General features: G+C 71.7%; 162 protein-coding genes and 3 pseudogenes (1 of these 165 running past the window's edge). 73 read left to right on the top strand and 92 right to left on the bottom strand.

From position 1 onward, the window contains the following. Nucleotides 1-369 carry the 5' portion of a hypothetical protein gene (locus ACGFJ7_RS13480; protein ID WP_360258051.1) on the bottom strand. 63 nt of this gene lie to the left of the window's left edge, so the window shows 369 of its 432 coding nt (coding positions 1-369); the start codon lies at nucleotides 367-369; the stop codon falls past the left edge of the window. A gap of 57 nt (nucleotides 370-426) precedes the next feature. Here ACGFJ7_RS13480 and ACGFJ7_RS13485 point away from each other — a divergent pair. The 6 genes and pseudogenes from ACGFJ7_RS13485 to ACGFJ7_RS13510 all read left to right on the top strand — a co-directional run. Continuing rightward, nucleotides 427-765: pseudogene (locus ACGFJ7_RS13485) on the top strand (class I SAM-dependent methyltransferase); the annotation flags it as partial. A 35-nt stretch (nucleotides 766-800) separates the two neighbouring features. Then, complete coding sequence (locus ACGFJ7_RS13490; protein WP_360258053.1) at nucleotides 801-1,301, top strand: hypothetical protein; 501 nt, start codon at nucleotides 801-803, stop codon at nucleotides 1,299-1,301. A 31-nt stretch (nucleotides 1,302-1,332) separates the two neighbouring features. After that, the gene (locus tag ACGFJ7_RS13495; RefSeq protein ID WP_360258055.1) at nucleotides 1,333-1,866 is read left to right on the top strand and encodes a hypothetical protein; all 534 of its coding nucleotides are present in this window, start codon (nucleotides 1,333-1,335) and stop codon (nucleotides 1,864-1,866) included. Continuing rightward, the gene (locus tag ACGFJ7_RS13500) at nucleotides 1,866-2,630 is read left to right on the top strand and encodes an aminoglycoside phosphotransferase family protein (protein WP_360258057.1); all 765 of its coding nucleotides are present in this window, start codon (nucleotides 1,866-1,868) and stop codon (nucleotides 2,628-2,630) included. Before ACGFJ7_RS13495 ends, ACGFJ7_RS13500 begins: the two co-directional genes overlap by 1 nt. Before the next feature lie 68 nt (nucleotides 2,631-2,698). Continuing rightward, entirely contained in the window at nucleotides 2,699-3,649 is a 951-nt protein-coding gene (locus ACGFJ7_RS13505; protein WP_360258059.1) for a DUF5995 family protein, read from the top strand. 6 nt (nucleotides 3,650-3,655) lie between these two features. After that, complete coding sequence (locus tag ACGFJ7_RS13510) at nucleotides 3,656-6,757, top strand: PAS domain S-box protein (RefSeq protein ID WP_392642319.1); 3,102 nt, start codon at nucleotides 3,656-3,658, stop codon at nucleotides 6,755-6,757. On the opposite strand, the gene ACGFJ7_RS13515 is transcribed toward ACGFJ7_RS13510, so the two are convergent. Continuing rightward, a complete protein-coding gene (locus tag ACGFJ7_RS13515) occupies nucleotides 6,754-7,218 on the bottom strand; it encodes a hypothetical protein (protein ID WP_360258064.1) in 465 nt (154 codons plus the stop codon). The genes ACGFJ7_RS13510 and ACGFJ7_RS13515 overlap by 4 nt on opposite strands. Before the next feature lie 119 nt (nucleotides 7,219-7,337). Between ACGFJ7_RS13515 and ACGFJ7_RS13520 the strand changes: the two genes are divergently transcribed. Both ACGFJ7_RS13520 and ACGFJ7_RS13525 read left to right on the top strand, forming a co-directional pair. Beyond that, complete coding sequence (locus tag ACGFJ7_RS13520; protein ID WP_392642320.1) at nucleotides 7,338-7,958, top strand: hypothetical protein; 621 nt, start codon at nucleotides 7,338-7,340, stop codon at nucleotides 7,956-7,958. A 12-nt stretch (nucleotides 7,959-7,970) separates the two neighbouring features. Beyond that, complete coding sequence (locus ACGFJ7_RS13525) at nucleotides 7,971-8,618, top strand: arylamine N-acetyltransferase (RefSeq protein ID WP_392642321.1); 648 nt, start codon at nucleotides 7,971-7,973, stop codon at nucleotides 8,616-8,618. On the opposite strand, the gene menC is transcribed toward ACGFJ7_RS13525, so the two are convergent. The 3 genes from menC to ACGFJ7_RS13540 are packed head-to-tail and all read right to left on the bottom strand — an operon-like array spanning nucleotide 8,598 to nucleotide 10,956. Next, entirely contained in the window at nucleotides 8,598-9,713 is a 1,116-nt protein-coding gene (menC, locus tag ACGFJ7_RS13530; protein ID WP_392642322.1) for an o-succinylbenzoate synthase, read from the bottom strand. The two genes, ACGFJ7_RS13525 and menC, sit on opposite strands and share 21 nt — an antisense overlap. After that, nucleotides 9,710-10,321, bottom strand: coding sequence for an SIS domain-containing protein (locus ACGFJ7_RS13535; RefSeq protein ID WP_360258072.1), 612 nt, complete (start codon nucleotides 10,319-10,321; stop codon nucleotides 9,710-9,712). The genes menC and ACGFJ7_RS13535 overlap by 4 nt, the downstream gene beginning before the upstream one ends. Next, nucleotides 10,318-10,956, bottom strand: coding sequence for a GNAT family N-acetyltransferase (locus ACGFJ7_RS13540; RefSeq protein ID WP_392642323.1), 639 nt, complete (start codon nucleotides 10,954-10,956; stop codon nucleotides 10,318-10,320). The genes ACGFJ7_RS13535 and ACGFJ7_RS13540 overlap by 4 nt, the downstream gene beginning before the upstream one ends. Before the next feature lie 108 nt (nucleotides 10,957-11,064). Between ACGFJ7_RS13540 and ACGFJ7_RS13545 the strand changes: the two genes are divergently transcribed. Both ACGFJ7_RS13545 and ACGFJ7_RS13550 read left to right on the top strand, forming a co-directional pair. After that, nucleotides 11,065-12,129, top strand: coding sequence for a M20/M25/M40 family metallo-hydrolase (locus tag ACGFJ7_RS13545; protein ID WP_392642324.1), 1,065 nt, complete (start codon nucleotides 11,065-11,067; stop codon nucleotides 12,127-12,129). After that, nucleotides 12,130-12,681: an ATP-binding protein gene (locus ACGFJ7_RS13550; protein WP_360258078.1), complete on the top strand. Its 552-nt coding sequence runs from the start codon at nucleotides 12,130-12,132 to the stop codon at nucleotides 12,679-12,681. On the opposite strand, the gene ACGFJ7_RS13555 is transcribed toward ACGFJ7_RS13550, so the two are convergent. Both ACGFJ7_RS13555 and ACGFJ7_RS13560 read right to left on the bottom strand, forming a co-directional pair. Beyond that, nucleotides 12,678-12,881: a hypothetical protein gene (locus ACGFJ7_RS13555; RefSeq protein ID WP_392642325.1), complete on the bottom strand. Its 204-nt coding sequence runs from the start codon at nucleotides 12,879-12,881 to the stop codon at nucleotides 12,678-12,680. The two genes, ACGFJ7_RS13550 and ACGFJ7_RS13555, sit on opposite strands and share 4 nt — an antisense overlap. Further along, complete coding sequence (locus tag ACGFJ7_RS13560) at nucleotides 12,842-13,603, bottom strand: hypothetical protein (protein WP_392642326.1); 762 nt, start codon at nucleotides 13,601-13,603, stop codon at nucleotides 12,842-12,844. Before ACGFJ7_RS13560 ends, ACGFJ7_RS13555 begins: the two co-directional genes overlap by 40 nt. Before the next feature lie 357 nt (nucleotides 13,604-13,960). On the opposite strand from ACGFJ7_RS13560, the gene ACGFJ7_RS13565 reads away from it, so the two are divergent. Beyond that, nucleotides 13,961-15,100 (top strand): lipase family protein, encoded by a 1,140-nt coding sequence (locus ACGFJ7_RS13565; protein ID WP_360258082.1) that lies wholly within the window; start codon nucleotides 13,961-13,963, stop codon nucleotides 15,098-15,100. Nucleotides 15,101-15,115: 15 nt separating this feature from the next. Here ACGFJ7_RS13565 and ACGFJ7_RS13570 read toward each other — a convergent pair whose 3' ends face one another. Continuing rightward, complete coding sequence (locus ACGFJ7_RS13570; RefSeq protein WP_392642327.1) at nucleotides 15,116-16,126, bottom strand: aldo/keto reductase; 1,011 nt, start codon at nucleotides 16,124-16,126, stop codon at nucleotides 15,116-15,118. 315 nt (nucleotides 16,127-16,441) lie between these two features. On the opposite strand from ACGFJ7_RS13570, the gene ACGFJ7_RS13575 reads away from it, so the two are divergent. Together ACGFJ7_RS13575 and ACGFJ7_RS13580 are read left to right on the top strand one after the other, a co-directional pair. Then, nucleotides 16,442-17,077: a class I SAM-dependent methyltransferase gene (locus tag ACGFJ7_RS13575; protein WP_360258087.1), complete on the top strand. Its 636-nt coding sequence runs from the start codon at nucleotides 16,442-16,444 to the stop codon at nucleotides 17,075-17,077. Next, entirely contained in the window at nucleotides 17,077-18,636 is a 1,560-nt protein-coding gene (locus tag ACGFJ7_RS13580; protein ID WP_392642328.1) for an alpha/beta fold hydrolase, read from the top strand. The genes ACGFJ7_RS13575 and ACGFJ7_RS13580 overlap by 1 nt, the downstream gene beginning before the upstream one ends. Here ACGFJ7_RS13580 and ACGFJ7_RS13585 read toward each other — a convergent pair. Beyond that, nucleotides 18,633-19,640 carry a hypothetical protein gene (locus tag ACGFJ7_RS13585; RefSeq protein WP_392642329.1) on the bottom strand — a complete coding sequence of 336 codons (1,008 nt, stop codon included), beginning with the start codon at nucleotides 19,638-19,640 and terminating at the stop codon, nucleotides 18,633-18,635. The two genes, ACGFJ7_RS13580 and ACGFJ7_RS13585, sit on opposite strands and share 4 nt — an antisense overlap. 171 nt (nucleotides 19,641-19,811) lie before the next feature. On the opposite strand from ACGFJ7_RS13585, the gene ACGFJ7_RS13590 reads away from it, so the two are divergent. Further along, nucleotides 19,812-20,744, top strand: coding sequence for an AbfB domain-containing protein (locus tag ACGFJ7_RS13590; RefSeq protein ID WP_360258094.1), 933 nt, complete (start codon nucleotides 19,812-19,814; stop codon nucleotides 20,742-20,744). Here ACGFJ7_RS13590 and ACGFJ7_RS13595 read toward each other — a convergent pair. The 5 genes from ACGFJ7_RS13595 to ACGFJ7_RS13615 form a co-directional block, all read right to left on the bottom strand. Further along, a complete protein-coding gene (locus ACGFJ7_RS13595) occupies nucleotides 20,741-21,871 on the bottom strand; it encodes an NAD(P)/FAD-dependent oxidoreductase (RefSeq protein ID WP_360258096.1) in 1,131 nt (376 codons plus the stop codon). The genes ACGFJ7_RS13590 and ACGFJ7_RS13595 overlap by 4 nt on opposite strands. A 97-nt stretch (nucleotides 21,872-21,968) precedes the next feature. Then, entirely contained in the window at nucleotides 21,969-22,643 is a 675-nt protein-coding gene (locus tag ACGFJ7_RS13600) for a TetR/AcrR family transcriptional regulator C-terminal domain-containing protein (RefSeq protein ID WP_392642330.1), read from the bottom strand. Between the two features lie 58 nt (nucleotides 22,644-22,701). Further along, on the bottom strand, nucleotides 22,702-22,941 hold the full coding sequence (locus ACGFJ7_RS13605; protein ID WP_392642331.1) for a hypothetical protein: 240 nt from the start codon (nucleotides 22,939-22,941) through the stop codon (nucleotides 22,702-22,704). A gap of 254 nt (nucleotides 22,942-23,195) precedes the next feature. After that, nucleotides 23,196-23,651 carry a GNAT family N-acetyltransferase gene (locus ACGFJ7_RS13610; RefSeq protein WP_360258105.1) on the bottom strand — a complete coding sequence of 152 codons (456 nt, stop codon included), beginning with the start codon at nucleotides 23,649-23,651 and terminating at the stop codon, nucleotides 23,196-23,198. Nucleotides 23,652-23,724: 73 nt separating this feature from the next. Further along, complete coding sequence (locus ACGFJ7_RS13615; protein ID WP_392642332.1) at nucleotides 23,725-24,885, bottom strand: hypothetical protein; 1,161 nt, start codon at nucleotides 24,883-24,885, stop codon at nucleotides 23,725-23,727. Nucleotides 24,886-24,978: 93 nt separating this feature from the next. Between ACGFJ7_RS13615 and ACGFJ7_RS13620 the strand changes: the two genes are divergently transcribed. Then, nucleotides 24,979-25,896: an S-4TM family putative pore-forming effector gene (locus ACGFJ7_RS13620; protein WP_392642333.1), complete on the top strand. Its 918-nt coding sequence runs from the start codon at nucleotides 24,979-24,981 to the stop codon at nucleotides 25,894-25,896. Between the two features lie 86 nt (nucleotides 25,897-25,982). Further along, a complete protein-coding gene (locus ACGFJ7_RS13625) occupies nucleotides 25,983-26,462 on the top strand; it encodes a hypothetical protein (protein WP_392642334.1) in 480 nt (159 codons plus the stop codon). A 13-nt stretch (nucleotides 26,463-26,475) separates the two neighbouring features. Here ACGFJ7_RS13625 and ACGFJ7_RS13630 read toward each other — a convergent pair whose 3' ends face one another. The 18 genes from ACGFJ7_RS13630 to ACGFJ7_RS13715 form a co-directional block, all read right to left on the bottom strand. Then, nucleotides 26,476-28,368, bottom strand: a complete 1,893-nt coding sequence (locus ACGFJ7_RS13630; RefSeq protein ID WP_360258114.1) for an ATP-binding protein — start codon at nucleotides 28,366-28,368, stop codon at nucleotides 26,476-26,478. Nucleotides 28,369-28,375: 7 nt separating this feature from the next. Next, on the bottom strand, nucleotides 28,376-29,635 hold the full coding sequence (locus ACGFJ7_RS13635) for a SidA/IucD/PvdA family monooxygenase (RefSeq protein ID WP_360258117.1): 1,260 nt from the start codon (nucleotides 29,633-29,635) through the stop codon (nucleotides 28,376-28,378). 11 nt (nucleotides 29,636-29,646) lie between these two features. Beyond that, nucleotides 29,647-30,273, bottom strand: coding sequence for an isochorismatase family protein (locus ACGFJ7_RS13640; protein WP_392642335.1), 627 nt, complete (start codon nucleotides 30,271-30,273; stop codon nucleotides 29,647-29,649). A gap of 1 nt (nucleotide 30,274) precedes the next feature. Next, nucleotides 30,275-31,834: a (2,3-dihydroxybenzoyl)adenylate synthase gene (locus tag ACGFJ7_RS13645; protein WP_392642336.1), complete on the bottom strand. Its 1,560-nt coding sequence runs from the start codon at nucleotides 31,832-31,834 to the stop codon at nucleotides 30,275-30,277. Continuing rightward, nucleotides 31,824-32,996 carry an isochorismate synthase gene (locus tag ACGFJ7_RS13650; RefSeq protein WP_392642337.1) on the bottom strand — a complete coding sequence of 391 codons (1,173 nt, stop codon included), beginning with the start codon at nucleotides 32,994-32,996 and terminating at the stop codon, nucleotides 31,824-31,826. The genes ACGFJ7_RS13645 and ACGFJ7_RS13650 overlap by 11 nt, the downstream gene beginning before the upstream one ends. A 29-nt stretch (nucleotides 32,997-33,025) precedes the next feature. Further along, the gene (locus ACGFJ7_RS13655) at nucleotides 33,026-33,778 is read right to left on the bottom strand and encodes a 2,3-dihydro-2,3-dihydroxybenzoate dehydrogenase (RefSeq protein ID WP_392642338.1); all 753 of its coding nucleotides are present in this window, start codon (nucleotides 33,776-33,778) and stop codon (nucleotides 33,026-33,028) included. Continuing rightward, nucleotides 33,775-35,115 (bottom strand): cation:proton antiporter, encoded by a 1,341-nt coding sequence (locus tag ACGFJ7_RS13660; RefSeq protein WP_392642339.1) that lies wholly within the window; start codon nucleotides 35,113-35,115, stop codon nucleotides 33,775-33,777. Before ACGFJ7_RS13660 ends, ACGFJ7_RS13655 begins: the two co-directional genes overlap by 4 nt. Further along, nucleotides 35,108-35,899 carry a siderophore-interacting protein gene (locus ACGFJ7_RS13665; protein WP_392642340.1) on the bottom strand — a complete coding sequence of 264 codons (792 nt, stop codon included), beginning with the start codon at nucleotides 35,897-35,899 and terminating at the stop codon, nucleotides 35,108-35,110. The genes ACGFJ7_RS13660 and ACGFJ7_RS13665 overlap by 8 nt, the downstream gene beginning before the upstream one ends. After that, complete coding sequence (locus tag ACGFJ7_RS13670; RefSeq protein ID WP_392642341.1) at nucleotides 35,896-36,690, bottom strand: alpha/beta fold hydrolase; 795 nt, start codon at nucleotides 36,688-36,690, stop codon at nucleotides 35,896-35,898. The genes ACGFJ7_RS13665 and ACGFJ7_RS13670 overlap by 4 nt, the downstream gene beginning before the upstream one ends. A gap of 3 nt (nucleotides 36,691-36,693) precedes the next feature. Further along, complete coding sequence (locus ACGFJ7_RS13675) at nucleotides 36,694-38,385, bottom strand: ABC transporter ATP-binding protein (RefSeq protein ID WP_392642342.1); 1,692 nt, start codon at nucleotides 38,383-38,385, stop codon at nucleotides 36,694-36,696. Continuing rightward, nucleotides 38,378-40,018, bottom strand: a complete 1,641-nt coding sequence (locus ACGFJ7_RS13680) for an ABC transporter ATP-binding protein (protein WP_392642343.1) — start codon at nucleotides 40,016-40,018, stop codon at nucleotides 38,378-38,380. Before ACGFJ7_RS13680 ends, ACGFJ7_RS13675 begins: the two co-directional genes overlap by 8 nt. Next, nucleotides 40,015-51,345, bottom strand: coding sequence for an amino acid adenylation domain-containing protein (locus tag ACGFJ7_RS13685; protein ID WP_392642344.1), 11,331 nt, complete (start codon nucleotides 51,343-51,345; stop codon nucleotides 40,015-40,017). The genes ACGFJ7_RS13680 and ACGFJ7_RS13685 overlap by 4 nt, the downstream gene beginning before the upstream one ends. Next, nucleotides 51,342-65,927, bottom strand: coding sequence for an amino acid adenylation domain-containing protein (locus tag ACGFJ7_RS13690; protein ID WP_392642345.1), 14,586 nt, complete (start codon nucleotides 65,925-65,927; stop codon nucleotides 51,342-51,344). The genes ACGFJ7_RS13685 and ACGFJ7_RS13690 overlap by 4 nt, the downstream gene beginning before the upstream one ends. Before the next feature lie 85 nt (nucleotides 65,928-66,012). Further along, complete coding sequence (locus ACGFJ7_RS13695) at nucleotides 66,013-66,228, bottom strand: MbtH family protein (protein ID WP_360258146.1); 216 nt, start codon at nucleotides 66,226-66,228, stop codon at nucleotides 66,013-66,015. Then, nucleotides 66,225-67,721 carry a tryptophan 7-halogenase gene (locus ACGFJ7_RS13700; protein ID WP_392642346.1) on the bottom strand — a complete coding sequence of 499 codons (1,497 nt, stop codon included), beginning with the start codon at nucleotides 67,719-67,721 and terminating at the stop codon, nucleotides 66,225-66,227. The genes ACGFJ7_RS13695 and ACGFJ7_RS13700 overlap by 4 nt, the downstream gene beginning before the upstream one ends. After that, a complete protein-coding gene (locus ACGFJ7_RS13705) occupies nucleotides 67,718-67,966 on the bottom strand; it encodes a phosphopantetheine-binding protein (RefSeq protein ID WP_360258151.1) in 249 nt (82 codons plus the stop codon). Before ACGFJ7_RS13705 ends, ACGFJ7_RS13700 begins: the two co-directional genes overlap by 4 nt. 65 nt (nucleotides 67,967-68,031) lie before the next feature. Next, a complete protein-coding gene (locus tag ACGFJ7_RS13710) occupies nucleotides 68,032-68,631 on the bottom strand; it encodes a GNAT family N-acetyltransferase (RefSeq protein ID WP_360258154.1) in 600 nt (199 codons plus the stop codon). Beyond that, nucleotides 68,632-69,642: an ABC transporter substrate-binding protein gene (locus ACGFJ7_RS13715; RefSeq protein WP_392642347.1), complete on the bottom strand. Its 1,011-nt coding sequence runs from the start codon at nucleotides 69,640-69,642 to the stop codon at nucleotides 68,632-68,634. Nucleotides 69,643-69,815: 173 nt separating this feature from the next. Between ACGFJ7_RS13715 and ACGFJ7_RS13720 the strand changes: the two genes are divergently transcribed. The 4 genes and pseudogenes from ACGFJ7_RS13720 to ACGFJ7_RS13735 form a co-directional block, all read left to right on the top strand. After that, complete coding sequence (locus tag ACGFJ7_RS13720; RefSeq protein WP_392642348.1) at nucleotides 69,816-70,841, top strand: FecCD family ABC transporter permease; 1,026 nt, start codon at nucleotides 69,816-69,818, stop codon at nucleotides 70,839-70,841. Nucleotides 70,842-70,878: 37 nt separating this feature from the next. Next, nucleotides 70,879-71,931 carry a FecCD family ABC transporter permease gene (locus ACGFJ7_RS13725; protein ID WP_392642349.1) on the top strand — a complete coding sequence of 351 codons (1,053 nt, stop codon included), beginning with the start codon at nucleotides 70,879-70,881 and terminating at the stop codon, nucleotides 71,929-71,931. A 28-nt stretch (nucleotides 71,932-71,959) separates the two neighbouring features. Then, a complete protein-coding gene (locus ACGFJ7_RS13730) occupies nucleotides 71,960-72,892 on the top strand; it encodes an ABC transporter ATP-binding protein (protein ID WP_392642350.1) in 933 nt (310 codons plus the stop codon). Between the two features lie 157 nt (nucleotides 72,893-73,049). Next, a pseudogene (locus ACGFJ7_RS13735) lies at nucleotides 73,050-74,045 on the top strand (acyltransferase); the annotation flags it as partial. 54 nt (nucleotides 74,046-74,099) lie between these two features. Here the strand turns inward: ACGFJ7_RS13735 and ACGFJ7_RS13740 are convergent. From ACGFJ7_RS13740 to ACGFJ7_RS13760, 5 genes are all read right to left on the bottom strand, one after another. Further along, nucleotides 74,100-75,359 (bottom strand): FAD-binding oxidoreductase, encoded by a 1,260-nt coding sequence (locus ACGFJ7_RS13740; RefSeq protein WP_392642351.1) that lies wholly within the window; start codon nucleotides 75,357-75,359, stop codon nucleotides 74,100-74,102. Between the two features lie 36 nt (nucleotides 75,360-75,395). Continuing rightward, on the bottom strand, nucleotides 75,396-76,169 hold the full coding sequence (locus ACGFJ7_RS13745) for an SDR family oxidoreductase (protein ID WP_392642352.1): 774 nt from the start codon (nucleotides 76,167-76,169) through the stop codon (nucleotides 75,396-75,398). Continuing rightward, a complete protein-coding gene (locus ACGFJ7_RS13750; RefSeq protein ID WP_392642353.1) occupies nucleotides 76,166-76,636 on the bottom strand; it encodes a MarR family winged helix-turn-helix transcriptional regulator in 471 nt (156 codons plus the stop codon). Before ACGFJ7_RS13750 ends, ACGFJ7_RS13745 begins: the two co-directional genes overlap by 4 nt. Nucleotides 76,637-76,750: 114 nt before the next feature. After that, entirely contained in the window at nucleotides 76,751-77,668 is a 918-nt protein-coding gene (locus ACGFJ7_RS13755; protein WP_392642354.1) for an LD-carboxypeptidase, read from the bottom strand. Between the two features lie 113 nt (nucleotides 77,669-77,781). After that, nucleotides 77,782-78,003, bottom strand: coding sequence for a hypothetical protein (locus tag ACGFJ7_RS13760; protein WP_392642355.1), 222 nt, complete (start codon nucleotides 78,001-78,003; stop codon nucleotides 77,782-77,784). A 94-nt stretch (nucleotides 78,004-78,097) separates the two neighbouring features. Between ACGFJ7_RS13760 and ACGFJ7_RS13765 the strand changes: the two genes are divergently transcribed. The 5 genes from ACGFJ7_RS13765 to ACGFJ7_RS13785 are packed head-to-tail and all read left to right on the top strand — an operon-like array spanning nucleotide 78,098 to nucleotide 82,633. After that, nucleotides 78,098-78,559 carry a MarR family transcriptional regulator gene (locus ACGFJ7_RS13765; protein ID WP_360258176.1) on the top strand — a complete coding sequence of 154 codons (462 nt, stop codon included), beginning with the start codon at nucleotides 78,098-78,100 and terminating at the stop codon, nucleotides 78,557-78,559. A 55-nt stretch (nucleotides 78,560-78,614) separates the two neighbouring features. After that, nucleotides 78,615-80,036 carry a ferric reductase-like transmembrane domain-containing protein gene (locus ACGFJ7_RS13770; protein WP_392642356.1) on the top strand — a complete coding sequence of 474 codons (1,422 nt, stop codon included), beginning with the start codon at nucleotides 78,615-78,617 and terminating at the stop codon, nucleotides 80,034-80,036. Further along, nucleotides 80,036-80,506, top strand: a complete 471-nt coding sequence (locus tag ACGFJ7_RS13775; RefSeq protein ID WP_360258181.1) for an FMN-binding protein — start codon at nucleotides 80,036-80,038, stop codon at nucleotides 80,504-80,506. The genes ACGFJ7_RS13770 and ACGFJ7_RS13775 overlap by 1 nt, the downstream gene beginning before the upstream one ends. A 46-nt stretch (nucleotides 80,507-80,552) precedes the next feature. Then, on the top strand, nucleotides 80,553-81,245 hold the full coding sequence (locus tag ACGFJ7_RS13780) for a response regulator transcription factor (RefSeq protein WP_360258183.1): 693 nt from the start codon (nucleotides 80,553-80,555) through the stop codon (nucleotides 81,243-81,245). Next, the gene (locus ACGFJ7_RS13785) at nucleotides 81,242-82,633 is read left to right on the top strand and encodes an ATP-binding protein (RefSeq protein WP_392642357.1); all 1,392 of its coding nucleotides are present in this window, start codon (nucleotides 81,242-81,244) and stop codon (nucleotides 82,631-82,633) included. The genes ACGFJ7_RS13780 and ACGFJ7_RS13785 overlap by 4 nt, the downstream gene beginning before the upstream one ends. Before the next feature lie 56 nt (nucleotides 82,634-82,689). Here the strand turns inward: ACGFJ7_RS13785 and ACGFJ7_RS13790 are convergent, their stop codons facing one another. After that, complete coding sequence (locus ACGFJ7_RS13790) at nucleotides 82,690-82,971, bottom strand: GntR family transcriptional regulator (RefSeq protein WP_392642358.1); 282 nt, start codon at nucleotides 82,969-82,971, stop codon at nucleotides 82,690-82,692. Between the two features lie 107 nt (nucleotides 82,972-83,078). Here ACGFJ7_RS13790 and ACGFJ7_RS13795 point away from each other — a divergent pair, with 107 nt between their 5' ends. Continuing rightward, nucleotides 83,079-84,314: a vanadium-dependent haloperoxidase gene (locus ACGFJ7_RS13795; RefSeq protein WP_360258189.1), complete on the top strand. Its 1,236-nt coding sequence runs from the start codon at nucleotides 83,079-83,081 to the stop codon at nucleotides 84,312-84,314. Here the strand turns inward: ACGFJ7_RS13795 and ACGFJ7_RS13800 are convergent. Beyond that, nucleotides 84,259-85,485 (bottom strand): lycopene cyclase family protein, encoded by a 1,227-nt coding sequence (locus ACGFJ7_RS13800; protein ID WP_392642425.1) that lies wholly within the window; start codon nucleotides 85,483-85,485, stop codon nucleotides 84,259-84,261. The genes ACGFJ7_RS13795 and ACGFJ7_RS13800 overlap by 56 nt on opposite strands. A 10-nt stretch (nucleotides 85,486-85,495) precedes the next feature. Between ACGFJ7_RS13800 and ACGFJ7_RS13805 the strand changes: the two genes are divergently transcribed. After that, a complete protein-coding gene (locus tag ACGFJ7_RS13805; protein ID WP_392642359.1) occupies nucleotides 85,496-86,227 on the top strand; it encodes a class I SAM-dependent methyltransferase in 732 nt (243 codons plus the stop codon). 140 nt (nucleotides 86,228-86,367) lie between these two features. Further along, on the top strand, nucleotides 86,368-87,657 hold the full coding sequence (locus tag ACGFJ7_RS13810; protein WP_392642360.1) for an SLC13 family permease: 1,290 nt from the start codon (nucleotides 86,368-86,370) through the stop codon (nucleotides 87,655-87,657). Here the strand turns inward: ACGFJ7_RS13810 and ACGFJ7_RS13815 are convergent. Further along, nucleotides 87,654-88,100 (bottom strand): CBS domain-containing protein, encoded by a 447-nt coding sequence (locus ACGFJ7_RS13815; RefSeq protein WP_392642361.1) that lies wholly within the window; start codon nucleotides 88,098-88,100, stop codon nucleotides 87,654-87,656. The genes ACGFJ7_RS13810 and ACGFJ7_RS13815 overlap by 4 nt on opposite strands. 41 nt (nucleotides 88,101-88,141) lie before the next feature. Next, nucleotides 88,142-88,767 (bottom strand): annotated as a pseudogene (locus tag ACGFJ7_RS13820) (cation:proton antiporter). 196 nt (nucleotides 88,768-88,963) lie between these two features. Between ACGFJ7_RS13820 and ACGFJ7_RS13825 the strand changes: the two are divergent. Continuing rightward, complete coding sequence (locus ACGFJ7_RS13825) at nucleotides 88,964-89,305, top strand: STAS domain-containing protein (RefSeq protein ID WP_392642362.1); 342 nt, start codon at nucleotides 88,964-88,966, stop codon at nucleotides 89,303-89,305. 47 nt (nucleotides 89,306-89,352) lie between these two features. Beyond that, nucleotides 89,353-89,790, top strand: coding sequence for an ATP-binding protein (locus tag ACGFJ7_RS13830; RefSeq protein WP_360258202.1), 438 nt, complete (start codon nucleotides 89,353-89,355; stop codon nucleotides 89,788-89,790). Here the strand turns inward: ACGFJ7_RS13830 and ACGFJ7_RS13835 are convergent. The 4 genes from ACGFJ7_RS13835 to ACGFJ7_RS13850 all read right to left on the bottom strand — a co-directional run bounded on the left by ACGFJ7_RS13835 (nucleotide 89,759) and on the right by ACGFJ7_RS13850 (nucleotide 91,831). Then, a complete protein-coding gene (locus tag ACGFJ7_RS13835; protein ID WP_360258205.1) occupies nucleotides 89,759-90,145 on the bottom strand; it encodes an ATP-binding protein in 387 nt (128 codons plus the stop codon). The two genes, ACGFJ7_RS13830 and ACGFJ7_RS13835, sit on opposite strands and share 32 nt — an antisense overlap. Continuing rightward, nucleotides 90,099-90,551, bottom strand: a complete 453-nt coding sequence (locus tag ACGFJ7_RS13840; RefSeq protein WP_360258207.1) for a response regulator — start codon at nucleotides 90,549-90,551, stop codon at nucleotides 90,099-90,101. The genes ACGFJ7_RS13835 and ACGFJ7_RS13840 overlap by 47 nt, the downstream gene beginning before the upstream one ends. A gap of 132 nt (nucleotides 90,552-90,683) precedes the next feature. After that, a complete protein-coding gene (locus tag ACGFJ7_RS13845) occupies nucleotides 90,684-91,685 on the bottom strand; it encodes a hypothetical protein (RefSeq protein WP_392642363.1) in 1,002 nt (333 codons plus the stop codon). A 14-nt stretch (nucleotides 91,686-91,699) separates the two neighbouring features. After that, nucleotides 91,700-91,831: a hypothetical protein gene (locus tag ACGFJ7_RS13850; protein WP_360258212.1), complete on the bottom strand. Its 132-nt coding sequence runs from the start codon at nucleotides 91,829-91,831 to the stop codon at nucleotides 91,700-91,702. Between the two features lie 199 nt (nucleotides 91,832-92,030). Between ACGFJ7_RS13850 and ACGFJ7_RS13855 the strand changes: the two genes are divergently transcribed. From ACGFJ7_RS13855 to ACGFJ7_RS13865, 3 genes are all read left to right on the top strand, one after another. Continuing rightward, entirely contained in the window at nucleotides 92,031-92,357 is a 327-nt protein-coding gene (locus ACGFJ7_RS13855; protein ID WP_360258214.1) for a hypothetical protein, read from the top strand. An 86-nt stretch (nucleotides 92,358-92,443) separates the two neighbouring features. Next, on the top strand, nucleotides 92,444-93,208 hold the full coding sequence (locus ACGFJ7_RS13860; RefSeq protein ID WP_392642364.1) for a hypothetical protein: 765 nt from the start codon (nucleotides 92,444-92,446) through the stop codon (nucleotides 93,206-93,208). Then, nucleotides 93,205-94,203, top strand: a complete 999-nt coding sequence (locus tag ACGFJ7_RS13865; protein ID WP_392642365.1) for an Acg family FMN-binding oxidoreductase — start codon at nucleotides 93,205-93,207, stop codon at nucleotides 94,201-94,203. The genes ACGFJ7_RS13860 and ACGFJ7_RS13865 overlap by 4 nt, the downstream gene beginning before the upstream one ends. A 259-nt stretch (nucleotides 94,204-94,462) precedes the next feature. Here the strand turns inward: ACGFJ7_RS13865 and ACGFJ7_RS13870 are convergent, their stop codons facing one another. The 6 genes from ACGFJ7_RS13870 to ACGFJ7_RS13895 all read right to left on the bottom strand — a co-directional run bounded on the left by ACGFJ7_RS13870 (nucleotide 94,463) and on the right by ACGFJ7_RS13895 (nucleotide 99,934). After that, complete coding sequence (locus tag ACGFJ7_RS13870) at nucleotides 94,463-96,862, bottom strand: phosphoketolase (RefSeq protein ID WP_392642366.1); 2,400 nt, start codon at nucleotides 96,860-96,862, stop codon at nucleotides 94,463-94,465. Between the two features lie 100 nt (nucleotides 96,863-96,962). Next, nucleotides 96,963-97,448, bottom strand: a complete 486-nt coding sequence (locus tag ACGFJ7_RS13875) for a nitroreductase/quinone reductase family protein (protein ID WP_392642367.1) — start codon at nucleotides 97,446-97,448, stop codon at nucleotides 96,963-96,965. Further along, nucleotides 97,442-97,915, bottom strand: a complete 474-nt coding sequence (locus tag ACGFJ7_RS13880; protein ID WP_392642368.1) for a Crp/Fnr family transcriptional regulator — start codon at nucleotides 97,913-97,915, stop codon at nucleotides 97,442-97,444. The genes ACGFJ7_RS13875 and ACGFJ7_RS13880 overlap by 7 nt, the downstream gene beginning before the upstream one ends. 55 nt (nucleotides 97,916-97,970) lie before the next feature. After that, nucleotides 97,971-98,657, bottom strand: a complete 687-nt coding sequence (locus ACGFJ7_RS13885; RefSeq protein ID WP_392642369.1) for a CBS domain-containing protein — start codon at nucleotides 98,655-98,657, stop codon at nucleotides 97,971-97,973. A gap of 30 nt (nucleotides 98,658-98,687) precedes the next feature. Next, nucleotides 98,688-99,320 carry an SRPBCC family protein gene (locus ACGFJ7_RS13890; RefSeq protein ID WP_392642370.1) on the bottom strand — a complete coding sequence of 211 codons (633 nt, stop codon included), beginning with the start codon at nucleotides 99,318-99,320 and terminating at the stop codon, nucleotides 98,688-98,690. Next, nucleotides 99,317-99,934, bottom strand: a complete 618-nt coding sequence (locus ACGFJ7_RS13895) for a zinc-binding dehydrogenase (RefSeq protein WP_392642371.1) — start codon at nucleotides 99,932-99,934, stop codon at nucleotides 99,317-99,319. Before ACGFJ7_RS13895 ends, ACGFJ7_RS13890 begins: the two co-directional genes overlap by 4 nt. Before the next feature lie 200 nt (nucleotides 99,935-100,134). Between ACGFJ7_RS13895 and ppdK the strand changes: the two genes are divergently transcribed. From ppdK to ACGFJ7_RS13925, 6 genes are all read left to right on the top strand, one after another. Next, complete coding sequence (gene ppdK, locus ACGFJ7_RS13900; protein ID WP_392642372.1) at nucleotides 100,135-102,762, top strand: pyruvate, phosphate dikinase; 2,628 nt, start codon at nucleotides 100,135-100,137, stop codon at nucleotides 102,760-102,762. 10 nt (nucleotides 102,763-102,772) lie between these two features. After that, nucleotides 102,773-103,084, top strand: coding sequence for a hypothetical protein (locus ACGFJ7_RS13905; protein WP_360258236.1), 312 nt, complete (start codon nucleotides 102,773-102,775; stop codon nucleotides 103,082-103,084). An 86-nt stretch (nucleotides 103,085-103,170) separates the two neighbouring features. Continuing rightward, a complete protein-coding gene (gene adhP / locus ACGFJ7_RS13910; protein ID WP_360258238.1) occupies nucleotides 103,171-104,181 on the top strand; it encodes an alcohol dehydrogenase AdhP in 1,011 nt (336 codons plus the stop codon). Nucleotides 104,182-104,279: 98 nt separating this feature from the next. Then, nucleotides 104,280-106,517 carry a formate C-acetyltransferase gene (gene pflB, locus ACGFJ7_RS13915; protein ID WP_392642373.1) on the top strand — a complete coding sequence of 746 codons (2,238 nt, stop codon included), beginning with the start codon at nucleotides 104,280-104,282 and terminating at the stop codon, nucleotides 106,515-106,517. After that, entirely contained in the window at nucleotides 106,517-107,269 is a 753-nt protein-coding gene (gene pflA / locus ACGFJ7_RS13920) for a pyruvate formate-lyase-activating protein (RefSeq protein ID WP_360258243.1), read from the top strand. Before pflB ends, pflA begins: the two co-directional genes overlap by 1 nt. Before the next feature lie 219 nt (nucleotides 107,270-107,488). Beyond that, the gene (locus ACGFJ7_RS13925) at nucleotides 107,489-108,361 is read left to right on the top strand and encodes a universal stress protein (protein ID WP_360258245.1); all 873 of its coding nucleotides are present in this window, start codon (nucleotides 107,489-107,491) and stop codon (nucleotides 108,359-108,361) included. A gap of 203 nt (nucleotides 108,362-108,564) precedes the next feature. On the opposite strand, the gene ACGFJ7_RS13930 is transcribed toward ACGFJ7_RS13925, so the two are convergent. Continuing rightward, on the bottom strand, nucleotides 108,565-109,503 hold the full coding sequence (locus ACGFJ7_RS13930; protein ID WP_392642374.1) for a TerC family protein: 939 nt from the start codon (nucleotides 109,501-109,503) through the stop codon (nucleotides 108,565-108,567). A 156-nt stretch (nucleotides 109,504-109,659) separates the two neighbouring features. Between ACGFJ7_RS13930 and ACGFJ7_RS13935 the strand changes: the two genes are divergently transcribed. Next, the gene (locus ACGFJ7_RS13935; RefSeq protein WP_392642375.1) at nucleotides 109,660-109,995 is read left to right on the top strand and encodes a helix-turn-helix transcriptional regulator; all 336 of its coding nucleotides are present in this window, start codon (nucleotides 109,660-109,662) and stop codon (nucleotides 109,993-109,995) included. A 36-nt stretch (nucleotides 109,996-110,031) separates the two neighbouring features. Here the strand turns inward: ACGFJ7_RS13935 and ACGFJ7_RS13940 are convergent, their stop codons facing one another. From ACGFJ7_RS13940 to ACGFJ7_RS13955, 4 genes are all read right to left on the bottom strand, one after another. Further along, nucleotides 110,032-110,958, bottom strand: coding sequence for a hypothetical protein (locus tag ACGFJ7_RS13940; RefSeq protein ID WP_392642376.1), 927 nt, complete (start codon nucleotides 110,956-110,958; stop codon nucleotides 110,032-110,034). Continuing rightward, the gene (locus tag ACGFJ7_RS13945) at nucleotides 110,955-112,283 is read right to left on the bottom strand and encodes a hypothetical protein (RefSeq protein ID WP_392642377.1); all 1,329 of its coding nucleotides are present in this window, start codon (nucleotides 112,281-112,283) and stop codon (nucleotides 110,955-110,957) included. The genes ACGFJ7_RS13940 and ACGFJ7_RS13945 overlap by 4 nt, the downstream gene beginning before the upstream one ends. After that, a complete protein-coding gene (locus ACGFJ7_RS13950) occupies nucleotides 112,276-112,581 on the bottom strand; it encodes a DUF6403 family protein (RefSeq protein ID WP_360258256.1) in 306 nt (101 codons plus the stop codon). Before ACGFJ7_RS13950 ends, ACGFJ7_RS13945 begins: the two co-directional genes overlap by 8 nt. A gap of 118 nt (nucleotides 112,582-112,699) precedes the next feature. Next, complete coding sequence (locus tag ACGFJ7_RS13955; RefSeq protein ID WP_392642378.1) at nucleotides 112,700-113,530, bottom strand: helix-turn-helix transcriptional regulator; 831 nt, start codon at nucleotides 113,528-113,530, stop codon at nucleotides 112,700-112,702. An 87-nt stretch (nucleotides 113,531-113,617) separates the two neighbouring features. Here ACGFJ7_RS13955 and ACGFJ7_RS13960 point away from each other — a divergent pair, with 87 nt between their 5' ends. After that, nucleotides 113,618-114,448 (top strand): oxidoreductase, encoded by an 831-nt coding sequence (locus tag ACGFJ7_RS13960; protein WP_392642379.1) that lies wholly within the window; start codon nucleotides 113,618-113,620, stop codon nucleotides 114,446-114,448. Here ACGFJ7_RS13960 and ACGFJ7_RS13965 read toward each other — a convergent pair. Together ACGFJ7_RS13965 and ACGFJ7_RS13970 are read right to left on the bottom strand one after the other, a co-directional pair. Next, complete coding sequence (locus tag ACGFJ7_RS13965; protein ID WP_360258262.1) at nucleotides 114,435-115,037, bottom strand: hypothetical protein; 603 nt, start codon at nucleotides 115,035-115,037, stop codon at nucleotides 114,435-114,437. The genes ACGFJ7_RS13960 and ACGFJ7_RS13965 overlap by 14 nt on opposite strands. Nucleotides 115,038-115,153: 116 nt before the next feature. Beyond that, nucleotides 115,154-116,638, bottom strand: coding sequence for an MFS transporter (locus tag ACGFJ7_RS13970; RefSeq protein WP_392642380.1), 1,485 nt, complete (start codon nucleotides 116,636-116,638; stop codon nucleotides 115,154-115,156). A gap of 120 nt (nucleotides 116,639-116,758) precedes the next feature. Between ACGFJ7_RS13970 and ACGFJ7_RS13975 the strand changes: the two genes are divergently transcribed. Genes ACGFJ7_RS13975 through ACGFJ7_RS13985 form a run of 3 tightly spaced genes read left to right on the top strand, consistent with a single transcriptional unit; the run spans nucleotide 116,759 to nucleotide 120,898 of the window. Further along, complete coding sequence (locus tag ACGFJ7_RS13975) at nucleotides 116,759-117,385, top strand: hemerythrin domain-containing protein (protein WP_360258267.1); 627 nt, start codon at nucleotides 116,759-116,761, stop codon at nucleotides 117,383-117,385. Further along, complete coding sequence (locus ACGFJ7_RS13980; protein WP_392642381.1) at nucleotides 117,382-118,134, top strand: BTAD domain-containing putative transcriptional regulator; 753 nt, start codon at nucleotides 117,382-117,384, stop codon at nucleotides 118,132-118,134. Before ACGFJ7_RS13975 ends, ACGFJ7_RS13980 begins: the two co-directional genes overlap by 4 nt. Nucleotides 118,135-118,153: 19 nt before the next feature. After that, nucleotides 118,154-120,898, top strand: a complete 2,745-nt coding sequence (locus ACGFJ7_RS13985) for a BTAD domain-containing putative transcriptional regulator (RefSeq protein ID WP_392642426.1) — start codon at nucleotides 118,154-118,156, stop codon at nucleotides 120,896-120,898. On the opposite strand, the gene ACGFJ7_RS13990 is transcribed toward ACGFJ7_RS13985, so the two are convergent. Next, nucleotides 120,899-124,042: an ROK family protein gene (locus tag ACGFJ7_RS13990; RefSeq protein WP_392642382.1), complete on the bottom strand. Its 3,144-nt coding sequence runs from the start codon at nucleotides 124,040-124,042 to the stop codon at nucleotides 120,899-120,901. 248 nt (nucleotides 124,043-124,290) lie between these two features. Here ACGFJ7_RS13990 and ACGFJ7_RS13995 point away from each other — a divergent pair, with 248 nt between their 5' ends. From ACGFJ7_RS13995 to ACGFJ7_RS14010, 4 genes are all read left to right on the top strand, one after another. Further along, nucleotides 124,291-125,613, top strand: coding sequence for an MFS transporter (locus tag ACGFJ7_RS13995; protein WP_392642383.1), 1,323 nt, complete (start codon nucleotides 124,291-124,293; stop codon nucleotides 125,611-125,613). 46 nt (nucleotides 125,614-125,659) lie between these two features. Next, nucleotides 125,660-127,396: a glycoside hydrolase family 3 protein gene (locus tag ACGFJ7_RS14000; protein ID WP_392642384.1), complete on the top strand. Its 1,737-nt coding sequence runs from the start codon at nucleotides 125,660-125,662 to the stop codon at nucleotides 127,394-127,396. A 238-nt stretch (nucleotides 127,397-127,634) separates the two neighbouring features. After that, entirely contained in the window at nucleotides 127,635-128,954 is a 1,320-nt protein-coding gene (locus ACGFJ7_RS14005) for a PHB depolymerase family esterase (RefSeq protein WP_392642385.1), read from the top strand. A gap of 123 nt (nucleotides 128,955-129,077) precedes the next feature. Next, nucleotides 129,078-130,124 (top strand): PaaX family transcriptional regulator C-terminal domain-containing protein, encoded by a 1,047-nt coding sequence (locus ACGFJ7_RS14010; RefSeq protein ID WP_392642386.1) that lies wholly within the window; start codon nucleotides 129,078-129,080, stop codon nucleotides 130,122-130,124. Between the two features lie 739 nt (nucleotides 130,125-130,863). Here the strand turns inward: ACGFJ7_RS14010 and ACGFJ7_RS14015 are convergent. Beyond that, the gene (locus ACGFJ7_RS14015; protein WP_360261662.1) at nucleotides 130,864-131,346 is read right to left on the bottom strand and encodes an RICIN domain-containing protein; all 483 of its coding nucleotides are present in this window, start codon (nucleotides 131,344-131,346) and stop codon (nucleotides 130,864-130,866) included. 430 nt (nucleotides 131,347-131,776) lie between these two features. Here ACGFJ7_RS14015 and ACGFJ7_RS14020 point away from each other — a divergent pair, with 430 nt between their 5' ends. Continuing rightward, complete coding sequence (locus ACGFJ7_RS14020) at nucleotides 131,777-132,016, top strand: hypothetical protein (protein WP_392642387.1); 240 nt, start codon at nucleotides 131,777-131,779, stop codon at nucleotides 132,014-132,016. Between the two features lie 698 nt (nucleotides 132,017-132,714). Further along, nucleotides 132,715-134,367, top strand: coding sequence for a hypothetical protein (locus ACGFJ7_RS14025; protein ID WP_392642388.1), 1,653 nt, complete (start codon nucleotides 132,715-132,717; stop codon nucleotides 134,365-134,367). Between the two features lie 191 nt (nucleotides 134,368-134,558). Here ACGFJ7_RS14025 and ACGFJ7_RS14030 read toward each other — a convergent pair whose 3' ends face one another. Genes ACGFJ7_RS14030 through ACGFJ7_RS14065 form a run of 8 tightly spaced genes read right to left on the bottom strand, consistent with a single transcriptional unit; the run spans nucleotide 134,559 to nucleotide 142,329 of the window. After that, the gene (locus tag ACGFJ7_RS14030; RefSeq protein ID WP_392642389.1) at nucleotides 134,559-135,986 is read right to left on the bottom strand and encodes a long-chain fatty acid--CoA ligase; all 1,428 of its coding nucleotides are present in this window, start codon (nucleotides 135,984-135,986) and stop codon (nucleotides 134,559-134,561) included. A gap of 4 nt (nucleotides 135,987-135,990) precedes the next feature. After that, nucleotides 135,991-136,446, bottom strand: a complete 456-nt coding sequence (locus ACGFJ7_RS14035) for a MaoC family dehydratase (RefSeq protein WP_360261671.1) — start codon at nucleotides 136,444-136,446, stop codon at nucleotides 135,991-135,993. Nucleotides 136,447-136,503: 57 nt separating this feature from the next. Beyond that, a complete protein-coding gene (locus ACGFJ7_RS14040; protein WP_392642390.1) occupies nucleotides 136,504-137,841 on the bottom strand; it encodes an alpha/beta hydrolase family protein in 1,338 nt (445 codons plus the stop codon). Then, nucleotides 137,838-138,878, bottom strand: coding sequence for a branched-chain amino acid ABC transporter permease (locus ACGFJ7_RS14045; protein ID WP_392642391.1), 1,041 nt, complete (start codon nucleotides 138,876-138,878; stop codon nucleotides 137,838-137,840). The genes ACGFJ7_RS14040 and ACGFJ7_RS14045 overlap by 4 nt, the downstream gene beginning before the upstream one ends. Then, nucleotides 138,875-139,735 (bottom strand): branched-chain amino acid ABC transporter permease, encoded by an 861-nt coding sequence (locus ACGFJ7_RS14050; protein WP_392642392.1) that lies wholly within the window; start codon nucleotides 139,733-139,735, stop codon nucleotides 138,875-138,877. The genes ACGFJ7_RS14045 and ACGFJ7_RS14050 overlap by 4 nt, the downstream gene beginning before the upstream one ends. Continuing rightward, entirely contained in the window at nucleotides 139,728-140,399 is a 672-nt protein-coding gene (locus ACGFJ7_RS14055; RefSeq protein ID WP_392642393.1) for an ABC transporter ATP-binding protein, read from the bottom strand. The genes ACGFJ7_RS14050 and ACGFJ7_RS14055 overlap by 8 nt, the downstream gene beginning before the upstream one ends. Beyond that, on the bottom strand, nucleotides 140,396-141,163 hold the full coding sequence (locus ACGFJ7_RS14060; protein ID WP_392642394.1) for an ABC transporter ATP-binding protein: 768 nt from the start codon (nucleotides 141,161-141,163) through the stop codon (nucleotides 140,396-140,398). The genes ACGFJ7_RS14055 and ACGFJ7_RS14060 overlap by 4 nt, the downstream gene beginning before the upstream one ends. Then, complete coding sequence (locus tag ACGFJ7_RS14065; RefSeq protein ID WP_360261689.1) at nucleotides 141,163-142,329, bottom strand: ABC transporter substrate-binding protein; 1,167 nt, start codon at nucleotides 142,327-142,329, stop codon at nucleotides 141,163-141,165. Before ACGFJ7_RS14065 ends, ACGFJ7_RS14060 begins: the two co-directional genes overlap by 1 nt. A gap of 97 nt (nucleotides 142,330-142,426) precedes the next feature. Here ACGFJ7_RS14065 and ACGFJ7_RS14070 point away from each other — a divergent pair, with 97 nt between their 5' ends. After that, a complete protein-coding gene (locus tag ACGFJ7_RS14070; RefSeq protein ID WP_360261691.1) occupies nucleotides 142,427-143,224 on the top strand; it encodes a PaaX family transcriptional regulator C-terminal domain-containing protein in 798 nt (265 codons plus the stop codon). A gap of 6 nt (nucleotides 143,225-143,230) precedes the next feature. Here the strand turns inward: ACGFJ7_RS14070 and ACGFJ7_RS14075 are convergent, their stop codons facing one another. From ACGFJ7_RS14075 to ACGFJ7_RS14105, 7 genes are read right to left on the bottom strand one after another with little or no spacing between them, the layout of a single operon-like run. Then, nucleotides 143,231-145,168, bottom strand: coding sequence for a SpoIIE family protein phosphatase (locus ACGFJ7_RS14075; RefSeq protein WP_392642395.1), 1,938 nt, complete (start codon nucleotides 145,166-145,168; stop codon nucleotides 143,231-143,233). Between the two features lie 55 nt (nucleotides 145,169-145,223). Beyond that, the gene (locus ACGFJ7_RS14080) at nucleotides 145,224-146,384 is read right to left on the bottom strand and encodes a HAMP domain-containing sensor histidine kinase (protein ID WP_360261696.1); all 1,161 of its coding nucleotides are present in this window, start codon (nucleotides 146,382-146,384) and stop codon (nucleotides 145,224-145,226) included. Then, nucleotides 146,381-147,064 (bottom strand): response regulator transcription factor, encoded by a 684-nt coding sequence (locus ACGFJ7_RS14085; RefSeq protein WP_360261699.1) that lies wholly within the window; start codon nucleotides 147,062-147,064, stop codon nucleotides 146,381-146,383. Before ACGFJ7_RS14085 ends, ACGFJ7_RS14080 begins: the two co-directional genes overlap by 4 nt. 20 nt (nucleotides 147,065-147,084) lie before the next feature. Then, entirely contained in the window at nucleotides 147,085-148,035 is a 951-nt protein-coding gene (locus ACGFJ7_RS14090; RefSeq protein WP_360261702.1) for a VWA domain-containing protein, read from the bottom strand. Further along, the gene (locus tag ACGFJ7_RS14095; RefSeq protein ID WP_360261705.1) at nucleotides 148,032-148,955 is read right to left on the bottom strand and encodes a DUF58 domain-containing protein; all 924 of its coding nucleotides are present in this window, start codon (nucleotides 148,953-148,955) and stop codon (nucleotides 148,032-148,034) included. The genes ACGFJ7_RS14090 and ACGFJ7_RS14095 overlap by 4 nt, the downstream gene beginning before the upstream one ends. Further along, complete coding sequence (locus ACGFJ7_RS14100; protein WP_392642396.1) at nucleotides 148,955-149,950, bottom strand: AAA family ATPase; 996 nt, start codon at nucleotides 149,948-149,950, stop codon at nucleotides 148,955-148,957. Before ACGFJ7_RS14100 ends, ACGFJ7_RS14095 begins: the two co-directional genes overlap by 1 nt. 13 nt (nucleotides 149,951-149,963) lie before the next feature. Next, nucleotides 149,964-150,833: an aminoglycoside phosphotransferase family protein gene (locus ACGFJ7_RS14105; RefSeq protein ID WP_392642397.1), complete on the bottom strand. Its 870-nt coding sequence runs from the start codon at nucleotides 150,831-150,833 to the stop codon at nucleotides 149,964-149,966. 62 nt (nucleotides 150,834-150,895) lie between these two features. Here ACGFJ7_RS14105 and ACGFJ7_RS14110 point away from each other — a divergent pair, with 62 nt between their 5' ends. From ACGFJ7_RS14110 to ACGFJ7_RS14120, 3 genes are read left to right on the top strand one after another with little or no spacing between them, the layout of a single operon-like run. Continuing rightward, complete coding sequence (locus tag ACGFJ7_RS14110; protein WP_360261709.1) at nucleotides 150,896-151,177, top strand: hypothetical protein; 282 nt, start codon at nucleotides 150,896-150,898, stop codon at nucleotides 151,175-151,177. A gap of 11 nt (nucleotides 151,178-151,188) precedes the next feature. Next, nucleotides 151,189-151,836, top strand: coding sequence for a 2-phosphosulfolactate phosphatase (locus ACGFJ7_RS14115; RefSeq protein WP_392642398.1), 648 nt, complete (start codon nucleotides 151,189-151,191; stop codon nucleotides 151,834-151,836). A gap of 51 nt (nucleotides 151,837-151,887) precedes the next feature. Then, nucleotides 151,888-152,589 (top strand): hypothetical protein, encoded by a 702-nt coding sequence (locus tag ACGFJ7_RS14120; protein WP_392642399.1) that lies wholly within the window; start codon nucleotides 151,888-151,890, stop codon nucleotides 152,587-152,589. 290 nt (nucleotides 152,590-152,879) lie between these two features. Here the strand turns inward: ACGFJ7_RS14120 and ACGFJ7_RS14125 are convergent, their stop codons facing one another. The 3 genes from ACGFJ7_RS14125 to ACGFJ7_RS14135 form a co-directional block, all read right to left on the bottom strand. Next, nucleotides 152,880-153,215, bottom strand: a complete 336-nt coding sequence (locus ACGFJ7_RS14125) for a DUF2795 domain-containing protein (RefSeq protein WP_360261716.1) — start codon at nucleotides 153,213-153,215, stop codon at nucleotides 152,880-152,882. A gap of 93 nt (nucleotides 153,216-153,308) precedes the next feature. Then, the gene (locus tag ACGFJ7_RS14130) at nucleotides 153,309-153,755 is read right to left on the bottom strand and encodes a DUF4383 domain-containing protein (protein WP_392642400.1); all 447 of its coding nucleotides are present in this window, start codon (nucleotides 153,753-153,755) and stop codon (nucleotides 153,309-153,311) included. Nucleotides 153,756-153,819: 64 nt separating this feature from the next. Then, on the bottom strand, nucleotides 153,820-154,077 hold the full coding sequence (locus tag ACGFJ7_RS14135) for a hypothetical protein (protein WP_360261721.1): 258 nt from the start codon (nucleotides 154,075-154,077) through the stop codon (nucleotides 153,820-153,822). 636 nt (nucleotides 154,078-154,713) lie between these two features. Here ACGFJ7_RS14135 and ACGFJ7_RS14140 point away from each other — a divergent pair. Continuing rightward, the gene (locus ACGFJ7_RS14140) at nucleotides 154,714-155,358 is read left to right on the top strand and encodes an NAD(P)H-binding protein (protein WP_360261723.1); all 645 of its coding nucleotides are present in this window, start codon (nucleotides 154,714-154,716) and stop codon (nucleotides 155,356-155,358) included. Nucleotides 155,359-156,090: 732 nt separating this feature from the next. On the opposite strand, the gene ACGFJ7_RS14145 is transcribed toward ACGFJ7_RS14140, so the two are convergent. Continuing rightward, nucleotides 156,091-156,546 carry a helix-turn-helix domain-containing protein gene (locus tag ACGFJ7_RS14145; protein WP_360257155.1) on the bottom strand — a complete coding sequence of 152 codons (456 nt, stop codon included), beginning with the start codon at nucleotides 156,544-156,546 and terminating at the stop codon, nucleotides 156,091-156,093. A gap of 54 nt (nucleotides 156,547-156,600) precedes the next feature. On the opposite strand from ACGFJ7_RS14145, the gene ACGFJ7_RS14150 reads away from it, so the two are divergent. From ACGFJ7_RS14150 to ACGFJ7_RS14185, 8 genes are all read left to right on the top strand, one after another. Then, the gene (locus ACGFJ7_RS14150) at nucleotides 156,601-157,986 is read left to right on the top strand and encodes an MFS transporter (protein WP_360257157.1); all 1,386 of its coding nucleotides are present in this window, start codon (nucleotides 156,601-156,603) and stop codon (nucleotides 157,984-157,986) included. A gap of 159 nt (nucleotides 157,987-158,145) precedes the next feature. Further along, nucleotides 158,146-158,814, top strand: coding sequence for a hypothetical protein (locus ACGFJ7_RS14155; protein ID WP_360257159.1), 669 nt, complete (start codon nucleotides 158,146-158,148; stop codon nucleotides 158,812-158,814). 4 nt (nucleotides 158,815-158,818) lie between these two features. Further along, a complete protein-coding gene (locus ACGFJ7_RS14160; RefSeq protein WP_360257161.1) occupies nucleotides 158,819-159,103 on the top strand; it encodes a hypothetical protein in 285 nt (94 codons plus the stop codon). 38 nt (nucleotides 159,104-159,141) lie between these two features. Beyond that, on the top strand, nucleotides 159,142-162,927 hold the full coding sequence (locus tag ACGFJ7_RS14165; protein ID WP_392642401.1) for a P-loop NTPase fold protein: 3,786 nt from the start codon (nucleotides 159,142-159,144) through the stop codon (nucleotides 162,925-162,927). A gap of 51 nt (nucleotides 162,928-162,978) precedes the next feature. Continuing rightward, entirely contained in the window at nucleotides 162,979-164,112 is a 1,134-nt protein-coding gene (locus tag ACGFJ7_RS14170; RefSeq protein ID WP_360257166.1) for a nuclear transport factor 2 family protein, read from the top strand. Further along, nucleotides 164,078-166,084: an AAA family ATPase gene (locus tag ACGFJ7_RS14175; protein ID WP_360257168.1), complete on the top strand. Its 2,007-nt coding sequence runs from the start codon at nucleotides 164,078-164,080 to the stop codon at nucleotides 166,082-166,084. The genes ACGFJ7_RS14170 and ACGFJ7_RS14175 overlap by 35 nt, the downstream gene beginning before the upstream one ends. A gap of 284 nt (nucleotides 166,085-166,368) precedes the next feature. Then, a complete protein-coding gene (locus ACGFJ7_RS14180) occupies nucleotides 166,369-167,697 on the top strand; it encodes a cellulase family glycosylhydrolase (RefSeq protein ID WP_392642403.1) in 1,329 nt (442 codons plus the stop codon). 97 nt (nucleotides 167,698-167,794) lie between these two features. Then, on the top strand, nucleotides 167,795-168,139 hold the full coding sequence (locus tag ACGFJ7_RS14185) for a hypothetical protein (RefSeq protein ID WP_392642404.1): 345 nt from the start codon (nucleotides 167,795-167,797) through the stop codon (nucleotides 168,137-168,139). 18 nt (nucleotides 168,140-168,157) lie between these two features. Here ACGFJ7_RS14185 and ACGFJ7_RS14190 read toward each other — a convergent pair whose 3' ends face one another. Further along, nucleotides 168,158-169,309 carry an AI-2E family transporter gene (locus tag ACGFJ7_RS14190; RefSeq protein ID WP_360257173.1) on the bottom strand — a complete coding sequence of 384 codons (1,152 nt, stop codon included), beginning with the start codon at nucleotides 169,307-169,309 and terminating at the stop codon, nucleotides 168,158-168,160. Nucleotides 169,310-169,388: 79 nt separating this feature from the next. Further along, on the bottom strand, nucleotides 169,389-170,069 hold the full coding sequence (locus ACGFJ7_RS14195) for a DivIVA domain-containing protein (RefSeq protein WP_392642405.1): 681 nt from the start codon (nucleotides 170,067-170,069) through the stop codon (nucleotides 169,389-169,391). A gap of 149 nt (nucleotides 170,070-170,218) precedes the next feature. Between ACGFJ7_RS14195 and ACGFJ7_RS14200 the strand changes: the two genes are divergently transcribed. Continuing rightward, nucleotides 170,219-170,581, top strand: coding sequence for an MmcQ/YjbR family DNA-binding protein (locus ACGFJ7_RS14200; RefSeq protein ID WP_179855631.1), 363 nt, complete (start codon nucleotides 170,219-170,221; stop codon nucleotides 170,579-170,581). On the opposite strand, the gene ACGFJ7_RS14205 is transcribed toward ACGFJ7_RS14200, so the two are convergent. Genes ACGFJ7_RS14205 through ACGFJ7_RS14215 form a run of 3 tightly spaced genes read right to left on the bottom strand, consistent with a single transcriptional unit; the run spans nucleotide 170,578 to nucleotide 176,309 of the window. Beyond that, nucleotides 170,578-172,080, bottom strand: a complete 1,503-nt coding sequence (locus ACGFJ7_RS14205; protein WP_392642406.1) for a flavin monoamine oxidase family protein — start codon at nucleotides 172,078-172,080, stop codon at nucleotides 170,578-170,580. The two genes, ACGFJ7_RS14200 and ACGFJ7_RS14205, sit on opposite strands and share 4 nt — an antisense overlap. A 31-nt stretch (nucleotides 172,081-172,111) precedes the next feature. Then, nucleotides 172,112-172,798 (bottom strand): hypothetical protein, encoded by a 687-nt coding sequence (locus tag ACGFJ7_RS14210; RefSeq protein ID WP_392642407.1) that lies wholly within the window; start codon nucleotides 172,796-172,798, stop codon nucleotides 172,112-172,114. A 25-nt stretch (nucleotides 172,799-172,823) separates the two neighbouring features. After that, nucleotides 172,824-176,309 (bottom strand): hypothetical protein, encoded by a 3,486-nt coding sequence (locus tag ACGFJ7_RS14215; RefSeq protein ID WP_392642408.1) that lies wholly within the window; start codon nucleotides 176,307-176,309, stop codon nucleotides 172,824-172,826. Nucleotides 176,310-176,429: 120 nt separating this feature from the next. Here ACGFJ7_RS14215 and ACGFJ7_RS14220 point away from each other — a divergent pair, with 120 nt between their 5' ends. Together ACGFJ7_RS14220 and ACGFJ7_RS14225 are read left to right on the top strand one after the other, a co-directional pair. Continuing rightward, on the top strand, nucleotides 176,430-177,113 hold the full coding sequence (locus ACGFJ7_RS14220; RefSeq protein WP_392642409.1) for a S1 family peptidase: 684 nt from the start codon (nucleotides 176,430-176,432) through the stop codon (nucleotides 177,111-177,113). A gap of 224 nt (nucleotides 177,114-177,337) precedes the next feature. Next, nucleotides 177,338-178,504, top strand: coding sequence for an LCP family protein (locus tag ACGFJ7_RS14225; protein ID WP_360257188.1), 1,167 nt, complete (start codon nucleotides 177,338-177,340; stop codon nucleotides 178,502-178,504). Nucleotides 178,505-178,542: 38 nt separating this feature from the next. Here the strand turns inward: ACGFJ7_RS14225 and ACGFJ7_RS14230 are convergent, their stop codons facing one another. From ACGFJ7_RS14230 to ACGFJ7_RS14250, 5 genes are all read right to left on the bottom strand, one after another. Next, a complete protein-coding gene (locus tag ACGFJ7_RS14230) occupies nucleotides 178,543-180,402 on the bottom strand; it encodes a hydantoinase B/oxoprolinase family protein (protein ID WP_392642410.1) in 1,860 nt (619 codons plus the stop codon). After that, entirely contained in the window at nucleotides 180,403-182,421 is a 2,019-nt protein-coding gene (locus ACGFJ7_RS14235) for a hydantoinase/oxoprolinase family protein (RefSeq protein ID WP_360257193.1), read from the bottom strand. Between the two features lie 8 nt (nucleotides 182,422-182,429). Next, entirely contained in the window at nucleotides 182,430-183,623 is a 1,194-nt protein-coding gene (locus tag ACGFJ7_RS14240) for a CoA transferase (RefSeq protein WP_360257195.1), read from the bottom strand. Beyond that, nucleotides 183,620-184,240 (bottom strand): GntR family transcriptional regulator, encoded by a 621-nt coding sequence (locus tag ACGFJ7_RS14245; RefSeq protein ID WP_360257197.1) that lies wholly within the window; start codon nucleotides 184,238-184,240, stop codon nucleotides 183,620-183,622. The genes ACGFJ7_RS14240 and ACGFJ7_RS14245 overlap by 4 nt, the downstream gene beginning before the upstream one ends. An 83-nt stretch (nucleotides 184,241-184,323) precedes the next feature. Beyond that, entirely contained in the window at nucleotides 184,324-185,280 is a 957-nt protein-coding gene (locus tag ACGFJ7_RS14250; protein WP_360257200.1) for a TIGR03885 family FMN-dependent LLM class oxidoreductase, read from the bottom strand. A 93-nt stretch (nucleotides 185,281-185,373) separates the two neighbouring features. On the opposite strand from ACGFJ7_RS14250, the gene ACGFJ7_RS14255 reads away from it, so the two are divergent. Beyond that, nucleotides 185,374-186,123 carry an MBL fold metallo-hydrolase gene (locus ACGFJ7_RS14255; protein WP_392642411.1) on the top strand — a complete coding sequence of 250 codons (750 nt, stop codon included), beginning with the start codon at nucleotides 185,374-185,376 and terminating at the stop codon, nucleotides 186,121-186,123. Between the two features lie 101 nt (nucleotides 186,124-186,224). Then, entirely contained in the window at nucleotides 186,225-187,172 is a 948-nt protein-coding gene (locus tag ACGFJ7_RS14260) for an ABC transporter substrate-binding protein (RefSeq protein WP_360257206.1), read from the top strand. Here ACGFJ7_RS14260 and ACGFJ7_RS14265 read toward each other — a convergent pair. Next, nucleotides 187,157-188,188 carry an S-adenosylmethionine:tRNA ribosyltransferase-isomerase gene (locus ACGFJ7_RS14265; protein ID WP_360257209.1) on the bottom strand — a complete coding sequence of 344 codons (1,032 nt, stop codon included), beginning with the start codon at nucleotides 188,186-188,188 and terminating at the stop codon, nucleotides 187,157-187,159. The two genes, ACGFJ7_RS14260 and ACGFJ7_RS14265, sit on opposite strands and share 16 nt — an antisense overlap. Next, a complete protein-coding gene (locus ACGFJ7_RS14270; RefSeq protein WP_392642412.1) occupies nucleotides 188,185-188,910 on the bottom strand; it encodes an SDR family NAD(P)-dependent oxidoreductase in 726 nt (241 codons plus the stop codon). Before ACGFJ7_RS14270 ends, ACGFJ7_RS14265 begins: the two co-directional genes overlap by 4 nt. 123 nt (nucleotides 188,911-189,033) lie before the next feature. On the opposite strand from ACGFJ7_RS14270, the gene ACGFJ7_RS14275 reads away from it, so the two are divergent. The 3 genes from ACGFJ7_RS14275 to ACGFJ7_RS14285 are packed head-to-tail and all read left to right on the top strand — an operon-like array spanning nucleotide 189,034 to nucleotide 191,768. Next, nucleotides 189,034-190,164 (top strand): GAF domain-containing sensor histidine kinase, encoded by a 1,131-nt coding sequence (locus tag ACGFJ7_RS14275; protein ID WP_360257214.1) that lies wholly within the window; start codon nucleotides 189,034-189,036, stop codon nucleotides 190,162-190,164. Then, a complete protein-coding gene (locus tag ACGFJ7_RS14280) occupies nucleotides 190,157-190,786 on the top strand; it encodes a response regulator transcription factor (protein WP_360257216.1) in 630 nt (209 codons plus the stop codon). Before ACGFJ7_RS14275 ends, ACGFJ7_RS14280 begins: the two co-directional genes overlap by 8 nt. 25 nt (nucleotides 190,787-190,811) lie before the next feature. Next, a complete protein-coding gene (locus tag ACGFJ7_RS14285) occupies nucleotides 190,812-191,768 on the top strand; it encodes a hypothetical protein (protein WP_360257218.1) in 957 nt (318 codons plus the stop codon). Here the strand turns inward: ACGFJ7_RS14285 and ACGFJ7_RS14290 are convergent. Beyond that, the gene (locus ACGFJ7_RS14290; RefSeq protein WP_360257221.1) at nucleotides 191,765-193,717 is read right to left on the bottom strand and encodes an acyl-CoA dehydrogenase; all 1,953 of its coding nucleotides are present in this window, start codon (nucleotides 193,715-193,717) and stop codon (nucleotides 191,765-191,767) included. The two genes, ACGFJ7_RS14285 and ACGFJ7_RS14290, sit on opposite strands and share 4 nt — an antisense overlap. Nucleotides 193,718-193,783: 66 nt before the next feature. Here ACGFJ7_RS14290 and ACGFJ7_RS14295 point away from each other — a divergent pair, with 66 nt between their 5' ends. Together ACGFJ7_RS14295 and ACGFJ7_RS14300 are read left to right on the top strand one after the other, a co-directional pair. Next, nucleotides 193,784-194,398, top strand: coding sequence for a TetR/AcrR family transcriptional regulator (locus ACGFJ7_RS14295; RefSeq protein WP_360257223.1), 615 nt, complete (start codon nucleotides 193,784-193,786; stop codon nucleotides 194,396-194,398). Nucleotide 194,399: 1 nt separating this feature from the next. Then, nucleotides 194,400-195,044 (top strand): TetR/AcrR family transcriptional regulator, encoded by a 645-nt coding sequence (locus ACGFJ7_RS14300; RefSeq protein WP_392642413.1) that lies wholly within the window; start codon nucleotides 194,400-194,402, stop codon nucleotides 195,042-195,044. Nucleotides 195,045-195,140 lie beyond the last annotated feature (96 nt).

Below are 195,140 nucleotides of genomic sequence, written 5' to 3' on the forward strand. Positions count from 1 at the left end.
CGGACGGTACGATCCCTCGATCGTCTTCCCGCGCCCCCCGCAGTTCGGGCACGCGGCATTTGCCCGGCGGGCCTGCTCGCGCCGTCGATCGGCTTCGGCCCAGTCGGACACCAACCGATTCAACCTGCCCCACACGGTCAGATACTCCGACGGCATCCGGACGCCCCGCAATGAGTTCAGGACGTTGGTGATGTCGTACCGGGCACTAGCGAAGTTGTTCATGGCCTCGTCGTAGTCCGGGGAGTACGGGTTCTGGATCATGATTTGTTCCAGTTCCGCGATCCGGGCGAGCTGGGACTCGCACCACTGGACCCGTTCCGACGGGTTCATCCGTTTCCACTGGTTGACGATCGGCCGACGTCCGAACATCATGCCTCCCCTGACTCAAGGGATCCATGAGCACACATCATTCGAGATCAATTCAAGGTGACGGCGCGTTTATCGTCCGGGCGGGTCGGGGGAAGTGGCCGTCCTGCCACAACCAGTGCGCTCTCCGATCTTCAGTACCTCCGCTCCGCACCGACGCTGTTCGCCGACGGCGTGATCGCTTCGGGAGGCGGGCCAGTGGCGGACATCGGATGCGGGCCTGGACACGTCACCGCACATCTGCACGAACTCGTTCTCGATGCCTTCGGCGTCGACCTGTCGCCGGGGATGATCGCGGTCGCCCGGCGCGACCACCCTCACCTGCGGTTCGAGGTGGGCTCGATGACACACCTGAGCCTGCCGGCCTCCTCGCTGGCCGGTCTGCTCGCATGGCAGTCGCAGGCTGGTAACTCAGGCGGGGGTAGGGTCGCCATGTGTTACCCGAGGCGTGGTCGAGCGACGAAGAGGCGCTCTGGCGCCGCCAGGATCGGCTCAGCGATCTGAGGGTCTGGATCAAAGCCCAGCCCGGGATCGAGGCCAGCGGCTACGTCACCTCCATCAACGATCCGGACGCCGGATCGACCATCCTGGTGTGGCACGGACCGGCCGATCGCATGCAGCAGCGGATCATGGACGAGGCCCGGCGGCGGGACATTCCCGTCTCCGTCCAACACCGCGCGCACAGCATGGGCGAGCTCGAACGCGCCGTCGACCAGCTCATCGCCATCGGCTCGGGCACCGGCGTGTTCCGGAACTTCGCGGTCAGCTCGGTGGCCGCCTTCGACATCGACTTCGATGGCGTCACCGTCCAGGGCGACTACATTCACGCTCCCGCGGAGGGTGTTCCCGACGCGGACGCCGCGCTGGCGCGGGCGCTGACCGCCGAAACCGGCGTAGCGGTCGCGATCGAACACGGCCGGTTCGAGCTTCTGTGACAGACCCGACGGGGAACTCTAGTATCGCCACGTGAGACGCGCTCTTCTCCTGGTCACCGCCGGTGTTCTGGCCGCCGTGGGCGTGACGGCGCTCGCCGGGCGCGCCGAGGCTCCCGTGGCCCAGGTCAGTGACCTGACGGTCGACGAGTCGGTGCCCGAGCGGTCTCTGGTCGAGGACGTTCTGCGCGTCGACTTCGAGCGGCGCCACGGCGACGAGGCGCACTTCGCCCTCGTACCCCGGGAGCGCCCGCCCGGCCTGCTGCGCATGGGTATCGGGTCCGACGGCCCCGGCTCGGTGGTCGACTCCTACCAGTTCGGCGGGCAGAAGCTCAGCGCCCTCGTCGAGCTGGCCACCCAGCCCACCGACACGTGCGCGAACGCCGAGATGTGCGTCCGTGACGACGCCCGGCATGTGACGGTGTACCTCACCGGCAACGTCGCCACCACGCCCCGCGTGGGCGATCCGGAGACCGACACCGCCCGCGCCTTCTGGTCACGGGCCGAGATGGTTCCGCTCGCCGACGCGGCCTGGTTCAGCGAACTGCTCGCGCGCGGACGGCGGTAGTGACCGGCCACGAGATGCTGCAGGACACGCCGCACCGGCGGATCGTCCGGGTCGGGGACACCGTACGGCGTCCTCTGCTGCCCTGGTCGGCCGCCGTGCATGAGCTGCTGCGGCATCTGGAGGCGGTGGGGTTTCCGTACGCGCCCCGGGTCCTCGGTGTCGATGACGAAGGCCGGGAAGTGCTGACGTACGTCGAGGGCGACTCCGGGCCCGACGGCTGGGCCAAGGTCGTCGACGAGGACGGGCTGATCGCCATGGCGCGGCTGTTGCGGGAGTACCACGAGGCGGTGAACGGGTTTCGGCCGCGGGCCGTGTGGGCCGGGCGGACGGCGCCGATGGCCGAGGACGAGATCGTCTGTCACGGGGATTTCGGGCCGTGGAACCTCGTGTGGCACGGGAATCGGCCCGTCGGGGTCATCGACTGGGACTACGCCTGGCCGGCGAAACCGGTTCACGACGTGGCGTACGCACTGGAGTATGTGGCGCCGTTCCGCGACGACGAGACCTGTCGGCGGTGGCTGCGCTACCCCGGCCCGCCGGACCGGCGGCGCCGGATGGAGATTTTCGCCGGGGCGTACGGGACGGCAGTCGACGTGGAGGAGGTCATCGCGCAGCAGGAGCTGGTCTGGGAGCGGGCGACATCGCTGGCCCGGCAGGGGCTGGAGCCGCAGGCCGGGTGGCTGGCGAGCGGCTTGCTCGACGAGACGGCGGAGCGGATCCGGTGGAGCCGGGAGAATCGGGCACTGTTCGCATCAGGGCTGTGATGGATCTCGCGGGACAGGTTACCGACAAGTCGGTGGCGGAACGATGTTTCGCTGTGAAGGCTGTTGCCATGACTACGACGTTCGATCGTGCTGCCGCGCGGGGCAGCGCGGAGCTTCTGCGGGAGAAGCGGCTCGAGCTGTCCGCCCTGACGATCCCCTCGGGGCGGGGCTGGGCGCCGCTCGGCTCGCAGGTGACCGAGTGCCTGGTGAAGCAGCCGGCGACCATCGGTGAAGTGATCGGCATGCTGGTCACGATGCAGCGGATCCTCGACGAGCTGCCGCCGAGCCCGGCCAACAACCGGGTGTCCGCCTTCAACGAGCTCTACCTGAAGATCACCCGCCGGGTGGACGCGGCGCTGGTCGACGGGGTCAACTCGCCGGAGTTCCTGGAACGGCTCGACGTCGAGTTCGCCCGGCGCTACTTCGCGGCCATCGACCTGTGGAACAACGACAACGAGGACACCCCGGATGTGTGGGAGGTGCTCTTCAAGCGGGCCGGCGATGTGGAGATGACCCGGCTGACGGCGGCCATGCTCGGCGTCAACGCGCACATCAACCATGACCTGGCGCTGGCCCTGATCGCCACGTGGGCCGATTTGGGCGCTCCCACCGACGACATCATCCACCCCGACTACCTGCTGGTGAACGAGATCTTCTACCAGGAGATCCCACCGTTGCGCCGGGGCTTCTCCGACCCCTGGCAGCTGGAGCTGGACGAGTTCGTCGGGCCGCTGGACGACTGGAGCCAGCGCATGCTGGTCACCATGACCCGGGCCCGGGCCTGGGACCAGGCACGCCGGTTGTGGCTGCTGCGCCACGACGAGGACGACTTCGAGCAGGCCCGCCGCACCATGGACCGGGCCGCGTCGCTGCTGGCCGAGTGGGCCATCGCCGGCGACCGGATCCTGTCCGAGGCGGGCGAGGTCGTCGACGGCGGCCGCGATCTGCTGCGCCGGCTGTTCGGGCGCGACCGGGATCGGGATCCGGGGGCTCACATCGGCCGGGGCGCGGCCGATTAGAGGTACATGCTTCGTACGGCGGCGCCCCCCTCGTTCGGCGCCCTGTTCGAGTCGTCGCCCATCGGCATGGCCACGGTCGGTCTCGACGGCGAGTGGGTACGGGTCAACGCGGCTATCGCCGCCATGCTCGGCTACACGCCGGACGAGCTGCTCGCCCGTACCCGCAAGTCGGTCATCCACCCGGAGGACGTCGACAACGACGCGGCGCAGGCGGCCGATCTGCTCGCCGGGCGGGTCGACAGCTACCGCGTGCGCAAGCGTTACCGGCGCCGCGACGGCGGGCTGACCCACTGCCTGCTGACCGTCACCCTGCTGCGCGACGACGCCGGCGAGCCGGCGCACTTCCTGGGCCAGCTCGTCGACGTCACCGCCACCATCGCCGCCCAGCAGGCGCACGAGCGCAGCGAGGAGCAGTTCCGCACCGCGTTCGACGCCAGCCCGATCGGCCTGCTCATCGCCGACGAGCACGGCCGGTTCCGGCGGGCCAACCCGGCCGCGGCCGAGCTGACCGGGCGCCCGGTGGACGCGCTGATCGGCCTGACCCATCGCGAGATCACCGATCCGGCCGACATCGAGGCGAGCGCCCGGGCCCGTCTGGCGCTGCTGCGCGGCGCGGCCGACGTGCAGTACGACAACCGGCTGCGGCACGCCGACGGCCGGATCAGCTGGACCCGGGTCAGCCTGTCGCTGATCCCGGGCCCGGACGGGCGCCGTTGGCGGCTCGTTCAGTTGCAGGACATCACGGCCGAACGGGCCGCCGCGCTCGCCGCCGAGCGGGAGGTGCAGCGGCTGCGGGCCACCCTGGCCGTGCAGCGCGACGTCACCGCGGCCGCGGCCGACCGGGACGCGGCGCTGCGCGTGGTCGCGGCCCGGGCCGTCGAGCTCTTCGAGGACGCCGACGGCGCGACGGTCGAGCTGGTCGAGGGCGACGATCTGGTGTACGCGGCCACGGCCGGCACCCTGGCCGGCGCCAAGAACGCCCGCGTGCCGGTCGCCGGCTCGCTCAGCGGCCAGGTGCTGACCACCGGCGCCCCCGCGCACTGCACGGACACCGCCACCGACTCCCGGGTCGACCGGGCCGCCTGCGAGCGGCACGGCATCGGCTCGATGATGATCGCCCCGCTGCACGCCGAGAACCGGGTGATCGGCTGTCTGAAGGTCTCCTCGGCCCGGACCGGCGCCTTCGACGCCCCCGAGGTGCAGCAGCTCGCCCTGCTGGCCGACAGCCTCGGCTCGGCCCTGCAACACGCCGACGACGCCGCCCGCAACGCCGCGCTGCTCGTCGAGCGCACCCACGCGCTGGCCCTGCTGGAGGCGAGCGAGACCCGCTTCCGGATGACCTTCGACAACTCGCCGCTCGGGCTCGGCCTGATCAGCCTGGCCGACGGGGTGCCCGGCCGCTACCTGCAGGCCAACCCGGCCCTGTCGGCCATCACCGGCTACGACGCCGGCGAACTGCAGCTGATGACGTACGGCGAGATCCTGCACCCGGACGACCGTCCCACCGGCACCGCGCCGGGCCGCTCGGTCGTGCGCTACCGGCACAAGGACGGCCACGAGGTGTGGGTGTCGTCGCGCACGGCCGAGGTGCGTGACGACACCGGGCGGCCGCTCTACCTGGTCAGCCAGGTCGAGGACGTGACCGCGCAGCGGGCGGCCGAGGCGCAGCTGCGCCGGCAGGCCCGGCTGCTGGAGCTGATCCCGGCCGCGGTCATCGTGCGCGACCGCGACGGCACGATCCGCTGGTGGAACGCCGGCGCCGAGCAGTTGTACGGCTGGCCGCTGTCGGCGGTCGCCGGCAAGAACATCCACCGGCTGCTCTCCACGGTCTTCCCGGACGAGTGCACCGAGCAGGACGCGCTCGACGGCCTGGTCCGCAGCGGGCACTGGGACGGCCAGCTCGACCACCTGACGGCGTCCGGCCGGGTCGTCACCGTGCTCAGCCGCCAGGTGCTGCATCTGCCGGCCGACCAGGTCCTCGAGATCAACACCGACGTGACGGCGGCCCGCGCCGCCGAGCAGGCCCTGGCCGAGAGCGAGCAGCGGTTCCGGGCCCAGTTCACCCATTCCGCCGCCGGGCAGGTCATCTACGGGCTGGACGGGTCGCTGGTCTCGGTCAACCCGGCCTACGCGGCGATGCTCGGGCACACCGTCGAGCAGCTCGTGGGCCGCCACGACCGCGAGTTCGCGCACCCCGACGACCTGATGGAGAGCCGCCGGCACCGGGCCGACCTGTTCACCGGCGACCGCGACGCCTACACCCAGGAGGGCCGTCTGCGGCACGCCGACGGGCACTGGGTCGACGTGTCGGCCACCTTCTCGGTCGTCCGCGAGGTGGGCGGGCGGCCCAAGCACCTGATCGGCGTGATCACCGACGTGTCCGCGCGCCGGGCGGCCGAGGCCGACCGGGACCGGTCGGCGGCGGCGCTGGCCGAGCGCAACGCCGAGCTGGAGGCGGCCGACCGGCTCAAGCTCGACATCATCGGGATGCTCGGGCACGAGATCGGCAACCCGCTGTCGTCGATCCGCGGCTACGCCGAGGTGCTGGCCGAGGGCACGAGCGCGGCCATGCGGGAACGGGCCGTCGAGGCGATCGCCCGGCAGGCCGGGCGGCTCGACGACATCGTGCGCGAGGTCCTGGCGATGGTGTCCATCGACGCCGGTTCACTCACCGCCGTACGGCAGGAAATCGGCATGCGTGACCAGATCACCCAGGCCCTCGTGGCGATGGACCTGGACGGCCTGCCGGTGCTCGGCGACGACACCCGGGCCTGGTGCAATCCCGGGCATCTGCAACAGATCCTGGCCAACCTGCTGTCGAACGCGGCCAAGTACGGCGGCGGGGCCACCTCGATCACGGTGGGCCGCGACGGCTCACGGGTGACGGTCAGCGTGGCCGACGGCGGACCGGGCGTGCCGGCCGAGTTCCGGCACCGGCTCTTCGAGCGGCTGGCCCGCGCCGAACGCGACGCGACCAGCGTGCGCGGCACCGGCCTGGGCCTGTACATCGTGCGCGGGCTGGCCCGGGCGAACGAGGGCGACATCCGCTACACGCCCGACCCGGACGGCGGCTCGATCTTCGTACTGGACCTGGAGGCCTGTTCTTAGATGCTGGCGCCCGGGGTCCAGCCGGAGATGTCGGACAGGCGGCCGCGCCACAGGCGGCCCTTGGTCGGCTGCGTGCCTGGGAAGTGGATGCGCGAGTTCCGCAGGTGGATGTAGCGGGTCGGAGCCATCAGGGCGGCGTACTGGCGCTGGGTGACCTCGTCGCCGATGTCCCGTGACTTGATCGCCGCGTGGGCCAGGTCGGACTGCTCCTTGACGTGCTCGGCGGTGCCGACGTAGAAGGCGTCCTCGTGGTCGTTGAGCTCGCTGACCTCGGCGAACCACTGCCACTGCGGGATCAGCTCGCCGCTGATGAGCAGGCCGCCGACGCTGAGACCGATCGGCACGCCGGGGTCGACGGGGTCGCTGAGGCGGTCCATCTGCGAGACGTAGGTGGCCAGCACCCCGTCCGGTTCGGCCCAGTCGAAGTGGGCCGCGCCTCCGATGAGCATCGGCTCGAACACCACGCACCCCTTTCGGTCGGCTTTCCCCCGAAAACCGACTCTAGGTGAGCCGGGGCGCGCTCAGCGGGCTTTCGGCCGATTCGCGGGCGCCGGCGCCGCATGGCTACCCTGAACCGACCATGGATCTCGTCGTTCCCGCCGCGCTGGTCGCCGACGTGCGGATGCCCGCCCTGGCCGTCACCGACGGCTCCCCCGGCCCCGAGTGGGCCGACGTGCCGATGAGCGCCTGGACCTTCCGCCGCCGGCCGGCCCAGCGCCTGCCCGTCGACGCCGCCACGGCCCGCGCCCTGCGCCGCCACGCCCGCCTGGCCCCGCTGTCCCTGCCGGTCTCGCTGCTGTCGATCGCCTTCCTGGCCGTCGGCGTCAGCGCAGGCTCGACCCTGGCCCTGGCGGGTTCGCTGATCGGCCCGCTGTGGAGCCTGGTCGAGGGCCGGGGCCGCCCCGACCTCCACCCGTACCGCACCCCGGCGGGAGATCTGCGCATCCCGGGCGTGCCGCTCGAGGTGGCCAAGGAGTGGATCAGGCTCAACCCGGGCGTGACGGTCACCGACGTGCCCGCTCCGCGCCGCCACTCCCGCCGCTTCTACGCCACCTGGGCGATCGGCCTCGTGGGGGCGGCGTTCGCCCTGGCCCTCGTGCTCGCCAACGACGGCCGCGAGGACAACTTCGTGTTCTTCATGCTCGTGCCGGCCCTGTTCATCGCCGGCGTCTGGACCGCCACGAAAACGGCGCCCCAGTAGATGGATGCCTATTTGCGCCGGCTGGGTCTCGGCCGGATGGCGGGACGGCGGCCCGGCGTCGAGGAACTGGGTGAGCTGCACCGGGCGCACGCGGAGCGTGTCCCGTACGAGAACCTCGAGATCTGGCTCGGACGGCCGACCACTGTGGACCCGGCAGAGTCGGTGAAACGGATCACGCGGGGGCGCGGCGGGTACTGCTATCACCTCAACGGCGCCTTCTCCGCACTGCTTCACGCACTGGGATACCAGGTGAGCCGGCACGTCGGCGGGGTGCAGTCCCTGTCCGGGCGGGCGGCCGGGGCGGACGGCAACCACCTGGTGCTCACCGTGTCGGGACTGCCGTCGGCGGAGGCGCCGAACGGGCGCTGGCTGGTCGATCTGGGTATGGGCGATGGGCTGCACGGGCCCCTGCCACTGGTCGACGGCGCCCATCGGCAGGGTCCTTTCACGTACGGCCTTCGCCCCTCCGAGGCCGAAGCCGGGGGCTGGCGCTTCGACCATGACCCACGTGGGGGTTTTCTGGAGACGCCGGGCGACTACTTCGGCGCGCTGGGCGACCTCTTCGGGCTCGTTCTCGACGATGTCACCGCCGCCGAGCGGGACGTTCTGTGGGGGCGGCTCGCGGCGGCGCACGAGCGGTCAGGTGCGGCGCAGCTCTAGGAAGTCGTTGGTGTGGGCTGTGATGAACTCCAAGTCCGGGTCGTAGCCGAGGCCGGGGCCCGTGGGGACCTCGACCAGGCCGTCGACGCTGAGGATGGGCTCGGTGGTGACGTCGCGGGCGTAGTACTTGTCGGAGCCGGACACGTCCGAGGGCAGGGTGAAACCGGGCAGGGCGCTCAGGGCCACGTTCGCGGCGCGGCCGAGACCGAACTCGTGCATGCCGCCGCACCAGACCGGGATGCCGTGTTCCCGGGCCAGGTCGTGGGCCCGTACGGCCGCGGTCAGGCCGCCCATCCGGGAGACCTTGATGTTCAGCACGCGGCCGGAACCCAGGCGCAGCGCGGTGTGCAGGTCGTCCAGCTCCTCGACCGACTCGTCCAGGCACACCGGGGTGGACAAGCGATCCTGCAGGTCGGCCAGCGCGGCGAGCGCGCGCGGCGCGTACGGCTGCTCGATCATCAACAGCCCGAGGCCGTCCAGCTCCGTCAGGACGCCGAGGTCGCCGGGGGTGTAGACGCCGTTCGCGTCGACGTGCAGCGGCACCGCCGGGAAGGCGGCGCGGACGGCGCGGACCGGTTCGACGTCCCAGCCGGGGGCGATCTTCAGTTTGACCCGGCGGTAGCCCTCGGCGACCCGCTGGGCGACCTGTTCCAGCAGGGCGTCGATGGTCGGTTCGATGCCGAGGGAGACCCCCGCCTCGACCCTCGCCCGCGTTCCGCCCAGGGCCGCGGCGAGCGGCCGGCCCGCGGCTCTCGACGTCAGATCCCAGGCGGCCATGTCGAAACCGGCGCGGGCGAACTGGTTGCCGCGAACTTTGGCCAGCGCGTCGGAGAGGTCGTACGGCTCAAGCACATCGGTTTTGAACGTCAGCGGCGCCAGGTGATCACGCGCCACGGCCCAGCACGACTCCACGGTCTCGGCCGAGTAGAACGGGCCGCTCGGTGAGGCGATCTCACCCCATCCGACGGCGCCGTCGGAGGCGGTCAGCGTGACCAGGATGTGCTCGAGGAAACGCTTGGCGTGCGAGCTGGTCTGGAACTCGTGCACCAACGGCAGGCGGACGCGGCGCAGCTGAACGGAGGCGATACGGGTCATGTCTCGTCCATGTAGAGGTCGAGCTCCGCGGCCAGGGCGTCGCGGTCGTGCAGGCGGCGGCCCGCGCCCTTGGAGCTGGCGATGGTCAGGGTGGCCAGCAGGTGCAGGGCCAGGACGATCGAGGTCGGCGAGTTGGCGTACGAGGCGCTGTCCCGCTCGACGACGATGGCGGTGCCGGCCGCGCTCGTCAGCGGCGCGTCCGGGGCGTCGGTGATCAGGATCAATTCACCCCCATGGCGTGTGTACGCCGCGGCGACGTCCACAGTGTCCCGCCGGTAGCGCTCCATGGAGACGGCGACGAGCAGATCGCCCTGCCGGATGTCGCCGAGCAGGTCGAGTGGCCGCACGACCTGCTGCACGGCGGACAGGCCGGCGCTGAGGTCGGCGGTGAGCAGGGCCGCGTACGCCTGGGACTTGCCGTTGCCCAGCACGAAGCGCCGCCGGGCCGAGACGATGCGGGCGGCCGCGCGCTCGATCGCGTCGTGTTCGGCCGCCCAGGCGAGCGCCTTGCCGAACTCGGCGCGCTGCTGCTCGAGGACGCGCTGCTTGAGCACCCGCGCCGAGCGGCGCTGAACGTTGCGGTCGAAACGCTCGGCGGGCGTGGTCACGGCACGTCCCGTACGAAGGTGTAGGCCACCTGGTCGTCGTCCTGTCTTTCCACGGCGACGAGCCGCCGCCCACCGCCGAACGCGGCCCGCAGCCGCTCCCGCAGGGCCGGCCGATCGGCCACCGGCGCCACCACGACTGACGACTCCGTCTTCCCGCCGCTAGCCGGGTAGAGGTCCCAGGACACCAGCAGCCGATCCGAGTCGCCGTCGTCGTAGTAGTCGGGCAGGAACCGGATCGCCGTGGCGCCCAGGACCGCGAAGTTGAAATGAGCGTTGCGCAGCGCGTACGGGTCGAAGGTCCACCGCATCGTCCGCGCTCCCGTCGCCCGCGCGGCCTCGGCCTGCGCCTGCTTGAGCTTGCGCCCCACGCCGGTGCCCTGCAGCCCGGGAGCGACCGCCGCCGCCTGCGAGTAGTGGTAGAGCTCGCCCTCCTCGACGGCGCTGAACCCGTAACAGAAACCGACGAGCTCGGCGTCCCGGAACGCGCCGATCACGGTGCCGGCGTTCTCCCGCAGAGCGGCCAGCAGGCGCGGGCTGACGCCGAACTCGGGCTGCTCGTACCCGAAGACGGACCGGTAGAGCGCCGAGGCCGCCGTCCACTCACCGAGCCCGGCGAGATCACGAACCACTATCACCCGGCCACTCCCCTCGCGCCCTCATGCAAAGATACGAATCGTATAACCGGCATGATGCACCCTGTTCCCCGCGTTGACAACGCATCAGCCCCAACTTAGCGTTCATATATGGACGTGATCGAGACTCTGCGCCGGTACACGCTGATCGAGACGCCGACCGGCGACCGCGCGTCACTCGACGCGCTGGCCGAGGTGCTCGAGGCCGACGCCGCCCGCGCCGGCTTCCACACCGGCCGTGAGGACGGCCATCTGCTCTGGTCCCGGCCCGGCCGCGCGGGCCGCCCGCTGCTGTTCCTGAGCCACTACGACACCGTCTGGCCGGTGGGCACGCTGCGCGACATGCCCTGGCTGGTCGAGGACGACACCATCAAGGGCCCCGGGGTGTACGACACCAAGTCCGGCCTCGCGGCGCTGCTGGCCGCCGCCTCGCGAGCCGGTCACGACGGGCCCGAGATCCGGGTGCTCGTGGTCGCGGACGAGGAGATCGGCTCCCCCACCGCTACCGGCCTGGTCCGCTCGGAGGCCGCGAAGGCGGCGGCCGTGTTCGGGATGGAGCCGCCACACCCCGACGGCGCCCTCAAGACCGGCCGTCGCGGCAGCACGCGGGCCCGGATCGAGGTGACCGGGATCGAGTCCCACGCCGCCCTCGACCCCGACGCCGGCGTCAACGCCATCGACGAACTCCTCGACCAGCTCCTGCGCGTCCGCGAGTTCGTCCGCCCCCGCCCGGTCCTGCTCAACGTCGGCACGATCGAGGGCGGCGGCCGCACCAACGTGGTCGCCGGCCACGCCCACGCCGACCTGGGCCTGCGCTTCCTCGACCCGGACAACGAGGAGGCCGTCCTGCAAGCCTTGACAGACCTGGTTCCCGTACGCGAGAGGGCCCGTGTCCGAAGCACCCTGCTGGCCCACCGCGCCACCTGGCGCCCGAACGAGGCCGGTGCGGCCCTGCTCGCCCGCGTAGCCGAGGTCGCCGCCACCATCGGCCAGTCCTTGGACGGCCGCCCCGCCGACGGCGCCGCCGACACCAACACGACGGGCGCCCAGGGCATACCCACGGTCGACGGCCTGGCCCCGCGCGGCGGAGGCGCCCACGCCCGCCACGAATGGGTGTCGGCGGCCGGCATCGCCGAGCGCGTCGCCCTGCTCGAAGCCCTGATCGGAGGCTGGTAGATGGCCAGGCTGATCCACCTGAACGGCCCACCGGGCATCGGCAAGTCCACCCTGGCCGCCCGCTACGCGGACAGCAGCCCCGGCACGCTGAACCTCGACGTCGACGCCGTGCACCGCCTGGTCGGCGGCTGGCAGAACGAACAGATCGACACCTGGCCGGCCGTGTGGTCCCTGGTCTGGGCGATGGCGGCGACCCACCTGACGGGCGGCCACGATGTCATCCTGCCCCAGTACGCAGCCGACCTCGACCGGATCGCCGAGTTCGAGCAGCTGGCCCACCGGCACGGGGCCGGCTTCCGCGAGGTGGTCCTGCTCACCGACCGGGAGGCGGCCATCGAGCGGTTCGAGCGCCGCGCTCAGGAAACCGGCGACCCGTGGATCCGCCACCACCACCGCCTCATCGAGCGGGCCGGCGGCGCGGCCGCGCTGAAAGCCATGTACGACAACCTGATCGAGGTCGTACGCCTGCGCCCAGGCACGGTTGTGGTGCCGAGCACCACCGGGGCGGTGCGGGAAACCTACGACCTGTTGGCGGCCACTCTGGAGATCTAGGGAAAACGGCTGTATGGAAGTTTTCCGATCTGGGCGGCGCCGCTCTGGTAGTAGGCGCGGGTGGCGATGAGCCGCTCTACGCCCTCGAGCTCCTGCGCCGCGATCAGTTCCGGCGAGTCGGACTCGGGAGCGCGGCGCCCTCGCGGGGCGGCCGCGAAGGTCAGGCCCGCGAAGGCGCCCAGGACCGCCGAGAGACACACCAGCTCCCTGCGAGAATGGCGAACAGTCCGAGCGTGAGGACCAGTCCCGCCTTCGACATCTGCCCGAGCAATTTCCACGCGTCCTCCGTCACGAAAATGATCAGCGTGGCCGCGAAGAGCGTGGGAAATACTTGGAGCATTCTCTCCAGGCTTCCGATGAGGCCAAATCGGATGGAACCCGCGACATGCAGCAGAAGCGGAACGGCAGTAGCGACGAGGGCCATGGCGGGCCACGCGACCGCAGTTGTCACGGCTATGACAATCCCCGTACGAAAGCCTCCGAAGACCCAGCCCGCGATGACGAACGCGACAAAGTAAATCCCGGCCCATCCCAGAGTGGATGCCCTCTTCGTACGCCACGGGCGCGTAATAATTCCCGGATAGGCTTCTTGTGCTGCGGCTGCTATGCCTACCGACAGACTGTAGACCAAGAGCGGCTCTAGTTGATGGCCTCGCATGATCTGGATCGTTTGATAGGTGAGGAGGGCAGCAGCCAGGGTAGCCGCTACCCGTCTGGCTTTTTGGCGATATCGGGTGTCATATCCGTAGCACAGCGTTCCCAGGCCGCCTGTGCGGAATTGGCCCTCGAAGGTGACCAGACATCTTGTCACCAGATCACGATCGGCCCGAGGCGCGGGATCTTCCGACGGTGAGGGGCCGGCGGGGGCGGGTGTGGACATCTTCGCCGCCCCTTCACCGATCGACGCACCGGGCTCCCTCATGGTCCGCCCCTCCGGCCGGCGATTAAGGGATGTGTCAGCGGGCCGACAACGCGCGTGTCAGTCCAGGGTCTGGATGTGGAGACCACCGAGGCGTCCAGCACCGCTTCGTGCTGGGTGAGTGAGCCGGCCCTCGACCGCCACGTCGCCGTCGCCGTCCAGACGGGTCCATCGCCGGGTTTGCCGCGCGCGGCGCGTCCCAGTCGAGCAGCGGCAACAGGTCGATCGCCGTCGCGCCGGGGCCTTCGCCGTCACCTGATCGGGTTTTCGGCGTGCGGCGATCGAGGTACATTGCCGACATTTCCGGTTCGTCGCCTCTAACGTCCTCAGCGTCACGTCGCCACGGCCCGGGGAGTACGCATGAGGAGAGTCCACCGTCTGCTGGCAGCGTCGCTGCTGATCGGTAGCGGCGCCATCGTCCCCGCCAGCACCGCCGCCGAAGCGGCGCCTGCGGTCACTCCGGCGCCGAGCGCTGCTCAGCTGAGCGGGGACGATCAGCCCGGAAGCGTGATCAGTTCCTCGCCCGCCGCCCTGCCCAAGGAGCTGGCCGCCGCCACCGGACGGTTCGTGAAGTATGTGACCACCGACGTCCGGGGCCGGCGCGTCCCCGCCACCGGCCTGGTGCTGACCCCGCGTACCAACCGCAAGGATCACGTCGTCGTCTGGGCGCACGGCACGACCGGGCTCGCCGACCGCTGCGCGCCCTCGGCCCACCAGGACGTCTTCTGGCCCGAGGCCCGCGCCGCCGTCGCCGAACTTCTCAGCCGCGGCTGGACCGTGGCCGCCCCCGACTATCCCGGCCTCGGCACCGCACAGCCGCACCCATACCTGATCGGCGCCGGCGAGGGCCGTTCCCTCATCGACAGCGTCCGCGCCGCCCGCCGGCTCAACCCTTCCCTGGGTACGCGCTACGCGATCGACGGCCATTCCCAAGGCGGCCAGGGCGCCCTGTTCGCCAACCAGCTCGCCCCTTCGTACGACGGCGACCTTCAACTGCGCGGCACCGCCGCCATCGCCCCCGTCTCCAACGTCGACGTCCTCGCCCCGCAGATCCCCGGCACGCCCGGGCAGGGATATCTGGTCATGGGTCTGTACGGCCTCAACGCCGTCGAGCCTTCGTTCCGCCCGGCCGACGTGCTCGCCGCGCCCGCCCGCCAGCGGGCCGGCGTGCTGGAGACCGGCTGCCTCAACGAGATCCTGGCCGCTTTCGCGCCGCTGACCGCCACCCAATTGCTCGACGGCGGCCAGCTTCCGGCCGCCTGGGTGACCAAGCTGGCCCAGTACGACAACCCGGCCCGGACCGCGCCCAGCGCCCCCGTCCTGATCGTGCAGGGCACCGCCGACGAGGCCGTGCCGGCCCCCGTGACCGACATCCTCGTGGACCAGCTCGACGACTACCGCCCGGTCCGCTACGACAAGCTGCCCGGCCAGACCCACGACGGCGCCGTGTTCGCCTCCACGGAGACGGTCGCCGACTGGATCGCCGACCGTCTCCGCTGACGGACCGGCGAGCGGTCAGACCCCGGCGGTGTCGAGGCGGGTCAGCTGATCGTCGCTGAGCTTCACGTCCAGCGCGGGCAGCATGTCCTCGAACTGTTCCGGCGTGCGCGGCCCGATCAGCGGCAGCACTCGCGGCGAGCTCTGGTGCATCAGCCAGGCCAGCACCAGCTGGTTCGGGGTGACGCCGGCCTCGTCGGCCACCTCGAGCAGCGCGGCCAGCCGGGCCTCGGTGTCCGGCCCGCCGTACGAGCTGAACACCCAGTGCTCGGCCCGCTTCTCCGCCGAGTCGTAGATGCCTTTCAGGATCGGCGAGTACGCCACCAGCGTCTGATCGTCGTGTTCGCGCAGGTAGTCGAGCTGCTCCCCGTCGACGATGGAGGCGCTGTCGGCGCCGGGGTTCGGCCGCAGATACGAGTGCTGCTGCTGGACGGCCACCGGCAGCGGCCACCCGTTGGCCCGGCACAACCCGCGGATCCGTTCGAGCCGCCACGTGCGTACGTTGGACCAGCCCAGGTGACGCACCTTGCCCGACCGCACCAGGCCGGCCAGGGCCTCCAGGGTTTCCTCGAGCGGCGTGTTCCGGTCGTCGACGTGCACGTAGAACAGGTCGACGTGGTCGGTGCCCAGCCGCTTCAGGCTCCCGTCGAGCGCGTGGCGCAGCGTCTGCGCCCCCGCGCCCTCGAAGGTACGGCGGGCCAGCTCCCAGTTGGCCGTGCCGTCCGCCGCCCACAGATCCGGCGAGTAGCGCGGCAGCGCCGTGGCCTTGGTCGCCAGGAACACCTCGTCCCGCCGGTTGCCCTGCCGCATCCAGCGCCCGAGCAGCTCTTCGCTCTCCCCGCCCCGGCTGTCCCGGCGAGCCCACCACTCGTAGCAGTTCGCGGTGTCCATGAAGGACCCGCCGACCTCGAAGTACCGATCGAGAATGCGGAACGAGTCCTTCTCGTCGGTGGCGTTGCCCATCTGCATGGCCCCCAGCGCCAGCCGGCTCACCTGCTGCCCGGTACGGCCCAATTCGATCGTCTGCATGCCGAGAACGCTAGGACCTCGAGCACACTCGAGGTCAACCCCGTTCGGCGGTACGGTTCGTGCCGGCACTACTTCCACACGCCGGCCTCGGGCGCGGCTGGGCAGTCGAGGGCGGGGTCACCGACGATGGGGAACTGGTCACGGCAGGCGGGCGACAGTGGGATGACCGCCGGGTGACAGGGGCGCGGGGCAGGGTCGGCGGCATCGGCGAGGACAAGGAGTTCCGATGTACGTCTTCCGATTCGAGTCCGGGTCGCGTCACTACGACCGCCGCGGCCGGATGCGTCACTACCGTGGATGCGCGGAGGTGACGCGATGACCGAGTTCACCGCGCACCCGGTGCGCGGGCGGCTCAACGCCGCTGTTTTCCGGAGCGTCGACGGGTACGCGGATTTGCTGTTCGGCCAGCGCAAGCGGGAGCTTTTCGCCGCGCTGCCCGACACCGTGGTCGAGATCGGGCCCGGTACCGGGGCCAACTTGCGGCATTACCGGCCCGGTACGCGGCTGATCGCGATCGAGCCGAACCCGTACATGCACGAGCCCCTGCTGGCCAACGCCCGCCGCCGCGGCGTCACCGTCGATCTGCGGGCGGCCGGGGCCGAGCACACCGGGCTCGGCGACGGCGAGGCCGAGGCCGCCGTCAGCACCCTCGTGCTGTGCACTGTGCCCGATCCGGCCGCGGCGCTCCGTGAGATCGCGCGGATTCTGCGGCCCGGCGGGCGGCTGATCTTCGTCGAGCATGTGGGCGCCGACTCCGGCAGCGGCTACGACCGGCTGCAACGGGCCGTCGCCAAGCCGTGGCGGTGGTTCTTCGAAGGATGTGAGGTCAGCCGCGACACCGAAGGGCTGCTGGGCGCCGCCGGGTTCGCCCGCCTGTCCGTGTCGCGTTATCGGCTGCGGTCGGTGTTCCTGCCGATCAACACGCAGATCGCCGGCGTGGCGGTGCGCTGATGCGGTTCGGGGTGCTCGGCGCGGTGCGGGCGTACGCCGCGGACGGCACCCCGATCCCGCTCGGCGACCGGCAGCGGGCGCTGCTCGCCGCGCTGCTGGCCCGGGCCGGGCGTACCGTCGCGGCCGACCGGCTGGCCGAGCTGATCTGGGGCGGGCAGCTGCCGGCCGATCCGGCGGCGGCGCTGCACAGTCAGGTGTCCCGGCTGCGCCGCGCGCTGCCCGCCGACACCCGGCTGGTCACCGAGTCACCCGGCTACGTGCTGCGGCTGGGCCCGGGTGACGTGGACGCCGCCCGCTTCGACGACCTGGTGGCCCGGGCCGCCCGGGAGCCGCCGGCCGCCGCCGCCCCGCTGCTGGAGGAGGCCCTGCGGTTGTGGGGCGGCGAGCCGTACGCCGAGGTCGCCGACTCGGAGATCGCCCGGCTGGAGGCCATCCGGCTCGGTGAGGCGCGCCTGCACGCGACCGAGCAGTGGCATCGCGCGCTGCTCGGGGCCGGGCGGGCCGCCCAGTCGCTGCCGGGCCTGGAGGCGTTCGTGGCCGCCCATCCGCTGCGCGAGCAGGCCCGCGATCTGTTGCTGCGCACCCTGTACGCGCTCGGCCGGCACGCCGAGGCCCTGGACAGCTACCGCGACTACACCGCGCGGCTGGCCGGTGAGCTCGGCTTGGAGCCGGCCGCCGCGATCCGCGACACGCACCTGCGGGTGCTGCGCCACGACCTGCCCCGCGAGGTGGGTTCGGCGCCGCCGTTGTCGCGGCTGCGCGCCGTGTATCTCTCCGTGCCGGGCGGGTACTCGATCGCCACCGCCACCCTCGGGGAGGGCCCACCGCTGGTGGCGTTGCCGGGCTGGGTGTCGGCCCTCGACGTGATCGCGGCCGGGCGCGATCCCCGGTCGAGTCTGCTGGAGCGGCTGGCCGGCCGGTGCGCGCTGACGCTGTTCGACCGGTACGGCACGGGATTGTCCCGGGGCCCGGTCGGCGACTTCGGGCTCGAGGCGTCGGCCGCGGAGCTTCTCGCGGTGGTCAGGCGGATCGGCGTACCCGCAAACGTCTTGGCCATGTCGGAGGCCGGCCCGCTGGCCGTGGCTCTGGCCGCCGCCCACCCCGAGCTCGTCGACCGTCTGGTCTTCGTCGGCACGTACGCGGACGGGCCCGCGACTTTCCGGCGCCCGGAGCTGAACGCCGCGCTGGTCGCCATGATCCGTACCCACTGGGGTCTGGGTTCGAAGGTCTTCGCCGACCTTTACCGGCCCGGCGCGAGTGACCACGCCGCCCAGCACCTGGCCGAGGTGCTGCGCGACTCGGCCGACCGGGAGGTGGCGGCCGCCTACCTGGAGGCCGCGTACGAGGCGGACGTCGGCGATCTGCTGCCCGGGATCACGGTGCCGGCGCTCGTGCTGCACTACCGTGGCGACCGGGTGATCCCGTTCGACGGGGGCCGGCAGCTCGCCGCGGGTCTGCCCGGCGCGCGGCTGATCGCGCTGGAGGGCCGCTACCACCTGCCTGACGCGGCCGACCTGGACCGCGTCGTCGACGAGATCGCCGGTTTCGTCGGCGCTTAGAACGGCGCCACGTCCAGCGTGCCGATCCCTCCCACCGCGTCGATTTTCAGGCCGCCCGAGGAGTCGTCCCCGCCGGCGCGGCGGGTGTCGCCGGGTGCCAGATCCTGGTCGCGGTCACCGTTGAGCTTCGACTCCCCCACGCCCTTGGCGACGATCAGCTTGACCGGAAACGATCCCTCGGTACGGATCTTCCAGCTGTTCACGCCGCCCGACATGCGCAGCGGGATCTCCGCGTCCTGCCGCGGCAGCGTCATCTCGAAGCTGTTGGCGCCACCCTGGAGGTCGAACGCGCCCACGCGCCCCTCGGCCATGGCGAACGTGGCCCGGCGTACCCCATGGGTGGTCTTGATGGTCCAGGCGATCCGCTCGTCGAGCACGACGTCGACGACGGCCTCGCCCTTCTTGTCGTTGGCCTTGGTGGTCAGGGTCAGCGTGGTGCCCTTGAGCGTCGCGTCCGGGGTCACGCTGCTGTCGTCGGGCGTGTGCACGCGGGCGATGCCGTTGGTGGGCGGCCGGCCGACCGACACGTTGAGCTCCCGCATGCCGCCGGCCAGCACGAACGTCCCCGCCGGGAAGGCCGGCCCCGGATCGGTGACCGCCGGCGACGACGGCGCCTTCGAGGTGGCCGCCGGTGAGGACGGGGCGGCGGTGGTGGTCGCGCCGGGGGTGGGTGAGGCGGGCGCCGGCTCGATCGACACCGGCGGGTTGGGCGACGGCACCACGATCTCCGGGCCGGTGGCGGGGGCGGGCGGCGCGGCGGCGGGCGGCCGGTCGGACGTCGTGGCCATGCGCAACAGCACCACGCCGGTGACCACGACCAGCACGACGGCCACGACCGCGCCGGCCACGAGGGCCAGGCGCGGCGGTTTCCGCTTCGGGGGGTACGGCTTCTCGCCGTCACCCTCGTCGTCCTCATCCTTCCTGGTGTCCGGCCAGTAGTCCGAGATCTTCGGCCATCCGGCGGTGTCGTCCAGTGTGGGCTGCTGCGGGCCAGGACCGTCCATGGCGTCGTCTCCTCGTGCGGGCGCCGTCAGCCCGGAGTACGGACACCGGCCCCGGATAGTTCGATCACGATCGAACGCGTGAAGAATCTTGCCATTGGCGTCCTTCGCCGTAAGAATGCCTTTTCGACAGCTTAAGAAAGTCTTAGCGCGCGCCCTCGGAGCGGAATTCTGATGACCGAAGATGATAGGGACGAGGGTCTGCGTGTCGGCGGTTGGGGCCCCTATCGCGACGCCTCCGGCCCCGGCTCCGCACCCTCCCCGCGGCCGGTTCCGCCGTTGACCACGCCGTCCCCGGGCGCGGCGGGCGACCTTCAGCGCCGGCTGCTGACCCTGCTCGGCGCCAACCCGCCGCGGCACTCTCTCGTCAGCACGCTGAGCGGCGGATCACCGCGGCGCGTACTGCTGGCCGGCGTCACCGCCGTCGTGATCGTGGCCGCCGGCCTCGTCGCCCTCACGGTCGGCGGCGGCGACGAGCCCACGCCGCCACCAGCGGCTCTGCTCGTCGTGCCCTCGTTCTCGCCGGCCGCGCCGGTGTCGATCCGGCCCGAGCCGACGCTGTCGCCGCCTCCGCCGCCGACGTTCGTGCCGCCGCCGACCACCCCGGTCCGGACGACGACCAAGCCGGTCGAGCGGGCCACGACGACGCCCCCGCCGCCGAAGCCGTCGTCGCCCCCGCCGCCTCCGGCTCCGGCCCTGGTACCCGGGGCGCGGGTCGCGCTCGAGGCCGCCGACCGGTCGGGACGCCGGCTGCGCCACCGCGACTTCCTCGCCCGGCTCGAGGTTCTCCGCTCCGAAGCCGACCGCGACAGTTCCCGTTTCACCGTCCGCAATGGTTTGAACGGGCAGGGCTGCGTCTCTTTGGAATCAGTTAACTATCCGGGCTATTTCTTGCGCCATCGTGACTTCATCCTGCGCCTGGACCGGCAGGACGGTTCACCATTGTTCCAGCAGGACGCCACATTCTGCCCGAAGCCCACCGGCCCGGCATTCATCTTCGCCGCGACCAATTACCCCACTCACGTCCTGGTCGCCGACGGCCGCGGCGTTCGCCTGGCCCAGGTCTCCCCCGGCCAGGCCACGGCCTTCGTCGTACGGAATCCCTAGTCGCTTCCCGCCTCGCCGAAGCTGGTGAACATGTCGACCAGCGACCGCGGCGCGTTGTCGTCGAAGATCAGCTCGAGGCTGTCGGCCGACTCCTGGGCGACGGCCTCGCTGCGCTCGAAGAGTTCCTTCTCGTACGCCGCAAGCGCTCCCTCGATGTCATCCGGACGGGCCGCGAGGGCCTTGCCGAGCTCGGCCCCGTCGACCATGGCCAGGTTCGCGCCCTCACCGGCGAACGGCGACATCACGTGCGCGGCGTCGCCGAGCAGGGTCACCCCCGGAATCCGATCCCAGCGGTGCCCGACCGGCAGCGCGTTGATGGTCCGCGGGACGAGAGCCCCGTCCGCGTCGCTGATCAGCGACCGCAGCTCCGGCGCCCAGTCGGCGAACTCGTCCAGCAGCACGGCCTTGCCGCGGCCGGCGTCGGCCCAGTCGGTCCGCTCGACCCAGTCCTTCGGCGTCGTGAGCGCGACGTAGACGTGCAGGCTGCCGTCGGCCTCCTTGTGGGCCAGAAAGCCCTTGCCCGGCGCCAGCGCGAACAGCATCCCGCCGCCGACCACCGAGGCCGGCACGGGGTCCACCTCACGATGGTCGACTTCGACGAACGAGATTCCCGTGTACGCCGGTTGCGCCCCCGACAGCAACGGCCGGATCCGCGACCACGCGCCGTCGGCACCGACCAGCAGATCGGTGGTGACCACCTCGCCCCCGGCGAAGCGCAGCTCGTGCCGCCCATCACCCAACGGCGTAGCGGCGGTGACCTTCCGGCCCCACTGGACGGTGCCGTCCGGCAGCGAGTCGAGCAGAAGCTGCCGCAGCTGTCCCCGGTCGACCTCGGGGCGGTTGCCGGCGCTCTGCTCGTCCGACTCCTCCATGAGCACGGTGTTGCGCTTGTCGAGCACGCGCATCGCCTGCCCGCCCTCATGAATGATCGCCTGAAACTGCTCGAAGAGCCCCGCGTCGCGCAACGCGACCTGCCCGTTGTAGTCGTGGATGTCGAGCATGCCGCCCTGGGTCCGGGCTGCCGCCGAGGCGTCCAGCTCGTAGACGGTGGCGGCGATCCCGTGCAGGTGCAGAACCCGAGCCAGGGTCAATCCACCCAGTCCAGCTCCGACGATGGCGATGTTCATAGTGCCCTCCGATGATTGGTAGAACGCGTTCGCAACGAACACGTTCGCGCCGGGTATACGGAACTGCGTCGTTCTGCCGAATTCAGCGTCCGTGGATTCAGCCCTCTCGAGTGGGGCCGAGGCCGTCGATGAGCGTTTCGAACGCCCAGCGCCGGCGCTGCTCGCCGGTGCCGGACAGGATCTCGTCGCGGACGCGCGCCAGATGGGGGTACTCGTCCGGCCGGGCCTCGGCGACCGCGACCGCCAGATCCTGCTCCTCGGCGTCCGCGTCGGCCGACTCGTCGCGCCCGGTCTGCTCGGCGGCCGTGGCCGTCGCCTGCTGCAACAGGATGTCGACCCCCCACGCGGCCTGCCGTTCGGGCAGCCCACCCGCGAGCAGCAAGCCGAGCAACGTGTCGATCAGCCGCAGATAGTGCGGCCCGGACGGCCGCAGCGTCAGCACCGAACGGGCCAGCCCCGGATGGGCGAACAGCAGATCGCTGTAGGCGGTGAGCAGCCCGACGAGCCGCTCCTGCCACGGCCCTCCGGCGGGTTGCTCGAGCCCGGCGACGAGCTCGTCCAGGATCGCCCCGTGCAGCTCGGCGGTATTCCGCACGTACACGTAAAGAGAGGCAGGCCCGGTATCAAGCTCCGCGGCCAGCCGACGCATGGTCAGCCGCTCCAGGCCTTCCTCCCGCATGACCCGCAGAGCAACCGCCACCATGCCTTCCCGGCTGAGCGCCGGCTTGGCGGGCCGATCACGCCGGCTGACCGGAACACGACGAGGACTCATAACACGATCGTAGCGAACGCGTTCGTCAAAAGCACCGCCTCAGGAGGAGACGCCGGTCTCACGTGAGATCCAGATCAGGGACCTCATCCCGCCTAGGAACGCCTGAGCCCAGCGCCGCGCACGACTCAGGAACGCCCGAAGTCGGCGGCGCGCCCATCCTTGGAGAATCGAAGCCCGCGCCAGCGCCCAGGGATGGGAGGGCGTGCCCGCCCAGGTCCAGCGTCTTGGCGGCCGGAATGGCGCCGCCGATGGCGTCGATCAGCGCGAACGCCACCAGCAGCATCTGCGGGCGACCCATGCCGGCGTCCCGCCGGTGGCTTAACGAATCGCCCGGGCGACCCCCTGAGCCGGCCGGTCATCCAGCTCTCGGGTGGTCTCCCGGACGATTCGCCCGCTCCGCGCGCGGCAGCTGCCGTTACCGCGAACGGAAGATCATCAGGACTGCGACGGTAGCGGTACGTGCAACTCTTTCGCTGCGATTTCCCGTACGGACCACACCTTCGCGGCACCCGTAGCTCACGCGGCCGGGCCCAGCGGCACCCCATCGGCCCGTCACAGGTTCTTGGCCATGTTGCGCCCGGTCTCGCTGAACCCCAGCTGTTCGTAGAGAGCCCGCGCACCGGCGTTGTGCGCGAAGACGTGCAGCCCGATCCGGCTCAGCCCGTTGTCGTGACACCACCGCTCGGCCGCCACCATGATCGCCCGCCCGTATCCCCGCCGACGCAGGTCCGCCTCGACAGCGACGTTGTGGACGAAGGCGGTGTCCCGCTCGACCTTCACCCAGAGGAACCCGACCCGACGGTCACCGTCGTAGGCGAACCACAAATGATTTCCGGCGGTGGCAAGCCCTTCCGGAAGCAGCCGCGCATACGTCTCGGCCGCGTCCCGCACCGACTCTTCCGCCGACCGGCCCGAGGAGGCCGCGCTGCGCGCATAGTGCGCCTCCGCCTCGACCCGCCACGGCCCGTACTGCTCCTGAGTCATCGGCACCAGCCGGACAGTCCCCATGCCCGACAACCTACCGACCCCACAACGCTCGTTCGATCCGCGCTCGTGATGCACGACGGCGGCGCCCGAGGGGTCAGGCGTGGTGACCGGACGGTCCCGCACCGAACGATCGGTAGGCATGGGCGGCCGCCGCCCCCAACCGCAGATACCACAGGCGCCCGTCCTCCCCCGCGTTGTCGTACGACGTGTAGGTGACCGATTGAGCAACCAGCGACAGCAGGTATTGGCGGTGAAACATCGCTTGGTCCCGGCTTTCGACCTGCTTGACAGCTTCGAGGCGAACGGAGTTCACCACGCGCTCCAGGGCGGTGCGAGGGGTGGCCGTCGCCGGAGCTGCCGAGGTGAGCGCATCGACAAGGGACGGGACAGCGCCGGACCGCACGGCCGGAAATATGAGGGACAGCAGCAACGCGGCGACGTCTCGTGACAACGGCGCCCGCGGATCGAAGGCGGAAAGATCAATGAGCCGGATGCCCTCGAAGTCGAGTTCGCCGTCAGGTGTCCGGGAAACGATGATGTTGTCGACGTGCAGGTCACCGTGGGACCGGCCGGCCAGGAATTCCACCGCCCCCGCCAGTTCGGACGTCAACTGGAAACGGCGGGCCAGGTCAGGCAATCCCGCCCGCACGTCGCCGGCCCGGGCATCGGGGATCAGTCCCGCGTCTCGCGCCCAGGTGTAAGCCGATCGGCCGCGATCCAGGACGCCCCTCAGCTCCGCCGCCAGGAACTGCTCCACGCTCGACGTGCGACGCTCCCGGGAAGTGGGTGAATTCCAGTCGCCGAGCACCAGACGGATGGTGGCGACGCCGCCGTCCAGACGGGCGGCGCCCGGCAGCTGCCCCAGTGTCACCGCGGCGGTGAGGGAGCTCGACGAATCGAGAAACATGAGAACGCGACCGTCGGCCAGGGCGACCGGCGGGTAGATCTGACGGAAAAGGTGCCGGGTGGCGAAGACCGGAGAATCCCGCCAGGCGCGCTGGTGGTTCGCCGGCTCCCGGGCCGGACTGCCCGCCGAGCACACCTTCACCAGCAGGTCCGCCGACAGCCGCTCATGGGCCGGTACGACGATGTGGAGCCTGACGAGCAACGCACCACTTCCGCCTCGCCGGCGCCAAGGCGCCGCCGGCACCGTCGCGACAAAACCTTGATCGCGTGCCCATGCTCGAACCGCCCGGGTCACGTGCGGGTCGTTCAGATACCGATCAAGGCCGCCGACCTGTTCGAAGGTGCTCATCAAAGTCAAACTCTAGCAATGGGGTTCCGCGATTCACGACATTGACACTTACGGGTATGGAACGCCATGGCCGGCATGGCCTAGACTGCTGCCATGTCTTCGCCCGACCCGCCCACCAAAAAGCTTCAGGTGAGCCGCGAAGGCCAAAGCGCCCTGCGCGCCATGTCAATTTCGCATCGACGGGTTCGCCTACTTTTCGGGGCTCGGCTATTGATTTCAGCGGGCATTGCGGTCACGGGCGCCGTATTGACGATCAGATCGGTTCCGGCGACGTGGGTAACCCTTGCCGGTGCGGCCTGGGCCGCCATCAACTCGGTCGGATTGACATGGTGGGCGGACGCCGAACTTCAACGGGCCGCGAAGCTGCAGGAGAAGTTCGAAGTCGAGGCCTTCAGGCTGCCTTGGAACCACGTCGCCGCCGGGCCGGAGGTCAGGTCGGCCGACCGGAGCGCCCTGAGCCGGAAATTCAAGAAAGGACGCATAGACAGCGACTGGGACGACGTACCCGCCTTCGATCCGCCCTTCGACGTCCTCGCCCGCCAATTGACGAACCTTGTGTGGGGAGCCCGCGTTCGGCGGAGGTACGCCAACGTCGTCGCTGTCGTCATAGGCGCGTGGACCCTCGCCGGGGCCGTTGTCGGCGTTGCGGGCGGCTTCACGGTCGCTCAGATCTTCGTCGGCTGGTACGTTCCCTCACTCGGCGGTCTGCTGTTCGGTCTCGAATCGATCCGGCAACAATTGGCAGTCGCCAAGGAGAGGGAACGCGTCGCCGACTACGCCGAGAAGCAGATATTGGAAGCTGCTCGACGGCCCCTGGATCCGGCACTGCGCGCGTCGCTGGTGACACTTTCCCGGCAACTTCAGGACGTCTTGTTCAGAACGAGGAACAGGGCTCCCCGGGTGCCGAAGTTCCCGTTCTACCGGTTGTCGTACGAACGCGACAAACTCAATTGCCGCGAGTGTACGCGCGGCGTGGCCGACGCTCTGGCCACGCTGTCGCCGGCGCCATGACGGAGAGGTCGGTCCCGGTCGGGCCCGGTGACGTGTCGGCGGCGGTGTCGCGCGTCTGAGCCGAGCCGGGTTCGTATGGTGTGGTCATGAAGAGTGTCGATGCCGGTGTGCTGTCCGTCGCCTATCTCGAGGACGGGCCGGCCGGCGGCTGGCCGGTCGTCCTGTCGCACGGGTTTCCCTACGACGCGCACGCCTACGACGAGGTCGTCCCGGTGCTCGAGTGGGCCTTCGACGAGGCGACGTTCGCCCGGACCGCCCCCTCGTTCGGCAATCCCGACTTCGTCGACGTCGTCGTCCACGCCTACCGGCACGCGCTCGGCCGGGCCGCCGGCGATCCGGCCTACGAGGACCTCGAGGCCCGCCTCGCCGCGCGCCCGAAGATCACGGTGCCGGCGGTGACCCTGGACGGCGCCACCGACATCCTGAAGCCCGGCGGCACCGCCGGGCACGCCTCCATGTTCAGCGCCCGGCACGAGCACCGTCTGGTCGCCGCCGGCCACAACCTGCCGCAGGAGGCGCCCGCCGCCTTCGCGGAGGCCGTGGCGACCGTACGCCAATGGTCGTAGGCCTCGAAGAACGCTACGGCGACACGCGGGCGGCCGGCAGCGCGTCGTGGACTTTGTGCAGGAGGTCCTGACGGGTGAAGGGCTTTTCGACGAAGGGGATGCCGGGGTCGAGGACCCTCGTCTCGCCGAGCAGGCCGTTGCTGTATCCGGACATGTAGACGACCGGGAGGGCGGGGTCGCGTTCGTGCAGGAGCTCGGCCAGGCGGGGGCCGGACATCTCCGGCATGATGACGTCGGTCAGCAGGGCGTCGCAGCCCTTGTCGGCGAACAGTTCCAGGGCGTGCGGGGCACTGTCGGCCAGCAGCACATGGTATCCGGCGGCGGTCAGGATGCGGGTCACCACCCGGGCCAGGTCGATCTCGTCCTCGACGACCAGGATGGTGCGGCCGTCGCCCGATGGCGGGGCCGCCGGCCGTACGGTCACCGCCGCGCCGGCGGAGTCGGCGGCCAGCGGGAGATAGATGCGGAAGGTGGTGCCCACGCCGGGCTCGGAGTAGACGTTCAGGGCGCCACCGGCCTCGGTGACGATGCCGTAGACCGTCGACAGGCCCAGCCCCGTACCCCGGCCCCGGGGTTTCGTGGTGAAGAACGGCTCGAAGATGCGCTGGACCACCTCGGGCGGCATGCCCTCGCCGGTGTCGCTGACCTGAAGGCGGGCGTAGCGGCCGGCGGGCAGGGCCGGCTGCATCTTCACCTCGTCGCCGTCGAGCTCGGCGGTGCCGGCCTCCAGCACGAGCGCGCCGCCGTCGGGCATCGCGTCGCGGGCGTTGAGGGCCAGGTTGAGCAGGATCTGCTGGAGCTGGCCGGGGTCGGCGCGCACGATGACCGGCTGCTCCCCGGGGCGGGCGGCCAGGGTGATGTGCTCGCCGATGGTGCGTTCCAGCATGTCGCGCACCTCGGCCAAGGCCCGGTTGAGGTCGACGTCCTGCGGCTGCACCGTGTCGCCGCGAGTGAAGGTGAGCAGCTGCCGGGTCAGCCCCATGGCCCGGTCGGCCGCCGTGCGCACATGGTTCAGGTCGGCCTGGACGCCGGGATGGCCGGCGCTCTCCTCGATGGCGAACTCGGTGTAGTTCACGATGATGGCCAGGATGTTGTTGAAGTCGTGGGCGATGCCGCCGGCCAGCTTGCCCAGGCTCTCCATCCGCTGGGCCTGATGGGTGCGCTCCTCGAGGGCGCGCTGCCGCTCGGCCGCCTCCCGGGCCTGGCGGATGTCGCGGGCCACCACCGAGACACCGGTGACCCGGCCGAGGTTGTCGCGGATCGGGGCCACGTTCAGCGAGACCTCGACCGGCGTGCCGTCCTTGTGCAGGCGCCGGGCCTCGTAGTAGACGCCACGTTCGCCGGCGGCGATGCGTTCCCGCACCTCCGTCTGCCGAGCGAGGCCGGCGTCGTCGGTCAGCAGGGAAGCCGGCCGGCCGACGATCTCGTCGGCGCGGTAGCCGAACAGCCGCTCGGCGCCGCCGTTCCAGGCGGTCACCCGCCCGTCCAGGCCGAGGCCGATGATGGCGTCGTCGGTGTACTCGACCACGGCCGCCAGCGTCGAGCGAGCCTCGGCCAGGCGGCTCTGCTCGCCCGGCGAGACGTACATGGAGCCCCCGCCGAGCAGGACGCCGTAGCTGCGGCGCAGCGACCAGTAGTAGACACCGACCCCGGCGGTCAGGGCGTCCCACACGGCGAGCGGCCAGCCCGGCAGGTGGCCCGAGTGGTCGAGGATCGCCCGGTACACCGACCACGCGTGCAGACCGTGCCCGATCGCGCAGCTGAAGAAGATGAGCGCGGTGGCCAGGGCCAGCCGGTTCGTGCGCAGCTGTCCCGCCCGGCTCACGGGCACCACGATGGCCACCATGATCCCCGCGTAGGCGACCATGATGACCAGGTTCGCGAGCAGGTACAGCTGCTCCGGCACGTTCGTCCTATCGGCCGCCGGGCGCCGCAGTTGAGGTGGCGACCGAGGCGAGGATCTCGCCGGCCCGGACGGCGCCGGCCGAGAGCAGGGTGGCCGTTATCCCGTGCGCGTGTTCGGTTCCGCCCTGCAGGTAGACGCCGGCCTTGAGATCCGGGTCGGTGAGCAGGCGGTAGTCGCGGCCGGCGCGCAGCAGGTCCTCCTCGTCGCGCAGGCAGTGCTTGCCCGCGGTGCCCAGCAGCCGGGTCACGTCGACCGGGCGGTAGCCGGTGGCGTAGACGATGGCGTCGGCCTCCAGGGTGGTGAGCTCGCCGGTGGGCAGGTGCTCGACCACGGCGGTCACGCCGTCGGCGCGTGGCGTCAGGCCGGCGATGCGGGAGGCGCGCCTCATGCGGAGACGGTCACGGCCCAGGACCCTTTCCCGGTACGTACGGCGGTACAGCTCCTCGATGAGGTCGCCGTCGACCACCGAGTAGTTCGTGTTGCGGTGGTAGTCGAACAGCATCCGTTTCACGTCGGCCGGGGCGTCGTAGTACAGGTCGACGGCGGCCGGGTCGAAGATCTGGTTGGCGAAGCTGCTGTCGTCGGCGGGACTGTAGCCGTACCGGAAGAAAACGCTGTCGACCTCGGCCGTGGGGTAGCGGGAATGCAGGTAGGCGACCGATTCCGCGGCGCTCTGCCCGGCGCCGACGACGATGAAGCGTTGCGGTTGCGGCACGTCGAAGGACGCCACCCGATGGAGCAAATCGAGGTTGTGCCAGACGCGCGGCCCGGGGGTGACGTCGGGCGGCAGGCTCGATTCCAGGCCGACCGCCACGACGACGTTGCGGGCCCGGAAGGTGCCGCGCGGGCTGATCACGTCGACCGCCCACGCCTCACCGTTCTCGTCGTGGACGGGCACCACGTCGGTCACCGTGTGGCCGTAGCGGACCAGGTGGCCCACCCGGCGGGCGGCCCACGCGAAGTAGTCGTGGAACTCGACGCGCAGCGGGTACATCGACTTGAAGTTGATGAACTCGGCGAGGCGGTCGTGGGCGTGCAGGTACGACACGAAGCTGAAGTCGCTGGCCGGGTTGCGCATGGTGACCAGGTCCTTGAGGAACGACACCTGCATGGTGGCGTCCTCGAAGAGCATCCCCCGGTGCCACCCGAAATCCTCCTGCTTCTCCAGGAAGACCGCGTTCAGCGGGGTGTCGTGTTCTTCGACGGCGATGGCCAGCGCCAGGTTCGACGGGCCGAAGCCGATGCCGACGAGGTCGTACACCAACATGTCTTTGCCTTTCAGAGGAAGGTGGCGATCTCGGAGGCCGTGCCGACCACACCGCACCGGTCGGCGACGTGCCGCAGCGCGTCGCGGTGGTGGGCGGGGCTGAAGTCGGCGACGGCGTCGGCGACGACGAACGGCTGGATGTCGCGCATGAACGCGTCGAGGGTGGTGGCGAGCACGCCGATGTGCGCGTAGACCCCGGTGACGATGAGCTGGTCGCGTCCGTCGAGCAGGTCGGCCAGGGGGGTGCCGACGAAGGCGCTGTAGCGGCGCTTGGTGATCCGGACGTCGCCCGGGCCGGGCGTGAGGGCGTCGGTGATGGCCAGCGCGCTCTCCGACGGCGGCGGCCCGTCGCCCCAGAAGTCCTGCAGCAGACCGCGTTCGGCGAGGCTCTGCCCGCCGGGCTGGGCCGAGAAGACGACCGGCATGCCGGCCTCGTGGGCGTGCTTGCGCAGCGCCGCGATGTTGTCGACGACCCGGGCCAGGAGGGCGTGGTCGGCCGTGCCGAACGGGGCCAGGAAGTAGTTCTGCATGTCGTGCACGAGCAGGGCGGCCCGGTTCGGGTCCGGTTGCCAGCCGACGCGGGCGTTGTGCACGGAGAAACCGGTGGGGAGGGGGTACGGGGTGATGCGCGGGAGCATGTCAGCCTTCCTTCAGCGATCGCAGGGCCGCACGCAGCTCACGCCGGCTGATCTTGCCGACGCCGGTGACGGGGAACGCCTCGACCACGGTCAGCCGGTCGGGGATCTTGTAGGCGGCCAGGCCGCGTTCCCTCAGGTGGGCGCGGATGTCCGGCAGGGTGATCGTGGCGTCCGGGCGCGGCACGACGAAGGCGCAGGTCCGCTCGCCCAGATAGGCGTCGGGGATGGCGACCACGGCCACGTCGTGCACGGCCGGATGGGTGAGCAGATGGTTCTCCACCTCCTCGGCGGCGATCTTCTCGCCGCCCCGGTTGATCTGGTCCTTGGCCCGTCCCTCGACCACGAGATAGCCGTCGGGGCGGTGCCGCACCAGGTCGCCGGTGCGGTAGAAACCGTCGGCGGTGAACGCGGTCCGGTTGTGTTCCTCGGCGTTCCAGTAACCCTTGATGGTGTACGGGCCGCGGGTGAGCAGATGGCCCACCTCGCCCCGGGCCACCGGCCGGCCGGCGTCGTCGACCACGAGGATCTCGTCGTCCGGCGAGATGGGCCGTCCCTGGGTGTTCAGCACGATCTCGTCCGGGTCGTCGAGCCGGGTGTAGTTGACCAGTCCCTCGGCCATCCCGAACACCTGCTGGAGGCGGCAGCCGAGGACGGGCCCGACCCGGGCCGCGACCGTGCTGCCCAGCTTCGCCCCGCCCACCTGCAGCACCTGAAGGCTGGACAGGTCGGGTTTCTTCTCCATCGCCGTGACCGCGTCCAGCCACAGCTGGGCCAGCGGCGGCACGACGGCGGTGATGGTGACCCGCTCGACCGCGATGAGCGGCAACACCGTGGCCGGGTCGGGCCGGCGGGCCAGCACGATCCGGCCGCCCGCGTGCAGCACGCCGAGCACGCCCGGCGAGGACATGGTGAAGTTGTGCGCCACCGGCAGGACGGCGAGATAGACGGATTCCGGTGTCAGGGCGCAGATCCGGGCGCTCTCGCGAACGCTGTAGAGGTAGTCGTCGTGGGTGCGCGGGATGAGCTTGGGCAGCCCGGTGCTGCCGCCGGAGAGCTGGAGGAAGGCCAGTTCGTCGGCGGACGGCCCGTCCGGCAGTCCGGACGGATCGGCGTGCAGGTCGCCGAGTTCCGCGTCCACGATCAGCCGGGCGCCGCCGGCGGCCGCCGCGAGGGTCCGGTGGTCGAAGCCCTCGTGCACCCCGGTCGTCACGAAGGCGACCGCTGACGTGTGCGAGCAGAAGTAGCCGATCTCGGCCGCCCGGTGCGCGGGCAGCGCGAAGACGGGCAGGGCGCCCAGCCGGAACAGCGCGAAGATGACGTCGAAGTACTCGGCCGTGTTGGGCAGTTGCACGACGACCCGGTCGCCCTTGCCGATTCCCAGGCCGTGCAAGCCCGCGGCGAGGCGCAGGGCGCGGTCCCGCAGCTGGGCGTAGGTGATCTCACGGTCGCCGTCGACGACGGCGACGCGGCTCCCGTGCTTTTCCGCGGCGGCGCGGAGCAGATCGTCGAACGTCTGGCCGATCCAGTACCCGCGTTCCCGGTACAGGTCCTCAACGGACATCGGAATGCTCCAATCCCAGCGCGGCGAGCATGGTGCCGAGCTTGGCCGTGGTCTCGGCCAGCTCCGCCTGCGGATCCGAGCCGGCCACCACGCCGGCCCCGGCGAACAGGTCGAGGCCGTCCTCGTCGGCGGTGGCGCAGCGGATGGTGACCGCCCACTCCCCGTCGCCCGAGGCGTCCACCCAGCCGACCATGCCGGTGTAGAAGCCGCGGTCGAACGGCTCCAGTTCGCCGATGGCGGCCCGGGCGGCGGCGGTCGGCGTGCCGCACACGGCCGGGGTCGGGTGCAGCGCGGTCGCCAGCCGCAGGGCCGAGACGGCCGGGTCGGCGACGGTTCCGGTGATGAGGGTGGACAGGTGCCACATGGTCGCCGTGCGCACCAGCGACGGCTCGGCGGGCACGGTCAGGCTCGCGCAGTACGGGCGGAGCCCGTCGGCGACCGCGGACGCGACCACCGCGTGCTCGTGCCGGTCCTTCTCCGACCGCAGCAGCGCCTCGGCCCGGCGGGCGTCCTCGGCCGGGTCGCCGCTGCGCGCGGCCGAGCCGGCCAGCGGGTTGGCCGTGACCCGCCGGCCCCGGCGGGACACCAGCAGCTCGGGGCTGGCGCCGAACAGGGTGCGGCCGCCGCCGAGGTCGACGCCGAACGTGTAGCCGCTCGGGTCGCGGCCGGCCAGCGCCCGCACCACCGGCGCCGGGTCGAAGCCGGGGGCGTCGGCCCGCAGCGACCGGGCCAGCACCACCTTGGTGTAGCGGCCGGCGTTGATCTGCCGGACCGCGTCGGCGACCGCCGCGGCGTACTTCTCCGGCTCCGGCACGGGCCGGACCCGGGTGACCGGGCTCTTGAGGTCGATCACCCCGGGGGCCGGCGGGCCCCCACGCCGCAGCCGCATCGGCACGACCAGGTGGGCGTCGGCGCCGGGGGCGAACGGGACCGCGCCCACGACGGCGCGGACCTCGTGGCCGGCCGCCTCGGCGACGGCCAGGACGGCGTCGACCCGGTGGGCCAGGTCGGCCAGCCCGTCCCGGCGGCCCGACGGCGGAACCGCGAAATAGGTGTCCTCGGCGAGCAGGGTGCCGCTCGGTGAGGCGAACAGCGACGAGCGGCCGGGGCGGTAGCCCGCCAGCAGCTCGGCCGCGGTGGTCGCGGCGGAGACGGTAGTCACTTCGATGGTTCTCCTTGTCAGGCTCGGGCTCAGGCCCGGAGCGTCGCGCCGCCGTCGACGTACAGGTCGTGCATGGTGATGTGCCGGGCGCGGTCGGAGGCGAGGAACAGCACCGCGTCGGCGACGTCCTCGGGCTCGGCGAGCCGGCCCAGCGGGATGCCGGTACGGAAGGTGGCGGGATCACCGGCGATCACCGGGCCGGGGCCGGTCTCGTCCCAGAGCGAGCGCTGCATCGGGGTGTCGGTGGAGCCGGGGGCCACCACGTTGCAGCGGATGCCGTACGGGGCCAGTTCGAGCCCGAGGCTCTTGGTGAACGCGGTCGAGGCGGCCTTGGACGCGGCGTAGGCGGCCATGCCGGAGCGCGGGATCCCGGCCGCGTTGGACGAGACCGTGACGATCACCCCGGCCCGGCGGGCCGTCATCCGGCGGGCCACGGCCCGGCTCGCCCGGAAGACCCCGCCGGCGTTGACGTCGAACAGCGCCGCCCAGTCGTCGTCGGAGAAGCCGACGACGGCGCCGGTGCGCAGCACGCCGGCCACGTTGGCCAGCACGGCGATCGGCCCGAGGCCGAGCTCGACCGCCTCGACCACGCCGTCGACCTCGGACGAGCGGGACACGTCGGCGACGTACGCCGTGATGCCGTCGTGCCCGGCGGCCAGCCGCTCGACCCCCTCAGCCTCCCGGTCGACCGCGGCCACCCGGGTGCCGGCCTCGGCGAAGGCGAGCGCGACCGCCCGGCCGATGCCCTGCCCGGCGCCGGTGACCAGTGCGATTCCACTCATGCGGGTGACCCCTGTCCGGAGAAGGCGAGGGCTCGTTCTTCCTCGCGCTCGGTGATCCGTACCTTCGACATCGACCAGCGCAGGATCGGCGGCCCCATCACCGAGGTGACGACGGCGATGAGCACCACGACCGTGTACGTGGCGATGGACAGCACGCCCAGGCGCAGGCCGGTGGTGGCCACGACGACCTCGACGACGCCGCGCGAGTTCATGCCGGCGCCCAGCGCGATCGACTCCCAGTGCGACAGCCGGCTGGCCCGCGCGCCGATGTAGGCGCCGGCGAACTTGCCCACGATCGCCACCAGCAGCAGCGCGACGCCGGCCAGCAGCACTTTCGGGTCGGCCAGCGCGGTGAGGTCCATCCGCAGGCCGGCCGTGGCCATGAAGATCGGCGCCAGCACCGACAGCACGATCGTGCGCAGCGGCGACAGGTCGCGCCAGATCGAGCGGCCCGGTCGTGGATCGGGTTTCTCGGCGGCGCGGGCCTGGCCGATGAGGATGCCCGCCACGAACGCGCCGAACAGCGCCTCCATGCCCATCGCGTGGGTGGCCGCCGCGCCCAGCAGGATCAGCACCACCGACGCGGTGACCCGGGGGCCACCGTCACCGGCCCTGCCGGCCAGGTCGAGCACCCGGCGCACGAGCGGACGGCCGATCACGAGCGCGGCCACCACGAAGCCGATCAGGTAGACCACCGACAGCGTGACGGCCCCGGCCCTTACCCCGGTCGTGGCCGCGGCCGAGACCACCGACAGCAGGAACCAGCCGACGGCGTCGTCCACCATGCCGGCGGCCAGCGTCAGCTGGCCGATGTCGCGATGCAGCAGGCCCATGTCGGACAGCGTCTTGGCGATGACCGGGATGGCCGTCACGCACATGGCCACGCCCAGGAACAGCGCGAAGGTGCCCCGGTCGCTGGTCTCGGTCAGCAGCGCGGCCGGCACCAGGAAGCCGGCGGCGACGCCGAGCGCCAAGGGCAGCAGGAGGCCGGCGAGGCTGACTTTGACGCCGGTGACGCCGCGCGTGCGGAGCATCGCGGTGTCCAGTTGGACGCCGGTCACCCCGACCAGCAGGAGCACGCCGAACTGGCCCACCGCGTCGACCAGGTGGAGCTGGCCGGCGTCGGCCGGGAGCACCCAGGCGAAGGCGGCGGGGGCCAGCGCGCCCAGCAGCGACGGGCCGAGGACGACACCGGTCAGCAGCTCGCCGACGAGCGCGGGCAGGCCGAGCCGGGTGGCCAGCCGGCCAAGGGCCAGCGCCACCATCAGCAGCAGCGACACCTGGAGCAGGAAGACCAACAGGGTGTGCGGGGCGAGACCGGGCAGCGGGCTACTCATCGTCGTCCTCGTGGTGGTCCAGGTTCTCGACGCCCCTCTTCCAGTAGCCGTCGATCTCCATCCACTTGCGGTTGAGGCCCCGGCCTCGCAGCTCACGCCGGATCGGCTTCAGTCCCGTGGCCTCACCGGCGATCCACACGTAGCCGTCGCCCTCGGGCAACGTCAGCCGCTCGATGGCGGCGGCCAGCGTCTCGCCGCGATCCCGGAAGAGCCATCGGACGTGGTCCAGCTCGTGCCTCTCGGCCTCGCCGGCGACCTCGGCGAAGGCCAGCACGGTGGCGCCGGCGGGCAGCTGCTCGAGCCAGGCGGCGAGCGCGGGCAGGGCGGTCTCGTCGGCGCCGAGCAGATACCAGTCGAAGGTGTACGGGACCAGGTTCGACCCGCGCGGGCCGAGGATGCCGACGCGCTGGCCCGGCTGCGCCGTGGCCGCCCACGAGCCGCCGGGGCCGTGCTGGTGCAACACGAAGTCGATGTCGAGTTCGCGTTTCTCGGGCCGAAGGTAGCGGATGGTGTAGTCGCGGTAGATGGGCAGCGGCGATCCGGGCGGCGGCGGCTCCAGGCCCTCCTCGCCCAGGGTCGGCATGACGGGCAGTTCGGCGCCGGGTGCCGGGAAGAAGACCTTCACGTGGTCGTCGGGCGCGCCGTATTTGAAGCCGTCGAGCTCCTCGCCGCCGAGCGTGACGCGGGCCATGCCCGGGGTGAGCCGTTGGACGCGTACCACCTCCAGCAGCCGGGGGGTGAGGTCGTGCCAGACGAGTTCGACCTCGCGGGCCAGGGTGCTCATGCGGTCTCTCCATCGAAGAACGTGATCAGCTCGGCGTTGAGCCGCTCGGGCTGTTCCAGGTAGCCGTAGTGGCCGGCGTCGGGGATCTCGGCGTACCGGGACCCGGGTATGGCCCGGGCGACCTCGCGCCCGCCGGTGGCCGGCGCGATGAGGTCGTCGGCGAAACCCACGACAAGACAGGGGCGTTCGATTTCCCCGTACGCCTTCAGCCGGTCCTCTTCGGCGCCGGCCTCCTGCCGGCTCGGGGTCCCGGCGGCGCCCGGCAGCGGCATCTGGAAGACGTCGAGCCAGTCCTGGGCCTGCCGGTCGTCGGCCAGGGTGCGCGGCGAGAGGTTGACGGCCGCGCGCACCACGGCGAGGTAGGCGTCCGGCAGCTCGATCCCGGCCGCCCGAAGGCTGCGCTCGGCGGTGGTCATGGCGGCCTGGTAGGCGCTGCGGCGCCCGAAGGTGGCCATCAGCACCGCCCGGTCGACCAGCTCGGGCCGTTCCAGGCAGAGCTCGGCGGCCACCCGGGCCCCCATGGAGGATCCGGCGATCCGGCACGGGCCCAGATCCAGGGTCTCGATGAGGGTGGCGGCGTCGGCCACGAGGTCGGCCATGGTGACCACCTCGGGGGTGTCGCTGGGCGGCAGCCCCCGGGCGTCGTAGGTGACGACGCGGTAGCCGGCCGCCACGAGCGCGGGCACCTGGTAGAGGTGCCAGGTGCGCCCTCGCGCGCCGTTCCCGGCGAGCAGCAGCACACCGGGGCCGCGGCCGGCCTCGGCGTAGTGCAGGCCGTCGATGACGGGCATCTGTCAGTCCTCCGGGGATGTGATCCGCCCGGCGTGCAGGCGCACGACGCGGGGAAGGCGGTCGATGGTGGACGGCCGGTGTGCGATGACCAGCACGGTCCGGTCGCGCCGCAGGCGGGCCAGGGCCTGTTCGATGCGGTGCGCGGTGGCCGGGTCGAGGTCGGCGGTGGCCTCGTCGAGGATGAGCACCTCGGGCTCGGTCATGGCGGCCCGCAGCAGCCCGACGAGCTGACGTTCCCCGGCCGAGAACCGTTCCCCCCGCCGCCCGAGCTCGGCGCCGAACCCGCCGGGAAGCCCGGCGACCCACCCGTCGAGCCCGAGCCGCTCGGCCGCCCGGGCGAAGTCCTCGGGCCCCGGCCGTCCCGGCGTGAGCGCCAGATTGTCGGCGAAGGTCCCGGCGATCATGTGAACCTGCTGCGGAATCAGCACGAGCCGCCGCCGCACCTCGGCGGCGGCGAGCCCGCCGAGGTCGGCGCCGCCAAGCCGCACCGCCCCGGAATCAGGCAGATAGAGCCCACAGAGCAGCTTGGCCAGCGTGGTCTTCCCCGACCCGGTCTCCCCTACGAGGCCCGCGTGTTCCCCCGGCGCGAAGTGAACGCTGACCCCGTGCAGCACGGGTTCGCCCGGCCGGTAGCTGTAGGTGACGGCCTCGGCGGTCAGCCCGCCCGCCCTGGAAGTGGTCACCGTCGTGGCCGCGAAACTCGCGGGCGCGGTGGCTTCGAGGAGGTCGAGCAGGCGGGCCAGGCCGACGCGGGACTCCAGCATCTCGCCGGCGACCAGGGTGAAGTCGTCGATGGAGCTGAACAGGTCGCGGCTGGCCAGCACGAAGGTGACGACGACGCCCACGGTGACCACGTTCTCGCTCGCCAGCAGGCCGCCCGCGATCAGCAGGGCGGCGCTGGTGAGGCCCTGCACGATCCAGGTCGCGTCGATCCAGGTGGCGCCGCGCTGGGCGGCGCGTGCCGTCCCCAGGTAGGCGTCGGCGTCAGTGGACAGGCGGCCGAGCCAGGTCCCGGTCGCGCCGTCGATCTGCAACTGCTCACGCGCCAGCAGGCTCTCCGAGAAGGTGGCGGCCAGCGTCGCCTGGGCCGCCGCCTCGGCCGGGTACGCGCTCGCCGCCGCCCGCCGGAACCGCTTCGAGATGAACCACATCGGCGGCCCGAAGACCAGCACCAGCAGACCGAACAGCTGCCACGAGGAGGAGAGCAGCACGACCACGCTGAACAGCAGGTAGCCGCCGAGCGAGATGAGGTCCGGCAGCTGACTCCGGACGAACGTGGCCAGCTCCGCGATCTCGACGGTGGCCCGCTGGAGCAGGTCGCCGCCCCGGTGCGCCTCGAGGAAGCGCAGCGACGTGCGGCCGAGCCGTTCCACCACCAGGTCGCGCAGGCTGTGCACGACCTTCTCCCCCACGCGGGTGAGCAGCAGCTCGGACCAGCGCAGCAGCACCGTCCGGGCGACCACCAGGCCGAGCACGACACCGGCGGTCACCAGCAGCCCCGTACGGTCGCCGTCCAGGAGTTCGTCCACCGCCCGGCCGATCATCAGCGGGACCAGAGTGAGCGACAGCGTGGACAGCAGGTTGACCACGATCGCCGCGGCCATCGCGCGGCGGTGCGCGCGCAGATGCGGCCAGGCGCGGCGCAGCACGTGCCGCTGGTCGGGCTCCTCGGTCAGCAGGCGGACGTCAGCCATGCGACACCAGCTCTCCGTCGTGGACGCCGAGGTCGACGACGCGGTCGGCGCGGTCCCGGACCGCCGTACGGGAGGTGGCGAACACGATCGTCACGTCGAGTTCCCGCAGTCCGTCGAGGATGCGCTGCTCGGTGCGGGCGTCCACGGCCGAGGTGACGTCGTCGAGCAGCAGCACCCGGGCGCCGCGCAGCAGCCCCCGGGCCAGCGCGAGGCGCTGGAGCTGGCCGCCGGACACGGTGCTGCCCCGCTCGCCGACCTCGGTGGCGAAGCCCTCCGGCAGCGACTCGATGTGCTCGAGGATGCCGGCGATCCGGCACGCCTCGCGCAATTGGCCGTCGGTGAGTTCCGTACGGCCCAGGCGAAGGTTCTCGGCGATGGTCCCGGACAGCAGCAGCGGGCGCTGGCCGACGATGGTGATGGTGTCTCGGACGTCGGCGATCGCCGCGTCGCGCAGATCCGTTCCCCCGTACCGGATGGCGCCGGTGGAGGGATCGGCCAGCCGGGCCAGCAGGCGCAGCAGCGTCGTCTTGCCCGTGCCGACCGGGCCCACCACCGCGACGAACTCGCCGGGGCCGACGCTCAGATCGGGCAGCCGCAAAGGCTCTCGGTCTGGCAACTCCACCGACACGCCGTCGGTGGCCAGCGCTCCGGCCGGCAACAGCGAAGTCGCCTTGTCGGACATCTCCGATTCAGCGCTGAGGACCGCCTCGATCCGGCCGGCGGCGGTCCACGCGTCGCCGAGCTGGCCGAAGCGGAACGTCAGCATCATCACCTGCCGCCCCAGCAGGGTCATCCAGCTCGCGAAGGAGACCAGGCCGCCGACCGAGAACCGGCCGTCCAGCACGGCCAGGCCGCCGAACGCCAGCCCGGCCGCGGTCGCCAGCCACGGCACGAACGGCGCGTTCGCGGCCCAGCCGGCGGCGATCCGGGCCAGCGCCAGGGTGCGGTCGTGGACCGTGGCGCTGGCCTCGTGGTGGCGCTCGACGAGCACCTGTTCACCGCCGAGACCGCGTACGGCCGTACTCGCCGAGAGAAGGTCCTCCACCGCGTCGGCCCGGGCCCCGTGCGCCGCCGAGAGAGCGGCGTTGGCGGCCTCGTAGCGGCGCGGATACCAGAGGTTGACCGCGATCAGCAGCGGCACCGTGCCGAGCCCGACCACCGCCAGCATCGGGTCCAGCGTCGCCACCACGACCAGCACGGTGAACAAGCCCAGCACGCCGCTGGCGAGCGACGGCACGGTGGAGATCCAGATGGTGATCTGCTCGACGTCGCGGGTGCCCCGGGTGACGAGGTCACCGGCTGAGAACCGGTGCGCGGTGACCGCATCCCAGCCGAGCACCCGCTCGCTGAGCCGCAGCAGCAGGCGGTTGCCGGTGCGCACGCCGGCCAGCGTCGCCCACCAGCGCATCGCGAACTCGGCGCCGGTCAGCGCGACCGAGACGGCCAGGGTGGCCGCGGCCCAGGAGAGCAGCGGGCTGCGATCGCCCGGCGTGATGCCCTCGTCGAGGGCTCGGCCGAGGCACCACGGCAGCAGGATCAGCCCGGCCTGGTAGCCGAGACCGCCGATCCAGGAGGCGGTGACGCCCCGGGCGGAGTCGCGCAGGGCCCAGCGCAGCAGAACGGACGGGCTCATCGGGTCACCTCGGCCAGGGCCGCCACGGTCTTCAGCGCGACCAGATCGGCCAGGCGCACCTCGATTCCCCGGGTGCGGGCGAGGCTCGTCAGCCGCATGGCCGCGATGCTGTCGCCGCCCACGTCGAAGAAGCTGTCCTCGGCCCCGACGGCGACACCGAGCACGTCGGTGAAGAGCGCGGCCAGCCTTTCCTCCCGCTCGCCGTGCGGCGCCCTGGTTTCCGAGACGTATGCGACGGCGGGCAGCGCGGCGCGGTCGAGCTTGCCGTTGACGGTCAGCGGCAAGGCGTCCACCTCGACGACGGCCGCCGGCACGAGGTAGTCCGGCAGCCGTTCCGCCGCCCAGGCCCGAAGGTCGGCGGCTTTCCCGGCGACGTACGCGATGAGGCGCCCCGCCTCGGCGACGACCACCGCCTGCCCCACCGACGGATGCCGCGACAGAACGGTGGCGACCTCGCCCAGTTCGACGCGGTAGCCCCGAATCTTCACCTGGTCGTCGGAGCGGCCCAGATAGTCGATGCGGCCCTCGGCCGTCCACCGGACCACGTCACCGGTCCGGTACATGCGCTGCCCCGGCGTCGTACCGAACGGGTCCGGAACGAATCTGGCCGCCGTGAGCCCCGGCTGGTGCAGATATCCGAGGGCGAGCTGCGCCCCGCCGATGTAGAGCTCCCCCGCGACGCCCGGCGGCACCGGCCGCAACCGCCCGTCGAGCACGTAGAGCGTGGTGTTGGCGACCGGCCGCCCGATCAGCGCCCGCGGCACCTCCTTGACCCGCTGGACGATCGTGTCGACCGTGCACTCGGTCGGGCCGTAGAAGTTGTACGACTCGGTGCCGGGAAGCGCCGCCATCCCGGCCCACAGCGGGTCGGGCACCGCCTCCCCGCCGACGCCGAGGACGGCCAGCCCGGCGGCGTCGAAGCCGGCCGCGAGCAACTGGCCGAGGTGCGACGGCGCCACCTCGATCATGTCGATCCCGTTGTCCCGCAACAGCTGGGCGAGCAATTGCGGGTCGCGGCGCGGCCCGTCGGTGACCAGGTGCAGCTCGTTGCCGCCGAGCAGGGCGAGCAGCGGCTGCCACGAGGCGTCGAAGGCGAACGACCAGTTGTGCGCGACCCGCAGCGGCCGCCCCAGCCGCTCCGCCGCCGGCCCCAGGATCCGTTCGGTGTGGCTGGCCAGCAGGGTGGCCACCGTGCGGTGCGGCACCAGCACACCCTTGGGACGCCCGGTCGAGCCGGAGGTGTAGATGACGTACGCCGGGTGGTCGGGGCTGATCGGCTGCGGAGTCCCGGTTCCCTTCTCGTACGGTTCGTCGAGCACCAGAGTCGCCGTACCGGCCGGGAGCAGGTCGACGGTGGACCGGACAGCGAGCGTCACGACCGGCCGCGCGTCCTCGAGCATCGCCGCGATCCGGGCCGGCGGATAGTCCGGATCGATCGGCAGGTAGGCCGCGCCGGAGGCCATCGCCCCGAAGATCGCCGGGACGATGTGCTCGCCTCGTGGCAGCAGGAGCGCCACGATCCGGCCCGGCCCGGCGCCACGGCCGGCCAGCGCCGAGGCGAGCGCGTCCATCTCGGCCACCAGATCGGCGTAGCTCCACCGCCGGTCGCCGACGACCAGCGCCGGCCCGGCCCAGCGCCGCACCAGATTCGGCAGCGTCTCCGGCGTGACCGGAAGCGAGGTGCCACTCCACTCGACCAGGACGCGGTGGCGCTCGGCGGCGGTGAGGGCGTCGGACCGGTCCACCGTCATGCGCGGATTCGCCGCCACCTCCTCGGCGAGCGCCACGAACCGGTCGAGCAGCAGCCGCGCGGTGTCCCCGCCGAAGACGTCGTCCCGGTGTTCGAGGGCCAGATGCAGTCCGTCGTCCTCGGCCGCGACGAGCGTCAGCGGGTAGTGCGTGGCGTCCCGGCCGGTGACTCCGGCCAGCTTCAGGCCGGCGTCGCGCTGGCTCTCGTCGAGACGGTCCCCGTCCACCGGATAGCTCTCGAACACCACGAGCGTGTCGAACAGCTCCCCCACGCCGGTCAGCTGCTGAATCGGCGCCAGGCCGAGGTGCTGATGGGCGAGCAGGCCCGCCTGCTCCCCCTGCAGTCGCGTGAGGAACGCGTCCCAGCGCTCACCGGCCGGCAGCGTGGCCCGCACGGGCACGGTGTTGATGAACAGCCCGATCGTCTCCTCGGCCCCGGTCAGCTCCGGCGGCCGTCCCGAGACGGTCGCCCCGAACACGACGTCGTCGCGCCCGGTGAGCCGCCCCAGAAGCACCGACCACAGTGCCTGCACGAAGGTGTTGGGCGTGACACCCAGCCCCCGCGCGACGTCGACGACGCGCTGCGGCAGCTGAGCGGTCACCTCACCCGGCAGCCGGGCCTCGCGCCGGGTCAGGCCCGGGGCGACCAGGGTCGGCTCGGTGACGCCGCGGAGCGCGTCACCCCAGGCCCGCCGCGCCGTGTCACGGTCGGCCGCGGCCAGCCACGCGAGAAAGTCCCGGTAGGGCCGCGCTTTTCCCGGAGCTTTCCCGGCGTACGCGGAAAGCAGCTCCCGGGCGATCAGCGGCCCCGACCAGCCGTCCACGACGACGTGGTGCTGGGTCAGAACGAGCCGATGCCGGTCGGCGCCGAGCCGGACGAGCAGGAACCGGACGAGCGGCGCCTCGGCCAGCACGAAGGGCCGGCCCCGCTCGGCGTCGGCCAAAAGCTCGGCCTCGTGGCGGGTGGCCGCGGTGACTTCCCGCCAGTCCGGCTCCACCCGGGCCGGCACGACCTGGACCGGCAGCCCGGCCGCCGTGGTCGTGAAGGCGGCCCGCAGATTGGGGTGACGGTCGAGAAGGGTGGCGGCGGCCTTGCGCAGGCGCGCGGCGTCCAGCGCCCCGTCGAGCTCGAGCTGCTGCTGTACGAGATAGACGTCGCCCGCCCCGTCGAGCGCGTGCAGATAGAAAAGCCCTTCCTGCAACGGCGTCAGCGGCAGTACGTCGACCAGATCCGGATAGCGCTCACCCAGCTCGTCCAGCGCCGCCTGATTCACCGGTGCCAGCACATCGGACGGTGTCAGCCCACCGCGCCCCGGCGCCGCGTCAAGCTCGGCCAAAGCCGTCGTCCAGGCCGAGAGCAGCCCGCGGACGGTCTCCGCCGCCACCGCCTCACGCGGAAAGGCCACCGACAGCACTATCTCGTCCCCGGCGACGGTCGCCTCGATGCTGAGGACATGCCGGGCGGGCAGCTCGTCCCCCGCGTCCCCCCGCAGACCCTCGACCGGCTGCCAGGGCTGCCCATCGCGGCTTGGCTGCTCTCCCTCCGCTCGGCCGAGGTAGTTGAACAGGATCGGGGGGCGGGGATCGCCGCGGCGGAGGAGGCCGTAGCCGATGCCGCCGTCCGGGGCGGCGCGCAGCTGCTCCTTCACGCGTTTGAGGGGGTCCGGGCCCTCCCCCGCGCTGAGGCGTACGGGGTGGGCGGTGGTGAACCAGCCGACCGTGCGGGACAGGTCGGCACCCGGGACGATCTGTTCCTCGCGGCCGTGGCCCTCCAGCTCGACGAGGACGTCACGGCCGGCGGCGACGGCCAGCGCCGTCAGCAGTACATCCTGCGCGTTGGCGCGGTAAGCGGCCGGGATGGCGGTGGTCAGGCCCCCGACGGGGATCCGGGCGGTGACCTGGTCGAGCGTGCCGAGGGTGTCCACCGACGGGTCGAGGTCGATGTCGGCGAGATAGGCGGGAGGTCCGGCGAGGACCGCGTCCCAGTGGTCGGTCTCCTCCTGGCGGTCGACCGCTTCCAGGGCCAGCGCCCACGCCCGGAACGACGTCCCGACCGGTGGCAGCGGGCCGTCGGCCGCCAGGTCGGCCAGCAGGATGGGCCACGAGACGGCGTCGACGGCCAGGTGGTGGATGGTCAGCCGCAGCCGGTCGCCGGCCAGCGGTTCGGCGCTCAGCATCCGGCCCTCGGACGGCGCCACGCCGGAGCCGATCAGGCCGGACGCGGTGACCGCGCCGGGTGGGGGAACGTGCAGGGCGGTTCCGGTCCAGCGAGCGCGGAGCATGTCGTGGTGGTCGATGAGCCTCTGCAGGCGGTCGGCCAGTTCCTCCCGGGTGAGGCCGGGCGGCGTACGGATCACCATGGACTGGGTCAGGTGCGGGTCGGCGGGCTGGTCGAGGGTTCGCATGAACGGGGTCAGCGGAACCTCGCCGAAGGAAGCGGCCGCCTCCGATCGCGGAGCCTCCAGCGGCACCGCCACGGTGGCCAGGCCCTCGACCGTGGGGCGGGCGAAGACGTCCCGGGCCGAGAGGCGCCAGCCGGCGGCGCGGGCCCGGGCGGTCAGCTGCAGGGCGAGGATGCTGTCGCCGCCGAGGGTGAAGAAGCTGTCGCGGACCCCGACGCGGTCCAGGCCGAGCACGGCCGCGACCAGACCGGCGAACAGTTCCTCGGCCGGGGTGCGCGGCTCGTCGTCGCCGGTCCGGGCGGCGAAGTCCGGTGCGGGCAGGCGCCGGCGGTCCAGCTTGCCGTTCGGGCTCAGCGGCAGCTCGGGCAGGCTGACGAAGGCGGCGGGCACCAGGTGCTCCGGCAGCGTTGCGGCCAGGGCGGCGCCCAGGTCGGCGGGCGCGGCCCGATCGGCGACGACGTAGGCGACCAGGCGGCGGGCCGGGCCGTCGTCGCGGGCGACCACGGCGGCGGCGCCGACGCCGGGCAGGGCGGTCAGGGCGGCCTCGATCTCGCCCGGCTCGACCCGCAAACCGCGGATCTTCACCTGGTCGTCGGTGCGGCCGGCGTATTCGAGGGCGCCGGACTCGGTGCGGCGGGCCAGGTCGCCGGTGCGGTAGAGGCGGTCGCCGGGGGCGCCGAACGGGTCGGCCACGAAGCGCTGGGCGGTCAGGGCCGGCCGGCCCAGGTAGCCGCGGGCCAGCTGGACGCCGCCGAGGTAGAGCTCGCCGGTCACGCCGTCCGGCACCGGGCGCAGCCACGGGTCGAGCACGTGGACCGACGTGTTCCAGACCGGGCGGCCGAGGGGAACGGGGCCGTCGGCCGCGGTGTCGACCTGGTGGAAGGTGACGTCGACGGCCGCTTCGGTGGGTCCGTACAGGTTGTGCAGCTCCACGCCGGGCAGGACCTCGCCGAAGCGGCGGGCCAGATCGCCGGGCAGGGCCTCGCCGCTGCAGACGACGCGGCGCAGCGGGGCCACCTCGGGGGCGGCGGCCAGGAACGCCCGCAGCATCGACGGGACGAAGTGCACGGTCGAGACGTCGTTGCCGGTGATGACCTCGGCCAGGTAGGCCGGGTCCCGGTGCCCGCCGGGGCGGGCGACGACGAGGGTGGCTCCGGTGAACAGCGGCCAGAAGAACTCCCACACGGACACGTCGAAGCCGGCCGGGGTCTTCTGCAGGACGCGCTCGCCGGGTCGCAGGCCGTATCGGTCCTGCATCCAGAGGAGCCGGTTGACGATCGACCGGTGGGAGACCGTGGCGCCCTTGGGCTTGCCGGTCGAGCCGGAGGTGTAGATGACGTACGCGGCCGTGTCGCCCGGCAGTTCGGGAGCTTCGGTCACGGGCGGGCCCGCGTGGTCGGCCGAGGTCAGCACGATGCTCGCGCCGGAGTCGGCGAGCAGGTAGTCGTTGCGGTCCCTGGGGTGCGACGGGTCGAGCGGAAGGTAGGCCGCTCCCACGCGGTGGACCGCGTAGAGGGCCACGATGAGGTCGAGCGACCGCGGGATCGCGACCGCGACGACCGTTTCCGGGCCGGCGCCCCGCGACCGCAGCCAGCCGGCCAGGGCGGCCACCCGCTCGTCGAGGGCGGCGTAAGTGAGCGCCCTTCCCTCGTACACGACCGCAATCCGGGACGGGTGGTCCCGCACGGACGCGGCGAACAGCTGCGGCAGCGTGGTGTCGGGCACGGCGACCGGCGCGGCGGCAGCGCGCTCGGGCAGCGCTCGCCCGACCGACCGGTGCGGGCCGGCGGCCAGGTCGGCCAGCAGAGACGCGTACCGGTCGAGGAGGTCCGAGGCCCGCTCGACGGTGAAGACGTCGGAGCGGTAGGCCAGCCCCAGTCGCAGGCGCTCGCCCGGCGCGACGGCCAGGGTGAGCGGGTAGTGCGGGGCGTCGTCGCCGGTCACGTCGGTCATCCGCAGGCCGGCCGAGCCGGTCGAGTCGTGCAGGGCCCCGGTGTCGAGCGGGTAGCTCTCGAAGATGGTGAGCGTGTCGAAGAGTTCGCCCAGCCCGGCGATCCGCTGGATGTCGGTCAGTGGCAGGTGCTGGTGTTCCAGCAGCCTCGACTGCGCGGCCTGGAGGCGGCCGAGAAGCGCGGTCCAGCTTTCCCGGGGATCGAGCGCCGCCCGTACGGGAAGGGTGTTGATGAAGAAGCCGATCATCTCGTCGACGCCGGGCACCTGGGGCGGCCGGCCCGAGACGGTGGTGCCGAAGACGACGTCGGTACGGCCGGTGAGCTGCACCAGCAGGACCGCCCAGGCCGCCTGGACGATGGTGTTGAGGGTGACCTGCCGCTCGCGGGCGAGCGCGGTGAGCCGGTCGGTGAGCTCGCGCGGCAGTTCGCTCTCGAGCTTGCCGGGGCGGCTGTCGAGGACGGCGCCGGCGCCCGGCGCGACGAGCGTGGGCTGCTCCAGGCCGTCCAAGGACGCGCGCCACGCGGCCTCGGCGGCGGCCCGGTCGGTGCCGAGCAGCCAGCGCAGGTAGTCACGGTAGGGGCGCGGGGCGGGCAGCGCCCGTCCGGCGTACAGGTCGAACAGTTCCCGTACGGCGAGTGGCGTGGACCAGCCGTCGAGGAGCACGTGGTGGTTGGTGAGCACGAGCCGGTGCCGCTGGTCGGAGAGGCGCACGAGGGTGAGCCTCAGCAGCGGTGGTGTCGCGAGGTCGAACGGGCGCGCCCGATCGCCGGCGGCGAACCGCTCGAACTCCTCCTCGGTCAGGTCGAGGAACTGCCAGGGCAGCGCCGCCCGTGCGGCGACGACCTGGCGCAGCGTGCCGTCGGGACCGTCCACGAAGGACGCCCGGAGCGAGGGATGCCGGTCGAGGAGCGCCTGCCCGGCGGCCCGCATCCGGCCGGGGTCGACCGGGCCGGACAGATCGAGGACCTGTTGCACGACGTACGGGTCGACGGTGTCGGCCAGCGCGGCCAGGAAGACGAGGCCCTCCTGCAGCGGCGACAGCGGCCACACGTCCTCCGGGTCGAGGGCGTCGATCTCCTCCTGAGTGACGCCGGGCAGGAGCAGATCGGACGGGGTCCGGCTGCCCTTCGCGCTCGCCAGCGCGGCCAGCGCGGTGAACCAGGAATCGGCCAGCGCGCGTACGGCTTCCTCGGTGAGCACGCCGTCGGGATAGCTCAGCGCCACCGTCAGCCGGCCGTCCAGCACCGACGCGTTGATGTCCAGCGCCCGGCGCAGCGGCATCTCCGGGTCGGCGTCGCCGCCCAGCCCGCCTATCGGTGCCCAGTCCGCGCCGGACTCCCCGGGGTCGAACCGGCCGAGGTAGTTGAACAGGATCTGCGGCTCGGCCCGGCCGGCCAGCCGGGGGCGCAGCGGACCATACCCGGCGCCGTTGCCGGGTACGGCCCGCAGCTGTTCCTTGACGCGCTTGAGCGCGGCGGCCGGATCGGTGCCGCCGGGGCTCAGGCGCACCGGGTACTCGGTAGTGAACCAGCCGACCGTGCGCGACAGGTCGGCGTCGGTGCCGTCGCGCCCGTGACTTTCCAGCTCGACCAGGACGTCCCGTCCGCCGAGGGCCACGGCCAGCCCGGCCAGCAGCACCTCGGTCATCCCGGTGTGGAACGCGGCCGGGACCTTGTCGACAAGGGTGGCGTCCCATTCCACGACGACCGTCCGCGCGCTCGCGACGGTGTCGTGGACCGGCCGGGAGCCGAGCAGCGGCTCGTCGACGTCGAGCACATCGCGCCAGTAGGGCAGTTCGGCCGGGTCGGGCTTCAGGGACCGGGCCCATTCCCGGAAGGAGGTGCCGGCCGGCGGCAGCGCGATCGGCCGCCCGGCGAGCAGGCCGGCCCAGGCGGCGGCGATGTCGGCCAGCAGGATCCGCCACGAGACGCCGTCGACGACGGTGTGGTGGATGACGAACTCGACCCGTCCCGGCGTCCACGTCACCCGCAGCGGGACGCCCTCCTCCGGCCGGAGCCGGTCGGCGCCGATGACCGTCGAGGCGGACAGCGAACCGGGCGGTGGCACGAACAACCCGGTTGCCGGCTCCCAGCGCGCGCGGAGCAGATCGTGCCGGTCGAGCAGCGCCTGCACGATGGCCTCGAGCCGCGCGGCGGTCAGTTCGGCCGGCGCCCGCAGCACCATCGACTGGCTGTACCGCGTGGCCGGGCCGTTGTCCCGCAGCCACGCGAGCATCGGGGTCAGCGGGACCTCGCCCAGCGCCGCCCCGGAGTCCGCCACCGGGGCCGCCGTGGCCGGCGCGGCGACGGCGGCGAGGGCCGCCACCGTCCGCAGTTCGAAGATCTGCCGCGGCGTGATGCGCAGCCCCGCCGTCCGGGCCCGGGCGACGAGCTGAAGCGAGACGATGCTGTCGCCGCCGAGCGTGAAGAAGCTGTCCTCGACGCCGACCGACGGCAGCCCCAGCACCTCGGCGAAGAGGCCGCAGAGGGTCTGCTCGGCCGGGGTGCGCGGGGCCGCGCCGCCGCTGAGCGCCCCGAAGTCCGGCGCCGGCAGCGCCCGCTTGTCCACCTTGCCGGCCACCGTGACCGGCAGCCGCTCCAACCCCACGACCGTCGCGGGCACGAGATGGCCGGGCATCCGCGTGGCGGCCCACTCCCGCAGCCCCTCGGTCTCGCCCACGACGTACGCCACCAGGCGGCCCTCGACCGCGAGGACGACCGCCTGGGACACGGCGGGGTGCTCGCTCAGCAGCGCCGCCACCTCACCCGGCTCGACCCGGAAGCCCCGGATCTTCACCTGGTCGTCGGCCCGGCCCACGAACTCCAGCCGGTCGTCGGCCGTCCAGCGGACCACGTCGCCGGTGCGGTACATCCGCTCCCCCGGCGCCCAGGGGTCGGCCACGAAGCGCGTCGCGGTGAGACCGGCGCGGTCCTTGTATCCACGGCCGAGCTGGGCGCCGGACAGGTAGAGCTCGCCGGTCCGGGCCGGCCGGAGCCACCCGTCGAGAACGTACGCCCGGGTGTTGCCGATCGGGCGGCCGACGAGCGGCGTCTCGCTGTCGGCCACGTCGGCCATCAAGGTGTCCACAGTGCATTCGGTCGGGCCGTAGAGGTTCACGCCGGCTGTGCCCGGGGCGTCCCGGAGGGCGTTCCACAGGACGGGCCCGGCCGCTTCGCCGCCGAGCAACACCAGGGCGGGCGTGTGCTCGCCGTTCAGCAGACCGGCGTTGACGAGCTCCTGGCCGAGCGACGGCGCCACGTCGAGCGATGCGATCCGGTGGCGGCGAACGTAGTCGACGAACAGGTCGGCGTCGCGGCGGGTCTCGTCGTCGAGCAGGTGCAGCTCATGCCCGGCGACGAGCCCGAGCAACCCCTCCCACGACGTGTCGAAGACCAGCGCCGCCGACAGGGCCACCGCAAGACGCCGCTGCACTGTGAACACCCGCGCCCGGTGATGGTGGAACAGATTCGCCAGGCTGGCGTGTTCGACCACGACGCCCTTGGGACGCCCGGTCGAACCGGAGGTGTAGATGAGATAGGCACCCGAGCGCGGATCGATGGCAGGCAGCGCCACGTCGGCTGTCTCCGCAAGCAAAGACGGTGTCACCACCACCGCCGGAGCCGCGTCCGCCAGCAGATAGTCGATGCGCTCGCGCGGGTAGTCCACATCGATCGGCAGATACACGCCGCCCGACCTCAACGCCGCCAACCACGCCACGATCGCGTCGTCGGTTCGCGGCAACAACACTGCGACGACCTTCTCCGGACCGGCACCGTGGGCCACCAGAACACGAGCCAGACGCTCCACACGCGCTTGCAATTCGGCGTACGTCAAAGACACGGAACCGAAACGCAGAGCAACCGCATCCGGGGTCTGCCGGACCGTCGCGTCGAACTCGTCCAGCAACAGGGTCGGCGGCACGGAAAGCGCCGAATCCGTCGCTACGAGGTCGCCGGACCGGATCGCGGCGAGACGGCCGTCCGGTTCCCCGGCGAACGCCGCCAGCAACTCGGCGAGGCGGTCCAGGACCCGCGAGGCGGTGGCGCGGTCGACGGCGTCCGCCCGGTACTCGGCGCCCAGCGTGATCTGCGCGGTCCCGGGCACGACGGTCAGGGTGAGCGGGTAGTGCGTGGCGTCCTTCCCGGTGACCGAGGCCAGTCGGAGCCCGGCCGTGTCCTGCAAGGTGCGCAGCCCGTCCTCGTCCAGCGGGTAGCTCTCGAAGACCAGGAGCGTGTCGAAGAGCGCGCCGGCGCCCGCCTGCCGCTGGACGGCGGCGAGCCCGACGTGGTGATGGTCGAGCAGCGTGGCCTGCTCCGCCTGGACCCGTGCCAGATATCCGGCCCAGGTGTCGGTGGGGCGGGGCCGGACCCGGACCGGAACGGTGTTGATGAACAGCCCGACCATGTCCTCGACGCCGGCCAGCGCGCCCGGCCGTCCCGACACGGTCGCCCCGAACACGAGGTCGTCCCGTCCGGTCAGCTCGGCCAGCACGAGCGCGAAGGCGCCCTGCACCACGGTGTTGAGAGTCAGCCCGCGCGCCCGGGCCACCTCGGCCACGCGGACGACGTCCACGTGCCGCTCGATCGCCGACGGCTCGGCTATGGCGCGTTCGGTGCCGGGTGCGATGAGTGTCGCTTCCTCGACGCCGGCCAGGGCGTCGCGCCACGCCCGCTCGGCCGCGCCCCGGTCCTGCCGCGCGACCCAGGCCAGATAGTCCTTGTAGGGGCGGACGGCCGGCGGCTTCCCGCCCGCGTACAAGGTGAGCAGGTCGCGGACGAGCAGCGGCGCCGACCAGCCGTCGAGCAGGATGTGGTGTGCGGTCAGCACCAGCGCGTGCCGCCGGTCACCGAGCCGGACCAGCGTCCACCGCAGCAGCGGCGGCCGCGCCAGATCGAACGGCCGGTTCCGTTCCGCCGCGGCGACCTCGTCGACGCTCGCGCCCGGCTCGGCCTCGGTGAACTCGACCGGCAGGGCGGCCGGGATCAGCTGCACGGGCTGACCCGCCTTGCGGGGGCGGAACGCCGCCCGCAGGTTGGCGTGCCGGTCCTGCACGGCCTGGGCGGCCGCGCGCAGGCGGCCCGGGTCGAGCTCGCCGTCCAGGGTCAGCACCTGCTGCACGACGTACACGTCCGGTCCGCCGGCCGCGTAGGTGGACAGGAAGTAGAGACCCTCCTGCAGCGGCGACAGCGGCAGGATGTCCTGCAGTCCGCCCGGGCTGGTCACAGAAGCCTCCACTCGTCCTCGAATTCGTCGATCTCGTCCTGGCTGAGGGTGACCAGGAGGTCGGAGGGGGTGTGCCCGCCGCCGGCCCGCGCGGCGTCGCGCAGACTCTGAAGGGCGGCCAGCCATCGCTCGCCGAGGGCGGTCACGTCCGCCTCGGTGAGCACGCCGTCCAGGTAGGAGAGGCGGATGTCGAGCTCCGGCCCGGAGGGCAGATCGGCCGTGGCGGCGTTGATCTCCAGGGCCTGCCCGGCCGGGAAGGCCGGGTCGAGGCCGTCGCCGAGGGTGCCGTTCTCGGTGGCCGCGACCCAGTCGCCGTCGTCGGCGGCCATCCGGCCGAGGTAGTTGAACAGGATCTCCGGCGCCGGACGGCCACGCAGCGCCTCGGCCGCGCCCGGGTGCAGATAGCGCAGCAGCCCGTAGCTCGCGCCGCTGTCGGGCACGGCCCGCAGCTGTTCCTTGACGCGTTTGAGGGCGGCGGCCGGGTCGTCGCCGCCCGGGTCGAGCCGGACCGGGAACTCGGTGGTGAACCAGCCGACGGTCCGGGTCAGGTCGCTGCCCGGCACCAGCTGCTCCTCGCGCCCGTGGCCTTCGAGGCGCAGCAGGACGCCGTGCTCGGCGGTGGCCGGCCGCCACGCGCGGACGGCCAGGGCCAGGCCGGTGAGCAGCACGTCCTGCACCCCGGCGTGGAAGGCCTCGGGCACGGCCGTCAGCAGCGGCCCGGTCTGCTCGGCGGTGAGACGTACGGTGTGGTGGCGCAGCCGCGCGACCGTGTCGCCCCGGACGACCGGGCGGGCGCCGATGGCGGCCACCGGCCCGTCGACCACGTCGAGCCAGTACGGCAGGTCGGCCGCCCGGTCCCGGGCCGCGGCCGCGAGTCCCCTGGCCCAGGCCCGGACCGACGTACCGGACCGGGAGAGGGTCTTGCCGTCGGCCGCGACCGCCAGGTCCTCGGCCAGCACCCGCCAGGAGACACCGTCGACGACGAGATGGTGGGCGACCAGCAACAGTCGCGCCTCGCCGGGGAACCAGACCGCCTCGAGCATCCGCCCCTCGGCCGGCCGCAACCGGCGGACCGCCGCCGCGTGCTCCTCGTGCGGGCCTTCCTCGGCGACCCGCACCGAAGCGGTCACCGAGCCCACCGCGGGCACCACCAGGCCGTCGCCGGTCCAGCGGGCCCGGAGCGTGTCGTGCCGGTCCAGGATCGCTTGCAGGGCACCGCGAAGCGCCTCCCGGGTCAGCGAGGCCGGAACCCGCAGCAGCACCGACTGGCTGAACGTGTCGATCGGCGTGTCCAGCTCGCGCAGCCAGGCCATGATCGGGGTCGGCGGCACCTCGCCCACGGCCACCGCCGCCGGTTCGGCCTCGCCCTCGGCCACCTCGGTCACCTCGGCCATCGCGGCCACGGTCTGGTGTTCGAAGACCTGCCGGGCGGTCAGTTCGAGACCGGCCGCGCGGGCCCGGGCGACCAGTTGCAGCGCCACGATGCTGTCGCCGCCGAGCGCGAAGAAGCCCTCCTGGACGCCGACTTCGTCGAGACCGAGCACGTCGGCCACGAGCGTGGCGAGCAGTTCCTGCACCACTGTCACCGGCCGTTCCACGGCCCGTTCCAGGATCGGTTCGGGCAGGCGGGTCCGGTCGATCTTTCCCGCGGCCGTACGGGGCAGCGCGTCGAGCACGACCACAACGGCGGGCACCAGATAGTCGGGAAGCCTTCCCGCGAGCCAGGTTCGCAGCTCGTCGCCGGCCGCCTCGCCCTCCACGTAGCCGATGAGGCGGCCCTCGCGGGCGACCACGACGGCGTACCGCACGCCCGGGTGTTCGACGAGAACGGAGGCGACCTCCCCCGGCTCGATCCGGAAGCCCCGGATCTTCACCTGGTCGTCGGCCCGGCCCAGGAACTCGAGCTGCCCGTCGCGGGTGCGCCGGACCAGGTCGCCGGTGCGGTACATGGCGGTGCCGGGCGCGCCGAACGGGTCGGCCACGAACCGCTCGGCGGTCAGCGCCGGGCGCCCGAGATAGCCGCGGGCCAGGCTGGCCCCGGCCAGGTACAGCTCGCCCGCGACGCCCGGCGCGACCGGCTGAAGCGCGGCGTCGAGGACGTACGCGCTCTTGTTGCGGTCCGGGCGCCCGATGAGCACCGGGCCGTCCGGGGCGCACTCCCAATAGGTCGAGTTCACCGTCGCTTCGGTCGGCCCGTACGCGTTGAGCATCCGATGGGTGGCCGTCCATCGGCGGACCAGCTCGGGCGGGCAGCGGTCGGCGCCGGTCACCACGGTCACCCCGGCCGGCAGGGAGCCCTCGGGGAGAGCGCCCAGAGCGGCCGGCGGCAGGGCGAAGTTGGTGATCCTCCGCTCCCGGACGAAGGCGGCGAACGGCGCGCCGAGCCGGTCGGCCTCCGGGGTGATGACGAGGGTGGCGCCGCGCAGCAGCGACACCGCCAGCTCGGCCACGGTGACGTCGAAGCTGGGCGACGCGAACTGGGCGACGCGGCTGCCCTCGCCCACCCGCCACAACTCGGCGAACGTCTCGGACAGGTCGGCCAGCCCGGCGTGCGGCACGACCACGCCCTTGGGCTTGCCGGTGGAGCCGGAGGTGTAGATGACGTACGCCGCGTGGGCCGGCCGCAGGCCGGGGCAGACCACCGCGGAGTCGTCCCCCACGTCGTCCGGGTGCAGGACCGGCACGCCCGGGGGCACGGTGGTCGCGTCCGGGGCGGCGATGACGAGCACCGGTGTGGCGTCCTCGGCCAGGGCGGCCACCCGCTCGGCCGGGTAGGACGGGTCGACCGGCAGATAGGCGCCGCCCGCCTTGGCCACGGCCAGCTCGGCCACGAACAGGCCGGCCGAGCGCGGCAGCAGCACCATGACGATCCGGTCCGGGCCCACCCCGTGCTCCTGAAGGCGCCTGGCGAGCCGGTTGGTGACCGCGTCGAGCTCGGCGTAGGTCAGCGTGTGGTCGCCGTCCTCGATCGCCGTGGCGTCCGGGGTCCGGCTCACCTGGGCGGCGAACAGGCCGGGCAGCGTCGATTCCGGGGTGGGCGCGCGGGCGCCCTGCCATCCCGTGGCCAGCGCCTCGTGCTCGGCGGCCGAGAGGATGTCCAACTCGGACACTCGGCGGTCCGGGCCGGCGACCGCGCCGGTCAGCAGCCGGGCCAGCCGCTCGGCCAGGGTGGCCGCGGTCTCCCGGTCGAACAGGTCGGTGCTGTATTCGATGATGCCCTGCAGCCCGTCCACCCCGTGCCGCTCGGTGACGACGACGCCGAGGTCGAACTGGGCCACCCCGGTGTCGACGGGCAGCGGCGAGGTGGCCAGGCCCGGCAGGCCGGGCTCCTCGGCCGGCACGTGCTGGAAGGCGACCATCACCTGGAACAGCGGGTTGCGGCCGAGCGACCGCTCCGGGTTGACCGCCTCGACGACCCGCTCGAACGGCACGTCGGCGTGGCCGAACGCGGCCAGGTCGGTCGCCCGCACCCGGCGCAGCAGCTCGCCGAAGGTGGGGTCACCGCTCACGTCGGCCCGCAGCACCAGCGTGTTGACGAAGAATCCGGCGAGCTGGTCGAGGCGCTGGTCGGCCCGGCCGGCGACCGGGCTGCCGAGCGGGATGTCGGTGCCCGCGCCGAGCCGGCTGAGCAGCGCCGCCAATCCGGCCTGGACCACCATGAAAGGCGTGGTTCCGGTACGGCGGGCCAGCTCCCGAAGGCGCCGATGGCCGTCGGCCGCGACCTCGAACGGGACGATGCCACCGCCGTGCGAGGCCACCGCCGGGCGGGGCCGGTCGGTGGGCAGCTCCAGCTCGGCCGGCACGCCGGCCAGGGCGGTCCGCCAGAAGTCGAGCTGACGCTCCCGCACGTAGTCGAGCAGTTCGTGGTGCCAGAGCGCGTAATCGGCGTACTGGACCGGCAGCGGCGCCCAGTCCGGCGCCGCCCCACGGGCCCGGGCCGCGTAGGCGGCGCCGAGGTCGGCCACGAGACGCCCCTCGGACCACTCGTCGGTCACGATGTGGTGCAGCAGGAGCAGCAGGACGTGCCGGTCCGGGCCGAGGACGAACAGATGCGGGCGGACCAGGAGTTCGGCGCCGAGGTCGAACCCGTAGCGCGCGGCCTCCGCCAGCAACTCCGGCAGCTCGTCCTCGTGCTCCACCTCGACCTGCCGCCACGACGGCCGGGCCTCGGCCCGGATCCGCTGCACGGGCCGCCCGTCGACGGCCGGGAAGACCGTGCGCAGGCTCTCGTGGCGGGCCAGCACGTCGTCCAGGGCGGCGCGCAGCGCGGGCGCGTCGAGCCGGCCGTCGAGCCGCAGCGCGAACGCCACGTTGTAGGCCGGGCCGGGGCCGTTGAGCTGCTGGTGCAACCAGAGCCGGTGCTGCGCGGGCGAGACCGGCAGCGGGTCGGGCCGCTCGGCCACGACGAGTTCCGGCAGTCCGGCCTGCGGGCCACCGCGCTCCACGTGGGTGGCGAGCGCGGCCACCGTGGGCGCGTCGAACACGGTGCGCACGGCCAGCGGGACCCCGAACGCGGCCCGGACGCGGGCGGCGAGCGCGGTGACGGTCAGCGAATGACCGCCCAGTGCGAAGAAGTCGTCGTGGGTGCCGACGCTCGGCAGGCCGAGAACCTCGGCGAACAGCCCGCACAGGATCTCCTCGGCCGGCGTACGCGGGGTGTCGTCGCCGGCCAGCGCGCCGAAGTCGGGCACCGGCAGCGCCCGCTTGTCCACCTTGCCGGCCACCGTGACCGGAAGGGCCTCGAGCCCGACGACGGCCGCCGGAACCAGGTGGCCGGGCATCCGGTCGGCGGCCCACTCCCGCAGTCCCGCGGTCTCGCCCACGACGTACGCCACCAGGCGCCCCTCGACCGCGACGACAACGGCCTGCGAGACCGCGGGATGCTCGCTCAGCAGCGCCGCCACCTCACCCGGCTCGACCCGGAAGCCCCGGATCTTCACCTGGTCGTCGGCCCGGCCCACGTATTCGAGCCGGCCGTCGGCGGTCCACCGGACGACGTCGCCGGTGCGGTACATCCGCTCCCCCGGCGCCCACGGGTCGGCCACGAAGCGGGCGGCGGTCAGCCCGGCGCGGTCCTTGTAACCGCGGCCGAGCTGAGCGCCCGACAGGTAGAGCTCGCCGGTCTCGGCCGGCCGGAGCCAGTCGTCCAGGACGTACGCCCGAGTGTTGCCGATCGGGCGGCCGACGAGCGGCGTCTCGCTGTCGGCCACGTCGGCCATCAGCGTGTCCACAGTGCACTCGGTCGGGCCGTACAGGTTGATGCCCCTGGTGTCCGGCGCCTCCCGCAGGGCGGCCCAGATGTGCGGGTCGGCGGCCTCGCCACCGAGCGCGACCACGGCCGGGTAATGGCGTCCGGCGGCGAGCAGGCCGGCGGTGACCAGGGGCCCGGCGAGCGACGGGGTGACGTCGAGGAAGTCGATCCCGTGCGCGTCGACGTAACCGGCGAACAGCGCCGGGTCGCGGCGGGTCTCGTCGTCGAGCAGGTGCAGCTCATGCCCGGCGACGAGCCCGAGCAACCCCTCCCACGACGTGTCGAAGACCAGCGCCGCCGACAGGGCCACCGCAAGACGCCGCTGCACCGCGAACACCCGCGCCCGGTGATGATGGAACAGATTCGCCAGGCTGGCATGCTCCACAACAACGCCCTTGGGACGCCCCGTCGAACCCGAGGTGTAGATGAGATAGGCACCCGAGCGCCGATCGATGGCAGGCAGCGCCACGTCGGCTGTCTCCGCCAGCAAAGACGGCGTCACCACCACCGCCGGAGCCGCGTCCGCCAGCAGATAGTCGACGCGCTCACGCGGGTAATCCACATCGATCGGCAGATACACGCCGCCCGACCTCAACGCCGCCAACCACGCCACGATCGCGTCCTCGGTCCGCGGCAACAACACCGCCACAACCTTCTCCGGACCAGCCCCATGGGCCACCAGAACACGAGCCAGACGCTCCACACGCGCCCGCAACTCGGCGTACGTCAAAGACACCGAACCGAAACGCAGAGCAACCGCATCCGGGGTCCGCCGGACCGTCGCGTCGAACTCGTCCAGCAACAGGGTCGGCGGCACTGCGAGGGTCGTCTCGGCTTTCCGTCCGCTGATCGGCAGCCTCGCCATCGTCGTCGCGGGGGCGGAGACGAAAGCGCCGAGCAGCGCCCGGAAGCGGCTCAGGAGGCGGCCGGCGGCGGCCGCGTCGTACAGATCGGGCCGGTGCTCGAGGCGCAGGCGCAGCCGGCTTTGCGGCACGACGACCAGGCTCAGGGGGTAGTGCGTGGCGTCGACCGGGATGCCGCCACCGATCCGCAGGTCGCCCGCGTCGGGCACGGCCGTTCCGGCCGGGTAGCTCTCGAAGACGGTGAGCGTGTCGAAGAGGTCGCCGAGCCCGGCCCGCCGCTGGATCCCGGCCAGGCTCGCGTGCTGGTGATCCAGCAGGGCGGCCTGCTCGGCCTGCACCCGGCGCAGCAGCTCGGGCCAGCTCTCCTCGGGCCGCAGCCGGACCCGGACCGGCACGGTGTTGATGAACAGGCCGACCATGTCCTCGACGCCGGCCAGCGCGGCGGGCCGGCCGGAGACGGTGGCGCCGAAGACGACGTCCGTACGCCCGGTCACCTCGGCCAGCAGGAGCGCCCAGGCGCCCTGGACGACGGTGTTGAGGGTCAGCCCGTGTCCTCGGGCCGCCGCGGAGAGGGCGGCCGTCTCGGTCTCGTCCAGGACGATCTCGGCCACCTCGGGCAGCGCGGCGACCGCCGGGGCGCCGGGGGCGACCAGGGTCGGCTCCTCGAGGCCGCGCAACGCGTCCCGCCAGGCGGCCTCGGTGGCCGCCGGGTCCTGCTGCGCCAGCCAGGCCAGGTGGTCGCGGTACGGGCGCGGCGCTTCGGTGGCGGCGCCCGCGTAGAAGGCGAACAGGTCCCGTACGGCCAGCGGGCCCGACCAGCCGTCCATGAGCAGGTGGTGCTGGGTGAGGATCAGCCGGTGGTCGCCGGCGCCGACGCGGGCCAGCACGAACCGCAGCAGCGGCGGCGTGGCCAGGTCGAAGCGCCGGGCCCGCTCGCGGCGCAGCAGCGCGTCCAGGTCACCGGCGTCGGTCACCTCGAACGGCACCTCGACCGCACCGGGGACGACCTGGACCGGCCGGCCGTCCTCCGTGCGGTCGAAGGCCCCGCGCAGGTTCGGATAGCGGTCGAGGAGCCTCGCCGCCGCGTACCGCAACCGGTCCGGATCGACCGGCCCGGTGAGGGTGAAGACCTGCTGCACGGTGTAGACGTCGGTCTGATCGTCGAGCCCGGCGAGGTAGTGGAGCCCTTCCTGCAGGGGCGAGAGCGGCAGCACGTCGACCGCTGTGGGCCACCGCTCGGCCAGCTCCCGGTCGCTGATGCCGGGCAGGAGCACGTCGGCCGGGGTGAGGGCGCCGGCCCCGGGTTCGTTGGCCGCCGCCCGTACCGCGACGAGCGCGGCCAGCCAGTCGTCGGCCAGCCGGCGTACATCGTCCTCGTCGACCGCCCGGCCGGGATAGCCGAACGAGGCCCGCAGCACCGGCCCGTCCGGCGTGTCCACGGCGGCCACGTTGACCGCGATCCGGTGCCGTACGGGCATCTCCGGCTCGGCGACCGCGTGCGCGGCCGGGAGCTCGGGAGCCGGCGCCCAGTCGGCCGTCGCCGCGTTCCCGAAGCGCCCGAGGTAGTTGAACAGCACCTCGGGCTCGTTCGCCGGTTCGAAGCCGCCGAGGTAGCGCAGCAGACCGTAGCCGACGCCGCCGTCCGGGATCGCGCGCAGCCGCTGTTTGACGCCCCGCACGACGGCGGCCGGTCCACCGGCCGCGGCGGGCAGGCGTACCGGGTATTCGCTGGTGAACCAGCCGACCGTACGGACGAGGTCGGCGCCGGGGACGACCTGCTCCTCGCGGCCGTGGCCCTCCAGGCCGATCAGCGGCTCGGCGGCCGGGCCGGTGCGCCGCGCCAGGGCCAGGGCCAGACCGGCCAGCAGCACGTCCTGCACACTGGCCCGGAAGGTCTCGGGCACCGTGGTCAGCAGCGGCGTGGTGACGGACGCGTCAACGGTGACGGTGACCTGGCGCAGGGTTCCGGCGGTGTCCCGGGCCGGGTCGAGCGGCCGCCCGCCGAGCTGGGCGACCGGACCGTCCAGGATGGCGCGCCACCGGTCCGCCTCGGCCGTCCGCGAGGAGACGGCGGCGTTGAGGCCGAGCGCCCAGGCCCGGAACGGCGTGCCGACGGCGGCGACCCGCTCGCCACGGGACACGGCGGCCAGATCCTCGGCGATGATTCGCCAGGAAACGCCGTCCACGACGAGGTGATGGGCGACGAGGAGCAGCCGTCCCGGCTCACTCCCCCGGTCGAACCAGACGGCCCGCACCATCACGCCGCCGGCCGGATCGAGCCGGTCGGCGGCGGCTTCCCGCTCGGCCGCGACCAGCCCGGCCAGTTCCCGGCCGCGCGCGTCGACGACCCGCACGGTCAGATCGAGCGGTCCCTCCGGGACCTCCAGAGTCCACCGCTGCGCACCGGGAACGAGGCGGGCCCGCAACAGGTCGTGCGGCGCCAGCGCCTCGCGCACCACCTGGGCGACATCCACCCCGGCGGGCGTACGGACCAGCAGTGCCTGCGAGTAGCGGTCCACCGGCGCGGCCAGTTCCCGGAGCCAGGCGATGATCGGGGTCTCGGGGACGGTTCCGGCCCCGGATTCCGCGACCGGGGACGTCTCGACGGCCTCGGCGACGCGGGCCAGTTCCGCGACGCTCTGGTGCTCGAACACCTGGCGCGGCGCGATTCTCAGCCCGGCCGTCCGGGCCCGCGACACCAGCTGGATGGAGAGGATGCTGTCGCCGCCGAGCGCGAAGAACCCGTCGTGCCGGCCGACCGGCAGCCCGAGAAGCCCCTCGACGATGCCGGCCAGCGCGGTCTCGACCGGGCCCACGGGCGGTTCGCTGGTCGCGGCCGTGGCCGTAACCGGAGGCAGTGCCCGCTTGTCCACCTTGCCGCTCGCCGTGACGGGCAGCGCGTCGAGCAGCACGACCACCGGCACGAGCGGCCCGGGCAGGGTCGCGGCCGCGTGGTCGCGCAGCTCCTCGGCCGAGACGGCGTGCCGCGTGACGGCGAACGCGGCGAGGTGGCCCTCGCGCGGCACCACGGCCACCTGCGCGACGGCGGGATGGCCGGCCAGGACGGCCTCGACCTCGGCCGGCTCGACGCGGAAGCCGCGGATCTGGACCTGGTCGTCGGTGCGGCCCAGGAACTCCAGTTCGCCGGTCGCCGTGCGCTGGACCAGGTCGCCGGTGCGGTAGAGGCGGCTGCCGGAGGGGCCGGCCACGAAGCGGGCCGCCGTCAGCGCGGGACTGTTCAGGTAGCCGCGGGCCAGGCCGTCGCCGCCGAGATAGAGCTCGCCGGGGACGCCGGGCGGGACCGGGCGCAGGCGGGCGTCGAGGACGTGGGCGGTGCGGTTGAGGTCGGGCCGGCCGATCAGGACGGGGCCGTCGGCCGCTTCCCAGGTGGTGGCGGTGACGGTGGCCTCGGTCGGGCCGTACGCGTTGACGAGCTTGCGGCCGGCGCGCCACCGCCGTACCTCGTCGGGGGTGGTCGCCTCGCCGCCCACGGTCAGGGTGACACCGGCCGGGATCGCGCTGGTGGGCAGGGCGGCCAGCAGCGCCGGCGGGAGGTCGGCGTGGGTCAGCCGTCGGTCGGTGACGAACTCGCCCAGGGCGGCGCCGAGCCGGGCGTCGTCGGGCACGATGACGAGGGTGCCGCCGGACAGGATCGAGGCGGCCAGTTCGCTGAAGGCCACGTCCACGGCCGGCGAGACGAACTGGGCGACCCGGCTCCCGGGTCCCGCGCCGAAGACCGACCGGACCGACTCCACCAGCGTGGCGAGACCGGCGTGCGGGACGATGACGCCCTTCGGGCGGCCGGTCGATCCCGAGGTGTAGATGAGGTACGCCGCGGTGGCCGGGTCGACCACGACAGCCGGATCCTCGTCGCTGAGATCGGCCAGGGAGCCGAGGGATTCGACGGTGAGAACCGGTGCGGCGTCGGTGATCTGGTGGGCGATCCGCTCGGCCGGGTGATGCACGTCGAGCGGCAGACAAGTCGCGCCGGTCTTCGTGACCGCGAGCAGGGCCACCAGGAGGTCGGCCGAGCGCGGCATCCGTACGGCCACGACCCGCTCCGGGGCCGCCCCGGCCGCGATCAGCCGGTGGGCCAGGCGGTTGGCCCGGGAGTTCAGCTCGCGATAGGTCAGCGTGCGCTCGCCGTCCTCCACGGCCACGGCGTCCGGCCTCGCGGCCACCTGCTCGGCGAAGAGCTGGGCCAGGCCGCGAGGTGCGACCTCCCGGCGTACCCCCTGCCAATCGGACATGATCGCCCGGCGCTCGTCGTCGCTGAGCAGGTCGATGTCGGCGATCGGGCGGTCCGGCGCCGCCGTGACCGCGGCCAGCAGCCGGGTGAACCGCGCGGCGAGGGCCACCACGGTTTCCCGGTCGAACAGGTCGGACCGGTATTCCAGAGTGCCGATCAGGCCTTCGGGCCGTTCCGCGACGTCGAAGGTGAGGTCGAACTTCGCCGTACCCGTGTCGATGAGCCGTGGCGTGACGGTCAGGCCGGGGAAGCCGGCCACCTCGGGCAGCGCGGCCTGATAGGAGACCATCACCTGGAACAGCGGGTGGTGGGCCAGGGACCGGGCCGGGTTGAGCTCCTCGACCAGCCGCTCGAACGGCAGATCCTGATGGGCCAGGGCGGCCAGATCGGTGTCCCGGACCCGCCGGAGCAGTTCGGCGAAGCAGGGATCGCCGCCGACGTCCGTCCGGAGAACGACGGTGTTGACGAAGAAGCCGACGAGCCGTTCGAGCGCGTCGTCGCCGCGACCCGCGACCGGCGTGCCGAGCGGGATGTCGTCGCCGGCGCCCATCCGGTGCAGCAGGGCGGCCACCGCGGCCTGCACGGTCATGAACAGCGTGACGCCGTGCCGCCGGGCCAGCTCGCGCACCGAGGGGTCGACCGGGAAGGTGACCGTGCCGCCGTGCTCACCGGGGTGGGCCGGCCGGGGCCGGTCGGTGGGCAGGCGCAGCGTGGCGGGCGCGCCGTCCAGGGCCGTCCGCCAGAAGTCCACCTGGGCGGAGAGGTCGAGGCCGTTGTGCCAGGCGGCGTAGTCGGCGTAGCGGACCGGCAGCGGCGTCCACGCGGGCGCCTCGCCGCGCCGCCGGGCCGCGTACGCGGTGGCCAGGTCGTCGAGCAGGGGCGTGAGCGACCACTCGTCGCCCGCGATGTGGTGCACGACGAGCAGCAGGACGTCGCCGGCGAGGACGGCCCGGATCGGGATCTCGGCGGTGATGTCGAACGGCTCGCGGACGGCGCCGGCGATCGACGTCCCGGTCCGCAGCCCGATCTCGGCGCCCCGCACGACCGGATACGGCTCGCCGTCGCGGTCGGCGAAGACCGTGCGCAACGGCTCGTGCCGTTCCACCACGTCGACCAGGGCCGCTTGCAGAGCCCCGGTGTCGAGGTCGCCGCTCAGTTCCAGAGCCAAGGGCAGGTTGTACGTCGGGTTGGGCCCGTCCAGGCGGGACAGGAACCACAGGCGCCGCTGGGCGGAGGACATCTCCGTGCCGGCGCCCCGGGTGATGGTGGACGCGGGGCGGACCGTGCCGGCGCGGGCGGCCAGGCCGGCGACGGTCGGCGCGTCGAACACGTCGCGCAGGGACAGATCCGCGCCGAACAGGGTGCGGGCCCGGGACGCCACCCGGGCCGCCAGCAGCGAATGGCCGCCCAGCGCGAAGAAGTCGTCGCGGCGGCCGACCCCGGGCACCCCGAGCACCTCGGCGAAGACGCCGGCGAGCATCTCCTCCTGCGGGGTGCGCGGCGCCTCCTCGGCCCCGCCGCCGGACAGGTCCGGCTCGGGCAGGGCGTTGCGGTCGAGCTTGCCGTTGGGCGTCTCCGGCAGCTCGTCCAGCGGCACGAAGGCCGCCGGAACCATGTAGTCGGGCAGTTCGGAGGCGAGCAGCCGGCGCAGATCGGCCGGTGCCGCGCCGCCCACGAAGTAGGCGACGAGACGCCGGTCCCCCGGCCGGTCCTCACGGATCAGGGCGACAGCCCGCTGGACGCCGTCGGCCGCCGCGAGCGCGGCCTCGACCTCGCCGAGCTCGATCCGGAAACCGCGGAGCTTCACCTGATGGTCCACGCGGCCGAGAACGTCGAACTCACCGGTGGTGCGCCGCCGGGCCAGGTCGCCGGTGCGGTACATGCGCTCGCCCGGCACGAACGGGTCGGCCACGAAACGGGAAGCCGTCAACGAGGGCCGGTTGAGGTAGCCGAGCGCCACGCCTTCGCCGGCCAGGTAGAGCTCGCCCGGGAACCCGTCCGGCACCGGCCGCAGCGCCGCGTCCAGGACGTAGGCGCGAGTGTTCCAGACAGGACGGCCGACGGTGACTTCCGCACCGTCGACGGAGGCGGCGGTGGACCAGATCGTCGTCTCGGTCGGCCCGTAGAGGTTGGTGACCGAGGCGGCGCTCGCGCGCAGTGCGGCGGCCAGGTCCGGCGGCAGGGCCTCGCCGCCGACCAGCACGCGCAGCCCGGCCACGGCCGACGTTCCGCCCGGCACGTCGGTCAGCGCCCGCCACAGCGTCGGAGTCGCCTGCACGACGGTGGCGCCGGTCGAGGCGACCAGGGCGGCGAGAACGGCCGGGTCCTGAACCGATTCCTTGGCCGCGACCACGACCGCGGCCCCGCTCAGCAGCGGCAGGTAGAGCTCCAGGGCGGAGATGTCGAAGCTGACCGTGGTGACAGCCAGGAGCCGGTCCCCGGCCGTCAGCGGGATCAGCGACCGCATCGCCAGCAGGAAGTTGACGAGGTTGCGCCGGGTGACCACCACGCCCTTGGGCCGGCCGGTCGAGCCCGAGGTGTACAGGACGTACGCCGCGTCCGCGCTGACGGGTCCCGGCCGCTCCAACGGGGTGACGCCGTCCCCGTCGACCAGCAGGGCGGGCGCGCTGTCGGTCAGCATCCAGGCGAGCCGTTCCTCGGGGAAGGACGGGTCGAGGGGCAGGTAGGCGGCCCCGGTCCGCTGCACCGCGAGCAGGGCGACCAGCAGCTCGGCCGTGCGCGGCAACCGGATCGCGACGATCCGGCCCGGCCGCGCCCCGAGCCCGGCCAGCCGGCGCGCGAGCTCACCGACCCGCACGTCGAGCTCGGCGTAGGTCAGCGCCGTCCCGTCCGGTGTCGTCACGGCCACGGCCGACGGCGTACGGGAAAGCTGGTTGCGCCACAGGGAATCGAAGCTCTCGTCCGGCAGCGCGTGAACGGTGTCGTCGATCGCCGGAGCACCCGCCAGCCCGACCCGGCCGCTCGGAACGGCCGGATCGATGGACGCGAGGGTGGTGAGCAGCGCGGCGAACCGGTCCGCGTGCGCGTCCAGGTCGGCCTCGGAATACCGGGCCGGATTGGCGTCGAGGACGACCTCGAGGACGTTCCCGCCCCGGTCGTCGACGGTGATGGACAGGTCGTCGACCGGCCCGGCCGCGATGTAGCGCGGCGTGCCCCGCATCCCGGCGAAGCTCAGCGAAGCACCGAACGGCTTGATGTTCACCCACGGCCCGACGAGCCGCCGCTCGCCGCCGACCAGGCCGAGATCGCGGCGGATGTCCTCGCCCCGGTACCGCTGGTGCGGCCGGATCGCCTTGACCTCGTCGGCCACCCGGCGCACCAGGTCGCCGACGCTGCGGGCCGGGCTGACCGGGATCCGCAGCGGCACCACGTTGACCGCGGTGACCGGCACCCGGGCCGCCACCGAACCGAGCCGGCCCATCATGGGCAGGCCCAGCACGACCTCGTCGGCGCCGGTGAGCCGGTGCACGTAGAGAGCGGTGGCGGCCAGGATCGCCTCGACCCGGGTCGCGCCCAGCCGGTCGAGGCCGGCGAGGCCGGAGAGCACGACGCGGCGGCGCCGGAACGTGGGGCTGGGCCGGGCCGGGCCGGCGGCCAGATCGGGCACCTCCAGGCCGGCGAGCCGATTCCGCCAGAAGTCCCGATCGGCCAGGCGTTTCGGCGATTCCCGGTACGCCCGGTCCTCGGCCACCACGTCGGCGAGCGACCCGAACGGGCTGGGCGACGGCTCCTCGCCGCGGGACAGCGCGGTGTAGACGGCGGCCAGCCGTTGCGCCACCAGGGCCGAGGTGTAGGCGTCCATGACGATGTGGTGGCAGCGCTGGTACCAGGTCCAGCGCCCCGGTCCCCGGCGGATCAGCGCCTCCGCGAACACCGGCCCGCGTGCCAGATCGATGGGGGTGGCGAGGTCTGCCCGCATCCAGCGGTCGGCGTCCGCGCCGGCGAGGTCGAGGACCTGAAGGCGCCAGTCCGGTGCGGCCACGATCTCCTGGCGCGGTTCCTCCGCCGTACCCACGAATCGGGCGCGCAGCGCCTCGGCCTCGCCGAGCACCCACCGCAGGGACCGCTCGAAGAGCGAGGGGTCGACGTCGCCGTCGATGTCGACGGCCGCGGCGGTGGTGAAGGCCGGTCCCGGGTCGAGGTGCTGTGCGAACCAGACACCCGCCTGGGCGGCGGAGAGTTCGAGGGGATCGGGCACGGTCGTGGCTCCTTGTGGTGCTGAGCGCAGGGCGGAGCCCGCCGCGCCGGGATCGGCGCGGCGGTCCGCGGGGCAGGGCGTCGGGTTAGGCGGCGTCCATACGGTCGATCAGGCTCTTGGGGCGCAGATCGGTCCAGTTCTTCTCGACGTACTCGAGGCAGGCGGCCCGGCTGTCCTCGCCGAACACGATCCGCCAGCCGGCCGGGACCTCGGCGAAGACCGGCCACAGCGAGTGCTGGTTCTCGTCGTTGACGAGCACCAGATAGCGGCCGTCCTCGTCCTCGAAGGGGTTCGTCGTCACTTGGCCTCCTCCGTCCACGCCAGACCGTCCGGGCTGGGCACCAAGCCGTCGCTGAGCAGCGGGGCCTCGAACGCGTCCGCGCCGCGCACGCCGCGGACCTGGATGTTGTTCATCTCGGTCATCACCTCGCGCACCACCGGCGTGCCGAACAGGTGGTGCATGCGCTCGCCGGACTCGGTCTGCATGCTGCCGGTGCGCTCGACCGCGTCGGCCAGCCCGGCCGACGACTTCTGGAACTCCTCGACCATCGCGTCGGCGTTGGTGAAGGCCTGCTCGCCGGAGTGCACGCCACCGACGAGGGTCACGAACGCCTCGAGGTCGGTCGCCTCGAAGTTCGTCACCTTGCGGGCCTTCCAGAAGTACGAGTCCTCGTTGCTCTGCATGTCGTAGAAGGCCGACAGGAACTCGTAGAAGACCCGGAACTCGCGGCGGTAGCGGCCCTCGAACTCCTCGAAGGCGCGGTCCTCGCTGATGTCGCCGGCCAGCACGCTGTTGATCGACCGGGCGGCCAGCAGCCCGGCGTACGTCGACAGGTGCACGCCGGTGGAGAAGACCGGGTCGATGAAGCAGGCGGCGTCGCCGACCAGCACCATGCCGGGCCGGTGGAACGAGCTGTTGGTGTACGAGTAGTCCTTGCGGGTGCGGATCTCGCCGTACGTGCCCTCGGTGACCCGGGTCGCCTCGGACAGGAAGCCCTTGACGATCTCGCAGCGGTCGATGAAGCCGCGCAGCGACTTCTCCGGGTCGCCCTGGAGCTTGGCGGCGTGCTCGCGCGAGATGACGGCGCCGACGCTGGTGAGCGTGTCGGAGAGCGGGATGTACCAGATCCAGCCCTCGTCGAACGCGGCGCACAGGATGTTGCCGGAGTCGGGGGCGGGCAGGCGCTTGCCGCCCTCGAAGTAGCCGAAGACGGCGATGTTCTTGAAAAAGTCGGAGTAGATCCGCTCGCCGCGCACGTTCTGGTGGATCCGGCTGCGGTTGCCGGAGGCGTCGACCACGAAGGACGCCCGGATCTCGTGCTGTACGCCGTCCGCGCCGGTGTACCGGACCCCGCGAACCCGCTCGTCGTCGGCGACGACCTCGGCGACCGGGCTCTCCTCGCGCACGTCGACGCCCTTGGCGGCGGCGTTGCGCAGCAGGATCTCGTCGAACTTCAGGCGCTCGACCTGGTACGCGTACGAGGTGGGCCCGGAGAGCTCGGGGGCGACGGCGAACAGGAAGTTCCACGGCACGGGGTTGGTGCCCCAGCGGAAGCTGCCGCCGCGCTTGACCATGAACGCGGCCTTCTCCAGCTCCTCGGTGACGCCGAGCAGGCGGCCGATGCCGTGCACTGTGGACGGCAGAAGCGACTCGCCGATCTGGTAGCGCGGGAACTTCTCCTTCTCCAGCAGGACCACGCTGTGGCCGCGCTTGGCGAGCAGGGTCGAGACGGTGGATCCGCCGGGGCCGCCGCCCACCACGACGACGTCGACGTTCTCGACGACCGGGCTCATCGCTGAGCCTCGGTTCGCTGCGCCGTCACTAGGTTGTACCAAGCCTTCACGGTGGGCTCCTGCGCCAGATCGAGGTAGCCGGCCTCGAAGCCGGCCTCACGCCACCGGGTCGCGAGGCTCATGAGCCGGATCGAGTCGAGGCCGCGGTCGATGAGGTTGTCGTCGTCGGCGAACGTGCCGGGCTCCTCGGCGAGCACCTCGGCGACGTCGCCGCGCAGACGTTCGAGGCTCAGGGATGCGGTCATCAGCGCTCTTCCTTCGGTGGTTTGTTAGGTAAGGCTTACCTGATGATTTCGCGTGAGTAAAGGATTCATCTGCCTCTTTCTACGGATAAGTCGTAGATGTGCAGGGCAGCTCGCTTGTGTCCAAGATCTCGAACACCCAGGAACTGAAAACCCGCGCCCTCGAACATGCGCCGGGCCACCGTGTGCCGCTCGTCCGGATCGGCCAGGACCTTCCGCGTACGGGGGTCTTTTTCGGTAAGGCCGTTGGCGATCGCTCGCACCATGGCCCGCCCGAGCCCGCGCCCGGTCCGCGCCTTGTCGCCGATGGCCAGGTGGATTCCGAGGTCGTACGGGCCGGCGTCGTACACCTGCCCGACGACGTCGCGTGGCGTCCGGTAGATCTCGACGTACGCGAGCGGCTCACCCTCGTACTCGATGATGTAGGGCCGGGAGAAGTCGCCCTGGAGCTGCTCGGCGATGGCGCCGGCCCACCGCCGCGGCGACCACGCCTGATCCCAGAAGAGCTCGACGTGCGGCTCGTTCATCCAGCGGCTGACAAGCTCGGGATCCGGGCCGTCCGGGGACAGCAGGCGATGGGACCAGGGCGGCGCCAGGACGGGCGCCGGGGGCGGCCCCGCCGCGACCACGGCCGCGGCGAGACCAGCCGTCACCTCACGGGTGGACACTCAGGAAGCCGCCTTGGCCGCGGTGGCGATCGTCGGCAGGACGTCGGTGATGATGTACTGCACCGACAGCGGCGTCGGGGTGCGCAGCGAGCTGAACTGCGGACCGGTCAGGGCGACGTAGGACTTGCGCTTGACGGAGCCCAGGTTCTTGAACAGGGTGTTGCCCTCGAGCGTGGGCTGCAGCGACGGCTCGGCGTAGTAGACGAGCGTGGTGTCGGCGTCGAGCACGCCCACCTTTTCGAGGCTGAGCTGAACGGCGAAGTCGTCACCCTTGAGCGCGGCGACAGCCGGGGCGAGCTTCATGCCGAAGTCGTTGAGCATCTTGACGCCGGCGTCCTTGTCGGAGCGCAGCACGCCGATCGAGCCGGCCTCCCACATCTGGCTGAGCGAGAACTGTTTGCCGGCCAGCTCCGGGTGATCGGCCTTCGCCTTGGCGATCTTGCCCTCGACGTCGGCGATGATCGGGGCGGCCTTGGCGTCCTGGCCGATGGCCTTGGCGACCTGCTTGAGCGTGGTCTGCCACGGATCCTCGAAGGCGCCGGTGGTCTCGTACGCGGTGGTCGGCGCGAGTTTGCTGAGCTTGGCGTACTCGTCGTCGATGTAGTAGTCCCCGCCGGCCAGGATCAGGTCGGGCGCCAGCGCCGCGATCTTCTCGACGTCGAAGCCGGTGTCGCCGGCGGTGAGCACGGCCGGCTTGGAGGTGAGCAGCGGCTTGGCCCACGCGGTGACACCGTCCGGCCCGGACGACTCGGCCACGCCGACGGGCTGCACGCCGAGCATGAGCAGAGCGTCCAGATCGGCGTCGGAGAGGGCCACGATCCGCTGAGGAGCGGCCTTGACCTCGGCCGTGCCGAGCTTATGGGTCAGCGAAACCGGAAAGCTGGCGGCCGCGGCGGTGGACGCCCCCGGCGCCGCCACCTGATCGGCGTCGTCGCCTCCACACCCACTGAGCAGGGCAAGCCCGGCGGTGGCGGCGACACCCGCCGCGAAGACACGTCTGGCTAAGGACATCTCGGACCTCACGTTCGCAAGTTAGGTTTGCCTAAGCTAAGCGACGCCGGTTCGTGGGGGCAAGGCCGTGTGAGAGTTTCGGTAAGGCTAACCTTCCATCGACGCTTTGCACGAGACTGTCCCCCACTAGTTGGCACGGGCCCCTCGTTCGGTTCGGTTCTGATGGGAGGGTCATGACGGCGGTCGTTATCCGGCGTGCCGGTCCATCCCGGAGGTTGTGGGTGCTGGCCACGCTGCTCGCGGCGGTTGCCGTGGCAGTGGTGCTGAGCCTGGCGATCGGCGCCCAGTGGCTCAGCCCGGCCGCGGTCTGGCAGGCGGTGACCAACCCGGATCCGGCCGCACCGGCCACGGCGATCGTCCGCGAGCTGCGCCTGCCCCGCACCGTCCTGGGCGTCCTGGTCGGACTGGCCCTGGGCGCGGCGGGCGCCCTGATCCAGGGCCACACCCGCAACCCGCTGGCCGACCCGGGCCTGCTCGGCATCTCAGCCGGCGCGTCGTTCGCCGTGGTGATCGGCATCCAGTGGGGCACGGCCCAACTCACCGGCTACATCTGGTTCGCCTTCGCCGGCGCCCTGGCCGCCAGCGTGGCCGTCTTCGGCATCGCCTCCGGCCGCCGAGGCGGCCCCACCCCCGTGACGCTGGCCCTGGCCGGCATGGCGATCAGCGCCCTGCTGTCCTCGTTCACCCAGTCCCTGCTCCTCTCGGACGACGCCAGCCTGAACGTCTTCCGCTTCTGGGTCGTCGGCTCCCTGTCCGGCCGCGACGCCGACGTGGCAGTGCAGGTGCTCCCGTTCATCCTGCTCGGCCTCCTGCTGGCCGTCGTGAACGCGCCGGCCCTCAACGCCCTGGGCCTGGGCGAGGACATAGCTCGCGCCCTGGGCCAGCGCGTGACGACGGCCAGAGTCGTAGGCGTGGCCGCCATAGTCCTGCTGGCCGGCGCCGCCACCGCCGCCTGCGGCCCGATCGGCTTCCTGGGCCTGATCGTCCCCCACGTGGCCCGCACGTTTACCGGCCCCGACCACCGCTGGCTGATCCCCTGTTCAGCCCTGGCCGGCGCGGCCATGCTCCTGCTGGCCGACGTCCTGGGCCGCGTCGTGGTGAGCCCCGGCGAGCTTCAAACCGGCATCGTCCTGGCCGTCATAGGCGCCCCCTTCTTCATAGCCCTCGTTCGCCGCCGCCGCGGAGTGGTGAAGCTTTGACCCCTGTTCTCACTGCTGATCGCGGGACGGAAGGCCCATGACACAAGCACCCGTCACGCCCGCCGGCCGCCGCGTCGTCCAGGCGGGCCCCGTCTCGGGCACGGTGTCACCGCGCACGGTCGCGGTCGGCACCGCCGGCCTGGTGGCAGCCCTGGCGATCGCCGTCGTCAGCATCGGCCACGGCAGCTTCACGATCGCCCCCGGCGACGTAGTCCAGGTCCTGCTGGGCGGCGGCACCGCGGCCCAAAAACTGATCGTGCTCGACCTGCGCCTCCCCCGCGTTCTCGTCGCGCTCCTGGTCGGCGCCGCCCTGGCCGTCTCGGGCGCGCTGACCCAAACCTTCGCCCGCAACCCCCTGGCCAGCCCCGACGTCCTGGGCGTGACCCACGGGGCATCCCTGGGCGCGGTGGCCGTCATCGTCCTGGGCTACTCCTCCTCCGCGGTGCCCTTCGCCGCGCTGGCCGGGGCTCTGGTCACCGCCGTGCTCGTGTACGTACTCGCCTGGCGCCGCGGCATAGACGGCTTCCGCCTGGTACTGGTCGGCATAGGCGTCGGCGAGATCCTGACCGCCGGCGTCTCCTGGTTCCTGGTCCGGGCCGAGATAGTCGACGCCACCCGGGCCACGATCTGGCTCAACGGCTCGGTCGCCGGCGCCGAGTGGACCCAGGTCCGTCCACTCTCCCTGGCACTGGTGGTCCTCCTCCCCCTCGCGACAGCCACCGCCTTCACCCTCCAGGCGATGCAGTTCGACGACGACGTCGCCCAGGCCCTCGGCATTCGCCTGCAACTGGCCCGCCTGGCGGTCGTCCTCACCGCGGTCGCCCTGGCCGCGGCGGCGGTAGCGGCGGCCGGCCCGATCGAGTTCGTCGCTTTCCTGGTCCCCCAGGTCGCCCTCCGTCTCTGCGGAGGCTCCCGTCCCCCGTTGGTGGTCTCCGCGATCCTCGGCGCCCTGCTGGTCGTCGCCGCGGACCTGGCGGCCCGAACGGTCCTGCCCGACCGCGAACTGCCCGTAGGCCTGGTGACAGCGATCGTCGGCGCCCCCTATCTGCTGTGGTTGCTCGTCCGCGTCAATCGAAGGGTTTCCGCATGACCGTCCCGACGACCGAGGAGCGCCGCCGATGACCGCGGCCCACGGAGCGCCCTTCACCGACGGTCAAGGCGCCCCTATCGCCTCCGACGCCGCGGTTTCCCCCGTCGCTGTTTCCTCCCCCGCTTCCCCTGCTTCGCCCGCAGCTGCTTCCCCCGCCGCCGACACCCCCAAGCCGGCACCGCGGCTGCGGGCGCGAGGGCTCCGGCTCGGCTACGGCGAGGACATCGTCGTGGACGGGCTGGACCTCGACATCCCGGACGGCGCGATCACCGCGGTGGTCGGGCCGAACGGCTGCGGCAAGTCGACGCTGCTGCGCGCCCTTGGCCGTCTGCTGCGTCCCCGTGACGGCGAGGTGCTCCTCGACGGCCGGCGCATCGACAAGATGCCCACCCGCGAGGTCGCCCGCATCATCGGCATGCTGCCCCAGAGCCCGGTCGCACCCGACGGCCTGACGGTCGCGGACCTGGTCATGCGGGGCCGGCACCCGCACCAGAACTGGTTCCGCCAGTGGTCGCCGACCGACCAGAGCGTCGTCACCGAAGCCCTCGAGTGGACGGACATGCGTGACCTGGCCGAGCGCCCGGTGGACGCCCTCTCCGGAGGCCAGCGTCAGCGCGCCTGGATCTCCATGGCCCTGGCTCAGGGCACCGAGGTCCTGCTGCTGGACGAGCCCACGACATATCTGGACCTGAGCCACCAGATCGATGTGCTGGATCTGGTGGCCCGCCTCCACCGCGAGCGGGGCCGCACCATCGTCATGGTGCTGCACGACCTCAATCTCGCGGCCCGGTACGCCCACCACGTGGTGGCCATGAACGACGGTCGCGTCGTGGCGCAGGGCTCCCCCGAGTCGGTCTTCACGGTGGAGCTGCTGGCTGACGTGTTCGGGCTGGCGGCTCTGGTCGTTCCGGACCCGGCCACTGGTACGCCGCTTGTCGTACCTCTCCCGCGGTCGTCATAGCTCTGCCTCCTGCCGGTCCGTCTTCGTTGCCCCAGAAGCTTCACACCTCACGCCTCGGGTGTCGTCATACCGAGGTCGGTCATACCGTGGTCTGACGACATCTCCGGCCCCGCTCCGTACCTTCGTCGGCAACACCTTCCCGGCACGAGGGGCGACGATGAAGGCATTGGTTCAGCGGATTTCCGCGGCGACGCCGCCCGGCCGCGATCGTGGCATCGACGGCTTACGGGCGGTCGCCGTGCTCGGCGTGGTTCTCGGTCACTGGCTGGTCACCGCACTCGACAGCACCTTTCATATAGCGAGCCCACTGCACTACCAGCCTCACCTGGTACCGGTGAGCTGGCTGTTCCAGACCCTCGCGGTCTTCTTTCTGGTTGGCGGGCTGGTCACTCGACCCGGCCCGCGGTACGGCCCATGGATCTCAGCTCGCCTGTCCAGGCTGTTCCGTCCGGTCGCCGCGCTAGTGGGCGTATGGAGCGTCATCGCGCTTCTCGCGCCTGGATCGCCGGTACGGCTGGTGACGAGTCCGCTGTGGTTCCTGTTGGTGTTCGCCGCGTTGACGGCCACCGCGCCGCTGCTCCGCCGTCTGCATCCGGCCTGGCCTCTAGCCACTGTCGCGATGGTCGACCTGGTGCGACTCGGCCTGGACGGACCCGCCGCGCTCGGCTGGATCAACGTGGCCGCCGGCTGGGCCGTGCCGTTCACGCTCGGCATGGCGTGGGCGCGAGGCCGGCTTCGAGACCACGCCACGTTGTGGATGCTGCTCCTCGGCGGCGCCGCCGCGACCGTCGTTCTCGTTCGCTGGTGCGGTTATCCCGCCTCGATGGTCGGCGTGCCCGGCGACGGCTTCTCCAATCTCGATCCGCCCAGCCTCGCGGCCGTCACCTTCGGCCTGGCCCAGTGCGGGGCCGCCGGCCTTCTGCTGAATCCGTTGCGCCGGCTGCTCTCACGCCCGGCGGCCTGGATGCCGGTGGCCGTGGCCAACCTGCATGCCATGACTGTCTTCCTCTGGCACCAGACCGCTCTGATCGCCGTGACCGCGGTGGCCCTGACTACCGGCCGGCTTGTGCCCGGCCTGCACACCACGCCGGACGGTACCGGCTGGGTCCTCGCCCGGCTGGGGTGGCTGCCGGCCTTCGCCGCGGTTCTTGTCGGCCTCTGCCTCGCCTTCCGGCAGCTGGAGCGACAACCTGTCAGAGGCAGGTCGTCAGCGGCTGACCGGGGTCGCCACCGGAAAGTTCTGGTTGAAGACGTCGTCCGGGTCGACGCGGCGCTTGATGTCGCGGAGGCGGCTGAGTGTCGCGGGCGGGAAGGCAGCTTCGAGCAGTTCGGTGGAAAAGCTCGTCTCGAAGCTCAGGTACAGCCCGTCCATCATCGGCCACACCCGTTCCCACGCCTCGTCGAAGGGCATGCTGGAGACGGCGGTCACCGAGAAGTTCTGATGGCGGTGCGCGTACGCGGTGGCGTCTCGGGCAACGTCGTTGATCGCGCCGCCGGTCGAGCGGATCTGAAGCATCTCCACGGCGCCGCTTCCGGCGAGGTCGGCCAGGCGGGCGGTGATCGGCTCGTCCAGATGGACGGCGAGCCCGGTGTGCGTGGTCGCGCCCTGTTGTCCTCGGTGCGGGGCGTGGGTGGCCGTGACCACCCCGGCGTAGGGCACGAGTTGCGCCTGCTGACCGAGTACCGGCGCGACGGCGGTGAAGGGCCCGAAGGCACGGCCGGCTCCCTGCGGGTCGTCGCCGGCGTAGACAATGGTGGCGAGCGCGAATTCGCCGCCCATCAGATACAGGAAGGCGGAGATCTCCCTGGGCGCGGCCTCGACGGTCTCGCCCCAGGCGCGCAGGAACCGTGCGACGTCGTCCACCCGGTACTGCAGAGTGGCCCGGCCGACCACCGGCACCCGATCGGCCCGGAAGTCGAGCGACGTGACGATGCCGACGTTCGCTCCGGCGCCACGGATCGCCCAGAAGAGGTCCGGGTCCTGCTCGGCGTCGACCCGCCGCACCGTGCCGTCGGCGGTGACGACCTCGGCCGCGACCAGGTGATCGATGGTGAGCCCGTGCGCCCGGCCCATCAGGCCGACTCCGCCGGTGGTCGCGAGCCCGCCGACGCCGACGTCGCCGGAGTCGCCCGAGCTGATCGCCAGGCCCCACGGATGCAGCGCCGCCGCGACGTCGCCCCATCGAGCGCCGGGGCCGATCCGAACCAGGTCGTCGCCGATCCGTTCGACACTGTTCAGGAGGCCCAGGTCGATGACCGTGCCCTCCACGTTGGTCGCGACGCTGCTGATCCCGTGGCCGCCGCTGCGCACCGACAGTGGGCCACCGGCGTCGCGAGCGAACCGCAACGCCTCGACGACCTCGGGCGTGGAGGCCGGACGAGCCACGGCGGCCGGTCGGCCGGTGGCCGTGTAGACATCCCGGACGGCGCGATAGAGCCGGTCGCCGGGCCGCACAACTTCAAGCATCGAAAAGCTCCTCGAACGGAACCGCCGGATGGCGGCTCAAGCTGGGCGCGGGCCCTCGGTCAGGTCCACGAAGTAGTGCAGGTCGTCGCCGGTGAGCGGGCTGATGCCGGCCACCAGTTCGGCGATGTGCGTGCCGACGTGAGTGGCCGGAATCCAGCGCTCGTCGTCGACACCGGCCAACTGCCGGGCACGGGTGCGGATCACGCCGAGGATCACCTCGTAGACCCGTGGGCCGCGGCCGCCCAGCTCGGCGGCGATCGTCCTGGTCATCGACTTGGTGGCGGCGGCAGTCAGCGCGACGCCGCCGGCGCCGGGGAACGGCAGGTCGGCGCTGAGGCCGTTCAGCTGCGCGATCATCCCGTCGGGTGTGAGCGTCGGCAGGAACGCGCGGTAGGCGCGGAAGATCGTGGTCTGGTTTTGCACGATCAGCTCGTCCCACTCGGCGTCGGTGAGTGTCAGCAGCGGCTTGCGGCCCTGCCGCCCCCAGTCGGCGACGCTGAGCACGACACCGGCGAACGGTCCGTGGGCGGTCCTCAGTTCCGTCGCGCGCTCGCGCAGCGCCGGGTCGAGGAGGTCCAGGGTCTCGCCGCGGAGCCGCGGGTCGCCGACACGGGCGGCGAAGTCGTCGAGCGTGCTCTGCCGCCGTGACGTGACGACCACGGTGGCGCCCCTGGACAGCAGGGTCCGGGTGACGCCTTCGCCGACACCGCCGGCGCCGCCGATGACCAGCACGGTCTTGCCGGTGAGGTCGGTGCCGGGTGAGGCCCACGCCGGCGCCTCAAGGGTGTGCTTCTCGGTTGTCGTGCTCATTTGGTCTGCTCAGCTTTCGTCTGCACGTGGTCAAGCAGGATCTGCAGGGTGGTGTCGAGATGTTCGAGCTGCTCAGGGTCGAGGGCGTCGGTGAACCAGCTCCGGGCCGAGCGCAGGTGGGGACCGAGGGCCTTGCGGTAGGCCGTGCGGCCCTCGTCGGTCAGGGCGACGACGGCGGCGCGACCGTCGCCGGGCTCGCCGCGGCCGCGCCGGACCAGACCACGCTCCTCCATGCGCCGCAGCTGATGGGAGAGGCGGCCCGTGTCCCAGCCGAGCGCGCGGGCGCATCCGGTGGAACGCATGGTGCCGTCGGGTGCCGATGCGAGCTGGGCGAGCACGGTGAAGTCGGCCTCCGAGAGCTGCGCGTCCGCCCACAGGTCCCGGCCCACCTCCCGGCGCACGGCCTCGCCCAGAACGATGAAGTTCTGCCATACACGCCGCTCCGCGGCCGTCATTCTTCCTGACACGTCAGCAAACTTAGAACTTTGCTGACACGTCAGCAAGTGATCTGGATCGCTCCCCCGAACGGAGGCTGAGGGCATGGGAAGTAAGCGCGGCGCGGCGCGGGGTTGGGGTGGCGGCTAGAGGGCGGGAGCGGCGACGGTCAGGAGACCTGCTGTCGCGTCCAGGTGAGCCTGGACGCCTAGGCCTACGGCTATCTGTTCGGGGCCGTGGCCGATGGGGAGGCCGCTTAGGACGGGGATGCCGAGGTGGGCCAGTTCGGCGGCCAGGTAGTCGATGACGGGAGGGCTGGGGTGGGGGTCCACGCAGTCGGTGAACTGGCCTACGGCCACGCCGGCCAGGGAGGAGAGCCAGCCGGCTCGGCGGAGGTGGACCAGCATGCGGTCCACTCGGTAGGGCTCCTCGTTGACGTCCTCCAGCAGGAGGATGGCGCCGGTCGTGTCGGGGGCGTGTGCGGTGCCGATCGTGGAGGTGAGCATGGCGAGGTTGCCGCCCAGCAAGGTGCCCTCGGCGGTGCCGGGGACGCGCACGGGAAAGGTGTCCTCGGAGCTGTCGGCCCGCACCTGGACAGGGGCTGACGTCATGAGGGCGTGACGGAGGGCCTGCGCGGAGCGCGTGCCGGGGCCGCGGTCGAGCTGGCCCGCGGTGGGGCCGTGCACGGTGGCCAGGGTGGTCTCGCGCCAGAGAGCCAAGTGGAGGGCGGTGATGTCGGAGAAGCCGGCGATCAGCTTGGGGTCGGCGCGGACGGCGCCGAAGTCGACGCCGTCGACGATGCGCTGCATGCCGTAGCCGCCGCGCAAGAAGAGCACGGCGCGGACCGCGGGGTCGCGCAAGGCGGCGTTGAGGTCGGCCAGGCGCTGCTCGTCGGTGCCGGCCAGGTTGCCGTGCCGGCCGTGGGCGTGGGCGCCGACCTGTACGCGCAGGCCCCACATCTGCAAGGTGCGAGCCGCCGCCTCGGTTCGCGCCGGGTCGGTGGCGCCGGACGGCGACACCAGGGCGACCAGGTCGCCGGCCACCAGATGCTGACCTCGGATCATGGGCGGCAGCCTACGCCGGTGACCGGCGCGGACGGAGGGAGTTCACGAGTCGACGGTTGTACGGTCTCACGCTCACGCCAGGCGCCGCGGCAGGTTCCATGTGAGGACGCGCGTCAGCTTCGCCGGCGGAACCAGCCCCGGTTACGCGGGATCCGGGGGCGGGCGGCGCACTCCTTGCACTGCGCGGCGACGGTGAGCTGATCGGCCATCAGCGCCGAGTGGGAACGGCAGATGCGCCGCCCGCAGTCGGCGCATCGGCGATGCGTCACCACATTGCACTTCACGCCCGAGCTCAGGGGAAGCTCGCAACCCAGCACAATCAGTGATCTAGTCACAGGGCGCAGTGTGCCAGGCACATGAAGATCAGTCCAGACCTCTTGCAAATAGGTCAACCGCATGCAATTTGCACGGAGCCGTAGGGTAGTGATGATGGCACAGAACGACTCACTCGATCTCGCCCGGCAGATGACGGTCTTCGGCGCGGTGGGCCGGGTGCTGCGGCGGGCCGTCCGCCGGGTCGCGTCCGTCGACCGGCTCTCGATGGCCCAGGTCGAGGTGCTGCGGACGGTCGAGGCCCACCCGGGCATCGGCACGCGAGCGACGGCCGAAGAGCTGCAACTGGTGCCCAACACGGTGTCGACCATCATCGGTGAGCTTGTGACGGCGGGGCTGATCACGCGCGTACGGGACGAGGGTGACCGTCGTGTCGCCCGGCTGAACCTGACCGGCCAGGGTGAGAAACACCTGGCCTCGTGGGGTGAGACCCAGGACGCGGTGCTGGCCGCGGCGCTGGAGCGACTGGACCCGGCCGACCGGGACGCCGTGCGGCAGGCCCTTCCCGCGGTGCGCAGGCTGCTGGCCGTGCTGGAGTCGGACGGCGGCACTTCTTAGAGAGCTCTTAGTCTCGATTACTTGAGCCTTCATCTAACTGCGTCATGGTGGGATCATGACGATCACGGCCAGACCCGGCGCCGGACGACAGGCGCCACCCCGATCCGGGCCTTCCGCGACGCCACGCTGGTGGGGTGACGCCGGTGGCGTCGTCGCCGGCACGACCCTGCTCGTGGTGACCGCACTCTGGGTGAGCCACGGCGGACTCCAGTCCGTGACCGGCGGTGGACCCGGCGCGGTCTCCTCGATCGGCCGCCTCGTCGGTCTCTGGGCCTCCGACCTGCTGCTCCTGCAGGTGCTGACGATGGCCCGCATCCCGATGGTGGAGCGCGCCTTCGGCCAGGACAAGCTGGCCCGCTGGCACCGCTGGTCCGGCTTCACCTCGTTCTGGATGATGATCGCGCACATCGTGCTGATCACCATCGGCTACGCCGGCACCGCCCGGACCAACCCGTTCGCCCAGCTCTGGACCATGATCTGGAACTTCCCGGGGATGCTGCTGGCCGCGGCCGGCACGGTCGCCCTGATCATGGTGGTGGTGACGTCGGTCCGGGCCGCGAGGCGGCGATTGCGGTACGAGTCGTGGCATCTGCTGCACCTGTACGCGTACCTGGGCGCCGGTCTGGCCCTGCCCCACCAGCTCTGGTCGGGCTCCGACTTCGTCGGCTCGGCCTGGGCCGCCACCTACTGGTGGACGCTGTGGGGTGCGGCCGCCGCCTCGGTGCTGCTCTTCCGGCTCGGCCTGCCGCTGCTGCGCAACCGCCGGCACCAGCTCGTGGTCGACCGGGTCGTCACCGAGGGTCCGGGCCTGACCTCGGTCTACCTCACGGGGCGTGACCTCGATCGGCTGCCGGCACGGGCCGGGCAGTTCTTCCAATGGCGCTTCCTGGACGGGCCGGGCTGGACCAGGTCGCACCCGTTCTCCCTGTCGGCCGCGCCGGACGGCGGCCACCTGCGCATCACGGTCAAGGACTCCGGTGACGGCAGCTCCCGCGTGGCGTCGCTCAAGCGCGGCACGCGCGCCCTCGTCGAGGGTCCCTACGGCAAGCTCACCGGCGAGTCGTACCACGGCGGGCCGGTCGTGCTGCTCGCGTGCGGCATCGGCATCACCCCGCTGCTGTCGTTGCTGGGTGAGCTGCCGTACGGCCAAGGAGAGGCGACGCTCGTCTACCGGGCCCGCAGCGAGGCCGAGATCGCGTTCCGGCCCGAGCTGGAATGGTTCGCGGCCCAGCGTGGCGTGACCGTGAAGTACCTGGTCGGCCCGCGCGCGGCCGACGGCTCGTGGCTGCCGTCCGGGCACCGCGACACGGACGTCGACGCCCTGCGCCGCCTGGCCCCCGGCCATCGCGGACGCCGAGGTCTACCTGTGCGGCCCCGACGCCTGGACCGAGGCCGCGCACAGCGCCGCCCGGGCCGCCGGGGTGCCCGCCGCCCGCCTGCACACCGAACTCTTCTCCTGGTAAGCGAGGACCCCTGATGCGCCGAATCACCCTGTGGGCCTTCTCCACGGTCGCCGCGCTCGTGCTGCTGTTCAGCTACCGCACGAGCACGAACACTCCAGCCACCCCGGCGGCGGCCGAGGCTCCGCTCTCGGAGCCGAGCGCGGCCGGCAGCACCCCACCGTCGGCCGGCCCCAGCGGATCGGCCTCCGCGAGCACGTCGAAGAGCGGTCCCCTGGAGTACGACGGGTCGTCCGTCCAGACGCAGTGGGGCCCGCTCCAGGTCCACATCACGGTCGCCGAAGGCAAGATCACCGAGATCACGGCGCCGACGTCGCCGGCCGACAATCCGGCCGACGCGGGCGTGACAGCCGGGGCGCTGCCTCAGCTGCGCGAGCAGGTGCTGGCGGCGCAGAGCGCCTCGATCGACGGGGTGTCGGGGGCGACCTTCACGAGCGAGGCCTACAAGCAGTCGTTGCAGGCGGCCCTGGACGCCGCGCAGTTCTGATCCCCGGCGCACGCCGGGTCGCCGGAAGGGGTAGAACCGAGGGACGATGCGGATACTCGTGGTGGATGACGACGCGGCGGTGCGGGACTCGCTGGCCCGGACCCTGCGGTTCGAGGGCTATCAGGTGGACACGGCCGGCGACGGCGCGCAGGCGATCGACGTGGCGCGGTCGGCCGGGCCGGACGCCATGATCCTGGATGTCAGCATGCCGGTCCTGGACGGGCTCGAGGCCTGCCGCCGGCTGCGGGCCGAGGGGCTTCTGCTCCCGGTTCTGATGCTGACCGCGCGGGACAGCGTCGGTGACCGGGTGGCCGGGCTCGACGCGGGCGCCGACGACTACCTGGTGAAGCCGTTCGCACTTCAGGAGCTGCTGGCCCGGATCCGGGCCCTGCTGCGGCGCTCGGCTTTGAACGGCGGCCCGCCCGCCGATGAGCAGCGGCTGGTTTTCGCCGATGTGCGGCTGGACGAGGTGACGCGGGAGGTGTGGCGCGGCGATCGGCAGCTGCGTCTCACCCGTACCGAATTCACGATTCTCGAGGCTTTTCTGCGGCATCCGCGGCAGGTGCTGACCCGGGCCGCGCTCTTCGAGCAGGTGTGGGGTTACGACTTCGGCGAAGGGTCGAACAGCATCCACGTCTATCTCGGCTACCTGCGCCGCAAGCTGGAGGCCGAGGGCGAGCCGCGGCTGCTGCACACCGTGCGCGGGGTGGGTTTCGTGCTGCGCGAGGATCCGCTGTGACCGACCGGCCGGGATGGTGGCGGCGGCGGACGTTGCACACCCGCCTGTCGTTGATGGTGGCGTGTGCGGTGGCCGCGGCCGTCGTCGTCATGGCCGGGGCGGCCCTGCTCACCGTGGCCGCGCTGCAGGAGCATCAGCTGGAGGCGGCGCTCACCTCCGACGCCCGGTCGATCGCGGCCGCGCCCGGCGAGTGGCAGGAGATCCAGGAGGGCACGCCGAAGGGCTACGACCACCACAAGCCGCTCGGGCCCACCTGGCAGCTGCTGGACACGTCGGGGGCGATCGTCAGCGGCTCGGCCGGGACGCTGCCCGTGACCGCCGCGGCCAGGGAGATCGCGGCCGGGAAGCGGCCGCCCCTCCAGGAGGAGGTGATCATCGATGGCGATCACCATCAGATGCTCACCGTGCCGGTGAAGTACGGCGGCGGGGCCGTGCAGGTGGCCATCAATCAGGAGCGGACCCGCAATCTGCTGACGGTGCTGGCGGGGGCGCTCGCCGCGGCCTGTGTGCTCGGGATCGCGGGCGCGGCCTGGCTCGGGCGGGTGGTGGCGCGGGCCGGGCTGGCGCCGGTGGAGAAGCTGACCGAGTCGGTCGAGCAGGTGGCGGTCACCACCGACCTGACCCGGCCGGTCGAGGTGTCGGGGGTCGACGAGATCGCCCGGCTCGGGCGTTCGGTGAACACGATGCTGGCGGCCATCGACGCGGCCCGGCGGGCGCAGCGCACCCTGGTCGAGGACGCGGGGCACGAGCTTCGTACGCCGCTCACGAGCATCCGTACCAACGTGGAACTGCTGTTGGAGGTCGAACGCCGCCCGGAGCTGGCCCACCGGCTGCCGCCCGAGGAACGGGCCTCGCTGCTGGAGGACCTCGATTCTCAGGTGCGCGAGCTGGCCACGCTGACCACCGAACTGGTCGAGCTGGCGAGGGAGGAGACGACCCGGGAGGCGGTCGAGCCGGTCGAGCTGGCCGACGTGGTCACCGCGGCGGCCCATCGGGTACGGACCCGGGCGCCCGGCGTCGTCTTCACGACCCACCTCTCCCCCGGCACCGTGAACGGGCGGCCGGGCGAGCTGGAGCGCATGGTCGTCAACATCCTCGACAACGCGGCCAAGTGGAGCCCGGCCGGCGCCACGGTGACGACCACCCTGCGGGCGGACGGGCCGCACTGGTGGGCGCTGACCGTGGCCGACGAGGGTCCCGGTATCGCCGCCGAGGATCTTCCGCACGTGTTCGACCGGTTCTACCGGGCGCCGGCCGCCCGCGCCATGCCCGGCTCGGGTCTGGGCCTGGCCATCGTCGCCCAGACCGCGACCCAGCACGGCGGTACGGTGGCCGCCACCGCGAACGAGCCGTACGGCACGGTCGTGACCGTTCGGCTACCGCGCTAGGTCGTCGAGCCGGTGGGGCCGGCCCGAGCCACCCGGACCGAGCACGGCGATCGCGGTCACGCCGGGCCGCCCAGATGGCGTACCTCGGTGATCTCGACGGCTTCCTCGATGGACACCTTGCGCACATGGGCGCCGCGGTTGCGCTCCATCCGGACCAGGCCCTCGGCCGCGAGATCCCGCAGGGCGGCCCGGACGTTGAAGCGGCTGGCCGCGAACCGCTCGATCAGCTGGGCCTCGACAAGCCGCTCCCCGGGCAGGTATTCGCCGTGGAGAATCGCCTCACGCAACCGGTCCCGGACCTGCGCGGCCGCGGTTCCTCGGTGTTTCTCAGGCTGCATCAGCGCAGCCTGGCGCACCCCGCTGACAACATTGTCAACAATCTCCGCCGAGTCTGATCGAGGACGCATCGACGCCGCCGGATCGCTGCCGGGTGGAGGGTATGTCGATGAACAAGACGCTGGTCGTGGTCGCGCTGAGTCTGGTCGGTGGCTTCGCGGGCGCTCAGGCGCCGGCGGACATCGACAGTGTCCGGGTGTGGAACGGATTCGCCCTCGATGCCGTACGGGTCACCCGCGCCACCGACGCGGACGCGGCCCGGATGTACGCGATGGTGAACGTCGCGATGTACGACGCGGTGAACGGCCTGGCCGGCGGGCGGTCCCGGACCTCGGCCCTCGTGCCCGGCCCGGGACCGCGCCACGCCGACCCGCAGGCCGCCGCCGCGTCCGCCGCGCACGAGGTGCTGGTCGCCCTCGACCCGGCCCGCGCGGCCACCTACGACGCCCGGCTCACGGCCGACCTGGCCCGCCTCACCCACCCGGGGTCCGGCGCCGCCTGGGGCCGGCACGTCGGGCAGGCCGTCGTCGCGGCGCGGGCCGACGACGGCTCCACGCCCGTCGAGTCCCAGCCCGCCGGCGAGGGCCCGGGCGTCTTCCGGGCCGCCTGGCCGGGCACCCAGTACCGCAACGTGCGGCCGTTCGCCGTGGCCGACCCGGGCCGCTACATCCCGGCCGGTCCACCCGCGCTGACCAGCGTGCCCTACGCCGCCGCCCGGGCCGAGGTGGCGGTGCTCGGCGATGCCGCCCGGCCCGACGCCGACCTGCTGGCCACCTATCAGTACTGGTCGCTGCCGGCCGGCTCGGACCAGCCGCCCGGCGAGTGGCTGCGGATCGGCCTGGGCGTCGCCACGGCCCGCCATCTGCCGCTGGCCGAGCAGGCCCGGCTGACCGCGCTGCTGAGCATGGGCCTGGCCGACACGACGGTCGCCACGGTCGGCACGAAATACCGCTACCGCCACTGGCGCCCGACCACGGCGATCCGCGAGACGACCGATCCGGCGTGGACGGCCCGGGCCGGCAGCGTCGGCGGCACGCCCGAGTACACGTCCGGCCACAGCTCCTACAGCGGCGCCGGCGCGGCCCTGCTGGCCGGCTACTTCTGCGACGACGGCATCGCCTTCACCCACGTCACCGATTCGGCGCCGGGCGGTGCCGCCCGTTCCTACCCCGGTTTCTCGGCCGCGGCCGCGGAGGCCGGGCGTTCCCGGGTGTACGGCGGTCAGCACTTCGAGTTCAGCAATCAGGCCGGCCTGTCCACGGGCCGGGGTGTGGCGGCCGAGGTGCTGGCTACCCGCCTGTTGGTCCGGAACGGGCCGACCCACGTGGGCGCCTGCCCGCGCTGAGCCGGTCCGCGGCGTCACCGGCGGCGGCCCGCGTCATCGGCAGCAGCGGGCTCGACGCCATCAGAGTCAGGTCCTCGGCCCACGAGGTGGTGCCGTCGAGGAACCGCAGGACCCGGTCGGGCGGGTTGCGGTCGAAGAGGCGGTCGAAGAAGGCCACCCCGTCGACCAGGCCGCGGTCCAGGGCCCGCAACTGCACGGCGTCCATCCAGCGGTGGCGGAGTGGATAAGCCGGCTTGGGTACGGGCGGACGACCGGCCGCCACCGCGCGGGCCACCTCATCGGCCTGCCGGACCATCGCCGAGAACGTGAACCCGGTCGACGGCCGCGTCGCCCCGCCGGCGGTCCCCAGACGTACCACCCGCGCACTGGGCCGAGCCTCGAAGACGCCGTCGGTCATCGGGATCACGCCGTCCTCGACCTCACGGACCCGCAGTGCCCCCAGGTCGAGGCCGGTCAGATCGGCGTAGCCGCGCAGAGCGGCGTCGTAGGCGTCCCCGTCCAGCACGGCCGGCGAGAACTCGGTGTACTCGACGAGGGCGAACCGGTCGCTGACCGGCAGCACGTAACCGAAGGAAACACCACGGGCCGGTTGCGGCGTACGGAAATCCATCAGCACCGCGGACTCCGGATCGAAGACCGGCCGGTCGGCTTCCAGCCACCACCCGCGAAAATGCTGAAGCCAGTTGGTCCGCCCCGGCCGCGCCGGCTTGCGGGGCCGCGAGTCGAGCGCGAAGCCCGCCCGCACCAACGGCGTCCCGTCCGCGTCCAGCACGGTGACGCGATCACCGTCGTCGACCACACGCCCGGCCGGCGCGGTGATCCGCACGGCGCCGAGCCGCTGTTCGACCTCGGCGGCCAGCTCGTAGAGGGGCGCCGAGCGCAACATCGCGTACCGCAAAGGCTGAAGCTCGAGCACCCGCCGCCGCTCCGGCGTCACCACGTCGACCCGGTCCCAGCTCGCGCTCAGCAGCTGGTCGAAAGCGGTGCCGGGCGTTCCCCAGAACGCCCACGTCCGGTCCTGCCCGCGCTTGCGTACCGGATCGACGATCGCCAGCCGTACGCCGGGAAGCCGCTCCCGCCCGAGGGCGGCCAGCACCAGCGACGCCGCTCCCCCACCACCCACGAGCACAAGGTCGACGTCCGGGATCACGTGTCTCACCCTATCCGGCATGATGATCGCCATGTCGAGTCGTGCCCTGAGCTTCGGCGCCGTGGCGGAGGCCTACGAGAGGTTCCGCCCCGGTTACCCTCCCGAACTGTTCGACCTGGTGACGGGGTACGCCGGGAAGCCCGTCCGAACCGCCCTCGAGATCGGCGCCGGCACGGGCAAGGCGACCCGCCTGTTCGCCCGCCCCGGCATCACGGTCACCGCCACCGAACCGGACCCGGGCATGCTGGCGGAGCTGCGCAAACACGTACCACCGAAAACAAAGACCGTCGAGGCCGCCTTCGAGGACCTGCCGCTGGACGAGCGCTACGACCTCGTCTACGCGGCGGCCTCCCTGCACTGGACCCGCCCCGAGACCCGCTGGTCACGCATGGCCGCGCTGCTGAACCCGGGCGGCGTCTTCGCGGCCTTCGGAGGCCCGATCGACCTGGCCGACCCGGAGGTGGAGGAAGCCGTCCGAGCCGCCCGGTCCCCGTTCCTGGAGGACGACGACGTCCCCCTGCCGGGCGCCGACACGCGGGTCAGCCCGTCCGGCCGCTTCACCGACCTCCAGCACCACGTGATCGAACGCCGTTTCACCATGACCACCCACGACTACGTCGGCAACCTCTCGACCATCTCCGCCTACCTGGAACTGCCACCTCCCCAGCGGGACCAGCTGTTCAACCGGATAACCGAGGTCCTCCCACCGACCGTCGCGATCAAAGCCGACATCACCGTCGATCTCGCCCGCCTCGCCCCGTGACCCTCCGCGCGGCCAAGGACTGAGCCCTCGGTTGACTGAGCACCTGATCGTGGTGTTGCCGCCACTGCTAGGTTGATCTCTGGTGTGCCGGGAAGTCTGGTCGGCGGTCGATGACGGCTGGGCGGAACCGGAGGACACGCGTGAGCACGATCGCCTGGATCGCGGTGGCGGTGTTCGCCGGAGCGTACGTCCTGATCGCCACCGAAAAGATCAACCGGGTCGCCGTCGCGCTCGGCGGGGCCTCGATCATGCTGGCGCTGGGCGCCACCGACGCCGAGCACGCCTTCTTCTCCGAAGATTCCGGCGTCGACTGGAACGTCATCTTCCTGCTGCTCGGCATGATGCTGATCGTCGGCGTGCTCAAACGCACCGGCCTGTTCGAGTTCGTGGCCATCTGGTCGGCCAAGAAGGCCCGGGCCCGCCCGTTCCCGATCATGGTGATCCTCGTGGCCGTCACCGGCGTGGTCTCGGCCGCGCTGGACAACGTCACCACCGTCCTGCTGGTCGCACCGGTCACCCTGCTCGTGTGCGACCGGCTCGGCGTACCACCGGTCCCGTTCCTGATCGCCGAGGTCTTCGCCTCCAACATCGGCGGCGCCGGGACACTGGTCGGTGACCCGCCGAACATCATCATCGCCAGCCGCTCCGGGCTGACCTTCAACGACTTCCTCAGCGTGCTCGCACCGTTCGTGCTCATCGTCCTGGTCGTGCTGCTCGTTCTGTGCCGGATCATGTTCCGCAAGGCCTTCCGGTACGACGCCGAACGCGCCGCCAAGGTGATGGCCCTGCGCGAGCGCGACGCCATCCGCGACCCCCGGCTGGCCGTGCTCAGCCTCAGCGTGCTCGGCGCCGTGCTGGTGGCCTTCACCCTGCACACCGTCCTCGGGCTGGAACCGTCCGTCGTCGCGCTGCTCGGCGGGCTGCTGCTGCTCGCCCTGTCCCGGGTCGACGCGACCGAGGTGGCCCGCGAGGTCGAATGGCCGACGCTGATCTTCTTCGCCGGCCTGTTCGTCATGGTCGGCGCCCTGGTCACCACCGGAGTCATCGACGAACTCGCCCACGCCGCGACCGGCGCCGTCGAAGGAAAACTCTGGCCCGCCACCCTGCTGCTGCTCTGGGCCTCGGCCGGGCTCTCGGCGATCGTCGACAACATCCCGTACGTCGCCACGATGAGCCCCATCGTCAGCGAGCTCGTCGACGCCTCCGGCGGCAACGACCACGCCCAGGTGCTCTGGTGGGCCCTGGCCATCGGCGCCGACCTCGGCGGCAACGCCACCGCCGTCGGCGCGTCAGCCAACGTCGTCGTGCTCGGCCTCGCCGACCGCGCCGGACACAAAATCACCTTCTGGGGCTTCACCAAGTACGGGCTCATCGTCACCGCCATCACTGTGGCGCTCGCCGTGCCGTACCTCTGGCTCAGGTTCTTCTAAGTGCCGAGCATCCGGTCCAACAGCCCATCGAGGGTGATCACCCCGGTCATCACACCGGACCCGTCGACCACCGCGACCAACGGCACGTTCGATCGAGCCATCACCGACGCCACCTCCAGGACCGTGGCGCTCCCGCGCACCGCCGGCAGCTCGGGCCGGTTGCGCGGCAGCAGGTCGGCCACCGTGCGGTCGCCGACACCGTCCAGGATGACGTCCGCGGCAGCCTCGTCGATCACCCGCGCCAGCGCCGGATCGTCCTGGCAGTACGCCGGCAACGCCATCCGCAACACCTGAGTACCGGCCAGCACCGTCAACGGCCGCCCTTTGCCGTCGACCACCACCAGGCCTGGAAGATCCTGCGCGGCCAGCACCCGCACGGCCTCCCGGGCCGGCAGATCCTCGGCCACCGTGCTCATCGAAACCGCCACATCACGAGCGTGCACAAGCGCCTCCTCGCACGTGATCCACCATACGCGGACCGGCCTCAGCGCGACTTCGCCGAGCGGATCGTGCGGCGCAGCAAACCGTGCCAGGCCGGCACCTCCGCCTCCTCGTCGAAGAAGCGGGCGACCACCACGTCCGTCGAGGAGTGCAGCACGATCGACAGGACGATCGTGAGCGCGACCAGGTGGAAGACCTCGTCGGCGGCGGTGATGCCGGATTCGAGCACCAGCAGCCCGTAGACGACCGAGGCGAAGCCCTTCGGGCCGAACCACATCGCCGCGGCCTGTTCCTTCAGATCCAGGCCGGAGCGCAGGAACGACAGCCACAACACCACCGGACGGGCTACGAAAATGGCCAGGAAGGCGAACACCAGCCCTGCCACGAGATGTCGGCCAGGAACTCCAGCGAGATCAGTGCGCCGAAGACCAGCAGCGCGGCCAGTTCGAACAGCTCGGCGACGTTTTCCCCGAAGTGCTCGAACGCCGCGCGCTGCCGTGGTCCGAACGTCGCCACCGTGATCCCGGCCGCGAACGCGGCCAGGAACAGGTTGGCGTGCGTCGCCTGGGCGACCGCCAGGACGAGAAGCCCGATGGCGAATCCGTTGAGCGGCTCGTAGGCCGGCGACGCGGAGAAGAAACGACTGCGCTCGAGCCGGATCGCCGCCACCTGGAATCCGCCATCCCGCCCGTACCAGTACGGGTAGCCGGGAACCCGACGCGTTTTGTTCGCTTAGCGCCGGTGGACGTCGCAGCCGTCAACTCGCCTGGTTTACACGAGTGACACGGCGGGCGCGTACCCATATCGACTTGCTCGTCGTGGTGCCATCATGGGCCGAGGGCTGCGATGAGCGGGAGGGAGGGCGATGGCCATCGACGATATCTGGAGTTGCATGGTCAGCCGTGACGGCGCCGTTTGCACTGTCGACCTGGCCGGCGAGATCGACATGAGCGTGCATGAAGCCGTACTGGCCGTGCTCCTGCTTGAGATCGACGCTTCCGGCACCGATGCGGTGCGCGTCGACCTGGCGGCCGTGTCGTTTCTCGGTTCGGCCGGCTTACGCGTGTTGGTAGAGGCCAAGCAGGCGGCCGAGGCGCGGGCTTGTACGTTCGTGGTGACCGGCGCCAAAGGCCCCGTTCGGCAGGTGCTCGAAATCAGCGAGTTGCTGGGGTTGCTTACCGAGGACGGCCCCAGTACCAGCCTGTAGCGCCCGACGGGCCGCATGAATGGGGCAATAACGGGCACCCGCATGTCGTGCCGTTCGACCGAACCTCCCTCCCGCCGCCGGGCAGCGTGCTGCTGACGGACTGGACGCTGGCTGGCAGCCACGATCTGCGCCGGCTGCGCGCCGACGTGGCTGACGTGCTCGCCGGCCAGCGGATTCCCGCTGCGCGGATGCTTGACGCCGTTCCGGACAAGATGAGTACGGCGGCCAGCGAGCTGGCCACCAACGCGCTGTGTCACGGTGCTCCGCCGACCCGGGTGAGCCTGCGGCGTCACGCCGGCGCTTTCATCGTCGACGTGACCGATGCCGACATCCATCGGTTCCCTGTGCCCGTCACCGGCCCGACCGACGGTTGGGGCCTGCGTATTGTCGACGGACTCGCCGACCTCACCGGGTGGTACACCGATGAACAGGTCAAACACGTGTGGGCGCAATTCACGATGCCACTGTGGCCATTGACGGCCTGATGACCCTCAGGCGGTGTCGGAACCCTGGAGAGCCCGGGTAGGGAAGAAGGTGAGCCCGTACCCGTTTGCCGCCGCGGAAGTCCTCGACATACCAGCGCACCGTGCAGGCCTCGACCAGCGTCAACCCGCGCCCGCCACGGCCGTCCGGTTCCCGCCGGCGGGGAATGACCGAGGAGCCGTCGGCCACCGAAAGGACCACCTGCGTGTCGTGGGCCTCGATGTCCAACCGCACCGAGCCACCGCCGTGCTGCACCGCATTGGTGACCAGCTCGCTGATGACCAGCGCGGCCCGGTGAACTGGTCGCCGTTCAGCCCGTCGCCGTGCCGCCAGGCCGGGGCAGCATGGCGATATCACGGTAGAAGCGGTCGATCTGCTGTACGGCCGCCACGAAAGCGTCGAGCTCCATCGGCTTGGTCACGAAGGCGTTGGCATGGCGGACATAGCTGGCGGTGATGTCGGTGCTCTCCCCGGAGGTGGTCAACACGACCACCGGGATGGATTTCAGGCCGTCGTCGGCTTTCAGCTCCGCCAGCACCTCACGGCCGTCCATGCGCGGCATGTTCAGATCCAGCAACACCAGGTCCGGACGTACGGCGTCGCCGTAGCCACCCTGGCGCCGCAGAAACTCGAGCGCCTCGAGCCCGTCAGCGACTCGATGCACCACCGGCGGCACAGCGGCACCCAGCAACGCCTCTTCGATCATCAGGGCGTCCGCGTCGTCGTCATCGACCACGAGGATCGTCAACGCCGTACCTCCCATGGGGACACCTCCTCGACGGCGAGGAGACTATACGCGGCCCGACGTCTGGCGAACTCGGCGGCGAGCGCGGGTCGTCCTCGGTGACCTCGCTTCCGGCGTCGCATCGTGAGCACGGTTCGCGCCGTCTGCCGATCAGGGCAGGCGCCGCCACAGTGCGAGGCCGGTGATCGCCGACGTTGCCGCTGCCATCAACAGACCGCCTCCGGCTCCGATCGCCACGATCAGCGCCAGCGGTTGCCCCGGCTGCCACAACGGGGTCGCGAAGCCGAGGAACACGCCGAGGCCGATGAGCCAGGCCAAGGCCGTGGTCGCTATCCAGCTCGCCGACCGCGGCAGGGCCGTGCGCAGCACCAGCCACTGAGCCGTTCCGATGGACGCCAGCAACGCCACACCGACGACCGACCCGGCGAGAGCGAGCACGGCGGGTGGCCAATCAGTCCACCGGTCCGCCGTCGACGAGGGCAACATCCCCATCACGTACGCCAGAACAGCGCCTATGGCGGTGGCCGCCACCCAGCGGCGCGCGGGCAGGCTCGGGAGCGCGTGTCTGAGAACGGCCGCCTGGGAAAGTCCGAGCACGGTGCCCTCCACCGCGCCGGCTATCAGGATCGCCACGATGCCCGTGGTGACCGACGCTCGGGCGGTGAGCGCCCCGGTGACCGCGGGCACGGCGAAGCCGGTGAACTCCCCCGCCGTCACGGTTGTCAGCCACCTCATGAACAGTGACCGGCCCCGCAGGCTCGCAGGCATGCCGGGGCCACCGCGGAACTCGACGAAGGTCGCGGAGTCCCGCACCGGGGCTCGGGGAAAGCGGCGGCGATACAGCGACGCCGCCTCGCTGTCGGCTGCCGCAACGTGGCCGATGACCTCGTGCCACTCGCCATCCAGGCAGACTTGCGCGGGCGCCGCGTCGCGGAAGTGCCGCCACCAGCGCTTGTCTTCCGCATGTCCGGCAAGTACGACGAGCAGCTTGTCATCCTGGGCGGCCTGGATGGGCAGGATGATCGTGGCGCCGGCCGCTGAGACGTAGCGGAGCAACAGAACGGATCTGGGCAGCACGTGACGGATCGGCGTCCGAAGGAGCCGGACCATCGGAGGGGCGGAGTGCGCACTGCCCAGTTGACGGGTCGTCATCGCAGCAGCGTCGGTCAGCGATGGACCAGACGCCGCACACCGGAGACGGCACCCTCGACGCCGGCGGCGAACAGAACGACAACGACCGTACTGGAGATCGGCAGCAGCACGGCGTACCCGGCCGCTATCAGGTGGCGCTTCGACATGATGGCCCTCCTCCTGAGTACGTGCTGTGGTGACACCTTCAGAACACCGCATCCACCGGGCCGGCAGCAGAGTCGGAGGACCTGCGTCCCGATTCGGTATTCCTTGTCGTCCCGGGTCTTTCGGCCCTGCCGCGGCCGCTCAACGGCGCCCTACGTTGGCCTTGAGGGCTACGGCCGTTCTCCTCATTCGGGAGCCGAGATGAACGTCCTCAGAAAGCTGCTCTGCGCGACCGGTCTGCACACGGGGCAATGGTCTCTTCCCGGTGTCCGGTGCGAGAGCGTGCGTGTCTGCACCGCATGCGGCAAGACGAGCGAAGAGACCCACCACACCTGGGGCCAGTTCGCCTACGTCGAGGAACGTCGTTGCGAACAGATTCGCCGCTGCGAACGGTGCGGCACGACGGACTCCCGAGACGAGCACGACTGGGGTCCGTGGCGGTACTCGAACTGGGAGTACAACTCGCCGCAGTTCCGCAGATGCGGCCGGTGCCACGAGATGGAGAAGACCCACGCGACGATGCGCTGACGTGCCGGCCTTGACTGTGACGTTCCGTCACAGCGGAGACACGCTGGCTCGCGCAAGCTGGCATCCCGCTGGCCGCCGTCGCCGGAATGCTGGGCGGCCACACGCCAACGGCCGCCGCGCCGCCGGACCTTCGCCGGGAATCGGTCCTGGCCGATCTGCGAGCCGGAGTCGACGCGTTGGATCACCAGCTGCTCGAGCTTCAGGGTCAACGCGACCGTATGCAGCGGCTGATCGCCGGCGTCGAGCGGGACGGGCACCTGTCGCCGATGCCACCGGCGATGGTGTCGTTCTACGACCGCGTGGAGGCCCGAGCAGCCGACGAGACGACGCGGCGGGTCATCCGCCAGGAGCGGGACTTCATGAGCTGGCGTTCTACCGCGGTGACATGCCCGTCGAGTCGGCCATGGTGTACGAGAAGCTCACCGAGGCCGGGCTGGCCGACAGCATCGACTGCTCTCATCGCGCCGGCGGTCGTCGAGGGAGACGACATCGCCGCCCGCGCCTTGCTCTACACCGCCGGCCCATGGCCGGCCGCTGCCGCGATCACCGGCTGCACCGTTCTGCTCGCCGGAGCGGCACTCCTCGGCGATCTGCTGAAGGTGCCTCCGAGGATCCAGGACCTCGGTCTGTTCGGGCACGTCCCCGACGTCGCGGCGGCTGACTCCACGCCGATGGCGCTCCTGGTGCTGGTCGGTGCCGGAGCGTTGATGTGGCTGGCAGGTCTCGTCGCCGTGAACCGACGCGATCTGGTTTCCGGTCGACCGGCGCCATTCGGGTCTTTCGGCCCTGACCCGCTCGGGCTCTCGCTTGCGACGGTGGAGAAAGTCGGACGAGTCCGGAGGTTGCCATGACCAGCTCCGAGGAACACGTGACCCGCGCCGAGGCGCGCACCGCTCTCGAGGTGGCGGCCCGGGAGTCACTGCGAGCGCCATCGGTCTTCAACACCCAGCCGTGGAAATGGCGCCTCACCGGCGACACGCTGGAGCTGTCCTCCGATCCGACCCGCCGGCTCGGCGTCACGGACGCCGAGGGCCGTCTGTTGCTGATCAGCTGCGGCGGCGCCCTGCATCATGCGCGGGTGTCGCTGGCCGCCGCCGGGTGGCGCGCCGAGGTGCGGCGTTTTCCGGACGAGCAGCGTCCCGACCTGCTGGCTCGCATCCGGGTCGTCGGTCGCGCCACGGCTGACACGCAGGCCAAGGAACTGGTCGCCGTCATTCATCAGCGTCGCACCGATCGCCGCGCGTTCGGCGACCGGCCGGTGACCGAACAGACCCTGGACCGCCTGCGCCGGCTTGTCGAAGCTCAGGGCGCCTATCTGCACGTGGTGCCGGATGACCGGGTGCCCGAGCTCGCCATCTCGGTCGACGAGGCCGCAGACGCCAACTATTTCGACCCCGCCCATCACAGCGAACTGACCAAGTGGACGCATCGCCCGGCCTGGGCTGAGGACGGCGTATCCGCCACCACCGCCGTGCAGCCCAGCTTGCGCCGGGTACCCGTCCGGAACTTCCTCCCGGACGGTTCCCCCGGCATGCTTCCCGGCGCCGACCACGACGAGGGCGCCGCGTATGTGATCATCTTTGGGACCAGCGACAAGCCGGTCGATCTGCTGCGCGGCGGCGAGGCCATGTCGGCCCTGCTGCTGCGGGCCACCGCCGAAGGGCTGGCCACCGCGCCCATCAGCGAGGCCGTTGAGGTGGCCTGGCCTCGGCGTCTGCTGAGCCGACTGCTTTCCGGGGTGGGCGAGCCCTACCTGATCGTGCGGCTCGGCTATGTCGAGGCGCCGGGCACAGTGCCTCCCACGCCACGCCGCCTGCCCACCGACGTGATCCGGATCGAGGACTGACCGGATCGTGAGGACCGTTGCCGGCATCGTCACGCCTCGCGGACGACCCCGACGACGTTGCCCTCGGCCTCTGCTGAGCGGGCCACATCAAGCGCTGTCACGCGGCAACGTCCGACACCTGGACATCGCCTCTGACCTGCGCAGATGGCCGCCGCCGTACGGCGAACCGACGTCGGCGAGCTGAGCGCACCAACAGGAGTGAAGCCAGCGCCTGACGGCGGCTCCGCAACGCGGAACCGCCGTCGGAGATGCGCTGTGGTTACTTCGCTCCGCCGTCGAGGGACCAGTCACGAACCTCGGGCATGTCCTCCAGATGCTCGACCACGTAGGCCTCGTGACGGCGCAGCTGCGCCTCGCACCAAGCCTTGAGGTCGGCGGCACCACGGGGCAGCCGGTGGGCGTTGTTGATGGCGTCCATCACGAGGTGGTATCGCGACGCCCGGTTGCGGACCGTCATGTCGAACGGGGTGGTCGTGGTGCCCTGCTCGATGAACCCGCGCACGCGGAACCGATCGGCGTCGGGCCGGCCGTGCACCAGCTGGTGGATCGCGCCGGGGTAGCCGTGGAACGCGAAGACCACGTCGACGGTGTCGGTGAACAGCTCGGTGAACTGGGTCTCGCTCATGCCGTGCGGGTGGTCCTTGGGGCGCGGCAGCGTCATCAGGTCGACGACGTTGACAACGCGGACCTTGAAGCCGGGCAGCCGGTCGCGCAGGATCTGGGCCGCGGCGACGGTCTCCATGGTGACCACGTCGCCGGCGCAGGCGAGCACGATGTCAGGGTCGCTGGTGTCGTCGTCGGTGCCGGCCCACTCCCAGATGCCGGCGCCGCGGGCGCAGTGCTCGATCGCCTCGTCCATGGTCAGGTACTGCAGTTGCGGCTGCTTGTCGATGACGATCAAGTTGATGTACGAGCGCGACCGGAAGCAGTGGTCGGCCACCGACAGCAGCGTGTTCGCGTCCGGCGGCAGGTACACCCGGGCGACATCGCCGCGCTGGGTGAGCACGGTCTGGATGAGACCGGGACCCTGGTGGGAGAAGCCGTTGTGGTCATTGCGCCAGGCGGTCGAGGTCAGTAGCACGTTGAAGCTGGGCACCCTCGCCCGCCACGGCAGCTTCGTGGCCTCCTGCAGCCACTTGCCGTGCTGCACGGTCTGCGAGGCGCTGACCATCGCGAACGCCTCGTACGTGGCGAACAGGCCGTGCCGGCCGGTCAGGTTGTAGCCTTCGAGCCAGCCGTGGCAGTTGTGCTCGGAGAGCACCTCCATGACCCGGCCGTCGCGGCTGAGCGCGACGTCGCTCGGCATCACGCGCTCCATGAAGGCCCGGTCGGAAACCTCGAAGACGGCGCCGAGCCGGTTGCTGTTGGTCTCGTCGGGGCAGAACAGCCGGAACCGGTCGTCGTTGCGGGCGTAGATGTCGCGCATCATCTCGCCGAGCCGGCGCGTCGATTCGGCCCGTCCGGTGGCCGGCGCGGCCACCTCGACGGCGTAGTCGCGGAAGTCGGGCAGGTCGAGGTCGCGGGTCAGGACGCCGCCGTTGGCGTGTGGCGACGCGCTCATGCGCAGATCGCCCTCGGGTGCCTGCTCACGGATCAGGCCGATGGGCGCGCCGGTGTCGTCGAAGAGTTCCTCGGGCCGGTACGACTTGAGCCACTGCTCAAGGAAGGCGAGGTGTGCGGGGCTGTCCCGGACACCGGACAGGGGCACCTGGTGCGACCGCCACGTGCCGGTGACCTGTACCCCGTCGACCTCGGCCGGCCCGGTCCAGCCCTTCGGCGAACGAAGCACGATCAACGGCCAGACCGGCCTGGTGCCGTCCCACGTCCCGGTACGGGCCGCGGTCTGGATCTCGCGAATACGCCCCCACGCCTGAGCGAGGGCGGCGGCGAAGCGGACGTGCATGCCAGGCAGGTCCTGCCCGGCCACCTCGATGACGTCGTAGCCGTGGCCGCGCAGCAACTCCTGCACCTCGTCGGCATGCTTGCGACCGAGCACGGTCGGGCCGGAGATCTTCGCGTCGTTCAGATGCAGGATCGGCAGCACCGCGCCGTCGCGGGCCGGGTTGAGGAACGACACGCCCTTCCACGAACCCTCCAACGGGCCGGTCTCGGCCTCACCGTCGCCGACCACCGCGATCGCGAGCAGGTCCGGGTTGTCCATCACCGCGCCGAACGCGTGGACGAGCACGTAGCCCAGCTCGCCGCCCTCGTGAATGGAACCCGGCGTGGTGACCGAGACGTGGCTCGGGATACCGCCGGGGCTGGAGAACTGGCGGAACAGCTTCCGCATGCCCTCGGCGTCCTGGCTGATCTGCGGGTAGATCTCCGAGTACGTGCCCTCCAGGTAGCCGGCGGCGACGAGCGCGGGCCCGCCGTGGCCAGGACCGGCCAGGTAGATCGCCTGCTGACCGGTGTGCCGGATCAGCCGCGACACGTGGGCGTAGATCAGCGACAGGCCCGGGCTGGTGCCCCAGTGACCGAGCAGGCGGGGCTTGATGTGCTCGGCGGTCAGCGCCTTGCGCAGCAGCGGGTTGGCCTTGAGGTAGATCTGGCCGATGGTGAGGTAGTTGGCCGCGCGCCACCAGGCGTCGAGGCGGGCCAGTTCGGCCTCGTCAGGTTCGGCGAGAGTCTGCAGCAGGTCGGACACCACCGCGGTCACGGCGATTCCCTTCAGCGGATCTTTGTCGTCGGATCCACCGTAAGGCGGCGGTCGCCTGGTCCCGTAGGGCCGCAAGCCGCGGCCGAAGGGACCTCCGACCCTACGGGGCAGGACTTTCGAGGCGGGTAACCAGAAACACCGGATAGCCAGCCGCGACCGCTGCAAAGGCCTCGAGCGGAGCGTGCCGGTCGACCGGGATGTGCGGTCGCGCCCCGGGCGCCTTGGCGAGGTACAGGCGCAAGATCGGCGGTCGCTGGTCGACGGGCACCTCGCTGAGGTGGATCCGCTCGCGACGGCCGTGGCCCAGGACCGCGTCGCCTCCGGCGGCTCGCACGTTGGCGACCCAGTTGGCGTCGTTTCCCAGCATCGCCACCAGATACTCACGACCCTGGAGCCGCACGACCACGAGTGGGCAGGAAACCGTCCGGCCGGTGCGACGTCCTGGCACCTCGAGCGTGACCCAGGTCTGCGGCACAAGGAATCCGGCCCGGAACTGGGCGGCGGAGATGCGGTTGAGCAGGCGGGCCAGACCGTGCGGGCGTCCGCCGCGGTACATCCAACGCTTCAACGGGCTCCCGATCAGCATGCCGGCGCCTCCGGGTACGCGTAGAGCTCGATCAGCCGGTGACGGGCAGCCTGCAGCCGGTGCGACACGACGTCGAGCATCCGGCCGGTCAGCTCACGCCCGAGATCGGCGTCCTCAGCGATCAGCGCACGCACCCGCGCGGCGTCGAACTCGACGGCATGCACGTCGTCGGCCACCACGGCACCGAACTGCCAGCGGAACGGCGGTCGCATCCACGACCAGCCGACCGGTGCGCCCGGCCGGGCCCGGTCGACCGTGATGTCGCCTCGTCCGGGTACGTAGAAGTCGATCGCGACCGCTCCGGAGCTGATCAGCCAGAAGCGGTCGGCGTGCGCATCCTCGCGGCACAGCCGGTGCCCGACGCCGTGGAACACCGGTCGCCCGGCCACCGCGAGCCGCTGCAGCCAGCCGGCTGGAAGGTCAGCGACGAAGTCGTTCAGGGCGAGCAGGTCGAAGACACTCAGCATGAAACCTCCCCGCAGAGGGCGCGGAGCCCGGTGGCGGCCGGGCTCCGCGCGATGATCAGGCGACGTAGAAGACGCCGGCGCCAGTGGTGTCGGTGTCTTCGAAGGCGACCTGAAGCTTGTCGATCACCTCGACGACGCCGGGCACCTGCCGGGTGAGGCGGACGGCCAGGTTGGCGGTGGAGCGGCGGTCGACCTCCCCGGTCAGCCGCACCACGCCGCCGTCGACGGCGACGCTCACCTGGTCGGCGCCCTCGTGCAGCAGCGCGTCGAGGACGCTCTCGTTGATGTCCGCGCTGATCTCGCCGTCCGGGCGCAGGTGGACCTTGAGCAGGTCGCCGCGGGAGACGATGCCGATCAGCCGGCCGAGGTCGTCGACGACCGGCAGCCGCTTGACGTTCTCGGCATCCATGAGCCGCGCCGCGGCGGCGATGGGCGTCTTGCTGAGCACCACGACCGGTGGGCTGCTCATCAGATCGGCGGCGGCGCCCGCGTACGCCTTGGCTCGCTCACCCCGGCGGCGGCGGCCCTCGAAGAGCCGGGGCTGCTCGTCGCCCGCGTACTCGATCTTGCGCAGGAGGTCCGTCTCGGAGATCACGCCGGTCACATGCTGGTATTCGTCCACAACCGGCACGGCGCTGAAGCGGTGACCGATCAGGAGGTCAACCACTTCGCGGTAGGAGGCGGCCGGCTCCACCGACACGACCGCCTTGGTCATCACGTCGTCCACTTTCCACGCTGTCATGGCAGCCTCCTCGCTTCTCATCTGCCGACGCTACGAGGCGGAAACCGGGTCGGGCAGGGCCGAAAGGCCCTCGGCGCGCTGCTTGATGCCCTGCAGCATCCGGCGTTCCATGATCAGGCTGCCGGGCGCCATCACCGCGTCGTACAGGGCTCGGACCGCTCGGTTGCCGCCCGGCGGGGTGATGCGGTTGCGGCTGATCAGCCGGGTCCGGGCTCCGTCCGGGCACAGGTGGAAGATCCATACCCAGGCGCCGTCCTCGGAGCGGAACGCCAGAGTGCGTTCGGCCTCGCATATCTCCACCCGCATGGCGGGCCCGTTCGAGCCGAGCGGCAGAGTGTCACCGACGGCCAAATCTTGGAACTGCGGCAGGATCTCGTCGGCGCTGTGCATGTTCAGCCCGAACAGGTTCTCGATCCAGTCGTACGTGTAGGCGCCGCCGCGACCGCTGCCCATCTGCACCAGCCACGGCCAGATCGCCGATGGGGCGGCGTCGATGGTCACCGCACGGGTGGAGATGAGGCCGGCGTCCGGCAGCAGGTCGTCGCCAAGAAGGGCGCCGGCGACCTCCTCCGGTGTGGCGCCCCACGTGACGTACCGGCGGCGCGCCCACGGGGAGACGGCCACCGCCAAGCCGGCGCCGGCGATCAGGAATGCGGCCTTCATCGCGACAGCACCACCTTCAGCGCGCCGGAGTGGGCCGAGTCGGCGAAGACGTCGTACGCCGCCATGAACTCGTCCAGGCCGAACCGGTGCGTGACCATGGGGCCGGGGTCGAGTTGCCCGGCCACGAGCATGTCGAGCAGCGCCGGCGTCGAGGACGTGTCGACCAGGCCCGTGGTGATGGTGACGTTGCGGATCCACAGGTCCTCGAGGTGCAGGGTGGCGGGTTTGCCGTGCACGCCGATGTTGGCGACTCGTCCGCCCGGCCGCACGAGTGCGGCGCACAGCTCGAACGTCTGTGGGGTGCCGACCGCCTCCATCGCCACGTCGGCGCCGAGGCCGCCGGTCAGCTCCCGGACCGTGCCGAGCGGGTCGTCCGCGCCGGCCACGACCGTGATGTCGGCGCCGAACATCTTCGCCGCCTGCAACCGGCTCTCCGCCTTGTCGATGACGACGATGTGCGAGGGCGAGTCGTCCCCACCGAGGATGTGCAGGTCGGTGCCGCAGATGGTAACGGCGTCGATCCGGATGATCGCGTCCTTCGGATCCTGGATCCGCGGGTCGGGGACCTCGGTCCACGACCGTGTTCCGGGACCGCCGTACACGAGGCCTTTCATGACTCTCTCCCTTCGGTGTCGTCCCCTCCACGCTCGTCGTCCCACTGCCGAAGGGGTAGGGACATCCGGCCCTGTCGCGGGAGCGCAACAGGAGAAGCGAGGGAGCCCGTCGGATCGGGACGTCCGGCCCTACAACCCGACCACCCGCAGGGCTTACCAACGAGGAAGGAGCCACCGCCGAGACAGCGAGGAGTAAGGCCGTGACCAGATACGTCTACGACTTCGTCGAGGGCAACAAGGACCTCAAGGACCTGCTCGGTGGCAAGGGCGCCAACCTGGCCGAGATGACCCGGATGGGTCTGCCGGTGCCGCCCGGCTTCACCGTCACCACCGACGCCTGCCGCGAATACCTGCGCACCGGCACGATGCCCACCGGCCTTCTGGGCGAGGTCGAGCATCACCTGCGGATGGTGCAGAACCAGATCGGCAAGACCTTCGGCGACCCCGAGGATCCGCTGCTGCTCTCCGTACGCTCCGGCGCCAAGTTCTCCATGCCCGGGATGATGGAGACCATCCTCGACATCGGCCTGAGCGATACGAGCGTCGCCGGCCTCGGCCGGCAGACCGGGGACGAGCGCTTCGCCTGGGATTCCTACCGGCGCCTGATCCAGATGTTCGGCAAGACCGTCTTCGACGTGCCCGGTGAGGCGTTCGACGACGAGCTCGCGGCAGCCGGCGGCATCGGCGCCGACCTGAGCGTGGCCCAGCTGCAAGACCTCGTCCTCGCGTACAAGAAGGTCTTCCACGCCCACACCGGCCGTGACTTTCCGCAGGCGTCGCACGAGCAGCTGTTCCTCGCGATCGGCGCGGTGTTCCGGTCGTGGAACGCCGAGCGCGCCACCCTCTACCGGCGACAGGAACGCATCCCGCAGGACCTGGGCACCGCGGTCAACGTGATGGCGATGGTCTTCGGCAACCGCGGCGAGGACTCCGGCACCGGCGTCGCCTTCACCCGCGACCCGGCCACCGGACGGCGCGGCGTCTACGGCGACTACCTGCGCAACGCCCAGGGCGAGGACGTCGTCGCCGGCATCCGCAACACGATGAGCCTCGCCGAGCTCGCCACCATCGACCCGGCGAGCCACCGGCAGCTGCTCTCGATCATGCAGCGGCTCGAGCAGCGCTACCGCGACCTGTGCGACATCGAGTTCACCATCGAGAACGGCAAGCTGTGGATGCTGCAGACCCGCGTCGGCAAGCGCACCCCGGCCGCCGCGTTCGTCATCGCCGCCCAGCTCGTCGACGAGGGCACCATCACCCTCGACGAGGCCCTGCAGCGCGTCACCGGCGAACAGCTGGCCCAGCTGATGTTCCCCAGCTTCGACACCGCCGCCGCACCCGAACCGCTGACCACCGGCGTGCCCGCCTCGCCCGGAGCGGCCGTCGGCATGATCGTCTTCGACTCCGACGCCGCCGCAGCAGCCACCGAGCCGGTCATCCTGGTGCGCCGCGAGACCAACCCCGACGACCTGCCCGGCATGATCGCCGCCCAGGGCATCCTCACCTCGCGCGGCGGCAAGACCTCGCACGCCGCCGTCGTCGCGCGCGGCATGGGCAAGACCTGCGTCTGCGGCGCCGAGCAACTCGTCATCGACGAGGACTCGGTCACCGTGGCCGGACGCACGCTGCACGCCGGGGACGTGATCTCCCTCGACGGCACCACCGGCAAGGTGTACCCCGGCGCCGTAGCCGTACGGCCCTCCCGCGTCGTGCGCTACTTCGAAGGCGAGCTCACCGCCCACGGCGACCCCCTGCTCGCCGCGGTGGAACGGCTCATGATCCACGCGGACCACACGGCGCGGCTCGCCGTGCACGCGAACGCCGACACCGGCGCCGATGCCGCCCGCGCCCGCCGCTTCGGCGCCACCGGTGTGGGGCTGTGCCGGACCGAGCACATGTTCCTCGGCGACCGCCGCGTACTGATCGAGCGGTTGATCCTCGGCGACGACGGCGCCCTGGCCGAGCTGCTGCCGCTGCAGCGCGCCGACTTCGAGGAGCTGTTCACCGCGATGGACGGTATGCCGGTCACCGTGCGGCTGATCGACCCGCCGCTGCACGAGTTCCTGCCGCCGCTGGAGGAGCTGACCGCGCGGGTCGCCCGGGCCGAGGCGCTCGGTCAGGATCCCGGTCGCGACGGCACGCTGCTCACGGCCGTGCGCCGGATGCACGAGCAGAACCCGATGCTCGGCCTGCGCGGGGTCCGCCTCGGCCTGGTGATCCCCGGCCTGTTCGCCATGCAGGTCCGCGCGATCGCCGAGGCCGCCGCCGCACAGGTTGCCGCGGGCGGCGACCCACGGCCGGAGATCATGGTCCCGCTGGTCGGCGCGGTGCAGGAGCTGGAGACCGTACGAGCGGAGGCGGAGGCGGTGCTGGCGAGCGTGCTGGGCGCGCCGCCGATCCGGATCGGAACGATGATCGAGGTTCCCCGGGCCGCGCTGACCGCCGGGCAGATCGCCGGCGCGGCCGAGTTCTTCTCGTTCGGCACCAACGACCTGACCCAGATGACGTGGGGCTTCTCCCGCGACGACGTCGAAGGCGCGTTCTTCGGGCGCTACCTACAGCTCGGCATCTTCGCGGCGTCGCCGTTCGAGACCATCGACAGCGACGGCGTGGGTGAGCTCGTCCGCATCGCCGTCGAACGGGGCCGCGCGAGCCGGCCCGGCCTGACCGTCGGGGTCTGCGGCGAGCACGGCGGCGATCCGGCCTCGGTCCGCTTCTTCCACGACACCGGCCTGGACTACGTGTCGTGCTCGCCGTTCCGCGTGCCGATCGCCCGGCTCGAGGCCGGACGCGCCGCGAGCGCGGCGGCCGGCTCGGACAGCCGATGAGGAGGTCACGATGACGACCACGGTGACGCCGGTCCGGCGCGGTGACCGGGAGATCGGCGCCTACGTCGACGGCCGGTTCATCCCCGCCGTGGATGCGACCACCGTCGCTTTGGCCGCGCTGGCCACTGCGGCGGTGGCCACCGCGAGCGTGTCCGTCGGCCTCGCGCTGCGCCGGCGGCCCGCGATCGGCACGGTGACGATGGGTCCCGGCGGCTGGGTCAGCCTCAAGCACAGTGCGCGGCCCGCGCTGAGGGCAGGTGGAACTGCGAGACCGTGGTGGGCCCGTCTCTTGCGTGCGCACCGCCTCACGGAGGAACGCTGACGGTCCTGCGTATCAGGGACGAGTGGCCCTACTACCGCGACTTGCGCCGGACGAGCCTTGAAGGCACAGAGAAAGAAGGGAACGTCATGCGCGCAGCCGTCGTCACCAGCTTCACCGAACCACTGGCCGTCCAGGAGGTCCCGATCCCGCAACCCGGTGACGGGCAGATCCTGGTCCGCATCGAGGCCAGCGGCCTGTGCCACACCGACATCCACGCCGCCCGCGGCGACTGGCCGGTCAAGCCGACTCCCCCGTTCATCCCCGGCCACGAGGGCGTGGGCGTCGTCGACAAGGTCGGTCCCGGCGTCACGCTGCACCGGGCCGGTGACCGCGTCGCGATCCCGTGGCTCGGACATGCCTGCGGCTCGTGCGAGTACTGCGTCACCGGCTGGGAGACGTTGTGCGAGGCTCAGCTGAACACCGGCTATGCGATCGACGGCGGCCACGCGGAGTTCCTGATCGCCGACGCGCGCTTCGCCGTCGCGGTGCCGGACGGCATCGACCCGGCCGAGGCCGCGCCGCTGACCTGCGCCGGCGTCACCACCTACAAGGCTGTCAAGGTCGGCGGGGTCACGCCCGGCGATCGCGTCGCGATTTTTGGCATCGGCGGACTCGGCCACCTCGCCCAGCAGTACGCGCAGATCTTCGGCGGCGAGACCATCGCGGTCGACGTCACCGAGGAGAAGCTTCAACTCGCCAAGAACCTGGGCGCCGCCCACGTCGTCAACGCCGCCACCACCGACCCGGTCGCCGCGATCGAGGCGCTCGGCGGCGCCGATGTCGCCGTGGTGCTGGCGGCCGACCCGAAGGTGCTCGAGCAGGCGCACGCGTCGCTGCGACGCGGTGGCCGGCTGATCCTGGTGTCGCTGCCCAAGGACAACGCCATGTCGCTGCCGATCTTCCAGACCGTCCTCAAAGGCATCAAGGTGATCGGTTCGATCGTGGGTACCCGCGCCGACCTGACCGAGGTGTTCCGGCTGCACGCCGCCGGGCGTACCAAGGTGTTCTACGAGACCCGACCGCTCGAACAGATCAACGACGCCATCGAGGACGTCCTCGCCAGCCGCGTGCCGGCACGTCTCGTACTGATTCCGTGAACCGCTCGGGGTCTCGGACGGTCCCGGCCGCCCGGGACCTCTGGCCCTGCCCGTCCGGTCGTCGCTCGGCCAGGCTGAGGACAGACGAAGGAGAGGTCATGGACACCACATCCCACGACGCCTGGCGCGGATTCCGCGGCACCGGCTGGCGCGAGACGATCGACGTCGGCGGGTTCATCCACGACAACATCGAGCCGTACGAGGGTGACGCGTCGTTCCTGACCGGGCCGACGCACCGCACCGAGCGGATCTGGCGGCAGCTGCAGCGGATGTTCGTCGAGGAGCGCCGGCGCGGGATCTACGACGTGGACACGCACACCCCTTCCACGATCACCGCGCACGAGCCCGGCTACCTCGACCGCGACCACGAGCTCATCGTCGGTCTGCAGACCAGCGCGCCGCTGCGCCGGGCGATCATGCCCAACGGTGGCCTGCGCATGGTGGAGAACGGCCTGGCCGCGTACGGGTTCGAACTCGACCCGCACGTGAAGGCGATCTTCAGCCAGTACCGCAAGACCCACAACGACGGCGTGTTCGACGCCTACCCGGCCGACGTCAAAGCCGCCCGGCGCTCGCACATCATCACCGGGCTGCCCGACGCCTACGGCCGCGGCCGGATCATCGGCGACTACCGGCGCGTCGCCCTCTACGGCGTGGACCGGCTCATCTCCGAACGCCGAGCCGTCAAGGCGTCGCTCGACGGGCAGCTGTCCTCGGAGAGCGTGATCCGCGACCGCGAGGAGCTCGCCGAGCAGATCAAGGCGCTGGAAGAACTACGGTTCATGGCCGACCGGTACGGCGAGGACATCTCCGGCCCGGCGACGACGGGTCGCGAGGCGATCCAGTGGCTGTACTTCGCCTACCTGGCCGCGACCAAGGAGCAGAACGGCGCCGCGATGTCACTCGGCCGCACGGCGAGCTTCGCCGACATCTACCTGCAGCGCGACATCGCCGAAGGGACGCTGACCGAGCAGCAGGCGCAGGAGCTCGTCGACGACTTCGTCATCAAGCTGCGCATCATCCGCTTCCTGCGCACCCCCGAGTACGACGAACTCTTCTCGGGTGACCCGACCTGGGTGACCGAGTCGCTGGGTGGCATCGGCTGCGACGGGCGGCCGCTGGTGACCCGGACCAGCTTCCGCTACCTGCAGACGCTCTACAACCTCGGCCCGGCCCCCGAGCCCAACCTGACCGTGCTCTGGTCACCCACGCTGCCCGAGGGCTTCAAGCGGTTCTGCGCCCAGGTGTCGATCGACACCAGTTCCATCCAGTACGAGAACGACGAGCTGATCCGCCCCGCCTACAGCGACGACACCGCGATCGCGTGCTGCGTCTCGGCCATGCGCGTCGGCAAGGACATGCAGTTCTTCGGCGCCCGAGCCAACCTGGCCAAGGCCCTGCTGTACGCGATCAACGGCGGCCGCGACGAGCTGACTGGCGACCAGGTTCTCGCGGGCACGCCGATCACCGACGACATCCTCGACTACGAGACCGTGATGGCCGCGTACGACAAGACCCTCGACTGGCTCGCCGAGACGTACGTCGACGCCCTCAACGTCATCCACTACATGCACGACAAGTACGCCTACGAACGCCTCGAGATGGCCCTGCACGACTACCCGGTCCACCGGTTCCTGGCCACCGGCGTCGCCGGCCTGTCGGTCGCCGCCGACAGCCTCAGCGCCATCAAGCACGCTCAGGTCAAGGTGCTGCGGGACGAGAACGGGCTGGCCGTCGACTACGCCGTGGACGGCGACTTCCCGGCCTTCGGCAACAACGACGACCGCGCCGACACGATCGCCGTCGACCTCGTCGAGCGGTTCATGGCCAAGATCCGCCGGCAGCCCACCTACCGTGGCGCCGAGCCGTCGCTGTCGGTTCTGACCATCACCTCGAACGTCGTCTACGGCAAGCACACCGGCAACACGCCCGACGGCCGCCGCGCCGGCGAGCCCTTCGCGCCGGGGGCCAACCCGATGAACGGCCGCGACAAGCACGGCATGGTCGCCGCCGCGCTGTCGGTGGCCAAACTGCCGTACCGCTGCGCCCGCGACGGCATCTCGCTGACCATCACCGTCACCCCCGACGGCCTCGGCCACTCTCGCGACGAGCGCATCGGCAACCTGGCCGGCGTACTCGACGGCTACACCGACGGCGGCGGCTTCCACATGAACGTCAACGTCCTCGACCGCGCCACCCTCGAAGACGCCATGGCACATCCGGAGAACTATCCGCAGCTGACCATCCGGGTCTCCGGCTACGCGGTCAACTTCGTCAAGCTCACCCCCGAGCAGCAGCGCGACGTCATCTCCCGCACCTTCCACGGATCGCTGTGATGACCCCCCTCGTCACGGCGCCGGTGACCGGTTCCGTCCACTCCTTCGACCTCTCGACCGGAGTGGACGGGCCGGGCACCCGGTTCGTCGCGTTCCTCGCCGGCTGCCCGCTGCGCTGCCAGTACTGCCACAGCCCGGACACCCAGTACCGCCGGTACGGCACCGGGTGGACAGCGCCGGACCTGCTCACCGAGATCCGGCGGTACGAGCGTTTCCTGAAAGTCGCCCACGGCGGAGTCACCATCAGCGGCGGCGAACCGCTGCAACAACCGGCCTTCACGCGCGAGGTCCTGCGTGGCTGCAAGGAGCTGCGGCTGCACACGGCTCTGGACACCAGCGGCTTCCTCGGCGACCGCGCCGACGACGCCCTGCTCGACGCCACCGACCTGGTGCTGCTCGACATCAAGTCCGGCGATCCCGCGACGTACGGCAAGGTGACCCGCACCGGAAGACTCGCGCCCACCGTCCGCTTCGCGCACCGCCTCGCCGACCGCGGCACGCCCATCTGGGTCCGCTTCGTGCTCGTTCCCGGCCTCACCGACGACCCCACCAACGTCGACGCCGTCGCCGCGATCGCCGCTTCCGTGCCGACCGTCGAACGCGTCGAGGTGCTGCCCTTCCACCGCCTCGGCGCCCAGAAGTACGCCGCTCTAGGCCTGCCATTCCCGCTGGCGGATACGCCGGCGCCGGACGACCAGCTCCTGCGTCGAGTGCGCGACCAGTTCCGCGGCCATGGGCTCACGGTGTTCTGAGATACGGCCGCGGCGAGCGAGGCCACTCCCTCGTCCGCTGTGGTGGCAACGCTGTTGTCCGTAATGCTCCAGGCGGGTCGACAGCTGCCGAGGCCTCGCGTTGCGCGTCGTCCACGACTTGCCGGCGGGACTTTCGGCCCGCCGGGCGAGGACCTGACGCCCTGCCCCATCGCATCGATGAAGCCGACGATGAAGGGAGAGAAGAAAAGGGGCAAGGCCATGAACACCAAGCCCATCGTCGTCGGCACCGACGGCACCGAACCGAGCACCATCGCCGTCGACTGGGCGGCCCACGAGGCCCAGCGCCGCCATTTGCCGTTGCGCATCGTGCACGCCTTCGACTTCGAGTGGCAGGGCGCCCGCTACAACGTCGGCACCGAGGTCGTCGACCTGGCCCGGAAAATCGCCGAGGCCGTCGTGGCCGCGGCCTGGGACCAGGCCCGCGACATCGCACCCGACATCACCATCGCAACCGAAACGCTGATCGGGCACGCCGCTCCGCGGCTGCTCGAGGTGGCCCACGACGCGGAACTGCTGGTGCTCGGCAGCCGCGGCCGCGGCGGTTTCGCCGGCCTGCTGCTCGGCTCGGTCAGCCAGCGCGTCGCCACGCACGCCCCCTGCCCGGTCGTCGTCGTTCGCGGCCACGGTACGACCGCCGGCGGACCCATCGCGGTCGGTGTCGACGACTCCCCCACCGCCGACCTGGTGCTGGAGACCGCCTTCACCGCCGCGACCGAACACGACTGCCCGCTCACCATCGTCCGGGCCTACCTTCCGGTGATTCCCCTGTGGCTGTCCGACGTGGCTCCGCCGACGGTCGACACGCCCGAGCAGGACGCCGCCGAGAACGAGCGGCTCGACGAGCAGCTGGCCCCGTGGCGTGCCAAGTACCCGGACGTGCTGTTCACGACGGTGGTGACCCACGAGAGCGCCGCCTTCGCGCTCGAACGCGAATCCCGGCGGTCCCGCCTGGTCATCGTCGGCAACCGCGGCCACGGGCTGCTGGCCGGCGCGTTCCTCGGCTCGACCACCCTGCAGCTGCTGCACCACGCCGGTGCCCCGGTCTACGTCACCCGGCCGCGACCGGCCTGAGGCGGCCGTCATGGCGCTCGACGCCCTCACCTCCGACGGCGGGATCATCAGCATCCGGCCGGTGCCCCCGGACGACCGCGCGGCCCTGGCCCGGCTGTACGGCGAGGCAAGCCCGGAGAGCCTACGGCTGCGGTTCCTCGCCGGGCCGAGTTCGCCGTCGTCGTCGTGCGCGGTACCGCGGCCGCTGACGCGATCGCCGGCCGTCACGATGGCGGCAAGGTCGTGCTGCCGGACGCGGTGCTGCGCAGGCTCGAGCCGATGGACACCGCGATGGTCGCGACGATGACGCCGAGGGTGAGCGGGATCGGCAGTTTGCCGATCGGCGTCTCGGAGAGGACCAGCTTGACGCCGGCGAAGGCCAGCAGTACGGCCAGCCCGTAGTGCAGGTGCACGAAGCGGCGCAACAGGCCGGCCAGGCAGAAGTACAGGCTGCGCAGGCCGAGCAGCGCGAACGCGTTCGCCGTCCAGACGAGGAACGTGCTGGTCGTGATCGCGAGGACCGCGGCGACCGAGTCGATGGCGAAGATCAGGTCGGTGGCTTCGACGGCGATCAGCACGACGAACAGCAGGGTCGCCACCCGGCGGCCGTCGACGCGGGCGAAGAACCGGTCGCCGTGGTAGGCCGGGTCGGTTGGCACGACGCGGCGCACGAGGCGAACGACCAGGTTGTTCTCCGGCGGGCTCTGGTCACCGTGGCGGAACGCCATCCGGTAGCCGGTCCAGATCAGGAAGGCGCCGAAGACGTACGCCGTCCAGAAGAACGTCTCGAGCAGTTCGGCGCCGACGAAGATGAACACCAGCCGCATGACCAGCGCGCCGACCACGCCCCAGAAGAGCACCTTGTGCTGCAGTGCGGGCGGCACGGCGAACGCCGAGAAGATCAGCGCGAAGACGAAGACGTTGTCGATCGACAGCGCCTTCTCGATCAGGTAGCCCGCGTAGTAGGTGCCGGCCACGTCGCCGCCCTGCCAGCCCCACAACAGCACACCGAACAGCAGACCGGCGCCGATCCAGACGGCCGACCACGTCGCCGCCTCCCGGAAGCCGATCACGTGGTTGTCGCGGTGCAGGAACAGGTCGACGGCCAGCATCACCGCGACGGCGCCCATCACCAGCGCCCAGGCCCACAACGGCACGAACATCAGGGAACTCCCTTCGACCGGACGGGCCGAAGGTCTCCCCGCACCACCGCACTTCAGGTGGCCGCGCCGCCGGAGCCGGATGGCCGGCCCGTACTGACGACGACGCGTCGCACGCCGGGTACTCCCCCTCGAACTACGAAACATTATTCACGAAGTATGGTTCGTATGACAAGGGGAGGCGTACCGATGGCGGCTTGGACTTTCCTGACCAACCACGCGCACGTACTGCTGGCCATCGCGCGCGAACCCGACGCCCGGCTGCGCGAGGTGGCCGAGACCGTAGGCATCACCGAACGCGCCGCCCAAGCCATCGTGGCCGACCTCGAGAAGGCGGGTTACCTCGAGCACACCCGCGTCGGGCGCCGCAACCGGTACACCGTCAACCCGGCCGGCCACTTCCGGCACCCGGCCGAGGCCGACCGACGCATCGGCGACCTGCTCGCCCTGTTCACCACTCCCCCGTCACTCGACGACCGGCAGGGCCGCGCGTAACACAGAGGCGTACAGCCGGTCGCCCGGCCCGTTGCGTCAGCGCGCGTCAGACGCGGCCAGGCGGCGGGCCCGGGCGAGCAGTTCCTTCACCCGCGGCGTCGCGGCGCGGTCGTCCAGGTCGTCGAGCAACGTCACGTAATCGTCGGTCAGGGCGACGTAGCGGCGCCGGAACTGCGGGGTGCCGGTCCGATACTTGGCGTCGAGGTCGATGATCTGCTGCGCCACCGCGGCCGCGGCGGCGCTCAGGGCGGCGCGGCCGTCGGTGGCCGCTTGCAGGCGCTCCTGCCGGTCGAGGGTGGCCTTCGCCGTGCGGCGGCCGGCGACCCAGAGCACCAGCGAACCGATGATCACGGCGAGCACCGCCGCGCCGGCGGCCAGATAACGCGGCAGGTACGGGTGGATCGTGCGCGGGCCGTCCGTCATGATCCCGGCGCGGACGAGCCGGTCGTAGTTGACGGCGACCACCTTGACCATGGACAGCGGGTCGTCACCGAACTGCTGGATGCCGGTGCTGATGGTCCCCTCGATCGCCATCAGCTCGCCGCCGCCGGGGAACATCGCGCACCCGTACTTGTTCCAGCCCCCGCCCGGCTTGGGCCGCAGCACCAGCACCAGAGTGCCGTCGGCGGCCCGTTCCAAAGCGTCGCAGATCGGGCCGGGACGCCCCGCCGCCGGATCCACGATCACCAGGACCAGCCGCCGGTTGCCGATGATCCGTTCCGCCGCGGCGACGTCCAGGCCGGTGCCGGGGGCGGCGTAGACCGACGACGTGCGGACCTGCCGGGCCATCGGGCCCTCGAACACACCACCGGTCCACAGCGCCCAGCCGGCCAGGACCAGACAGGCGATCGAGGCCAGCCCGAACGGCGACACCAGCGACCTGCGGATCTGGGCGGCCCGCGTGAGCCACCGGTCGCGCCGGGACGGCGGGCCGGCCGGCGACGGCGGAAAGAGCCAGGTCATGCGATCCGCCCGTTCAGGTATTCGGCCGGCCGGTAGCCGCGGTACGGCAACAACCGCGCGCACCGGTCCAGCTCGGCTTCGGCGTCGCGCAGCAACGCGCGTACGTGGTCGTCGGGAAGGTCGTCGCGGGAAGCGTCACGCGCGGCCGTCAGGGTGACCAGGGCCCGGGCCAGCGCCGGCTCGCTGCGCCGGTCGGTCAGCGCCGACATCTCCACGGCCAGGGCGGTCAGCGCGGCCAGTTGGGCCGGCGTTCCCGCGGCGACGGCCCGGCTTCGGCGCCACACCGGGCGCACCATCGGGCGCAGCGACAACGCCACGAACAACACCACGCACGCCACGAAGATCCACGGCAGGGCGGGCCGGGTGACCCGCAGCGGGTCGGGCGGCTCGTAGGGCAGCGGCCGGTCGAACAGGCCGGCGAACCGCACGTCGGTGACCCGGTTCAGGTAGGTGTCGAGCACGCCCTGTTGCGAGTACGCCAGACGATCCAGCACCCGCTCGGCCTGCGCATAGAAGGTGGCCGCCGCGATCTCGGCGAAGTCGGCCGCGTGCGGTCCGTAGTACTCGATCCAGGCGCCGTACATGACCACGATCGGGGTGTCCGGGAACAGCTTCACCAGGGCGGGACCGTATTCCGGGACCGGCCGGCCGAACGGTTGCAACGGGAGCGTCACGTACAGCGCGCGCCCGTTCGGAAAAGCCGGTGAGCTCCGCGGCGCCGACGTGACCGTCGACCCTCGGCCCCGGTGGAAACCACTGGAGCGCAGGTCGGCCGCGACCACGGCGGTCTCGGCCGCGGTCGGCGCCCGCCACGAGAACAGATGCTTCTGTACGGGCTCCGGCCGCTCGCGTAAGTGGGCGATCAGCAGCAACAGGTCGTTCGTCACGTCACCGGTCGCGAACTGGTCCCGCCAGTCGGCCAGTTCGGTACCACTGACGGCGTACGTCCCGGTGGAGACGGCCGTCCCGATGACCCGCAGATCAGCGTCCTTGAGCTGCTGGACCCGCTGGGTGGAGGCGTCGTCGAGGCCGGGCGGCGTGACCAGGATCCGCAGTCCACTGTCGCCGATCGCGGCGCCGACCGCGGCGGTGTCCCACTGCGCGATCGCGCCCGGCAGCCGGACCACCGGTGACGTCCGCAGCAGACGGGTCAGCTCGGCGGTGTCCGGCACGGTGGCCGAGCCCCGCCCGCCGCTGGGCGTCGTGCTGCCGCCGGGCGACCCGGCATAGGTGACCTTGAAGTCGCTCTGCTGACTGGTGAGGAACACGACCATGGTGACGGCCGCCACCGCGAGCGCGACCCACCCCAAGAGCTGCTTAATCATCGGCCCGCCACATCCGCTCGGCGGCCCGGGCCAGCTCGGTGGCCTCGTGCGCCGCGTCCGGGCCACCGCGCGCGGCCGCGATCGCCTCGGCCCGGCGCAACAGCTCCGTGGCCTCGGCGTCCCGCTCGGCCCGCGTCCCGGCCGCGTCCCGGCTCACGGCGGCCGTGGCGATCGCCGCCCGCGCCGCCGACCAGGCCACCCGCCGCTCCGTCGCCCGCTGCCGCCGGCGAGGGCCGGCGACCACCGCGAATCCGCTGACGAACAGCACGACGCCACCGGCCCCCCAGATCCACCACACGGAAGCAGGCTAGCGAACAGCTCAAACCGAACAGGCTCACCCCGCGGTTCGCAAGGTCGCCGTATGGAGGTCACGCTGCGAACGTGCATGCCGATGGGACTCCGGCCACGATGCGGCTCTACGTTCGCGACAGCTGTTGAAGGCCGATCGCCGTGAGCAGGTCGAGTTTGCCGCGGGCGTCGGTGCCGGCCCGCGGGGTGTAGACGACCAGGCGCAGGTTGGAGCCCTGCGTGGTCAGGACGTTGGACTCCAGCGCTATGTCGCCGACCTCGGGGTGTTCGATGACCTTCGTCGCGCTGTGGTGGTCGGCGACCGAGCGCAGCGCCCACAACTCGCGGAAGCGGGGGCTTCGGCGCAGCCGGGTGATCAGGGCGGCGATGGACGGGTCGTTCGGGTACCTGCTGGTTGTCGCGCGCAGGTCGGCCACCAGGGACTCCTCGAACGCGGCCCGCTCGGCCGGGGTCTGCCGGGCCCGGCCGAAGCCGCCCTCGAACTGGCGGATCAGGATGTGGCGTTCGTCGGGGCGGTAGGCGCTCGGGTCGCCGAAGACCGCGGCGAACAGCGGGTTCCAGGCCAGCAGGGCCCAGGTGGCGTCGTGGACGGCCAGGGGGCTGGCCGTGAGCTGGTCCATGACGCGTTGCAGGCTTTCCGGGATGATCCTCGGCACCCGGTCGGGGTCGGCGGCGTGGCCGGCCAGGCGCAGCAGGTGGGCCTGTTCCTCGTCGGTCAGCCGCAGCGCCCGGGCCAGGGCCGCGCACACCTGGGCGGACGGGGTCGGGGCGCGGCCCTGCTCGATGCGTACCACGTACTCGACCGAGATGCCGGCCAGCATGGCCAGCTCACCGCGGCGCAGGCCGGGCACGCGGCGGGGTGAGTTGGCGGGCAGGCCGACGGTGGCCGGTTCCGTCCGGCCGCGCCAGGCCCGCACGGCGGCGCCGAGTTGATTCATGAGGCCCATGGTGCCTCGCGCGCGCCGCCCGTGGGTGGTACAGGCTGTAGCTCCCAGGGCCGCCTCGTCCGGGGCAGGCTGGTGGGCATGAACGACTCACTGAAGCTCGCCGACGACCTCGTTCTGTCCCGCATCGGGTTCGGGGCCATGCAGCTGGCCGGGCCGGGCGCCTTCGGGCCGCCCAGGGACAGGGCCGAGGCCGTACGGGTTTTGCGTACCGCCGTCGAGCTCGGCGTCACGCACATCGACACCAGCGACTACTACGGCCCGTACGTCACCAATGAGATCATCCGGGAGGCGCTGCACCCGTACCCGGAAAGCCTTCGCATCGTCACCAAGGTGGGCTACAGCCGCGGTCCGGACGGCAGTTGGAACCCCTCGCCGCACAACCTGCGCGAGCAGGTTCAGGACAACCTGAAGCGGCTGGGGCTGGACGCGCTCGACGGCGTCAACCTGCGCGTCGAGAAGGGCGAGGCCGTGGCCGACCGGTTCGGTGAGCTGGCGGAGATGCGGCGCGAGGGTCTCGTACGGCATCTCGGGCTGTCGAACGTGACCGCGGAGCAGGTGGCCGAGGCGCGGTCGGTCGCGCCGGTCGTCTTCGTGCAGAACCTCTACAACGTCGTGCTGCGTGACGACGACGCCCTGGTCGACGCGCTGGCCGCGGACGGGATCGGCTTCGTGCCGTTCTTCCCGCTGGGCGGCTTCAACCCGATCCAGTCGGGGGTGCTGACCGAGGTGGCGGCCGAGCTGGGCGCCACGCCGCAGCAGACCGCGCTGGCCTGGCTGCTGCGCCGCTCGCCGAACATCCTGCTCATCCCGGGCACCTCGTCGGTCGCCCACCTGCGCGAGAACCTGGCCGCGGGCGACGTGGAAGGCGACGCCCTGGCCCGGCTGGACGGGCTCGCTACGCGCTCCTGACCCGGGCCGCCAACTCGTCGGCGGCCGAGCGCCACTGCTCCTCGGTGGCGGCCGTGAGGCGGTCGTGCAGCGTGGGGTCGCTCTCCGGCGGGCGCCGGTCGCCGGCGTAGCGCAGCAGGGTGCTGGCGGCGTGGTAGCGAACCAGGTATTCGGGGTCGGCGACGGCGGCGGCGAGCGCGGTCACCAGGACGCTGTCGGGTGGGAAGCGGGCCAGGGCGATGGCCGCGTCGAGGCGGGCGAATTCGCTGGTGGCCGCGCTCAGCACGCCGACGATGGGCCGGGACCAGGACGGGTCGCCGGTGATGGCGTACAGGGCCTCGGCCGTGCGGATGCGCATCTCGCCGGAAGCGCCGTGCAGGGCGCCGCGCAGATAGCTCACGGCGTCGGCGGGAGCGCGGCCCTCGGCGGCCAGGACGCTGAACGACTGGGCGGCGAGCGGGTCACCGGCGGCCAGCCCGGCCCGGAGCATCCGCTCGACGGTGCGAGGATCGGCACGGGCGGCGCTGAGCAGGGCGGTGAAGCCGGGCCCGCCGGGCGACGGATCGCCGAAAGTCTCGTGCCGCCAGCTCTGCCACTCGTCCGCGCTCATTGATGGACATTATTACCAATGATCCGCGCATCCGGATCACCCGGGTGGAAAGATGATCAAGCACGTGAAAGGGCCCCGGCCAAAACGGCCGGGGCCCTGACAAAAAGCTCGGACGATCAGTGCGCCATCGCGGGCGGCGCGTCCGGGTCGACGTCGAGCGGGCCGGTGCGGAACATCAGCGCCGAGACCACCGCGCAGACCAGGAAGAACCCGCACGACCACCAGAACACCGTGTGGTAGCTCTGCAGCTGGGCCTCGGCGGCCAGGGTGGCCGACGGGGCGTGCGAGGAGGCGTAGTTCGTCGCGGCGGTCGCGGCGAACGAGCTCAGCAGCGCGGTGCCGATCGAGCCGCCGATCTGCTGCACCGTGTTGATCATCGCCGAGGCGACGCCCGCGTCGTGGTGCTGCACGCCGCTGGTGGCGGCGTTCTGGGTCGGCGCGAAGACCAGGCCCAGGCCGAGGCCGATGATGAGCAGGCCGGGCAGGACGCCGCCGGCGTACGACGAGTCGAGCTGCAGGCGGGTCAGATAGGCCATGCCGACCGCGGCGATCAGGGCGCCGGCCGGGACGAGCGGGCGCGGGCCGACCTTCGGGGTGAGGATCGAACCGGCCAGGGTGGCCGACACCATGATGCAGGCCAGCATGGGCAGGAACGCCAGGCCGGTCTGGATCGGGGTGAAGCCGAGGACCGCGGTCAGGAAGTACGTGAGGAACAGGAAGATGCCGAACATGCCGGCGCCGGCGATGCCGATCGCGGCGTACGAGCCGCCGCGGTTGCGGTCGAGCACCACGCGCAGCGGCAGCAGCGGCTGCGCGACCCGGCGCTCGATGAGCACGAAGGCGATCAGGAAGACGACACCCACGATGATCGGGATGAGGGTGGCCGCGGCCGTCCAGCCGTCGGTCTCCGCCTTGCCGAGGCCGTAGACCAGGCCGACCAGGCCGACGACGACCGAGACGACGCCCGGGATGTCGATCTTGCCCTTGCCGTCGACCGGCTCGTCCTGCAGCTTCATGAGGCCGCCGACGACCGCGATGGCCGCGATGACCAGGTTGACGTACAGGCACCAGCGCCACGACGCGTACTCGGTCAGCACGCCACCCAGCAGCAGGCCGACGGCGCCGCCGGCGCCGGAGATGGCGCCGAAGATGCCGAACGCCTTGCCGCGCTCGGCCGGCTCGGTGAACGTGGTGGACAGCAGCGACAGGGCGGCCGGGGCGAGCAGCGCGCCGAACGCGCCCTGCAGGGCGCGGGCCACGATCAGCATCTCGAGGCCGTTGGCGGCACCGCCGAGGGCCGAGGCCAGCGCGAAGCCGACCAGGCCGATGAGGAACATCTTCTTGCGGCCGAAGAAGTCGGACAGGCGCCCGCCGAGCAGCAGCAGGCTGCCGAAGGCGAGGGCGTAGCCGGTGACGACCCACTGCCGGTCGGCGTCGGAGAACGCCAGGTCGGCCTGCGCGGTGGGCAGCGCGATGTTCACGATGGTGGCGTCGAGCACCACCATGAGCTGGGCCATGGCGAGCACGACCAGTGCCCACCAGCGGCCGGAGCCCTGATCGGCGGCCGGCCGCGTGAGGCGGGTTCGAGTATCAGTGGACATGCGCGCCTTCCGTAGCGAGTCGATTCCGTCCCACTCCGCATCGGCAGGCCGGGGCCCCGGCTTAAGGCCCGTCAAGTCGCGGGCAAGTGAGGTGCCCGAGACTGCGCCATCGTGAACGACATGACCATGGACCACGAGCTGGTGGCCCTCCACCGGGTGTTCCGGCGCGAGGCCGCCCTGCTGCCGCGCTTCGTCACCGGGTGCCGTCCCGGTGACACCGAGCGCGCCACGCAGGTCGCCGAGGCGGTCCGGCGGTACACCGGTGAGCTGCTGTGCCACCACCGGGCCGAGGATGAGCTGCTGTGGCCGCTGGTGCGCGAGCGGGCCCGCCTGTACGACGAGCTCGTGGCCCGCATGGAGACCCAGCACGGCCGGCTGGAGCACACCCTGCTGGCCATCGGTGATCTTCTCCCGCGCTGGGAGCTGGATGCGGCCGAGGCCGTACGCGATGAGCTCAGCGACCAGCTGGCCGCGCACCGGGCCGCGCTCGTGCAACACCTCGACGACGAGGAGGAGCTGATCCTGCCCCTGATCGCCGAGCATCTGACCCGGGCCGAGTGGGAACGGGTGGCGAGCCGGGGCCTGGCCACCCTGACGCTGGGCGCGATCCTGGAGGAGGCCGGCCCCGACGAGCGCCGCCACTTCCTGGCCAAGGTGCCGCTCACCGGCCGGATGGCGTGGTGGCTGATCGGCCGCCACCAGTACCAACGGCACGTGTCCCGGCTCCGGGAGCCGCAGCCCTGGTGAGCGCCGGCGTCACTTTTTCCCTGCTGGGCCCGGTGCGCGCCTGGCGGGACGGCGTCGAGCTGCCCCTGGGCGACTCCCGGCAGCGCACGATCCTCGCGGTTCTGCTGCTCCGCGAGGGCGCCCGCGCCGGCCTGAGCGAGCTCGGCGAGGCGATCGGAGATCAAAACCAGGTTCCCGCGTACGTCTACCGGTTGCGCCGCACGCTCAGCGGCGGCCCGGTGCAGCTCGGCTGGTTCGGTGGCGGCCACGCGCTGCACGTGCCCTCGGAGTCGGTCGACGCCCGCCGGCTGACCACCCATCTCGCCCGGGCGGCGGCGGCCGGGCCGGACGCCGCGACGGCGGAGCTCGAGGCCGCTGTCGCGCTTCGCCGAGGCGTACCGCTGGAAGGGTTGACCGGGTCGTTCGCCGCCGAGCAGCGGGAACGCCTCGACGAGCTGTGCCGGACGGCCGCCACGCGCCTGCTCGCCGCGCTCGTCGAGACCGGCCGCCACGAGGAGGCCATCCCGGGTCTGCGCGACCTGGTGGCCGAGCGGCCGCATCACGAGCCGGGGCACGCCCTGCTGCTGACCGCCCTGCACGGCGCGGGCCGCCGGGCCGAGGCCCTGGCCCATTACCGCACGGTGCGTTACACACTCGCCACGGAACTGGGTGCGGAGCCGGGACCGGAGCTGCGAAACCTCAACCGGACGATCCTCGATGTCGATTACCCGACCGTCTCAGCAGTTCAACCCGGGTTGCCGCCCACATAGGATCGTGACCGTGATCGAGATGCGGGTTCTCGGTCCGGTCGAAGTCCTCCTCGACGGCGAGCCCATCGCCGTCCGCGGCAACCAGCCGCTCGCTGTGCTGGCGATCCTGGCCGCCGCCCGCGGCCGCCCGGTCGCCACCGACCGGCTGATCGACCATCTGTGGGGCGATACCGCGCCGGCCGGGGCCGCCGCGGTGCTGCAGTCGCACGTGTCCCGGCTGCGGCGCGCGCTGGAACCGCGCCGGCCACCCCGCGGCGCCGCCCAGTTGCTGGTGCGCGAGGCCGCCGGCTACGCGTTGCGGCTGCCGCCCGGGTCGCTCGACGCCGACCGTTTCGAGCAGGCGCTGCGGGCGGCCGACGGGCTGCCGCCGGCCGGCGCGCTCGACCGGCTCCGGGCCGCGCTCGAACTGTGGCGTGGCCGGCCGTACGAGCAGTTCGCCGACGACGAGTGGGCCGCCGCCGAGATCGCCCGCCTCACCGAACTGCACCACACCGCTCGCGAGCGCACGGCCGACGCCCTGCTGCGCCTGGAACGCACCGACGAGGCCATCCCGGCCGCCCGGGCCCTCACCGGCGAGGACCCGCTGCGCGGCGAACCGTGGCGGCTGCTGGCACTCGCGCTGTGGGCGGCCAGCCGCTCCGGCGAGGCCCTGTCCGTGCTCGGCGAACACCGGCGCATCGTCGCCGACGAGCTCGGCCTCGACCCCGACCCGGCGCTGGCCGCCCTCGAGCAGGCCATCCGCGAGCAGCGGGCCGAGGTGCTGGAGACGGCACTGCGCCCCGGGCCGGCCACGGTCCGCCCGGCCCAGCTGCCGCGCCCGCAGCCGGCCTTCGCCGGGCGCTCCGACGAGCGGCGCCGCCTCGACCGGCACACACCGGCCCTGGTCGTGGTGACCGGGACCGGCGGCGTCGGCAAGACCACCCTGGCCGTGCGGTGGGCGCACCAGGCGGCCGCCCGCTACCCCGACGGGCAGCTCCACGTCGACCTGCGCGGCTACGGCCCGGAGGACGCGGCCGCCGACCCGGGCGACGTGCTGGCCGCGTTCCTGGGCGCGCTGGGCGTGCCCGACCAGCGGATCCCGCCGTCGACGCCGGAGCGGACCGCCCTGTTCCGCAGCGTGCTCGCCGCCCGGCGGATGCTGCTGCTCCTCGACAACGCCCGCGACGCCGACCAGGTGCGGCCGCTGCTGCCCGGCAACCCGGACTGCGCGGTGGTGGTGACCAGCCGCAGCCACCTCATCGACCTGATCGTCACCGACGGCGCCTACCCGATGCGGCTCGACGCCTTCCGGCCGGCCGAGTCCGTGGCCTACCTGCGCCGGCGCCTCGGCGACGAGGTGGTCGACGCCGACCCGCGTGCGCGCGACGCCATCGTGGAACGCTGCGGCGGGCTGCCCCTGGCGCTGGCGCTGGTCTGCGCCCGGGGCGCGTTCCCGCTGGCCGAGATCGACGCCGAGCTGGCCTACGCCGACGGGCTCGACGGTTTCGCGGTGCCGGGCGTCAAACACGACCTGCGGGCGGTGTTCTCGTGGTCGTACCGGCGGCTGGTGCCGTTGGCGGCGCGGATGTTCCGGCTCGCCGCGCTGCACCCGGGACCCGATCTGAGCGTGGCGGCGGCGGCCGCGCTGGCCGGCACCGAACCGCCGGTGGCGCGGATGCTGCTGCGCCGGCTGACCGACGCGCACCTGATCGCCGAACACCGGCCGGGGCGTTTCCTCCAGCATGATCTCGTACGGGCGTACGCCAAGGAGACGGCCGGAAGGGTCGACCCGGCGCAAGAGCGCGACGCCGCCGTGACCCGGCTCCTGGATTTCTACCTGCATTCGTCGCGGAACGCGGCGCAGGCGCAGACGCCGTACCGTCGCCCGGTGATGGTGGGCCCGCCGCCACCGGGGATCTCCGCTGTCCACTTCGCCGACATGCGGGCGGCCACGGCGTGGCTGGACGACGAGTACGAGAACATCAACGCCCTGCTGGAGCTCGGCCGCGCCGAGAAGGTGCCGCTCTTCGTGTGGACGCTCGCGACCTACCAACAGGACATCCGCTTCCATCTGGCGGACTCGCTGGCCCTCGCGGCCCAGGCCCAGCGGCTCGTGGACGATCCCTGGTGGGCCGGCTACCTGCACTACATCCTGGGCCGCGGCCTGCTGCGGATGAACCGGCCCGAACAGGCGCGGGCCGAACTGGAGAAGGCGATCGCCATCGGCCGCGAGATGGACGACCCGGGCCGGGTGGCGCACGGCTTGCTCAGCGTTGCCGTCTCGATAGTGTCGGCCCACGACGTGCCGACCCGGGCCCAGGCCGAGGCGGCGTATCCGTACGCCGTCGAGGCCCGCGCCAACTACCTGCGGATGGGCGACGAGCAGGGCGCGGTCGAGGTGGCGAACGCCCTGCACCCGATCGCCTGGTACCACGCCCACCAGCCGGACGGCCGGCCCGAGGCGCGGCGCCTGTTCGCCGAGAGCATCGCCATCAACGAGCGCTGGCGCAACGCGTACGGCGCCGCCGGCGGCTGGACGCAGCTGGCCCGCTTCCACCAGCACACGGGCGATCTCACCGCGGCGGTCGCCGCTTTCCAGCGGGCCATCGAGTTGTACGGCGAGGTGGCCGACCTGCGCATCGAGCCATTGATCGGTTTGTACGAGTGTCACCGCGACGCCGGAGACCGGGAAGCGGCCACCCGAACCCGCGATGAGGTGGTGCGCCTGCTGAAGACGGCGCGCTACCCCGACCTGGCCCGCCTGTCGGAGATCCTGGACCTCTGATCATCCGAGAAGCGATTCGACAGCGCCCAGCACCTCGGCGTCGACAGTCAGCTCGCTGCGCACCACGGTCAGACCAGCGGTGACGGCCTGCGTGCAGTGCCGCAGAAGCGACTCCCGGATGCCCTCCTCCACGTGCGGCCCGGCCACCCCGTAGCGCCCGCCGACGACCACCACGGCCGGGTTGAGCATGTTGGTCAGCGGCGCCACCGACCGCCCGATCAGCCGCCCCGCGTCGAGCAGGGCCCGCTGCGCCGGCCGATGCCCACTCCCGGCCAGCTTGAGCAGCCGCTCCTCGGGATCCTCGGACTCCCGCACGAAGGGCGCGGCGTCGAGCACGGCCCCGAACGAAGCGGGCGACAGAAACGTGGACAGGCACCCCCGGCTGCCGCAGACGCAGAGCGGCCCCACCTCGCGCACGTTCAGGTGACCGACCTCGCCGGCGTAGCCGAGCGCCCCCCGGTACACGCGCCCACCGGCCACGATCCCGGCCCCGGTGAACTGATCGGCCCGCAGATAGAGCACATCCCGGGCCCCGGCCGCGGCCCCGCGCCGCGTCTCGGCCAGCGCGGCGAGATCGGCGTTGTTCTCCACCCGGCACGGCACCCCCAGCACCTCGGTGATCACATCGGCCGGCGCGAACCCGGAGAACATAGGCAGAATCCCCCGGGTCCCGAAGTTACCGGTGCTCGGATCCACAGGTGCCGGAACACTCAACCCGACCTCCCGCAGATCCCCCACCGCATGCCCGTTCTCGGCGAGCAGCCGCGCGACAAGCTCCCCGGCCAGCCGCACCGGCGCCTCCCCGGCCGGCGTCATCGGAACCGGATGGGCGGCCTGATGCAGAACGGCCCCCGCCCCATCGGCGACGACGACCCGGATCCCGTACGCGCTGATCGCCGCCCCCGCCAACAACTCCTTCGGCGTGACAAGCCGAAACCCGGGCGACGGCCGCCCCGACCGCCCCCGCTCGGGCGGCAGCTCGAAGGGTTCGACTGTCCCGTCCCGCCACATCTCATCAAGCAGTTCGACAACGGCGGCCCGAGGCAGTTTCGTCAGCCGCACAACATCACTGCGGGCCAGCCCCCCATGCGCCCGAAGCACCCCGGCGATCCGCTCCCGCCGCGCAGCCCGCTCCCGCCGCCGCGGCGAGACGCTGAGCTTGCCGCCCCCTTCTCGCCCAGCAGCTCGCCGCCCTCCCCCACTCCCGCCACCAGCACTAGCAGCTTCACCACGGCCGCCCCCGCCACCCGCGACACCGCCGCCCCCGCCATCCACGAGGCCCCCGCCACCCGCGCCGCTGTTGTCCACGCCACCCGCGCCGCTGTTGTCCACGCCACCCGCGCCGCCGTTGTCCACGCCGCCCGCGCCGCCGTTGTCCACGCCACCCGCGCCGCCGTTGTCCACGCCACCCGCGCCGCTGTTGTCCACGCCACCCGCGCCGCCGTTGTCCACGCCACCCGCGCCCGCGATGCCCGCGATGCCCGCGATGCCCTGGGCGTCGACAAGGCGCTCGCCGGACATTTCCGATTCATGGCTTTTATCGGGCGGCGAGACCAGCACAGAAAGCGAGACTGGCGGGTCAGACGGCGCGGAATGCGAGTCCGACATGAGAGGCGAGGCAGACGGCTCGGAGGACGAAGCCAGAACCGAAGGCGAGGCGGACGGTCCGGAGGCCGCGGTCGGCAGGGAAGGCAGCGCTGACGGGTCGGAGGACGCGGCCGGCGCGGACCGCGAAGCGGACGGACCGGGAATCGAAGCCGGCAAGGAAGGCGAAACGGACAGGTCGAAAGACGAGGCCGGCGCAGAAGGCGAAACGGACAGATCGGAAAACGAAACCGGCGAGGAAGGCGAAACGGACAGATCGGAAGACGAGGCCGGCGCGGAAGGCGAACTGGGCGCGTTGGAAAGCGAAGAGAACAGGAAAGGTGAGGCCGGGGCGGAGAGCGCGGAGCCGGAGGCGGGCGGCGTTGGAGACGGGGGTGGCAGGGCGGGCGGGGCGGAAGCTGGGAGGCGGCTCACGGCGGTGGCTACCGCGCCCAGCAGGGCGGCTCGGCCGGCGAGGGTGCCGGCGTGGATTTCGGTGTGGTCGGCTACGGCCGGCTGGGCGTAGCGGCGCAGGGACTCTCGGACGCCGGCCACTACCGGGCCGCTTTCGGTGATCAGGGGGCCGTCCAGGACTACCAGGGCGGGGTTGATCGTGTTGGCCAGGTCGGCCACCACTCGGCCGATCATGCGGCCGGCGTCGGACAGGACGCGCTGGGCTGTCGCGTCTCGGGTGGCCAGTTCCAAGGCTCGTTCGGCGGTCACCGGCTCGCCGTAGCCGGCCGACAGCGCGGCCAGCACCTCGCGGGGGGCGGCGATCGTCTCCAGGCAGCCCCTGTTGCCGCAGCGGCACAGGGCGCCCGTCTCGTCGACCTGGACGTGGCCGATCTCGCCGGCCATGCCGGTCGCTCCTCGGTGCACCTCGCCGTCGAGCAGCAGGCCGCAGCCGATGCCGGAGGCGATCCTCAGGTAGCAGACGTCGCGACGGCCCCTCGCCACCCCGCGGGTGACCTCGCCGAGCAGGCTCAGGTCGGCGTCGTTCAGCACCGCCACCCCGTGGCCCAGGCGGCGCCGCAGCTCGGCGCCGGCCGCGTATCCGGCCCAGCCGGGCAGCACGCTGCTGGTGTGGACGACGCCGCCCGCCACCGGTGCCGGCAGGCCGATGACGGTCAGCCAGACCCGCCGGCCGGGCGGGACGCACTCGGTGATGAGCGCCGCGAACTCGTCCAGGATCTCCCCCGGCGTGACCCCGGTCAGGACGCGGTCGCGCTCCACCTCGATCTCGCCGGTCAGGGCGGCCACGGCCACCCGTGCCGCGGCCACCCCGGGGCCGCCGCCGGCCGAGTCGAGGATCGCCCCGACGACGTGGCCCGCGGCCGGGCCCAGCGACAGCAGCCGGGCCGGGCGTCCCTGGTGGCCGGCCGCCACCGGCTCCGACTCGGACAGGGCCTCGGCCGCCAGCAGCTTGGTGAGCAGGCCGTTCACGGTTTCGCGGGCCATGCCGGTGCGGCGGATCAGGTCCGTGCGGCTGATCGGGCCGGCGTCGCGGACGGTCGCCAGCACCAGGTCGCGTCCGGAGATGTGCGCGGGGCGGGTCGCCATCGCCGAAGCGTACCCCCGGGTTTTGCTCGTTTTCTCGGTTAACCGCGCCATGGCCCGCAACACCTGACGCTTCCGCCTCGAAACCTCACAAAAATAACCGAGGAAGAAGACGAATCAGGGCCTCCGTACGGCCGATCAACCTCTGGTTTGGCGTTAATCGGCTCATTACCTTCGAGATATCAGGTCGTAACGAGCCGGGCCCGGCAAGGTACCTGTCCCTATTCCTCGCGTGACCCCAGGAGGTTGCGATGACCGAGTTGCCCGGCCTGCGAACCGCCGAACCCGCCCGGAACGACCAGATGGTCGACCAGGTGAACCCGATCAGCGGCGTCCCGCTGAAGCTGACGCCACCGGACGCCCCGAAGCGCCTGATCACCGCGATGGCGCTGGCGCAGTTCGGCGCGTACCTGACGATCATGACGCCGGTCGTGGTGACCCTCTCGGTCCGGGTGGCCGAGATCGCCCCGAACAACAAGGCGTCGGCGCTGAGCGCCGTGCTCTCCGTGGGCGCGCTGCTCGCTCTGATCGGCAACCCGTTCTTCGGCGCCATGAGCGACCGCACCCGGTCGCGTTTCGGCCGCCGCCGGCCCTGGCTCATCGGCGGCATGCTCGCCGGTCTGCTCGGTCTCGCGATCGTCGCCGCCGGCGGCTCGATCCCCGTACTCACGCTCGGGTGGGCCGTCACGCAGCTCGGCGTGAACGCCACGCTCGCCACCCTGACCGCGCTCCTGCCCGACCAGGTGCCGGCCCATCAGCGGGGCCGCGTCGGCGGCGTTCTCGGCCTGATGACCTCGATCGCCATTCTCGCCGGCACCGCCCTGGCCGCCCTGCTCTCCGGGCACACCTTCGCGATGTTCATGGTGCCGGCCGTCATCGGCACCCTGACGGTGGCGCTGCTCATCTCGATCCTCAAGGACCGCCCGGCCGACGCCGGCCAGCACGAGAGGTACGGCTTCAAGGAGTTCCTGCGGACGTTCTACGTGAACCCGCGCCGCTTTCCCGACTTCTCCTGGAACCTGCTCAGCCGCTTCCTCATCTGGATGGGCATCGCCAGCGTCACGACCTACCAGTCGTACCTGCTGATCGACCGTTTCGGCTACACGACCGGCAACGTCGCCACCGCCGTGCTGATCGCCACCCTGCTCACCACGGCCGGCATGGTCGGTGGCTCCACGATCGGCGGGTGGCTGTCCGACCGTACGGGAAATCGCAAGCCTTTCGTTCTGATCGCCGGCGTCGTCATCGCGGTCTCCCTGCTGGGCCTCGCGGTCAGCCACAGCTTCGCGCTGTTCCTGGTCTCCGTCCTCGTCTTCGGCGTCGGCGAGGGCCTGTACCTGGCCGTCGACCTGGCCCTGGCCACCGAGGTGCTGCCCAACCCGGACGACGCGGCCAAGGACATGGGCGTGCTGAACATCGCCAACGCCCTGCCGCAGTCGCTGGTGCCGATCCTGGCCGCCCCGATCCTCGCCATCGGTTCCGGCGGCGAGAACTACGGCCTGCTCTTCCTTCTCGGCGCGATCGTCGCGATCGCCGGCTCCCTGCTGGTCCGCCTCGTCCGCGGCGCCCGCTGATCTCTTGTTCCCGGAGGCACCCATGTACCCGTATCAGAACCCCGCGGTGAAGACAGAGGACCGGATCAGCGACCTCATCGGCCGGATGACCCTCGAGGAGAAGGCCGGCCTCATGTTCCACACGATGGCCGCGGTCAACGCGGACGGCACACTCTTCGAGCCCTCGGGTGACGGCGGCATGTTCCCGTCGACGCGCTGGCTCGTCGAGGACAAGCTCGTCAACCACGTGAACATCCTGACGATGGGCCCCGTCGCGCCTTCGAAGATCGCCGAGTGGCACAACCGGATCCAGGAGCTCGCGGCGAACACCCGGCTCGGCATTCCGGTCACCGTGTCGACCGATCCGCGCCACGGCTTCATCGACAACCCGGCCACCTCGGCCGCGGCCGGCGGATTCTCGGTCTGGCCGGAGCCGATCGGGCTGGGCGCGACCAAAAACCCTTCCCTCGTACGCGAGTTCGCCGACATCGCCCGTCGCGAGTACCTGGCGGCCGGGATCCGGGTCGCCCTGCACCCGATGGCCGACCTGGCCACCGAGCCGCGCTGGGCCCGCACCAGCGGCACGCTCGGCTCCGACCCGGACACGGTGGCGGAGCTGCTGAAGGCGTACATCGAAGGGTTTCAGGGCTCTTCGCTCGGCCCGGACAGCGTCGCCACGATGGTGAAGCACTTCCCCGGGGCCGGACCGCAGATGAACGGCGAGGACGCCCATTTCCCGTACGGACGTGAGCAGGTCTACCCGGGCGGACGGTTCGCCGAGCATCTGAAGCCGTTCGAGGCGGCGTTCGAGGCGGGCGCGGCCCAGATCATGCCGTACTACGCGATGCCGGTCGGCACGGCCTACGAGGAGGTCGGTTTCGGTTTCAACAAGGGCGTCATCGAGGGACTGCTGCGCGGCAGGTACGGCTTCGACGGTGTCGTCTGCACCGACTGGGGCCTGGTGACGGACGCCGACGACGTGTTCGGCGCGCCGATGCCGGCCCGCGCGTGGGGCGTGGAAAGCCTGTCCCGCCTCGACCGCGTGTACCGCATCCTGGAGGCCGGCGCCGACCAGCTCGGCGGCGAGTACTGCCCCGAGCTGATCGTCTCCCTCGTCTCGTCGGGGCGGGTCCCGCTCAGCCGCATCGACGAGTCGGCCCGGCGCATCCTGCGCGACAAGTTCCGCCTGGGCCTGTTCGACGACCGCCGCTACGTCTCCACACCGGACGCCGCGACGGAGATCGGCCGCCCGGCGTACGTGGCCGCGGGCCTGGAAGCGCAGCGGCGCTCGATCGTGGTGCTGCAGTCGTCGGTGCTGCCGCTGTCCGAGGGCGTCAACGTCTACGTCGACGGCGTCGACCCGGACGTGGCCGCCCGCTACGCCAAGGTGGTCGGCACACCGGCCGAAGCCGACATCGCGATCGTGCGCCGCCACGCCCCGTACGACGACACCCGCACGACCGGCTTCGAGTCCTTCTTCCACGCCGGCCGCCTCGACTTCACACCGTCCGAGCTGGCCCCGGTCCTCCAGGTCACCGACGCGGTCCCGACGGTCGTCGACATCCTGCTCGACCGCCCGGCCGTGCTGACCCCGCTGGCGTCCCGGGCGGCCGCCCTGACCGGCAACTTCGGCGCCTCGGACGAGGCTCTGTTCGACATCCTGTTCGGCCGCACCAAGCCGTCGGGCACGCTGCCGTTCGAGCTCCCCCGCTCCATGGAGGCCGTGGCCGCCTCCCGCGAGGACGTCCCGAACGACACCGAGGACCCCCTCTTCCGGTACGGCCACGGCCTGACGCTCGATTGACAGTTGTGAATCCCGGGTGCACGCTAAGTGCCATACGACGCGTGTCCGCCGGTGCGCGACACGGCCGTGGCACGGCGGTCGGCGCTGATCACGGCGCCCGTGCGGGTGAGGACAGGGCAGATCACCCGCACGTCTCAACGGCGTCGGGCTCGGCCGGCATCCCCCGTCTTCCCCCTTGGGCCGCGCGCGGGCGTGGCATCTCCGGCGCGGGGCCCAGCGTGCTCCAGGAGTGACGACTATGAAGATCAGACGAAATTTGCTGTACGCCCTGGCCGCCCTTCTGGCCGTCGCCGGTCTCGCCGTCTCGGCGCCCCGTGCGGCGTTCGCGGCCTCGCCGACCGAGGTGACCAGCTTCGGCAGCAACCCGGGCGGCATGCGCATGCACATCTACGTGCCGGACTCCCGCCCGGCCAACCCGGCGATCGTGGTCGCCATGCACGGCTGCGGCGGTTCCGGGCCCGGCTTCTACTCGGGCAGTGAGTTCGCCTCGCTGGCCGACCGGTACGGGTTCCTCGTGATCTACCCGTCGGCGATGCAGGAGGCCGGCTTCGGCAAGTGCTTCGACACGTGGTCGGCGGCGTCCAAACAGCGCAACGGCGGCAGTGACCCGGTCTCCATCGCCTCCATGGTGGCCTACGCCGGTCAGCGTTACGGCGGCGACCAGAACCGGGTGTACGCCACCGGCAGCTCCTCCGGCGGCATGATGACCCAGCACATGCTCGCCCTGTACCCCGACCTGTTCAAGGCCGGCGCGTCCTTCATGGGCGTGCCGTTCACCTGCTTCGCCAACGCGGCCGACTACCCGCCGGGCGGCCAGTGCACGGGCGGCAGCATGAACCGCACACCTCAGCAGTGGGGTGACGCCGTCCGCCAGGTGAACCCCGGTTTCAGCGGAGCCCGCCCCCGGATCCAACTCTGGCACGGCACCAGCGACACCCTCGTGCCGTACTCGCTGCTGCAGGAATCGGTCGAGCAGTGGACCAACGTCTTCGGGCTGAGCACGACCCCCACGTCCAGCGACACTCCGCAGCCGGGCTGGAACCGCCGCCGCTGGGCCGATGCGACGGGGACGGTACAGGTCGAGGCGTACAGCATCCAGGGCGCCGGTCACTCCCTGCCCAGCAGCGGGATGGCTGCCGCCGCCGTCGCCTTCTTCGGCCTGACCACGCCCACCACGCCCCCGACCACCACTCCGCCGACCACCCCGCCCACCACTCCCCCGACGAGCCCGCCGGCGACCTCGGCGTGCCGGGTCACCGCCGCGGTCAACGCCTGGAACAACGGGCTGACCGCGAACCTCACCATCACCAACACCGGCAACGCCGCGATCAACGGCTGGCAGCTCGCCTTCGACCTGCCCTCGGGCCAGACCATCACCGGCGGCTGGAGCGCCTCGTACGCACCGGCCTCGGGGCGGGTCACGGCGATCAACGTCGGCTACAACGGCAGCCTGGCGCCCGGCGCGTCGACCACGGCCGGTTTCCAGGCCACCCACTCCGGCAACAACGGCGCCCCCACCGGGTACGCGCTGAACGGCTCCGCCTGCACCACCGGCTGACATGAGCTCCGGTGTGGACGGCCCGGTGGCGTGCCGTCCCCACCGGTCAGCCCTCGTCAACCCGGTACGGGCATGGGAAGATCTTCGCTAGTCGTCAGCCCTCGACTCTGCCGGAGCCGTCGCGTGACCAGCCCGTACGACATCGACGAGATCTTCCCGGACGACACGGCGGACGCGGTGCGCCTGCCGCGCCGCCAGGCCGGCAACTCGCCGCAGGACCTGACGGTGACCCTGCTGGCCGACTACACCCTGCGCACCCGGGCCGAACTGCCGTCGGCCGCCATCGTGGCCCTGCTCGCCGAGGCCGGCGTGAGCCCGGCCGGTGCCCGCACCGCCATCAGCCGGCTCGCCCGCCGCGGGGTGCTGCAGGTACGGCGGCACGGGCGGCGGAGCGCCTACCGCCTCACCCCCGAGGCGGCCGGCTTCCTCGCCGTCGGCGGCAGCTGGATCGCCTCGGCGGCCACCGGCGCCGAACCGTGGGACGAGCACTGGACGCTGATCGCGTTCTCGCTGCCCCAGGCGGCACGGGCCCAGCGGCAGGAACTCCGCAACAGGCTGCGCTGGATGGGATACGCCCCGCTGTACGACGGCCTGTGGATCTCGCCGCACGACCTGACGGAGAAGGCCAGGGCGAAATTCGCCCTCATCGCTCCCGGCGCCATGACGGTGTTCCGCGCCCGGCACGTCGAGCTCGGCGCCGGCCTCGACCGAAACCCGGTGGAGGCGTGGGACATCGCCGCCATCGCCCACGAGTACGAGAAATTCCTCCAGCGCTGGCGCCACGTGCCGGCCCACATCGCCGCCGAGCAGCCGCCCGGCCCCGAGGCGGTGCGGTTCCGCACCGAGGTGATGGACACCTACCGTCGCCTGCCCATACTCGACCCGCGCCTGCCGCTCCACCTGCTACCGGCGGGCTGGCCCCGGCAACCCGCCCGGGACCTGTTCATCGCCGTCTACGACGGCCTGGCCGCCACAGCACAGAAGCACGTCCGCACCGTCGCGGCGACCGTCACCGACGGCCCGGTCACCGACATCCAGGCCCACACCGTCGACGACTTGTCCACCGGCCTGCAGTTCACCCCGCCCGAACCGCCGGCCGGCCGCTCTCGGATCCGACGAGCCGCCCGGCCAGGAGATGCCACGGGGCGCCGTGAGCTTCCCCCGGTTTGATAAAGCGGTGGTTACCCGCTCCCGAGAACACGCCTCGGACGGCGGCCAGCCACAACACTCCTTCGCCGCAGGGAATTCGGGTGGCGTCGACGATCCCGAGCCGGTCCGGGGCGGCCGCGGTCACATGGCCGCAGTGTGCGATCACCCGGCATCGGTGACGGCCGGCCGGCGCCGCTGGCGTTGATCTACCACTGGCCGAGGTTGTCACCCCGGCCGATCTTCGTGTCTTTGAGATGTGTCCGGCGACGGCGTTGAGGGTGTCGGGTCGTAGTTCGCGGCGGCCGGTGAAGCGTTGCAGTACGCGCCACCACTTGTGCTCAGCGATGGCATGTTCAACCGGGATGCGCTGCGATGACTGTGCCTTGCGGGCGATCTGCCACTGGGCGTGAAGCTCGGCAGACGCACCTGCATCTTGCCGTGGACCCGGCGCAGCATCGAGTCGGTGTCCACGAAGCACAGTGTGTCCGTGCCAGGCCAGTAGCGGTGTTCGGCCGGCGAGGCCGATCAACGTGTTACGGGCTGCAGCCTGGTACTGACGCACGTGGCCGTGGGTGAGGGTGCGCAGGAACGAGCCGAGCGTCGAACCGGGGCGTGACAGACAGCGGGCACAGGAAGTCTGTGATCATGAGTGTGTTGACACTCGTGATCAGTGACTCCTGTGCCCGCTTCATGCTCGCACAGCGGCGACCTTGCTGGTCTCGCCGGCTCTAGGCCCGCTGAGACCTGCGGCCACAGCTGGTTAGGCGCGCAACCACAGCTGGTTGTTGGGAATCTGGCCAGTCGCGCAGGCGAAGATGGCGACGTTGGTGCCGGTCTGGCCACCCGAAATTCCGAGACACATGTTCGGGTTCGCCCGGTTCTTCAGCTGGAAAGTGGTGAGAGTGGCCGGGTCCCACTGCCAGTCCTGGGTGTTAGAGGACGAACCAGCCGCAAGGACCGCTCGGGTCCCGCTCGCGGTGCTGTTCCCGCTGAGGCCCAAGTTCTTGTTGGAGGAGGTGTTCCAGAGGGTCAGGTAATTTCCCTCCCCGCAGCAGTCCGTGAAAGTCAGATTGGTGCTGCTACCCATAACAAGATAGGTGCCACTAACCGTCACGTACCGGCCACCTGCATTCTTGAGCTTATAGCTTGATGCGGCATGCGCGGCGGTGGGAGAGAGCACCGCGAGCAGGGCACTGACCATAGCCGCCGCAGCTGCCGCGCTAACGAACTTCTTCAGACGCATTTGAACTCCTTGCTCGGAACTTGGTCGGCAAGACATTAGCGTCGCTCGATTGGTAATGTCAACCAGATAGTGAAGACGGTCCGCCCACCTCGGCCTATGCGCCCGCTTCCGTGTCCCCGTTGGAGTTGGCTTAGTCAGAGTACGGCTGGACAAACACGATTAAGGCCGGCCACCCCGAGGCTCCCTATCGGGATTGGAGTCGCCGCCTGGTCGCTGTCCTGTTTGGATCGTAACATGCATCGATCTTTTAGGTTGTCCCCCACTACCTTGAGCTGCAAGAACAGCCGGAATCTCCAGTGCCGATCGCCCGGTCGAGGAAAACTTACTCGGCTCGCGAACTTGACAGACGATCATGTGCCATCGATCATGGTGAAACGGACTCGGCAGGATTGATGACACGAAGGGGCCGGGGTTGACGTTGAGATAAAATGTGGTTGCCAGCATCGTGTTGAGCGTTTTGGACGCGGGCAATTACACCGGCCTCATCGACCTCAAGTCGCGCCTTTTATATGGCGAAACCTCGGGCAACCATGTCTTCCAGGACTCGGTGTCCTCGCCAGCGGGATATTGCCAACGTATCCATCTGATCAACGGCAACTACCAGTACATTAACCTGCAAAAAGGGCGGCCTCGGAATCGAGAGCTGGGCCATGATCAGGAACGTCAATAGCGGACCGTGTCTCGACGTTTCGCGCGGAAGCACCTCATCAGGCGCATCTGCGGCGAATCAAGCTTGGAAGATAAAAACCACGTCGGTGCGGCGCCAAATCTCCTTGTTCAGGCGTTCGTTCGGGTTGTTCGGCCCAGATCGGCCTGCCCCGGTCTCGCTGGTAGCGACCTTGGCCCGGCCCCGACTCGTTCAACGGGCGGGTGTGGAACGCGTGGACCTGGGCGTCGAGGTCGGCTGCCATCCGGCGAGTCGAGACACCGAGCAGGTACCAGGTGGCGCGATGATGCGTTGTGCGGTCACCGCGATAAATGCCTTCGAGAGTTCCGTGAGACCTTCACTCGAAAGATCACGCGATGGCCGCGGTCTATGCCGGACCCGTTGTCCGACGATCACGCCCACCGCGTTACACCACTTCAGGGACTTCACTGGCGGATCACCGCGGCGACGATATCGCCGCCGCGTCCGCATTGAACCTTTTGACTTTCCGCCCCGTACCGTTGAGCATGGGTGGGGATGTCGATCAAGATCTTAGACCGCGTTCGTCCGGCCGCGGCACTGTGGCACGTGATCCCTCCTCGTCGGCGCCCCGCGCACGCGTACCCGCTGAGCGAGGGGCCCGTGCTGCTGTGACGGAGCCGAGTACGCGTGAAGACGTACCGGTCCGGCCGAATCTGCGCTGGTCGCGGCCACTGTGGCTGGTGCTGATACTCATTGTCGCCGCCGCCGTCCGTGTCGGTTTGCTCATTTTGGAGTGGCCGGCCAGCAACAGCGATGAGGCCACGATGGGGATCATGGCGATGCACATCGCCGAGGGTCGGCATTTCCCGAGCTTCATGTACGGCCAGTCCTACATGGGAACGGCCGAGGCGTATCTCGCCGCCGCGGCGTTCTGGGTGTTCGGCCCGTCGCTGGTTGCGCTGCGTGTCCCGATGTTGCTGTTGTTCCTTCTCTTTCTCACCGCGATGTATGTGCTGGCCCGGCGTCTGTACGGAACGTCGGTGGCGTTGGTGTCGGTGGGGCTTCTGGCGCTCGGGTCCCGGGAGCTGTACGGCCATCAGTTGGTCGCTCAGGGTGCTATCCCGGAAACGCTGCTTGCCGGTACGCTGCTGCTCCTGCTCGGCCACCGTCTGCTGGACACGCCCGAGAACCCCAGCCACGCGTCGGCGCAGCGGTGGCGTCTGGTCGGCTGGGGCGTCGCCGCGACGCTCGGGTTGTGGAGCACCGTGCTGATCGCCCCGTTCGTACTCACCTCCGCGGCTCTCGTTTGGATCGCCCTCCGTCAGCGGGCGGCGGTGATTCCCGGCCGGTGGTGGGCGCTCGGCGCTGGTCTGCTCCTCGGTGCGGCGCCCTGGATCGCGTATGACCTGAGTCGCCCGTGGCGGGACAGCGGTGTGGTCAGCGTGGTGAACATGTACCTCAGCGGTGGCACGGGCCTCAATGGGCAACAATCGCCAGGGCTTGCTGCCCAGGTGATCAACACCGTGACGACCAGCCTGTCGTACGTCACCGGGGGCTCCGCGATCGCGCACCCGAACTCCCCTCCGGCGCTCTACTTCGGCTATCCCGGAAGCTGGCATCCCCCGACCGACGACATCCCGTCCACGCTGTGGGGCGTCGCCGTCCTCGTGTTGTGGGCCATGGGAGTCGCTACCTGTATCCGCGTGCTGCGTAACCGTCGCGCCGCACCGGATCAGCGAAACGGTGGTGAACCCAGCCGGGCACAGAACTACACCAGGTTGGCGATGCTCATCGCCGCCGGTCTGACCGTCGTAGCGTTCGCCGCCAGCCCCACACCGGGAGTCGCCCCGGCGAACAACTTCCGATACATCTTCGGAGCCGTCATCGCCACACCCGCTGTTGTAGGTGCGTTGTGGGGGCTGCGCTCCGTGGCACCCAGGCTCGGCGGCATCGTGCGGAATGCGGTGCTCGCCATCGTCGCGCTCACGCTGGTCCTGGGCACCGCGCAGGCATACCGCGACGCCGCCCAGGGGCCCACCGAGGCGGCCCGTCGCCAACTACTCGATGCTCTGCGGAGTGACGGCGTAACGCACGTCTACAGCGGTTACCTCGAGTGCAACCGGCTGACGTTCCTCAGCGGTGAAAAGGTGATCTGCGCCGTTCTGTTCGGCGGTCCTGCCGATGGCCTGCATCCAGGGCTCGACCGTTACCTGCCCTACCGGACCGCCGTGCAGGCCGATCCACGAGCCGCCTACGTGTTCCGCTCCGACGATTCCCGTAATACCGTCCTGGCCCGCTCGGATTGCCAGTGGGTGAAGCACCGGCGCGTGGCCGGATACGACGTGTGGCAGCCGGCAGATCGTTGCCTCCCGTCGGGTCGGCAGACTCCGTAGTCCATGCCATGCGGGTGACGCTCCAGCGGACTTGTCAGGTCCGTGCTCTGACCCGCCGAGCTACGGCGACGTGGAGGAGAGCGAGGGATTCGTACCCGGATGAAAAACCGCCGGTCCCCCAGGGGGACGGCGGCGGCGTCAGCTGGCCGGCTACGCCACCGGTCTTTGCTACGAGTGCGCCGGGCGCGCTCTCAACGCAATTTTCGGAGGTCGGCTTTGCGGACCTTGTTCGAACCGGTGCGGGGCAGGTCGTCGACGAAGGTGAACTCGGCGGGAATCTTGTACTTGGCCAGGCGCTCGATGAGATGGTCGCGCAGCTCGGTTGTGGAGGGTGTCGGGCCGGGGGCCGGGACGATGAAGGCTCGGCCCACCTCGCCCCATCTCTCGTCAGGGATGCCGACCACGGCGGCCTCGGCCACGCCGGGATGGGTGAACAAGGCCGCCTCCACCTCGGCCGGGTAGACGTTTTCGCCGCCGGAGATGTACATGTCCTTGAGGCGGTCGAGGATGTGGAAATGGCCGCCCGGGTCGACTTCCGCTATGTCGCCGGTGTGAAGCCAGCCGTCGGTGAAGGCGCCGGCGGTGGCGGCCGGATCGTTCCAGTAGCCGGGGGTCACGTTGGGGCCGCGGACCAGCACCTCCCCCGGGTTGCCGTCCACGCGAACGTCGGTGAAGAAGACCGGGACGCCGGCCGAGCCCACGTGGTCGAGGCTTTCGCGGGCCTCCAGGAAGGTCGCGCCGGGGGCCGTCTCGGTCATGCCGTAGCCCTGGCAGAACGTGAGACCTCGCTCCTGGTAGGCGCGGATCAGCGCGGGCGGGACGGCGGCGCCGCCACTCATCACGCAGCGCAGCGAGGACAGGTCGGTGTGCGGCCAGCGCGGGGATCGGGCGAGGGCCGCGAACATCGCCGAGACGCCGAACATCCACGTGACCCGCTGCGATTCGATCAGATCCAAGGCCTGGTCGACGTTCCAGGACGGCATGATGACGCAGCGGCCGCCCTTCAGGACGGTCGGCAGGAGGCACTGGTTGAGCGCCGCCACGTGGAAGAGCGGGGCGCCTATCAGGGTCACCTCGTCGCCGGCCACGTCGACACCGACGAGCAGGTTGTACGTGTTCCAGGTGACGTTTCCGTGGGTGAGCACCGCGCCTTTGGGGCGGCCGGTCGTGCCCGAGGTGTAGAGGATGAGGGCCGGGTCGTCCAACGCGACGTCGGCCTCGATGGGCGGGCCCTCGGGAAGCGCCGACAACGAGGACAGGGGAATGGTCGTGGGGGCCGACACGTCAGCGCACTCCGGCGCGCGGATCAGGATCCGCGCGCCGGAATGGTCGAGCTGGTAGCGGAGCTCGGCGGCCGTCAGCCGGGAGTTCAGCGGGACGAAGACCGCGCCCAGCAGGTGGGTGGCGAACAGCGTCTCGACGAGCGCCGGATGGTTCGGCCCGAGGTAGGCGACCCGGTCGCCCCGGCCGGCGCCGGCCGCGCGCAGGCGGTGGGCCAGCCGGGTGATCCGGTCGCGGAGTTCGGCGTACGTCCAAGAAGCGTCCCCGAAGACCAGCGCGACCCGATCGGGCGAGATGGCGGCGCGCCGCGCCGGCCAGGAGCCGAGTCCCCTGTTCATGGCGTCAGGGGTAGTAGCGGTAGATCGGCTGGGCGACGCAGGCCGGCTTGTCGGAGCCGTCGATCTCCACGGTGAAGGTGAGTTTCACCTGCGCTCCCCCGCCGCCGACCGGGGTCACCGCGTCCACCGTGGCGGCCAGGCGGATCTTCGAACCGACCTTGACCGGGGACGGGAAGCGCACCTTGTCCAGGCCGTAGTTGATGCCCATCGAGACGCCGCCGACCTGCAGGAGTTCGGAGAAGAACGGGATGACGAGCGACAGCGTGAGGTAGCCGTGGGCGATCGGCGCCCCGAACGGTCCCTGTTTGGCCCGTTCGACGTCGACGTGGATCCACTGGTGGTCGCCGGTGGCCTCGGCGAACTGGTTCACCCGGTCCTGGGTGACCTCGAGCCAGGCACTGTGCCCGAGGTCCTTGCCGGTGAGGGTCTTGAGTTCGTCGATGCCGTTGACGGTGATCATGTATGAAGCCCCTTTCGTCTTCGGGAATTCTCGCCCGGCGCGGCTGCGACTGCCGTCTCACACTTTCGCGGTGAACGGACGCGGGTACGGCGCGGGCCGGTAGTGCACGAAGTCCCAGGACGAGGCGAGCGCGTTCAGGGCCTCGGGCGACGTTCCCGTCCAGTAGCCCAGGCCGACTCGCCGTTCCAAGGTCTTCAGCGCCGCCAGCATCTCCCCGTCGGTGAAGGTGCAGTGCCCGGCCCGGTGCACGAACGCCTGCCGCAGCAGTTCGGGCGAGCGGACCGCTTCCCGGTACGCGCTCTGCACCTGCACCGGCACGAGCGGGTCCCCGGTCGTGTGAATGGTCAGCAGCGGGTCCTTGAGCCGTCCGGTGAAGGACAGGTTCCGCGCCATGTAGGCCACGGCGCGGGGGTCGGCGCTGATCCGCGGCGCCCGGGCCAGCGCCCGCAGGTCGTCGTCGAGCGACGCCCCGGCCGCCCGGTAGAGCGCGTCGACCTCCGCCCGCAGCGACGACTTCGCCAGCATGCGCCGGTAGTCCACGCCGGTGTTCCACGACATGTTCCCGCCCGCGCGGCTCTCCGCCTCCTGCCGCCACGACAGCCCCACGTAGATGGTCGTTCCCAGCGCCCGGGCCTGGTTCCGTTGCGCCGTCGCGTCATCGCCCGGCGCGGGCTCCGGAAGCGCCGGATCGGGCCAGGCCGGAATGTTGTGCAACGCCGCCGCCAGTGCCGTCCGCGCCCGCCCGGCCGGCGTCTCCTGCGCGGTCGCCAGTGCCGCGTTCAGGGCCGCGATCGACGCCGAGGCGGTCGTTTGGTCCGTCAGCCGTACGAGGGGCACGTCGCTGCCCGGAAGCAGCAGCGTCCGCAACGCGAACAACGGGTCGAGCGTGTTGTTCCAGTTGGCCACGCCACCCTGTTCGAGCCCGCACATGGCCAGCCCGCCCACGAACCGCGCCGGATACCGCTCCAGGAGACCCGTGGTGATCATCCCGCCCAGCGAGGTCCCCCAGGCCAGTGAGCGCCGGGCCTTCCCGAATCGGGCCCCGAACACGTCGAGCGTCGCCACCTGGTCGGGCAGGGCCTGCTCCAGCACCCAGCCGGTGTCAGCGTAGGACGATCCGATAAGCGCGTACCCCCTGTCGAGCAGGGTGTCGCGCACGCCGGTGCTGGGCGCGTTCTGTGCCGGGTTGGGCGCGCCCTTGGGCGTGTAGCCGTGGCTGTACAGCAGAACCGTGCCGTTCCAGGCCTCCGGCACGTCGAAGACGTAGGCCGCCCCCGACGGCAGCGTGCCCTCGACGTGGGTGACGGCCGGCGCGACGGCCGACGCCGGCGCGGCCAGCCCGGCCACGACTACCGCGAGGCCCGCGATCGCAGCGGTGACGCGACGGGTTCTCATGCGCGTTCCTCCAAGGATGCCGAAGAAGTTGCGTTGTCCGGCGTGATATTTCGGATTTGTTCATCCGGCGGGGTGCGGGATGCGGGTTGGTTACTGGCGGTGGGCAGGAAGCGGGCGGTGAGGCGGCGGGCGGTGGGGACGATGCCCTTGGGCATGTAGCGGACGGCCACGACCAGGAGCACGGCGTAGACGGCGTATGACAGAACGCTCGGTGCGTAGCTGGGCATGCCGGGTTGAGTGCCGAGTTCGTTGAGGATCTGGACCAGCAGGACGATCACCGCGGCGCCGACCACGGGGCCGGCGATGGTTCCCAGGCCGCCCACCACGGCCATGACCACGAACTCGATGGAGAGCAGCACCGGGAACGAGCCGGGCGCCAGATAGCCCAGATAGAACGCGTAGATCCCGCCGGCCAGGCCCGCGAACGCCGCCGACAGGGCGAAGACCGCCAGCCGGTAGCCGCCGACCGGGACCCCACTGGCCGCGGCCGCCGTCTCGCTCGTGGCGGCCGCCCGCAAGGCCCGGCCGGCGCGCGAGGCCACCACGTTGCGGGAGATGAGCAGCACCACGGCGAGGACGGCCCAGACGACGTACGCGTAACCGATGTCGTCCTTCAGTCCGGACAAGCGCGGGATGCCCTGCAAGCCGATGGCACCGCCCGCCCATGTTCCCTGACCGAGCAGGGACAGGAGAATCAGTTGTACGGCCAGGGTGGCGAACGCCAGGTGATGCCCGCGCAGGCGCAGCAGCGGCGCCCCGAGCAGCACCGCCGCCACCGCCGCGGCCACCGGGGCCAGCAGCAGGCCGACCACCGAGGGGACGCCGTGCACCGCCAGCAACCCGGCCGCGTAGGCGCCGATCGCGTAGAACGCCGCCTGGCCCAGGGACACCTGCCCGGCGTACCCCATCAGCAGGGACACACCGGCGGTGACAGTCGCGGCCAGGCCGAGCAGGATGTAGACCGAGAGCTGCTTCTCCGGCAGCAGGGGCGGCAGGGCCAGGGTGACCACGGCGACCGCGACCGTCAGGTATCTCATCGTGCCGCCTCCCGGACCGGGCCCGACCGGGCGGCTTGGACGATCATGACGGTGAGCATGAGCAGGAGGGCCACTTCCAGCTGGTAGGCGCCGCCGCCGTAGCCGGCGATCAGGGTCTGGGCGACGCCGAGCAGCAGGCCGCCGGCCAGGGCGACCGCCGGGCGGGTGAGGCCGCCCAGGACGGCGGCGGCGAAGCCGTTGACGATCAGGGTGACGTCGCTGTCGAAGGTGACCTGCTGAACGGGGGTGGTCAGCACGCCGGCCAGGCCGCCCAGGGCGCCGCCGAGCGCGAAGGCGAGCAGGCCCATGCGGCGCACGTCGATGCCGACGACACGGGCCGCGTATCGGTTGGAGGCGCAGGCGGACAGGGCCTTGCCGAGGTCGGTGCGGGTGAAGAACAGGGCCAGGGCCACGAAGACGGGCACCGTCACGGCGACGATGAGCAGGTAGTGGGCCTGGATCCGGGCGCCACCGACGGTGGCGACGCCGGACAGGCCGGCGAAGGAGCGGGGCTGGTCGCCCCAGATGACGATCTCGACCGCGTACGCGAAGACGCCGAGACCGAGGGTGACGATGAGCGACGTGCCGGGGTCGGTGCCCGGTCTGCCGATGGCGACGACGCCGACGAGAACGCCGACGACGGCGGCCACGACGACCGCCAGCGACTCCGACAGGACGTGCGGCAGGCCGGCCGTGAGCAGCGACGAGGTCAGCATGGCGGCGATGACGGCGAAGGCGCCCTGAGCGAAGTTGACCACGCCGGTGACCCGGTAGATGGCGACCAGGCCGCTGGCGACCAGGGCGAAGCCGGCGCCGATGCCGAGGCCGGTCAGCAGGTAGCCGAGGAAGTCACTCATAGTGGCCGCCCAGATAGGCCGCGGTCACCCGCTCGTCGGCGGCCAACATCGCGGCGTCCCCGGCCAGGACGATCCGGCCGGCTTCCAGGACGTACGCGCGTGAGCAGAGCGACAGGGCCAGGCGCGCGTTCTGCTCGATCAGCAGCACGGCCAGGCCCCGCTCGCGGTGCAGCGTCCGCAGGTGGCCGACGAGGGTTTCCACGACCAGAGGGGCCAGGCCCAGGCTGAGCTCGTCGATCACCAGCACGTCGGGCCGGGCCATCAGGGCCCGGCCGATCGCCACCATCTGCTGCTGTCCGCCCGAAAGGGTCCCGGCGTCCCGGCGGCGCAGTGGCACCAGCGCCGGCAGCAGCTCGTAGATGCCCGAGGTGTCACGGCCCCGCCGCCCGTTGCGCCACCCGCCGAGGCGCAGGTTGTCGTCCACGCTGAGGTCGGCGAAGACCTCACGCCCCTCGGGCACCTGCGCCAGCCGCCCGGCGACGGTGACCCGCCCGGCGTCGGCTTCGACCAGCCCGGAGAGCGCCTTCACCAACGTCGACTTCCCCGCCCCGTTGGCGCCGATGAGCGCGACCATCTCCGACTCGTCGAGGTGGAGCGAAACGTCGTCGAGGGCCGTCGCGCCCGAGTACCGCACGGTCAGCGAGGACACGTCCACGAGCGTCATGCGCTCGCCCCCAGATAGGCGGCGATCACCTGGGGGTCGGCGCGCACCTCGGCCGGGGACCCCGAGGCGATGACACGGCCCAGATCGAGGACGGTGACCTGGTCGGCCAGGCGCATGACGAAGGCGACGTCGTGCTCGACCAGCAGCATGGTCAGCCCGGAACGGCGCAGGGAGGCCAGCAGCGTGGCCAGGTGCTCGCGCTCCCCCGCCCGCAGGCCCGACGCCGGCTCGTCGAGCAGCAGCAGCCGGGGCTCGCCGCACAGGGCGCGGGCCAGCTGCAGCGCCCGCTGCTGGCCCAGTGGCAGGTCCTCGGCCGGCCGGGACGCCCAGCCGGCCAGGCCGGTCAGGGACAGGCATTCCAGGGCCCGGGTACGGATCTCCCGCTCCGCCCGGTGGTGCGACCGCAGCCGCAGCGCCCCGGCCAGGAAGCCGGCCCGGGTGGTGCTGTGGGCGCCGACCATCACGTTCTCCAGGGCGGTCAGACCGTGGAAGATCCGGGCCGCCTGGAACACCACCGACACGCCGAGGCGGGCGCGGCGGTGCGCCGCGAGCCGGTCGACACGGACGCCGTCGAGCTCGACGCGGCCGGCGTCCGGGGCGAGCTGGCCGCCGATCAGGGCGAACAGCGTCGATTTCCCGGCGCCGTTCGGCCCGATCACCGCCCGGAGCTCGCCCGGGCGGACGTGCAGGTCGACGTCGCGTACGGCGTAAACGCCCCCGAAGGACCGGGACGCGCCGGAGACCGCGAGCGCGGCGCCCGTCATCAGCGCCCGCCCAGTTTCCGCGCCGAGTAGTCGGTCGGCACGAACGCGCCCTTCGTCACCGTGGTGATGGCGATGAAGTCGGTGGTCAGTCCGCTGTGGTCGGTGGCCGAATACTTGTAGGTGCCGTTCGGCGTGGTGAGCGTCAGGCCCTCCAGGGCGTCGCGCACCTTCTTCTTGTCCGTGCCACCGGCCGCCTTCAGCGCCGCCGCGAGCAGCTTGACACCGCTGTACCCGTCCTGGGCGAACTGCGGGGGCGGGTACCCGTATTTGGCCTCGAACGCCGTGGACAGTTCCTCGATGGCCGCCTTCTGCTCGCCGGCCGGCAGGGTGTCGCCGACGATGCCGATGGAGCCGGCCACCACCGCGCCCTCCGCGGCCGCGCCGGCCGGGTCGAGGAACAGCTTGCTGGCCTGGGCGCCGGTCAGCACGAGCGGGATCTTCAGGCCGCTCGCCGCGTACTGCTTGGTCAGTGCGACGGCGGGCGCGCCGGTGGCCCACACCATCAGGGCCTGGGCGTCCGACGAGCGTACGTGGGTGAAGACCGCGCCGAACTCGGTCGCCGTGGTCTGGAACTGCTCGATCGGGTTCAGCGTCACGCCGTACTGCCCGGCCTTGGCCTCGAGGCCCTTGAATCCGGCGACGGCGTAGCTGCTCTTCGTGTCGTAGGCGACCGCGACCTTGGTGAGTTTCTGGTCCTGGAAGTACTGCAGGGCGGCCTCGGCGTACGTGCCGGAGAGCGCGGGCACCACGAAGACGTACGGATGGAGGGGTTTGACCTGTTCGTCGGCCGGGGTGAGGGAGAGGTACGGGATCTCTTCGCGGTCGACCAGCGGAACGGTGGCCAGGGCGGAGTTGGAGAAGGGCGAGCCGATGATGGCGTCGGAGTCGCCCTTGAGCTCGTTGAAGGCGAGGACGGCCTGGTCGGGCAGGCTCTTGTCGTCCTTGACGGTCAGTGAGATCTTGCGGCCGTCGATGCCGCCGGCCGCGTTGATCTGGTCGACGGCGAGGGCGACGGACTTCTGGTTCTCGGTGCCGAGCGGCGAGTAGTTGCCGGTCAGCGAGACGATCTGGCCGACCTGGATGGTGTCGTCGGAGTCACCGCCGCCGGCGGACGAGCAGGCGGCCAGGACGAGGGCGAAGGCGAGGAGCGGAACGGATCTGCGCACGGGTTGCCTCCCGTTACGGACCATTGTCAGGCTTCGATGAACCCCGAAGTTAGGCGCATCTTCCACTGCCGTCAACAATCTGCCTAATATCTAGCCCATGCCGCTGACCGAGGCCCGGCCGCAAACCCTGCTGCTCATGCTGTTCGGCGACTTCGTGCTCGACCGCGACGTCCGGGTCTTCTCCGGCAGCGTGATCGACGTCTGCGGCCGCCTGGGCATCTCGTCGCACGCCGCTCGCTCCACCCTGACCCGCATGGTCAGCCGTGACCTGCTCCAGCGGCAGCGCGCCGGCCGGCGCATGTACTTCGGGCTCACCGAACGCTCGACCGCCCTGCTGCGCGACGGCCGCACCCGCATCTGGGGCGGCGCGGTCGACGAGCACTGGGACGGCACGTGGACGCTGCTCAGCTTCTCGCTGCCCGAGTCGTGGCAGCGCCAGCGGCACGACCTGCGCTCCCAGCTGGCCTGGTCGGGCTTCGGGCCGATACAGGGCGGGCTGTGGATCGCCCCCGGCGAGGTCGGCGTGCAGCAGATCGTCAGCGACCTCGGACTCGAGGCCCACGCGCGGGTCTTCCACGCCCGGGCCGGCGCGCTCACCGACATCGGCGCGATGGTCTCCGACGCGTACGACCTGGCGGCGCTGGCCGCCCGGTACGACGACTTCCTGGCCCGCTGGGACGGCCCGCCGCCACTGTCCGACCCCCTCGCGGCCCGGTTGAGCCTGATCGCCGAGTGGCTGCACGCGATCCGCCGCGACCCCCGCCTGCCGGTCGAACACCTCCCCGCCGACTGGCCGGCCGCCCGCGCCCAGAAGGTCTTCCGCGAACTCGAGACCGCCTACGCCGAACCGGCCCGACGCATCGCCGAGGAGGTCCTCGAATACCTGAACCCCTGAGGCGTGCTACGCCCCGGTGTGCGGGTCGGTGGTCGTGTGGGGCAGGGCGGAGAGGGTCAGGACGTGCTGGGCCGGGCTGCCGGCCGGGGCGTACAGGACCAGGTCGCCGTCCTGGTCGGCGGCGCGGCGTACGGCGTGCTGGAAGACCACCACGCCGGCGCTGGCCAGCAGGGTCACACCGGTCAGATCGACGGTGAGGGAGCGGGTGCCGTTGAGCGTGAAACGTTGCAGCTCCGTGGCCAGGAACCCCGCCGTGGCCAGCGTGATCGGGCCGTCCAGCCGCACCCGGGGCGCCGGCGCCGCCGGCTGGTCGAGGACCAGCAGCAGGTCGGGCTCGCCGGCCGGGGACGGGCCGATCCGTTCGGCGATCAGCAGCCGGGCCGGGGTGGTGATCCGGTGGCGGATCTCGGCCGTCGTGCCGCGGTGGCCGCGCCGGAGCCGGAACTGGTGGACCATCTGCTCGACCAGGACCAGGCCGAGCCCGCCCGTGACGGCCGGCGGATGCTCGTGCCAGGAGCCGTCGTCGGCCACCTCCACCCGGACCTCGCCGCCGGTGTCCAGCTCGGCGCTCAGCCGCACCCGGCCGGGCGGGCCGCCGCGATACGCGTGCTGCACGCAGTTCGTGACCAGTTCGCTGACCGCGTGGCGGATCCCGGCGATGTCCTTGTCGCTGGCGCCGAGGGCGCGCAGCCATTCGCCGACCGCGACGTGCGCCCGGCCGATCGCCGCCGTCGAGGCGGTCAGCGACAGCCCCAACGGCGACGGCGGCGGCACCCGCTGCACGGCCAGCATCGTCACGTCGTCGGTGTGCCCGGTGGGCCGCAGCAGCAGCTCGATCGTCTGCACGCAGACCCGCTGGGCCACGGTGAGCCCCGAGTCGCGCAGCACCCGGTCACCGGCCGTGTCCTCGGCGACGTTGGCCAGCTCGACCAGGCTCTCCGCGTACTCCCGGCCGGGCCGCTCGATCAGGCCGTCGCTGACCAGCAGCAGCAGGTCGCCGACGGCGAGGCGGTCGGCGCCGAGCGGGAAATGGTCGCCGCCGCCGAGCGGCGGCGCGCCGGTCGCCGGCAGGTAGCGGCTCGGCCCGCCCGCGCCGACCAGCAGCGGCGGCGGATGCCCGGCCGTGCAGTATTCGAGCGTGCCGTCGGCGGGGTCGAGGACGGCGACGCAGATGGTGGCGCCGCGGGCCGCCGGCAGCCGCCCGGCCAGCCGGTTGGCCGCGGCCAGGGCGACCGTGATGTCGCCGTCGTCGAGCAGCCTGTCCTGCACCACGGCGCGGAGCTGGCCCATGGTGGCCGAGGCGGCGACGCCGTGACCGGCGACGTCGCCCAGGACCAGGGCCAGCCGGCCGTCGCTCAGGGCCAGGGCGTCGAACCAGTCGCCGCCCGCGGCGGTGTCGGCGTCGGCCGGCAGATATCCGGCGGCGGCCCGGGCCCGCGGCAGCACCGGCAGGCCGCCCGGCAGCAGTTCCAGCTGCATCGCCACGACGACGTCGCGGGCCCGGGCGTAACGCCGCTCGGCCCGTTCGGCCCGCTGCCGCTCGGCCTCACGCTCACGGACCCGGTCCGACACCTCGACCGAGTACTGCGACAGACCGACCACGGCACCCGAGTCGTCGCGGTGGGGGGTGACCACGATGTCGAAGTAGCTCTCGGGCCGGCTGCCGTCGTCGTGCTCGAGCTGGAGCCGCCACTCCAGCGCCTTCTGGGTGACTCCGGTGCGGTACGCCCGGTCGAGGATGGCGAGAACCTGCTGGGTCAGGGCGGCCGGGAAGACCTCGGCCACCGTGCCGCCCACCTGGTGGGCCCGGCCGCTGAGCTCGCGCGCGAGCGCGTTGACGGCGATGATCCGGTGTTCGGGACCCTCCATGGCCAGCATCGCGATGGGCATCCGCTCGAAGACGCGCCGCACCGTCTCGGCGTCGCCAATGTCCTCAGCTGACAACCGTGCCTCCCCGGCGCGCGCCCGATCCCGGACGAACCCTATCGTTGCCGGATCATCACGGCCATGGGCTGCCCGGCGGCGGCGGCTCCTCTCCGGTCCGGCCGGCGGCGGGCAGCCAGAGCACGAACGTGCTGCCCCGGCCGGGTTCCGAGTGGGCGGCCACCCGGCCCCCGTGCGACTCGGCGATCTGCCGGACGATGGCCAGGCCCAGGCCCGTGCGCCGCTCGGTGCCGCGCTGCGGCCCCTTCCAGAACCGGTCGAAGACCCGGGGCAGGTCCCCGGCCGCGATGCCGGGCCCCTCGTCGGCCACGGCCAGCCACAACCACGATGGGGTACGGCCGGCGGCCACGGTGATCGTGGAAGCGGGTGGCGCCAGCCGTACCGCGTTCGACAGAAGGTTGCCCACCGCGCGCCGCAGCGCGTCGGCGTCGCCGATCAGCCGCAGCCCGGGCGCCGTCGCGTAGGCCAGCCGCAGCCCGCGCTCGCGGGCCAGCGACTCCTCCCCCGCCTCCCGGGCCACCACGGCCAGGTCCACGTCGGTGTCGGTGGTGTCGGCCTCGCGCCGGGCGGTGGCCAGCAGGTCCTCGACCAGCCGGGACATGCGGGTGGTGGCCCGGTCGACCACCGCCACGGCCCGGCCGCGTTCCTCCGGCGTGGCGTCCGGCGCGGTCAGCGACGCGTCCAGGTTGGTCCGGATGATGGCCAGCGGGCTGCGCAGCTCGTGCGAGGCGTCGTCGATGAGCTGCCGCTGGGCCTGGAACGCGTGGTCGAGCCGGTCCAGCATGGAATCCAGCGTCTCGGCCAGGTCACGCAGCTCGTCGCGCGGGCCGTCGAGCCGGATCCGCCGCGACAGGTCGGTCGCCTGGATCTCGCGGGCGGTCCGGGTGATCGCGCCGACCGGCCGCAGCGCCCGGCCCGACAGCACCCAGCCGACGCCCAGGCTGGCCACGAAGAGCCCGCCCAGCGCGTACAGCGAATAGCGCCGCAGGTTCGTCATGGTGTTGTAGTTGACGGCCGCCTCGATCTCGCCGACCTCGGCGAACGTGACCTCGCCCCGGTACTGGCGGTCCTCGTAGAGCCGGCCCGTCCTTTCGGTGATCGGCCGCGGCTCGGTGGTCTGCGCGATCGCGAGGTAGATGCCGCCGAGGGTCAGCCCGGCCAGGGCGAACAGCACGGTCGAGTAGATCACCGTGAGCCGGGCCCGCAGCGACCTCACGGCGTCGCCTCCCGCAGCCGGTAGCCGCGGCCGACCACGGTGCCGATCCACCCCTCGCCCAGCTTGCGGCGCAGCGTGCCGACGGTGACCCGGACGGTCTGGGTGAACGGGTCGGCGTTGGCGTCCCACACGTGCTCGAGAAGCTCCTCGCTGGACACCACGTGCCCGGGGCGGGTCATCAGGTACTCCAGGACGCCGAACTCCTTGGGCGTCAGCGCGAGCGGCTCCCCGCCGAGGGTGGCCCGGTGCCGGGCGGTGTCGAGCACCAGGTCGCCCACGGTGAGCCGGGCCGAGCCGCCGGCGGTGTCGCGGCGCAGCAGCGCCCGGACCCGGGCCAGCAGCTCGGCCAGGTGGAACGGCTTCACCAGGTAGTCGTCGGCGCCCTCGTCGAGGCCGCGCACCCGGTCGTCCAGGCCGCCGCGCGCGGTCAGCATCAGGACCCGCAGGTCACCCGGGCCGGGCGTCGGGGTCTCGCCGGTCCGCAGCGAGCGGCACAGCGCGAAGCCGTCCCCGTCGGGCAGGTTCACGTCCAGCAGCATCAGGTCGTACTCGTTGACGGTCAGCCGGTCGTACGCCTGGGCCACATCGCCCGCGACGTCCACCGCGTAACCGGTGCGGGCCAGTCCCACCCGCAGGCCTTCCGCCAGATCTTCCTCGTCCTCAACAACCAGAAGGCGCATTCCCCGACTGTGCGTCGCATTCATGGGAGTTTGCTGAACCACAGCAGGGAGAACATCGCGGCCGCGAGGGCGAGGACCAGACCGACGCCGATGAATCTCGCCGAGATGTCACGGACCTCGGTCTCGTGGCCGACGGAACTGCCGATGTCGGCGTACGCGTCCCGCAGCTCCTGCGAACTGGAAGCCTTGAAGTACTGCCCGCTGGTGGCCTCGGCGATCGAGCGCAGCGTCTCCCCGTCGACCGGCACCGCCTGGCCGCCCTCGATCCGGCCCTCGGGGGTGCCGAACGAGATGGTGTCGACCGGGACGCCGAGTTCGGTGGCGGCCCGGGCCGCCACCGTGGGTTCCTGCCCGGAGGTGTTGGCGCCGTCCGACAGGACGACCACGCGGGCCGGCGGAGTGTCCTCGCCGGCCTGGGCGTCGAGGGTACGGATCTGGTCGAGCGCGGCCGCGATGGCGTCGCCGATCGCCGTGCCGGCCCGGCCGGCCGAACCGTCGGAGAGCCGGTCGATCCCGCGGGCCAGCTCCTCCCGGTCGGTCACCGGCGGCACGACGACCGAGGCCGTGCCGGCGAACCCGACCAGGCCCACGTTGAACGGCCCGGGCAGGTCGGCGACGAACTCGTGGGCGGCCGCCTTCGCGGCCGCGAGCCGGTCGGGGGCCACGTCGTCGGCCAGCATCGACCGGGAGACGTCGACCGCGACGAGCACGGTGGCCCGCTCCCGGGGCACCTCGACCTCGGCTTGCGGCTGGGCGAACCCGGCCACCAGCAACGCCAGCATGCCCAGGAACAGGCTCGCGGGCACGTGCCGGCGCCAGCCGGGACGCTTCGGCGCGACCCGGTCGAGCAGGCGCAGGTTGGTGAAGCGGACGGCGTAGCGGCTGCGGCGGCGCTGGGCCCACACGTACGCCCCGGCCAGCGCCGCGACGCCGAGCAGCAGCCAGAGCCGTTCGGGCGAAAGCCAACTCATGCTGATCCTCGTTTCCTGGTGGCGGCACGGCTCAGCCGCCGGCGGGCGTGCACGTGCCGGACGATGTCGGCGACCCAGTCCCGGTCGGTGCGCAGCGGCAGGTGCGCGGCACCGGCCCGGCGGATCGCGGCCGCGATGGTGGTCTGCTGCCGGGTGGCCGCGGCCGCGTACCTCTCCCGCAATCGACGGCTTGCCGTCGGCACCTCGCGCCGGCGCCCGGTCTCCGGATCGACCAGGGTGAGGATGCCGACGTCGGGCAGTTCGTGCTCGCGCGGATCGCCGACCTGCACCGCGAGCACCTGATGGCGGGCGGCCAGGCGGCGCAGCGGCTGCTCCCACTCGGGCCGCCCCGGGCCGAGGCCGTCCTGGTCGAGCCCGTCCAGGAAGTCCGAGACGATCACGACGAGGCCGCTCTTCGCCGGCAGCGTGCGCATCCCCTCGGCGAGCGACGCGGCTCCGGTGGCGCGCGGCGACTCCGACAGGGCGCGCAGGACGCCCATCAGCGGGGTGCGGCCGGTGCGGGCCGGGAAACGCCGGGTCCCCTCCGGCGTCAGGACGCAAGCGCCGAGCCGGTTGCCGTTGCCCAGCGTGAGGAAGCCGACGGCCGCGACCGCCGCCACGGCCAGCTCCCGCTTCTCCAGTTCGGCCGTGCCGAAGTCCATGCTGGCGCTCGCGTCGACCAGCACCCAGGTGGCCAGTTCCCGGTCGGCGTCGACGGTCCGCACGTGCGGCACGGTCGTGCGCGCGGTCACCGCCCAGTCCATCCGGCGGACCTCGTCCTCGGCCGGCCGGTACTCGCGGCTTCCGGCCGGCTCGCTGCCGAGACCGGGCACCAGGCCGAGGTACGAGCCGTGCAGCAACCCGTCGAGCCGGCGCGTCACGACGAGTTCGAGCCGGCGCAGCCGCCGCTCGGCCTCCATCAGGCCGCCTCCTGCCGCTGGGCGGGCGCGATCAACGGCAGCGGCACCGCGGCGACGATCTCGCGGACCAGGTGCTCCGGCTCGACGCCGTCGGCGACCGCGTCGAAGCTCAGCACGAGCCGGTGCGCGAGCACGTCCTCGGCGATCTCCCGCACATCGGCCGGCAGCACGTAGTCGCGCCCGCGCAGCAGGGCCAGGGCCCGCCCGGCGGCGACCAGGCCGAGGGTGGCGCGCGGGCTGGCCCCGTAGGCCAGGGACCCGGCCACGCCGGGCAGCCCGAACCGGGCCGGATCGCGCGTGGCCACGACCAGCCGGACCACGTACTCGGAAAGCGCGTGATGCACGAAGACCTTGCGCGCCTTGTCCTGCAACGCCTTCAGCGTCGTGGTGTCGAGGACCGGCTCCGCCGCCGGCCGCTCGCCGCTCATCCGGTACAGGATGCCGAGCTCCTCCTGCTCGGTCGGATAGCCCACCACGACCCGCATCAGAAACCGGTCCCGCTGCGCCTCCGGCAGCTGGTAGACGCCTTCGCTCTCGATCGGGTTCTGAGTGGCCAGGACCAGGAACGGTTGCGGTACGGGGTGGGTGCGGCCCCCGATCGACACGTGCCCCTCGGCCATCACCTCCAGCAGCGCCGACTGCACCTTCGCGGGCGCCCGGTTGATCTCGTCGGCGAGCACGATGTTCGCCATCACCGGCCCCAGCTCGACGTCGAACGCCTCCTTCGACGCCCGGTAGATACGGGTGCCGAGCAGGTCCGACGGCACCAGGTCGGGCGTGAACTGGATCCGCCGGAACTCACCGCCGACGGCCACCGCCAGCGTCTCGGCGGCCAGCGTCTTGGCCACACCGGGCACACCCTCGAGCAGGCAGTGCCCACCCGCCAGCAGGGCCGTCAGCAGCCGCTCGACCAGCCGGTCCTGCCCGACGATGACCTTCTTGACCTCAAACAGCGTCTGCTCCAGCAGCCGCGCGCCCGCTAAGTCTTCCGTCATGCTCCCGATGACATCAGCGAGCACCGAAAGACAACCGAAGGTCCCGCACCACCTCGCCGATCTGCCGCGTCGTCGCGGCGGCCACCCGGGCGTCGGTCGCGGCGTACGAGCAATAGGCGTTGAGCCCGGTCGTCAGCGCCCACCCGCGCCCCCGCACCCAGGTCGCCTCGTCCACGCCGAGAGCGTCCCGGAACACCCGGCGGGAACCGGCCGACATCAGGGTGAAGGCCATCATCATGTCCCGCGCCGGATCGCCCACGCCGAGGCCGCCGAAGTCGATGACCGCGCTGACCCGCCCGCCGGCCGTCAGCACGTTGCCGATGTGGAAGTCGCCGTGGAACCACACCGGCGGCCGGTCCCAGCCGGGCGCGCCGAGCGCCGCCCGCCACGCCGCGGTGAGCGCCCCGGCGTCGAAGACCCCGGCCACCCGGGCGATGTCGGCCCGCGTCTGTTCGTCCCGGTCGCGCAGCGCCTCCTCCCGCTCGCGCGGCGCGCCGTCGGTCGGGAACCGCTGGAGGGCGGTGAGAAACCCCGCCAGGGCCTCGGCCGCCTCCCGCGAGTCGGCCCGGTCGACCGTGGCCACCTCACCCGCCAGCCACCGGGACACCGACCAGTGCCACGGATACCCGTTCCCGGGCCGCCCCACCGCGACCGGCTCCGGCACGGCCAGGGGCAGGGCCGGCGCGAGCCGGGGCAGCCAGGCGCTCTCCTTCCGCGCCTGCCCGATCGCACCCTCGTGCCGGGGCAGCCGCACGGCGAGCTCGTCGCCCAGCCGGAAGATGACGTGATCCGACCCGCCGTTCTCCACCGGCCGCAGCGGCAGCCCCGCCCATCGCGGAAACTGCGCTTCCACCAGGCCCCGGGCCAGCGCGACGTCGATCATCCGGCGAAGCTACTGTCGCGGAACCCCCCAGCTCAACCGGATTACCCCCATATGGTGTTGTCATGGACGCGGGCGATGCTCTGTCGGGCGCCGGCTTCGGCCTGGTGGCGCTCCTGCTGGCCGGCTCCGGCGTACGGACCCTGACCCGCGGGACCACCCCCGAGCCCCGCCTGCAGGCGTACTCCCGGTTCGGCATGGCCCTGGGCTGCGCCGTCCTGGCCGCCAGCTTCCTGGTGCGAGCGTCCCGCGTGACCACCGGCGTACTCCTGGCCCTGTCGGTCGTGGCCCTGCTGACGTCGATGGCCCTGGAAACGCGGCGGAACCGACGGCTCCACCACGACTAAGCTCGCGTCCCATGTCGATCGTGGGCCGGGATGCCGAGGTGACGCCCGGAACCGTCGTCGTGGTCATCGATGTCATCCGCGCCTTCACCACGGCGGCGGTCGCGTTCGAGCGCGGCGCCGCCGAGATAGTGTGCGTGGCCTCGGCCGACGCCGGCCGTGAACTCCGCCGGGCGTGGCCCGACCGGCTTCTCATCGGTGAGGTCGGCGGGCTCAAACCGGCGGATTTCGACTACGGGAACTCGCCGCTCGAGATGTCGGCCGCGCGAGTCGAGGGCCGGAGCCTGATCCAGGCGACCACGAACGGGACGCGCGGGCTCGTCCGCCACCCGCACGCCGCGGCCCTGCTCGCGGCGTCGGCGGTGAACGTGGCGGCCACCGCCCGGTGGATCGCCGGGAACCACCCCGGCACGCCCTGGACCCTCGTCTGCACCGGGCGCGGCGCCGAGGACCGGGCGTGCGCGACCTACCTGGACGGCCTTCTCCGCGGCACCGATCCGAGCCGGGCCGACCTGATCGCGGGGATCGGGGCCGGCGCGGCCGAGCATGGCCACGTCGCCGGGGAAGACCTGCCGTTCTGTACCGACGTCGACCGGTCGGACTTCGCCATGGTCGGCCGCGTCCGGTCGGGCCGGGTCACTCTCAGCGCCGTGCCCGGCTGAGGTTGTCGGGATGTCGATATCATCAGCCGGCATCCCGATCCTGGAGCGTCGATGACCTACCCTCCGCCCGTCGACCCGTACGAGTCGTCCCCGCACACGGCGCCGCTCTACGACCAGCCCTACGTGCCGCCGGCGCCGTATCCCGCTCCCCTGGCGGCTCCTCCCCGGAACGGGTCACGGACGACGATGATCGCCCTGCTGTCGGCGGCGATCGGGGTGATCGTGCTCGTCGGCGGCGGAGTGGTCTTCTACCTGGTCGGTGAGCACTACTCCTGGGGCCGGGGCACCCCGGTGCGGGACACCATCACGATCAGCGAACCGGCGACGCTGGCCGGTCAACCCAAGATCGAGGCCGACGAGCTCTCCACGCTGACGAGCGACCTGGAGAAGGAACTCGAGGGCTACCCGGGCGCGGCGAACGCGTTCGGCGCCGTGTACGGCTCCCTGCCCGACCGGGAGTTCTTCGCCGCCCTGGCGGCCGAGGTCGACGTCGACGACCCGCAGCGGATGCTCGACACCGCGTTCCAGTCGTTCAGCGGGGTCAACCAGCTCGAAGGAGTGACGCCGGCCAGCACCGGCGACCTCGGCGGGGTCGCACAGTGCGGCAGCACCGTCATCGACGAGGAGGACGTGGCCATCTGCGGCTGGGCCGACGAGGGCAGCGTCGGCATGATCCTCTGGTTCTACGAGACCGCGGTCGACGTGAAGGGCGACTTCCCCGACATGCGCGCCGAGATCGAAACAAAAGACTGACCTCGCCGTGGTGAGGCGGCGCGCCGAAAGCTGAGGGTGTGCGGGGCCGTTTCTGAGGTGCCGCTCCCGATGTCCGGCAGCGGGCCGCCGACCAGGCTCGATTCATACCGAATCGAAGCCTGGAGGGCTCGCATGCTCAGCTGTTTGACCGTCGTGGCGCTGGCCACCACGGTGCTCGCGGTGGAACCGGTCGATCCTCCGCCACCGCCGCCCGTCGTGGGCCCGTGCTACGCCGACCTCAGCCCGTACCGCCGGTGGATGGGCGTCGCCTGCGCCGGCTATGAAACGCCTCAGCCGCGGCCGAGGGCGGCCCAGATCTGGCTCACGTTGTCGTAGGTCTCGCCGTCCGGGAGGCTGTCGATGTCGGCCAGGACGTCGTCCGGAGCGCCCAGCGTCTCGGCACTGCGGCGCAGCGCCTCCCGGTCGCCGGGCAACGCCGACAGGCCGATGTAGCGCCCGAACCGGCTCAGGCCGTTCTCGTCGTCGACGGGCGACGTGGCCGGCTGGTCCTCACCTGACGGCTCGGCCATCTTCCACTCTTCCGACCGGCCGCGATCCTGGCCGCGCTCGCCGCGCTCGAGCGCGTCGTCGACCCGGGGACTGTGCTTGCTGCTGCCTCGTTCCATACCGACAGCCTTCCCGTCGCAAATGGCGATAAACGTCAGGATTGACCGTACGGCGCCACCTGGTCCTCGGGCACCGGCCGGTCCTCGGCCCGGTCATGTGGTCCGCCGGGTGGTCAGGAAGCCGAGGGCGATCATGCCGAGTCCGAGGCCGAGGTGCAGCCAGTCGTCGGCGGTGTTGACCGGCACGAAGTTGGCGGCGGCGTCCGGGCCCACCACCAGCCCGTACAGCCAAAGCACGAGATAGACGGCGCCGCCGCCGATGAGATAGGCCCGGGCGCCGCTCGCGGTCCGGGCCAGCGCGAGTCCGGCCACCCCGAACAGCAGGTGCACGATGTTGTGCAGCACGGACACCTGGAAAACGCCGAGCAGGTGGGCGTCCGAGTGGTGACCGGCGAAGGTCATGCTGTCGAAGTTCGTCGTGACGCCGGGGATGAACCCGAGCACACCGACGAGCAGGAAGACGATGGAGACGGCCAGGGCCGCGGTACGGACGGGTGAGCGTCCCGCGGTGACGCGGCCGGCCGACGACGCAGTGGACATGAGGCGCTGCCTTTCGTGGGGGAAGCGCCGCATGCCCGTCAGGAACCGTCACAAACGCCCGCGTTCACCGCCGTCGCCATCGATGGGCGTCCACGGCGATCGCGCCGCCCGTGAGCAGGACGATGGTGCACGTCAGGGCCACGCCGAACACGCCCCAGGCGACCATCGCCACCGAGAGCAGACCCCACACGAGTCCACCCACGACGGCGAGCGTGATCAGCACCCGCCGGGGCGGGCGCCGCCGCCCGGCCAGCGACGGGTAATCGGTCGTCAGCCGCTCGACGATCTCGGCGAACTCTCGTTCTTTGTCGTTCGTTGCCATCGGGTCAACCTCCCGGCCCAGTCTCCCTCGGAGAGGCACGTCCGTATGGACGGTAACCCTCGCCTTCTAGGACGCGTTTCTCAGTAAATTTGTGCACTCCGGCGAATGACCGCAAGGTGGACAGCAAAATACAGCTGAGTCACAGGAAGGCCCGGCTCACCGGCCGGCGGGCCGTCGATCATCGGGTTGCGCCGCCCTGGCCCTGGACCTGCTGCCCGGCCTTGAGCACCCGCTACGAGCGAACCACCCTGTTCGTCCCTTCCAGCGGCAGCCGAACAAGCATCGACCACGACCTGCGCCGGCCCCACCCGCCGCCCGGTCATCCGCCTGAGCCCGCGGTGGCCGGGCGCGTCGTCGGCCGATCGGTGGCTCCGGCAGCTCGGGCACCGCCCGTACGGTGCTCTCGCTTCCTCCTCGGTGGCCGACAGGGCCTCCTCCGGCAACCAGCCGTCGGCCTGTCGACCTCCGGCCGCCTCGGCGCGGCCCAGCAGATCGCCACTGGGAAGTCCGGCGGTGAGGGCGCCGCCCCGGCCGCTCGGGCGTGTGGTCCAGCTCTCTTGGGGCCGGCTTCCATCCTCGCAGCTCGGAGACGCTATATTTCAGGTAGTAGCTATCCAAGGGATACAGGAGCACATCATGGCGAAGGTCGTTGTTTTCGGCATCACCGGCTACGCCGGCGGCCACATCGGCGCGGAGCTGGCCGCCCGCGGACACCAGGTGAAAGGCGTCGCCCGGAAGATCGCGACCCTCCCCGAGGGCATCGAGTCGCACGCCGGTTCGATCCACGACGCCGCTTTCGTCCGCGGCGTCACCGAGGGCGCCGACCACATCGTGGTGGCGCTGCGCTTCGGCCCCCAGGCCGACGAGCCCCAGCTGATCGAGGCCCTGCCCACCCTGATCGAGGCCGCCGTGACCCAGGGCGCCCGCCTCGGCTTCGTCGGCGGCGCCGGCTCCCTGCTCGTGGCCGAGGGCGGCCCGGCCCTGGTGGACACCCCCGACTTCCCCGACGCCTACAAGGGCGAGGCGCTGGCCGCTCGCGACGCCCTGGTAGCCCTGCGCGCGACCGACGAGGCGCTCGACTGGTTCTATGTGAGCCCCGCCGCCGGCTTCGGCGGCTTCAACCCTGGCGAGAAGACCGGCACCTTCCGCGTCGGCGGCGACATCCTTCTCACCGACAGCCAGGGCAATTCCTACATTTCAGGCGCCGACTACGCCATCGCTTTCGCCGACGAAATCGAATCCGGCACCCATCGCCGCGCCCGCTTCACCGTCGCCTACTGACCTTTCAACCCGCCGCCCCGCCCTCGGGGTTCCACCACCCCGGGGGCCGCGCCACCCAAGCCGCGCCGCCGCAGGGCCGCGCCACCCTGGGACCGCGTCACGTCTCCGACCGGGTGGGCTCGCAGGCCACGCCAGTCCGAGATCCGCGCCACTCCTAGGATCACGCCATCGCCGGACCGCACAATTACCGGGACCACGCCATCCCAGGACCGCACAATCCCCGGGACCACCCCATCCCAGGACCGCACAATCCTCGGGACCACGCCATCCCGGGACCGCGCCATGCTCCAGGCCGAGTCGGCGTCCGGGCTGCGCCGCCCTAGGAGCCGCCACCCCGGGACCACGCCGTACCTCAGGGCGAGTCGACCTCCGGGCTGTGCCACTCCTAGGATCGCGCCGCTCTGGGGCAACACCCTCTCAGGACTGCGCCACGCCGCGTCAACAACCCTCATGGTCACTACACCTAGAGCCGAGCGAGCTGTGAGGGCCGCGCCAAGCCCGAAGCCGAGTGAAGCCTGAAGCGGGTGTCAGCCCTCAGCGCCTTGCCACGCCCAGGTGCGGCAAGCCGGGGAGCCACAAGCCCAAGGTGCGGCAAGCCGGAGGTGAGGCAAGCCCGGGGTACGGCAAGCCCGCGGTCCGGCAAGCCCGGGGTACGGCCAGCCCGAGGTGCGGCATGGCCGAAGGCGGGACGCGCGGAGGCGGCACGCGCGGAGGCGGCACGCGCGGAGGCGGTCAGGTGCTGGGGCCGGTCATGGTCCAGCCGGGGGTCAGCATTGTTCTTGTGAGGTCGGCTGGGGTGGGGCGTTCGCCGCAGGTTGCGCAGACTGTGGCTGGGTGGAACTCGTGGTCGTGGTGGTGGTCGACGCGGACCGGGGGTTCGGTCACGGCCCAGCGGTCGCCCCAGGCCAGTAGCGACCAGATCACCGGGAACAGGTCGCGGCCGGCCTCGGTCAGGCGGTAGCCGTCGTCCTTCTGGACTATGCCGGCCTCGGTCAGGTCCTTCAGGCGGGCGGCCAGGCGGTCGCGCGGGGCTCCGGTGTTCCGGACGATCTGGTTGAAGCGATTGTTGCCGAACGAGATCTCGCGGACGGCCAGCAGCGCCCAGCGGTCGCCCACCAACTCCAGGGCGGCGGCGACGGAACATGGGCGCCCGGGCAGGGTGCTGGGGTCGCGGCGGAGATCGGTCACACCTCGAGCATTGCACGGTTTGATTTTCGAACCAAACCGGCTAGCGTGCTCGCCGTGGTTGGAAAATCAAACCGAGGCCTTGCCGTCGTCGTGGTGTCGCTCGCGGTCTTCATGACGAACCTGGACCTGTGGATCGTCAACGTGGCCCTGCCCGCCATGGGCGCCGACTTCCATGCGTCACTGAGCGATTTGAGCTGGGTGCTCAACGCGTACGCGATAACGCTCGCCGCTCTTCTGGTCGTCGCCGGGCGGCTCGGTGACCGGATCGGGCAACGGCCGGTCTTCCTCGCCGGCGTCGTCGTCTTCACCGTCGCCTCGGTTGCCTGCGCCGTCGCGCCGACCCTCGGCTGGCTGGTCGCGGCCCGGGTGCTCCAGGCGGTCGGCGCCGCCGCCCAGCTGCCCACTTCTCTCGGGTTGCTGCTGGCCGCCGTACCGGAAAATCGCCGGACCGCCGCGACCAGGTCCTGGGCCGCCGTGGGCGGACTCGCCGCCGCGGCCGGACCGGTGGCCGGAGGGCTGCTGGTCGAGCTGGACTGGCGCTGGATCTTCCTGGTGAACCTGCCGATCGGCGCCCTCACCCTGATCGCCGGCCTGGTCGTGCTGCCCCGCCCGGCCGCCCGCGAGACCGGCCCACTGCCCGACCTGCTCGGCGCCGTCCTGGTCACCGCGGCCGTGGCGTCGCTGTCCGGCGCCCTGGTCGAGGCCCCGGACTGGGGCTGGCTGTCGCCGGGAACACTCGCGCTGGCCGCGCTGGCCCTGGTCACCGGGGCGTGGTTCGGGATCCGGTCGGTACGCCATCACACTCCACTGCTGGAGCTGCACCTGCTCCGCCTGCCGCGCTTCGGCTCGTCCGGCCTGGGCACCATCACGTTCGGCGTGGCCTTCGCCATCATGCTGCTGTCCAACGTGCTGTGGTGCCAGGAGGTGTGGAACTGGAGCGCCCTGCGCACGGGCGTCGCCCTGGTCCCCGGCCCGGCCCTGGTTCCGATCGTGACCATCCTGACGGCCCGGGCCGTGCACCGCTTCGGCCACGGCCGCCTGGTGGTCCTGGGTGCGCTGCTCTTCGCGGGCGGCATGCTGTGGCGGGTCGCGCTCATCTCCACCGAGCCCGATTATGTACGGGACCTGCTGCCCAGCCTCGTACTGACCGGCACCGGCATCGGCCTGGCCCTGGGCACCCTGATCGCCGCCGGCGTCCAGTCCCTGCCGGCCGACCGCGCGGCGACGGGGTCCGCCCTGGTCAACGCCCTGCGCCAGATCTCCGCCTCGATCGGCGTGGCCCTGCTGGTCACCATCGTCGGCTCCAGCATCACCGCGGGCTCGGTCACCGACTTCCGCTGGGCGTGGTCCCTGGCCGCCGCACTGGCCGTCGTCACGGCCGCGATCGGCCTGACCCTGGGTCGTCCGGCGCCGGCCCTGTCCCCCGCCCCAGCCCGATAGAGCTCCCCCGTCCCCCCGAGCCGCCCATCCCCCGCGCGGCCCGGTAGAGCTCCCCGTCCCCGGGCCGCCCATCCTCCGCGCGGCCCGCTTGAGCTCCCGTCTTCCCGGCCGCCCATCCCCCCGCGCGGCCGGGGAGACGGGTCCCGGCATGATGTCGGTGTGGGGTCGGACTGGACATGGGAACTGCACTTGTCCGCCGCGACGGAATCCTCTCTTCGCGAGTTCTTCGCCCTGGCCGCCGAACGGAATCTGCACCCCCAGCGCCCCGACGGCCTGATCAACCTGTTCTCCGATCGGGACGGCGACCCGCCTACGGCCGGCGATCCGGCTGTCATGCTCCGAGCCCTGACGACCGGCGACGAGGACGGTCAGTTGTGGACCTGCGACGAGACGGACGTCCATCTGAGCTGGCGGAACGAAACGCTCACGTGGTCTTTGGACAGCGTCTTCTGCTACCGCCTCCCGAGTCCCGAGGCCGACGGCTTCCGCGACCTGCACGGGCGCCTGACCAGCCTGTGGCTGGATGTCGCCCAGCGCTTCAACGCCCGCTCCGGCCGCGTCCTCGACGAATGGTCGAGCGACCAGATCTGGCATCTGGGCCTCCATGACGCCGTCCACCCGGCTGGTCATTGGCCGGCGGAACTGGGCTGGTGGACGTACCTGGCGCCGTCCAGCGCCCGTCCGGCGCCGCCGCTACCGGACGTGGCAGACCGAACCCGGCTCCTCCCGAACCGCGCCCACCTGATCAATCTCCTCGACGACCCGGCCGCGGTCGACTGTGGCCGTTATCAAGACGTTCATGAGAGGTGGACAGCGGCCTTACCCTGATGGCATGCAGTGGTATCTGTTGATGGCCGGGGTGGGGCTCGTCGCGGTTACCGCGGCCCTGCTTCTCCGACGCGGGCGGCGTCGTCCACAGACCGCTGACGAGAAGGCGGCGGCCGCGCGGAACGCCATCCGTTCGATGCGCCGGAGTTCGCCGCGCTCCAGCAACGACGTCTTCACGCGAGGCTGGGGTGTCCCGGACCGGCACTCGGGCGCCGTCGCCGAGAACGCCACCTACGGTGACGCCGCCAACTTCGACTCGGGCGGCGGCGGTGCAGCGGGCTCGGACTGAGCCGAGCTCCGTGCGTAAGGTCGCTAAGCTCCTGCGGTATGACGGTGCGGGGTTCCGGCGATGTGACTCCGCCCCCGCTGGCCGAGTCTTTGGCCGTCAACGACGCGGCCAGCGCCGACGACCATCTGGGGTTCGCCCGGTTCGCGGTGCCCCTGGCCGAGTACATCGCCGGCATGCGTCCCAGTCAGACGCCGTGGACCGTCGGCGTCTACGGGGAATGGGGCAGCGGAAAGACGAGCTTCCTCAAACAGGTGAGCGCCGAGCTGACCGACCGCGGTATCGAGCCGGTGTGGTTCAACGCCTGGAAGTACGCCCGCGAGCAGGACCTGTGGAAGGCCCTGATCCAGACGGTTCTCGACCGCGTACGGGTGACCGGCCCGTGGCCGCGCCGCGTCTGGGTGAAATCGCGCATCTGGTTCCGTTCGCTCGATGTCCGCTCCGGTCTGCTCGACCTTTCCCGGAAGCTGCTGGTTCTGCTCTTCCGCGTCGGGCTCATCGCGCTGGGCATCTATATGGCGGCCAGCGTTTTCGGGCCGTCGACCAACCCCGCCGTCAGTAAAGCCTTGCAGGGTCTGCCCTGGCTGCAGGACATTCTCAGCGCGCCCTGGGCCCGGGCGGCCGTCGCGGTCGGCGCGACTTTGGCGGCGAAGCCGGAGTCGTTGTTCAAGCTGTTCGACATCCGTCTCGGCTTCGACCTGGCCGCCTTTCAGAAGCGCCGCAGCTACCGGGAGCAGGTGGCTTTTCTCGAGGAGTTCAGCGCCGACTTCCGCGACATCATCCGGATCGTCTGCCGCGACCGGCCCCTGGTGGTCGTCATCGACGACCTGGACCGGTGCCTGCCGGAGCAGACACTGCAGATCGTCGAGACGATGAAACTTTTTCTCGATGTCGAGGGCTGCGTCTTTCTGGTGGCGGTCGACCGGGACATCATCGAGAACGCGGTCTCCGTCAAATACAAGGACCTGGCCGCGTACGAGGGATTGCTGCGCCGGGTCTCGGAAACGTACTTCGAGAAGATCGTTCAGCTTCCTTTCTCCCTGCCGCCGGTGACGGCGCAGGCGCTGGACAACCTCGTGCGTGCCGTCTCGAACGACGAGGACGTGCACCGTTGCCTGCCTATTCTGCGGGGCAGCCCGCCGTACAACCCGCGGCGGATCAAGCGGGTGGTGCAGACCTTCACCCTGATCAAGAGCCTCGCCGCCAGCGTGTGGCAGGATTCCTCGCCGGTGCCGTCGCTGCTCGCCAAGATCGTGGTCATCCAGGCGCGGTACCGCGACGTCTACGGTGCGGTCGTCGACGACCCGGAGCTGCTGCCCACGTTGGAGCGGATCTACCGTGCGGCCGGTGACGCGGGCGCCGGGGCGCCGGCCGACGCGCGGCAGGCACTGGATCTCGAGCGGGCCCGGGTGTTCCAGACGAGATACCCGGACCTGCCCGCCCTGTTCCGGCAGGAGCTGACCGCCGACGACTCGTTCGCCGGTGTCTCGGCCGGTGACTACCTGTCGTTCGTCCGGGCGGTCGTCCCGGGCGACCCCGCGGCCGACACCCAGGCCGACAGCGGCGTGCCGAGCTTCGCGATCTGGCACGTGCGGGACGACATCGCCTGGGCCGAGTGGATCGCCCGGCAGCTCTCCGACGCGGGCTATCCCGCCCAGTTCGCCGGGCCGGGCCAGCCGCCGCCCAGCGCCGAACCCGCGTACGTCATCGTGGTGTTGTCGCGGCTGGCCGCCGAGACCATCCCGGCCCAGGAGTGGGCGACCGTCCGAGCCGGCGGCAGCCAGGTGATCGTGGCCAAGGTGGGGCCGCTGTCCGTACCGCAACTCCTGGCCGGCCAGCGGGTCGTGGCTGTCGAAGGCCTCGCGGAGCGGGAGGCGCGAGCCTTGCTGTTGAGCGCGCTCGAGCCGCGCCATCGCCGGCCGGCCGACCTGGCCGGCGGCGCCCGGGCCGACACCGGGGACTCGCCGTCCTACCCCGGCCACGGGCTGCGCCTCACCAACGTCTGGCAACCCGCTGTCGGCCGCCTCGTCGAGCGCGGGCAGGTGCACGCCGAGCTGGAGCACCGCCTGCTGGAGATGCGGCGGGAGGACGTGCCGACGGTGTGCGCGCTGATCGGCATGCCCGGGGCCGGCAAGACGGAGGTCGTCCGCGAGTACGCCCGGCGCCACGGCGACGAGTACCAGGTCGTGTGGTGGATCGACGGCACGTCGGCCGCCACCGTGGAGCAGGGCCTGCGCGATCTGGCGGCCGAGCTCGGCGCGCCGTCACGGACCGGCGCGGACACGGTGGCGCTGATCACCGACCACCTGTCGCGGTACCGCCGGTGGTTGCTGATCATCGACGACGCCACCGATCCGGACACGATCCGGCAGTACCTGCCGCTCTCCGGCCGCGGCGACGTGCTCGTCACCTCGCGGCGTCGTGGCTGGTCCGGGTCGGCCCCGTACGTCGGTGTCGAACCGCTCACCCCGGACGAGGCCGTGGAGTTCCTGGCGACCCGGCTGCCGTCCGAGCCGGCCGGCGAACTGGCCGGGCTGGCCGCCCTGCTCGGCCACCTGCCGTCGGCTCTGGACGCGGCGGTGGACTACCTGCGGTTCACCTCGGTGAGCGTCGGCGAGTTCCGGGCCCGGCTCGACTCCGACGAGCGGTGGTTCATCCAGCGCGGCGACCTGGCCCGCAACCTCACGCTGGACACCGCGGGAATCGGCGAGCTGGCTTTCGTGGCGCCGCGCCCCTTCCCCCGCTCGCTGGTCGCCCTGTCCGAGGAATCGCTCGGCACGCTGCAGGAGCACTCCCTCGCCGTCCTGCGGACCGGCACCGTCGAGGTGCACGCCCTGGTCCAATCGGCCGCCCGGTCCGGTCTTTCGCCCGAGCGGGCCCACGGCTTGGTCTCGGCCGCCCTGACCGCCGTCGCCGGCCGGCTGGAGGAGTTCGGCGTGGACCCGGACGAGGGCACCGTGACCGACCATCTGCACGCGCTGACCACGCACGCGGCCCGGCTGGGGACGCCCGGGGACGAGCTTCACGCCGTGCTCGTGGGCGCCGCCCGGCAGCTGGTCGCGCTGGGCAGCCCCGTGCACGCCGGCCGTGTCGCCCGGTCGGCCGCCGACCGGCCGGGCGCGTCCCCGGCGCAACGCCAGGAGGGCCGGGTCGTTCTCGCCGAGGCCCTGATGGAGCTGGGCCGGGCGGACGCGGCCATACCGCTGCTGGACAACCTCGACCTCGACCGGGATCTGCTGGTTCGCGCGTACATCTCGGTCGGCAACCTCAAGGCGGCGCGGACTCTGCAGAATCGCCCGGGCGGCCGTACGGATCTGGCCGGCATGGTGAATGTGGCCGGCATCAACCGCGTCGGATCGCCCCGGGTGGCCCGGCAGGTGCTCGCGCCGACACTCGCGCAGTACCGGGCCGGCCACCCGGACGACGCGCTGGTGGGCCGGGCGCTCGGCACGCTGGCCGGGGTGGCGCTTCAACTGGACGACCGGGACGAGGCACGCCGGCTGTACGAGGAGGCGCTCGCCGTCCAGCGCCTGGTGCTGCGGCCGGGGCACCCCGACATCGCCGAGACACTGCGGGCGTACGCCGCGGTGCTCGCCTCGCTGAGCGAGCTGGAACCGGCCCGGGACAGCCTGCGCGAGGCGGCCGACATCTGGCGCTCCATCGTGGGACCGCACGATCTGCTGGTGACCTCGGTGCGGAATCAGCTGGCCGGCGTGCTCAGCGAGCTCGGCGAGGATCACCAACAAATACCACACCAGTACGTGAACGACACGGGAGTCACATCGGTGTCGCCAGTGGATCGGCTGATCGTCACAAGTCAGCCTTAAGTTGACGTGGTTGCCACGACAGGCGCGGCGGCGCGGACTAGGGTGTGGCCGATGCACGCTACGGATTTGGTCGCCAGCGCGGCCTCGACCTGGGTGAACGGCCGGTTCCCGCATGTGTCCGGGGCCGACCGGTCCCGCCTGCGCGAGCTGTACCGCGCGGACCTGTCCGCTCCGGACTACGACGACGTGCACGCCGCGTTCGCGACGGAATTCCTTCTCGTCAACTTCTTCAAGTGCGCGGCCGTGCTGGATGACGCCCGCCCCGCGGTGTCACCGGTCGTGGTCGACATCGGATGCGGCAGCGGCGCGGCCGCCGCGGCGGCCCTGGCCTACCTGTTCGACGCCGGGGTGCCGGAGGTCGAGGTCCACCTGCTCGACCGTTCGAAGCCGCAGCTCGGCCTGGCGGAGGAGTTCCTGCGCGCGGTGGCGGACCGCCTCGGCGGCGAGCGCCCCTTTCAGGTGAAGATCTCTCCGACCCACGGCGAGTGGCCGACCGACCGGCTACCCTCGATCGTCTCGCCCGCCATGGTGCTGGCCAGCCATGTCCTCACCGAGAACCAGATGCACACGGCGGACTTCCTCGACCGGGCCGTCGACCTGGCCGGCCCTTCGGGGACGGTGACCGTGGTGGAGCGCGCCACCGACCAGCTGTGGTCCATGCTGGACGGCCATCTGGCCGAGAGTGTCCTGGTGCGCCGGACCGGCCGGCGCGACGTCCCGGCGGAAACGGCCAACGGCGATCAGCGGAGCTGGGCCACCCGATGGCTCACCCTGGAACGCAGCGCCCATCCGCAATGCGAGGGCGCCGTACGCGGTTACCTGACGGCCTGGCGCAAGCAGGATCCCGACCGTCTGGCGGCCATCTTCACCGAGGACGCGCTCTACTGGGACAAGCCCTTCCAACCGGCGATTGAAGGTTTGACCGGGATTCGGGAATACTGGCGGACGGAGGTCACCTCCCGGCGGGCCGTGACCGTGGCCGTCGAGTCCGTCGCCTATCGGCTCGACGGGGCACACCTGGAGTGGCGGGCGGTGCTCGATCACGGGAGCGACACCAGCAAGGTGGTGTACGGCTTCATGGTGCTCGAGGTCGATCAGGCCGGAATGATCCGGGAACTTCGCGAGTGTTACCGCTCGCGGGAGGAGTCGCGTGACCCAGCTAGAACTCGACCGGGAGATCGCTGAGAGCCTCGACCGCATTCTGGCCGCGGGGCGCGCTCTTCTCACCTTCTACGAGCCGGCCCGGAAGGCGTTCATCCGCGACACGGTCGCCGTCGACGGTGACGACGCTCCGGTCCTCGGTAAGACGTCCACCTGCCGCGCCTTCATCGCCCTCGTCGAGCTGAACCGTCTGCTGGCCGAGGAGGAGCGGCCGACGCCGCACGGGGTCGGCGCCACGGCGGCCCTGCGTGACGAGATCGGCCCGGTGATCCGGTCGCTCGCCGACGACCACTTCGGGGCCCTGGCCGGCAACCCGTCCCGGGTCCGCGAGTCGCAGAGCAACGGCTACAACATGTTCACCGACGCCCAGGTGCTGCTGTCCACCGTTCTGATCGGGAACGCGCGGCCCCCGGTCCACACCAGCGCCGACCTGCGGGAGCCGATGCTGGAGATCTGGCGGGAGACCGAGGAACGCCTCCGGGAGTGGGAAGGCGGCAAGATCACCGGGCGGGACCCGACGCACGACTTCATCACCCTGCACGCGGTCCGCGCGGGTGACGCGGTCGGACTGGCCCGCGACGCGCCGCAGCAGTGGTGGCCGGAGCTGAGCACCCGGGTCCGCCGATCCATCCTGGTCCAGCTGGGCCGCCACTCCGCGGGCATCACCTCCCAGTTCGACCCGGCCGAGCTCGCCTTCAGCGTGGCGCTCCTGCACCGCTTCGAGTCACCCGACTACCGGCCGATCGTGGACCGGAGCCTGGCGGTGATCGCCGGGCAGCAGACCGAGGACGGTTCCTGGCCGTCGTCGCGCATGATCTCCGCCGGGGGCGGCCCGCAACTGCTGTTCGTGGCCAGCTTCGAGGTCGCGCTCACCCTGGCCGAGTTGCTGATCGGCAAACTCGACCGGGGCGACCTCGGCGGGATCGACGTGCTGTTGTCAGTGCTGCGCAAAGCGTTGCAGCTGGTGGAGAACACGTTCATGCGGTCGGGGTCCCGGTCCGGCTGGTGCAACGATCGGGCGCGCTCGCCGGGACGGCTCGAGTCGTGGGCGACGGCGGTCGTACTCCAATTCCTGATCCGCTACCGCGACGCCCTTGTCCGGCTGCGCCAGGAACGCGTCCTGTCCCGATACAACGTCGCGTTCGGTCACCACACCGATTTCCCGTGGCCCGATCTGGCCTTGACGCTCGGTGTGCTGACCCGTCCCGACGAGCAGATCCTGGAACGCGTCTCCGACCCGACCGACGCCGGCAACCTGGCCCGGTCGCTGCGGCGGCACTTCATCGAACCGGTCAACGCCAACCCGGTGCAACGTCCGGCGGCCACGTCGCTGCTCCTGCCCGGGCCACCCGGCACGCGCAAGACCAGCCTGGTCCAGCTCGTCGCCCGCACCCTGGACTGGCCGCTGCTGACCCTCACGCCGGCCGACTTCCTCCGGCAGTCCCAGCGCGACCTCGACGTGCTGGCCACCGACTCGCTCTTCAGCGATCTGATGCGGCTGCGCCGCGTCGTCGTGCACATCGCCCAATGTGAGGACGCCCTGCGCCGGCCGTCCGGACCCGAATCGCTCAGCCGGCGCAGCCTCGGCAACGGGCTGTTCAACCGCCTGCATCAACTGCGGCAGAACCGGTGGGTGCTGGTCTTCACGAGCCCCAACGAGCTGCGCGAGAAGCTCGATCCCCGGGTGGCCAATTCCAACCACTTCGACTTCGTGCAGGAGATGCACAACCCCCCGCTCGTCGCCCAGCGCCGGTACTACAAGTCGCGTACGCCCGATCCGGCCGTGCAGACCGCGCTCGAGCGGGCGTTGTCCGATTACGCGGGCCGCGGCCGGAACAACAACGAGCCGGACCGGACCGAAGTGACCTTCGCGCTGCTCGACGACCTCATGGGCCGGATCAAGGAGGACTCCCGCCTGCGCGACAGCCGGGTCCTGCTGCGGCTGATCCAGCAACTAGCCGTCTCGGGACCGCCCGACCTGCCGCTGGACGAATGAGCCGCGGTCTGGTCGCCGACGTGCCGGGCACCGTCACCGTCGGCTGCGGGCTCGAAGTGCCGCCGGCGTCCACCTCGGCCTGGCCGAGCCGATCGAGCGGCTCGGCGGCATGCCGGGCAGCGTGGTGACGCCGGACAAGGTGGCCGCGGCGGCCTCGCCGCGCCGGGAACTGGCCGCGCGCCACGTCGATTGATTGCCATCGATTGGGTTAGCTATTACGGTGTTCGCACAGGCGCGGTGCCGACGGCACTGAGTGGGCGCGCTCTTCCCTTCCGAGGTAGGTCATGAAGAGACTCGCCGCCGCGCTGGTGGCTGCCGCCGTGTCCGTGCTGTTCTTCGTCGCTCCCGCGTACGCCGCGGCCGGCCTGCACATCGTGGGCCGCGACATCGTCGAGGCCAACGGGCAGACGTTCGTCATGCGGGGCGTCAACCACGCGCACGCCTGGTACGCCAACCGCACGAACTCCATCGCCGACATCAAGGCCGCCGGCGCCAACACCGTACGGGTGGTGCTCAGCGGCGGCCGGTGGACCGCCAACACGGCCGCCGACGTCGCCGGCGTCATCGCGCTGTGCAAGGCGAACAAGCTGATCTGTGTGCTCGAGGACCACGACACCACCGGGTACGGGGAGGACGCCGCCGCGTACACCCTGGACCAGGCCGTCGACTACTGGATCAGCCTGAAGAGCGTCCTGCAGGGGCAGGAGGACTACGTCGTCATCAACATCGGCAACGAGCCGATCGGCAACACCAACCCGGGCCAGTGGACGGCCGCCACCGTGGCCGCGGTGCAGAAGATGCGCAGCAACGGCTTCCAGCACCTGCTCATGGTGGACGCGCCCAACTGGGGTCAGGACTGGCAGTACGTCATGCGGGACAACGCCCAGACCGTCCTCAACGCCGACACGCAGAAGAACACCGTGCTGTCGATCCACATGTACGCGGTCTTCAACCAGCCCTCGTCCATCACGAGCTACCTCGACCTGTTCGAGAGCAAGGGCTGGCCGCTGGTGATCGGCGAGTTCGGCTGGCAGTTCGCCGGCGGCGAGGTCAGCGACGAGACCGTGCTGGCCGAGGCGGTCAAGCGCAACCTGGGCTATCTGGGCTGGTCGTGGTCGGGCAACACCGATCCGATCCTCGACATGACGACGAACTTCGACGCGAACCAGCTCACCACCTGGGGCCAGCGCATCGTGAACGGCCCGAACGGCCTCAAGGCCACCGCGAAGCAGGCCACCATCTTCGGCGGCACGACGCCGACCACACCGCCGACCACACCGCCGACCACTCCCCCCACGACGCCGCCGGCCTCTGTGGGCTGCTCGGCCGCGTACTCGATAACCGGTCAATGGCAGAACGGCTTCCAAGGTGAGGTCAAGGTGACGGCGGGCAGCGCCGCCGTGAAGAGCTGGACCGTCACCTGGACGTACGGCAACGGCCAGACCGTCACCCAGGCCTGGAACGCCACCGTCTCCAGCAGCGGCCCGACCGTGACCGCCCGCAACGTCAGCTACAACGGCGCTCTCCCCGCCGGCGGCAGCGCGGCGTTCGGCTTCCTCGGCTCCTGGTCGAGCTCCAACACCGTACCCACGCCGACCTGCTCCGCCACCTGACGCGTCGACCCGCGGGGACGGGCGCGGCGCCCGTCCCCGGACCTCGCCGCCCATGGATCTTCATGATCATGTTTTGATGGCGGCGGGGAGGAACGACATGACGACACACCGCGTCGTGGCCGTCCGCGAGGACGGTCACTGGCTGGCCGACGAGCCGCCCGTCAGAGCCAAGAATCTGGCCAGGCTGGAGACTCTGATCCGGGCCGCTCTCGGCGACGCTACCGGCGAGATCGAGTGGGAGATCCGCACGGGCGACGACGCGCTCGACCGCGAGACGGCCGAGCTGCGCGCCGAACGCCGGCGGATTCTCGCCGAGGAGCGGGAGCTGATGGCCCGCACCGAGCGGCTCGTCCGTGAACGGGTCAGCGACTGGACCACCCGCGACCTGGCGAAGCTGATCGGCATGTCACCACAGCGGATCTCGCAGATCAGCCCGAGGTGACACCGTCGCCGGCGGCGCTCAGGTCGCCGGCGACGGCTCGCCCGGCTGTACGGGGTCGTCGGGCAGCTCGGGCTCGGGTTCGGGTTCCGTGGACGGCGTGGGTGGATGGTCGCTCAGCTGTTCGCGGATGTACGCCCAGACGACCGCGATCACCGCCGCCACCGGCACCGCCAGCAGGCTGCCGACGATGCCGGCCAGGCTGCCACCCAGGGTCACGACCAGCAGGATCACCGCCGCGTGCAGGCCCAGGCCCCGGCTCTGCACGATCGGCTGGAAGACGTTGCCCTCCAGCTGCTGCACGGCCAGGATGATGGCGAGCACGATCAGCGCGTCGGTCAGCCCGTTCGACACCAGCGCGATCAGCACCGCGACGAAGCCCGCGAAGACGGCGCCGACGATCGGCACGAACGCCGACACGAATGTCAGCACGGCCAGCGGCAGCACCAGCGGCACGCCGACCGCCCACAGGCCGAGGCCGATGAAGACGGCGTCGAGCAGGCCCACGAACGCCTGCGACCGGACGAAGGCGCCGAGCGTGTCCCATCCGCGCTGGGCGACCACCGGGACGTCCACCGACAGGCGGCCCGGCAGCTGACGCGACAGCCACGGCAGGAACTTCGGGCCGTCCTTGAGGAAGAAGAACATCAGGAACAGCGCCAGCACCGTGGTGACCACGCCGTTGACGACAGTGGTGACCGTGCCCAGGGTGACGTTGACGATGCTGCCGGCCCGGCTCTGGATCTGCGCGATGGCCGCGTCGAAGGCCTGGGTGATGTCGTCGTCGCCGATGTTCAGCGGCGGGCCCGAGGCCCAGTCGCGCAGCCGCTGGATGCCGTCGACCACGCCGTCGGCCAGCTGACCGGACTGGCTGGCCACCGGCACCGCGATCAGCACGATGATCCCGGCCGCGACGGCCAGGAACAGCACCGTGACCACGGCCGCGGCCAGCGCCGGCGGGAAGCGGAGGCGGTTGCGCAGCAGACGGGTGACGGGCCAGGTCAGTGTGGTCAGCAGCAGCGCCACGACGATCGGCCAGATCACCGACCAGGCCTTGCCGAGCAGCCACAGGGCGACGTACGACGCCGCCAGCACGAGCAACGTCTGCGCCGACAGCAGCGCGCTCGTCCGCAGCGCGGACCGGGCTTTGTCGGCATTCAGCTTGGCAGGCATGCCGATCACCTTAGAGACACCCGGTCCCCGCCGCCCGCCGCCCGGGCGAATGTCGCCCGGGCACGGCGGCCCGGATCGTTCAGTCCAGGTCGCGGCCCGCGCCGTTGGAGACGCTGTCGAGCTCCTGGAGCTGCTGCTGGACGTGCTGGCCGAGGGCCTGCTGGTAGGTGCGGGCCAGCTGGCCCAGCCGGTCGATCTCGTCGAGCAGGGCGTCGCGCTTCTCGTCGATGCTGGCCAGGGCGTCGCTGTGGTTGCGCCGGGCGTCGGCCTCGATGTTGTCGGCGGCCAGCAGGGCGTCGCCGGTGATCTGCTCGGACTGGGTGCGGGCGTTGCCGAGCAGCGAGTCCGCCTCCTGCTGGGCGTCGCGCATGTGGTCGTCGGCGGTGCGCTGGGCCATCATCAGCACGGCCGAGAGCCGGTCGTCCTTTTCGGCCGGCGGCGGGGTGGCCGGGCGCTCGGTGCGGGCGCGCTCGAGCTGCGACTGCACGCTGCGCGCGTTCTGCTCGGCGCGGGCCCGGGCCTCCTGCATGCGGCCGAGCTGGGTGGTCAGGGCCTGAAGCTCCGCTTCCAGGGCGCGGTTGCCGGCCGGCGGGCCGGACGGGCCGGGGCCGAGGCCGCCGCCGTTGCGCTGCACCTGGTCCGACAGGGCGCGGTTCTCCTCGATGAGGCGGATGAGCTCCTGCTCGACCTCGTCGAGGAACGCGTCGACGTCCTCCTCGTCGTACCCCCGCTTGCCGATCGCAGGCTTCTTGAACGCCATGTTGTGAATGTCGGCTGGAGTGAGTGGCATCGTTTCCCTCGGATCCCTGCGGCAAGACCGTGCGGGGACGAATCCTACGCATGAACTTTGGGAGACTGTCGGCGGTGGCACGTTGTTGTGTCATCTCGGAGGAGAAAGGAATCCCCGTCGTGGCGACCGCCGACGATGTCCGCCGCCTGGCGCTCTCCCTGCCGCACGTCGTCGAGATCGACAGCGACGGCTTCGACTTCCGCGTGGCGAACAGGGGCTTCGTCTGGTCGTACCCGGAGCGGGAACCGGGAAAGTCACGCGTGATCCGCACGGATGTGGCAGTCCTCTACGTGGGTGACGAGGCCGAGAAACAGGCCCTGTTGCTGGGTGAGCCCGACCTGTTCTTCACGACCCCGGGCTACGACGGCCTTCCATTGGTGATGCTCCGGTTACCGATTGTTGATGTGGCGCGGCTCACTGAACTCGTCACCGACGCTTGGCGGATGCGCGCGCCGTCCGAGATCGAATCCGAGCTGGGTTAGGCCCGGGCGTGCAGGGCCGTCACGGCGGCCCGGGCCGACACGAAGGCGCCGTGTTGCCACGCGACCGTCTGGCTGAGCCAGTCCCCCGCGAAGTGCACTCGGCCGGCGGGCTCGCGCAGCAGGGCGAAGGCCGGGCTGCCGTACGGCGGCGCGGCCCAGGCGCCCTCCAGGTGGGGGACGCGGCTCCAGCTCACCGAGAAAGACGACATCGCTTCCGTACGGTACTTGGCGCCGTGAATCCGCTCACCGAGCGACAGCGCCCGTTCGGTGCGGTCGTGCGGGGCCAGTCGGGCGTACGTCTCCGCGTCCGTCCCGAAGTTGTAGTAGCCGACCAGGACGCCGCGCGCGGCGTGGAAGCCGGACGACGGGTACCAGATCTGCCGCAGGTCGAGATCGGTGTCGGTGGCGCCGCCGTAGACGCCCAGATCGGACTCCCACCAGCGGCTGCGGTACTCCAGCCCGATCTTGCCGGCGGGGAACGGGGTGAACGCCCTCAGCGCCGTGGTCACGTCGTCGCCGAGGTTGTGCGGCAGCCGGGCCATGAGGTGCGGCGGCATCGTGGCCACGCAGTAGTCAGCGGTGATCATCCGCTCGCGGCCGTCCTGCCGGTAGCGGACCTCGACCCCGCCGGGCCGGTCGGCGACCGAGGTGACCACGGCGCCGAGCCGGATCCGGTCCGCGCCGACCGCCCGGGCGAGCGCCATCGGGATCCGGTCCATGCCGCCGACCGGCTGGAACATCGGCATGGCCTGGTCAAAAGCGAGATCGAAGCCGAGGTACGCCCCGACGCCGCTCCGCAGGACGTCGGACAGCGACGCCGGCCCGTCGAGCGGGACCCCGCCGTCCACGCCCGGATAGGTGGCGAAGCCGCGGTCGGGTCCGCCCTGGTACTCGCCGTCGTCGGTGAGCCGCCCGAAGTCGCGGAGGAACTCCAGCAGCTCGTCGCGCCCGCCGCCGGCCAGCTCGGCGTCGAGACCGCCGGAACGCGTGACCCGGGTGAGCAGCTGCGAGACGTACCCGAAAAGATCGGCCCGGGCCGTGCGGAAGCGGACTCCGGGGCCGCCGGCGCCGGTGTGGATGAAGGCGTCCGCGTTGGAATTGACGAAGACCTCGATGGGCACGCCCAGCTCACGGCAGTAGTCGAGGGTGACCATCCAGGGCGCGATGCGCGCCGCGCCGGCGTTGAAGTACGTGCCGTACGCGAAAGAAGCTCGTTGGGTGTGCCCGTCGAGATCGGTCTCGGTGTCGCCGCCGCGGATCGTCAGCACCCGTCCGCCGGGTTTGTGCCGAGCCTCCAGCACGGTGCAGTGGTAGCCGGCTTTGCCCAGCTCGTAGGCGCTGGTGAGCCCGGCCACGCCACCACCGAGGACGACCACCGACCGGCCGGCGCCGGTCCGCGACGGCGGCGTGAAGGCGGCGCCCTCCGAGGCGGCCAGCGCGGCCAGCAGCGCGCCGCCCGCGCCGGCCTGGAGGAGACGGCGTCTGGTCAGTCCGTCCACCCGGCCAGTGTGTCGGGCCCTCGCCACCGGTTCAAGCGCCGGCCAGGGACTCCTGGAGGCGGCGCCACTCCCGTTCCCGGCCGATGTCGGCGCGGTGGCCGGCATTCCGGCTGTAGGACTCGATCGCCCTTCCGAGGAACGCGGCGTCGACCCCGGTGACCGGAATGCTGTGCGTGCCGAGGGGCCACAGCCCACGCCGGCGTACCAGCTCGGGCCGGCCGAAGGTGAGAGTGAGCCGGCTGCGCCGCACCTCGGCCAGGGCGGGCAGCGCGTCCCACGGCACGACGAGGCTCCCGAACGGCCGGCGGGCCTCGATCCCGCCGGGCCGCAGCCGGACCATCGGCGACCGCCAAGCCACCACCGCCAACAGCAGCAGTGCGAGCACCCCGAACGACCAGGCCCCGGCATGCGCGTGGACCTCACCTCCGACCCAGGCGCTGCCCAGAGCGATCAAGCCGGGCAGCAGGACGACGGCGGAGACGTCGGCACCGGTCTCGAAAGCCGGCACCCCCGGGCGCGTCAGCAGCACTCGCGGCTGCGGCGAGGCATAGGCGACGACGCTGACCACGACCGACACCAGTAACACGGCGAGAATCACGGGGAAAACCGCAAATACGAAATCGTCCCCGAAACTCACCAAGCCACAGCCGACGGCGACGGTGGCCCCCATGAACAGACGTCGCCGGCGGTCGAACAGCAGCATGATCCTGAGCAGCACCCGGGCAGGCTACACGCCACCGGCTTCAGCGCATTTCCACAGCGTAGGCCGCCTCCCGCACCTCCGGAGACGGGTGGCCGCGGAGTGTGAACAGCACCTGCTGCCACGGCTCGGTCCAGCGGCGAACCCGGTCGCGCACCAACGCCACCGCGAACAGCCCGGCGGCCAGGTCGGCCCGGCCGGCCAGGTGCCCGGCCGCCGCGCGAACCACCTCGGGATCGGGAGCGGCCAGTCCCCGCTCGTTGAGCACCTCGGCCACGGCGACGGCCGCCACCGGCCGGGCGGCGCACCGATCGGCGAGCTCGTCCAGCTCGGTCCAGGGCAGCAGGGCGGCCAGCAGGGTGAGACCGACGGTGGCGAAGCCCGGCTGGGCGGTCAGCCACCGGGCCACCCCGGCCAGCGGCACACGGTCCGCTCCGGCGGGCGCGTTCCGCGACCATCCGGCAGCCGCCTGGGCCAGCATTTGCACGCGGCGGCGGGCGGGCCGGTCCGCGCCCGGCCGGCCCGGGTGCTGGTCGTCCGCGTCCTGGCCGATCAGGTTCACCAGAACCGCACGGGCCGCCCGCTCATCAAGCAACGGCAACAACCCGGAGGCGTCCGTGACGGCGACCCGCTGCCCAAGGTCGCCGAGACGGTCCATGACCAGGTCCCGTACGCCGTCGGCCCACCGAGCCCACGAGGGCAGCGCGAGAAACGCCTCCCGCTCGCCGCCCCGGCACATGGCAACGATCAGTTCTGCGTAGCGACGCCGATACCGCTCGGCAACCGTCGCCGGATCCGCCGCCAGCACGGCCCGGCGCTCCTCCCGGCTCCCACCGCCCGCCAGAGCTCCCACACGGCCGGAGACCTCGGTCGAGACCCCGCCCCCGGCGGCAGCAGCCCCGACTCCCGCAACGCTGGATTCGGCAACCCCAGGTTCCGCAGTCCTAGGTTCCGCGGCTCCAAGCTCGTCCGTCCCAGGTTCAGCGAACCTGGGTTCGGCAGTTCCGGCGGCGGTGGCAGAGGTGGGCGTCGCGGAACCGGTGGCGGTAGCAGAGGTGGCGGAACCGGTGGCGGTGGCGGTGGCGGTGGCGGTGGCGGTGGCGGTGGCGGTGGTGAGGATAGTCCAGCTCTCGGGGGCTTCCAGGCGCTGGCGGGCGGCGGCCACGATGGCTGCCCGCACGTCGCGGTGGGTGCCGGGGTGGATGTAGGTGTCCAGAAGCGCCGCCATCACGCTCGGCGGGCCGTACCGGGCGAGGACCCGGGCCGCCTCCTTGCGGCTGGTGACCCCGGTCTCGGCTGTCAGCACGCCGCCGAGCAGGGCCGGTAACCGGGACGGCTCGACGGTGGCGGCGGCCCGCGCGACGGCGTACATGGCCACCCGGGCCCGGTCGCCGTTCGCGTGCTCCAGCAGCTCCGACAGTGCCTCATCGGGGCGGTCGGTCCAGATGAGAGCGCCCAGCGCCGCCTCCGCGACCACCACCTCGGACGCGCCTGTGTGCCGGCGCACCAGGTCGCGGCCGGGGCCGGGGACCCGGGCGGCGACCCGCACGGCGTACGCGCGGGTCTGCACGTTCTCGGCGCCGTCGTCGATGACGGCTTCCAGGAGCTCGGTGAAGCGGGCGCGCTGACGGGGCAGCCACCGGTCGGCGTGCCGGGGCGGCGCGGGCACCCAATGCCGCCCGGCCTCGATCAGGCGGCCTTGAACGGGAGCGCGCAGCGCACGGTCGATCAGGTCGGTGCGGGAGGTGGCGATGACGTCCCACACGACGGGCACCGCGACCATCGAAGGGTCGGCGTCGAGCACCGCCGGCACCCGGGCGGCGCGGTGCCTGGGGTCGGCCAGCCACGATGAGGCGGCCTGTCGCGCGACCCACTCCGAGGTGCCGGGGGCTGTCGCCCGGAACAGCAGCTCCTGCAGCCCTGGAACGTTTCGGGCGCGCCGGCCGAGGGCGGCGGTGAGCCCGAACAGCGGCCCGAAGTCGCCGCGGTCCATGGACGTGACGACCCAGTTCCGGAGGCGGTCGAAGACCATCGTCTCCTGACCACGCCGCAGCGCCTGGTCGAAGCGCCGCAGCACCGGCACGGGCGACACCCGGCCGGCCTGGTCGATGGCGTGCAGGGCCCAGTCGCGCAGTTCCGGTACGCCGACGTGGTGCTGGAGGACGTCCGCGGCGAGTGAGGCGAGCGCGCTCGTCGTCTCCCGGGAAGCGTCGCGCGCCTCGACCGCGTCGGTGGTCAGCCGGGTCAGTCCGGCCGCGGTGGCGGGGGTGAGCAGCCGGGCCACGCCGGCCAGGGCGCTCAGTGCGGCCGCCCGCACCGGGTCCTGCTCGTTGCGGAGACGCCCGAGCCGGTGGACGAGCTCGGCCACCACCCGCGGGTCCCGCGTGCGGCGCGCGGCCGAGACGAGCAGGTGGTACGCCCGGGCCCGCTCGGCGGCCAGCCCGGAGCGCAGACCCGCCTCCAGGGCCGCCGACGCCTCCGGCCAGTTCAGGTAGGCGCTCCAGGTGAGCACGTGGGTCTCGTTGTCACGGATCTTGGGCAGGCTCAGCACCCGGACCGCCTCGCGGACCCGGGGACCGGCCGGCAGCACCGCCATGACCGTGTGGGCGACCAGGCCCCCGGACCCGGCCCCGGACCGCTCGAAGAGGCCGCCGCGCCGGGCCGGGGGAAGCGCGCGAAGCAGCGCGGCGAAACCACGCGGATTGTCGCGCATGGCCACTGCCACGGGCAGGAGGTCGTCGTCGGGCAGGACGGCCAGCGCGCGGAACAGCCGGGGGGTCAGCTGCTGCCCGGCCCGAGCCGAGAGCCGGCCGGGCGTGGCCAGCAGCCGGGCGACACGCGCGGGATCGTGCACGGCGAGCGCGCCCGAGCCCGGCGTCCAGGACGCCGGCGCGTACCGCTCGGCCAGATCGAGGAACGCCGCTGGGTCGCACCGGCTCTCGAGCGCCGCGACCTCGTGGTTCCACAGGTCGTCCCGGTGCTCGGGCGCGGCCGCCGCGAGCCGCTGTCCCGCGCGGTCCAGAGCCGGCCCGGGATGCCGCCGGGCCAGGGCGGCCAGGGTGATCGTGTGTTCCACTTCGGGCAGCAGATCGCGGACCACCGACGCACTGCACGCGGGCAGGATCGCCGCTACCTCCCGGTCGCCCCAGTAGGGGCGCACCTCGGCGATCAGCGCGTCAGCGGTGGCGCTCAGGCGCCGCTGCCGGAGTGTGCGGTAGACCCGCCGCCGCTCGGCCGCCGGCAGGTCCACCACGCTGTCGAGGCGCCCGGCCCGCAGCGCCGCGTCGATCGCCTCGGACCGGATCGACGGCTGCGGGTCGCGCGTCGCGGCCACGATGGCGTCGTCGTCCCGTACGACCATGGCCGCGACCAGCGCGAGACGCCGCTCGTAGTCGTCGCCGCCGCGCAGCTCGGCGCCGACCGCGGCCCGGTCCGGAGCGGACTGGGCCCAGGCGGCCAGGCGCTTCATCCGTACCCCGTACGGCAAAGGTTCGAGCGACGTCAGCAGTTCCCGGGTGGCGGCCAGCATGTCGATCATTGTGCCCGCCCGGCCATCACATGACGTTATGTGGCAAGTGAGGGGTGACACAGGCGTCCGGGGCGCACGTACATTACTTCGACAGCCGTCTATCGATGGAAGGAGTCCGGCGTGCGCATCCGCATCGTCGTCGCTTCGCTTGCCACCGCCCTCACCGGTGCCCTGGCCGTTCCGTCCGCCGCCGCGGCGGCCGAGGATCCCTCCACCAACATCATCGGCGGCGGGACGGTCTCGTCCGCGCCGTGGGCCGCCGCCGTGCTCAGCAACGGCAACTTCACCTGCTCCGGCACGATCATCTCGGCCAACTACGTGCTCACCGCGCGGCACTGCATCAGCGGCACGATGTCGGTGCGGGTCGGCAGCGTCAACCGGACCTCCGGCGGCACCACCCGGGCCGTGACCAGCACGGCCACCCGGTACGACCTGGCCCTGATGCGGCTGGCCAGCCCGATCACGACGTCGTACATGCCGCTGTCCGGCGCGTACCCGCCGGTCGGCTCGACGAACAACATCTACGGCTGGGGCATGACCTGCTACAGCGGGTGCAGCGCGTCGACCACGCTGAAGACGGCGACGGTCCAGGTCACCTCGACCAACCAGACCGACGCGTACGGCGGTCGCGCCATCGCAAGCACGCGGATCAACGGCAACGCCTGGCGCGGCGACTCGGGCGGCCCGCAGGTCTACAACGGCGCCCAGGTCGGCGTGGCCTCCACCGCCGACGGCACGAGCCGCCAGTACTACGGCAGCGTGGCGTACAACCGCGCCTGGATCCAGTCCACGGCCGGCGTCTGATCAGAACGCCGTCGGGCGAGCCCCGGGTGGGGCTCGCCCGTTCCGATCGCTCGCTCTGCGCCCTGGCCAGACTACGAATCGTCGATATTATGAATCCGAAAGTCGTCGCGGAATCACGCGGCGTCATTCGGCTTGACTAACGGTTCGGGACCATATATCTGTTCTGACGGCGATCAGCGCGGCCTCACGGAGGCTATAGCCAAACAGTGAGGAGCTCGGCGTCCATGGCGGCAAAGGCCACGTTGGGGGAACGCGGGCAGGGTCCGAAAAAGACGCCGAAACGCCGCAAGTTGCCGTTATGGACCAAACTGCTCACCGCGTTCGGTGCGGTTCTCCTGGTCGTCGGCGCCGGCGGTCTGATCTCGGTGAAGTACTTTCTCAACCAGCTCACCAGTAACATCCAGACGACGTCGACCGTGCTGGGCTCGGCCGGCCTGAGCAACCAGGCCGTCGCGGCGGGCAAGATGCCCGAGGGCGCGATGAACATCCTCATGCTGGGCCTGGACACGCGGACCGGCTGGGAGGAGAAGGGCGAGCTGTCCCGCTCCGACACGATGATCATCCTGCACGTGACGAAGAATCACGACCAGGCGTACATGATCTCGATCCCGCGCGACGCGGTCGTCGACATCCCGGCCGACAGCGAGCTCGGCTTCCGCGGTTCGACCGAGAGGATCAACAGCGCCTACGCGTACGGGTCCAGGGACGGCAAGGGCTGGCAGGGCGGCGCGAAACTCGCCACCAAGACGGTCAACAAGCTGACCGGCATCGAGTTCGACGGGATCGTCGTCATCGACTTCGGCGGCTTCAAGGGCATCCTCGAGGCCATGGGCGGCGTGCACATGTGCGTCGACAAGCGGATGTGGTCCAGCCACTACATCGTCGTCGACGGCAAGGTGAAGTACGCCGAGGGCGCCGACCCCAAGAGCCCGCCGAGGAACGCGCTGTGGTTCGAGAAGGGCTGCCGCAACATGCAGCCGTGGGAGGCGCTGGAGTTCTCCCGCCTGCGGCACTCGACGAACGGTGACTACGACCGTCAGCGTCACCAGCAGCAACTGCTGCGGGCCATGATGAAGAAGGCGACCAGCGGCGGCATCATCAGCAACCCGAACAAGGTCTCCAAGATCCTGGCCGCGGCCGGCACCTCGCTGCGGATGGACACCCACGGCGTACCGGTCACCGACTTCATCTTCGGCATGAAGGGCCTGGCCGCCGGCGACCTGATTCCGATCAAGACCAACGGCGGCACGTTCGCCCCGGCGACCTCCAGCGGCGGCGAGGGCATCAGCCAGGCCACCAAGGACCTGTTCAAGGCGACCGCCGACGACAAGCTCCCGGCCTTCCTGGGCCGCCACCCCGAGATGCTGATCAACGATCCAGCCACGTCCTGAGAAAAAAGAGGGCCCGGCGTGAACGCCGGGCCCTCTTTCTATGTCCAGACGGGTTTCCGGGGCGCGGGCAGGCCCGTCTCCTCCTCGCAGCGGGCCAGGATCTCGTCGAGCGGCGGCCCCATGTCGAAGACCGGCAGCTCACCCCGGTCCGCCTGCCGCAGCTTCGCCGTCTCGGCGGCCACCACCCGCCCGGCCTCGTCGACCACGACGCCGTAGCGGCGGGCGCCCTCGCGGGTGACCAGGCCGCGCCGCACCTCCTTGGCCACCAGCTCCGGGTCGCGGGCCAGCGGGTCGCCCCAGCCGCCGCCACCCCACGTGACGAAGTGCAGCACGTCGCCCGGGGACACCGGCACGTCGTGGCACTTGCTGGGCAGCACCTCGCGGCCGCCGGCGGCCCGGTCGATCCACTTGCGGCCGCGGGCGCCCGGCTCACCACCGTTGACACCCCACGGATAGGTCAGCCACCGGTCGTCGTGGATCGCGATCGTCCCCGGCTCGAGGAAGCGGTAGGCGACGTCGACGCCGTTGCCGCCGCGGTGCAGTCCGGCACCGCCGGTGTCGGCCACCGTCTCCCATTTCTCGATGCGCAGCGGATAGTACGACTCGAGGAACTCGCACGGAATGTTGACGAAACTCGGCCACAGCGAATGCCCGTCCGGCCCGTCGCCCAGCGGCCGGCCCGGAATGCCGCCGAACCCGATCGAATAGAGCTGGAACCACTCGCCTTTACGGTCGCCCCCGGAATAGTTACCGGAATACATGAAATGCGGCGACGAGGAGAATCCGGCCGCGTTCAACAGGGCCGGATTGGTCTGCCCCAGCAGGCCACCGAACAGGTCGAACACCCGCCCGATGCCGTGGTTGCGGGCGTTCAGCGCGGCCGGATGCCTCGGTTTCCAGTACGACCCGTCGGGAATCGTCACGTCGACCAAGGGGTAGAAGCCGTCGTTCCACAGGATCTGCGGATCGGCCACCGTGATCATGTAGATGCCGAAGAACATCCGGGCCAGATTCTCGTTCAGGTAATAGTTCACCGGGCCGATCGCCTGCGGTGACGACCCCCGGAAATCGAGGTGCACCCGGTCGCCGGTGCGGGTCAGGGACAATGTCAGCTCGTACGGGCCGAAGCCCACCCCGTCGTCGCAGATGTAGTCGGTGAACGAAAGGGTCCGGCCCTCCTCGAACACGACGTGCAGCAGCGTCTTCATGGCGTCGTAGTTGCGCTGGAGCAGGGCGTCCAGGGCCGAGAGGTACGTGGCCACGCCGAACCGGGCGCACATCTCGCTCACCCGCCGCGCCGCCGTCCGGCAGGCCGCGACCAGCCCGTTGAGGTCGGCCCGGTTCCAGTCCGGCACCCGGACCTGGTTGAGGATGATGCGCAGCGCGTCCTCGTTGAGCCGGCCGCCGTCGTACAGCTTGAAGGGCGGAATGACCACACCCTCCTCGTAGATCGTCCGGGCGTCGGTCGGCATCGAGGACGGCGTCTTGCCGCCGACGTCGGACATGTGCCCGAACATCGACGCCCAGCCGACGACCCGGCCCTCGACGTAGATCGGCAGGACGACGAGCCAGTCGTTGGCGTGGCTGATCGCCGCCCCGCACGCGTACGGGTCGGACGTGAGCAGGACGTCGCCCTCGCGGATGTCACCGGCGAAGCCGGCCAGGAAGTCGGGGATGGAGAGCCCGAACTGGCCGACCACCATCCGCCCGGCCGGGTCGGCGATCAGCGGGAACTCGTCGTGCTGCTCCCGGATGCCGGGCGAGAGCGCCGTACGGAAAAGGACCTCGTCCATCTCGTAGCGGGCGTTGCGCAGCCCGTTCTCGACCAGGTCGAGGGTGACCGGGTCGACGTCGGTGGTCGCGAGGGGCCCGGTGGAGGTCTCGACGATGCGTGCCATTCAGCCCTCCGGGCTCTCGGTGGGACGGATCAGCAGGCTGCCGCTGGGGTCGGTGACCGCGGCGTGGCCGGGAAGGATCAGGGTGGTCGAGTCCATCTCGGTGACGATCGCCGGTCCCGGTACGACGTCGCCGGCCTTGAGCTTGAGACGGTCGTAGAGGGCGGCGTCGACGAAGTGGCCGTCGACGTAGATCCGGGTCTCGCCGGTCCGCGCACCGGCCGGGTCGCCGTCGCCCTTCTCCAGGTGGATCGGCGTCACGCGCGGGCGCTCACCGGTGACGGTGGCCCGGGCGTTCACCAGCTCGTGGCCGACGTCGAGGGTGAAGGAGAACAGCCGCTCGTGCTCGGCGTCGAAGCGCGCGGCCAGCCCGGCCGGTCCCTCGCCGAGCTCCACGGTCACCGGCAGCTCGTTGCCCTGGCCGACGAACCGGACGTCGGCCGAATAGGTCACCCGGGTCGTCGTGATGCGCCGGGAAGCCGCTTGGGCCAGCTCCTCGAAGATCCCGGCGAATTCCGAAGGGGTCAGGTCGCCGAGGCGGCGCAGGACGGTCCGGGCGGCCTCGTCGCGGGCCGAGGTGGTGGCGTCGCCCAGCGCGCAGAGCACGCCCGGCGAGGGCGGCACGATCACCGGCCAGGCCCCGGTGAGCCGGCCGATCGCGTTGGCGTGCAGTGGCCCGGCGCCGCCGAAGGCGACCAGCGCGAAGTCCCGCGGGTCGTAGCCCTGCTGCACGCTGACCAGGCGCAGGCCGCCGAGCATGTTCTCGTTGACGATGTCGACGATGCCGGCCGCGGCCGCCTCCACGCTGGGCAGGCCCATGGCGTCGGCGATCGATTGCACAGCCGTGCGGGCCGCCTCGCGGTCGAGCGTGATCTCGCCGCCGGCCAGTGCCGTCGGCAGGTAGCCGAGCACCACGTTGGCGTCGGTCACGGTGGGTGCGTTTCCGCCCTTGCCGTACGCGGCGGGGCCCGGCTCCGCCCCGGCCGACTGCGGTCCGACCCGCAGCGCGCGGGTCAGCTCGGGCACGTGGGCGATCGAGCCGCCACCGGCGCCGACCGTACGGACGTCGACCGCCGACGCCCGTACCGTCAGGTCCCCGACCTTCGTCTCTCGCCCGATCCGCGCCTGGCCCTCGCGGACCAGGGCCACGTCCGTCGAGGTGCCGCCCATGTCGAAGGTCAGCAGCTCCTTGTGGCCGGACTGCTCGGCCACCCACACCGCTCCGGTGACGCCGCCGGCCGGGCCCGAGAGCAACATCGTCACCGGCGCCGCCGTGGCCGCCTCGGCCGCGGTGAGACCGCCGTCGCTGCGCAGGATGGACAGATCGGTGTTGATCTTGGATGAGAGGTTCGCGACATATCGGGCCACCTGCGGCTGGACGTAGCCGTTGGCGACAGTGGTCAGCGCCCGTTCGTACTCGCGCATTTCGGGCAGAACGACGCTGGAGAGCGAAACTTGGACGCCGGGGATCTCCTCAGCCGCCAATGCGGCGAGCCGGCGCTCGTGCGTGTCGTTGGCGAAGGCGTTGATCAGCGCGATCGCCAGAGCCTCGATGCCCTGATCCTTCAGCTTTCGGAGGGCGATTCGGGCCTTCTGCTCGTCCAGTTCGGTGACGACGGTGCCATCGCTGGCGATGCGGCCCGGGACCTCGACCGTGTTCTCCAGCTCCGCGAGGGGCTCGGGCTTGGGCCAGATGATCCAGCCGGCCAGTCCGCCCGGCACGAACGAGCGGGCGATCTGCAGAACCTGACGGAAGCCCTCGGTGGTGACCAGCCCGACGGTGGCGCCCTTGCGCTCCAGGATCGCGTTGGTGGCCACCGTCGTGCCGTGCAGGACGTGCCGGATGACCGCCCGGTCCACGCCCGCCTCGGCGCAGACCTTGGCGATGCCGTTCAGCACGCCCGCTGATTGATCGCTCGGCGTCGAAGCGGTCTTCGCCCGCCACGTCGAACCTGATTCCTCGTCGACCAGCAGCACATCGGTGAAGGTGCCGCCCACATCTACGCCGAGCCGATAGGACATGGTCCTCCTTAAATGATCTTTTCTTGGCGCAGGTTCGCGCGCTCCGTTTCCTCGAGGCCGAGAAGGCCGCCGTAGATCTCGTCGTTGTGCTCGCCGAGCGCCGGGCCGGCCGAGCGCACCCGGCCCGGCGTCTCGGACAGGCGCGGGGTGGCGTTCTGCATCGGCAGCTCGCCGAAGTCGGGGTGGGGCACGGTCACGATCGCCTCGCGCGCGGCGAAGTGCGGGTCGGCGAACATGTCCTTGGCCCGGAAGATGCGCCCGGCCGGCACCCCGGCCGCGTGCAGGGCGGTCAGCAGCTCCTCGGCCTTGCGGGTGGAGGTCCACTCGGCGATGAGCGTGTCGAGCTCGGCCATCGCGGCGCCCCGGGCCCCGTGGGTCGCGTAGCGCGGATCGGTGGCCAGGCCGGGTTGCTCCATGACGGTGACCAGCCGGCCGAACACGCTGTCCTGGTTGGCCGCGATCAGGATGAGGTCGCCGTCGCCGGTCGGGTAGACGTTGCTGGGCGACACATTGGGCAGGGTGGCGCCGGTGCGCTCGCGCTGATAGCCGGCGATCGCCCACTCCGGCAGCAGCGACTCCATCATGGCCAGCACGGCCTCGTAGATGGCGGAGTCGACGACCTGGCCGCGCCCGGTCCTCGTGCGGTGGTGGATCGCGGTCAGGGTCCCGAGGCAGGCGTACGTGGCGGCGAGCGAGTCGCCGAGCGAGATGCCGGCCCGCACGGGCGGGCGCTCGGGCTCACCCATGACGTACCGGATGCCGCCCATGGCCTCGCCGATCGAGCCGAAACCGGCCCGGCCGGCGTAGGGGCCGGTCTGGCCGTAGCCGGTGACCCGGGTGACGACCAGGCCCGGGTTGGTCTTCCAGAGCGTGTCGGGGGCGAGGCCCCAGCGCTCCAGGGTGCCGGGCCGGAAGTTCTCGACCACGATGTCGGCGGTGTCGATCAGCCGCCTGATCAGGGCCTGCCCCTCGGGCCGGCGCAGGTCGCAGGTCACCGACTTCTTGTTGCGGGCCACCACCGGCCACCAGAGCGACTTGCCGTGCGGCTTCTCCCGGCCCCACTCGCGCATCGGATCGCCCTTGGCCGGGTCCTCCACCTTGATCACTTCGGCCCCGAAGTCGCCGAGCAACTGACCGCAGAACGGACCGGCGAGCAACTGACCGAACTCGACGACGCGCAGATCGTCCAGCGGCAACGTCATCGCACACCCACCATGGTCGCCCGGGCGTTGTACAGGTGGGACCGCATCACGGCCTCGGCCCAGTCGCCGTCGCCGGCGCGGGCGGCGGCCACCATCTCGACGTGGTGGTGCAGGCTGCGGTGCAGCGCCTCGGGCGTGTAGTTGTGGAAGTTCTGGTGGACGACCGGCGCGTGGGTGACGCCGCGCAGCGCGTCGGCCAGCGGGCGGGAACCGGCGGCCTCGATGAAGATGCTGTGGAAGCGGCGGTTCAGCTCGACCAGCGCGTCCCGGTCGCCGGCCTCGATCATCTCGGTGGCGAGCGCGTCGAGCTCGTCGAGCTGCTCGGGGCTGAGCGCCGGAACGGCCTGCTGGACGGCGTACGGCTCAAGCCGCAGTCGAAGTTCGAAGATCTCGCGCAGTTCCTCGTCGGAGCGGCTCACGACGCGGGCGCCGCGGTGGGGCTGGATCTCGACGAGGCCCTCGGCCGCCAGCCGGGTCAGCGCCTCGCGGATCGGCGTGCGGCTCACCGACAATCGGCCGGCGAGCTCCACCTCCCCCAGCCGCGCGCCGGACGGGATGGTCCCCGCCAGGATCTCCTGCCGCAACGTCTGTGCCGCCTGCTCCGCCGCCGCCCGCACCGAACCCCCCTCGCCGTGAATGTATGCAATCTTGGCGAGGGGGGCGGGTGTTACGCAAGAGGCGGCCAGGGTTTGTATACAACTCAGCGGAGCGCGGGCAACACCTTGCTGCCGAAGGCATCGATGAACGGCGTCAGGTTCTGCCCGACGTGGTGCAGGTAGATCCGGTCGAAGCCGAGCTCGGCGTACCGGCGCAGCAGCTCGGTGTGCTCCTCCAGGTCGGCCGAGATGTTGACGACCTTCGCGACCTGCTCGACCGTGACGTTCGCGGAGATGACGTCGAAGTGCTCCACGGTCTCGGCGTCCCAGCAGACCGGCGGCGGGAAGATGTTGCTGCGCCACTGGTCGTAGGCGATCTGCTCGGCCTCCTCCCGGGTGGGCGCCCAGCTCAGGTGCACCTGAAGGCAGACCGGCCCGGTGCCGCCGGCGCCCCGGTAGGCGTCGATCATCGCGCGCAGCTGCTCCTCGGGCGCGTTGACGGTGACCAGCCCGTCGGCCCACTTGGCACACCACGCGGCCGTCTTGGTGCTGACCGCGGCCCCGATCAGCGGCGGCGCCTGCTCCGGCCGCGTCCACAGCCGCGCCCGGTCCACGGTGATGATCCCGTCGCGGGTGACCTCCTTGCCGGCCAGCAGGTCACGGATGACGTCGACGCAGGCCAGCAGCCGCGCCTCCCGCACATCCTTGCGGGGCCACTCGCCACCGACGACGTGCTCGTTGCTGTATTCACCGCTGCCGAGGGCCGCCCAGAACCGCCCCGGGTACATCGAGGCGAGCGTCCCCATGGCCTGCGCGATGATCGCCGGGTGGTAGCGCTGCCCCGGCGCGTTCACCACACCGAACGACAGGTTGGTCGCCTGCAGCGCCGCCCCGAGCCACGACCAGGCGAACCCGGACTGACCCTGCCGCGCGCTCCACGGCGAGAAGTGATCAGAACACATGGCTGCCTCGAACCCCGCTTGCTCCGCAGCGACCACGGCGGCCAGCAGCTCGGCGGGCGGGATCTGCTCATGAGAGGCATGGATTCCGTAGACCGTCATGCCCCTCGAGTACCCAGTGTCCCTGGATAAGAATCGGTCAAGACTCGGGCGATCCGGTGGTGATCGTGGGGCGGCGGCGGAAATCATCGGAGCATGACTGACTTTCTGCTCACGCGGCGCCGGCTGCTCGTCAGTGCGGGCGCGGGAGTGCTCGGTCTGACGATTGTGAACACGGTGACCGGATGTTCGGACGCTGAGACGCCGGCCGCCGCCACCGCGTCCAGCGCCGCCGCCGGCACCACCTCCGCCGGCGGCTCCTCGTTCGGCGGCTGGGAGCGGGTCAATCTGTCGTACGTGTCGGCCTACCTGCTGATCCGCGGTGACGAGGCGGCGGTGGTCGACCTCGGCACGCCCGGGTCCGGGGACGCGATCGGGTCGGCGCTGACCGCCGCCGGGAGCGGGTGGAACCAGGTCCGGCACGTCATCCTGACCCACCAGCACCAGGACCACGTGGGCGGGCTGCCGGATGTGGAACCGCGTACGAAGGCGGTCTTCCACGCCGGCCTGAACGATGTCGGCTCGATCGTCAACGCGCAGCGGACGCTGAAGCCCCTCGGCGACGGCGACGAGGTCTTCGGCCTCCAGATCGTCGACACACCGGGCCACACGCTCGGCCACATCTCGGTCTTCGACCCGTCCACGGGCACCCTGGTGGCGGGCGACGCCCTCCGTACGACCGAAGGTCTCGCCGGCTCCGACCCCAAGTACACCGCCGACCTCGACAAGGCCGCCGCCTCGGTGAAGAAGCTGGCCGCCCTCGACGTCAAGACCATCCTTCCCGGCCACGGCGAACCCCTCACCGACGGCGCCGCCGACGCGCTCCGCAAGCTCGCCGGCTCCTGACGCACGGATATTAGTCCCTTCTGGCCGGTCCCTAAGCGGGCGGAGATCGGGTACCGTTCGCCCGGCGCAAGTGCGCCCCCGAACTCTCCTGGAGCGGACCCATGCGCCGGATCCTCGCCGCCGCCGTTGTCGTTCTGATGCTGGGCGCCGCCGCCTGCTCGGCGGACGACAAGGGTGACACCGGCGGTGGCACCAAGGTCACCGTCGGCGTCGTGCCCATCGTCGACGTGGCGCCGATCTATCTGGGCAAGGCCAAGGGGTTCTTCGCCAGCCGCGGCATCGACCTGACGCTCGTGCCCGAGCAGGGCGGTTCGGCCATCGTGAAGAACGTGGTCGCCGGCAAGTACCCGTTCGGCTTCAGCAATGTGACCTCGCTGATGGCCGCGCAGGCGGGCGGGGCCCAGCTCAAGGGTGTGGCCGGCGGCGTCTCCTCGACCGGCCGGGCCGGGCGTGACTTCTCGGCCATCGTGGTCCACGACGGCAGCCCGATCCGTACGGCCAAGGACCTGACCGGCAAGACGATCGCGGTCAACACCTTGAAGAACCTGGGCGACACGACCGTACGGCAGTCGGTGCGCACCGCCGGCGGCGATCCGGCGAACCTGAAGTTCGAGGCCATGCCGTTCGGTGACATGCCGGCCGCCCTGCAGGGTGGCCGGGTCGACGCCGCCTGGGTCGTCGAGCCGCAACTGTCGCAGGTGCTGACGCAGGGCGGTCAGATCGTCGCCTCCAATTTCGTGGACACCGCGGCCGACCTGACCGTCGCGCTCTACTTCACCAGCGAGGCCGAGATCGCCCGGAGCCCTGATCTGGTCACCCAGTTCACCGGCGCGATCAAGGACTCGATGGCGTACGCCGCGACCCATCCGGACGAGGTTCGCGACATCGTCGGCACCTACACCACGATCAACGAGACGGTCCGGATCGCGATGATCCTGCCGAGCTGGCCGGGTGAGATCAACCGCCCGTCGATCGAGCGGATGGCCCAGCTGGGCCGCAGCGACGGGATACTGCCCAAGGCGCCCGCCCTGGATCAGCTGCTGCCCTGACGGCTTTCCGGCAGCAGCAGGTGGACGTCGCCGAACTCGTGCCATCGGTACCGTTCCCGCAGCGCCTCGTCGTAGGCCGTGCGCAGCGCGGGCAGGCCGGTCACGGCCGACAGCATCCGCAGGTGTGAGGCGCGCGGCTCGTGCAGCCCGGTGAGCAGCCCGTCCACCGACCGCACCGGGCGCTCGGGGCCGATGACCAGGTCGGTCCAGCCCGACGGCGGCCCGTCCCACGCCGTTTCGAGGGCCCGCACGACCGTCGTGCCGACCGCTATCACCCGCCCGCCCCGGCCCCGCACGTGCTTGATCAGGCCGGCCGTGGGGCCCGGCACCGCATACCACTCCGGGTACGGCGGTTCGTCCACCTCGGCCGACGCCACCCCCGTGTGCAGGGTGACCGGCGCGACCAGGATCCCCCGCCCGGCCAGCGCGGCCAGCACCGCGCCGGTCAGCGGCCGCCCGGCGCTCGGCATCTCGGCGCTGCCGGGCTCCGTCGCGTAGGCGTTCTGATAGGTCGCCAACGGCCAGTCCCGGTCGGTGTAGTCGTACCGGATCGGCCGCCCGTGCCGCGCCAGATAGTCGACCCTCGTTCCCGGCACGTCGGCTTTCGCGGTCCAGAGCCGTGCGGTGTACGGGTGGAGCAGGGTGACCGTCCCCTCGGGTACCTCCAGCCGCAGCCCCGCCCGCGCCGGCCCCGTGCCCGGCGCGAACGGGGCCGTGCTGCCTCCGGCCGGCCGGCGCAGCTCGACCAGCCACGACCCGTCGGCGTGCTCGGTCGAGACGTGCACGACCAGCCCGCCGCCGGTGTCGAGGGCGGCCGGCAGGGTGGCCGAGTTGTTCACCACCAGCAGGTCGCCGGCCCGCAGGATCGACGGCAGTTCCGGGAACCGGTGGTGGCTGACTTTCGCACCGCGGCTCACCAGCAGCCGCACGTCCGCACGCTGTCGTCCCCGGGTCTCGGCCGGCTCCCGCGCCTCGAGGCCGGCCGGCAGCTCGAAGTCGAGGGTGTCCGTGGTCATCGCGCCCCTTCGACGGCCGGCAGCTCGGCCACCGCGTACCGCCCGGAGGCCGGGCGCGACCGCAGCAGGCCCAGCAGGTGCGGCACCACGGTCTCGGGCGGCGGCAGATGGGAGATGTCCTCGTCCGGGGCGGCCTGCTGGTAGAGCCGGGTGCGCATCTCGCCCGGGTCGACGCTCCACACCCGTACCGAGGGCTCCTCCAGCGCCAGCACCCGGCCCGCGTGGTCCAGGGCCGCCTTGGCGGCCCCATAGCCGCCCCAGCCTTCGTACGCCTCGACGGCCGCGTCCGAGCTGATGTTGAGGATGGCGCCGCCCGCCGGGGACCGGCGCAGCTGTGGCAGCAGGAGCTGGGTGAGCGCGATCGGCGCGAGCGCGTTCACCTCGAAGGTCTCCAGCAGCGCGGGCAGCGGGAAGGCGGCCAGCGCCGGCAGCGGCGAGCCGCCCAGCACCGACGCGTTGTTGACGAGCAGGTCGGCCCCGCCGAGCTGCTCGGCCGCGACGGCCAGGACGGCCCGGTGGTCGTCGTCGACCACGTCGCCGGGCCGGGCGACGACTGTGGTGCGCTGGCCGAGCTCGGCCGCGACGGTCTGCAGATCCTCGGCCGTACGGGCGTCGAGCACGAGCCGCCACCCGGCCGCGGCCAGTCCGCGGGCCAGTGCCGCGCCCAGACCGCGGGAGGCGCCGGTGATGACGGCGACCGGTGTCGTGTTGTCGTTGGTCATGCCGTCGACCCTGCCGCCGATCGATCACCGCCGAATCGGGCCCGGGACGGCTTCCGTACGGGACCTTGGTCCTAGGACCATCGGCGCAGGTGCTCGGTCGATGGCCGCCGCTAGGGTGGCCGTATGAGCGACGAGCTGAGCGTCGCGCGGCGACTGTCGGCCGCGGTGCTGGCGGTCAGTGACCGGCTGACCGTTCCCGAGGTGCTGCAGACCATCGTCGACACGGCCCGCGAGCTGGCCGGCGCGCGCTACGCGGCGCTGGGCGTGCCCGACGACGCCGGCTCGTTCGCGCAGTTCGTGGTGTCCGGGGTCAGCGACGAGGTGCAGGCCGCGATCGGCCCGCTCCCCCGTCAGCACGGTTTCCTGGCCGTCATGCTGCACGACCCGGCGACTCAGCGGGTGGCCGACATCCGGGCCGACCCGCGCTTCCACTGGTGGCCGGACGCCCATCCGGTGCTCGAGGCGTTCCTCGGCGTCCCGATCATCAGCGGCGACGAGATCCTGGGCGCGCTCTACCTGGCCAACAAGCCCGGTGGCTTCACCGACGCCGACGAGGAGCTGGTCGGCGTCCTGGCCACCCATGCCGCCATCGCGCTGACCCACGCCCGGCTCTACGCGCGCAACCGTGAGCTCACCATCGCCGAGGAACGCGCCCGCATCGCGCACGACCTGCACGACGCGGTCGCCCAGCGGCTGTTCGGGCTGCGCCTGACCGCCCAGGCGGCCGATGTCCTGCTCGACCGGGACCCGGCCGCCGCCCGCCGGCATCTGGCCGAGGTGACCACGCTGGCCCGCGAGGCGGCCGAGGAGTTGCAGGCCGCAGTCCAGGAGCTGCGCCCGGCCGACCTGGCCACCGACGGCCTTCCGGCGGCCCTGCGCAAACAGGTCGGTGTCCTCGACCGCGCCTACAACGGCGCCCCGCACCTCACCTACGGCGACGACGACCCGCCCGAGCTGCCGATGCCGGTGCGCACAGTGGTCTTCCGCGTGGCCCAGGAGGCCCTGCACAACGCGGTCCGCCACGCCAAGGCGTCCACGGTCCGGGTTCGCCTGCGCACCCTCGGCCCCGATGCCGTACGCCTGGAGGTCGCCGACGACGGCCGGGGCTTCGACGTCGCGGCGACGCTGAAGGCCGGCCGCAGCCTGGGCCTGCGTTCCATGCGCGAGCGGGCCTGCGCCGTCCGGGCCACCCTGACCGTCGATTCCGCTCCGGGCGAGGGCACCACGGTCGGTCTGGAGGTCCGCCATGGCTGACATCCGCGTGCTGATAGTGGACGACCATCCGGCCGTACGGCGGGGATTGCGCACTTTTCTCGAACTCGCCGCCGATCTGGAAGTGGTCGGTGAGGCCGCCGACGGGCCGGCCGCGCTGGAGCTGATCGCCGAGACCGGGCCGGAGGTCGTGCTGCTCGACATGGTCCTGCCCGGCATGGACGGTGTCGAGGTGCTGCGCGAGCTGCGCCGGCGCGAGCTGACCGCCCGCGTCCTGGTCGTCACCAGCTTCACCGACCGGGCCCGCCTGATCCCCGCGGTCCGGGCCGGCGCCCGCGGCTATCTCTCCAAGGACGTCGACCCGAACGCCCTGGTCGCCGCCGTCCGCTCGGTCGCGGCCGGCCATCTGCTGCTCGAACCGGATGTCGCGGCCGGCCTGCTCGGCGCCCCGCCCGAGGAACCGGCCCTGACCGCCCGCGAACGCGACGTCCTGGCCCTGCTGGCCGAGGGCCGCTCCAACCGCGAGATCGCCCGGGCCCTGGTGGTGGCCGAGAAGACGGTGAAGACCCACGTCTCGAGCATCCTGCTCAAGCTCGGCCTGGCCGACCGCACCCAGGCCGCCCTGCACGCGGTGCGGACCGGACTGGCCCCGGGGGAACGATAGACACGCGTAGTTATAGTGACCGGCGATGCCCAGTTCCTCTGTAGACGACCCGGCGGCGGTGCGGACGGCCGACGACTTCGTGGCCGAGCTCCGCCAGCTCCGCGTGCGCGCCGGCAACCCGTCGCTGCGGCAGTTGAGCCGTCTCGCCGACCAGCGCATCGCGGCCGCCCAGGGCGACGCCCGGCCCGACCCGTTGCCGCCGAGCACGACCTCGGAGGTGCTGGCGGGCAAGCGGCTGCCGCGGCTGCCCCGGTACGAGTTCGTCGAGTCGTTCGTGACGGCCTGCCTGCGGGCGGGCGGCCAGGACGAGCCCGCCATCGCCGCCGAGCTGACCCGCTGGCGGGCCGCCTGGTGCGCGCTGTCCGAGCCGGAGACCCCGGCCGAGCCCGCTCCCCGGCCGCCGCGCCGTGGGCTGGCCCCGCCCTTGGTCGCCGTGGTCTTCCTGGCCGGCATCGGCGCCGGCGTGGCCGGCACCCTGGCCTGGCCCGACTGGCGGCGGCCCACCGTCACCCCGGTGGCCGAGTCGGCCGACGCCTGCCTGCCGTCCGGCCGGCCGGCTCCGGCCGGTTCCGACGTGCTGGGCCGCGCGGCCCCGAAGTGGTGGGTCAACAACGACACCGCCGCGCTGACCGAGCAGGGTCACCGCTTCCGCGCCGACGTGGCCGCCGGTACCAAGGCTCCCGGCGACGTCGTCATCGTGAAGAGCGACGTCGACCTGGTGCAGGGCCGCCCGTACACCCTGGCCTTCACCGCCATCACCGACCGGGCCACCACCATCCGGGTCCGGGTGCAGGACAGCCCGCCCACCTACCAGGAGTCGTACACCCGCGACCTGCCGTCCGACGCCACCGCCTGCCGCCACGAGTACCGTTTCGTGGCCGCCAAGACCAGCGCCCACTCCGAGTTGACCTTCCAGGTCGGCGGCCACCCCGAGGACTTCCACCTCGAGGTCGCCGACATCGCACTGGTCGAGACCGGCTAGCTTTCGGCGTCGTGCTTGGCCATCGTCTCCTGACGGTCGGGCTCCTCGCGCAGGATCGCCGCGTCGAGCCACGTGTCGGGCAGGCCGAAGCCGTCGACCAGGGTGCGCATGTGCGGTCGCAGCTCGCGCAGCAGGTCGTTGACGGCGCCGGTCACGGCCTTGGCGCGGGCCGGGGTCAGCCGCTGGTGTTCCAGGAACCAGCCGCGGTCGGCCTCGATGGTGGTCAGCGCGTACAGGTCGCAGACCTTGGACAGCAGCGCCTTCACGTCCGGGTCGCCGGTGCGCTCGATACCGGCCACGAACGCCTCCAGCACCACCCGGTCGATGTGGGCGGTGGCGGTCTGCAGCACGTGGTCCTGCACGTCGTTGAAGATGTCGAACGGCCGGTCCTTCTTGGTGGCCGCGCCCTTGCGCAGGCGGCGGATCACGCCCTCGAGCACGTGCTTCTCGCGGTCCTCGAGCATCTTGAGCTGCCAGCCCCGGTCGGTCAGCGCCACCTCGTCGCCGCGGCCGGGCACCGCGTCGACCAGCCGCTGGATGAGCGAGCGGGCCGCCGTGCGCTCCAGCATCATCTCGCGCACCTGGTCGGCCACGAACGCCGTACGCCCCCAGCCGTCGAGCGAGCCGAAGGCGTCCCGATATCCGGTGAGCAGGCCCTTCGCGACCAGCTGGAGCAGGACGGTGTTGTCGCCCTCGAAGGTGGTGAACACGTCGGTGTCGGCCTTGAGGCCGGGCAGCCGGTTCTCCGAGAGGTAGCCGGCGCCGCCACACGCCTCCCGGCACATCTGGATGGTGTGGGTGGCATGCCAGGTCTGCGCGGCCTTGAGCCCGGCCGCTCGCGACTCGAGTTCGCGCTGGTCGTGGTCGGCCGCGCCGGCCCCGGCCACCTGCACGGCGTGCATCCTGGTGACCAGCTCCTCCTGGCCGAAGTGCAGCGCGTACGACTTGGCCAGGGCGACCAGCAGCTTGCGCTGGTGGGCCAGGTAGTCGTTGAGGACGACCTCGCGCTCGTGGCCGGGCGCGCTGAACTGGCGGCGGACCTCGCCGTAGCGGACCGCGATGGTCAGCGCGACCTTGGTGGCGGCCGAGGAGGCGCCGCCGACGCTGACCCGGCCGCGGACGAGGGTGCCGAGCATGGTGAAGAAGCGCCGGGTGTCGTTCTCGATCGGACTCGAGTACGTGCCGTCCTCGGCGACCTGGCCGTACCGGTCGAGGAGCATGTCGCGGGGCACGCTGACGTGATCGAAGCTGAGCCGGCCGTTGTCGACGCCGAGCAGGCCGGCCTTGTGCCGGTCGTCGCCGATGGTGACGCCGGGCATCGGCTCGCCGTTGCCGTCCCGGATCGGAACCAGGAACGCGTGCACGCCCTTCGACTCGCCCTGCGTGATCAGTTGGGCGAAGACGACGGCCATGCGGCCGTCGCGGGCGGCGTTGCCGATGTAGTCCTTACGGGCGGCCTCGTGCGGCGTGTGCAGGTCGAACGTTTGCGACGAGGGGTCATAGGTGCACGTGGTGCGCAACCGGTGGACGTCGGAGCCGTGCCCGGTCTCGGTCATCGCGAAGCAGCCCATGAGCTCGGCCGACATGATGTCGCGCACGTAGGCCTCGTGGTGGCGGTGGGTGCCGAGGGCCGAGACGGCCCCGCCGAACAGGCCCCACTGCACGCCCGCCTTGACCATCAGCGAAAGGTCGACGTGCCCGAGCATCTCGGCCGCGACCACGGCCGCGCCCGGATCGAAGCTGCCGCCGTACTCGGAAGGGAACGCGGCAGTCACCCCGAGGTCACCGGGCAGCTCGGAGAGCAGGCCGGTGATGCGCGACCGGGCTTGTTCGATGCTCTCGCCCGGCACCGGCGTGAACCGGCTGTCGTCGAGCCTCTCCCGGGCGGCCCGGCGGATGTGCGCCCAGCGCCCGTCGAGCACGTCACGCAGTGCGGCAGCCTCAACCATGTCCAACCCCCTTGGTACACCCTGTACCCGACCGTGGGTACAGACTGTACCAGTTAGGGTGTGGCCATGAGCTCAGCCGCCGTCAGGAAGGACACCGTCGCCGCGCGGCGAGCCGGCGGCGTCAACCACCGGGAGCGGATCGTCGCGGCGGCCGTCCAGGCCATCGAGGAACACGGCAGCGACCCCGGCCTGGCCGTCATCGCCGACCTCGCGGGCCTGCCCCGCCCGCACGTCTACCGGCACTTCACCGGCAAGGACGAGCTCGACCGGGCCGTGGCCCGGCAGGCGGCCAAGATGCTCGGCGCCTGGATCCGCCCGTCCCTCACCGTCCGCGGCACCCCGCCACAGGTCATCGACGGCCTGGTCGCCCGCGTGCTGCAGTGGGCCGCCGTCCACCCCAATCTCTACCGCTTCCGGGTACGCCTGAGCCCCGGCGAGGCCGTACCGCAGCTGACCCGCGCTCTCGCCGCCTACGTCCGGACGGGCCCGCCGGAGCACGTCGTGGCCGGCATCATCGGCCTGGTCGACGCGGGCGTGCTGTGGTGGTTCGACCACCGCGACGAGATCGACCAGGACACCCTGAGCGCGTCCCTCGCGGCCCAGGTCTGGCTGCTGCTGGCCGCCGCCCTGACCACCCTCGACCCGAGCGCGCCGCTGACCCCGTCCTACCCGGAGGCGTGAGGTGCGCGCACGCCCCTCCCTCAGCCCCGAGCTGATCATCGACGCCGCCAGCCGCCTGGCCGCCACGTCCGGGGCCGAGGCGCTGACCGTGCGCCGCCTCGGCAAGGAGCTCGGCGCCGACCCGACGGCCGTCTACCGCCACTTCCGCGACCGCGACGAGATCGTGCTCGAGGTCGCCGACCGCCTGATCGGCCAGATCATCGAGGAGCTGCCGCCCGGCCTGCCCTGGCGCGCCCGCCTGGAATGGCTCGGCCGGCAGCTGGTGCGCACCTTCGTCGACCATCCGGCGATCGCCCCGACGGTGGCGGTGCGCACGACCCGGCGTCCCGGCGAGTTCCGCACGGTCGAGGTCATCCTGGGCGCGCTGCGCGAGGCCGGCCTGTCGGGCGAGCAGGCGGCGGTGCACCACCGGGTCTTCGCCGACACCCTGCTGTCGTACGCCGGCATGTGCGGCGGCTTCGCCGCGCTGGAGGAGTCGAGCCGCCGCGGCGACGAGTCGGCCTGGACCCGCGAATACCAGTCCCTGCCCGCGGCCGACTTCCCCAACATCGCCGCCGTCGCCCCACACTTCGCCGCGGTCGACGACGACACGGTCCTCACCGGCCTGCTGACGGCCCTGCTGGACAGCATCGAGCGGCGCGCCTAGCTGTTCTGACCACGGACGTTGGTGACGGGGAGATCTTGAAATAGGTGAGGGCCTTCGGGTTCGGTGTGGATTGCGACGTCCTACCCCGAACCTGCG

It is taken from the genome of Actinoplanes sp. NPDC048988 (genome assembly GCF_043197815.1).
GTDB lineage: Bacteria > Actinomycetota > Actinomycetes > Mycobacteriales > Micromonosporaceae > Actinoplanes.

Coding starts and splice junctions, on each gene's coding strand:
- ACGFJ7_RS13505 (WP_360258059.1), top strand. CDS start 2,699: ATGACTACGACGTTCGATCGTGCTGCCGCGCGGGGCAGCGCGGAGCTT.
- ACGFJ7_RS13510 (WP_392642319.1), top strand. CDS start 3,656: ATGCTTCGTACGGCGGCGCCCCCCTCGTTCGGCGCCCTGTTCGAGTCG.
- ACGFJ7_RS13520 (WP_392642320.1), top strand. CDS start 7,338: ATGGATCTCGTCGTTCCCGCCGCGCTGGTCGCCGACGTGCGGATGCCC.
- menC (WP_392642322.1), bottom strand. CDS start 9,713: ATGACCCGTATCGCCTCCGTTCAGCTGCGCCGCGTCCGCCTGCCGTTG.
- ACGFJ7_RS13545 (WP_392642324.1), top strand. CDS start 11,065: ATGGACGTGATCGAGACTCTGCGCCGGTACACGCTGATCGAGACGCCG.
- ACGFJ7_RS13550 (WP_360258078.1), top strand. CDS start 12,130: ATGGCCAGGCTGATCCACCTGAACGGCCCACCGGGCATCGGCAAGTCC.
- ACGFJ7_RS13560 (WP_392642326.1), bottom strand. CDS start 13,603: ATGAGGGAGCCCGGTGCGTCGATCGGTGAAGGGGCGGCGAAGATGTCC.
- ACGFJ7_RS13565 (WP_360258082.1), top strand. CDS start 13,961: ATGAGGAGAGTCCACCGTCTGCTGGCAGCGTCGCTGCTGATCGGTAGC.
- ACGFJ7_RS13570 (WP_392642327.1), bottom strand. CDS start 16,126: ATGCAGACGATCGAATTGGGCCGTACCGGGCAGCAGGTGAGCCGGCTG.
- ACGFJ7_RS13575 (WP_360258087.1), top strand. CDS start 16,442: ATGACCGAGTTCACCGCGCACCCGGTGCGCGGGCGGCTCAACGCCGCT.
- ACGFJ7_RS13580 (WP_392642328.1), top strand. CDS start 17,077: ATGCGGTTCGGGGTGCTCGGCGCGGTGCGGGCGTACGCCGCGGACGGC.
- ACGFJ7_RS13585 (WP_392642329.1), bottom strand. CDS start 19,640: ATGGACGGTCCTGGCCCGCAGCAGCCCACACTGGACGACACCGCCGGA.
- ACGFJ7_RS13590 (WP_360258094.1), top strand. CDS start 19,812: ATGACCGAAGATGATAGGGACGAGGGTCTGCGTGTCGGCGGTTGGGGC.
- ACGFJ7_RS13595 (WP_360258096.1), bottom strand. CDS start 21,871: ATGAACATCGCCATCGTCGGAGCTGGACTGGGTGGATTGACCCTGGCT.
- ACGFJ7_RS13600 (WP_392642330.1), bottom strand. CDS start 22,643: ATGAGTCCTCGTCGTGTTCCGGTCAGCCGGCGTGATCGGCCCGCCAAG.
- ACGFJ7_RS13605 (WP_392642331.1), bottom strand. CDS start 22,941: ATGGGTCGCCCGCAGATGCTGCTGGTGGCGTTCGCGCTGATCGACGCC.
- ACGFJ7_RS13610 (WP_360258105.1), bottom strand. CDS start 23,651: ATGGGGACTGTCCGGCTGGTGCCGATGACTCAGGAGCAGTACGGGCCG.
- ACGFJ7_RS13615 (WP_392642332.1), bottom strand. CDS start 24,885: ATGAGCACCTTCGAACAGGTCGGCGGCCTTGATCGGTATCTGAACGAC.
- ACGFJ7_RS13620 (WP_392642333.1), top strand. CDS start 24,979: ATGTCTTCGCCCGACCCGCCCACCAAAAAGCTTCAGGTGAGCCGCGAA.
- ACGFJ7_RS13625 (WP_392642334.1), top strand. CDS start 25,983: ATGAAGAGTGTCGATGCCGGTGTGCTGTCCGTCGCCTATCTCGAGGAC.
- ACGFJ7_RS13635 (WP_360258117.1), bottom strand. CDS start 29,635: ATGTTGGTGTACGACCTCGTCGGCATCGGCTTCGGCCCGTCGAACCTG.
- ACGFJ7_RS13640 (WP_392642335.1), bottom strand. CDS start 30,273: ATGCTCCCGCGCATCACCCCGTACCCCCTCCCCACCGGTTTCTCCGTG.
- ACGFJ7_RS13645 (WP_392642336.1), bottom strand. CDS start 31,834: ATGTCCGTTGAGGACCTGTACCGGGAACGCGGGTACTGGATCGGCCAG.
- ACGFJ7_RS13655 (WP_392642338.1), bottom strand. CDS start 33,778: ATGAGTGGAATCGCACTGGTCACCGGCGCCGGGCAGGGCATCGGCCGG.
- ACGFJ7_RS13660 (WP_392642339.1), bottom strand. CDS start 35,115: ATGAGTAGCCCGCTGCCCGGTCTCGCCCCGCACACCCTGTTGGTCTTC.
- ACGFJ7_RS13665 (WP_392642340.1), bottom strand. CDS start 35,899: ATGAGCACCCTGGCCCGCGAGGTCGAACTCGTCTGGCACGACCTCACC.
- ACGFJ7_RS13670 (WP_392642341.1), bottom strand. CDS start 36,690: ATGCCCGTCATCGACGGCCTGCACTACGCCGAGGCCGGCCGCGGCCCC.
- ACGFJ7_RS13675 (WP_392642342.1), bottom strand. CDS start 38,385: ATGGCTGACGTCCGCCTGCTGACCGAGGAGCCCGACCAGCGGCACGTG.
- ACGFJ7_RS13680 (WP_392642343.1), bottom strand. CDS start 40,018: ATGAGCCCGTCCGTTCTGCTGCGCTGGGCCCTGCGCGACTCCGCCCGG.
- ACGFJ7_RS13700 (WP_392642346.1), bottom strand. CDS start 67,721: ATGAGCCCGGTCGTCGAGAACGTCGACGTCGTCGTGGTGGGCGGCGGC.
- ACGFJ7_RS13705 (WP_360258151.1), bottom strand. CDS start 67,966: ATGACCGCATCCCTGAGCCTCGAACGTCTGCGCGGCGACGTCGCCGAG.
- ACGFJ7_RS13715 (WP_392642347.1), bottom strand. CDS start 69,642: ATGTCCTTAGCCAGACGTGTCTTCGCGGCGGGTGTCGCCGCCACCGCC.
- ACGFJ7_RS13720 (WP_392642348.1), top strand. CDS start 69,816: ATGACGGCGGTCGTTATCCGGCGTGCCGGTCCATCCCGGAGGTTGTGG.
- ACGFJ7_RS13725 (WP_392642349.1), top strand. CDS start 70,879: ATGACACAAGCACCCGTCACGCCCGCCGGCCGCCGCGTCGTCCAGGCG.
- ACGFJ7_RS13730 (WP_392642350.1), top strand. CDS start 71,960: ATGACCGCGGCCCACGGAGCGCCCTTCACCGACGGTCAAGGCGCCCCT.
- ACGFJ7_RS13740 (WP_392642351.1), bottom strand. CDS start 75,359: ATGCTTGAAGTTGTGCGGCCCGGCGACCGGCTCTATCGCGCCGTCCGG.
- ACGFJ7_RS13745 (WP_392642352.1), bottom strand. CDS start 76,169: ATGAGCACGACAACCGAGAAGCACACCCTTGAGGCGCCGGCGTGGGCC.
- ACGFJ7_RS13755 (WP_392642354.1), bottom strand. CDS start 77,668: ATGATCCGAGGTCAGCATCTGGTGGCCGGCGACCTGGTCGCCCTGGTG.
- ACGFJ7_RS13765 (WP_360258176.1), top strand. CDS start 78,098: ATGGCACAGAACGACTCACTCGATCTCGCCCGGCAGATGACGGTCTTC.
- ACGFJ7_RS13770 (WP_392642356.1), top strand. CDS start 78,615: ATGACGATCACGGCCAGACCCGGCGCCGGACGACAGGCGCCACCCCGA.
- ACGFJ7_RS13775 (WP_360258181.1), top strand. CDS start 80,036: ATGCGCCGAATCACCCTGTGGGCCTTCTCCACGGTCGCCGCGCTCGTG.
- ACGFJ7_RS13780 (WP_360258183.1), top strand. CDS start 80,553: ATGCGGATACTCGTGGTGGATGACGACGCGGCGGTGCGGGACTCGCTG.
- ACGFJ7_RS13790 (WP_392642358.1), bottom strand. CDS start 82,971: ATGCAGCCTGAGAAACACCGAGGAACCGCGGCCGCGCAGGTCCGGGAC.
- ACGFJ7_RS13795 (WP_360258189.1), top strand. CDS start 83,079: ATGAACAAGACGCTGGTCGTGGTCGCGCTGAGTCTGGTCGGTGGCTTC.
- ACGFJ7_RS13800 (WP_392642425.1), bottom strand. CDS start 85,485: ATGCCGGATAGGGTGAGACACGTGATCCCGGACGTCGACCTTGTGCTC.
- ACGFJ7_RS13805 (WP_392642359.1), top strand. CDS start 85,496: ATGTCGAGTCGTGCCCTGAGCTTCGGCGCCGTGGCGGAGGCCTACGAG.
- ACGFJ7_RS13825 (WP_392642362.1), top strand. CDS start 88,964: ATGGCCATCGACGATATCTGGAGTTGCATGGTCAGCCGTGACGGCGCC.
- ACGFJ7_RS13840 (WP_360258207.1), bottom strand. CDS start 90,551: ATGGGAGGTACGGCGTTGACGATCCTCGTGGTCGATGACGACGACGCG.
- ACGFJ7_RS13845 (WP_392642363.1), bottom strand. CDS start 91,685: ATGACGACCCGTCAACTGGGCAGTGCGCACTCCGCCCCTCCGATGGTC.
- ACGFJ7_RS13850 (WP_360258212.1), bottom strand. CDS start 91,831: ATGTCGAAGCGCCACCTGATAGCGGCCGGGTACGCCGTGCTGCTGCCG.
- ACGFJ7_RS13855 (WP_360258214.1), top strand. CDS start 92,031: ATGAACGTCCTCAGAAAGCTGCTCTGCGCGACCGGTCTGCACACGGGG.
- ACGFJ7_RS13860 (WP_392642364.1), top strand. CDS start 92,444: ATGCTGGGCGGCCACACGCCAACGGCCGCCGCGCCGCCGGACCTTCGC.
- ACGFJ7_RS13865 (WP_392642365.1), top strand. CDS start 93,205: ATGACCAGCTCCGAGGAACACGTGACCCGCGCCGAGGCGCGCACCGCT.
- ACGFJ7_RS13875 (WP_392642367.1), bottom strand. CDS start 97,448: ATGCTGATCGGGAGCCCGTTGAAGCGTTGGATGTACCGCGGCGGACGC.
- ACGFJ7_RS13880 (WP_392642368.1), bottom strand. CDS start 97,915: ATGCTGAGTGTCTTCGACCTGCTCGCCCTGAACGACTTCGTCGCTGAC.
- ACGFJ7_RS13885 (WP_392642369.1), bottom strand. CDS start 98,657: ATGACAGCGTGGAAAGTGGACGACGTGATGACCAAGGCGGTCGTGTCG.
- ACGFJ7_RS13890 (WP_392642370.1), bottom strand. CDS start 99,320: ATGAAGGCCGCATTCCTGATCGCCGGCGCCGGCTTGGCGGTGGCCGTC.
- ACGFJ7_RS13895 (WP_392642371.1), bottom strand. CDS start 99,934: ATGAAAGGCCTCGTGTACGGCGGTCCCGGAACACGGTCGTGGACCGAG.
- ACGFJ7_RS13905 (WP_360258236.1), top strand. CDS start 102,773: ATGACGACCACGGTGACGCCGGTCCGGCGCGGTGACCGGGAGATCGGC.
- adhP (WP_360258238.1), top strand. CDS start 103,171: ATGCGCGCAGCCGTCGTCACCAGCTTCACCGAACCACTGGCCGTCCAG.
- pflB (WP_392642373.1), top strand. CDS start 104,280: ATGGACACCACATCCCACGACGCCTGGCGCGGATTCCGCGGCACCGGC.
- pflA (WP_360258243.1), top strand. CDS start 106,517: ATGACCCCCCTCGTCACGGCGCCGGTGACCGGTTCCGTCCACTCCTTC.
- ACGFJ7_RS13925 (WP_360258245.1), top strand. CDS start 107,489: ATGAACACCAAGCCCATCGTCGTCGGCACCGACGGCACCGAACCGAGC.
- ACGFJ7_RS13930 (WP_392642374.1), bottom strand. CDS start 109,503: ATGTTCGTGCCGTTGTGGGCCTGGGCGCTGGTGATGGGCGCCGTCGCG.
- ACGFJ7_RS13935 (WP_392642375.1), top strand. CDS start 109,660: ATGGTTCGTATGACAAGGGGAGGCGTACCGATGGCGGCTTGGACTTTC.
- ACGFJ7_RS13940 (WP_392642376.1), bottom strand. CDS start 110,958: ATGACCTGGCTCTTTCCGCCGTCGCCGGCCGGCCCGCCGTCCCGGCGC.
- ACGFJ7_RS13945 (WP_392642377.1), bottom strand. CDS start 112,283: ATGATTAAGCAGCTCTTGGGGTGGGTCGCGCTCGCGGTGGCGGCCGTC.
- ACGFJ7_RS13955 (WP_392642378.1), bottom strand. CDS start 113,530: ATGAATCAACTCGGCGCCGCCGTGCGGGCCTGGCGCGGCCGGACGGAA.
- ACGFJ7_RS13960 (WP_392642379.1), top strand. CDS start 113,618: ATGAACGACTCACTGAAGCTCGCCGACGACCTCGTTCTGTCCCGCATC.
- ACGFJ7_RS13965 (WP_360258262.1), bottom strand. CDS start 115,037: ATGAGCGCGGACGAGTGGCAGAGCTGGCGGCACGAGACTTTCGGCGAT.
- ACGFJ7_RS13970 (WP_392642380.1), bottom strand. CDS start 116,638: ATGTCCACTGATACTCGAACCCGCCTCACGCGGCCGGCCGCCGATCAG.
- ACGFJ7_RS13975 (WP_360258267.1), top strand. CDS start 116,759: ATGACCATGGACCACGAGCTGGTGGCCCTCCACCGGGTGTTCCGGCGC.
- ACGFJ7_RS13985 (WP_392642426.1), top strand. CDS start 118,154: ATGCGGGTTCTCGGTCCGGTCGAAGTCCTCCTCGACGGCGAGCCCATC.
- ACGFJ7_RS13990 (WP_392642382.1), bottom strand. CDS start 124,042: ATGGCGACCCGCCCCGCGCACATCTCCGGACGCGACCTGGTGCTGGCG.
- ACGFJ7_RS13995 (WP_392642383.1), top strand. CDS start 124,291: ATGACCGAGTTGCCCGGCCTGCGAACCGCCGAACCCGCCCGGAACGAC.
- ACGFJ7_RS14005 (WP_392642385.1), top strand. CDS start 127,635: ATGAAGATCAGACGAAATTTGCTGTACGCCCTGGCCGCCCTTCTGGCC.
- ACGFJ7_RS14015 (WP_360261662.1), bottom strand. CDS start 131,346: ATGCGTCTGAAGAAGTTCGTTAGCGCGGCAGCTGCGGCGGCTATGGTC.
- ACGFJ7_RS14030 (WP_392642389.1), bottom strand. CDS start 135,986: ATGAACAGGGGACTCGGCTCCTGGCCGGCGCGGCGCGCCGCCATCTCG.
- ACGFJ7_RS14035 (WP_360261671.1), bottom strand. CDS start 136,446: ATGATCACCGTCAACGGCATCGACGAACTCAAGACCCTCACCGGCAAG.
- ACGFJ7_RS14040 (WP_392642390.1), bottom strand. CDS start 137,841: ATGAGAACCCGTCGCGTCACCGCTGCGATCGCGGGCCTCGCGGTAGTC.
- ACGFJ7_RS14045 (WP_392642391.1), bottom strand. CDS start 138,878: ATGAGATACCTGACGGTCGCGGTCGCCGTGGTCACCCTGGCCCTGCCG.
- ACGFJ7_RS14050 (WP_392642392.1), bottom strand. CDS start 139,735: ATGAGTGACTTCCTCGGCTACCTGCTGACCGGCCTCGGCATCGGCGCC.
- ACGFJ7_RS14055 (WP_392642393.1), bottom strand. CDS start 140,399: ATGACGCTCGTGGACGTGTCCTCGCTGACCGTGCGGTACTCGGGCGCG.
- ACGFJ7_RS14060 (WP_392642394.1), bottom strand. CDS start 141,163: ATGACGGGCGCCGCGCTCGCGGTCTCCGGCGCGTCCCGGTCCTTCGGG.
- ACGFJ7_RS14070 (WP_360261691.1), top strand. CDS start 142,427: ATGCCGCTGACCGAGGCCCGGCCGCAAACCCTGCTGCTCATGCTGTTC.
- ACGFJ7_RS14085 (WP_360261699.1), bottom strand. CDS start 147,064: ATGCGCCTTCTGGTTGTTGAGGACGAGGAAGATCTGGCGGAAGGCCTG.
- ACGFJ7_RS14090 (WP_360261702.1), bottom strand. CDS start 148,035: ATGAGTTGGCTTTCGCCCGAACGGCTCTGGCTGCTGCTCGGCGTCGCG.
- ACGFJ7_RS14095 (WP_360261705.1), bottom strand. CDS start 148,955: ATGGAGGCCGAGCGGCGGCTGCGCCGGCTCGAACTCGTCGTGACGCGC.
- ACGFJ7_RS14100 (WP_392642396.1), bottom strand. CDS start 149,950: ATGACGGAAGACTTAGCGGGCGCGCGGCTGCTGGAGCAGACGCTGTTT.
- ACGFJ7_RS14105 (WP_392642397.1), bottom strand. CDS start 150,833: ATGATCGACGTCGCGCTGGCCCGGGGCCTGGTGGAAGCGCAGTTTCCG.
- ACGFJ7_RS14110 (WP_360261709.1), top strand. CDS start 150,896: ATGGACGCGGGCGATGCTCTGTCGGGCGCCGGCTTCGGCCTGGTGGCG.
- ACGFJ7_RS14115 (WP_392642398.1), top strand. CDS start 151,189: ATGTCGATCGTGGGCCGGGATGCCGAGGTGACGCCCGGAACCGTCGTC.
- ACGFJ7_RS14120 (WP_392642399.1), top strand. CDS start 151,888: ATGACCTACCCTCCGCCCGTCGACCCGTACGAGTCGTCCCCGCACACG.
- ACGFJ7_RS14125 (WP_360261716.1), bottom strand. CDS start 153,215: ATGGAACGAGGCAGCAGCAAGCACAGTCCCCGGGTCGACGACGCGCTC.
- ACGFJ7_RS14130 (WP_392642400.1), bottom strand. CDS start 153,755: ATGTCCACTGCGTCGTCGGCCGGCCGCGTCACCGCGGGACGCTCACCC.
- ACGFJ7_RS14135 (WP_360261721.1), bottom strand. CDS start 154,077: ATGGCAACGAACGACAAAGAACGAGAGTTCGCCGAGATCGTCGAGCGG.
- ACGFJ7_RS14140 (WP_360261723.1), top strand. CDS start 154,714: ATGGCGAAGGTCGTTGTTTTCGGCATCACCGGCTACGCCGGCGGCCAC.
- ACGFJ7_RS14160 (WP_360257161.1), top strand. CDS start 158,819: ATGCAGTGGTATCTGTTGATGGCCGGGGTGGGGCTCGTCGCGGTTACC.
- ACGFJ7_RS14165 (WP_392642401.1), top strand. CDS start 159,142: ATGACGGTGCGGGGTTCCGGCGATGTGACTCCGCCCCCGCTGGCCGAG.
- ACGFJ7_RS14170 (WP_360257166.1), top strand. CDS start 162,979: ATGCACGCTACGGATTTGGTCGCCAGCGCGGCCTCGACCTGGGTGAAC.
- ACGFJ7_RS14180 (WP_392642403.1), top strand. CDS start 166,369: ATGAAGAGACTCGCCGCCGCGCTGGTGGCTGCCGCCGTGTCCGTGCTG.
- ACGFJ7_RS14185 (WP_392642404.1), top strand. CDS start 167,795: ATGACGACACACCGCGTCGTGGCCGTCCGCGAGGACGGTCACTGGCTG.
- ACGFJ7_RS14190 (WP_360257173.1), bottom strand. CDS start 169,309: ATGCCTGCCAAGCTGAATGCCGACAAAGCCCGGTCCGCGCTGCGGACG.
- ACGFJ7_RS14195 (WP_392642405.1), bottom strand. CDS start 170,069: ATGGCGTTCAAGAAGCCTGCGATCGGCAAGCGGGGGTACGACGAGGAG.
- ACGFJ7_RS14215 (WP_392642408.1), bottom strand. CDS start 176,309: ATGCTGGCCGCCACCCGGGAACTGCTGACGTCGCTCGAACCTTTGCCG.
- ACGFJ7_RS14225 (WP_360257188.1), top strand. CDS start 177,338: ATGGCGGCAAAGGCCACGTTGGGGGAACGCGGGCAGGGTCCGAAAAAG.
- ACGFJ7_RS14230 (WP_392642410.1), bottom strand. CDS start 180,402: ATGGCACGCATCGTCGAGACCTCCACCGGGCCCCTCGCGACCACCGAC.
- ACGFJ7_RS14235 (WP_360257193.1), bottom strand. CDS start 182,421: ATGTCCTATCGGCTCGGCGTAGATGTGGGCGGCACCTTCACCGATGTG.
- ACGFJ7_RS14240 (WP_360257195.1), bottom strand. CDS start 183,623: ATGACGTTGCCGCTGGACGATCTGCGCGTCGTCGAGTTCGGTCAGTTG.
- ACGFJ7_RS14250 (WP_360257200.1), bottom strand. CDS start 185,280: ATGACGGTCTACGGAATCCATGCCTCTCATGAGCAGATCCCGCCCGCC.
- ACGFJ7_RS14255 (WP_392642411.1), top strand. CDS start 185,374: ATGACTGACTTTCTGCTCACGCGGCGCCGGCTGCTCGTCAGTGCGGGC.
- ACGFJ7_RS14260 (WP_360257206.1), top strand. CDS start 186,225: ATGCGCCGGATCCTCGCCGCCGCCGTTGTCGTTCTGATGCTGGGCGCC.
- ACGFJ7_RS14265 (WP_360257209.1), bottom strand. CDS start 188,188: ATGACCACGGACACCCTCGACTTCGAGCTGCCGGCCGGCCTCGAGGCG.
- ACGFJ7_RS14270 (WP_392642412.1), bottom strand. CDS start 188,910: ATGACCAACGACAACACGACACCGGTCGCCGTCATCACCGGCGCCTCC.
- ACGFJ7_RS14275 (WP_360257214.1), top strand. CDS start 189,034: ATGAGCGACGAGCTGAGCGTCGCGCGGCGACTGTCGGCCGCGGTGCTG.
- ACGFJ7_RS14280 (WP_360257216.1), top strand. CDS start 190,157: ATGGCTGACATCCGCGTGCTGATAGTGGACGACCATCCGGCCGTACGG.
- ACGFJ7_RS14285 (WP_360257218.1), top strand. CDS start 190,812: ATGCCCAGTTCCTCTGTAGACGACCCGGCGGCGGTGCGGACGGCCGAC.
- ACGFJ7_RS14290 (WP_360257221.1), bottom strand. CDS start 193,717: ATGGTTGAGGCTGCCGCACTGCGTGACGTGCTCGACGGGCGCTGGGCG.
- ACGFJ7_RS14295 (WP_360257223.1), top strand. CDS start 193,784: ATGAGCTCAGCCGCCGTCAGGAAGGACACCGTCGCCGCGCGGCGAGCC.